This window comes from Pseudomonas helvetica, from assembly GCF_039908645.1.
Taxonomy (GTDB): domain Bacteria; phylum Pseudomonadota; class Gammaproteobacteria; order Pseudomonadales; family Pseudomonadaceae; genus Aquipseudomonas; species Aquipseudomonas helvetica.
The window spans coordinates 2,171,670-2,395,363 of sequence record NZ_CP150917.1; the positions used below are offsets into that span (position 1 = coordinate 2,171,670).

Here is a 223,694-nt window from a genome sequence, read left to right on the forward strand (position 1 = left end):
TTGGAACTGACGGGCGAAGATCTACTCGATACAGGGGTGACGATCATGGCGCGTCCGCCCGGGAAGAAGAACAGCACCATCCATTTACTGTCAGGCGGTGAAAAAGCCCTGACGGCATTGGCACTGGTTTTTGCGATCTTCAAGCTGAACCCGGCGCCGTTTTGCATGCTCGACGAAGTTGACGCACCGCTGGATGACGCTAACGTTGGACGCTATGCCCGATTGGTGAAAGAGATGTCACAAACGGTGCAGTTCATCTATATCACCCACAACAAGATCGCCATGGAAATGGCCGACCAATTGATGGGGGTCACGATGCACGAGCCTGGTTGTTCGCGTCTGGTAGCCGTGGATGTCGAGGAGGCGATGGCGATGGTGGACGCCTGAGTCATGGCGCGTAGGCCAGATATTTGCGGGAATCAGGGATTTTTACCCACAGAGAATGCTGGCTAATCGACATAATGGCTGAAGCCATTGTGACTGACGGTGTAAAGTTATCTTTGGTCGTGCTAGTTTAATGTCAATTTTTCGTATGCGTGGGCAAAACGCCATTCAGAACATAGAGTTGGCGCCACGTTTTAAAGCGGTTTACAGCTTGTAAACCCCTTATTTTTCAGCATTTTTTATAGAGGCACGGGATTACATGGAAATCGGTCTGCGCGAGTGGCTGATCGTCATCGGCATTATTGTCATTGCCGGTATTCTTTTTGATGGCTGGCGGCGCATGCGCGGCGGCAAGGGCAAGCTGAAGTTTCGCCTGGACCGAAGCCTGTCCAACCTGCCGGACGAGGACAGTGGTGCCGAACTGCTGGGCCCGCCACGCGTGCTGGATACCCATAAAGAACCGCAACTCGACGAGCATGACTTGCCGTCGGTGAGCATGCCTGCCCGTGAGCCGCGTGAGTCGGGCTCCAAGCGCAGCAAGCGGGGTGGCGAGCCATCCCAGGGCGACCTGAATTTGAATCTGGACCTGGATGGCGGCCCTAGCTTCAGCAGCCGTGATGATTTCCCGGACGAAACCAAATCGTCGAGCGCTGCAGTCAATAAAGAACAGCCGCAGGCAGAAGAAGTCCTGGTCATCAGCGTGATCTGCCGTGACCCGGGCGGATTCAAAGGCCCGGCCCTGTTGCAGAACATCCTGGAAAGCGGTCTGCGTTTTGGCGAGATGGATATCTTCCATCGTCACGAAAGCATGGCCGGCAACGGCGAAGTGCTGTTCTCCATGGCCAACGCGGTCAAGCCTGGCGTGTTCGATCTGGACGATATCGATCTGTTCAGCACCCCGGCTGTCAGCTTCTTCCTCGGCTTGCCAGGCCCGCGCCACCCGAAACAGGCCTTCGACGTGATGGTTGCAGCTGCCCGCAAACTGTCTCAGGAGCTCAATGGCGAACTGAAAGACGATCAGCGCAGCGTACTGACCGCTCAGACCATCGAGCACTACCGTCAACGTATCGTCGAGTTCGAGCGTCGCGCCCTGACCCAGAAGCGCTGATATCGAATGGTCAAGCTCTCTATGACTAGAGAGCTTCTTGTGGCGAGGGAGCAAGCTCCCTCGCCACAGAATCTGCGTCTTTACGCTATATCGTATTTTGAAGATTGAGCAGCCTCGGCTGCTCTTTTGCTTTATGAGAGAGCACCCATGACCGCCGTTGAAAAACGCATTCTAGAGCTGCGCGCTGAGCTGGATCAGCACAACTACCGTTACTACGTCCTCGACGAGCCGAGCATTCCGGACGCCGAATACGATCGGCTGTTCCATGAGCTCAAGGCGCTGGAAACGGCAAATCCCGAGCTGGTCACTGTCGACTCGCCGACCCAGCGGGTTGGCGGTGCGGCGCTTGCAGCGTTCACTCAAGTGCGGCACGAAGTGCCGATGCTCAGTCTCGGTAACGCCTTCGAAGAAAACGACATGCGCGAGTTCGATCGCCGGGTCACCGAAGGTCTGGATTTGCCGGCCGGCGATTTGTTTGGCGCTGGCGCCGAGGTGGAGTACAGCTGCGAACCGAAGCTCGATGGCCTGGCAGTCAGCTTGCTGTATCAGGACGGCATGCTGGTGCGCGGCGCTACTCGCGGCGACGGCACCACCGGTGAAGACATCAGCGTCAACGTGCGCACGGTGCGCAACATTCCGCTCAAGCTGCAGGGCAGCGGCTGGCCGTCGACCCTGGAAGTGCGCGGCGAAGTGTATATGTCCAAGGCTGGTTTCGATCGCCTGAACGCCGCGCAACTGGAAGCCGGCGGCAAAACCTTCGCCAACCCGCGCAACGCCGCAGCAGGCAGCTTGCGTCAGCTGGATTCGAAGATTACCGCCAGTCGCCCACTGGAGTTTTGCTGCTACGGTCTCGGCCAGGTCTCGGCCGAGATCGCCGACACGCATATCGGCAATCTGCAACAACTCAAGCTATGGGGCTTGCCGGTCAGTCACGAGTTGAAACTGGCCAAGGGTATTGGTGAATGCCTGGATTACTACCGCGATATCGGCGAGCGCCGTAATGCGCTGCCTTATGAAATCGATGGCGTGGTGTTCAAGGTCAACAGCCTCGCCTCGCAGCGTGAGCTGGGCTTTCGTGCTCGCGAGCCGCGCTGGGCAATTGCCCACAAGTTTCCGGCGATGGAAGAGCTCACCGAGTTGCTCGACGTGGAGTTCCAGGTCGGTCGAACCGGTGCAGTCACTCCGGTTGCACGCTTGAAACCGGTGAAAGTGGCGGGTGTGACCGTGTCCAACGCGACATTGCACAACATGGATGAAGTCGCGCGTCTGGGCTTGATGATCGGCGATACGGTGATCATTCGCCGCGCCGGTGACGTGATCCCGCAAGTGGTGCAAGTGGTTACCGAGCGTCGCCCGGAAAATGCCCGTCCCGTGCAGATTCCCAAGTGCTGCCCGGTCTGTGGTTCGCATGTCGAGCGCACGCAGTTGGTCAAGCGCAGCAAGGGTCGCGAAACGCTCAGCGAAGGGGCGGTATATCGTTGTGTCGGGCGTCTGGCCTGTGGGGCGCAGCTCAAGCAAGCGATCATCCATTTCGTTTCGCGCCGGGCCATGGACATCGAGGGGCTGGGCGAGAAGAGCGTCGAGCAGTTGGTGGATGAAGGTCTGGTCAGTTCGCCGGCGGATTTGTACGCCTTGAGCTTCGAACAGATCGTCGACCTGGAAGGGTTCGCCGAGCTGTCGAGCAAGAACTTGCTCAGCGCGATTGCCGACAGTAAGAAACCGGGGTTGGCGCGCTTCATCTACGCCCTCGGAATTCCGGATGTCGGCGAAGAGACGGCCAAGGTCCTGGCGCGCTCGCTGGCATCGCTTGCGCGGATTCAGCAGGCATTGCCGCAAGTGCTGACGTACTTGCCGGATGTCGGGCTGGAAGTCGCCTACGAGATTCACAGCTTCTTCGAAGACGCGCACAACCGGAAGGTGATCGAAGAACTGCTCAAGCATGGCCTGGAGATTCAGGATCAGGGCGAATTGGGCGCCGAGTTTGCCGCCAGTACCACGCTGGGCGGGATGATCGACAAGCTGAACATTCCCTCGGTCGGACCGGGCGGGGCGCAGAAGTTGGCTGACAAGTTCGGTTCGCTGGAAGCGATCATCAGCGCCGACTGGCTGGACATGCGCCAGGCGCTGCCGGAGAAGCAGGCCAACGCCGTTCGGGAATTCTTCGCCATCGAGCAGAACCGTCGGTTGGCGCTGGATGCCGAACAGCAGTTGCGCGACTTTGGCATGCATTGGCAAAGCGAGAAAAAAGTCGTCGAAGGCTTGCCGCTGGCAGGCCAGACCTGGGTGCTCACCGGCTCTCTGGAGCTGATGAGCCGTGACGTCGCCAAGGACAAGCTCGAAAGCCTCGGCGCCAAGGTGGCGGGCTCGGTGTCGGCCAAGACTTACTGTGTAGTGGCGGGGCCTGGCGCCGGCTCCAAATTGGTCAAGGCCAATGAGCTGGGGTTGAAGGTGCTGGACGAAGAAGCATTCGTGGCGTTTTTGGCCGGGCACGGCATTACTGCCTGAAGTCGGCAAGGTCGCAGCCTTCGGCAGTTCCTGCGGGGCGATGTATGCATGTAGGAGCTGCCGCAGGCCGCGACCTTTTCAAGACCAACGCATGTCCTTGAACCGGTTCATATTTTTTAATCTGCGCGAACGGTTGTAACTTCGTCTCAGATAGGTACAATGGCGCGGCTCGCCGTCAGGTGAGCGTCGTTATGGTGACCCCATCGGTCCCCCCGCAACGATTACCCGTGAACCTGGTCAGATCCGGAAGGAAGCAGCCACAGCGGGAACATTGTGTGCCGGGGTGTGGCTGGTGGGGTCGCCACCTTAACGCCAAGCCTTCATTCGCAAGGCTTGTGATCCTCAAAAAAATCCAGAATTTTTATCTCATTGATCTTTCCTGGTCGATGCCTTGCTTCGTCCAAAATAACCTCGCCGTCATTCCGAAAGAGCAAATACCCGCAACCGATGCCCATCCGGATCGAGCGCCACGAAGGTGTAGCCGAAATCCAGCTCAATCGGCTCTTGGGCGATGCGCAGCCCTTGTGCGGTCCATGCGGCGTACAGCGTGTCAACTGCCTGTTGGTCGGCCACCGAGAATCCCAGTTCGCCGCCACCACCCGCCGCTTCGGCTGCAGGTTCCACGGTGTGCCTGGACCACAGCCCAAGTTTTACACCCGAATCAAGAATGAACAGCGCAAAGGTCGGTTGCAGTTCAACCGGTGGTTTGTCGAGCAGGCGGCTATAGAAGTTGGCGCTGGTGGCGGGGCTGTCGACGTACAGCAGCAGGTAATGTTGGGCGTTCATGGCGACTCCGATGTCGTTGGCGTTGATGGCTCAAGCCTAAACGGTCGGTCTGTCAGTTTCTGTCAGTAGTCGATAGCAAAAGAGCAGGCAGGTGTATCAATCCAATACACCTGCCTGCTCTTTTTTGTTTCTGGCTCTAAGGCTTGGACAAGGCCTGGTCTACCGCCGCGATCAGCTTTCCCAGATCCTTCGGGGTGGCTTTGTGTATGACACCGAACAAATACGCTCGCTGTTCGTCTTCGTCGCCAAGATCGGCAAAAAACGCTTTGAGCTTCACTCCCAGCACATCGGCAAGCATGAACAGGGCTTCCACGCTGGGGGTATAGGTGCCGGTTTCGAAGCGGCTGATGGTTTTGGGGTCAAAACCGGTTTTTTCACCGAGTTCAGCCTGAGTAAGCCCCGCCACCTTGCGATAGCGTCTTATGGCTGGACCCAAACTTGAAATTTGCATCGCTCAATTCCCATTTAGAATCAAGAACTTAACGATAGATTTTTGCATTAGACAACTGCATGATCCATCACCTTGCTTTGCAAAATGTGATGTATTTCGTAGAATCCCCGTTTCGTACAGGCATTTGGTGACCTGGCTTCATAAGTCCAGGCAATGTGAGACGGCCAGCATTGCGTTACCTCGCAGGGTGTGCAGAGACGCCGCCGACGACGCGAAATGCCGTTTCAATATTACCAGAGTCGGTGTTTTTGGCGTGCCTGTACGAGGCCTCTGAGCCTAGTTGATCTTCGTTTGTTCGGGGGCCATCAAATGCTGTTCATGGAGTTTTAACGTGCATCTGAATTTGCCGGCCCGCTCTTTTACAAGGATGTTGCCCTGGCAGCATCACGCGCTGCGACCCTCTGCGCAGTGCCGCATCCTTCAAAACATCTCTTCCGGGCGTTGTGCGCTGGTCGAGCGGTACAACCGCTAGCCACAGTGAGCCGGACTCATGGATGAGAAGTACCGCAGGGCCGTAGATGCAGCCGCCATTTTTTCCGAGACAGACCTGGCGGGGCGCATTACTTACGTCAACGATTTGTTTTGCGCAGTGTCTGGCTACAGTCGCGAGGAGTTGTTGGGGGCCAATCACCGCATCCTCAATTCAGGTCTGCATCCTGACGACTTCTTCACAACGATGTGGCGCACGGTTGCCCTGGGCAAAGTCTGGAAGGGCGAAATCTGCAACCGGTCCAAAGACGGTAGCCTGAATTGGGTCGACAGCACCATGGTGCCGGTGCTGGATGAGTCGACCGGACGGGTTCATCGGTATCTGTCGATTTGCTTCGATATCAGTGAAAAGCGGCAGTTGCTGCACTCACTGCAATGGCGGGTCGGCCATGACGTCCTGACCGGCCTGCCCAATCGGGCGTATCTCTCCGATTTGCTCGAGCAGGCCCTGGATTACTCCCGCGTCGAGAAGGTGCCGTTGGCGGTGTGCATGCTTGACCTCGACGGCTTCAAGGCGGTCAATGACGGCTATGGTCACGCCAGCGGCGACTTGTTGCTGGTCGAGGTGGCCAAGCGTCTGCGCACCATCGTTCGCGGCGAGGATGTGGTGGCGCGGCTGGCCGGGGACGAGTTCGTGCTGATCTTGCGGTTTGTACGCGATATGCCGGAATTGCGCGCGGCGCTGCATCGCGTGCTCGAGGCGATCTCTGCGCCGTACTCGATTCTGGGCAAGGACATCAATGTGTTTGCCAGCATCGGTGTCACGTTGTTCCCGGTCGATAGCGAAGATGCGGAAACCCTGCTGCGCCATGCCGATCAGGCAATGTACGTGGCCAAGCAGAGCGGGCGTAACCGTTTCCACCTGTTTGATGTGGTGCGCGACCAAGAGGTCAAGGCCACTCACCAGACGGTTGCGCGGGTGCGTCAGGCTTTGCTCAACGATGAGCTGCGCCTGCATTTTCAGCCCAAGGTCAATATGCGCTGCGGTGCGGTGGTTGGTTTCGAGGCGCTGCTGCGCTGGGAGCACCCGCAGGATGGCCTGGTGCCGCCCAGGGAGTTTCTGCCGTTTGTCGAGGAGACGGACCTGATCGTCGATATTGGCGAGTGGGTGATGGAGCAGGTTCTGGCGCAGTTGTCGCGATGGCAAAAGAACGGTCAACGCTGGCCGGTCAGCGTCAACATCGCTGCCCGGCATTTTCAGCGGGCGGACTTTTTTGATCGGCTCAAGACCGTGCTTGCACGGCACGCCTGGGTCGCGCCCCAGTTGCTTGACCTGGAGATTGTCGAGTCGGTGGCGATCGAGAATATTCAGCACGTCAGCACCTGCCTGCAGGCCTGCCAGGCGCTGGGCGTGAGGTTTTCCCTGGGAGATTTTGGCACGGGTTATTCGTCGCTGAGTTACCTCAAGCGTCTGCACACGCAAACCATCAAGATCGATAAGTCATTTGTGCGCGACATACTGCATGATCGCGATGATCTGGCGTTGACCACCGCAGTCATTGGTCTTGCCCGGGCGTTTGGGCGAGAGGTGATCGCCGAGGGCCTGGAAAGCATCGAGCATGGCGAGTTGCTGTTGCGCCTGGGCTGTGAGGTAGCGCAGGGCTATTTCATTGCGCGGCCGATGCCGGCCAGCGAGGTGCCGGGCTGGGTCGAGGCCTTCGTCGCACCAACCCGGTGGCAGACACTGGACCAGGCGGTCTGAGGCTTACTGGTCGGCCAGGGTCGGTTCGTTGGTTCCGGTGTAGAGCCTGATGATGTCGTCGACTTCCCCGGACATTTTCATCTTGAGCAGCGTTTGCAGAATCAACTGGACCGGCAGTCTTGGGTCGTTACGCACGTAGCAGCCGACGTTTTGCTCCTGCAACACCGCGACTGCCCGCAATGGCCGGTCGGGCAACAGTTGCAGGTTGACCCAGTCCAGGGCCCATTGATTGCTGACGGCGTAGTGATTACGGCCGGCCGCCAGTTTTTTCAGCACGAGTTCCTGGTTGCGTGCGTCGTCGCGCTTGAGTTGGCCGTTGTCGAAGAGTGGTTGCAGGGTCGGGTAGCTGTAGCCGAGTACGGTGCCGATCGACTGCACAGGAAGGCTGGCAGGGATGACCGAGGCAGGAGAGCCTTGCGTGCTGACCAGCACGTCGCGTTGAAACCACAACGGAACGCTCCAGAGATAGTCTGCGGACTGATTTGGTAGCCAGGACTGCGCCGCGTAGCAGCGGATGTCGATTTCCCCGTGCTCCATGGCGCTCTGCACACGTGCGCGGGCCAGCACGTGAAACTCGGCCGGCAGTCCCAGTTGTGTGGCCAGGCTGAGCATCACGTCGTACAGAATGCCTTGGGTCGGTCGGCCATGATCGATTTGCACCATGGGCATCGCCCAGCTGTCGGTGATCGCAAAGCGCAAGGGTGCAGGCGCGCTGGTAGCGCTGACGCTGATCAACAACAAAGCCCCCAAGGCTGAACGCATAAATTCTCCAGCAAAAAGACCGGCAGGAGCCGATTAAAACGGATCCAAATACCAGCTTAGCCAGATTAGCCGAGCACACCGGATGCAATTTTGGCCTTGCTCCGCTAGCATTACCCGCTTCCGCTTCCCAGATGCGACGGTTTTCGATGAGTTATCAGGTTCTTGCACGTAAATGGCGTCCGCGCTCGTTCCGCGAAATGGTCGGCCAGACCCATGTGCTCAAGGCTCTGATCAATGCCTTGGACAGCCAGCGGCTGCACCACGCCTATCTTTTTACCGGCACCCGCGGTGTGGGCAAGACCACCATCGCGCGGATCATTGCCAAATGTCTGAACTGTGAGACAGGTATCACTTCGACGCCGTGTGGCGAGTGCTCTGTGTGCCGCGAAATCGATGAAGGGCGCTTTGTCGACCTGATCGAGATCGACGCCGCGAGCCGGACCAAGGTCGAGGACACCCGTGAGCTACTCGATAACGTGCAGTACGCGCCGAGCCGTGGGCGCTTCAAGGTCTACCTGATCGACGAAGTGCACATGCTCTCCAGCCATTCCTTCAATGCGCTGTTGAAAACCCTCGAAGAGCCGCCGCCCTACGTCAAGTTCATCCTGGCGACCACCGACCCGCAGAAACTTCCTGCAACGATTCTGTCGCGGTGCCTGCAATTCTCGCTGAAAAACATGACGCCGGAGCGCGTGGTCGAGCATTTGACCCATGTGCTGAGCGTCGAGAATGTGCCGTTCGAAGACGATGCGCTGTGGCTGTTGGGCCGCGCTGCCGACGGTTCGATGCGCGATGCGATGAGCCTCACCGACCAGGCCATCGCCTTCGGTGAAGGCAAGGTCATGGCGGCCGACGTGCGGGCGATGCTCGGCACGCTCGATCATGGTCAGGTCTACGATGTCCTGCACGCGCTGCTCGATGGCGACGCCAAGGCGTTGCTCGAAGCGGTGCGGCATCTGGCAGAGCAGGGCCCGGACTGGAATGGCGTGCTGTCGGAAATTCTTAACGTGCTGCACCGCGTCGCGATTGCCCAGGCCTTGCCTGAAGGCGTCGATAACGGTCATGGCGACCGCGACCGGGTGTTGGCGCTGGCTCAGGCCTTGCCAGCCGAAGACGTGCAGTTCTATTACCAGATGGGCTTGATTGGTCGCCGCGATTTGCCGCTGGCGCCGGACCCGCGCGGCGGATTCGAAATGGTCTTGCTGCGAATGCTCGCGTTCCGTCCGGCAGACACTGCAGACGCGCCGAGGCAGCCGCTAAAGCCAGTGGGGATCAGCCAGGCCACAGTTGATTCCGCAAACTCAGTGGCTGGCGCACCGCGTGTTGCGCCGGTAATCGCGCCCGCACCCGTTACCGCTGCGCCTGCCGCGGCGCCGCTTCAACCGGTTGCCGAGGTGGTTGCACCAGCGCCGGCACCTGAGCCTGTTGCTCCGGTGGTCGTGCCTGCGCCGGTGGTCGAAGCGGTGGCTGAACCCGTGGCCATTGTCGAAGAAGTCGTCGACTTGCCCTGGAACGATCCGGTAGAGCCTGAGATCGTCCAGCAACCGGCTGTCGAGCCGGTGCTGGAGACGACTGCCGAGCAGCCTGACCTGACGCCAATGCCGACGGCGACTCCGGACAGCGTTGTACCCGATGCGCCTTCGATAGCCGCAGCGCCGATTCCCGAGCCGTCGGTGGCTGACATCGACGCCGCCACGCCGGGAATGGACCTGGATGACGAGCCGCTGGACGAGGACTACATCGAGCCGGACATGGATTCGGCCTATAGTTACCTCGATGAGCTGGCCAGTGAGCACGCCGCAGAACCCGCGCCGGCCCCCGAACCTGAACCGGCTGCGATGCCGGCCACAGGGCTGGCATTGCAATGGCTGGAGCTGTTCCCGAAATTGCCGATTTCCGGCATGACCGGCAGCATCGCCGCCAACTGCACGCTGATTGCCGTCGATGGTGACCACTGGTTGCTGCACCTGGACCCGGCCCACAGCGCGCTGTTCAACGCAACTCAACAACGCCGGCTGAACGATGCGCTGAACCAGTATCACCAGCGCACCCTGACGGTGAGCATCGAGCTGATCAAGCCTGAGCAGGAAACCCCGGCCCAGGCGGCTTCGCGTCGACGTGCCGACCGCCAGCGCGAGGCTGAGGATTCGATCCACGGCGATCCGTTCATCCAGCAAATGATGCAACAGTTCGGCGCGGTGATCCGTAACGATACTATTGAACCTGTCGAGGCTCTGGTCAGCCAGGGCTAATAACTGAAGGTGTTCGGCCCACTGGGCCGGGCGCTGTTTTGATCCAAGTACTTTTGAGGTGATTCCCATGATGAAAGGTGGCATGGCCGGCCTGATGAAGCAGGCGCAGCAGATGCAGGAAAAAATGGCCAAGATGCAGGAAGAGCTGGCCAACGCCGAAGTCACCGGTAAAGCCGGTGGCGATATGGTCACCGTGGTGATGACCGGTCGTCACGACGTCAAGCGCGTGACCATCGATCCAAGCCTGGTCGAAGGCCTGAGCGAGGACGACAAGGAGATGCTGGAGGCCGTGTTCGCCGCCGCCGTCAACGACGCCGTCCGCAAGATCGAAGCCAACAGCCAGGACAAAATGTCCGGCATGACCGCAGGCATGCAACTGCCGCCGGGCATGAAACTGCCATTCTGATTCGCTGACGCGTCGGATGCTCTACAAAAATGCCAGGCACTCAGCCTGGCATTTTTGTTTCTGTGACACAAAGTTCGTTTTTGTGGCGAGAGGGCTTGTCGGAACGCCGCACCGCCCCGTTCGGCTGCGAAGCAGCCGTAATTCAGGCAATCGTGTTCTTTCAGGAGCGTAGCATTGTCTGGATTGCGACCGCTTCGCGCTCGAACGGGGGCAAGCCCCCTCGCCACAGTGAAAGCAAAATCATTGCTGCAGATGAGCATTTGACGCTGGCCAGAGGCGCGGGTATAAACCGCGTCTTGTTGATATGTCGGACGTTTCCCCCATGAGCTTCAGCCCTTTGATTCGCCAACTGATCGACGCCTTGCGCACCTTGCCCGGTGTCGGTCAGAAAACCGCCCAGCGCATGGCGTTGCAACTGCTCGAGCGTGATCGCAGCGGCGGCTCGCGGCTGGCGCTGGCCCTGAGTCAGGCCATGGAAGGGGTCGGTCATTGCCGACTGTGCCGCACACTGACCGAAGACGATCTGTGCCCGCAATGCGCGGACCCTCGCCGCGACGACACCTTACTGTGCGTGGTCGAAGGGCCGATGGATGTCTACGCCGTGGAGCAGACCGGGTTTCGCGGTCGCTACTTCGTGCTCAAGGGGCATTTGTCGCCACTCGACGGTCTGGGGCCGGAAGCCATCGGCATTCCGCAATTGCTGGCGCGGATCGAAGAGGCGGGTACGTTCACTGAAGTCATCCTGGCCACCAACCCGACGGTTGAAGGTGAAGCGACAGCGCACTACATCGCCCAGTTGCTCAGCAATAAAGGCCTGATTGCTTCACGCATCGCCCATGGTGTGCCGTTGGGTGGCGAGCTTGAACTGGTGGATGGCGGGACATTGGCCCACTCCTTCGCGGGGCGTAAGCCAATCGTGTTGTAACTGTGGCGAGGGAGCTTGCTCCCGTTCGGCCGCGAAGCGGTCGTAATCCGGCAATCGCGTTACATCCGAATACTTGCAGTGGCTGAATTTAGGGTCGCTTCGCAACCCAGCGGGAGCAAGCTCCCTCGCCACATGAAAGTTTCGGACATCTTGAAAACCAAGCAAGCGCTCGGTAAGTTAGCTGAACTTTCAGTGGAGCTCGCCGATGCCTGCCTTTCAGGAATACTTCGACCCCAGCCATCAGTTGGTCCGCGACAGCGTACGACGTTTCGTCGAGCGCGAGATTCTTCCGGACATCGATCAGTGGGAGGAGGCCGAGGGCTTTCCTCGTGAGCTTTATCTCAAGGCCGGTGCAGCGGGCATTCTCGGAATTGGCTATCCCGAAGCGCTGGGTGGCAGCCACGAAGGTGATCTGTTCGCCAAGATCGCCGCCACTGAAGAACTGATGCGCTGTGGTTCCGGCGGGCTGGTGGCGGGGCTGGGCTCGCTGGACATCGGCCTGCCACCGATCCTCAAATGGGCCAGGCCCGAGGTGCGCGAGCGAGTGGTGCCGCAAGTCCTTTGCGGCAAAAAAATCAGCGCGCTGGCAGTTACCGAGCCCAGCGGCGGCTCCGATGTGGCCAACCTGCAAACCCGCGCCGTGCGTGACGGGGATTACTACCGGGTCAGTGGCAGCAAAACCTTTATCACCAGCGGTGTTCGCGCGGATTTCCATACCGTCGCGGTGCGCACTGGTGAGCCGGGATTTGGTGGCATCAGCCTGCTGCTGATCGAGAAGGGCACGCCAGGATTCACTGTCGGTCGTCAGCTGAAAAAAATGGGCTGGTGGGCGTCGGATACCGCCGAGCTGTTTTTCGATGATTGCCGTGTGCCGGTGGGCAACCTGATCGGCGTCGAGAACATGGGCTTTGCCTGCATCATGGGCAACTTTCAAAACGAGCGCCTGGCGTTGGCATTGATGGCCAACATGACTGCGCAACTGGCGCTGGAAGAAAGCCTGAAATGGGCCCGGCAGCGCGAAGCGTTCGGCAAGCCGATTGGCAAGTTTCAGGTGCTCAAGCATCGCTTGGCGGAGATGGCCACGGCGCTGGAAGTCTCCCGGGAGTTCACCTATCGCCAGGCGGCGAAAATGGCGGCGGGGCAGAGCGTGATCAAGGAAATATCCATGGCCAAGAATGTGGCCACCGACACGGCTGATCGCATCACCAGCGACGCGGTGCAGATCCTCGGTGGGTTGGGCTACATGCGTGAAAGTCTGGTGGAGCGGCTGTACCGCGACAGCCGGATCCTGTCCATTGGCGGCGGTACGCGTGAAGTGATGAACGAGATCATCAGTAAGCAGATGGGGCTTTGATCTGGTCTGAGCGGCTCGGTGTGGCGGCGCCCCCATCGCGGGCAAGCCTTGTTCCTACAGGAGACGGTGCTTTTCGTAGGAGCAAGGCTTGCCCGCGAGGGCGTTGGTGACGACGCCGACTTATCTTTCGTTCAGCGAAAACTGTGTCAGGCAGAACGTCGGGATGCCCATGTCTTCCAGGCGCTGGGAGCCGCCCAGTTCCGGCAGGTCGATAATTGCCGCGGCTTCGAAAACCCGCGCGCCCATGCGTCGAATCAGGTTGGCCGCAGCGATCAGCGTACCGCCAGTGGCGATCAGGTCATCGAAGATCAGCACCGAGTCGCCTTCGCAGAGGCTGTCGGCGTGAACTTCAAGAAAAGCTTCGCCGTACTCGGTCTGATACCCCTCGGACAGTACGTCAGCCGGCAGTTTGCCTTGCTTGCGAAACAGCACCAGTGGCTTGTTCAACTGATAGGCGAGGATCGAGCCGATCAGGAAGCCGCGCGCATCCATGGCGCCGATGTGCGTGAAGTCAGCCTCGACATAGCGGTGCGCAAAGCTGTCCATCACCAGACGCAGGGCCTTCGGGGACTGGAACAGCGGGGTGATGTCGCGAAAGATCACGCCCGGCTTTGGAAAATCGATCACGGGGCGGATCAGGGATTTGATGTCGAAGGAGTCGATGACCATCGTCGAGGTGTCCTGGCAGGCTACAAACGGCGAAGTATAACTGCGGCCGGGCGGGTTCGCTCAGCCGCAATCGCAACGTCAGCCTTCGACCGAGCCACCGGCCAGTGCACACAGCTGGATCGGGTCGAGGATGTGCACTTCCTTGCCTTCGGCGGCAATCAGCTCGTTCTGCTGGAAGCGCGTGAACACCCGGGACACTGTTTCCACGGCGAGGCCCAGGTAGTTACCGATTTCGTTGCGCGACATGCTCAGGCGGAACTGGTTGGCAGAGAATCCGCGTGCGCGGAAGCGTGCCGACAGGTTGACCAGGAACGTGGCGATACGCTCGTCAGCGGTCTTTTTCGAGAGCAGAAGCATCATTTGCTGGTCGTCACGAATCTCGCGGCTCATCACGCGCATCAATTGGCGGCGCAACTGTGGCAGTTGCAGGGCCAGTTCATCGAGCCGTTCGAAGGGGATTTCGCACACCGAGGTGGTTTCCAGTGCCTGGGCCGAAACCGGGTGGCTCTCGGTGTCCATGCCCGACAAGCCGACCAGTTCACTCGGCAGGTGGAAGCCGGTGATCTGTTCTTCGCCGCCATCGCTCAGGCTGAAGGTTTTCAACGCGCCAGAGCGTACTGCAAAAACGGAATCGAACTGATCGCTCTGACGGAACAGAAACTCGCCTTTTTTCAGCGGGCGACCACGTTTGACGATATCGTCCAGCGCATCCATGTCTTCCAGATTCAGAGAAAGTGGCAGGCAGAGGGGTGCCAGGCTGCAATCCTTGCAATGTGCCTGGCTGTGAGCGCGCAGTTTAACTGGCTCGGACATTTCTTAGATCCTTGTGGGAAAACACACATAAGACGTAAGGGTAACCCACGCAATGACATCGAAGCCAGCCTGTGGTGTCTTAAATTACCCGAGAGAATCGTTGGCGATTCTGTTGCTCCAGGTAGGCATCGAAGACCATGCACACCGAACGGACCAGTAACCTTCCGGCCGGCAGGACCACGATTTTTTCGCTGTCGAGTTCGATCAGGCCATCCTCGGCCATGGCCTGCAACTGCGGCCAGAGCTCGCTGAAGTAGCCGCGAAAATCAATGTTGAAAGCCTGCTCTATCTGGGCGAATGCCAGACTGAATGTGCAGATCAATTGCTGAATCACTGCCCGCCGCAGACGGTCGTCCTGGTTGCACAGCAAACCACGACTGGTGCCCGGTTGCGCGCTGGCCAGAGTGTTTTGGTACTGATTCAGGTCGCTGCTGTTCTGGCAGTACAAATCGCCGATCTGGCTGATGGCCGACACGCCAAGACCGATCAGGTCGCAATGACCGTGGGTGGTGTAACCCTGGAAGTTGCGTTGTAGCGTCGACTCTTCCTGAGCGATGGCCAGTTCATCATCCGGCAGGGCGAAATGGTCCATGCCGATGTAGCGATAACCGGCGGCGGTCAGTTGCTCGATGGTGCGCTGAAGCATGTTCAGTTTTTCGGCGGCTGCCGGCAGGTCGCTGCTGTTGATTCGCCGCTGTGGCATGAAACGTTCGGGCAGGTGTGCATAGTTGAACACCGAGAGCCGATCCGGTTGCAGGTTGATGACTTCGTCCACGGTGCGGGCGAAGCTCTCGGCGGTTTGCTTGGGCAGGCCGTAGATCAGGTCGATATTGATCGAGCGAAACTGCAAGGTGCGCGCCGCCTCGATCACTGCGCGGGTTTCTTCCAGGCTCTGCAGGCGGTTGACCGCACGCTGTACGGCCGGGTCAAGGTCTTGCAGGCCGATGCTGACCCGGTTAAAACCCAGTTCGCGCAGCAGGCCCATGGTTGACCAGTCGGCTTCGCGTGGGTCGATCTCGATGCCGTAATCACCGGAGTCATCGTCCAGCAGGTTGAAATGCTTGCGCAGTTGCGCCATCAACTGGCGCAGTTCGTCGTGGCTGAGAAAGGTCGGGGTGCCGCCGCCGAAATGCAGTTGCTCGACTTTCTGGTTCGGGTCCAGGTGGCAGGCGATCAGTTGGATTTCCTGTTCCAGGCGCTGCAGGTAGGGCAGGGCACGGCCACGGTCCTTGGTGATGACTTTGTTACAGGCGCAGTAGTAGCAGATGTTTGCGCAGAACGGCACGTGCACATATAGCGACAGTGGGCGCAGGGCCTTGCGGCTTTCGCGCAGGGCATGGAACAGATCGAAAGTACCGACCTGGCTGTTGAACTGCACCGCGGTCGGATACGAGGTGTAGCGTGGTCCCGCCAGGTCGTAACGGCGGATCAGATCTGTGTCCCAACGAATGGCGTCGAGCATGCGGGCATTCCCCCGGATAGGCTGGCAGTGGTGGCGAGTCTAGGGGGTGCGACGTTGGGGCATCTTGATTTGCATCAAGGGTAACCGGAAGTGGTGCGGCCCTTTGTAGCAGCTGCCGCAGGCGGCGTTCGAGGACGTAGTCCTCGCAAATACGATGCATGCGGTTTCACTGAGACAGCGAGGTGGAGGTTTTACTTGTGGCGAGGGGGCTTGCCCCCGTTCGGCTGCGCAGCAGTCGTAAGATCATAGGCAGGATACGATTGCAGATTTTGGGGCCGCTTCGCAGCCCAGCGGGGGCAAGCCCCCTCGCCACAGTTTTAGTGCCCCATGAGCCAATGCTGATGCGGTCCCGGCAAGGTCCAGATGCCAAACAGGATCACCAGCAAGCCGCCGGTCATGCGCACGCTACGTTTGCGCAGTAACGCCGTGACCCGTTCGGCCGCAAGGCCAGTGGCCAACAAAACCGGCCAGGTGCCAAGGCCAAACGCGAGCATCAACAACGCGCTGTCGATGGCATTGCCCTGGCTGGCAGACCACAACAGTGTGCTATAGACCAAACCGCATGGCAGCCAGCCCCAGAGTGCGCCGAGCAGCAACGCACGCGGCAGGCTCGACACCGGCAACAAACGGTTGGCAACGGGTTGTATGTAGCGCCACAGGCCACGTCCCAGGCTTTCGATGCGGGTCAGGCCGCTCCACCAGCCGGCCAGGTACAGGCCCATGGCGATCAGCAGCAAGCCGGCGAGGATCCGCATGAACATCGCCGCCGGGCTGTTGGCCACCGCCCATCCCGCCAGGCCGATCAACAGGCCGGCAGTGGCGTAACTGAGAATCCGCCCGAGGTTGTACGCCAGCAACAGGCGAAAGCGCCGGCTGCGCTGTTCCTTGGGAATCGCCAGGGTCAGCGCGCCCATCAACCCGCCACACATACCCAGGCAATGCCCGCCGCCGAGCAGGCCAAGGATCACCGCAGAAACCAGCAGTGGCGCCAACTCAAGCATGAGGCGGGGCCTTGTCGTTCGGCTTGGCCGGATCGGTCGGCGAGTGACCGCTGGCTTCGTCGACTGCCGCCTGATGGCTCGGGTCCTGGTCGTCGAACAGGATGCTGTGGGCCGGACCGTCGAGGTCGTCGTACTGACCGCTGTCGACCGCCCAGAAGAAAATGTAAATGGCGATGGCGACGATCAGCAGCGCTGCCGGGATCATCACATAAAGAGCTGGCATCTGGACTCCATGCCTGACCGGATCAAACCGGTAGCGGGCGGGTGACTGGCGTGGCGCTGGCGCTTGGCTGGCTCGGTATGCGAGTCAGGCGAAGTGCATTGAGTACCACGGTCAGCGAACTGATCGACATGCCGACCGCGGCCCATACCGGAGTGATCCAGCCGAGGGCGGCGAACGGCAACATGAAGCCATTGTACAGCCCGGCCCACAACAGGTTCTCGATGATTACCCGACGTGTACGCCGGGCCAGGCTGAAGGCTTGCACCAAGGCGTCGAGACGATTGGACAGCAGCACCGCGTCGGCGCTGGTTTTCGCCAGGTCGGTGGCCGAGCCCATGGCCACGCTGATGTCGGCTGCGGCCAGCACCGGCACGTCGTTGACCCCGTCGCCGAGCATCAACACCTTGCGGCCCTGCTGGTGCAACTGCTTGAGCACCTGCAGCTTGTCATCCGGGCGCAAGCCGCCGCGGAACTCGTCGATACCCAACTCGGCGGCGACACTGGCAACCATCGGCGAGCTGTCGCCGGACAGCAGCAGCGTACGCCAACCGCGTGCTTTACACGCCGCGAGCAGCGCTGGTGCGTCGTTGCGCAGGCGGTCGTCGAGCACGAACCAGGCCAGCGCGCCATGGCTGTCGCCAAGCAACAGCCATTGACCGGCTTCATCCGGGATTGCCGGCACAGCGCAGCCGCTGAGTTCGCAGACAAACGCCGGCTGACCGATGCGCAGGCGTTGTTCACCAACCAGACCCTCAAGGCCCAGTCCTGGAGTGTTGAGGACTTCTTCGGCGGCCAGCGGCGCTCGGCCAAAGGCGCGGGCAATCGGGTGTTCAGAACGGTTTTCGAGGGCGGCGGCGAGGCCCAGGCACTGATCGCTGTCGAGCGCGCCCAGCGGTCGAATCGAACGCAAGGCCAGGCGACCTTCGGTGAGTGTGCCGGTCTTGTCGAAAATCACCGTGTCGATTTGATTCAGGCCTTCCAGCACGTGACCGCGGGTCAGCAGCAGGCCGAGTTTGTGCAAGGTGCCGGTGGCGGCGGTGAGCGCGGTCGGCGTGGCCAGTGACAAGGCGCAGGGGCAGGTCGCGACCAGCATTGCCAGCACGATCCAGAAGGCGCGGGATGCATCCAGCTCCCACCAGAGCAAACCGATGGCAGCAGCGGCAATCAGCGACAACAGAAGGAACCACTGCGCAGCCCGGTCGGCAATTTCTGCCAGGCGTGGTTTTTCGGCCTGGGCGCGATCCAGCAGGCGGACGATGGCGGAGAGGCGAGTGTCCTGACCCAGCGCGAGCACTTCGACGGTCAGTGCGCCCTCGACATTCAGGGTGCCGGCCGTCACCGCATCGCCGAGCGTCCGGGGTTGCGGCAGGTACTCACCGGTCAGCAGCGACTCATCGATGCTCGACTGGCCATCGAGGATTTTTCCGTCGGCCGGGAGGATGGCGCCGGGGTGCACCAAAACATGGTCACCGAGACGCAACTCGCTGAGCAGGATGCGCTCGCTCTGGCCGTCCGCACTCAGGCGCAGGCACGATGCGGGCAGCAGGTTCACCAATTGCGCGGTGGCGGCGGCGGTGCGTTCACGGGCGCGGCGCTCCAGATAGCGGCCCGCCAATAGAAACAGCGCAAACATCCCGACCGCGTCGAAATACAGCTCGCCGACGCCGGTGATTGAGGTCCAGATCCCGGCGAGGTAGGCGCCGCCGATGGCCAGCGACACGGAAACGTCCATGGTCAGGTGGCGGCTGCGCAGGTCGCGCATCGCACCTTTGAAAAACGGCGCGCAGCTGTAGAACACAATCGGCGTGGTCAGGAACAGAGCGACCCAGCGCAGGATGGTGTGCAGCTCGGGGCTGAGGTCGATATTGAATTCCGGCCAGGTGGCCATGGTCGCCATCATTGCCTGGAACCACAGCAAGCCGGCGACGCCCAGTTGGCGCAGGGCCAGGCGGTTTTCGCTGGCCAGTTGTTCGCTGGCGCGGTCGGCCTGGTAGGGGTGGGCGGCATAACCGATGTGACGCAGTTCGCTAAGCAGCTGGCTCAACGGCAACTGGCTGTCGGCCCAGCGCACGTGCAGGCGATGGTTGGACAGGTTCAGGCGCGCCTCGGCCACGGCCGGCAGGCTGCGCAGGTGTTTCTCGATCAGCCAGCCGCAGGCCGCGCAGCTGATACCTTCCATCAGCAAGGTGGTTTCAGCGAGTTCGCCGTCGTGGCGAACAAACGGTTGTTGCACGTCGGCGCGGTCATACAGCGCCAGTTCGTCCACCAGTTGCACCGGCAAGGCTTCAGGGTTGGCCGAAGCCTCGCTGCGATGGCTGTAATAGTGCTCCAGCCCGCCCGCGACAATCGCCTCGGCCACGGCCTGGCAACCCGGACAGCAGAGCTCGCGGGTTTCGCCGAGGATGACGGCGGTAAACCGGCTGCCGGAGGGAACGGGCAGGGCGCAGTGGTAGCAGGGGAGCGGAGTGGTCATGTTTGTTGCCATGAGAACTATTGTGGCGAGGGAGCTTGCTCCCGTCGGTCGGTCCGCGTTCGGGCGAAGCAGTCGTCAAACTGCGCCCGCGATAGGCCTGAACGAACCGGTCTGCAGGGTTCGGGGGCGCTTCGCGCCCCAGCGGGAGCAAGCTCCCTCGCCACAGAGCGCAGGTGTTACTGCTTCAGATCTTCCGCGCCTTGCAGCGGTTCGTCACCGAGCAGCAAATGCTTGTCGTGACCGATCTGTTCTTCTTCGAACATTCGCCACACATGATCGTCCTGGCTGCCCAGCAACTCGACGAAGCGCCGGCCTTCGATCTTGTCGGTCAGCTGGCCGATATAACGACCTGGTTCGGTCGCGCTGCGGGTCAGGGTGATCTTGCGGTCTTTATCCGGCTGGGTCGGCGAGATCAGGTTCAGTTCCAGGGTCGCGGGCATGCTGTTGCCGGTCAGGCGCACGTCGACTTCGCCGGTCACCTCATCCAGATGCACGTTGGCGCGCAACAGCAGGGTCTGGGCCAGCAGCTCGCGGTCCAGCGAACGGTTGATGCCTTTGCCTGCCTCGTAGTAATTGTCGTTGACCAGGTTATCCGGGTTTTTCACAGCAATGGTCACCATGGACAGGGTCAGTGTCACCGAACAGGTCAGAATCCCGATGATGATCCATGGCCAAAGGTGCTTGTACCAAGGGCTGGTGGCAGTTGCTGCGGGCATGATGACTTCTCTCAACGGGTTTGTGGGCCGATGAATCGGCTCTTGGCTTCAACGTGGACGCTGTTGTCGTCGGCATCCTTGAGGGTGAATTTCACCTCGTTGGTGCTCGACGGCAGTTGTTCCGGTGCACTCGACAGCTCGACCGGCATGCTGAAGATTTCGCCAGCAGCCACCTTGATCTCGCGCTTGCCTTGCAACTTGAGATCCGGCAGCCCGGAGGCTTCCAGCACGTAGGTGTGGTCGCGCTGATCCTTGTTCATGACTTTGAGGCTATAGACGTTCTCGATCCGGCCTTCGGCGTTCTCGCGGTACAGCACACGGTCCTTGCTGACATCGAAGCCGACCAGCGAGCGCATGAAGAACGCGGTGATCAGCAAGCTGATCATGGCCAGCAACACCAGCGCGTAACCGATCAGGCGCGGACGCAGTTTATGGGTTTTTTGCCCGGACAGGTTGTGCTCGGTGGTGTAGCTGATCAGGCCGCGCGGGTAGTCCATTTTGTCCATGATGCTGTCGCAGGCATCGATGCAGGCGGCACAGCCAATGCATTCGATCTGCAAGCCGTCACGGATGTCGATGCCGGTCGGGCACACCTGAACGCACATGGTGCAGTCAATGCAGTCGCCCAGGCCCTGAGCCTTGTAGTCGATGCCTTTTTTGCGCGGACCACGGGCTTCGCCGCGGCGCGGGTCGTAGGAGACGATCAGCGTGTCCTTGTCGAACATCACGCTCTGGAAGCGCGCGTAAGGGCACATGTAGATACACACCTGTTCGCGCAACCAGCCGGCGTTGCCGTAAGTGGCGAGGGTGAAGAAGCCGACCCAGAAATACGACCAGCCATCAGCCTGGCCGGTGAAGAAGTCGATCGTCAGTTCACGAATCGGTGAGAAGTAGCCGACAAAGGTCATGCCGGTGACGAAACCGATCAACAACCACATCGTGTGTTTGCTGAGTTTGCGCAAGAACTTGTTGGCGCTCATTGGCGCCTTGTCGAGCTTGATGCGCTGGTTGCGGTCGCCTTCGGTGACCTTCTCGCACCACATGAAAATCCAGGTCCAGACACTTTGCGGGCAGGTATAGCCGCACCAGATGCGTCCGGCATACACGGTAATGAAGAACAGGCCGAAGGCGCTGATGATCAACAGGCCGGACAGCAGGATGAAATCCTGCGGCCAGAAGGTCGCACCGAAGATGAAGAATTTGCGCTCCGGCAAGTTCCACCAGACCGCCTGGTGACCGCCCCAATTGAGCCAGACCGTGCCGAAATACAGCAGGAACAACGCGGCGCCGCCCGCCATCCGCAAATTGCGGAACAGGCCGGTGAAGGCGCGGGTGTAGATTTTTTCCCGAGAGGCGTAGAGATCGACGCTGTTATTTGCGTTCTTGGCAGGCGGGGTGACGTCGTGTACCGGAATCTGGTTGCTCATCATTGCATCCCACGGCAGTGGAAAAATGCCTCGGTCAGTACGTGCCGACCGCGGTCAAAAAGGGTGTTGCAGTGGCGTAATGATACGCCTGTCGCTCTAGCTCAAGGGTGCGACCTTTGGTCGCGTTGGTGGAAATTCGTAGATGGTGTAGCAAATGTAACAAATCGTGATGCAGATCAATTGACTTGTTGAGTATAGCTATCCGTCCGCCCAGGGTTACTACCGCGCGCCTGCAAGGGGCGTACCGAGTCCGATTCCCTCATCCACCTCCTTCCACTGTCTGACATTCATTTGCGCTGGACTATATAGAACATTTTTTAGTGAGTGTTTTGAAGTGTGCGAGTGTCTGTGGATGTTGGAAATATCTGCTGTTGATCTGCAGAGGTCGGTAGTTTGTTAATTATCAAGGGGCGATATATTTTGCAGTTGCCGCTATGGAGTGGCTGTTAACTATTGATGGAAATGGACTTCTATGACTTTATATAAAGAGCGTGTGTGGCTGGTGTGCCTTGCACTGGCGTTGGTTATCCCTGTGGTCTATGGCGCCTCGGCGGCAGAGACGCCGCGCCATATGGTGTTTGTATCGGATTCGCAATACCCCTGGACTGATCTCACGGATGATAATCTTCCGGATCCCAACAAGGAGGCGCGCTCAAAAGAGCTGATAGAGTTGCAGTACTCCGATATTTCAAGTTTCAGGAAGTTGAATGGCGGCGCATCCCGCATACCGGTGATGATTAACGGTGATATCACAGCCTTTGGTCATGGTGGCGAACGTTCATACATGAAGTCGGTTTTCGAGAATAAACTGGAGGGGCTATATGATTTCGGGCTGGGTAATCATGACTATGCCAATAACGTGGACGACTGTTTCCTGAATAGCTGTGCGGCTGGTAGTGTCAACGACCTCAAGGATCGCTACTGGGGAAAAGTCGAATCCATGGATCTGGCGGCAAGAAGCTCGGGCGTGGGGACGATCTTTTATGGCAGCCTCGCTTACTCGAAAAATATCGGTGATGTGCACATGGTTCAATTGAATAATGAACCGACCTATACCGTCAGTTTTACCTCCGGCAATCCACTTGCTCCGACAACGTTTGAAATTACCCCTGCGCTTGACTGGCTGGAGCGGGATTTAAAGAGGGCGAGAGAGGAGGGCAAAATCATTATTCTGAATATGCACAAGGTTTATCAGTGGGACGGCAACGACGAGCAGATTTCGAGATTCAAACAGATCGTCGAGAAATACAAGGTAACGGCGGTCTTTGGTGGGCATGATCACTGGGGTGCGGGGACTTACTTTGATTGGGGCAAGTCACAGTACTTTGGTGATGTACCGGTCTTTCTAAGTGGCTCTGCCTCCCAACAAACTTATCTGATTGCCAGTTTTACCGCTGATCGGCAGTCGCTGGCGGTCAGCGTTGTTCGCAACAGTAACTGGCCAAGCCGAAAGCTCGATCAGGTCATCCCGGTCTTGAAGTAGGCAAATGAATGACGGAAATGAAAACGGCCCCGCCAGATCACTGGCGGGGCCGTTTTTTAGTGCGATCACGCGTTTGCCTTACTCGGCGTCAGCAGCTTTCTCACCGTGAGACAGGCTGTAGACGTAAGCGGCCAGCAGGTGAACCTTATCGTTGCCTTGCAGCTGTTCTTGCGCAGGCATCTGGCCCTGACGGCCGTAACGGATGGTCTGCTGCAGTTGAGCAAAGCTCGAACCGTAGATGAACGCGGCCGGGTGGGTCAGGTTAGGTGCACCCATGGCTGGGGTGCCTTTACCTTCCGGACCGTGGCAAGCCACGCAGTTGGCAGCGAAAATCTTCTGGCCGGCAACCGGATCGGCCTTGGCGCCTTCCGGCAGCTTGCGGCCATCGAGGTTGGTCAGCACGAACGCGGCAACGTCGCTGACGCCTTGCTCGCCGATCACTTCACCCCAAGCCGGCATCATCGCGTGACGGCCGCCCATGATGGTGGTCTTGATGGTTTGTGGCTCGCCGCCCCAACGCCAGTCTTCGTCGGTCAGGTTAGGAAAGCCGTAAGCGCCTTTGGCGTCGGAGCCGTGGCAAACCGAGCAGTTGGAGGCGAACAGGCGGCCACCCATCTTCAGGGCTTGTGGGTCCTTGGCAACTTCTTCAATTGGCATGGCTGCGAATTTGGCGAAGATCGGACCGAACTTGGCATCCGACTTGGCCATTTCCTTTTCCCACTCGTGAACGCCGGTCCAGCCGGACTGGCCGTTGGCGAACGCGGTCTGCTTCTCGTTGTCGAGGTAGCCGTAACCCGGCAGCAGGCCTTTCCAGTTGCCCAGGCCCGGGTACAGCACCAGGTAGCCGAGGGCGAAGATGATGGTGCCGACAAACAGCATGAACCACCATTTCGGCAGCGGGTTGTCGTACTCCTCGATCCCGTCGAAGGCGTGGCCAACCGTCTCATCCGTCTGCTCGGCGCGCTGGCCCTTGCGGGTCGACAGCAGCAGCCAGGTCAGGGCGAAAATGGTACCCAGACTGAGGACTGTGACGTACAGACTCCAGAACGTAGTCATTCTTTGTTACTCCTAGAAGCTTGCTCGACGTGCTTGATGGCTTCGGGATCATCCGCGAAAGGCAGCAAGGTCGCGTCTTCAAACTCCGATTTGCGCTTGGGGCTGAACACCCACAGCGCCAGACCGATAAAGGCAACCATCACGACAACGGTGCCCAGGCCACGAATCATCCCGATATCCATCTAAATCACCGTTTGCTTTTGATGATGGTGCCCAGGCCTTGCAGATAGGCCACCAGCGCGTCCATTTCGGTTTTGCCCTTCACGGCATCTTTTGCACCGGCGATGTCTTCGTCGGTGTAAGGAACGCCGAGGGTGCGCAAGACTTCCATTTTCTTCGCGGTGTCCTTGCCGTCGAGCTTGTTTTCCACGAGGAACGGGTAAGCCGGCATTTTCGACTCTGGCACCACGTTGCGCGGGTTGTACAAGTGCGCACGCTGCCAGTCATCGGAGTAACGACCGCCAACGCGGGCCAGGTCCGGACCGGTACGCTTGGAGCCCCACAGGAACGGGTGGTCCCAGACGCTTTCACCGGCTACCGAGTAGTGGCCATAACGTTCGGTTTCAGCACGGAACGGACGGATCATCTGCGAGTGGCAGCCGACACAACCGTTGGCGATGAAAATGTCACGGCCTTCAAGTTCCAGTGCCGGGCGTGGCTTCATGCCTTCAACCGGCTTGTTGGTCACGTCCTGAAAAAACAACGGGACGATCTGGGTCAGGCCGCCGATGCTGACGGCGATGACCATGAAGAAGGCCAGCAGGCCAATATTCTTCTCGACTGCTTCATGCTTCATCAGTGAGCTCCAACGACAGCGATCTGAGCGGCGGCTTCAGCATCTTCCGGATTCGAGGCGCGTACGGTGCGGAACACGTTGTACGCCATGAACAGCATGCCGCTGGCAAAGAACGCACCGCCAAGGGCGCGAACGATGAAACCAGGGTGGCTGGCTTGCAGGGCTTCAACGAAGGAGTAGGTGAGGGTGCCGTCATCGTTGATTGCACGCCACATCAGGCCCTGGGTGATGCCGTTGACCCACATCGAAGCGATGTAGAGCACGGTGCCGATAGTCGCGAGCCAGAAGTGCGTGTTGATCAGGCCGATGCTGTGCATCTGCGCACGACCGAAGATTTTCGGGATCATGTGGTACAGCGCACCGATCGAAATCATCGCTACCCAGCCCAAGGCACCGGCGTGTACGTGGCCGATGGTCCAGTCAGTGTAGTGAGACAGCGAGTTGACAGTCTTGATGGCCATCATCGGGCCTTCGAAGGTCGACATGCCGTAGAACGCCAGGGACACGACCAAAAAGCGCAGGATCGGGTCGGTGCGCAGCTTATGCCAGGCGCCCGACAGGGTCATCATGCCGTTGATCATCCCGCCCCAGCTTGGCGCCAGCAGGATGATCGACATCGCCATGCCCAGCGACTGAGCCCAGTCCGGCAGTGCGGTGTAGTGCAGGTGGTGCGGGCCAGCCCAGATGTACAGGGTGATCAGTGCCCAGAAGTGCACGATCGACAGGCGATACGAGTAGATCGGACGCTCGGCCTGTTTCGGCACGAAGTAGTACATCATCCCCAGGAAGCCGGTGGTCAGGAAGAAACCTACCGCGTTGTGGCCGTACCACCACTGGATCATGGCATCAGTCGCACCGGCGTACGCCGAATAGGACTTGAAGAAACTGACCGGCAAGGACGCGTGGTTGACGATGTGCAGCATCGCCGTCACGACGATGAAGGCACCGTAGAACCAGTTGCCGACGTAGATGTGCTTGGTTTTGCGCTTGACGATGGTGCCGAAGAACACCAGGCCGTAGGTGACCCAGACGATAGCCAGCAGGATAGCCAGGGGCCATTCCAGTTCCGCGTATTCCTTGGTGGTGGTGTAACCCAGCGGCAAGGTAACGATCGCGCCGACGATCACCGCTTGCCAACCCCAGAAGTGGAAGGCGGCGAGGCTGTCGGAAATCAGTCGCGTTTGGCAGGTTCGCTGCACGACGTAATAGGAAGTGGCAAACAGTGCACAACCACCGAAGGCGAAAATCACCAAGTTGGTGTGCAACGGGCGTAGGCGTCCAAACGTCGTCCACGGCAGGCCGAAATTCAACTCCGGCCAGACCAGTTGTGAGGCGATGAAGACACCGAGCCCCATGCCAAGGATCCCCCAGACCACCGTCATGATGGCGAACTGGCGGACTACCTTATAGTTATAAGCAGTCGGACTGATTGCTGTGCTCATTCTAAGGTTCCACGGTTTAGGTGTTTTATTAGGGATAAAAATCGGTCGCAAGTATGGAGAAAGCGGGGGGTCATTGCAACGCGCCATGACCTGCGTCAATGCTTTCAAAAGCTGATTCTGCGGCCTTTCCATGCTCCGCGTAGGGACAAAATTGCCCATGGACAAAATGTCTCGGCGGACCAAAAAGGCGAGGGGGTCGGGTCAGGTGTAACTGGGTGTGTTCAAACGAGGCGGGCAGGTGACAGACGGCAATTTGCGCGACAGCCGGTATCTACCAGCCTTTGCGGCCTGTCATCGAACAGATTCGTCGAACGCACCGTGTACGGTTGACCTTTGACCGGCTGTTGCCAGTCCGCTTCGAAGCAAGCGTAGACGCGAATCCACCGAACCGAAAGGCAGACCCATTGAGGGGTGCGACAATGCGTCGCAAAGGAGCAGGGAACTGCCGCATTCGGGTGAATGCAGCAGTTGGGCAGTGAAGATTTATTCGGTTTTGCTTTCAGCCTGCAAACGCTCGGCGTTCGGGCTGTGAGACAAGCTGTACACATACGCGGCCAGCAGTTGCACCTTGTCGTTGCCGAGCAGTTCGTGCTGCGCCGGCATCTGACCCTGGCGACCATGGCGAATGGTCTGTTGCAGTTGCGTCAGGCTGGTGCCGTAGATGAAACCTGCCGGTTGCGTCAGGTTTGGCGCCCCCATCAGTTCCGTGCCCTGGCCGTTTGCACCGTGACAGGCTACGCAAGTGGTGCTGAACGTTTGCTGTCCGGCTTGCAGGTCAGCACCGCTGTCGGCTGGCAACGGCAGGCCGGCGAGTTCGTGACGCACATACGCCGCGACATTTTTCACCCCGGTTTCGCCCAGCACTTCACCCCAGGCCGGCATGGCGGCCATGCGTCCGCCCATGATTGTGGTCTTGATGGTTTCGGCACTGCCGCCCCAACGCCAGATGTTGTCGGCGAGGTTGGGGAAACCAAACGCGCCCTTGGCATCCGAGCCGTGGCAGACCGCGCAGTTGGAGGCAAACAGGCGTCCGCCCATTTTCAGCGCTTGCGGATCCTTGGCGACTTCTTCCACGGGCATGGCCGAGAATTTGGCGTAGATCGGCCCGAACTTGGCGTCGGCCTTGGCCATCTCCCGGTCCCATTCCTTGGTCTGGGTCCAGCCGTCCTGATAGCCGGGCAGTACGCCTTTCCAGTTGCCCAGGCCCGGATAAAGGATCAGGTAGCCGACGGCAAACACCAGGGTCCCGGCGAACAGCATGAACCACCACTGCGGCAGCGGATTGTCATACTCCTCGATGCCGTCGAAGCTGTGGCCCATGGTCTGGTCGACGCTGCCCTTGGTTTCACCCTTGCGGGTGCCGATCAGCAGCCACGTCAGGCCGATCAGGCTGCCAATGGTCAGTACGCAGATCCACGTACTCCAAAAGGTGGTCATGGCCGGGTACTCCTTGTTGTTGCTGTTTCTTGGCTGGTGGTGTCGTCGGGTTGCGGTTCGTCGGCAAAGGGCAGCAGGCGCGCTTCGGCGAAATCCGGACTGCGTTTGCCGTTGAACACCCACAGTGTCAGGCCGACGAAGGCTATGAAGACGACGACGGTGCCCAGGCCGCGGATCATTCCGCTACTTATTTCAAAGAACATGGCCATGGCTCACCTCTTGCTCTTGATCGCAGTGCCGAGCACTTGCAGGTAGGCGACCAGCGCATCCATTTCAGTCTTGCCCTTGAGCGTTTCGACGCTGCCTGCAATGTCTTCGTCGGTGTACGGAACGCCGAGGGTGCGCATGACCTGCAACTTGGTTTTGGTGTGGCTGCTGTCCAGCGCGTTGGCCACCAGCCATGGGTAGGCGGGCATCTTCGACTCCGGCACGACGTTGCGCGGGTTGTACAAGTGCGCCCGGTGCCAGTCTTCCGAGTAGCGACCGCCGACCCGGGCCAGGTCCGGACCGGTGCGCTTGGAGCCCCACAGGAACGGGTGATCCCAGACGCTTTCACCGGCTACCGAGTAGTGGCCGTAGCGCTCGGTCTCGGCGCGGAACGGGCGAATCATCTGCGAGTGGCATTGCACGCAACCTTCGCGGATGTAGATGTCGCGACCTTCAAGCTGCAGCGCGGTGTAAGGCTTCATGCCTTCGACCGGCTTGTTGGTGACGTCCTGGAAGAACAGCGGGACGATCTGGGTCAGACCGCCGATGCTCACCGCGAAGACCATCAGCAGCAACAGCAGGCCGACGTTTTTCTCAATCGTTTCGTGTTTCATGGCGGACTCCTCAGGCCATCTGCGCCGCGGCGGCGACTTCGGCTGGCTGTGCGGCACGCACGGTGCGCCAGGTGTTGTAAGCCATCAGCAGCATGCCGCTGAAGAAGATCGCGCCGCCCACCAGTCGCACGACGTAACCTGGGTGGCTGGCCACCAGGGTTTCGACGAAGGAGTAGGTCAGCGTGCCGTCTTCGTTGACCGCGCGCCACATCAGGCCCTGGGCGATGCCGTTGACCCACATCGAGGCGATGTAGAGCACGGTGCCGATGGTGGCGAGCCAGAAGTGCGCGTTGATCAGGCCGAGGCTGTGCATCTGCGTGCGGCCGAAGACTTTCGGGATCATGTGGTACAGCGCGCCGATCGAAATCATTGCCACCCAGCCGAGTGCGCCGGCATGTACGTGGCCGATGGTCCAGTCGGTGTAGTGGGAGAGGGCGTTGACCGTCTTGATCGCCATCATCGGCCCTTCGAAGGTCGACATGCCGTAGAACGCCAGGGACACCACGAGGAAACGCAGGATCGGGTCGCTGCGTAACTTATGCCAGGCGCCCGAGAGGGTCATCATGCCGTTGATCATCCCGCCCCAGCTCGGTGCCAGCAGGATCAGCGACATCACCATGCCCAGCGACTGCGCCCAGTCCGGCAGCGCGGTGTAGTGCAAGTGGTGCGGGCCGGCCCAGATGTACAGGGTGATCAGTGCCCAGAAGTGCACGATCGACAGGCGATACGAGTACACCGGGCGTTCGGCCTGTTTCGGCACGAAGTAATACATCATCCCGAGGAAACCGGCGGTGAGGAAAAACCCTACCGCGTTGTGCCCGTACCACCACTGCACCATGGCATCCGTCGCACCGCCGTAGGCCGAGTAGGACTTGGTCCAGCTCACCGGCAGGGAGGCGTGGTTGACGATATGCAGGATGGCCACGGTGATGATGAACGCACCGAAGAACCAGTTACCGACGTAGATGTGCTTGGTCTTGCGCTTCATCAGTGTGCCGAAGAACACGACGCCGTAGGCGACCCAGACGATGGCGATCAAAATGGCGATCGGCCATTCCAGCTCGGCGTATTCCTTGGAAGTGGTGTAGCCCAGCGGCAGGCTGATGGCGGCCAGGACAATGACCAACTGCCAGCCCCAGAAGCAGAATGCGGCGATTTTCGGCGCGAACAGCTGCGTCTGGCAGGTACGTTGCACCGAATAGAAGGAGGCTGCGAACAGGGCGCAGCCGCCGAACGCGAAGATCACCGCGTTGGTGTGCAGCGGGCGCAAACGGCCGAAGCTGGTCCAGGGCAAATTGAAGTTGAGTTCAGGCCAGACCAATTGAGCCGCGAGAAAAACCCCGAGCCCCATGCCGACGATGCCCCACACCACCGTCATAATGGCGAATTGGCGGACCACCTTGTAGTTATAGGCGGTACTTAAAGAAGTGTTCATGGTTCCCCATCCACGGTTCAGCCGAAGTGAAAGCGTCCGCGCGAGGCGATGACGCTCCCTTCGCCTGGAGTTATAGGCAGATTAAAAGCGAGGCAAGCATGGACAAACAGCACAAGGCCAGTATTGACGGGGATCAATGGGCGCAGTGCGTGCAGGATCGCGGATGGCTGTGGGACGCCGCCTCGGTGCCGGCATCGGCGACGCTGATTCTCGCCCATGGCGCCGGCGCACCGATGGACAGTGACTGGATGAGCGACATCGCCGCACGCCTTGCCGGGCTTGGCGTCAACGTGTTGCGTTTCGAGTTTCCGTACATGGCGCAACGGCGCATCGACGGTGGCAAGCGTCCACCGAATCCGACGCCCAAATTGCTCGAATGCTGGCGTGATGTGTATGCCGTGGTGCGACGCCATGTCGCTGGGCGTCTGGCCATTGGCGGCAAGTCCATGGGCGGGCGCATGGCCAGTTTGCTGGCCGATGAGTTGGGCGCGGATGCGCTGGTGTGTCTGGGATATCCGTTTTACGCGGTGGGCAAACCGGAGAAGCCGCGAGTCGAGCATCTGGCCGGGCTCAAAGCCCCGACGCTGATTGTGCAGGGTGAGCGGGATGCGTTGGGGAATCGTGAGGCGGTCGAGGGTTATACGTTAGCGCCGAGTATTGAGGTGCTTTGGCTGGTGGCTGGCGATCATGATTTGAAGCCGTTGAAGGCTTCGGGCTTTACTCATGAACAGCATTTGGCGGCTGCGGCCAGCAAGGTAGCAGCATTTCTCCTGTGAGTTTTTGTGGTGGCAGTCAGGGCCTCATCGCGGGTAAGCCTTGCTCCTGCAGGTTTTAGGGTTGCCTGATGATTTGGGCACGATACATACCTGTAGGAGCAAGGCTTGCCCGCGATGGCTGCGCCATAGTCGACATCGTCTTTGCATTGGCAATAAAAAACCCGGAAGCATCACCTCCCGGGTTTTTGTATTTGCCAGCAACGATCAGCGGTTAAACCGCTCTACCAACGAATACTGGGTATTCGCGGTTTTGGTCAGCTCTTCACTCAGTAACGCCGAGTTCTGTGCCTGTTCCGAGGTCTGGTCGGCCAGTTGCGCAATGGTGCTGATGTTGCGGCTGATCTCTTCGGCTACTGCACTTTGCTCTTCGGTCGCGGCAGCGATTTGGGTGGTCATGTCGGTGATATTGGCCACCGCTTCGCTGATACCCACCAGAGCCTGATCGGCCTCCAGAACCCGCGCCACGCCTTCTTCAGCCTGACGGTGACCCGCTTCCATGGTTTGCACCGCGGTGCTGGCGGTCTGCTGGAGCTTGGCGATCAGGGTGTGAATCTGCCCGGTCGATTCACTGGTGCGTTGCGCCAGTTGCCTTACTTCGTCGGCAACCACCGCAAAACCACGGCCCATCTCACCGGCACGAGCCGCTTCGATGGCGGCGTTCAAGGCCAGCAGGTTGGTCTGGTCGGCGATGCCTTTGATCACGTCGACCACGCCGCCGATTTCGTCGCTGTCCTTGGCCAGTTGGGTCACGGTCAGGCCGGTTTCGCCGACCACCACCGACAGGCGCTGGATCGCGTCACGGGTTTCACCGGCGATGTCACGGCCACGACCGGTCAGGCGATTGGCTTCCTGGGTCGCGTCAGCGGTGCGTTGCACGTGGCTGGCGACTTCCTGGGTGGTGGCGGCCATCTGGTTGACGGCGGTCGCCACTTGCTCGGTTTCGACGCGCTGACGTTCCAGGCCGGTCGAGCTTTTGTGCGCCAGGGTGTCGGACTGTCGAGCTTGCTCGTTCAGGTGCTCGGCGGTGTCTTGCAGGCGAGTCAGGCAGGTTTTCAGGCGCGCTTCCTGACTGAGGATCGACATTTCCAGGCGCGCTTGAGCGCCGCGGCTGTCGGTGTACATCTGCGCAATCAGCGGGTCGGATGTGGTCTGCTCGGCCAGGCGCAGCAAGCGCTTGAGGCCTCGCTGTTGCCAGCTCAAGCCCAGCAGGCCAAGCGGCACGGACAGGCCGGCGGCCAGCGCAAAACCCCACTGCGAGTTGAGTGTGGCGCCGATCATGAAGCTCAGCTGGCTGACCAGAATGAACGGCAACCAGTCCTGTAGCACCGGCAGCCACTTGTCTGTTTGAGGAATCGCCGACTTGCCCTGATTGATGCGTTGGTAGAGTGCTTCGGCGCGGCGGATCTGCTCGGCGCTGGGCTTGACCCGCACCGACTCGTAACCGACCACCTGATTGCCGTCGAATACCGGTGTGACATAGGCGTTAACCCAGTAGTGGTCACCGGTCTTGCAGCGATTCTTGACAATGCCCATCCATGGCAAGCCTTGTTTCAGTGTGCCCCACATGTGCGCGAAGACCGCAGGTGGAACGTCGGGGTGACGGACCAGGTTGTGCGGTGCACGGATCAGCTCTTCACGAGAAAACCCGCTGATTTCGACGAAAGCATCGTTGCAGTAGGTGATCACGCCTTTGGCATCGGTCGTGGAAATCAACCGTTGCTGAGCCGGAAAGGTCCGTTCGCGTTGTGTAATGGGCTGGTTATTACGCATGGCTTTTTCAATCCGCAAGGCTTTGACAGGGTGTCGGCAGTACCAGGCATAAATTGAAATTATTTTTCAATATTCAGCGCTGGCGCACATTCCTTGACCTTCAACCCGCCAGCATCGGGTAGGTAAAGAGGCCAAAGTGCAGCAGATTCAAGCCAAAGTGCGTGGCGATGGCGGCCCCCAGCCCACCGAAACGGTACGCCAGCCCATAACCGAACCCGGCAAGGCTCGCCAGCAGTACCCATTGCCAGCCAGCGCCGAGGTGCGCCAGACCGAACAACACTGTGGCGCCAAGCAGGGCGAGGTGTTCGCCGTAGCGCAGGTTCTTCAGACAGCGACTCAAACCGCCCTGGATGTAACCGCGAAACAGCGCCTCCTCGACCAGCGTCACCAACAGCAGGTTGTTCAGCACCCAGAGCCAGGCTTTATCGGGCCACTTCGGTGCCCAACTGATCATACCCAGCAGCAGCGCACCACCAAGAGCGGCCAGCGCGCTCAAGGTCAGTGCCGCGGCGGTGGCATACAGTGAAAGACGCAGGGAGCGGCGACCGACAATCCACGGGCACACCAGCAACAGCCAGAAACCAATCAGTGGTTTGTCCAGATTCAGGTACATGGAAAACGGCACGGCATCCGCGCTGAAGCGTTCCGGGCCGATACCGCGACCGTTGTAGAAACCGGGAAGCCAGTGCATGGCCAGCGCTACCGCGAGGAAAACGAACAGGCCGTGACCCAGGACGCGGCCGACCTGGATCTGTGGTTGGCGAACGGCAAAGCCGGCAAACGCTAACAACCCGACGGAAATGGCCGCCAGCCAGCCGAGGTGGCTGTAGATCAGGGCCAGTGCGTAGCCGATGGAGAGGAGTGCCAGATAGAGCCATGGCAGAGCAATCATGTGAAATCCTTGTGTCTGAGATTCTGCGAGCCACCTCGCTCCCACAGGAAGCGGTGCGATTAAAGGGACGTTCGCGACTCAAACAAAAACACCGTCCGAAGACGGTGTTTTTGTCAGTGCGACATTATGAAGCAATCAACTGCCGCAACACATAATGCAGAATCCCTCCCGCCTTGAAGTATTCCACTTCGTTCAACGTGTCGATCCGGCACAACACCTCCACCTTCTCGCTGCTGCCATCCTCGCGGGTGATCACCAGCGTCAGGTTCATGCGCGGTGTCAGCTCGACGCCCGTCAGCCCTTGAATGTCGAGTGTCTCCTTGCCGGTCAGGTTCAGGCTCTTGCGGTTCTGGTCGAGCTTGAATTGCAGCGGCAGCACGCCCATGCCCACCAGGTTGGAACGGTGAATCCGTTCGAAGCTCTCGGCAATCACCGCTTTGACGCCCAACAGGTTGGTACCCTTGGCCGCCCAGTCACGGCTTGAACCGGTGCCGTATTCCTGACCCGCAATCACCACCAGCGGGGTGCCCGCCGCTTGATAACGCATGGCGGCATCGTAGATCGCCAGTTTCTCCCCGGTTGGAATGTAGAGCGTATTGCCGCCTTCTTCGCCGCCAAGCATTTCGTTGCGAATGCGGATGTTGGCAAACGTGCCGCGCATCATCACTTCATGGTTGCCGCGACGTGAGCCATAAGAGTTGAAGTCTCGCGGTTCCACACCTTGTTCACGCAGGTAACGTCCGGCCGGGCTGTCGGCCTTGATGTTGCCGGCGGGGGAGATGTGGTCGGTGGTCACTGAATCGCCGAGCAGCGCCAGTATGCGTGCACCGCTGATGTCCTGAATCACCGGCAGGGGGCCGGAAATGTCATCGAAGAACGGCGGATGCTGGATGTAGGTGGAATCCTTCTGCCAGACGTAGGTCGCCGCTTGCGGGACTTCGATGGCTTGCCACTGCGCGTCTCCGGCAAACACCTCGGCGTATTCCTTATGGAACATCGCGGTGTCGACCTGCGCCACGGCGTCGGCGATTTCCTTGCTGCTCGGCCAGATGTCCCGCAGGTACACCGGTTTGCCATCCTTGCCTTCACCTAGCGGCTCGCTGCTGATGTCCATGCGCACGCTGCCGGCCAAGGCATACGCGACGACCAGCGGCGGGGAGGCCAGCCAGTTGGTTTTCACCAGAGGGTGCACGCGACCTTCGAAGTTGCGGTTGCCGGACAGCACCGAGGCGACGGCCAGGTCGGAGCTCTGGATGGCTTTTTCAATCGGTTCCAGCAACGGCCCGGAGTTACCGATACAGGTGGTGCAGCCGTAGCCGACCAGTGAAAAGCCCAATTCATCGAGGTATTGGGTCAGGCCGGCGGCCTTGTAGTAGTCGGTAACCACTTTGGAGCCCGGCGCCAGAGAACTCTTCACCCACGGTTTGCGCTTGAGGCCTTTCTCCACGGCTTTCTTGGCCACCAGCCCGGCCGCCATCATCACACTCGGGTTGGAGGTGTTGGTGCACGAGGTGATGGCGGCAATCACCACGGCACCGTTTTTCAGCCGATACGTCTGGCCCTCGTACTCGTAGTCCGCTTCGCTTACAAGATCGGCATTGCCGACCGCGACGCCACCGCCACCTTCGCTTTCGAGGCGACCTTCTTCCTTGCTGGTGGGGCGGGCAGGCTTGACTTGCAGGCCGAGGAAGTCAGTGAACGCCTGGGCGACATTTGGCAGCGACACCCGGTCTTGCGGGCGTTTGGGGCCGGCGAGGCTGGCTTCGACGCTGCTCATGTCCAGCGCCAGGCTGTCTGTGAACACCGGCTCCTGGCCGGGCAGACGCCACAGGCCCTGGGTTTTGCAGTAGGCCTCGACCAGTTTGACCACGGCGCTGGGCCGACCGGACAGGCGCAGGTACTCCAGCGTCACTTCGTCCACCGGGAAAAAGCCGCAGGTGGCGCCGTATTCCGGGGCCATGTTGGCGATGGTTGCGCGATCCGCCAGCGGCAACTCGGCGAGGCCATCACCGTAAAATTCGACGAATTTGCCGACCACGCCTTTCTTGCGCAGCATCTGGGTGACGGTCAGCACCAGGTCGGTGGCGGTGATGCCTTCCTTGAGCTTGCCGGTGAGTTTGAAACCGATCACTTCCGGGATCAGCATCGACACCGGTTGGCCGAGCATCGCCGCTTCCGCTTCGATGCCGCCAACGCCCCAGCCGAGTACGCCGAGGCCGTTGATCATGGTGGTGTGGGAATCGGTGCCCACCAGCGTATCGGGGAAGGCATAGGTGCGGTCGTCTTCATCCTTGGTCCACACCGTGCGGCCAAGGTATTCCAGGTTGACCTGGTGACAGATGCCCGTGCCCGGCGGCACCACGCTGAAGTTGTCGAAGGCGCTCTGGCCCCAGCGCAGAAAGGCGTAACGCTCGCCATTACGCTGCATTTCGATGTCAACGTTCTGGGTGAAGGCCGTGCTGCTGGCGAATTTGTCGACCATCACCGAGTGGTCGATCACCAGGTCCACCGGCGACAGCGGATTGATTCGCTGCGGATCGCCACCGGCCTTGGCCATGGCGGCGCGCATGGCCGCGAGGTCGACCACCGCCGGTACACCGGTGAAATCCTGCATCAACACGCGTGCGGGGCGGTACTGGATTTCCCGATCGCTGCGCCGTTCTTTGAGCCAGGCGGCGAGGGCCTTGAGGTCGGCGCCGGTGACGGTTTTTTCGTCCTCCCAGCGCAGCAGGTTTTCCAGAAGCACTTTGAGCGACATCGGCAGCTTGTCGAGATCGCCCAAGGACTTTGCGGCTTCCGGCAAGCTGAAATAATGGTAGGTCTTGTCGTCTATTTTCAGCGTTTTAAGGGTCTTCAGACTATCGAGGGACGGCATTGAAATGACTCCTTTGGGTCCGCACGGCTACGGACTGGCGGGACAGACAGAGTTCTTAACCTAGCCCTGTTTGGACATTAAGGCTAATAACCGGACGCTATGGACAAGTCCGGCGTTGCGAACTCGGCTATCATGCGCCGGTTTTCGTGACAGGCTTTGCTTCAACGCAAGTCTGGGCATCGCGCAGTGGTTGAATGTCTCGCCATCTGCCCAGGAGTAAGAATGAACACCCTCTTTATGCATTGCCGGCCGGGCTTCGAAGGCGAAGTCTGTTCCGAGATTTCCGAACACGCCGCGCGGCTGAACGTGGCCGGTTATGCCAAGGCTAAAGCCGCCAGCGCCTGCGCCGAGTTTGTCTGCACCGAAGAAGATGGCGCCGAGCGCCTGATGCGCGGCCAGCGTTTCGCCGAGCTGATTTTTCCGCGCCAATGGGCGCGCGGGATCTTCATCGATCTGCCGGAAACCGACCGCATCAGCGTGATCCTCGCCCATCTGGCGAGCTTCCCGACGTGCGGCAGCCTGTGGCTGGAAGTGGTCGATACCAACGACGGCAAAGAGCTGTCGAACTTCTGCAAGAAATTCGAAGGTCCGCTGCGCAAGGCGCTGACCGGTGCCGGCAAGCTGGTGGAAGACGCCAACAAGCCGCGTTTGCTGCTGACCTTCAAAAGCGGCCGTGAAGTGTTCGTCGGCCTGGCCGAAGCCAACAACTCGGCGATGTGGCCGATGGGCATTCCGCGCCTGAAGTTCCCGCGTGAAGCGCCGAGCCGTTCGACCCTGAAGCTGGAAGAGGCGTGGCACCACTTTATCCCGCGTGATCAGTGGGACGAGCGTCTGCACAGCGACATGACCGGTGTCGACCTTGGCGCCGCGCCGGGCGGCTGGACCTGGCAGCTGGTCAATCGCGGCATGCTGGTGACGGCGATCGATAACGGTCCGATGGCTGAAAGCCTGATGGACACCGGGCTGGTTCAGCACTTGATGGCGGACGGTTTTACCTTCAAGCCCAAGCAACCGGTGGACTGGATGGTCTGCGACATCGTCGAGAAGCCGGCGCGCAACGCGGCGATGCTGGAAGAGTGGATCGGCGAGGGGCATTGCCGCGAGGCGGTGGTTAACCTGAAGCTGCCGATGAAGCAACGTTATGCCGAAGTGAAGCGCTTGCTTGAGCGCATTGCAGAAGGCTTCAAGGCGCGTGGCATTCGGGTCGATATCGGCTGCAAACAGCTGTACCACGACCGCGAAGAAGTGACCTGCCATTTGCGCCGGCATGACGTAAAGAAACCGAAAACCCGCTGATTTCTATCCGCGGGGGTTTGTGTGGCGAGGGAGCTTGCTCCCGCTGGGCTGCGAAGCAGCCCTGAAACCAGCGCCCCAGTAGCAACAGGCACGAACACCGGGTGCACAGGTTTTACGACGGCTTCGCCGCCGAGCGGGAGCAAGCTCCCTCGCCACAGTTACGCGTTGTACGATCTGTTAAGTGAGCCGACATTGCGCGACAATGCCGGCCAGTTTCAGGAGTGAGTCATGAGTGAAATGATTGATACGCCGGTAGACGGCACCCTCGACGCCACCGGCCTCAATTGCCCGGAGCCGGTGATGATGCTGCACCAGCACGTGCGCGACCTGCCAGCTGGCGGCCTGCTGAAGGTGATCGCCACCGACCCGTCGACCCGTCGCGATATCCCGAAGTTCTGCGTGTTTCTTGGCCATGAGCTGGTCGAGCAACAGGAAGATGCCGGGACCTATCTATACTGGATTCGCAAGAAGTCCGATTAACGGACCCGAAAAAAGGCCTGCGTTTGCAGGCCTTCTTTTTACCGTCGCTTAACTCGCTGCCCGACTGATGCGGATTCGCTTGCGCGCACTGCGCGTCAGGCGGATCGAGAGCATCAGCGCCGCACAGCTCAGGCCTGCAATCAGACCTTCCCACAGCCCGCTCGGGCCGCTGGCCGGGCCGAACCAGTCGGTCAACCCCAACACGTATCCCACCGGCAGGCCGATCCCCCAATAGGCGAACAACGTCAGGATCATGGTCGCCCGGGTGTCCTGATAACCGCGCAGGGCGCCGGCGCAGATCACTTGGATAGCATCGGAAAACTGGTACAGCGCGGCATAGACGATCAGCATCGAGGCGATCTGGATGACAGTCTTGTCGGCGGTGTAAATCGAGGCGATGGGTTCGCGCAGAAGCAGAATCAGGCTCGCCGAGAATGCAGCAAACACCAGCGCCGCGCCGAGGCCGACCTTCGCCGCGAAGCTCGCCTGATACGGGTTCCCGGCCCCTAGTGCCTGACCCACCCGTACGGTGACTGCCATCCCCAGGGAATAAGGAATCATGAACAGCAGCGAGCTGATGTTCAGGGCGATCTGGTGCCCGGCCACGACGGTTGAACCGAGGCTGCCGATCAGCAGGGCGATGACCGCAAAGATGCTGGACTCGGCAAATACCGCGATACCGATCGGCAGGCCGATGCCGACCAAGCGTTTGATCACCGCCCACTGCGGACGATCGAAACGCACCAACACACGCGTGGGGGCATAGAAGGGCGCCCAGCGGGTCCAGCCGGCCATGCTCAGCGCCATGAACCACATGACGATGCCGCTGGCCCAGCCGCAACCGACGCCGCCGAGGGCCGGCAGGCCGAAATGGCCATAGATCAGCGCGTAGTTCACTGGAATGTTCAGTAATAAACCACCCACGCCAATGACCATGCTTGGACGGGTGCGGCCCATTGCATCGCTGTAACAGCGCAGTACGTAGTAGAAGGCAATGCCGGGAAAACCGAAGGCGATACCGTGCAAGTAGCCCATGCTCGGCTCAATCAACTGCGGGTCGACTTTCATCCAGTGCAGGATCGGCTCGGCGCTAAGCAGCAGGCCACTGCCTGTCAGTCCGACACAGAGTGCCAGCCACAAGGCCTGGCGTGCCAGAGGCGCAATTTCGTCGTGCTGCTTTGCGCCGAAGCGTTGGGCGATCTTGGGAGTGGTGGCCAGCAGAACCCCGGTCATCAGCAGATAGATCGGAATCCAGATCGAATTACCCAGTGCGACCGCAGCCAGGTCCCGTGGGCTGACTCTGCCCGCCATCACTGCATCGACGAAACCCATGGCGGTGGTTGCCAGTTGCGCGATCATGATCGGCAGCGCCAGGCCAAGCAGGTTTTTAAGCTCCAGGCGAACCCGGGCCGGGCGGTTGAGGGGAGTAGCGGCGAGGCTGTCAGTTACGGAATTCACAGGCGAAGCGTCCAGAGAGGATTGATGCGCGGGGCGGCGCATTCTACGCGTTGACGCCGCAGTCAGGAAAAATCCTGTGTTAGGGATTTGTAATCGGTTGCCGGACGTTTCGACATCCCAGTGGCGAGGGAGCTTGCTCCCGCTGGGGCGCGAAGCGGCCCTAAAAATGGGACTGCTACGCAGTCCAGCGGGAGCAAGCTCCCTCGCCACAAGTAGTGCATTGCCTGCTGGCTCATCACCTTCATCTACGCCTACACTGCCGATCCGCCAAAGGAGCCTGCCATGCTGATTGTTGCCGACGAAAATATCCCGCTGCTCGATGCGTTCTTTGAAGGTTTCGGTGAAATACGCCGCGTACCGGGACGCTCTATCGACCGTGCCACTGTCGAACAGGCCGATGTGCTACTGGTGCGCTCGGTGACCAACGTCGACCGCGACTTGCTCGAAGGCAGCAACGTGCGGTTTGTCGGCACCTGCACTATTGGTACGGATCACCTGGATCTGGATTACTTCCAGCAGGCCGGCATCACCTGGTCCAGCGCGCCGGGTTGCAATGCCCGAGGCGTGGTCGACTACGTGTTGGGCAGCCTGCTGACCCTGGCCGAAATCGAAGGTGTCGAGCTGGCCGAGCGCACTTACGGGGTGGTTGGTGCCGGTGAAGTCGGTGGTCGGCTGGTCAAGGTCCTGCAAGGTCTGGGCTGGAAGGTGCTGGTCTGCGATCCGCCGCGTCAGGCGGCCGAAGGCGGCGAATTCGTTAGCCTGGAGCAGATCATCGGGCAATGCGACGTTATCAGTTTGCACACTCCGTTGAGCAACAACGCCGAGCATTCGACCTGGCACCTGTTTGACCAAAGCCGCTTGAACCAGCTCAAGCCTGGCGCCTGGCTGATCAATGCCAGCCGAGGTCCGGTGGTGGACAACACTGCGCTGCGTGAAGTGTTGCTCGCGCGCGAAGACCTGCAAGCGGTGCTGGACGTGTGGGAAGGCGAGCCGAGCGTCGATATCGGCTTGGCCGAGTTGTGTGTGATCGCCACCCCGCATATCGCCGGTTACAGCCTCGACGGCAAGCAGCGCGGGACCGCGCAGATCTATCAGGCGTTTTGCCAGTTCCTCGGGCAGCCGGCCCAGGTCTCCCTTGATGAATTGTTGCCGGCACCGTGGCTGGCGCAAGTCCACTTGAACGCCAGCTGTGATCCGGCCTGGGCCTTGGCGATGGTCTGCCGTGGCGTGTACGACCCGCGTCGTGATGACGCGGATTTCCGCCGTAGCCTGGTGGTCAGCGGTGCCGAACAGCGCACGGCGTTTGACTTGCTGCGCAAGCATTACCCTGAACGGCGTGAGATTGACGGGCTGAAGGTACGCATTGAGGGCGAGTCGCCGGCGTTGCGGCAAATGGTGGCGGCGCTGGGGGCAATGGCTGTCTAGGACCGAGTCGACCTCATCGCGGGCAGGCCTTGCTCCTGCAGATCAGCGCGAACTGTAGGAGCAAGGCTTGCCCGCGATGGGGCGCGCAGCGCCCCCAAAAATAAGCAATAAAAAACCCGGCTTTCAGAGCCGGGTCGGAAGACGTAAGGCTACGTATCAATCTTGCTTGGCAGGCTTGACCAACCGTTGTTCCAGTTCGCGACACGCACTCTGGATCATATCTTCAGTGATCGGTACTTCGCGCCCTTGAGCGTCAATGATGGAGCATCCCAGAGACTGGTCTGGCCGGGTGCGGATCACTTGAATCTTGTCATCGCTGCTGTTTTGCAAGGACATGGCCTGTCTCCTCATCAGGTTGTGCATTTACTGTAGAGCCACCAAATGACCAGGCTGTGACAACTCCCTACAGGGGACAAGGCGGCAATACCAGACCATCAGAAATAACCCGGGACTTCTAGCCGGACTTTAGACCGATAACATCTAGGCTCTATTGTCAGCGGTCATATTTAACCTGACTCATTGTGATTTACAGCGTTGCGGCGGATCGACCGGTGTAGGCTTGGCCAGGTTGATTCTTTCAGTTAGCGCTTTCGGATGATCCTGATGCTGTCTGCCCGTCACCGCCGTGCGATTCGCCTGGCCAGTCGTTTTGTTGCACCTTACCGTTGGCAGGCGCTCGGTGCCTTGCTGGCGCTGATAGTCACTGCCGGCATTACCTTGTCCATGGGGCAGGGCATTCGCCTGCTGGTGGACCAGGGCTTCATGACCCAGTCACCGCAGTTGCTCAACCAGTCCATCGGCGTGTTCATGTTGCTGGTGTTGGGCCTTGCGATCGGCACTTTCATGCGTTTTTACCTGGTGTCGTGGATCGGTGAGCGTTGCGTGGCCGATATCCGTCAACAGGTGTTCAATCATTTGATTTACCTGCACCCGGGGTTCTACGAGAACAACCGCAGCTCGGAGATCCAGTCGCGTCTGACGGCCGATACCACGCTGCTGCAATCGGTGATCGGCTCGTCGCTGTCGCTGTTCCTGCGCAATTTGCTGATGGTCATCGGCGGAGTCGTGCTGCTGTTTATCACCAACCCGAAACTCACCAGCATTGTGGTGGTGACGCTGCCATTGGTGATCGCACCGATTCTGATCTTCGGTCGCCGGGTTCGCCGCCTGTCGCGCTTGAGCCAGGATCGCATTGCCGACATCGGCAGCTATGTGTCGGAATCGCTCGGCCAGATCAAGACCGTGCAGGCCTATAACCATCAGGTGCAGGACGAGCAGCGCTTCGCCGTCACCGTGGAAGAGGCTTTCGATACCGCACGCAAACGTATCGTCCAGCGCGCCTGGCTGATTACCCTGGTGATCATGCTGGTGCTGGGGGCGGTCGCGGTGATGCTCTGGGTCGGCGGCATGGACGTGATCGCCGGGCGCATTTCCGCGGGTGAGCTGGCGGCCTTCGTGTTCTACAGCCTGATCGTCGGCAGTGCCTTTGGCACCTTGAGCGAAGTGATTGGCGAGCTGCAGCGGGCGGCCGGTGCGGCTGAACGAATTGCCGAGTTGCTGCGCTCGGAAAACATCATCCAGCCACCGGTCTCGGGGCAAGTGACATTGCCTGATCGAGTGCGTGGCGATTTGCTGCTCCAAGATCTACGTTTTTCCTACCCGTCACGGCCCGAAAGCTACGCTATCGATGGTTTGAGTCTGGCCATCAAGGCCGGCGAAACCCTCGCGCTGGTCGGACCTTCGGGGGCCGGCAAGTCGACGGTTTATGACCTGCTGCTGCGCTTTTACGATCCGATCGCGGGCCGCATCCTGCTCGATGGCGTGCCGCTGACCCAACTTGATCCTATGGATTTGCGCCGTTGTTTCGCGCTGGTGTCGCAAAACCCGGCGCTGTTCTTCGGCAGCATCGAAGAAAACATCCGCTATGGCAAACCCTCGGCGACCCTGGCTCAGGTCCAGGAAGCGGCGAAGATTGCCTACGCCCACGACTTCATCGAAAAAATGCCGGATGGCTACCAGACACACCTGGGCGACGGCGGTCTCGGACTTTCCGGCGGTCAGCGTCAGCGCTTGGCCATCGCCCGGGCGTTATTGGTGGATGCACCGATCCTGCTGCTGGACGAAGCCACCAGCGCCCTCGATGCGCAAAGTGAACACCTGATCCAGCAAGCACTGCCCAGCCTGATGAAAAACCGCACCACGCTGGTCATCGCCCATCGCCTGGCCACGGTAAAGAACGCCGACCGGATCGCGGTGATGGACCAGGGAAAACTGATAGCAGTGGGTACACACCAGGAACTGCTCGCCAGCAATGCGCTGTATGCGCGGCTGGCGGCGTTGCAGTTTGTAGGCGCCGCCGAAGAAGGCGATCTTTTCGACGGAGCGACCAAGTAACCGACCAAGTAGGCTTTCACAAAAAATGCCCGCATCTTTCAATGCGGGCATTTTTGTCAGCGCCTCATGCTAAAGCTTTCCGAAGTCCGGATCAAAAGATCGCAGGCTGCGCCAGCTCCTACTGATCGTCGAAGTACCGCTCATGCCAATCCACCAGCGGTTGCGGTGAATTGAGCTTCTGGCCGTAGATCACCGAGTAAGACAGCACGTTCTGTACGTACTGGCGGGTTTCATCGAACGGGATGCTTTCCACCCAGACATCGAAGCTCAGGTGGTTGGCACCGCTCAGCCACTGGCGAACACGACCTGGGCCGGCGTTGTAGGCGGCGGTGGCGAGGACCCGGTTGCCGTTGAACTGGCTGTGGACCTGGCTCAGGTAGGCAGCGCCGAGCTGGATGTTTTTGTCCGGGTCCAGCACTTGCTGTGGCGAGGCCAGCGGAATGCTGAACTTGCGCGCGGTTTCCTTGGCGGTGCCGGGCATCAACTGCATCAGGCCGCTGGCGCCGACGCCGGAGCGGGCGTCGTCCATGAAGGCACTTTCCTGGCGGGTAATGGCAAACACCCAGCTCGAATGCAGGCCGCGGACCTTGGCTTCACGTACCAGGGTATCGCGGTGGGCCATCGGGAAACGAATGTCCAGATCGTCCCAGTACTGCGCCTGGCTGATGGTGCGGATCGCCGGGAAATACCATTTCAGGTCGTACGCCAGTTTTGCCTGGGCAACCATTTCGTCACGGCTAAAGTGACGGCTGACGTGATACCACTCGCGGCGCCCGTCGACGATCTGCCCCCGGGCAAGGAATTCCAGCGCCCGACGTATACCCGGTGTATTGCGAACCTTATTGATCAGCGCCGGGCTCAACATCAGTGGCTTGTTGATCAGCGAGTAAGGCGATTGCGAACGGTCAGCGGCAAGGAACCCATAGAAGTCGCGCTCACGGGCCAGACTCTTGTACAGGGTTTGCGCTTCCGGGTTTTGTGGTTGGGCCAGCTCCAGGCTGCGGGCCTTCCAGTAGCGCCAGCGATTGGTAAGGGCCAGATCCTGTGGCAGGCGGCTGGTCAACTGATAGGCTTCGTCCCAGCGCGCCAGGCGCAACAGCAAGCGCAAGCGCCATTCGGATACGGTGTTGTCACGCAGCTCCGGGTCGTACTTGGTCATGACATCAAGGGCGCGGCTGTCGAAACGACGGGCCAGGGTCAGGCCGATTTCACGGGCGATGGCGACCTTTTCGTCGCGAGAGAAATGCATGCTGACGGCATAGCTGTCGAGCAGGGCCATCGCCCGGTCCGGATCCTGGCGCGCGAAGCGGCGCAGGCCAAGACTGACAATGTCAGACATGGCTTCATCGGCCGGGGTGAAGCGCGAAGGCTGGTCGAGCATTTCGGGTCTTTGCGCGACATCAACCAATAAACGCCCACGCGATGCCAGGGTGGTCATGTTGTTGATCAAACTGTTGGCCAGCGCATAGTTGCGTGCGTGAGCCGCGAGTTTGAGGCGTTCCCAGCGTTTCTGTTCGGTCAGTTGGCCCTCGGCGGCCCATTGCGCAAACAACGAGTCGCAGGTTTCAGGCTGGGATTTGCCGGTCAGCCAGAGTTTGTCAGCGTTGGCGTAACCTTCGGATTTGAGGTTGTGACCGATCTGGTATTGCGCATTGAGGCAGTCCAGTTCAGTGAAATTGAGCTTGGGGTCGTAGTATTTGACGAAGGTCGCCCAGTCGCCCCGCTCAGCCAGCCAGCGCAACCAGCGCAATTTCATCCAGTTGGCTTGCGGCAGGTCGCCGTGCTCGGCGAGGAACCTTTCGATTTCATCGTTGCTCGCGGTTTTCAGGCGCGCCGTCAACTCGTCATAGGCCAGATACGGCTCCAGCGGGTAATCGCTCAGCTCCTGGCTGTAGCGAAAATACGGACCGGTATCGCCTTTGGCCAAGGCGCGCTTGGCTTCGTCGTAATACTGGCGTTGGGTAGACAAGTCCACCGCCTGGGCGGATTGAACGGCAGCGGCAGAAAGAAGCAAACAGGATAAAAAACTGAAAAGGCGACTGCGCATGAGACATCCGGGCAGAAAAAACACGACAAGTGCCTGCAAATGCGAGCACTGATTATTTATAGCTTAGCCTTTTGCCAGCAACCGGCGAAAGCTTTGCCGGCTCGTCGGTACAAGATCGCAACAAATGTTGTGCAGAGTGCTTCGACATTGAAAATGCCGGCCTTCTGACGTCGCAAGTCAGGTAGAATGCGCGCCCGGTTTTTGGAGAAGCTCATGACCCTGCTCAAATTCAGCGATGTGTCCCTTGCTTTCGGCGCTATGCCGTTGTTGGACAAGGTGTCCTGGCAGATCGCCCGTGGTGAGCGGGTGTGCATCATCGGCCGCAACGGCACTGGCAAATCCAGCATGATGAAGCTGGTCAAGGGCGATCAGAAGCCTGATGACGGCTCCGTCTGGCGCGCACCAGGCCTCAAGATCGGCGAATTACCGCAAGAACTGCCGGTGGCCGACGAGCGGACAGTGTTCGACGTGGTTGCCGAAGGCCTGGACGGTGTGGGCGAGCTGCTCGCGCAGTATCACCACCTGAGCCAGAACATCGTCACCGACGCTGATCTGGACAAACTGATGCACGTCCAGCACGACCTCGAAGCTCGCGATGGCTGGCGTTTGCAGCAATTGGTCGACAGCACCCTGAGCCGGCTGCAATTGCCGGCTGACAAAACCCTCGCCGAATTGTCCGGCGGCTGGCGTCGTCGCGTCCTGCTGGCGCAGGCTCTGGTTTCCGAACCGGATCTGCTGCTGCTCGACGAGCCGACCAACCACCTGGACATCGGTGCGATTGCCTGGCTCGAAGAGGCGTTGAAGGATTTCCAGGGCGCCGTGCTGTTCATTACGCACGACCGTTCTTTCCTGCAAAACCTGGCCACCCGCATCCTGGAACTGGATCGCGGCGGCCTGATCGACTGGAACGGTGACTACGCCAGCTTCCTCGTGCACAAGGAAGCCACGCTGGCCGCTGAAGAAACCGCCAACGCGTTGTTCGACAAGAAGCTGGCCCAGGAAGAAGTCTGGATCCGCCAGGGCATCAAGGCTCGTCGCACCCGTAACGAAGGTCGAGTTCGCGCCCTCAAGGCGCTGCGCGTCGAGCGTAGCGAGCGTCGTGAGCGGACCGGCAAGGCCAATATTCAGCTGGATACCGCTGACAAGTCCGGGAAGCAGGTGATGGTCCTCGAGAACGTCAGCTTTGCCCACCCGGATGGCCCGTTCCTGATCAAGGATTTCTCTATGGTCCTGCAGCGCGGCGACCGTATCGGTCTGCTGGGCGCCAACGGTACCGGCAAAACCACTTTGCTGAAGTTGATGCTCAGCGGTTTGCAGCCGACCAGCGGTACGGTTGAAGAGGGCACTCGCATCGATGTGGCCTATTTCGACCAGCTGCGCCATCAGCTGGATCTGGAAAAGACCGTGATCGACAACGTCGCCGAAGGTCGCGACTTTATCGATATCGATGGTCAGAGCCGTCACGTACTGAGTTACCTCGGCGACTTCCTGTTCAGCCCGCAGCGTGCCCGCACGCCGGTCAAGGCGTTGTCGGGTGGTGAGCGTGCGCGTCTGTTGCTGGCCAAGTTGTTCAGCAAACCGGCTAACCTGCTGGTACTCGACGAACCGACTAACGACCTCGACGTGGAAACCCTCGAGCTGCTCGAAGAGGTCTTGCTGACCTTCAACGGCACCGTGCTGATGGTCAGTCACGACCGGGCATTCCTCGACAACGTGGTCACCAGTACCCTGGTCTTCGAAGGTGAAGGCAAGGTTCGTGAATACGTCGGTGGTTATCAGGACTGGCTGCGTCAGGGTGGCTCGCCGCGCCTGCTGGGCGTGACCGAGAGCAAATCCGGCAAGGCCGACCTGAACTCTGCGGTCGTCACCGCAGCGCCTGCACCCGTGGTGGCTCAAGAAGCGCCAGTGGCCAAGAAAAAGCTCAGCTACAAGCTGCAACGCGAGCTGGAAGCGTTGCCGGGCGATATCGATGCCAAGGAACAGCAGATCGCCAAGGTGCAAGCCGAAATGGCCGATGCCGGTTTCTATCAGCGTCCTGCTGCCGAAACCGCCAAGGTCATCGCGCAGCTTGAGCAACTGCAAGCGGAACTCGACGTATTGGTCGAGCGCTGGGCCGAGCTGGATGCCTGATTGATCCTGTTATGAAAAAGCCCGGCGTTCAGTAATGAGCGCCGGGCTTTTCATATGGAATGCGATTTTATGTGGGAGCTGGCTTGCCTGCGATGGCGTCACCTCGGTCTTTGCATTGCCTGTAATGGTCCCATCGCGGGCAAGCCCGGCTCCTACACTGGATCTCCATTTGGACGTATTCAGCTTTTGATCAGGCGCACCGCCAGCACATCGCAAGGTGCACCGTGCAGCACGTCATTGGCGGTGGAACCCAGCAGCAGTGCGAGGCCGTGGCGGCCATGACTGCCGACGACGATCAGGTCGCATTCCTGTTCCTTGGCCATATGATGGATTTCCTGGCGTGGCTGGCCATAGGTCAAGTGGCTGTATTCTTTGGAAAGTTCAGGATATTTGTTGATCAGGCGCTCGAGGCGCTCCTTGGCCTGGTCGAATTGCTGTTGCTGCAATTGCGACAGGTCCATCGGCACGTCACCACCAAAGGCCATGGCCATCGGTTCGACAATATGAACCAGGGACAATTTGGCACCGTTGCTGACCGATAACTCGCGAGCACGGTGAATCACAGGATCGCACTCTTCGGTTAGATCTACGGCGACCAGAATATGGTGGTAGGGCATGAGGTGCTCCTCCTGAGGATTGCGATAACGGTAAGTATGGCTGGTTTCAAGCGGATTGGTTCTGACTGGGGTCAATCCGCCCATCAAGAATCGGGAGTACAGATATGACGGTCTGGATAGTGGTGTCAATCCTCGCAGTGGTGCTGAGCCCGCTGGCATGGCTGCGGCCTTCGCGTAAACAGGGGGGGCAGATGGCCTTGCGCATGGAGGCGCGGCGTATTGGCCTGGCCATGCAGCTGGCACCGCAGGAGTGGCCGCATTGGCTGGAGCCAGCGCCGCCCAGCCCGTGTGCGCAATATCATCGTCCGCGGCGGGGCAATAAACCGGCGTGCTGGATTTATTGGCAAAGTGCGCCAGGCGTGTGGGTCAATCAATGGCGAGAGGTTTGTCAGGATGAGTCGTTGCTGATTCATTTCCGGAAGTTGCCGGCCAACGTCTACAAGGTTGAGGCCGACAAGCAAATGATCACCTTGTATTGGGGGGAGCGGGGCGAGGCCAGTGTATTGAATGAGATCGATGCCGTGCTGAAGGCGTTAGCCTGAAACGCAGCGCCTACACACAGGCAATAAAAAGCCCGACATCGTCATCGGGCTGGAGTGGCCAGGCAGGCCGGTAATTCGCTGAATCGTCACGCTGCCCAAGGCGTGGCGTTGATCTTGCGCTTGGCGTTCGCCATAAGCGCCTCTGTTTTTTCGTTTATCGTCCCCGGCCAGCGTAGCTTGTATTTCGAGTTGCGCAGCTAATTAGGGCGACGTTTCTAAATATTGATTCTATGAATAGTTGAACATGCATCCGCGTGTTGCAGGTCTTCGTGGTACGGATATGACCGCAAAGTCGAGTGATAACCCGTCTTTTGGGCGATTGACAATTGTCGGAAATTCCGTGAAGGTGGCGTACCCAAATCAAACGGGCGTATGAATTGAGCGTTTGTATTACAGACGGCTCCTACAGAATCCCGACTATCGCGTTGGCGGGTGTGCCTGGTGGGATGGCGTTAGCATCGACGGTAACGTCCATGCCGAGCCAGAACGTCAGCGTCCGACGTGTACTGTTCAGCTTCCATATCGTGGAGATCAGTTGATGATTTACGAAGGTAAAGCCATCACGGTTAAGGCTCTTGAAAGTGGCATCGTCGAATTGAAATTCGACCTCAAGGGTGAGTCCGTCAACAAGTTCAACCGTCTATCCCTGAACGAACTACGTTCGGCCGTAGACGCCATCAAGGCAGATGCGTCGGTCAAGGGTGTGATCGTCAGCAGTGGCAAGGACGTATTCATCGTCGGTGCCGACATCACCGAATTCGTCGACAACTTCAAGCTGCCGGATGCAGAGCTGGTTGCTGGCAACCTCGAAGCCAACAAGATTTTCAGCGATTTCGAAGACCTCAATGTACCAACCGTGGCCGCGATCAACGGCATCGCTTTGGGTGGCGGTCTGGAAATGTGCCTGGCGGCGGACTACCGCGTCATGTCCACCACGGCCAAGATCGGTCTGCCGGAAGTCAAACTGGGCATCTACCCAGGCTTCGGCGGTACCGTTCGCCTGCCGCGCATCATCGGTGCCGACAACGCCATCGAGTGGATTGCCGCTGGTAAGGAAAACCGTCCGGAAGATGCGCTGAAAGTCGGCGCAGTCGATGCGGTGGTCGCTCCAGAGAAGCTGCAGGAAGCGGCCCTGGAACTGATCAAGCGCGCCATTTCCGGCGAGTTCGATTACAAGGCCAAGCGTCAGCCGAAGCTGGAAAAGCTCAAGCTGAACGCCATCGAGCAAATGATGGCTTTCGAAACCGCCAAAGGTTTCGTGGCCGGTCAGGCTGGCCCGAACTATCCGGCGCCGGTTGAAGCGATCAAGACGATCCAGAAAGCCGCGAACTTCGGTCGCGACAAAGCTCTGGAAGTTGAAGCTGCCGGCTTCGTCAAACTGGCCAAGACCTCTGCTGCGCAGAGCTTGATCGGTCTGTTCCTGAATGATCAGGAACTGAAGAAAAAAGCCAAGGCCTACGACGAAATCGCCAAAGACGTGAAACAGGCTGCCGTACTCGGCGCCGGTATCATGGGGGGCGGTATCGCTTATCAGTCGGCGTCCAAAGGCACGCCAATCCTGATGAAGGACATCAACGAGCACGGTATCGAGCAGGGTCTGGCCGAAGCCGCGAAACTGCTGGTTGGCCGCGTTGATAAAGGCCGCATGACCGCAGCCAAAATGGCCGAAGTGCTCAACGGCATTCGTCCAACCCTGTCCTACGGTGATTTCGGCCACGTCGACCTGGTGGTCGAAGCCGTTGTCGAGAACCCTAAGGTCAAGCAAGCGGTATTGGCCGAAGTCGAAGACAAGGTCAAAGAGGACACCATCCTCGCGTCGAACACCTCGACCATTTCCATCAGCCTGTTGGCCAAGGCCCTCAAGCGTCCGGAAAACTTCGTCGGCATGCACTTCTTCAATCCGGTGCACATGATGCCGCTGGTTGAGGTCATTCGTGGCGAGAAGTCCAGCGAGCTGGCCGTTGCCACCACCGTTGCCTACGCCAAGAAAATGGGCAAGAACCCGATCGTCGTCAACGACTGTCCGGGCTTCCTGGTCAACCGCGTTCTGTTCCCGTACTTCGGCGGTTTCGCCAAGTTGGTCAGCGCCGGTGTGGACTTCGTCCGCATCGACAAGGTCATGGAAAAATTCGGCTGGCCAATGGGCCCGGCGTACCTGATGGACGTGGTCGGTATCGACACTGGTCACCACGGTCGTGACGTGATGGCTGACGGCTTCCCGGACCGAATGAAAGACGACCGTCGTTCGGCCGTTGACGTGCTCTATGAAGCCAAGCGCCTGGGCCAGAAGAACGGCAAGGGCTTCTACGCCTACGAGACCGACAAGCGCGGCAAGCAGAAGAAAGTAGCCGATCCGTCGGTACTCGAAGTGCTCAAGCCAATCGTCTTCGAACAGCGTGAAGTGACTGACGAAGACATCATCAACTGGATGATGATCCCGCTGTGCCTGGAAACCGTGCGTTGCCTGGAAGACGGCATCGTCGAAACCGCTGCCGAAGCCGACATGGGTCTGGTCTACGGTATTGGTTTCCCTCCATTCCGTGGCGGTGCACTGCGCTACATCGACGCAATCGGTGTTGCAGAGTTCGTTGCCCTGGCTGACCAGTACGCTGATTTGGGCGCGCTGTACCACCCGACCGAGAAGCTGCGCGAGATGGCCAAAAACGGCCAGAGCTTCTTCGGTTAAGCGCCCACACTAGAGCGAGAGTGAAATTATATGAGCTTGAATCCTAGAGACGTCGTGATTGTCGACTTCGGTCGTACTCCGATGGGCCGCTCCAAGGGCGGCATGCACCGCAACACCCGCGCCGAAGACATGTCGGCACACCTGATCAGCAAGTTGCTGGAACGCAACGTCAAGGTCGACCCGAGCGAAGTCGAAGACGTGATCTGGGGCTGCGTGAACCAGACCCTGGAGCAGGGCTGGAACATCGCCCGCATGGCGTCCTTGATGACTCAGATCCCGCACACGGCTGCCGGCCAGACCGTCAGCCGCCTGTGTGGCTCGTCGATGAGTGCATTGCACACCGCAGCGCAAGCGATCATGACCGGTAATGGTGACGTGTTCGTGGTTGGCGGCGTCGAGCATATGGGTCACGTGAGCATGATGCACGGTGTCGATCCGAACCCGCACATGTCGCTGTACGCGGCGAAAGCCTCGGGCATGATGGGCCTGACCGCTGAAATGCTCGGCAAAATGCACGGCATTACCCGTGAGCAGCAAGATGCCTTCGGCGTGCGCTCCCACCAACTCGCCCATAAAGCGACGGTGGAAGGCAAGTTCAAAGACGAAATCATCCCGATGCAGGGTTACGACGAGAACGGTTTCCTGAAACTGTTCGACTACGACGAAACCATCCGTCCGGAAACCACCCTGGAAAGCCTGGCGGCGTTGAAGCCGGCGTTCAATCCAAAGGGTGGCACCGTGACAGCCGGTACTTCGTCGCAGATCACCGATGGTGCTTCGTGCATGATCGTGATGTCGGCGCAGCGTGCACAGGACCTGGGCATCCAGCCGATGGCGGTGATCCGCTCGATGGCAGTGGCAGGTGTGGATCCGGCGATCATGGGCTATGGTCCAGTACCGGCGACACAGAAAGCACTGAAGCGTGCAGGTCTGGGTATTGCCGATATCGACTTCTTCGAACTCAACGAAGCTTTCGCTGCACAGGCCCTGCCAGTGCTGAAAGATTTGAAAGTGCTCGACAAGATGAACGAGAAGGTTAACCTGCACGGCGGCGCGATCGCCCTGGGCCACCCATTCGGTTGCTCCGGTGCACGTATCTCCGGCACGCTGCTCAATGTAATGAAGCAGAATGGCGGCACCTTCGGTGTATCGACCATGTGCATTGGCCTCGGCCAGGGCATTGCCACCGTTTTCGAACGCGTTTAAGCGATTCGTCGACGGAAGCCGGGGCCAAGTGCCCCGGTTTTTGTTTTTCTGAAGATTTTTTTTGTTTTTTATTTCAAGTGATTTGAGTGAGGGCCAGACCATGCCGATACAACCAGGGCTCTACCAGCATTACAAAGGTCCGCAGTACCGCGTATTCAGTGTTGCGCGGCATTCCGAGACCGAAGAAGAAGTGGTCTTCTACCAAGCCCTGTATGGCGATTACGGCTTTTGGGTGCGTCCCTTGAGCATGTTCCTGGAGTCGGTCGAAGTTGACGGCGAACAGGTCCCACGCTTTGCTTTGGTGCAGGCCGAACCAAGCCTTTTTTCAAGGCCATAAGCTGAGAGCGCGCAGAACCCTGCGCTTGACCTCACCTTGTTGCCACTATATATAGCGGTGCCGCGTCAGGCGCCAACCGCCTTTCACTTCTAGAATTCAGGAATTTTCTGATCCATGGGCAAATCGCTGGTCATTGTGGAATCCCCGGCTAAGGCCAAGACCATCAACAAGTATCTGGGTAACCAATACGTGGTGAAGTCGAGTATCGGCCATATCCGAGACCTGCCCACCAGCGGTTCGGCTAGCGCCAGCAAAGAGCCTGCTGCCAAGCGCGGCAAGGCTGCTGCTGGTGAAGTGCCGGCGCTGTCGCCTAAAGAAAAGGCGCGCAAGCAGCTGGTCTCGCGCATGGGGGTCGATCCCGATCATGGCTGGAAAGCCAAGTACGAGATACTCCCGGGCAAGGAAAAGGTCATCGAAGAGCTGCGCCGGCTCGCCAAAGATGCTGACACCATCTATCTCGCAACCGACTTGGATCGCGAGGGGGAAGCCATTGCCTGGCACCTGCGCGAAGCCATCGGTGGTGATGACAGCCGCTACAAGCGCGTGGTGTTCAACGAAATCACCAAGAAGGCGATTCAGGAAGCCTTCTCCCAGCCGGGCGAGCTGGACATCGATCGGGTCAATGCCCAGCAGGCGCGTCGCTTCCTCGACCGCGTGGTGGGTTACATGGTTTCGCCGCTGCTGTGGGCCAAGATCGCTCGCGGTCTGTCTGCCGGCCGTGTGCAATCGGTAGCCGTGAAGCTGGTGGTGGAGCGTGAGCGCGAGATTCGTGCGTTCAACCCGGAAGAGTACTGGGAAGTTCACGCTGACCTTGGCACTGCCAAGGGCGCCAATGTGCGTTTTGAAGTGGCCCGTGAAAACGGCGAAGCCTTCAAGCCGCTCAACGAAGCCCAGGCCATGGCTGCGCTGGAGAAGCTCAAGGCTTCCAGCTACACCATCGCCAAGCGCGAAGACAAACCGACCAGCAGCAAGCCGTCGGCACCGTTCATCACGTCCACCTTGCAACAGGCTGCCAGTAACCGCCTGGGCTTCGGTGTGAAGAAAACCATGATGATGGCCCAGCGTCTGTACGAAGCTGGCTACATCACTTACATGCGTACCGACTCGACCAACCTCTCGGTTGATGCCGTGGCGATGGCGCGTACTTATATTGAAGGTGAGTTCGGTAGCAAGTACCTGCCGGAAACACCGAACGTCTACAGCAGCAAGGAAGGCGCGCAAGAAGCTCACGAAGCGATTCGTCCTTCTGACGTGAATACCGATCCAAGCAAGCTGTCGGGCATGGAGCGTGACGCTGAGCGTCTCTACGAGCTGATCTGGCGCCAATTCGTCGCGTGCCAGATGCTGCCGGCGAAATACCTGTCGACCACCGTCAGCGTCGCAGCTAGCGGCTTCGAGCTGCGTGCCAAGGGCCGCATCCTGAAGTTCGACGGTTACACCCGCGTCATGCCGCAAATGGCCAAGCCTGGCGACGACGATGTGCTGCCGGACATGGCTCAAGGCGATGTGCTGAAGCTGATCAAGCTTGATCCAAGCCAGCACTTCACCAAGCCACCGGCACGTTACTCGGAAGCGAGCCTGGTTAAAGAAATGGAAAAACGCGGTATCGGTCGTCCTTCGACCTACGCGGCGATCATTTCGACTATCCAGGACCGCGGTTACGTCGCGCTGCACAACCGTCGTTTCTACTCGGAAAAGATGGGTGACATCGTCACCGAGCGTCTGTCCGAAAGCTTCTCGAACCTGATGGACTACGGCTTCACCGCGGGCATGGAAGAGAACCTCGATGACGTCGCCCAGGGTGAGCGCGACTGGAAAAACGTGCTGGACGAGTTCTACGGCGACTTCAAGAAGAAACTCGAAGTAGCCGAGAGCGCGGAAAACGGCATGCGTGCCAATCAGCCGGTCATGACCGACATTCCGTGCCTCACCTGCGGTCGTCCGATGCAGATTCGTACAGCATCGACCGGTGTGTTCCTTGGTTGCTCGGGCTACAGCCTGCCACCAAAAGAGCGCTGCAAAGCCACTGTCAACCTGGTACCGGGCGATGAAATCGCTGCGGACGACGAGGGTGAGTCGGAGTCTTTGGTGCTGCGTGGCAAGCATCGCTGCCCGATCTGCAGTACCGCGATGGATGCTTACCTGCTGGATGAGAAGCGCAAGCTGCACATCTGCGGTAACAACCCGGATTGCGCAGGTTACGAGATCGAAGAAGGCAGCTATCGCATCAAGGGCTACGAAGGTCCGAGCCTGGAGTGCGATAAGTGCGGCAGCGAAATGCAGTTGAAGACTGGTCGTTTCGGCAAGTTCTTCGGTTGCACCAACGCGACCTGCAAGAACACCCGCAAACTGCTGAAGAGCGGTGACGCGGCACCGCCGAAGATGGATCCGGTGAAGATGCCCGAGCTCAAGTGCGAGAAGGTCAACGACACCTACATTCTGCGTGACGGTGCTTCCGGCCTGTTCCTGGCGGCGAGCCAGTTCCCGAAAAACCGCGAGACCCGTGCTCCGCTGGTGATCGAGATCGTGCCGCACAAGGATGAGATCGATCCGAAGTACCACTTCCTCTGCGCGGCGCCGAAGAAGGACCCGGATGGTCTCCCGGCAGTGATCCGTTACAGCCGCAAGACCAAGGAGCAGTACGTGCAGACCGAAGTCGAGGGCAAGCCTACCGGTTGGAAGGCATTCTACGACGGTGGCAAGTGGGTGGTTGAAGACAAGCGCGTAGCCAAATAATCGGGCAATGCGACGCCAAAGGCCGCATGCGAACCCTCGGGTTTTCATGCGGCCTTTTGTTTTGTGCTTGCAGTCGGCTTGTCTGATCCATGACACTGTCAGACCTGCATTACGCGTCTTATTTCGTTGTGGAGACTGCCGTCATGGCCTTTGAGCTCTATACCCGTACCAATCAGAAAATTTACTTTGCCGGTCTGTCGCTTGAGGCGCTGGCCCGGGCGGAAGAGGGGCGGGCAATGAATTCCCTGGCGCTGATCCAGGCCGGGCGTGAGTCAGCGTTGTTTCACTTGTACGGCGCACTGCTGGGCTTGTGTCATGAGATTGCCGGTTTTTACCGTTTGCCTCAGGCCAATGCACCGCGAGCAGAATTGTTGCTGACTCGTGAAGTGCTCGAGACCATCGCTATTCCGGAAATGGCGGAGATGGTCGAGTTGGCGAATAACCCTGAAACCTGGCTGGCAAAGCTTTTGGCTGCCCATGCCGCGCTGTTTCAACCGCCACGCGTGCCGCACAAGCCCAAGGGTGACGTGACCCAACCGCTGATCATGGCGGTTAACCTCGATGAAGAAGAGGCGCCTCAAGAGTTGAGTCGAGAAGAGCTGGAAAGCTGGCGTCAGAACCTCAAGGACTTGGCGATTCGGTTTCGCGAAGGGTTGAATGAGTGCTGAATCTGCGCACGGAATGCTGAGTGTTCAGTGATGGCCATGGATCAGGGATGATCTTCAGCATGGGTTTCGGTGACGTGCAGCCGGTCAAGATCCCGAGCGAAGCCGCGCTGATGGCTATATAATCCCCGCCTTTCGTGGAGAACAGACTTTTATGCCAACGTCCTTTCTAGAAATTGTCGAACTGCCAGACGGCCGTATTGAGCTGCGCAGAGCTGAGGACGAGGGTTCTCTGGTGACTTTGAACTTCTCTGAAGACGCCAAAGCATTCCTGCAGGGCCAGCACGTTGAAGTCGCCAAGGCGATGTTGAGCGTGGGTGTGCAGATGGCTGGACGCTTGGTTGAAGGCGAATTCGACAAAGAAGAAGGGCCGCGGATTCTTCATTGATTCCGTTCGTCGGCTTTTCGCAGGGCATCATTTCACGTTGATGTTACAGATTGGCTTCTCTGTCCTGGAGAAGCCCTGCGCCTTTCAAGTGCACAGTGAGTGTCACTTAGCCCAGCCGAATATTCAGACTTTGAGCATCCCCGGTACGGGCGGCGCTGATCAGCTGTTGGCGCGCGCTGGAACTCAACGGGTTCAGCCAGCTTACAACGGTGTGACTGCGGCCCAGGCGCAAGGCTTCGCACGCCAGTTGCTGGGCGCTTTGTGTTCCCCGCGGTTGTAGCAACAGAATGCGTTCGCGGTTCAGGCCGGCATCTCGCAGCCAGGCTTGAGTCAGGCTGGCGGGTGGCGCGATCAGTGTCAGCCAGCGAGCGTCCTTGTCCTGGCTCAACTCTCTGAGGATGGGGGCCAGAAGGTTCAGGCAGCTCCCAGCCGCACCACGCAATGACAGCTCACTGAACACTTCGGGTTCGGCGCTCCAGGGTGACTCGACCACGTCTTTGAGAGTCGGCGCCAACGGCTGCGCCATGAACGCTTCGAACAGCGGAAGTTGTGTGTGCTGTGGTGTGTGAGGGAACTGCATAACGCCTCCTTTTAGCGGCGAATGACGCCGACGCTCAAGCCTTCGATCACCAGGTCCTGATCTTTCAGGTTCACTTCGATCGGGGCAAACTCGGGGTTTTCGGCAATCAGCCAGACCTTGCTGCCGTCGCGCTTGAAGCGCTTGACGGTCACTTCGTCGCCGATCCGCGCAACCACGATCTGGCCGTTACGGGCTTCGCGCGTGGTGTGCACGGCAAGCAGGTCACCGTCGAAAATCCCCACATCCTTCATGCTCATGCCGTGAACGCGCAACAAATAGTCGGCACGTGGATGGAAGAAGGAAGGGTTGATGTTGCAGGATTCTTCGATGTGCTGTTGAGCGAGAATCGGAGCGCCGGCAGCAACCCGGCCAATGATGGGCAGGGTGGACTCGTCGGCCTTGGCTTCGAAGCCCGGGATGCGAATGCCGCGTGAAGCGCCGGGCGTCATTTCGATTGCACCCTTGCGCGCCAGTGCCTTGAGGTGTTCTTCCGCAGCATTGGGCGACTTGAAGCCAAGCTCCAGGGCGATTTCTGCACGGGTCGGCGGATAGCCGTTGTCTTCGAGGCAGCGTTTGATAAAAGCCAGAATCTCAGCTTGGCGTGGCGTCAGTTTTATCATGTCGATCGCTCTGTCTTTTTATACAGTGACTGGGATTATATACAGTGGAGTGGTCTTGGCAATCCTCCTTTTTTATCTGACCGCTGGACGGTAGGTTTACAGATCGTCAGCTTGCTGCTTGTAGGACTGGCTACAGCTCCCGACTTGTATGGTTAAATAGCTGACCGACCGTTCGCAAAACGAACAGGCAGGCTTGACAATGCTCAGGCTGAAACGTATGTTTCAAACAAGTGTTTGTCAGGCGGAGTAGCCATGGCCCAGTCGGAAACCGTTGAACGCATTCTCGATGCTGCCGAGCAGTTGTTCGCGGAAAAAGGTTTTGCCGAAACTTCATTGCGGCTGATCACCAGCAAGGCTGGGGTCAATCTGGCGGCAGTGAATTATCATTTCGGCTCAAAGAAGGCCTTGATTCAGGCAGTTTTCTCGCGTTTTCTCGGGCCTTTCTGCATCAGTCTCGATCGTGAGCTGGAGCGCCGTCAGGCCAAGCCGGACAGCAAGCCGAGCCTTGAAGAACTGCTGGAAATTCTCGTCGAACAAGCCCTTGTGGTGCAGCCACGCAGCGGCAACGATTTGTCTATCTTCATGCGCCTGTTGGGGCTGGCATTCAGTCAGAGCCAGGGGCATTTGCGGCGTTACCTGGAAGACATGTACGGCAAGGTATTCCGTCGTTACATGCTGCTGGTCAATGAAGCCGCGCCGCGTATTCCGCCTATCGAGCTGTTCTGGCGCGTGCACTTCATGCTCGGCGCAGCGGCGTTCAGCATGTCGGGGATCAAGGCCTTGCGCGCTATCGCCGAGACCGATTTCGGGGTGAACACCTCGATCGAGCAGGTGATGCGTCTGATGGTGCCGTTCCTGGCTGCTGGCATGCGCGCAGAAACCGGCGTCACCGACGAGGCCATGGCGTCGGCCCAGTTGCGTCCTCGCAGCAAATCGGCACCCGTCGCCGCCAAGGTTTAACAGTTCACGGGTGGGCGCGGCAGCTTACATCCGCTAAGCTAGCCGCCCATGCCGACTCTCGTTTCAGACCCGCTCGATTTTTCTTTTACCGACCACGTTCCGCCGGGTATTACCCTTGGTGGCGAAGTCGTGTGTCTGCATCGGGCCGGGCTCTTCAAAGATGCGCCGCGCGCGCTTTTCGTTATCAAGGAATTTTTATGACTGCTGGCCTGCAAGGCTCGTTGATGGTGGACGTCGCCGGTACCTGGCTGACGGCCGAAGATCGCCAACTGTTGCGTCAGCCCGAAGTGGGTGGACTGATCATTTTTGCGCGCAATATCGAGCATCCGCGCCAGGTCCGAGAGTTGAGTGCGTCGATTCGTGCGGTGCGTCCTGACCTGCTGTTGGCGGTGGACCAGGAGGGCGGTCGGGTGCAGCGCCTGCGTCAGGGTTTCGTGCGTCTGCCTGCCATGCGGGCGATTGCTGACAACCCGAACGCCGAATACCTGGCCGAGCAATGTGGCTGGATCATGGCGACCGAAGTGCTGGCTGTCGGCCTCGACTTGAGCTTTGCCCCGGTGCTGGACCTCGACTACCAGCGCAGTGCCGTGGTCGGCACCCGTTCGTTCGAAGGTGATCCGGAACGTGCGGCCTTGCTGGCGGGGGCGTTCATTCGCGGCATGAACAGCGCGGGCATGGCGGCGACCGGCAAGCACTTCCCTGGCCATGGCTGGGCGGAGGCCGATTCGCACGTCGCGATTCCGAATGACGAGCGCAGTCTCGAGGAAATCCGCGCCAAGGACCTCGTGCCGTTCGCACGCTTGAGCAAGCAGCTGGCGGCGGTGATGCCTGCTCACGTGATCTACCCACAGGTCGACTCGCAGCCCGCCGGCTTCTCGCGCCGCTGGCTGCAGGACATCCTGCGCGGAGAATTACAGTTTGACGGGGTGATCTTCAGTGACGATCTGTCGATGGCCGGTGCTCATGTTGTCGGCGACGCTGCCAGCCGGATCGAAGCGGCGCTGTCTGCGGGTTGCGATATGGGCCTGGTGTGCAATGACCGTGCGGCCGCCGAACTGGCGCTGAGCGCGGCTCAACGCCTGAAGGTCAAGCCGTCTGCACGCATCGCGCGGATGCGCAGCCAGTCGTTCGCCAGCACCGATTACCGGCAGGATCCGCGCTGGCTTACCGCTCTTGGCGCGCTCAAAGATGCCCAACTGATTGATTAAGGACTTTTTGCAATGACGGTTTACGCGATTATCGGTGGCACCGGCCTGACCCAGCTCGAAGGCTTGAGCATTCGCCAGTCATTGGCTCTGGACACGCCGTACGGCGCACCATCGGCCGAGATCCAGGTCGGTGAATACGCTGGGCGGGAAGTGCTGTTTCTCGCTCGTCACGGCCATCCGCACCGTTTTCCGCCGCATCAGGTGAATTATCGGGCCAACCTGTGGGCATTGAAGCAGGCAGGCGCGCAGGCGATTCTGGCGGTCAATGCGGTCGGTGGGATTCATGCCGCCATGGGCACCGGGCATTTCTGCGTGCCTCATCAATTGATCGATTACACCAGCGGTCGCCAGCACACCTATTTTGCCGATGACCTGGAGCAGGTCACCCACATCGATTTCAGCTATCCCTACAGCGAACCATTACGCGAGCAGTTGATTGCCGCGTTGGCGGCTGAAGGCTGTGCCTACAGCAGTCACGGTGTGTATGCCTGCACCCAGGGCCCGCGGCTGGAAACCGTTGCCGAGATCGCCCGCCTGGAGCGTGATGGCTGCGACATCGTCGGCATGACCGGTATGCCGGAAGCGGCATTGGCTCGCGAGCTGGAGCTGGATTACGCGTGTCTGGCGCTGGTGGTGAACCCGGCGGCGGGCAAATCGACGGCGGTGATTACCATGGCCGAGATCGAGCAAGCGCTGCATGACGGAATGGGCAAAGTGAAGTCGACGTTGGCGCGGGTGCTTAAAGGTTAAACATTCGTTACACCGAGTTGACCCCATCGCGGGCAAGCCTTGCTCCTACAGATCCATGTTGACCGCAAATATCGCGATCGACTCAAAAACCGTAGGAGCAAGGCTTGCCCGCGATGGCGATCTTGCAGTCACCGCTAAATCTTCGATTTGTCCGGCAACGGCGCAAACAACGCTTCGATATCGTCGCTCTGCAGCTTCCAGTCCCCGGTCGAACGCCCATCCAGTACGCCGGCCGCGAGGTCGGACTTTTCCTTTTGCAGGTGCTGGATTTTTTCTTCGACGGTGCCGCGGGCAATCATCTTGTAGACGAACACCGGCTTCTCCTGGCCGATCCGGTAAGCGCGGTCGGTGGCCTGGTTTTCCGTTGCCGGGTTCCACCATGGATCATAGTGAATCACCGTGTCGGCTTCTGTCAGGTTCAGGCCAACGCCGCCTGCTTTCAGGCTGATCAGGAAAATCTGACGCTTGCCGCTCTGGAAGTCTTTCACCGGAGTACGTCGATCGCGGGTTTGCCCGGTCAGCAGCGCGTAAGCGATGCCGCGTTTATCCAGTTCGTCTTCGATCAGCGAGAGCATCGAGGTGAACTGTGAAAACAGCAGGATCTTGCGGCCTTCTTCGAACAGTTCCTCAAGCATCTCCATCAGGCTGTCGAGCTTGCCCGAGGTGCTGCCGCGCGTGGGCAGGGCGGCCTCATTGACCAGCCGCAGGTCGCAGCACACCTGCCGCAGCTTGAGCAGCGCTTCAAGAATGATGATCTGACTGCGCGCCACGCCTTTGCGGGTGATCTCGTCGCGGACCTTCTTGTCCATGGCCAGGCGCATGGTTTCGTAAACGTCGCGCTGCGCCTCGTTGAGCTCGACCCAATGGACGATCTCGGTTTTCGGTGGCAGTTCGGTGGCGACCTGTTCCTTGGTTCGACGCAGCAGGAACGGCTTGATCCGACCGTTCAGGTGTTGCAGTCGTACATCGCTGGCGCGTTTTTCGATGGGTACGCGGTAATCGCGATTGAAGCTTTTCACGTCGCCCAACCAGCCGGGCAGCAGGAAGTGAAACAGCGACCACAGCTCGCCCAGGTGATTTTCCAGTGGTGTGCCGCTCAGGCATAGGCGCTGGCGGGCATTGAGCTCTCGCGCCGCATGAGCGGCCTTGCTGTTGGGGTTCTTGATGTATTGCGCTTCGTCGAGCACTAGCACATGCAATGGCTGCGTTGCCAAGCGTTCGACATCCTTGGGCAGCAGCGCATACGTGGTGAGGATCAGGTCGTATTCGGCCAAATGCTCAAAATGCTTTTTACGTCCAGTGCCATACAGCGCCAGCACTTTGAGTTGTGGAGCAAAGTGCGCCGCTTCGTCGAGCCAGTTGGGAATCAGGCTGGTGGGCATTACCACCATGCACGGCCGGTCCAGGCGGCCGGCGTTTTTCTCGGTCAGTACATGCGCCAGGGTCTGTAGGGTTTTGCCCAGGCCCATGTCGTCCGCAAGGATGCCGCCGACTTCCAGTTGCCGCAGCGACTGCATCCAGCTCAAGCCTTCAAGCTGGTAAGGCCGTAATGTGGCGTTCAGCCCTTCGGGCGCTTCGGTCGTGTAATCCTTGATGTCACGCAGGCGCTGGGCGAAGGTGCGGATGTGCTCGCCACCTTCCCAAAGCAGAGGCATGTCTTCCAGCGGATTCAGGCGGGTGGCATCGGCGCTGCTCAGGCGCAACCGGGTTTCGCCGGGCTCTTGCAGGTAAAACTCGCCAAGGGTCGCCAGCACAGGCTTTAAACGACCGAGCGGCAGCGCGACCTGCAAAGGGCCGGATTCGGCGTTCGGACGGTGCGGGATGTTCACCAGAATCAGTTCATCGTCGCGGCGTCTGGCCAGGCGTTCCGGGTTGAGAATCTCGGTGTGCGAGCGCATCAGGTTCAGCAGGATCGGCAGCAGGCTAAGGCGCTCGCCATTGACGATAATCCCCAGCTCCAGATCAAACCAGTCGCGCTCCGGCGCCTCTTCGACCGTGGCGTACCAGTCATCGACCGCCGTCAGGTCAAAGCCGAAGTCTTCGTCAATTTGCAGCTCCCAGCCTTGGGTGCGCAACTTGGGCAACTCATTGAGGGTGAATGTCAGCCAGGCGCTGTCGTTGACCATCTCATACAGTTCGCCGGCGCTTTCCGGCAAGGCTTTGCTTTGGCGGGTCGCCACTCTGAATCCAAGGATTCGCAGCTGTTCCCGGTAGGCTTTTTCGACGTCCGGCTGGCGTTTGATTCGTAGCGTTTGCTGTTCCTGTCGGATCAGGATGTCGGCATTTTTCTGTCCGCTGACGTATTCATCCAGATAGTTGAACGACAGCGCGGCACGGTGCTGGATGTAGCGCTGCATTTTGCCGTTGCGCGGTTCGAAGGCGCTGAACTCGATGCTCGCCAGCCACAGACGCGGCACCGGTTGCACGTTGTCCACCAGCAGTTGTGGTAAAGGTGCGGGCGTACGGTTTTCGAGGACCGCCTGCAGTTTTTCCAGCAGCTCGGCATCTTTGGCGGCGGCCGGGTACTCAAGGGTTTCCTGGACTTTGAGCAACACTGCAGCGCAATGCTTGCAGTTGACGCGCACCGGGCAACTGCACGTTGCATCGACCAGTAACAGAGTGCCTTTGGTGGATTCGCGCAGCGTAATGGTCTGGCGGTAAACATTGCCGCCAGAGCCTTCGCAACTGGCGGTGATGGTGCTGTCGCCGGCCTCGACGATCCTGGCGCGATTTTCCAGTGCGTAGCGGCGGCCACGCTCCAGGCTTTGTTCCTTGAATCGGCTGACCCAGGAAGGGGCCAGGGGTTTGCTCAGGTTCGGGGGCATGGGGACTTCAATCAGTCCGGGAGAACGTCAGGGACTGGCGGACGCGCAGGTGCAGAGAGCGAAGTGATTTTGATCAGCAGCGCCAGGTGGCCGTTGTCGAGGTAGTTGAGCTGACCGTTTTTGGTGTGGCTTTGCTGCTTCAGGCGTTCGCTGGCGGTAACCCGGCCATAGGCATCGAACTGGTTGACCCAGAAGTTCGCGTCGACATCGGTGAAGCGCCCGAGCTTCAGGTTCAGCGAGCCTTCGATCGGAAACTGGCCGAATTGCTCCTTGCCGTCGCTGATCGAGATTTTTCTCGCGTCCTCGCCAAGACTCTGTTGCCAGGCCTTGTGTAGCAACACCGTGTAATCGCCGCTGGCGCGCAGTTTTTCAGCCTCGGCATTCAGGCTTGGGGTGCGCAGGCTGTCGGCACTGATCGGCCGTGCACCGGCAGCCCAGTCTTCCGGTGCGGTGCGGCTGGTAATGGCCGGCACGGCGTTCTGGCGGAACAGGATCATTTCAACCTGATACAAACTGTCGGCAAACGCCGTCGGGGCAACGAGGGTCAACAACAGGGTCAATGAACGAAACAGGCGCATGCGGCGTCCTTCAAGCAGATTTTGGAGTGAGGTGCTCAAACAGCGCCTCCACTGTATTAAAGCGCTCTTCCGGGCGCTCCATTGGCACCATGAATTTGAACATCGTGGCGCCTTCGAATTTGTAGCGTTTGGGTTGACCCTGGATCAGCTTGATCAGCACCAGCGGATCGACCGGCGTTTGTGCGCCGAACTCGATACGACCGCCTTGCGGGCCGCCGTCGACTTTCTTGATCCCCAGTTGCTCTGCCTGCAGTTTCAGCAAGGTCATGCGCACCAGGTTCTTGGTCGGTTCCGGCAGCAGGCCGAAGCGGTCGATCATCTCCACTTGCAGGTCCTTGAGGCCATCCTCGTCGGTTGCCGACGCGATGCGTTTGTAGAGGATCAGTCGTGCGTGGACGTCCGGCAGGTAGTCTTCCGGGATCAACGCTGGCAAGCGCAGGTTGATTTCCGGACCGCCACCCAGCGGTTGATCAAGGTTTGGCTGCTCGCCCTTGCGGATGGATTTAACCGCGCGTTCGAGCATTTCCATGTACAGGGTGAAACCGACGGCCTGGATCTGCCCGCTCTGACCGTCGCCCAGCAGTTCGCCGGCGCCACGGATTTCCAGGTCGTTGGTGGCCAGCACGAAGCCCGCGCCGAGGTCCTGGGTATTGGCGATCGCTTCCAGGCGTTTTTCCGCGTCTGGCGTGATCTGTTGGCGCGGCGGTGTCAGCAGGTAGGCGTAAGCCTGGTGGTGACTGCGACCGACGCGGCCACGCAATTGATGCAGCTGCGCCAGGCCGAACTTGTCGGCACGCTCGATGATGATGGTGTTGGCGCTCGGCACGTCAATGCCGGTCTCGATGATGGTCGAGGCGATCAGCACATTGAAGCGCTTGTGATAGAAGTCGCTCATCACCTGTTCGAGTTCGCGCTCGCGCATCTGCCCATGACCGATGCCGATCCGTGCTTCCGGCACCAGCTCGGCGAGATCGGCGGCACATTTCTCGATGGTTTTCACATCGTTGTGCAGGTAATAGACCTGGCCGCCACGCAGCAACTCACGGAGCAGGGCCTCTTTGACCGTGCTCTTGTTCTGTTCCATGACGAAGGTGCGCACCGACAAACGTCGCGCTGGTGGCGTGGCGATGATCGACAGATCACGCATGCCCGACACCGCCATGTTCAGCGTGCGCGGAATCGGCGTGGCGGTCAGGGTCAGGATGTCGACTTCGCTGCGCAGGGCCTTGAGCTGTTCCTTCTGACGCACACCAAAGCGGTGTTCTTCGTCGATGATCACCAGCCCGAGGTTTTTGATCTTTACGTCGTCTTGCAGCAGCTTGTGCGTGCCGATGACGATGTCGATCTTGCCTTCGGCGAGGTCGGCAACGGCGGCATTCACTTCCTTGGTCGACTTGAAGCGGCTCATCACTTCCACGGTCACTGGCCAGTCGGCGAAGCGGTCGCGGAAGCTGTTGTAGTGTTGCTGGGCGAGCAGGGTGGTCGGCACCAGAATCGCGACCTGACGGCCGCCGTGCACGGCAATGAATGCCGCACGCATCGCCACTTCGGTCTTGCCGAAACCGACGTCGCCGCAGACCAGTCGGTCCATTGGTCTCGGCGCGAGCATGTCTTCGCGTACCGCGTCGATGGTGGTTTGCTGGTCCGGGGTTTCTTCGAACGGGAAGCCGGCGCTGAAGGTTGCGTAATCGGCTTTCGGATCGGCAAAGGCATAACCTTCGCGAGCCGCGCGGCGAGCATAGATGTCGAGCAGTTCGGCGGCGACGTCACGCACCTGTTCAGCGGCTTTGCGTTTGGCTTTTTGCCAGGTCTCGGAGCCGAGGCGATGCAGCGGCGCCAGTGCATCGTCGCTGCCGGTGTAGCGGGCGATCAAATGCAGGTTGGCCACCGGCACATAAAGCTTGGCGCCCTCGGCGTATTCGAGGGTCAGGAACTCGGCGGCCTGGTTTTCGATTTCCAGGGTCGCGAGGCCCAGATAACGGCCAACGCCATGATCGATATGCACCACCGGCGCGCCTTCGCGCAGCTCGGTGAGGTTTTTGATCACTGCATCGTTATTGGCATCGGCGCGCTTCTCGCGACGACGGCGCTGCATCACTCGCTGACCGAACAACGGACTTTCAGCAATCAACGCCAGGGCCGGATCGTCCAGCACCAGGCCTTCGTCCAGCGGTGCGATGGTGATCGCCAGGCGTTCTTTGCTGGCGACGAAGTCCGGCCAGCTGTCGACGGTTTTCGGTCGCAGCTTCAGGCGTTCCAGCAGTTCCAGCAGTACTTCGCGGCGACCGGCCGACTCGGCGGTAAACAGCACGCGCCCGGAAAACCCATCAAGGAAATTCGACAGCGCTTGCAGCGGCTGGTTGGCCTTGGCTTCGATGGCCAGGTTCGGCAACGGTGTAGCGGGAAAACGTTCGCGGCCGACACCGGTTTCGACGTCTTGCTGGCTGGCAACCACGCGCGGCCAGTTCTTGAGGCGTGCGAAGCAGTCTTCCACCGGCAGGAACAGCTCGGCCGGCGGCAACAATGGCCGGGATGGATCGACACGGCGCTCTTCGTAGCGGTTGCGCACGTCGTTCCAGAAATTCTCCGCCGCCTGTTCGATGCCCGGCAGGGAGAACACCTGAGTGTCCTGCGGCAGGTAGTCGAACAGCGTCGAGGTTTCATCGAAGAACAGCGGCAGGTAGTACTCGATACCGGCCGGTGTAATGCCGCTGCTCAGGTCCTGGAAGATCGGGCAGCGGCGGAAATCGACATCGAAGCGCTCGCGAAAGCGTGCCTTGAAGCGGGTCACGGCTTCCTTTTGCAGCGGAAATTCTTTGGCGGGCAGCAGCCTGACCGATTCGACCTTGTCGATGGAGCGCTGGTTTTCCGGGTCGAAGGTACGCAGGGTCTCGATTTCGTCATCGAACAGGTCGATGCGGTAGGGCAGTTTGCTGCCCATCGGGAACAGGTCGATCAGCGCGCCACGTACCGCGAATTCGCCGTGCTCATAAACTGTATCGACGCAGCGGTAACCGCTGGCCTCCAGCCGCGTGCGCATTTGCTCGACGTCGAGCTTCTGGCCGATGTCCAGCACCAGGCTGCTGCCGAGCAGGAACTTGGTGGGAGCCAGGCGATGTAGGGCGGTGGTGATCGGCACTACCAAAACGCCATGGCTCAGCTCGGGCAGCCGATACAGGCTGGCGATGCGCTGGGATATAATGTCCTGGTGCGGCGAGAACAGGTCGTAAGGCAGGGTTTCCCAGTCCGGGAAATGCAGCACCGGCAATTCGGGGGCGAAGAAACTCAGCTCCTGTTCCAGCCGTTCGGCACTTTGGCTGTCGGCGGTCAGTAGCAGGGTAAAGCGCTTGGCAGCGCTGGCGGCCTCGGCAATGGCCAGGCTCAGGGCGGCACCGGGCAGGTTGCCCCAGTGCTGTTTACCTGCCGCGGCAGGGAGAAGCGGTAGACGCAGGACGGGCACGGAAGGTTGAGCTCCAGCGTTGCGACAAAGTCGGTAATTGTAGCGGGCGAAGGTGCCGGCTGTCAGTTGCAGACTACCGCCGACGAAAGGAAAAGCATGTTGCGATAGGCGTGCATTGCTCCGCAGACGACTCGGCGGCATAATGTAGCCCCTTTTTTCAGCCCCTACATGTGGAAGGTTCCCGTGACTCAGAAGCCCGACCAGTGTCTTGGTGAATGGATCGACCGTGAAGCACTCGCAGAAGCGATGATTCCGCTTATCGGTCAGCTTTACCGCAATAACAACGTGGTGAGCTCGATCTATGGCCGCAGCCTGATCAACCAGTCTGTCATCGCGATTCTCAAAGCTCACCGCTTTGCTCGCCATCGTCAGTCCGATGACGCCGAACTGTCCGTTCACGAAACATTCCCGCTGCTCAAAGCGATGAGCGAGCTCAAGCTCGGCGCCGCTTCGGTAGACCTGGGCAAGCTGGCAGTCAAGTTCAAGGCCGAAGGCAAAGGTCGCACGGCCGAGCAGTTCGTCCGTGAAGAACTGGCCGACGTTGTAGGCCAGCAGAACGCTTCCGCACGCAAAGGCACTGACGTTGTACTGTACGGCTTCGGTCGTATCGGCCGTCTGCTGGCGCGCATCCTGATTGAAAAAACCGGCGGTGGCGACGGCCTGCGTCTGCGTGCCATCGTTGTGCGCAAAGGCGCTGAAAACGACCTGATCAAACGCGCCAGCCTGCTGCGTCGCGATTCGGTTCATGGTCCGTTCAACGGCACCATCACCATCGACGAAGCCAACAACACCATCACCGCCAACGGCAACCTGATCCAGGTTATCTACGCGAAGAACCCGACTGAAGTGGACTACACCCAGTACGGCATCAAAGACGCTCTGTTGGTGGACAACACCGGTGTATGGCGTGACGCCGAGGGCCTGGGCCAGCACCTGGCTTGCCCGGGCATCGACCGCGTTGTTCTGACCGCGCCTGGCAAAGGCAAGCTGAAGAACATCGTTCACGGCATCAACCACGGTGAAATTACCGCTGACGACAAGATCGTTTCCGCCGCCTCCTGCACCACCAACGCCATCGTGCCGGTGCTCAAGGCTGTGAACGACAAGTTCGGCATCATCAACGGTCACGTTGAAACGGTTCACTCGTACACCAACGACCAGAACCTGATCGACAACTTCCACAAAGGCGATCGCCGTGGTCGTAGCGCCGCGCTGAACATGGTAATCACCGAGACCGGTGCTGCCACTGCTGCTGCCAAGGCCCTGCCTGAGCTGGCCGGCAAGCTGACCGGTAACGCGATCCGTGTTCCAACGCCGAACGTGTCGATGGCAATCCTCAACCTGAACCTTGAGAAAGCCGCCACCCGTGAAGAGATGAACGAGTACCTGCGCTACATGGCGCTGCACTCCGATCTGCATAAGCAAATCGACTTCGTCAACTCGCAGGAAGTGGTTTCGACCGACTTCGTTGGCTCGCGCCACGCAGGTGTTGTGGACGCTGAAGCAACCATCAGCCAAGACAACCGCGTTGTTCTGTACGTTTGGTACGACAACGAATTCGGTTACAGCTGCCAGGTGGTTCGCGTGATGGAAGACATGGCCGGTGTAAACCCGCCAGCATTCCCGCGCTAAGCCTTAGCCGCACCTGAAAACGCCCCGACTTGTCGGGGCGTTTTTGTTTGTGTGGCTTGCCTGGCTGGCCTACGGAGTCGGCGAAATATTTTGTGATAAATCGCTTCCGGAGCCGTCGCATCAAAGTGATAGGTTTGCCCGCGATCAAAAAGACCTGAGGACCACTTGTATGCGTTTTATCGCAAAGCCTTGCGCAGCATTGCTATTGCTGGCCAGCACCGTCTCTTTCGGCAACCTCGCCATGGCGAATGCCCAGCGGTCGGATATCGACAGCATCGTGCAAGATGCCGCCCAAGCGGTCATGCAGCAGTACAACATTCCCGGCCTGGCCATTGCGGTGACTGCTAATGGCAAGCAGCAGTTCTACAACTTCGGCGTGGCCTCAAAGGAAACACAACAGAAGGTCACGAGCGATACGCTGTTTGAAATCGGCTCCATCAGTAAAACCTTCACGGTCACCCTGGCGACCTACGCTGAGGCCAACGGTCAGCTTTCTCTCACTGACCACCCCGGCAAGTACCTGCCTGAGCTCGCGGGTAGCCCGTTCGATAAAACGACGCTGATCAATCTGGCGACCCATACTGCAGGCGGCTTCCCCTTGCAGGTGCCTGATCAGGTACAGAACAACCAACAGCTGATGGACTACTTCAAGGCGTGGCAACCGACGTATGCGCCGGGTGCTCAAAGAACCTATGCCAACCCCAGCATCGGGGCGCTGGGCATGATCACCGCAATCAGCATGAAGATGCCGTTCGCGGTGGCGCTGGAACAGCGACTCTTCCCGGCGCTCGGAATGCCTAACAGCTTCATCAACATCCCGGCGAGCAAGCTGTCGCTCTATGCTCAGGGTTACAACAAGCAGGATGTCCCGGTCAGGTTGAATTCCGGTGTGCTGGGTGACGAGGCCTACTCGGTAAAAACCAGCTCCACGGACCTGATTCGCTTTGTCGAGGCCAATCTGGGCGTTGCGAAGGTCGAAGCAAAACTCGGTCGCGCACTGATGGAGACGCACACGGGCTATTTCCAGCTAGGTCCAATGACTCAAGACCTGATCTGGGAACAGTACGATTACCCGGTGCAACTGAGTGCGCTGGTTGAAGGCAATGCCGACAAGATGATTTACGACAGTCATGTCGTCACGGCATTGAATCCGCCACTGGCTCCACAGGAGGCGGTCTGGGTCAACAAGACGGGGGCGACCGGCGGGTTCTCTGCTTATGTGGCCTTCGTCCCAGAGAAGAAGTTTGGCATTGTGGTGTTGGCCAACAAGAGCTACCCCAACGAACCCCGGGTGCGCCTGGCGCATCGGATCCTGAGTGAACTGGATTAATCTTCGCTGACGGAGGATTGAGTGGCGGCCGATGTGAACTCTCCAGCGTTGCCGCGCTAAGCCCTGACTGCACATGAAAACGCCCCGACTTGTCGGGGCGTTTTCATGTGCAGCGGTTCATTATAAGGAGCCATTAGACATCATCTATTAAATTGGAAGTGTTTATGCATCATTTGCTATGTCCGGTCAGTGCAGTGTAGTTATATCGTTTTATTCTTGATGTGTGCCAAATCAGAACGCTGTAAAGATCGACAGGTTATCGCTATAAAAATTCAATAATAAAAAAATCCTCAAATAAAATAAGCAGTTGCAGTTGGAAGGTGTTGCTACTTGCTTTACATGGATCCAATACAGGTTGCGTTGAATAATTGACGCCATTTTATTGAATGGTTCGATGCTTGACAGCGACGGGAGCGGAACTTAGTGTCTCCCCCTGACAGCTCCGGCACCGGCCGGGGTTGGGTGACAGCAAATTGCCTGTACTATCGGGAAAATATTCACGGTAACTTTCACAACTTTGGCAGTGCTGCTTTAAAAGTAATGGCGTTTTAATGTGCGTCATGATGGCAACTAATACTCCAAAAAGACAGGGAACTTATTCCTGCTCACATCACACTGAATCTAAATAAACCGTGCGGGCTTTATTGCTGTCCGGGGAGTTGATGATCCGCTTTCGTTGATCCTGCTTAATGTGTTTCGCGGTTGCGTTCTAATCGAGCATGACGGCTGCGCAGTGCTGACATATAGCCGTGTGTGTTCATGGCTTATTGAGAGAATTAAACATGGCAGAAGAACGCTCAAGGTTTTTTTCATGGTCCCTGTTGCCGCGTCTGGTGGGCTTGGGTGTCCTGGTATTTATCATCTGGCTGTTGCTCTCGACGTTGCTGATGCCGCTGCTGTCGACATCGGCGACACGGGCAATTTTGAATGCACCGGTCATTCTGCTGACGACACCCATCGAGGGGGTGGTGAATTCGCTTGAGGTCAAACCCGGCTCGACCTTTACCCAGGGCCAGAAGATTGCGGTGGTTGAAAACCCGCGGGCTAACCAGGAGACGTTGTTGACCCTGCAAACCCGGCGTTTGACCCTGGAGCAGGAGCTATCATCATCGGCCAGCCAGGCCGAGCACGACCAGCAGTATTACGACGAGTTGGAGAAAACCAGCCAGCGCTATCAATCGGCGTTTCATACTCGTCAGCTCTATGCACAACGTGCGCTGAAGGCCGAGAGCACTGCCGCCAGCGCCCGCTTGACGGACGCACAGGAAACCCTCGATCGCAACCTCGAGTTGTTCACTCAAGGGGCGGTCAGTGGCGCGGTCGTCGCCGCCTCGAAAGCCAAGTTGGCCTCGTTGGAGGGGGCGGCAGAGTCCGTCCGTTCACAGCTGCGAATCAATGACGGTGATGTCAATGCCGCCAATAAGCAGGTCTACCTTGACCCTGATCAGTTGCGCATGTTCGACCTCAGCGCGCAGATGACCACCCTGAAACTGAGCCTGGAAAATCAGGCCCGCAACCGCGAAACCTATCAACGCGAACTCGACAATCTCAACCACCTGATCGAAACCGAACAGAACCGGGTCAAGTTGACGGCTGGCTATGAGGTCACGGCGTATTCGTCCGGCACGGTTCAAGAGCTGTTGGCGCCTCAAGGGACAGTGGTACAAGCCGGGTCGACTTTGCTGCGTGCTACCAACTGCAAAGAAAGCTATGTCGTCGCGGTGTTTCCGGAACGCGTGGCCAGCAAGATTGATCACGACAGTGTCCTGACGGTAAGAATCCATGGCCTGGACGAACCGCTCAAGGCCAATGTCGTGCAGTTGTTATCCAGCACTAAGGATATTCGCCCTAACAGCTACAGCGTTCCTTTCCCGTATGCCGAGCAGAACTCGGTGTACGTCGTCGGTACTTTTGCCGATGACCTCACCGACAGCCAGCGCGCCATGACCTGCAATCCAGGGCTGTGGGCCAGCGCCGAGGTATCTCACTGATGAGTCCGCGCAACGTTGTGCAATGGCCGTGGCTGCCGGGCCTGATCGGGGTGATGCTGATGAGCAGCGGCGGATCTGCGCTGGCAGCGCAAGCCAGGCCGCAACTGGCGGCGATGACGTGTGCAGCGCTGGATCACGCGGTGCAATCGCAAGCGGCGGGGCCGGTGTTGCTGGCCAGTTACCCGCCGCTGGACGGTCAGCCGGCGCCAATCCAGGCGTTGCGTGGGGTTGCGTTCACCTATGACAACGCCTTGGCCAGCATCGCCTTGTTTGCTTGTGGTAAAGCCGAGTCGGCGCGACGGATTGCCGATGCGCTGGCCTTCGCCACGACCCACGACCCGGAATATCAGGATGGACGCTTGCGCAACGCCTACGCGGCAGGCCCGGTGGGTTCGTCGTCGATGCGCCTGCCGGGTTATTGGAGCGTAGAGCGCAATGCCTGGAATCAGGACGCCTATCAGGTCAGCAGTGCCACCGGCAATCAGGCCTGGGCCGCGTTGGCGTTGTTGGAGGCGTTGCGCCAGAGCGGTGATTCCTCTTACCTGGAGGCCGCTCGCAAAGTGTTGCAGTGGTCCGGGAAAAACACTTATGACGGACAGGCCCCCGCGGGTTTCAGCGGCGGTTACTACGGGTATTTCCCCAAGCAGATCCAGCAGACCTGGAAGTCCACCGAACATAACGTCGACCTGGCGGCAGCCTGGTCGGCACTCAACACGGCTGCGCCCGACCCGGGCTCGGCGCACCAGGCGCAGATTGCCCGGCAATTCGTGTCGAGTCAGTGGGACGCCGGGGAAGGGCGCTTTCTGATTGGTACCGGGAAGGATGGTCGAACCTCGGACCGCCAGCGTTCAGGACTGGACGCACAGATCTGGCCCTTGATCGCCTTGAGTGATCCTCCTGCGGACTGGCGGCGCGTCTTCACGTTTATCGATAAGGCGCACCGCTCGGGTGCCGGGTATGGCTTCAACCGTGACCCGGACGGTTTATGGACCGAGGGCACCGCACAAACCGCCGCCGTGGCGGGCTTGAGCGGTATGAAGGAAAAGGCGCAGCCGTTGTGGAATGTGTTGCTGGCCCAACAGGCCGGCAATGGCTGGCTGTTTGCAACACCCGCACCACGTATCAGTACCGGGTTGGCGATCGGCCCGGACTCAACAACCAACGACTTTTTCTATTACCACCTGCCTCACTTGGGCGCTACAGCATGGGCCGCGATCGCTGCTACCGGCATCAACCCCTTTACCGGTTTTCAAGAGGCTGACTGACATGCAGGCACTGGACACGCTGCAACTTGTGCAAATCAATTTCTGGACCGTGGTCGCGGTGATTCTGTTTACCTGCCTGACGCGCCGTGATCAATGGGCGGCGCGCGCCGCTTTCGGAGCCATGACCGCGCTGTTGTTGATCAATTACGTGGCCTGGCGGATTCGCGACACCTTGCCCGATGGACATGCAGGATTTGCCTCGGTCTGGGCTTACGCGTTCCTGTTTTTCGAAATGTTGGCGATCGGCTACACGCTGTTTTCGATCATCGTCCTGCTCTGTCGCTCGGATCACCACGCCAGTGCCGATGCCGGGGAGCAACGCTTGCGTGCCCAGGGCCGCTCGGTGCCGGCGGTGGATGTGTTTATCGCCACCTACAACGAAGGCCTGGATATCCTGGAAAAAACCATCATCGCCGCCCAGGCGATCGACTACCCCAACGTGACCATCTGGGTGCTCGACGATACCCGCCGCGACTGGTTGCGCGACTATTGCGCCGAGGTCGGTGTGCAATACGCCCGACGTCCCGACAATTCCCACGCCAAGGCCGGTAACCTGAACAACGGCCTGCGTCTGTCGGCGGCCAGCAGCAATGCGCCGTACATACTGGTGCTCGACGCCGACTTCGCCCCGCAGCAGCCGATCCTGATGCGCACCCTGGGATTGTTCGACGATCCCAAGGTCGGCCTGGTGCAGACGCCGCAGTTCTACTACAACCCCGATCCGATTCAGCACAACCTCGGTTCATCCAGCTGCTGGGTCGATGAGCAGCGAGTGTTCTTCGACGTCTACCAGCCGGCCAAGGATGGTTGGGATACCGCGTTTTGCGTGGGCACTTCGTTTGTTGTGCGGCGTGATCTGATCACTGAAATGGGTGGCTTTCCGACGGGTTCGGTCTGCGAAGACATCTACACCAGCTGCCGTCTGCAGCAAAAAGGCTACGTCACCCGCTGGTTGAATGAACGACTGTCGATCGGTTTGTCCGCCGAGGGGTTGACCGAGTACATCAATCAGCGTGGGCGCTGGTGCCTGGGGACGATCCAGGTCGCGCTGCTCAAAGAGGGCCCCTTGCGCGGTCGTGGCTACTCACTCAATGAACGGCTGCACTTCGTGCATGGCTTGATGCACTGGTTCTCCAAGCCATTCATTCTGATGATGCTGGTGTCGCCGGTGTTGTATTGGTATTTCGGTATTGCCGGGTTCTACGCCCATCCGGCGGATTTCATGGCCTTCGGCATGCCGGCGTTGATTGCATTCTGGGGCTACGGGACGTGGGTCACTGACCGGCGTACCTTGCCGATTTTTACCGAGGTCACCCAAATCGTCGCCTCACTGGCGGTGACAGCGACGATCATCAGCGCCATGGTCCGGCCGTTCGGGCGACCCTTCAAGGTCACGGCAAAAGGCCTGGATCGTTCACGCACAACGGTCCACTGGAAGTTGTTCGGGTTCTTTTTTGCGCTGACACTGTTCTCGCAAATAGGCGCTTACATCACCATCAGCAACGCGGCTGCGTTCGACGGCAATATGCTGTTCAACCTGTGCTGGACGGTGGTCGCGCTGATCTACAACCTGGCCACCTTGGTGGCGTGTGTTGACCGGCCGCGCTTGCACGGCGAAGAGCGTTTTCCTTTCGATAAACCCAGTGGGTTGCGCTTCGCCGGCAAAACCCTGGCGGGCCAACTGGTGGATATATCGCTGAGTGGCGCCTCCATTTCCTGTGCCGTTGCGTCATTGATCAAGCCCGGGCTGCGGGGGCAGGTGTGGATCAATAAGCTCGGCTGGCTGGATATCGAGGTCATGCGTCATCACGGCGAGGACCGTTTGGGCTTGAAGTTCATCGACCTTGACGAAACGCTTCGACGCCGGCTGATCGCGCGGCTGTTCAGCGAGGCGCCGGTCAACGTGGTCGGCAAGGCTGAGCCAGGCTTGGCTTTCGGCACCTTGTTGCGGCGTTCGTTGCTCGGCGAGAAGCGCACGGCACCGCGTTCGCGGCGGCCGGCCAAGGCGCCGTCCTACAGCTCACTGCCTGGATTACGCCCGATCAGCCTCCGTTCGCGTCAGCAAGCACTGCCGCAAATCAGCACCACCCGCTCAGGTCTTTGGGCTTTCCTTCTCACTCCGTTACGAGCCTTGCTCGGCCAACGTTTGTAGGTGCGCCTCATGAACAGACGCTTATCCACCTCATGTTTCATGTCGCTGTTATTGCTCGGCGGTTGTTCTCTGGAACCCAAATACGAGAAACCGGAGGCGCCGATCGATCAGCAATGGCCAGCCAGTTCGGCCAGTGACTGTTGCAGCGCCAAGCAGGCGTTCGACAAGGATTGGCACGGCTTCGTGCTCGATGACCGACTGCGCCAGCTGATCGACCTGGCCTTGAAGAACAATCGCAGCCTGCGTCAGTTCGAGGCGGGCGTCGAGGAGGCGAGGGCAGGGTACGCCGGTGCCGAGTCCGGGCTGTTTCCCTCCATCGGACTCAACACCTACGCCGGCCGCAGCAAGTTTCCGTCACAGGTCAGGACGCAGGGAGGCGGCGTCAGTTCAGGCAGCACGTCCAACACCTTTCAGGCCAGCGGTGGCTTCACGTCTTACGAGTTGGACCTGTTCGGGCGCATCCGCAGTCAGCGAAACGCCGCAGGCGCACGCTTCGAGGCGACCGAGGCGGACTATCAGACGGCTCGCCTGGCGTTGATCGGTGAAGTGGCCAGCACCTGGCTTAGCCTCAAGGCCAATCAGAATCTGCTCGACCTCGCACAAAACACCTACAAGTCCCAGGACCACTACGGTGAGTTGTTGCGCAAGAGCTACAACCTGGGCTCCAGTGCTCAAATCGATGTTCACCAGGCGGATGCGCAAACCAACACGGCGGCGGTTCAGATCAACACGTACCGCATGCAGGTGGCGCAGAACATGAATGCGCTGCAGGTGTTGGTCGGGCAGCCGGTGCCGGTTGGGTTGTTGCCCACTGGCGTGCTGGGTGAGCAGTTGGCAACCGCCGATGTGCCCGCCGGGTTGCCGTCGTCACTGGTTGCGCGGCGGCCCGACATCATGGCCGCCGAAGCCTTGTTGCGAGCTACCAATGCGGACATCGGCGCAGCCCGCAGCGCTTATTTCCCGACCTTTTCGCTGACCTCGGCAGTAGGCGGCCTGACCGGTGACTTTTCGCGATTGTTGAGTGCGCCGGCCGAGTTCTGGTCGGTGGCTCTGGCGGGGTCGTTGACCCTGATCGACGGCGGTGCACGAAAGGCGCAGGTGGATGCCAGCCATGCGCGGTTCAACGGGCAGACGGCGGCGTATGAAGCCACGGTGCAGAACGCTTTCCGCGAAGCCGCCAATGCCCTCAACGCCCGCCAGGAGATGCTTACCCAGGTCGACTATCAGAAGCGTCTGGTGGCGGATTATCAAGCAGCCTACCGACAATCCCGATTGCGTTTCGAGGCGGGGATGGACAGCTACTTTTCGACGATGGACGCGCAGCGTTCGTTATTCGACGCGCAGCAGAAGCTGACGCAAATGGAGCTGGCGCGGGAGATCAATCAGGTGGACTTGTATAAGGCGCTGGGTGGGGGCTGGAGTCAGTCGGTGAAAATGGCGAACCGATAATCTGTGGCGTTCTGGCGCGGCTCTTCGCGGGCAAGCCTTGCTCCTACAGGTTTTGTGTCGGTCACAGATTCAGAATCTGACCGAAATCCTGTAGGAGCATGGCTTGCCAGCGATGCGATTTAGCGGGTGCCGCCGACCACAGCAGCCTGCGCGGTACGCAGTTCATGCCGGTTGCCACGGAACAGCACCAGCGTTGCGATCAAGCCAAGTACCGCTGCGCCGCTCAACCAGATACCCGGTGCTGCCTTGTTGTCCAGCACGTGGATCAGGTAAGTACAGGCCGCCGGGGTGAAGCCGCCAAAGGTTGCCGTCGCCAGGCTGTAAGCCAGGGAGAAACCGGTGGTGCGGACTTCAATCGGCATGATTTCGGTCAGGGCCACCACCATGGCGCCGTTGTACGAGCCATAGAGGAACGACAACCACAACTCGACGATCAGCAGATGGCTGAAACTCGGGTTGGCGACCAGCCAGGACAGCGCTGGGTAAGCCGTCAGGATTGCCAGAATGGTCGCCGCCAGCAGCAGCGGTTTACGGCCGATCTTGTCGGACAGCGCACCCATCACCGGCAGCCAGAAGAAGTTCGACAGGCCGATGCACACGGTGACCAGCAACGCGTCGAAGTCCGACAGGTGCAGTTCGGCTTTACCGAACGTCGGGGTGTAGGCGGTGATCAGGTAGAACGACACGGTGGTCATCACCACCAGCGCCATGCCGGCCAGCACGATGCCGAAGTTCTGACTGATCGAGCGGACGATGTCTCTCAGACTTGGGCGATGTTTACGCGCCTGGAATTCAGGGGTTTCTTCCAGCGAACGACGAATGATGAAAATCGCCGGAACGATCATGCAGCCGACCAGGAACGGCACGCGCCAGCCCCAATCACCCATTTGCTCGGGGCTCAGCCAGTGGTTGAGGCCCACACCCAGCAAACCGGCAAACACCACCGCTGCTTGTTGGCTGGCGGACTGCCAACTGACGAAAAAGCCCTTACGGCCAGGTGTCGAGATTTCTGCCAGGTAAACCGACACGCCGCCCAGTTCCACGCCGGCCGAGAAGCCTTGCAGCAAACGGCCGAACAGCACGATCAGCGGTGCAGCGACACCAAGGGTCGCATAACCCGGCACACAGGCAATCAGCACGGTGCCGGCAGCCATCAGCGCGAGGGTGATGATCAAACCTTTGCGACGGCCGTGACGGTCGATGTAGGCGCCGAGAAAAATTGCACCGAGTGGGCGCATGAGGAAGCCGGCACCGAAGGTGGCCAGTGACAACATCAGGGAAGCGAAAGCACTGTCGGCAGGGAAGAAGGTTTTGGCGATGGCCGTGGCATAGAAGCCGTAGACCATGAAGTCGAACATCTCTAGGAAGTTGCCGCTGACAACGCGAAATATCGCTTTGCCCTTGCCCGTAGTCGAGGCCATTTGATCTTACTCACTTTGGCTGTCTTATTAGAAATCCCTGGTCTTGAAACATCCTTACTGACGGGTCTGGTCTGTGCCGGTGCCTCGAACAGTTTTGTAACGATATGTGTAAGAGGAACGGTAGGCAACCAATAGTTAGCGTGCTGCTTAAACGTTATAGCCATGAGCCAGCCCTCTCCCACAGTTCTATCGCATAATGGCGGGCCTTGGCGTTCTGTCGGGGGGAACTCTTTGGGGAGGAGTGCGCGTTGTTGAACTGGCGATCGGGTGTTTTCTTGGTGCTTGTTGGCGCCTTGTCAGGCTGCGGTAACAGCGACACCCTGGAAAGCTTTGGCGGCCCGACCATGGGCAGCACGTATTCGGTCAAATACATCCGCCATCCGGGGACTCCCGGGCCGGTCGAGGTGCAGAAACAGGTCGAGTCGATTCTGGCCGAGATCGACCGGCAGCTGTCGACCTACCGCAGTGATTCCGACATCGAGCGATTCAATGGTTTACCGGCCAATAGCTGTCAGCCAATGCCGGCGCCGGTCTTGCAGTTGGTCAAGGTGGGCGAGCAACTGTCAGAGACGAGCGACGGTTCCTACGACCTGACGGTGGAGCCGCTGCTGAACCTTTGGGGATTCGGCCCACAATCGCGCGATGAAAAAGTCCCAAGCGCCGAAGCCTTGGCTCTGGCCCGACAACGCGTCGGTTATACGCATCTGCGGATTGAAGGCGATCAGCTATGCAAGGACGCGCCGGTCGAGGTGGACTTCGGCAGCATTGGCGCCGGGTACGCTGTCGACAGGATCGCTGCGAAGTTGCAGGAACTGGGTATCGACAGCTTCATCGCCGATGCCACCGGCGAACTCAAGGCCGTTGGCAAGAAACTCGACGGGTCGCCCTGGAAGATTGCGCTGGAGGAGCCACGCGATGACCAGCAGGTTGTCGAGCGGGTGATCACGCTGGACGGCAACGGTGTTTCGACCTCAGGCGACTACCGCAATTACTTCATGCAGGATGGCCGGCGCTATTCCCACACGTTCGATGCCCGAACCGGCGCGCCGATCACCCATACCCTAGCGTCCGTCACGGTAATTAATCCTTCGACGCTGATGGCCGATGGCTTATCGACGCTGTTGCTGATTCTTGGCCCCGAGCGCGGCAGGGACTACGCCGAAAAGCATGATATCAGTGCATTTTTTGTGATTCGAACCGATACAGGCTTTGTCACGCGAACCAGTCAGGCTTTTGACCGCCTGAGTGCCGAAAAAGCCAAGTAAATACGGTGTGATGGACACTCACGGTTGGCGTTGTAGTGCAGGCAAAACTAGCCTACGACGCGACCAAGGGTTAATGTGCGCGGCGTTGACGCTTCTATAGACTGTGTCCGGGTTCTCGACTGACCCCAAATTGTTCCTTCATGCCGCAAGACCGGCATGATTTAGCCGCAGGTGCCAACGGGGCGCCGCGGCCTGTTCTGAGGAGTACGCATGGCTGTCTACAACTACGACGTGGTGGTGTTGGGTTCCGGCCCGGCGGGAGAAGGCGCGGCAATGAACGCCGCCAAAGCAGGGCGCAAAGTGGCGATGGTCGATAGTCGTCGCCAGGTCGGCGGCAACTGCACCCACCTTGGCACTATCCCGTCCAAGGCCTTGCGTCACTCGGTCCGGCAGATCATGCAGTTCAACACCAACCCGATGTTCCGGGCCATTGGTGAGCCGCGCTGGTTCTCGTTTCCGGACGTACTGAAAAGCGCCGAAAAAGTCATTGCCAAACAAGTCGCCTCGCGCACCGGTTACTACGCGCGCAATCGGGTCGACCTGTTCTTCGGCACCGGCAGCTTCGCTGACGAGCAAACCATCGAAGTGGTCTGCGCCAACGGCGTGGTCGAAAAACTGGTGGCCAAGCACATCATCATCGCTACCGGCTCGCGTCCGTATCGCCCGGCCGATATCGATTTTCACCACCCGCGTATCTACGATAGCGACACTATCCTCAGCCTCGGCCACACCCCGCGTAAACTCATCGTTTACGGCGCCGGTGTGATTGGTTGCGAATACGCCTCGATCTTCAGTGGTCTGGGCGTGCTGGTCGAACTGGTGGATAACCGCGGTCAGCTGCTGAGCTTCCTCGACTCGGAAATCTCCCAGGCGCTGAGCTACCACTTCAGCAACAACAACATCACCGTGCGTCACAACGAAGATTACGATCGCGTTGAAGGCGTGGACAACGGGGTGATCCTGCACCTCAAGTCCGGCAAGAAGATCAAGGCCGACGCCTTGCTCTGGTGCAACGGCCGTACCGGTAATACCGACGCGTTAGGCCTGGAAAACATCGGCGTGAAGGTCAACAGCCGTGGCCAGATCGAAGTTGACCAGAACTATCGCACCTGCATCCAGAACATCTACGGCGCAGGCGACGTGATTGGCTGGCCGAGCCTGGCCAGTGCCGCCCATGACCAGGGTCGTTCGGCCGCTGGCAGCATCGTCGATAACAACAGCTGGCGTTTCGTCAACGACGTACCGACCGGGATCTACACCATTCCGGAGATCAGCTCGATCGGCAAGAACGAGCAAGAGCTGACCCAGGCCAAAGTGCCGTACGAAGTCGGCAAGGCGTTCTTCAAGGGCATGGCGCGTGCGCAGATTGCCGGCGAGCCGCAAGGCATGCTGAAGATCCTGTTCCACCGCGAGACACTGGAAGTGCTCGGCGTGCATTGCTTCGGTTACCAGGCATCGGAGATCGTCCACATCGGTCAGGCGATCATGAACCAGCCGGGTGAACAGAACACGTTGAAGTACTTCGTCAACACCACGTTCAACTACCCGACCATGGCCGAAGCCTATCGGGTAGCGGCCTACGACGGCCTCAACCGGCTTTTTTGAGCGGCTCCGGCCGGTGGCCTGAGCCGGCCGGGGAGACCGATTTCAGCAATTCTCGAGCGTGGCGCTGGCCAAACCGGGAAAGTCTGTAATCAGGCTGTCAACGCCGAAATCAGCGAGCCTGCGCATCAGCGCAGGTTCGTTGACTGTCCATACCGACACATGCAGACCTTGTCGCTGCGCCTTCTGCAGGCGTTCCGGCGTACACAGGGTCCAGTTCAGCGCCAGAATCTCACAGCCATAACTTTGCGCGACCTTCAGCGGGTCGAGCCAGGCGTATTCGGCGACCAGCCCACGCGACACATCCGGCACCAGATCGACTGCGGCCTTCAGCACTTCGCGCGAACTCGAGGTGATGGTGACCTTGTCCAGCAAGCCAAAGCGTTGCGCCATTTCGCGGATCGCCAACACCGTCGTCGCCGCGCGCATACGCGACGCGCTCTTGACCTCTAACTGCCAGTGCTCGAAATCGCACTTTTCGAACAGCTCTTCCAGCCGTGGAATCGGGCATGGCTTGATCCAGCCCGGACCACCCTTGCGCGCATCGTAGGTCACCAGTTCTGCCGCCGTATGCTCGACCACCTTGCCGCGACGCTCGGTGGTGCGCTTGAGCGTCGGGTCGTGGATGACCATCAACTCGCCGTCCATGGACAGGTGCAGGTCCAGTTCGCAACGGCGTACGCCGTGCTTGAGGCATTCCTGGAAACTGCTCAGGGTGTTTTCCGGTGCTTCGCCTTTGGCGCCGCGGTGGCCGTAGATTAGGGTCACGGGTCTTCCTTAATTAATTGCCTGATTCGTTTTGCTCGCGTGCCAGGCGTCGCTCATGCGCCTGTTTCTGCAAGATATAGCGGGCCAGCAGCTGTCGTTGCGCATCGGTCAGGGCTTCGAATTCGGTGCCAATCTCGAAGGTGCCGAAGCTTTCCGGTTCACAGTGAGTAACCTTGGCCCGCAACAGCAGGCCCAGTGCTTGCGGCATCAACAACAGCTTGATCGCCAGATGGCTGCCGGTCGGGTAGGCGAGGTGGTGCTCGAACTCGATGCCGCCTTCCGACAGCACCACGTGCTGCGGCTCACCGAACTTGCCGAGCACGGTGTGTGCCACGACCTGGCTCAGCAGGTCGATGCGCTTGTTCATGACCTTCAGATAGTTGGCGGTGTTTCGATCCCGCTCACTGATCTGGCGCAGCAAGTGCTGCGACTCGAATTCGCTCAGGTGCAGTTCGCTGAGCAGGTTGAACAGCGGGGAAGCATCCTGCAACACTTCCTGACCTGCCGCTTCGAGGGCAGACAGGGGCCGAATTTCCAGTGCGATCGTGTCCTCGATACGGTAGTATTCGCGGCGATCTTCTTCATCTAATGTCGACATGGCGAACCCATGGTAGCGGCGGTGGTCTGAGTGTAAAGCTGGTTATCGACCCCCGCCACAAGGACGTTCCTTTTCCCTCCGAACAAGCCCCGACATGTTCAGACCTCTCTTCGTATTTATCGGCACGCGTTATACCCGTGCAAAACGTCGCAATCATTTTGTGTCGTTCATTTCCCTGACTTCGATGATCGGACTCGCCCTCGGCGTGGTCGTGATGATCGTGGTGCTGTCGGTGATGAACGGCTTCGATCATGAGATGCGCACCCGCGTGCTGGGCATGGTGCCCCACGCGACCATCGAGTCCGGTGAGCCCATCAGCGACTGGCAAAGCCTGGCCGCCAAGGTCCAGCAGAACCCTGAGGTGGTGGCGGTTGCGCCGTTCACCCAGATGCAGGGTTTGCTGACCAACAACGGCCAGGTGCAGAAAGTCCTGCTCAATGCCGTCGACCCGGATCAGGAGCGCAAAGTCTCGATCATCGACAACTTCATGACGCAGGGCAAACTCGACGACCTGTCGCCGGGCAGCTTCGGCATCGTGATCGGTGACAAGGCCGCGACCAAGCTCGGCGTGGGTCTCGGCGACAAGCTGACCTTCGTCGCCCCGGAGGTCACCGTGACCCCGGCCGGGATGTTCCCGCGGATGAAGCGCTTCACCGTGGTCGGCATTTTCCATGTCGGCGCCGGTGAGCTGGACGGCTACCTGGGGCTGACCAATCTGGATGACCTGGCGCGCCTGCATCGCTGGAAGCCGGATCAGGTCCAGGGCTTGCGGCTGAAGTTCGACGATTTGTTCCAGGCACCTCGCACCGCTTGGAACATTGCGCAAAACCTGGACGGAGACCATTACTACGCCCGTGACTGGACCCGCACCCACGGAAACCTGTATCAGGCGATCCGCATGGAAAAAGCCATGATCGGCCTGCTGTTGCTGCTGATCGTTGCGGTGGCCGCGTTCAACATCATTTCGACGCTGGTGATGGTGGTGAACGACAAGAAGGGCGACATCGCGATCCTGCGGACCCTTGGTTCTACGCCGGGCCAGATCATGGCGATCTTCATGGTCCAGGGCACGGTGATCGGTGTGGTCGGCACGGCGATCGGCGCCGTGGTCGGCATGTTCGCCGCACTGAATGTCAGCGCCGCGATTTCCGCCCTCGAAGGCCTGATCGGGCACAAATTCCTTAACGCCGACGTGTACTTCATCGACTACCTGCCGTCGCAACTGATGGCTGAAGACGTGTTGATGGTCTGCGGCGCGGCGTTGGTCCTGAGTTTCCTCGCCACCCTTTATCCAGCCTGGCGTGCTGCGCGCACCCAGCCTGCGGAGGCGCTACGTTATGAGTGATTTGGGTATGAGTACGAAAGCAGTCTTGAGTTGCCGCGACCTGGGTAAAGCCTACGAGGAAGGCCCGGAATCGGTGGTGGTGTTGTCCGGTTTGCAGCTGGAGCTGCATCCGGGTGAGCGCGTGGCGATTGTCGGCACCTCCGGTTCCGGTAAAAGTACCTTGCTCAACCTGCTTGGCGGCCTTGATACGCCGACCAAAGGCAGTGTCTGGCTGGCCGGTGAAGAGTTGTCGGCGCTCAACGAAAAGGCCCGCGGCCTGTTGCGTAACCGCTCGCTGGGCTTCGTTTACCAGTTTCACCACTTGCTGCCCGAGTTCACCGCGCTGGAAAACGTCTGCATGCCGCTGTTGATCGGCCGCACCGCGATCCCGGAAGCCCGTCAGCGCGCCACGGCCTTGCTGGAGCGGGTAGGGCTGGGCCATCGTCTGGAGCACAAACCGGCCGAACTGTCTGGTGGCGAGCGTCAGCGCGTGGCCATCGCCCGCGCGTTGGTGAACAAGCCAGGGCTGGTGATGCTCGATGAGCCGACCGGTAACCTCGACTCCCATACCGCCCAGGGCATTCAGGACTTGATGCTGGAACTCAGCACGTCGATGCGCACCGCGTTCCTGGTGGTGACCCACGACATGAACCTGGCTCGCCAGATGGATCGCGTCCTGCACCTGCAGGAAGGTCGTCTCACTCCCATCTGATTGGCCGAAACCCGGCACGACTGAAAAGCGTGTCGGGTCTTTTATTTTTATACGGTGCCCCAGCGAATGTTCAGACCGTTATCGATCTTTATCGGCACGCGCTATACCCGCGCCAAGCGCCGCAATCGCTTTGTTTCGTTTATCTCGATGACCTCGATGATCGGCCTCGCCCTGGGCGTGCTGGCGATGATTGTGGTGTTGTCGGTGATGAACGGCTTCCAGCGCGAAATGAGCTCGCGCATCCTCGGCATGGTGCCCCACGCGACCATCGTTGGCGTCAAGCCGATCGATGATTGGCAGCCTGTCGCGGCCGCTGCCATGAAAAATCCTGAAGTGACGGCCGCCGTGCCGTTCACCGAGATGGAAGGCATGCTGTCGTACAAGGGCTCGATGCAGCCGATCCAGATCAGCGGCGTTGATCCGGCACAGGAAGGCAAAGTCTCCATCGTCGCCCAGCACATCGTGCAGGGACGTCTGGACGACTTGAAGCCGGGCGAGTTCGGGGTGGTGGTCGGTGAAATCACCGCACGCCGCTTCCGCTTGAACGTCGGCGACAAAATCACCCTGATCGTGCCGGAAGTCAGCACCGCACCGGGTGGCATCACCCCGCGCATGCAGCGGCTGAACGTGGTTGGCGTGTTCAAGGTCGGTGCCGAACTCGACGGCTCGATGGCGCTGATCCACGTTGCCGATGCAGCGCAAATGCAGCATTGGCAACCGAATCAGGTGCAAAGCGTGCGCCTGGCGGTGAAAGACCTGTACGCCGCCCCCAAGGTCTCGTCAGACATTGCAGGCGGGCTAGGCGCCGACTTCAAGGCCGATGACTGGACCCACACTCAAGGCAGTCTGTTCAGCGCCATGAAGATGGAAAAAACCATGATCGGCCTGTTGCTGCTGATGATCGTGGCGGTCGCTGCATTCAACATCATCGCCACCTTGATCATGGTGGTGAACGACAAAGGCGCGGACATCGCGATCCTGCGGACCATCGGCGCCACGCCTCGGCAGATCATGGCGATCTTCATGGTTCAGGGCACGGTGATCGGTGTCGTCGGCACGCTGATTGGCGGCGTCCTCGGGGTGGTCGCGGCGTTGAACGTGAGTGAGATGGTCGGTTGGCTGGAGCGCGTGACTGGCCAGCATATCTTCAGCTCCGACGTGTACTTCGTCAGCAACTTGCCATCGGAACTGCAGGGCGGTGACGTGCTGCTGATCTGCTCGGCGGGCTTCATCATGAGCTTCCTGGCCACGGTATACCCGGCCTGGCGCGCCGCGAAGATCGAACCGGCGACTGCGTTGCGCTATTCGTAAGTCCAGACACCGCACCTGATCGTTCCCCCGCGTGGGAACGATCAGGTTCCGGCTGGCCTCAAACCCCCTTCGGCAACTGCATCAAAAACCGTGTCCACCCCTGGCCTGATTCGCAACGAATCGTCCCGCCATGAGCGCGGATGATCGACTGAGTGATCGCCAGCCCCAACCCTGCATGCTCGCTACTGCCTTCATGGCGCGCCGGGTCTGCGCGGTAGAACCGGTCAAACAATCGCGGCAACAGTTCTTCAGAAATCCCCTCGCCGCTGTTTTCAACACTCAGGCTCAAGCCCTTTGGTTCATCGACAATCCGCACTTGAACCTCACCGTTTGGCGGGGTGAAGCGCAGTGCGTTGTCCAGCAGATTGGAGAGGGCGCGGCGCAACATGCTGCGGTCGCCATTGAGGCTGGCGTCGCCGAGACGGGTCAGCTTGACTCGTGCGTCTTCGGCCAATGGTGCGTAAAACTCCAGCAACAGATCCACTTCCTCGGCCAGTTGCAGCGGTTCGCGTTTTGGCGTCAGCAAGCCGTGATCGGCCTTGGCCAGATACAGCATGTCGTTGACCAGCTGCGCCATCCATTGCAGCTCTTCGAGGTTGCTGTGCAGCGCCTCGCGGTAATCTTCCAGGTCGCGCGGGCGGGTGAGGGTGACCTGAGTGTGGGTCAGCAGGTTCGACAACGGTGTGCGCAGTTCGTGGGCGATGTCGGCGGAGAAGGCTGACAGACGCTGGAACGAGTCGTCGAGACGGCCGAGCATGGCGTTAAACGTGTGAGCCAGATTGGCGAGTTCGGCGGGCATTTGATCTTCGGGCAGGCGCTGGGTCAGCGAGCTGGCGGACACCCCGGCGGCCACTTCACTCATGCGCCGCAACGGCCGCAAACCACTGCGCGCCGCCCACGCGCCGAGCAGCGCGGTGGCTAGCGCCGACAGGCCGACGGTCAGCCAGATCAAATGCTGCATGCGCTGCAAAAAGTGCTGATGGTGAGTGATGTCGAGCATCAGAATCAGCTGCGCGGAATCGGTCTTGCCCGGCTCCAGCGCGGCGCTGTAGACCCGATACGCCGTGTCGGCGCTGTGCAAGCTGTGAAGACCGGAGCGGGTTGGCAAGTCGTCGGGGAGGTTCGCGGCACTGTCGAACCACACGTGACCATCGGCGCCGCGCACCCGCAATGCCAGGTCCGGCTGATGACTCATTTCATCCTGCAGTCCGGCTTTTCGTTCGGCGAACAACCGCGGGTCGTCGGCGCCGGCCAAGACGCTGCGCAGGGCGATCAGCTTGCCGTCGAGCAATTGCTGGTCGAGTTCAATGAAGTGCGTCTCGCTGGCGCGGCTGAACAGCACACCAGCGAACAATGAAACCACCGCCGTACAGGCGGCAAACAGCAAGGCCAGACGGCCGCTCAGGGACAGGCGGCGCATCAGGCGGGACGCTCTTCAAGCACGTAGCCCATGCCGCGTACGGTATGAATCAACTTGTTCGGGAAGTCGTCGTCGATCTTCAGGCGCAGGCGGCGGATCGCCACTTCAATGACATTGGTGTCACTGTCGAAATTCATGTCCCAGACCTGCGAAGCGATCAGCGATTTGGGCAGCACTTCGCCCTGGCGGCGCAAGAGCAGTTCCAGCAGGGCGAATTCCTTGGCAGTCAGGTCGACGCGCTGGCCGCTGCGCTCGACCCGGCGGCGAATCAGGTCCAGCCGCAAGTCGGCCAGTTGTAGACTGGTTTCTTGCGGTGCCGCGCTGCCACGACGTAACAGGCTACGCACGCGGGCCAGCAGCTCGGAAAAGGCGAAAGGCTTGACCAGGTAATCGTCGGCGCCCAGTTCCAGGCCATGAACCCGATCTTCCACGGCATCGCGGGCGGTGAGAAACAGCACCGGGATGTCCAGGCCGGCGTTACGTACCGCTTGCAGAATCTGCCAGCCGTCACGGCCGGGGAGCATCACGTCGAGAATCAGCAAGGCGTAATCTCCGGTCAGCGCGAGGTGCTGGCCGGTGTTGCCGTCGGCCACCAGTTCGACGTTGAAGCCGGCCTCGGTCAGGCCTTGGCGCAAGTAGTGGCCGGTTTTTGGTTGGTCTTCGACGATCAGCAATTTCATGGGTAGCTCGAGGTCAATGGAACAGGTGCGTTATACCGTGGCGGGCGGCGATGCAGTGCAACCTTACAAAGTTGTAATCTGGCCGTCAGCTGGCTGGCAGTGGCGCAGTAGTAGAGTTTCCCACAGGCTGAACCTTCTCTTGTTGGAGTGTGATCATGTTTTTGCGTCATCGATTGGTACTTGCCGGCTGCTTGTTGGCGTTAAGCTTTCCCGTGTGGGCGTCACCGGCACAGACCTACGACTTCGGCACGCCGGCCCCGGCGGCGAAGGCTACGCGCAGCGTCGAAATCGTCATGAGCGATATGTCGTTCACGCCCAAGACGCTGGACATCAAAGCCGGTGAGACGGTGCGTTTTGTGCTGATCAATAAAGGCCAGTTACTGCACGAATTCAACCTGGGCGATGCGGCGATGCATGCTGCGCATCAACAGGAAATGCTGAAAATGCAACAGGGCGGCATGCTCACCCCGACCATGATGAAAAGCGCTCCCATGGACCACGGCTCGATGGCGGGCATGGATCACAACTCGATGCCAGACATGGATCACGGCGCAAGCATGAAGCACGATGATCCGAACAGCGTGCTGATTGAACCGGGCAAAACCACCGAATTGACCTGGACCTTCAAGAAAGCCAGCAATCTGGAGTTCGCCTGCAATATTCCCGGCCACTATCAGGCAGGTATGGTCGGCAAATTGACTGTCAGTCAGTAAGCACTCAAAGGCGGGAGCAAAGGCTGGTAGAATCCGCTGATTCTTTAGTCAGGTTTCCGCCATGCATCCCGCAGCCGAACATTCGCCGCTGGGCAAATCCAGCGAATACATCGCCACGTACACGCCGTCCTTGCTGTTCCCGATCCCGCGCACCGCGAAATGGGCCGAGCTGGGCCTGACGGCTGAAACCCTGCCGTACAAGGGCGTGGATTTCTGGAACTGCTTCGAACTGTCCTGGCTGCTGCCATCGGGCAAACCGGTGGTGGCCATTGGCGAATTCAGTATCCCGGCGGACTCGCCGAACATCATCGAGTCGAAGTCGTTCAAGTTGTACCTGAACTCGCTGAACCAGACACCGTTCGCCGATACCCAAAGCCTTGAAGCCACGCTGGTGAATGACCTGTCGGCCGCCGCGGGCAAGCCGGTGGGCGTGCGTATTCGCAGCTTGAACGAGGTCGAGGCTGAAGGCGTTGTAGCGCTGCCAGGCGTGTGCATCGATGATCTGGATATCAGCGTCAGCAACTACGAGCATCCGCGCCCGGAACTGCTGCGTTGCGACGATTCGCGCATCGTTGAAGAAAGCGTGCACAGCCATCTGCTCAAATCCAATTGCCCGGTCACCAGCCAGCCGGACTGGGGCAGTGTCGCGGTCGAGTACCGTGGCGCGGCGCTGGATCACGCCAGTCTGCTGGCTTATCTGGTGAGCTTCCGTCAGCACTCGGACTTCCACGAGCAGTGCGTAGAACGGATCTTCCTCGACCTGCAACGCTTGCTGAAACCGGAAAAACTGACCGTGTATGCGCGTTACGTGCGTCGCGGCGGGCTGGATATCAACCCGTATCGCAGCACTGAAGAAGTGCAACTGCCGAACCTGCGGTTGGTGCGTCAGTAACAATATTTGGCTTCGACACGGACTGTAGCAGCTGGCGAAGCCGGCGTTCGGCTGCGAAGCAGTCGTGAAATTGAACACCGTAATCTTTCAGAAATACCGAGTACGCTGGATTTACGGCCGCTGCGCAGCCGAACGCCGGCTTCGCCAGCTGCTACAAGGAATGTGAGTAGTTTTAAGTTCGGTGTTTTGTCCGCACAAATGAAAAAGCCCCGCTATCGCTAGCGGGGCTTTTTTGCATTCGCAGGGTCAGATTCCGATGTTGCCCAGGGTCTGCACGATGTTGCGCAACACGGTGGCCAGCGCCGGGTGGTCCACTTCAAAACGCTCCACGGCAAGGTTGACGCCGTCCGCCAGGCTGCTGTCCTGCGTCGCGGTTTCGAGTTTGATCTGCGCCTCAATCTTCTGCATCAGTTCTTGCAGGTGTTCACGTTCTTCCAGCGTGAGCGGTGGGTTCTGCTCCAGTTGCTCGCGCAGGGCGTTGAGCTGTTCTTGCAGTTCGCGGGCAGGCATGGCGTTCTTCCTTTTATCGATAGGCACTGGCATAGACCGCAGCGATGGGCCAAAGGTCTGCATCTGGCCTTTAGATTAATCCACTGGCGAGCGAAGTGCATGATCTTGATCAAGAACGGCCGATCAGGGCTTTTCACCCTTGTGTCGGCGCAGGCCGATGTCTGACAGGCAGGTGTCGAGTTCACCCAGGTGATCGATTACCGAGTGCACGCCAAGGCCGAACAGTTGCACGGTCGCCTTGCCGCGCTTGAACTCGCGTTCCTGCTGACTCAAGGCTTGCCACTCCCTGGGTGTCATCCCGCAAAGCGAGCCGCAGGACGCGAGGCCGATGGTCCAGAGCCCGGCATTGAGACCTGATTGCAGCAAGCGCGGTTCGCCGCTGACCAGCACGCAACCGTCCAGGCGATCGATGTTCAGCGCCATCAAGGCTTGCCAGCACGCATCGGGGGACGGCCATTGCCCCACGTTCAGCGTGTGCGGGCTGGCGGTGATCCAGTCCGGCAGAGAAGTGGCCAGCGCGAGACTTTGCGCGTGCGGCAACTCGTCGAGCCAGGCACACGGAATGCCTTGAAGTTGCAGACGGTTCAGCGCTTCCAGGGCGCCCGGTGTCAGGTGCGCTCGTTCAGCAGTGTCGTTGTTGTTCTGACGGCTGCGGGCGCCGAAATCCACCAGACAGCCGCTGAGACCGAAGAGCACGGCGGTCGGGTTGGGAATGCTCTGGGGGAGGGATTGGGCGTGGGGCATTTCTACGTCCCTGAAATAATCTCGGAGATTAGGGATGCCCCGTGACAGTTGAGTGACATCGGGATGAAGCGGCCACACCAAGACCGGTTCACGGGTGACTGCCTAAAAATACTTATCCACCTTATACTAGCGCGCTTATCGCCCGGGTATTGAGGCCCGCGCCAGTACGGTCCAAGGAGTTTTTTGCTATGCGCTGGAGCAATCGTCTAGCTCGACTATGTATGTGTGCCAGTGTGTTGCTGGTTCCGTTCGCTGCCCAGGCGGCGTCGGAAGATGACCCTTGGGAAAGCATTAACCGTCCGATCTACAAGTTCAACGATGTACTGGACACCTACGCTTTGAAGCCGATTGCTCAGGGCTATCAGTTCATTACGCCGACGTTTCTCTCGGACGGCATTCACAACATGTTCCGCAACATCGGTGACGTCGGCAACCTGGCCAACGACATCCTGCAGGCCAAGCCGCGCGCCGCTGGCGTCGATACGGCTCGCGTGCTGATGAACACCACCATCGGCCTGGCCGGGTTCTTCGATGTGGGCACCAAAATGGGCCTGCAACGTAATGACGAAGACTTTGGCCAGACCCTTGGCCACTGGGGCGTGCCTAGCGGTCCTTACGTGATGCTGCCGTTCTTCGGCCCGAGCACGGTGCGTGATGCACCGTCCATATACGTCGATACCTACGCCAAACCCTACCGCTACATGAACGACATTCCGGCGCGCAATATGGCGCTTGGCATGAGCGTGATCGACACCCGTGCCAGCCTGTTGTCGAGCGAGAAGCTGATCACCGGCGACAAATACATCTTCATTCGCAACGCTTACCTGCAGAACCGCGAATTCAAGGTCAAAGACGGCAAGGTGGAAGACGATTTTTAAATCGTCACCCACGCAACAACAAGAAGGCGGCCATTTGGCCGCCTTCTTTGTTTGAGTTCGTGCTCAATTCATTTTCAGGATTGTAAGCCCAAGTTTCTGACCGCCAGCGTCCTGTTGAGCCACCCAGACCACTTCGGTCTCGGCTTCCAGGCCCTTGAGCGCGGCATGCTCGGAATCGATGCGTACGTTCAGCGTGTCGCCCACCTGGAACGAACGGGCAGCCTGAACCTGCATACCGCTGCTGGAAAGGTCGATACAGACGGCTGGAATCAAATCGCCAGCGTGAATCAATGTGACATCCGCATCGACCCGCATGCGGATGTAGTCGCGCTTTTCACTGTAGTCACGATCGCTTTGGCTCATGGGCTCGATCCTTCCTTTGTGTTGCGGTTTTGGCTGTTCTTATAACTCCCGGTGATTTGCGATGTAAAGACGCCTGATGACCATCGGCGTGAGCTTGAAACGCCTCGCGGATGGGAGTACCGTCTGCGCCTTAGAAGGGCACCTCTGATGAACACGCTTGTAGGGCAAATGCTCGAAAGCGGTGCGACAGAGAGGCTAGAAAGCGAATCCAGTAGTGTGTGCCGGGCCGAATGCCCTGCCAGCTACGCCAACCTAATTCTGGCGCCGTTTGCCCACATGCAAAAAACCAGTGCCACGCTGCTGATAATCGATGACGACGAAGTAGTACGCGCGAGTCTCGCGGCCTATTTGGAAGACAGTGGGTTCAGCGTCCTTCAGGCCAGCAATGGCCAGCAGGGGCTTCAGGTCTTCAAGAAAAACCAACCCGATCTGGTGATCTGCGATCTGCGCATGCCGCAGATGGGCGGGCTTGAACTCATTCGTCAGGTCACCGACCTTTCGCCGCAAACGCCGGTGATCGTGGTGTCGGGTGCCGGTGTGATGAACGACGCCGTCGAGGCCTTGCGCCTGGGCGCCGCGGACTACCTGATCAAGCCGCTGGAAGATCTGGCCGTACTCGAGCACTCCGTGCGCCGGGCTCTGGATCGTGCGCGCCTGCTGCTGGAAAACCAGCGCTATCGGGTAAAACTCGAAACCGCCAACCGCGAGCTCGAAGCCAGCCTGAACCTGTTGCAGGAAGACCAGAACGCCGGGCGCCAGGTGCAGATGAACATGTTGCCGGTCAGTCCCTGGGCGATCGACGAGTTCAAGTTCGCGCACCAGATCATCCCGTCTCTGTACCTGTCGGGCGACTTCGTTGACTACTTTCGGGTCGACGAGCGCCGGGTAGCCTTCTACCTGGCGGACGTTTCAGGCCATGGCGCTTCATCGGCATTCGTGACCGTGCTGCTGAAATTCATGACCACGCGCTTGCTGTTCGAATCCAAGCGCAACGGCACCTTGCCGGAATTCACCCCTTCAGAGGTCCTTGGTCATATCAACCGAGGGCTGATCAGCTGTAAGCTGGGCAAACATGTCACGATGGTCGGTGGAGTCATCGACGAGGAGACGGGTTTGTTGACCTATAGCATCGGCGGACACCTGCCGTTGCCAGTGTTGTACACGCCAGACAGTGTGAGTTATCTCGAAGGGCGCGGCCTGCCGGTGGGCTTGTTCAATGAAGCCACCTACGAAGACCACGTTATCGAGCTGCCACCGACGTTCAGTCTGACGCTGATGTCTGATGGCATTCTGGACCTTTTGCCAGAACCTACACTCAAAGAGAAAGAGGCTGCCTTACCTGAACGGGTAAGAACGGCGGGCGGCAGCCTGGATGGCTTGCGGCAGGTTTTTGGATTGGCCACGCTAGGGGAGATGCCGGATGATATCGCCCTGTTGGTGTTGAGCAGGAATCTTTAATGAGTACCGGTAGAATCCAGTTCGCCGAGCAGGACGGCACCTTCGTCCTGAAGTTCGTCGGTGAAGTTCGCCTGACCCTGTGTTCGGCGTTGGATGCGACTATTGAGCGGATCTTCAGCGCGTTGAATTTCAACGCGATCGTGATCGATCTGACCGAAACCCGCAGTATCGACAGCACCACCCTGGGCCTGCTGGCCAAGCTGTCGATCATGTCGCGGCAAAAGGTCGGCCTGCTGCCGACCGTCGTCACCACCCACGAAGACATCACGCGGCTGCTGGAGTCCATGGGCTTCGAGCAAGTGTTCAACATCGTTGACCGGCCGATTCCGTGCCCGGAATGCCTGACCGACCTGCCTGACCAGGATCAGTCCGAAGAAGTGGTGCGGATCAAGGTGCTGGAAGCGCACAAGATCCTCATGGGCCTGAACGACTCCAACCGCGAAGCATTCCATGACTTGGTGAACGCCCTGGAGCGTCACTGAGGCAAGGCTGGACCTGTGGCGAGGGAGCTTGCTCCCATTGGGTTGCGAAGCAGCCCTAAAATCAGCGCACAAAAAAGGGCGAACCTGTGAGGGTTCGCCCTTTTTGCGCTTGCCTGGATCAGATCACAGCTTGGCTTGCAGCAGCGCCTCAAGTTTTTCCTGGTCACGAGCGAACTGACGAATACCTTCAGCCAGTTTCTCGGTCGCCATGGCGTCCTCATTCGACGCCCAGCGGAACTGCGCTTCTGTCAGGCTCTGACGCGCTTCGCCGGAGTGGCCTGGCGCCAGCTTGCGTTCCAGCTTACCGGTGTCGGCCGCCAGTTTCTCGATCAGGTCCGGGCTGATGGTCAGGCGATCACAGCCGGCCAGTTGCTCGATCTGATTCAGATTGCGGAAGCTCGCACCCATGACCACAGTCTTGTAGTCATTGGCCTTGTAGTAGTTGTAGATGCGCGTCACCGACTGCACGCCCGGATCGTCGGCGCCGGTGTAGTCGTTGCCGTTGGCCTTCTTGTACCAGTCGTAGATGCGGCCCACGAACGGCGAAATCAGGAACACCCCGGCCTCGGCACAGGCAACCGCCTGGGCGAAGGAGAACAGCAGCGTCAGGTTGGTCTGAATACCTTCGCGTTCCAGCTTCTCGGCGGCGCGGATGCCTTCCCAGGTGGACGCGATCTTGATCAGCACGCGGTCGCGGCCAATGCCGGCCTTTTCGTACAGCTCGATCAGACGGTGCGCGCGTTTCAATACGGCGTCAGTGTCGAACGACAGGCGCGCATCCACTTCAGTGGAAATACGCCCCGGAATTACTTTCAGAATCTCTTGACCGACCGCGACCCCAAAGCGGTCGCTGGCCAGGCCCACGTCGCCTTTGCAGTCGCTGACACAGGCGTTCAGCAAATTGGCGTATGCAGGAATGGCCGCCGCTTTAAGCAGCAGGGAAGGGTTGGTGGTGGCATCCACCGGTTTAACGCGAGCGATTGCCTCGAAGTCGCCGGTATCGGCCACTACGGTGGTGAATTGTTTGAGTTGTTCCAGCTTGGAAGTCATGAGCGTGCTCTATCCTGTGGGTCTGTTGACATTACCCGAGCGCTGACAGCCACTCAAGGGCGCAAATGCGTAACAACGGCCTGGGCGGTAACAACCTGAGAACAGGCGTTTGAAAGGCCCGGCGCTATCCGCTAATTACGATGTCAAAACAGACCACAGGTTCAACCGGAGTGACGGTTAACGCCCCTCCAACAACTCCGCCGCCTGATCCAGCAATGCCAACGGCTCTTTAGCCTTGTGAATATCCACCGACAACAACTGCCGAAACTTGCGCGCCCCCGGAAAACCGGTGCCCAAGCCCAACACATGCCGAGTGATATGGTGCATCGAACCGCCAGCGTCCAGGTGCGCGGCGATATAAGGCCGCAACTGTGCCAGCGCCTCGGCCCGTGAAATCACCGGCGCCGTGCTGCCGAACAGCTGCTGATCGACCTCAGCCATCACATAAGGATTGTGATACGCCTCGCGGCCCAGCATCACGCCGTCAAAGGTCTGCAAATGCTCGTGACAGGCCTCCAGCGTCTTGATCCCGCCGTTGAGGATAATCTCCAGCTCCGGAAAATCCGTCTTCAACTGCGCCGCCACGTCATAGCGCAACGGCGGAATGTCCCGATTCTCCTTCGGTGACAATCCCTCCAGAATCGCAATCCGCGCATGCACGGTAAAACTGGTGCAGCCGGCATCCCGAACCGTCCCGACGAAATCACACAACTGCGCGTAACTGTCCCGCCCATTGATCCCGATCCGATGCTTCACCGTCACCGGAATCGACACCGCATCGCGCATCGCCTTCACACACTCCGCCACCAACACCGGATGCGCCATCAGGCACGCACCAATCATATTGTTCTGCACCCGATCACTCGGACAGCCGACATTCAGGTTCACTTCGTCGTAACCGTGCTCCTGGGCCATGCGTGCGCAGGCAGCCAGGTCGGCTGGGACGCTACCGCCTAACTGCAGCGCGAGCGGGTGTTCGGCTTCGTTGTGACGGAGGAAACGCTCGTGATCGCCATTGAGGAGCGCGCCGGTGGTGACCATTTCTGTGTAGAGCAGAGCGTGCTTGGAGAGCAGGCGCAGGAAGAAACGGCAATGGCGATCGGTCCAATCCATCATCGGCGCAACGCTGAAGCGACGGGACAGCTCAGGGCGGGAGTGGCTAGTGTTTACTGGGGCTTCAGCTTTTTCGAAATTCATTGATACTGATCTTTTATACAGCGGTTTTTACCCATTTTCCCTTGTTTTTCGAAGTCGGTTGCTACAATGTAGCAAGCGAATTCAGCAATGTAGCAACTGGAAATGGGCACGATCACATCACGTAAACGCAAGGACAACTCGACGGCCTATACGGCGCAAATACGGATCAATCGGGATGGGAAGACAGTTTATCAGGAAAGCCAAACCTTCGACCGCAAGCAGGTCGCCCAGGCCTGGATCAAGCGACGTGAGACTGAACTGGCGCAGCCTGGTGCGATTGAGCGGGCGAACCGCAAGGGCGTCACGATCAAACAGATGATCGAACAGTACCTGGACGAATACGAAAAACTCCGGCCACTGGGCAAGACCAAGCGTGCCACGCTCACGGCAATTGGTGAGACCTGGTTGGGTGCGGTGAATGATTCATCACTCACCAGTCAGAATCTGGTTGAGTTCGCCCAATGGCGCATGGGTAAGGAGGGTGGCAGCGTGCAGGCGCAGACGGTCGGTAATGACCTTTCGCACTTGGGGGCAGTGCTGTCCATAGCTAAGCCTGCGTGGGGGTATGAGGTTGACCCGCATGCTATGCCTGACGCACGCAAGGTGCTGCGTAAGCTCGGCATGGTCAGCAAAAGCAAAGAGCGCAATCGCCGTCCGACGCTCGATGAGTTGGACAAGTTGATGGAGCACTTCTTCGAGATGCTGACGCGTCGCCCGGACTCGATCCACATGCCGAAGATAATCGCCTTCGCGATCTTCTCGACACGCCGTCAGGAGGAGATCACGCGGATTTTTTGGGAGGATCTCGACGAAACTCGGCAGGCTGTCTTGGTGCGGGACATGAAAAATCCTGGGCAGAAAATCGGCAACAATGTGTGGTGTCACCTGCCTGATGAGGCTTGGGCGATTATTCACTCCATGCCCAAGGGGGAAAAGGAGATCTTTCCCTACAACAGCAAATCAGTGTCGGCATCCTTTACGCGGGCGTGCCACTTCCTTGAGATTGAGGATCTGCATTTTCATGACTTGCGGCATGATGGGGTGAGTCGGTTGTTTGAGATGGATTGGGATATCCCGAGGGTGTCGAATGTTTCAGGGCATCGAGATTGGAACTCTATGCGCCGGTATACACATTTGCGAGGACGTGGTGACCCTTATGCTGGGTGGGCGTGGTTGAAGGCACTGAGTTGAGACAGTGCCTTGCGCCTGAGTAATCGGAGTTTCTCAGTTCATACTGATGCCTTGGCTTTGCTGGGTTTAGATGCATCCATCATTTTATGTAATTCTTCAGTCATAGCGGCTAGCTGTTTCTCTAGGTCCTTCACGTCGGACCGGGTAATGCCGTTTGCGTAGGGTCTGACTATTCGGGTCCGCTTTCGGGCTACTGGTGCCAGCTTGTGGGCAGTCTGAGTTACCAGGGTCTGACGCAATAGGTTGTTGATGACAGTTTGATATCCAGTGCCGGCACTTTCGGCGCACTCGCGAGCGGCCTCAATCACGTCGTCATCAAGCATGATGGTGATGCGGGTTTTGCCTTTGCTGCTCGCAACTGGGCCACGCTTGGCTGTGCTGAAATCGTATTCTTCTTTCATTGGTCAACCCTCCAGGTACTGACGCAGTTCATTTTTGGAGGCTTCTCGTGCGCTGATGATGCGAACGAAATCTGGCTCGCGGTAGGTGTAGGCAACGACGAGTACACGGCCGCAGGCGTCTTGCCCCATGATAATCCACCGCTTTTCATCATGATCATTGTCCTCACGCTCAAGGGCCATGTCGTCGTAAAACACGGGCTCGGCATCTGCCAGGCTCACCTTATGTTTCTTCTTGTTCGTGACGTTTTTCGCCTGGTCATACTGAATTCTGAATGTTGTCATTATGCATATTCTATATGTATAAAAAAGACCATGTGTTAACCCTTTTTCGTTTGGCTTGCAGTTAGGGTGGCTACGCCCAACCATACGATGAAATTTTTGTCCTTGCTCAAGGAGTTGAGAGTTGATTCGTATCTCTGCTGGAGGTTAGTCTTTGCGCCCCATCAGCTGCGCCTGCTCACGGGTAGCTTTCTCCCGCTGTCGGTCAATGTAGTCAGCTAGGTCTTTCAGGTGGATGCCGAGCCCCGCTTTTTGACTTCGTGCGCCCAGACGCACTATCGGGATGTCAATTTCGCCCGCCAGTTGCTTTTCCTTAAATCTCTGTACTGTCAGGTTCATGTAGTCGGCGCAAACGCGATCAAGTGGGATTACAGCTCTGCCTTCATATTGGGCCATAAGTAGAAAAAGCGTGTTCATGAGATCTCCCGGATTTGGATCATCATTAGCGGAGCTAGCAGCTCTGGAGATTTGGTTCGCGTATACCCCACAACAGGCTGCGCGGGCGGGCGATCCTGAGCGATTAGCGTTGCATCGGGTGTGGCTGCCTCGCGCAGCTTTTCGTGGGGTATAAGTGCCTCGGCAGTGGCGCTGATAGAAGCAGTAATGCCTGCTGCTGCGCAGCAGAGACTCTTTGTTTTTTGCGTGTCGACGTCGTTAGCGTTGCAGAGCAAAGCGGTCGATGTTTCGGTGGTGTGCAGATCTATCTTCATGCCGCTTTCCTCCGGTGTTCGATAGCGAGTTGGTCCATCAGGCGCTGGTGATAGGTGAGCCGGGCTTCGGTGGCGGACCATGGGCGGATGGTTTCGGCCATGGGGTCGATGCCGATCAGGCACTCCCAGATGGCCGAGTCGGTTGGCATCAGATCGCGGCGTTCGGTGGCCAGCGCTATCAGGTCGGCGTTGCAGACGGATGCCGGCAGATCGAGGTCGAGCAGGAATCGGTCGCAGATGCTTTCCCACACCCAGGACTCAACTGCCTGGAAGGCGGGCATGCTCTCCTTGATCGGTCGGACCATGTCGCCGACGTAGGCTTCGGTGGCGTCGTGGAGCAGGGCGGCCAGTTTGTGTTCGTCCGGCACCAGGTCGGCGACGATGCAGCTGTGCTGGGCCACGCTGTAGAACTCGCGGGTGTGGCCATTGAACCGGCACAGGTGCGCGAGCGAATGGGCAATGTCTCGCGGGTCGATCAGGTCGGGGCATGGGTCGGCTACGTCGAAGCGTTTGCCGGTGTGGGTGAGGATCTGAGTCATGCGACCTCCTTGACCAAGTCGGTCAGCAGCAGGGCGTTGCTGGTGTCCTTGTGCAATTGGCGCAGAGCGTCGTAACCGATCCATGCTTTCAGTTGCCGGTCGAACTCCTTGCTGTAGCGGGTCAGCTCGCGCAGTTCGCTGGCGGCTTTGGTGTGTTGCTGTTGAAGCACACCGGCCGCTTGCGGCGTCAGTCGTAGCATCGGGAGGGCGCGGTTCATGCTGCGCGCTCCTGGGCTACTGGCTCCAGCAGTGCGGCCATGCTGAGGGCTTTGTCGCGCAGCTCTAGGGCTTGTATAGCCTGGGATTTCGAACTCATGGCGCGGAAGGTATCAGCGGCGAGCTTCAGCTTTTCGGCGATGCACAGTAGGGTCTGGCGCTCATCGGCGCCGAATGTCTGACCGGTCCTGAGCTTTTTACAGAGCTGCGCAAGGTGCGTATGGTCGGCACGAAGGAACTGAAGGGACGCTTCAAGTTCGCGGATGGTCTTTGCGCTGGCTGCGTGCTCGATGTTCTTGCCTTCTTCGGCGCCTTCGAAACGACCATCAATCAAGCCGCCTCGGTAGCCGATCCAGTAGATAAGGGCGGCGCCGAGGATGATGCCGATCAGTGCGCAGATTTGAATTGCAGTCATGTGGTGTGCTCCTGGTGGTTTCGATTGGCTGGTGGTGGCAGCCGTTCGGGGTGGTGGTCTTACTCGGTGGGTTCGTCCTGCGGTCGCGGCATTTCTTCATCGGCCTTGTAGGCACGGATATCGATCAGTGAGGCGACATGCCGGATGTGTGCGTACTTCGGCGCCTTGCGGCTGGTGTCCAGCGTGGTGATGGGAAGCTGAATCCGTCCACTATTGATCTCGGCCACGAACGATTGCTCGTTGAGGTTGCGGAAGTACTGCTCACGCACCTTTTCCAGTGGGATCAGCACGTCGCCGAAGGTGCGGTAGAGCAGTTCGACGGTGGCTGATTCCGGTGCGGGTTGTAGCCGCAGCGGGGTTTGGCTTGCGTTACTCATTGGCTTGTTGAGCCTCCTTGCGTTGTGTTCTTGCCGGGTGATTCCAGGCGTTCAGGCAGTGGCGTTTGGTCAGCTCCCGCAGATGCTCCGGCACTTCGAGAAGCGCGGCGTTGCGCTCCTCGCGTGTGCGCATGGCGACGATCTGGCGGGCGTATTCCCTAGGCCACGTCACGGTCGTTTACCGGGATGGCGGGTAGTTCCAGCCCCAGTTGCACGGCCAGCCAGCGCATGCCAGGTTGTTTGACGCGGGTTGACTGGCTGTACTGCATGCCGGCGGTCTCGTGATACCAATTACCGTCCTTGACTCGCAGGAACTCACGGTCGCGGGATGGGTAAGTCGGCAGGTTTCGATCATTGAGCAGACCTTTTTCCCGCATGAGCTTGATCAGCTTGGGACGTGTGAGTCCGAGCTGGGCGGCTGCTTGGGCGAGTGTGCGTTCCATGGCATCCCCCTCAAGCTGCGTGCGCGGCAGGTGTTGCTGCCGCAGCCAGGTGGTTGATGGACTCGGCCACTTTCTCGTAGATCTCAATGTCGCTACCGCACACGGTGAAGCACTTGGTGCGCGGGCTTTTCACACCGATGCTCATGATGGCGGTGACACCAGAGCGGGTTTTGGTGCGATGCATAGCAACGTGAAGGGGCAGTTCAAAACCCATGTCGAGGCTCACGACACCGCCAGTACGCACCAGCTCGAACACCCGTTGTTTATGCTCGGTATCGAACCGTGCGTATTGGCGGTTGGCGTGTGGGATGTTCAGCAGGTCGGCGGTGTTGCTGGAATCGAAGGGGCCGTTGGCAATCTCTTCAATGAAGTCGGCCAGTTTGAGGTGCATCTTCTTTTCGTTCTGCAAGGTCAGGGTGTGGCGCTCGCTGCCCAGCTCGACAGTGAAGAGGGTGTCAGATTTGCTGCGTTCAACTTTTAGGCGGAACGCCAGGGCTTCGCGCTGTGGTGTCGACCGTAGCGTGTGATTGAAAGTCTCGCTCAGATTGACCTGGGCGTTGAGCAATTGCAGGGTGCGGTTGTCGAGTTTGAACTTGCTCATGCTGCCCTTCCTCCATCGTTTGGATCGAAGGGGGCAGGCATGGGCTCGCGTTGTGGTTTGGTTTTGGTGCCGATAAATGCGCAGCCGGAGTCGCGAGCTAAGCGGCGAATCTCAAAGACGCGGGACGGGTCAGTCGCCGCCGGATGGACGTGTAGGGTAGCTATGGTGTGCATGATTTTGCTTCACTCTGTGGTGGAGAGGAAGCATGAATATCAACCAGTGGTTGCTATATGTCAACCATTGGTTGATTTTTTGTGTCTTCAGATTGAGCTATTCCATAGGCGGATCTCGATCCTGAAGAAAAATCGAAAACTCTCCACCGGTATAATCCTGTTTTTTCCATTCATCTAGCGATCTTCTTGAGCTAATTTCCCACGCTCTTTTTATCGCGATGTCTAGTTTGTTCGAAAATAGGCTGTCATGTGGTAGGTAATACTCTGTCCACTTTAAATAACCATATATCCAAAAGCACGCTTTCAAATTGTTATCCCAAGAGGTCCAGTTGTTTGTGCTTGCTAAGGGTTTCTGGATTTTTTTATTTAGTTCTTCAAGTTTGCTTGTGAGTATTTCGAGTGATTGCGTCTGGTACTCGAGAGTGCACTTTGCATACAGTGAGGCTGCATAGTCTGTCGTTTCACCCTGGTGTTTTATGCTGAATAGGCTGGTTTTGCCGTCTGCTCGTTCGTTAATTAAACTCATTACTTCGTCTTGCCATACTTTTGATGCGTCGTTGTAGCTAATTCTATCGCTTTCAATCAGAGGGTTTAGTATGTTTTCTATAAGCCATGGATAGCTATAGCTCAATTGATGCATATGGCCGCGTAAATTATTTATTATTTCTCTTGTCTGGATAGTGGAAAGAGCGGTTGGATATTTGCTGAGAAGAAGCTCGACCGATTTTTCGAACGAGTGGGGCTCAGTGTCTTTACGGAAACTGTTGGTGCTGACGAGCCACCCTATAATGAGTTTTTGCTCGGATTGTTTTATTCGATTGGCAATGGAAAGGTGGATAGGTTTTTCGGAAATTACACTGTTTAGTCCGGTATATCCAAACCATCTAAGTAAGGCGGTGTCTCTCGATATAAGTTTTTTGATGCGGGTAACATTCAGAATCCCAATAGCGCAACTGAGGGATATTTCAGATAGTGCTTGTGTACAGATTGATCGCATAAGAAGTGCGTTGTAATGTCTGCTTTTAGATCCGGTGAGCTTATGGGAGAACTCTTCAATTAGATCCAAAAGCAGGTCGGGGCTTTTGTACCACAGTATCTTGATTGCATAGTAGTCTCCCCAGCCTAATGCGCGGTTTTTCATTGTCCGCGAGAAGTCATAGTTGCGAGCGTGCAATATCAAGCTTTCAATTGGCGTATTTAAATAGCTGCAAGTGTAAGACTCTTGAAGGTCTTCGCTCTCGGAGGGGGGGGCTTTGTCGGCTTGACGCTGGAGATGGGATTTTAACTTGTTTGTTAAATTTGTAGGGCTTGATAGATTCCTGTATTTTTCTCCTGCAGGGGTGTGTGCTAGAATGTTTGCCCCTACTTCCCAAAGTTCTGAAAATTTTGAATCCTCTGTGGTAGCCATGAACGCAAAGAAGAGTTTCGGGGAGTTGAATTTACTTATGTTTATTGTTTCTTCAGTTGTATACCCAAGCCTAGTCAGGGTTTCTAATAGGCTTTCATTGGTAAGGTTAGAGAAGATATTGTTACCGGTCCATGCCGAAATTGAGAGTCCCGCACTGGGTGTGCAAAGAAAACTAAGAGGTTCATATTTGGCTTGTATTGTGTTATTTTTTTTGCGGTCTTCAGAGTCGAATAATAGAGGGGCGGTTTGCGGGGCTGAGTAACAAGATGGATCTCTCAGTATTTCATGTACGTATTCTGATACTTTATAAAGTGTGTCAATAGGTATTGGGGTTACTAATAGTGGGTGTCTTGTGTTTGCATTCTGAAGAGAGTTTGAAAGATGGTATCCTTTTATAGCTTCTCCGCTCTCGTATATAAGAATGTATCTGTCGTGTAGGAAATCTTTAGGGAATCCATAAAGTCGGAATTTAACTGGTTGAGTTATTTTTGCTATCTGATCGTAGCACTGCTTGATTTTATCTATCCGCTCTTCAGATTTGCCTGCTTCGAACATGGTTAATACAATATATTCACTCCCTGTGCTGGATTTCGGCAGCAGAAGTGATACCCCGGCGTCCTCAAAGTAAGGGTCGAATATTATAATTTGATGCTCTTGATACTGGCCAAATATTTTGGTTATCCACTCTGAAAGCTCAAGTCTTCCTTCCCCGGTTCCATCTCTAAAGCGCTGAAAAAATTGTCCTTCTGAAGGTGCAGGGAACACCTCCTTTACTAATGAGCGTATTTTTCGATTAATCGAAACCCAAGGATCTGAAGGATTATTATTATAGGTGGTTACTGTTGCGCGGGATCCTTGGCTGACGGACTGTATAGCAGTTATGCGTTTGTCTTTTGGAGATATTTTTGTAGTGTTTGTTAACCAGTCGAGTTGGATTTTATTACCGGAAACTGTGCTGCTGCGTGTGAGTATCGTATTTGCCCTTAGATAGTGTGCGTCATAACTGCAGTATAGCTGGCTAGTATTCTCTTCTGTGTTGAGTACGTAGATGTCAAAGTGTAGTTGGTCGGTTATCTCATTAACATGTGAGGGTGGGGTGATTGTGAATTCAATGGTGCTGGATTTAGCGGTCTCGGTTTTTAATTCAGCATGTACCACTAGTTCGTCATTTATAAAGCGTATTGCTAGCGATACAGTTGTTGGTGGGATAATACCATTCAAATCGAGCTTGACCGTGAGTTGATCCGTTTCTCTATTCCACTCCGTCAGGAGGAGGTTTTGCTCAAATTTACCAAGAGTTGGAAAGACCAGTAGTTCTAGATCTCCTAGTCTTGAAGAGTCTTGGTGCTCGAATCTCATTCCTGTATCTTTGTTTAGTCGGTGTATAATGAATTGCGTTAACTCTGGACTGAAGGAGGTATTTAGATTGAAAATGGTTGTCCTGCTTTCAGGGGAAAGCGCCGCACTGAAAGCAGAGGCTGCTCCATGGGGGCTCTTCATTTGTTCATTATAGTTACTTTCTCGCATTGCAAGAAAAGTGACTGGTCTAGAGTTTATTTTGCTGGGGAGTCTAAAGTCACCTACTCTTTCTTCCAGTTTGTCATTGGAGTTGATAGATAGTTCTGAAGTTATGGTGCTGATGTTTTTGTTTGAAGTAAGGCCTTCGATAACTTTCTTTAGTGTGGGAGGTGTGCAGTATAAAGATAAGGTAAGTATTTGTGCTGGTGTGCCATCGATTGATTTAAAGTTGTCTTTTTTAGGGATGTTCCATTCGTGGCTGGAATGATTGAATGGTAACGCTCTTCCGTATAGCAGGGTTGTAGTGGTTGTTGAATCTTTTTTGGTCTGAAGTAACCAAAGTTGTAATGCGCAGTACGAGCTGGATTTATCGCTAAATAATGCTGTCAGACGTTTGTCGTTAATTAACATGCTGGGCGTTATCATGGATTTCCTTGTCTGTTTGATATGCTGGCTTGTCCTGCTTGCTATATAAAAGCCCTCTTGGATGAAGGCTTTCGAAGGGGGTGTGCTTTATTAGATTTTGAGACTTAATTGCAGGTTGTTTGGTTTTTTGTTCTATTCAGGGATGAATGAGCCAACTACTTTTCCACAAATATGCGTCTCTTCCGTAATATCAATGATTGGATACTGCGGATTGATTGGTCGCAAAAACTGCCGTCCAGCATCCTCGACCAGAATCTTGAACGTAGCCTCATTGGTACGCGGAACTCTAGCGATCACTCGGTCACCCGTCTTGGTCTCTGCCTCAGGATCTACAAAGATAATGCAGCCCGTTGGGTAGCTACGGCCTGGCCCTGGGTTCGTCATTGAGTCTCCAAGGACTTTCAGTGCGTATCCATGGTTACTGATAGGAACAGGGCAGGAAATCCATGAGTCGGGATCATATGCCTCAAAGTTCGAGATCGCTTCGCACCAAGCTCCTGCTTGGACCCAAGAAATCAACGGAACCCTACCAAAGCGCTGTGTTACTTCGCTAACGTTGCTATCTTCACCAACGGTCAGTTGGCGAACATTGCTTTCACCGGTCTGTTCTTTAGGCAGCACACCGTACTCCAACCACTCTCGGCGTACCTTCAGCCAGGAGCAGAGCACAACCATACTGTCAGCTTCGGCCATGGCTTCGCCATTCAGCCACTTGCTGACGGCCTGCGTGGTCTTATCAACCCCCAAGCTCTTCAACTGACGATGGATGTCCACGCCACGACCCCGGCTGCGTACGCCGGCATCGTCGAGGGCTTCGTGTAGGCGCGAGCTGAAAGCGGCGCGTAGTGCATTTTTATCAACCATAGGTTGAGAGTGCCACGGAGCTTGCGCAATAGTCAGTTGATGTTTAATATCAACTCCGAGTTGATAAATGGAGGTTGCCATGTTGGACCCCGCAGATTTTCCGAACGCCATCGCGTTCGCGTTTGAGGCAGTAGGCGGCATCGGGGCCGCCGCGAAGGTGTGCGACAGGAGTTATCAGGCGTTGAACAAGTGGCGCCTTGCAGCCAGCCTGCCGCGAACCGACTACACCGGTGAAACCAAATACGCAGTTCTTTTGGCGTCGGCTGCAAAGCAGAAGGGCAACTCGTTTGAGTCCGCCTGGTTGCTGAATGCATCTGCGCCGCAGAAAGTTGCTGCATAGCATAGCCAGAAAAAAGGCGGCCCAAGGGCCGCCCAATTCCTCCCGGCACGCACCACCACAGCGCTGTCGGGTCGCAGTAAAGGTAGGCGGGCACACCACATGCGAACCGCCAATCTTTACCGCGCTTTCCAAGGCACGGATGCCTTGGTGTTGCTGCCTTCTCCACCACAGATTGGGCAGCTGTTGCGCCAGAGGTGAACGACGGATCGTTCGCCTCTGCACGGTGCCGGTGTCGATCCTGAAGATCTAGCCGGCGTTTGGGCCCTTTCAAGCCACGCGGCAAATGTATCACCACTGCATGTCGCGCGGCACTGGCAACTTACAAGGATTAATGCCATGAGCCGAATCGCTCTGAGTTGCGTTGATCGAGCACAGCGGGAAATCCTGCCGCTCGACTTGGCGCTTTACCATGCTGCTCGGGACTATCCCGGCGGCGCCGCTGCAATCGCCGCCACCACCGGCCGCAATCCCACCACGCTGCAACACAAACTCTCACCTACGCACCCTAGTCACACGGTCAACATTCAGGAGTTCGGAGAGATCCTGGAGCTGACAAAGGATCGCCGCATCCTTGATGCCGTGCATGCCTTGGTCGGTGACACGATCTGGCAGGAGTTGGCTGAGGCGTACACCAATGACATGCCTGAAACCTTGACCACTGGCATTGCTGAGTATTTTCGGCAGGTGGCGGATTTAGCTGACACATGGGCAAAGAGCATCGGCGACGGCGTGGTGACGGACCACGAGCTGGCCGCGATTCGCCTGCAGGTGTTTCGCGGCATTCAGGGGCTGTTGGGGATGTTCAACCGCGCCAAGTACGTCAACCAGACAGCGCGGGGTGCAGATCGTGGCTGATTGGGCGGATATGGCAGGTGAGATCCTGGAGCGCTCTGAGGAAGCTTTTGCAGCACGCAAGCCGGCGCCAGTGGCTGAGTCGCTGAAGATTTGCATCGACTGCGACGAACCGATTTCTCAAGGGCGTCGGGTGGCCTCACCAGGTTGCAAACGTTGCACGGAGTGCGAAGACATCAAGACCATGCACGGAGCGCACTATGCTCGATGAGGTTCTCGGACAATTCGCGGACTACGGTCTTGAGCCTGCTGAGCCGCTGACTTTCGGCAAGCTGACCCGCTGCAAAACCACTCAGGACAAGGGCAAGGAAAAAAACGGTTGGTACGTCATTCACGAGCATCGGACTGAAAAGAACGAAACGCTGATCTTCGGCAGCTTCGGTGACTGGCGTTCAGGTGAGACGCAGAAGATCAAGGTCAAGGCCGGGCGGATGTCGCCAGAAGAGCGCGAGGTTATGCGCGCTCGGCAGGAAGACGCCAAGCGCCGCGCCGCCGAGATCGCGGCCAATGCCGCACGTCGAGCGGCGAACCGAGCGGCGGGGTTGTTCAAGCGCATGCCGGAGAAGGGCCGCTGCGATTACCTGGATCGAAAGCAGATCGTCGGTTTCGGCGTTCGTTACGCACCGCGCTCCGGCGCTTTTTTGGTGCCTATGTGCAACGTGCGAGACCAGATCGTTGGCCTGCAGGTGGTGTTTCCAACCAAGCAGGAAGACACCGGCCGGGATAAATCCTACTGGCCCTACGGTATGTCGAAAGAGGGCGCCTTTCACCTGATCGGGCCGCACCCGGAGCCAGGTGAGCCGGTGCTGGTGTGTGAGGGGTACGCGACGGGCGCTAGCCTGCATATGGCAACGTCGCTGACCGTGGCCATTGCCTTCGACGCGGGCAACCTGCTGGCTATCTGCAAGGCCATGCGCGAGCGTTTCCCCGGATGCCCATTGATCGTCTGCCGCGATGATGACTGGAAGACCAAGCGCCCAAACGGCGAGCCCTGGAACCCCGGTGAAGAGAAGGCGAACAACGCCGCATTGATCGTTGGTGGTCAGGTTGTTGCGCCAATCTTCTCTGGTGAGAGAGAGGACAAGTGGACGGACTTCAACGACCTGCACGTTGCCGAAGGCTTGGAGGCGGTCCGCCGCCAGGTGTTGGCGGTGGTCAAGCCACCGGCAGCGGGTGGTTGGAAGGATCAACTGGCCCGTAGCGAAAGCGGCGCGCTGATCGCGCACATGCAGAACGTCGAGCTGATCCTGGCCAATGACGAACGCTGGGCCGGGGTGATCAGCTACAGCGCCTTCAGTTCGAAGATAGTGAAACTGCGTGCTGCCCCGTATGGCGGCGGCACAGGCGATTGGGCGGACATTGACGATGTACGGGTAATGAAGTGGCTCGCGCAGCAGTACAACTTGCGGGTTAAAGCTTCACACGTGATCGAGGCGGTGAGCGTCGTAGCGCATGACCATGCGTTCCATCCAGTGCGCCAATATCTGCGCAAGTTGGAATGGGATCGCGTGCCGCGTCTTGAGAGCTGGCTCACGGATGTCATGGGCGTCAAGGCCACTGATTACTCCTCGAAGGTCGGTAAGCGCTGGATGTTGTCTGCCGTGGCCCGGGTGATGAAGCCTGGCTGCAAGGCTGACTCTGTGATGATTCTCGAAGGCGCACAGGGCGCTGGTAAGTCGACGGCGATGAGCATTCTCGGCGGTGAATGGTTTATGGACACGCCGTTTGCGCTGGGTGATAAGGACGGCTTTCAGGCGATCAGGGGCAAGTGGATCGTCGAGCTGGGTGAGCTGGACAGCTTTAACAAGGCGGAAAGCACCAAGGCTAAGCAGTTCTTTTCGGCGTCCACTGACACTTATCGCGAGAGCTACGGCCGCAGAACGATGGACGTGCCACGCCAGTGCGTGTTCGTGGGTACGACGAACCAGGACGAGTACCTCAAGGACGCAACCGGTAACCGGCGTTATTGGCCGGTGGCGTGTACCAAGGTGGATCTGGAGCTGTTGCGCTCGATCCGCGATCAGTTGTGGGCTGAGGCGGTGTTCTGTTACGACGCGGGCGATCTCTGGTGGGTGACTCTGGATGAGGCGGCGATGTTCGGCGAAGAGCAGGACGAGCGCTTTGTGGTGGACGAGTGGGAAGGGCCGATTCTGACCTGGCTGGAAGAGTCGCAGATCGGCGAGACCACCACCGGCAGCGATGTGCTGACCAGTGCGTTGAAGTTGGACTTCGGGCACTGGGGCAAGCCGGAGCAGATGCGCGTCGGCGCGATCATGCATCGGTTGGGGTGGCGGCGGGTGCGGTTGCCTCCGTTGGTGAAGAGCGGGCAGCGACCTTGGGCTTACAAGAAGCCGGCAGGGTGGGGCGGTGCTTCGGTGTTGAAGCGCGAAGTGTTCGAGGAGCCTTGCTTTGATTAAGGAGATCGATTCGCTGCTTCGGTTGTGGGCGCAGGAGCTGCATTCCGAACATTCGAAAGGGGGGCTCGCTGGGGGGAATATGGTTGCCATGATGATGGAGAGTAATGGGCAATTGATCCGCGGGCGGCGTGCCTTCCGAGCGCCGCTGGAGAGTTCGTTGGATATTGAGCTGATCGTGAACAAGCATCTTGCGCCCGAGTTGGTTACGGTGGTGCGGGAGCATTACTGCACGCTCGATGTGGATATGCGTTTGCGGTATGCCCATTGCGGTTGCGGCCGCGACACGTATTACCAGCGCTTGCATGACGCGCATCTGCAGATCTTCGGGATGCTGATGGGGATGGCTGCGTGACCCCAGGCATGCATCCGGCTGTTGTTGTCCTACTGGCCCGTCTTGTCCCGCTGCGTTTTGATGCAGTGGGACAGGTGCGGGTCTTGTCGTTGTTGGGTTGTCCCACCGTCCCGCCTGCGAGCGCCTCACACCCATGTATGCGTAGCGGGCAGCAGCACGCGCTTACGCGCGAACGCGTGTTCTTTAATTTTCTTCCTTTACACGAGAAAGTAGAAAGATAAGTAGGACGGTGGGGCGAAGCCCCGAATTTAGGCGCTCTCAGGTGTCCTACTTCGATTCTGAAAGGTGGGACGTATGGGACGCCGCCGAAACAACAGAATGCCGTGGTGGTGTATTCGCCGACATTCGCTAGGCGTTCCCCCTGTGTTACCCACTTATTCACCGGGTGGCATTAAAACAGGGTTGCTGCCACCGGAATCGACCTGTAAAAAGTAGTCATCTTCGATAGGTGCGGCCGCAGAGAGCGGCAGGCACCAACCACCAAACCCGGCCATTGCGCCGGGTTTTTGCGTTCAGGGGTTGGCGATGACAAGCGAGCAACAAGCACTGGCAGAGATGCCGATCTGGTTAGTAATCGTCCTGGCCTTGGTCGGTGGTGTATCGGGTGAGATGTGGCGGGCCGACAAGGATGGGGCGCGGGGCTGGGCATTGTTGCGAAGGCTCGCGCTTCGATCCGGTGCCTGCATTGTCTGCGGGGTGTCGGCGATGATGTTGATGATCGCTGCCGGCATGACGATCTGGACGGCGGGCGCCTTGGGTTGCCTCACGGCGATGGCCGGTGCGGACGTCGCCATCGGGTTGTACGAACGATGGGCCGCGAAACGGCTGGGCGTCTGCGAAGTCCCGCCCGCCGGGGGCGAACAGGGGTGATGCACCGATCTGGGGCGCCGAAAACCGCCGGGGACCCTGGGGGTATTCGGGGGGTACGGGGTCGGAAACCCGCGGGAAAGTGTTAGCGGCAGGGTTGCCAGCTTACTGAAATTCAATCCATTGAAATTGAAAGGTTCCCATTGAAAAGCCGTTGAAAGGAGGGCTTATGACAGAACCAATGTACCTGTCAAAGAGCGCCTTCGCGGCTCGGATCGGCAGGGCACCCAGCTACATCACCTGGTTGAAAAACAACAATCGTCTGGTGCTGACCGCCGATGGTAAACAGGTTGATGTCACGGCCAGCGAAGCGTTGATTCGCGACACCGCTGACCCTAGCAAGACCGCCGTCGCTGACCGCCACCACCAAGACCGGCTTCAGCGTGATGTTTACAGCCAGCTATCCAGCCAGGCCGAGTCGACTTCAACGGCTGCGCCGCCGCTCGCGATCACCCCTGCGGGGCAGCTCCCCGACTTCCAGAAGGCCCGCGCACTGCGCGAGCACAACCTGGCGCAACTCGCGGAGATCGAGTTGCACAAGGCTAAGGGCTCGCTGGTGGCTCTGTCGGCGGTTCAGACCGGTGCCTACAACGCCGGTCGCATGCTGCGCGATCAACTGTTGGGGATGCCTCCGCAACTGGCTCCCGAACTGGCCTCCATGACCGATCCGTGGGAAATCGAAAAACACCTCACGGCGGCTATTCGCCGCTCGCTGGAAGACGCCGAACGCATGTCTTCGGCTGACCTTGAACACGCACTGACCACGAGTTAAGCCCATGCCCACGGAAATTCCTGACGGTGCAGAGGTGTACCGCGAGGCGTATTTCCGTGGGCTACGGCCCGACCCGGACGTCTGGATCGATCAGTGGGCCGATGAGTACATGCGGATCCCGCGTGACACCGGCGCCGCTGAGCCGGGCCAGTACCGCACCTCGCGCACACCGTATGCCCGCGAGCCTATGCGTTGTCTGTCACCGGCTCACCCCTGCAAGCGCGTGATCACCATGGTTGCGTCGCAGTTGATGAAAACCCAAATCGGTCTGAACTGGATCGGCGGCCTGATGCACATGGCGCCGTCGAACATCCTGGCGCTGCTGCCCAGCCTCGGCCTGGCCAAACGGGTGTCGTCGCGAATTGGCAAAACGATCAAGGCCACGCCCGTACTGCGGGAGCGGGTGGCGGCCAACCGGTCGCGGGACTCGCGCAACACCATGGATACCAAGGAGTTCGAGGGTGGCACGTTGTACGTCACCACCGCCGGCTCGGCAGCCAACTTATCGGAGCTTTCGGCGCGCTACGTTTACGGCGATGAGATCGACCGCTGGGAAGTCGACATCGGCGAGGAGGGCGATCCCATCGAGCTGGCGGAAACCCGGGGCAGCACCTTTGGCCGCAACGCCAAGTTCTACTTCTCCAGCTCGCCGACGATCAAGGGCGCCTCGCGAATCTCTGATCTGTTCGACGGTAGTGACCAGCGTCATTACTACGTGCCGTGCCCGTATTGTGGTCACATGCAGGTGCTTGAGTGGGAAAACCTTCTCTACTCGGCCGACTTTAGCGTAGTGCATTACAAGTGCGCGGCGTCCGGAATGGACTGTGACGTGCTGATCGATGAGTACCACAAGGGTGAAATGCTCGCCAAAGGCGAGTGGCGCGCCCACGCCGAGGGTGACGGTGAGACGGTAGGCTTCCACCTCAACGCGTTGTATTCGCCGTTGGGTTGGATGGACTGGAAGTCGCTGGCCAAGCAATACGAGAAGGCAAAAAAGGCCCAGGCCAAAGGCGATCTTGAACCCATGCAGGTGTTCTATAACACCCGTCTGGCGAAGGTTTGGGACGCGGCTCAAGAGCAGACCAAAGCCGACGTGCTGAGACAGCGGGCGCGGTTGGAAACCTTCACCCTCGGCTCACTGCCGGCGGCGGTGATGATGATCACCGGTGCCGTCGACGTTCAGGCCAATCGCCTGGAGTTCATGGCCATGGGCTGGGGGGCCGGTATGGAGCGCTGGGTCGTAGACTACCAAGTAGTCTCGGGCGATCCTGCAGACGAGCGCACCTGGGCGGCGCTGGATGAATTGCTCAAGGCTAAATATCGCCATCCGTGCGGTGTCGGTCTTGGCATTCTCGCGGTGGCCGTCGACTCCGGTGGTCACCACACCGATGAGGTCTACCAGTTCTGCCGCGTTCGTCGCTGGCGCAACGTGTTCGCCATCAAAGGTGCGAGCAAGCCCGGCAAGCCGGTCATTGCTCAACGGCCGTCCATGGTCGACGTGACCTGGAAAGGCCAGACCGAACGCAACGGTGCCGAACTTTGGTTCGTGGGTACCGACACGGCGAAGGACTGGATCTACAACCGCTACCCGTTCGAGTCCGGGCCGGGCGCGTTGCACTTCGCCAATGACCTGCCGGACGACTTCTTTGACCAGTGCGTTGCGGAGCGCAAGGTCGCCCGCTACGTGCGGGGTCACAAGCGCATCGAGTGGGTCAAAGGCAAGGCCGAGCGCAACGAAGCGCTCGACCTGATGGTGTATTGCCTGGCCATGGCGCATTACCTGGGCCTCAACCGCTACAAGGAACATGACTGGGAGCGCGTACGTCAGTCCCTCGCGCAGTCTGGATTGTTTGACGAAGCCCTGAGCATCAAGCCTGTTCAAGGTGAACGGGTCGATAGCCCTGGTCCAGCAACACCTGCTCGGCAACCGGCTCCACCACCCGCTGTTCCGGTCGTGCAAACGCGTCCCGCAGCAACACCACCTCAACGCCGCAGCTCTGCCAGCGGCTACCTGAAGAGACGCTGATATGTCATTTACAAAGAAGCACCTCGACGCGGTTGAGGCGGCTATTGCTCGCGGTGAAAAAACCGTGCGCTACACCGACCGCACCGTGGAGTACCGCACGGTCGACGAGCTGCTCAAGGCTCGCGAAGAGATTCGTTCGTCGCTGGTCAACGCTGCCGGACCACGCTCACGTGTGGTCCGGCTGTACCACGGAGGCAAGGGAGTCTAATGGCCCGCCACTTCCCTACGCTGACCCGTAACGGATTCGTGTTGCCGTCGAACATCAAGGCCAGTTACGAAGGCGCCGGAGAAGGGCGTCGCTCCACTGGCTGGGATGCACCCGACAACGGGATCAACAGCATCAACACCCCGGCACTGCGCAACCTGCGGTCGCGCTCCCGGGCAGCGGTTCGCAATGACCCGTATGCCTTCAACGTGATCGACAAGCGCGTCAGTAACCTGATCGGCACGGGCATCACCCCTCGGCCGACCACTGACGACGATGCTTTACGCAAGTTGCTGCAGGAGCTGTGGGGTGATTGGGTCGATGAATCGGATGCGGATGAGCGCACCGACTTCTACGGCCAGCAGGCCCTGGTGGCGCGCACGGTTGAAACCTCGGGCGAATGCTTTGTCCGCCTGCGACCGCGCAGCCTGGACGAGGGCTTGGCGGTTCCACTGCAGCTCCAGATTCTGGCTCCGGAGTTCGTGCCGCATGACAAGTTCGAGACCACCAGAACCGGCAACATCATCCGCGCCGGAATCGAGTTCAACCCAGGTGGCAAGCGGGTGGCGTACTGGATGTACCTGTCGCATCCACGCGATGCGGCGTCGCTGAACGCCGGCTATAACCAGTTGGTCCGTGTGCCGGCTGCCCAGGTGCTGCACATCTTCGAGCCGGTTGAGCCCGGTCAGCTGCGTGGGGTGCCGCGATTGTCGCCGGTGCTGAAGCGCCTGCGCAGTCTCGACAACTACGACGACGCGGTGTTGTTCCGTCAGGAAGTGGCGAACCTGTTTGCCGGTTTCATCAGTCGTCCGTCTCCGGACTCGGGACAGGCGCCCCGAGATCCAGTCACCGGCCAGCTTTTGGATCTCGACCGCGACGGCTTCACCCCGATGGTGGCGCTGGAACCTGGCACGATGCAGGAGTTGGGGCCCGGTGAGGAGGTTGAGTTCTCCAAGCCGCCAGATGCGGGCAACAACTACCCCGACTTCATGCGACAGCAACTGATGGCAGCCGCCGCCGGGTCCGGCACGCCTTACGAGATCCTCACCGGCGACATGCGCGGGATCAATGACCGAGCGCTGCGTGTGGTGCTCAACGAGTTTCGGCGCCGCCTGGAGCAACTGCAATTTAGCGTTTATGTCCACCAGCTCTGCCGCCCAGTACGGGCCGCCTGGATGGACATGGCGGTGTTGTCGGGTGTCCTGATGCTGGACGATTACGCGCAGAAGCGCCGCAACTACCTGCGTACCCGTTGGGTGCCGCAAGGTTGGGCCTACATCCAGCCGGTACAGGACGTTCAGGCACGACGAATGGAAGTGCAGGCCGGCTTCGCCTCACGCAGCGAGATGGTCCTGCGCACCGGCTACGACGCCGAAACGGTCGACCTGGAAAACGCCGCCGATCTGGCGCGGGCCACAACATTGGGCCTCAACTACAACACCCTTGATGCCGTCGAAACCAACGACGACAAGGAGCAACCATGAGCAAGAAAGCGCGACCGCGCATTTACAACCGCGCTGGCCAGCGCGTGCAGGTTAAGGACAAGACCTGGTACGCCGTGCAAGCCAGCGGTGAGGCCACCGAACGGGTGATCGAGGTCTTCGTCTATGGCGAGATTGGCGCCTGGGGCATCACCGCCAATCAGTTCGTGCAGGACTTGCGCACGATGGACGATGGTGTCTCGCCGGTGATCGCGGCATTCAACAGCATCGGCGGCGACCTGTTCGATGGGCTCGCCATGCACAACGCATTGTCGCGCCTGGGCGAACGCTGCACCGGTCGTATTGATGCACTAGCTGCCAGTGCCGCCAGCGTGGCGGTGTGCGGCGCACACAAGGTCGTGATTTCGGCCAACGCCATGCTGATGATTCACAACCCCTGGACCTATGCCGCCGGTGACGCCGAAGACTTCCGCAAGGTGGCCGATGTGCTTGACCAAACGATGGAGGCGATCATCGCGGCCTACAAAGCGAAGGCGCCGAACATTGATGAGGTCGAATTGCGGCGGCTGGTGGCCGCTGAAACTTGGCTCACCGCCAATGAGGCCGTGGCCTTGGGCCTGGCTGATGAAGTCGGCGAGGGCATCAAGGTCAAGGCCTGCCTCGGCCAGGGCGGCGTGCTTCAGCGTTACCAGCACGCACCGGCTGAACTGCTAGCCCAGCTCGACGAACCACCCGAGTCTGATCCGGAGTTAGAGCCTGAGGATCCGCCACTGGTACCGCCTGTGGTCGACTCTACCAAGTTGGCGCTGATGATCACCCAGCGTTGCACGGAGGCGGGCATAAGCAATCTGGTCGCGCCGCTGCTCAGTTCGACAAAGCTTGAAAGCGAAGAGATCGTCCTGGCCGGTCTGGCCCGCGCCAAGGCGGTGAATGACCTGTGCGTGGCTGCGCGGTTGCCGGAATTCAGTGCCGAGTATGTCGCGGCGGGTTTGGATGCTCCGGCGGTGCGGGCGCGCCTGTTCGACAAAATTGTCACCAGTGGCAAGGGCTTTGAAATCGACAACAGTCTGCCTCTGGACGATGACCCGGCACCCAAGGTGCAGGCCAAACAAATTGATCAACCTTCGATCTGGTCCGCCCGCCAAGCCGCGCATACCGGTAAACCTCAATCCGCTACAGGAGCAAGATGATGACTATTCAACGAGAGCCGATGCACGCAGGTGAATTTCTCCTGTCCGAAGCCGCTGGCACCATTTCCCGCGAAGCCATTAACGTCGCGGCCGGTCCTGCTTTGGAGCCGGGGCAGATTCTCGGCCAGATCAGTACGACTGGCGAATTTGCACCGTATAACCCAACCGCCGAAGACGGCAGCGAATATGCGATCGCCATTCTCTACGGTCCGCTGGGTCAATCGGACGTGGTCCGACGCGGTCGCGCCGTGGTACGACTGGCCGAGGTCAGCGAAGCACACCTGACCGGTCTGGATCCTGCAGCCGAAAAGGCCCTGGCCACTCATTTTCTGATCGTCCGCTAAGTCGATCCCCGTGTTTATCCGGCCCGCCCTGTGCGGGTTTTTTGCTTTCTGGAGATAGCTACATGGCTGACATTGAAATCTTTAACGATGACGCGTTTTCGGTCTCTTCGCTGACCGCCGCCATCAACGAGCAGGAATACCTCCCGGGCCGCATCAGCAGCCTCGGTTTGTTTCAGGAGGAGGGCATCACCACTCTGACGGTCCAGATCGAAAAGGACGGCGACACCCTGGCTCTGGTGCCAGCCGGTGAGCGTGGCACATCCGGTTTGGTCGTCGGTGGCAGCAAGCGCAACCTGATCCCGTTCAACACCGTGCACCTGCCGCAACGCTTCGCCATCAAGGCCGATGAGATCCAAGGCATCCGCGCCTTCGGCACCCGTTCGGAACTGCAAGCCGTGCAGGACGTAGTCAACAAACGTTTGGGTAAAGCTCGTCGACAGCTCGACGCTACGCACGAATTCCAGCGCATGGGCGCGCTGAACGGCCAGATCCTGGACGCGGATGGCAAAACCGTGTTGCTCGACATCTACAAAACGTTCGGTGTGACCCGCAAAAAAATGTCCATGGAACTCAACAATCCTGACACGGAGTTCCGCGTTAAGTGCGGCGAAGCGCTGGATCTGCAGGAAGAACAGCTGGGCAGCATCACCAGCAGTGGTTCGCGAGCGTTCTGCGGTAAGAATTTCTGGAATCAACTCCTGAAGAACGTAAAGGTGAAGGAGACTTTCCTCAACACCCAGCAAGCCGCAGCGTTGCGCGGTGATGCCCGTGAAAGCTTCGAGTTCGGCGGAATCGTCTGGGAACGATATCGCGGCAAGATCGCTGGCGTGTCTTTCGTCCACGACGATAAGGCACTGCTGATTCCCGAAGGCGTACCGGACCTGTACATCTCGGTGTTTGCACCGGCTGACTACATGGAAACGGTCAACACCGAAGGCGTACCGTACTACAGCAAAATTGAGCCGATGCCATTCAACAAGGGTATGTCCGGTGAAGCCCAGTCCAACCCGCTGCACCTGTGCACCCGACCGCTCGCTCAGATCCTGCTGGAGCTCTGACCATGGGCTTTCGCGACCTGGTCGCCGAGGTCGACGCGGTGGTGTTCGAAACTTTGGGCGATACCGCACGGATCGAGGGTCGCGAGGAACCAGTGTTCGGCATGTTTTCCGCGCCCTGGCTGCAGCCGAAGCTCGGCAAGCTCAATACCGGCTTACGTGAGCCTCGGTTCGAGATCCGCGTCAGCGATTCGCAGGGCCTTGTACGCGGCCTGTTGGTCAGCATCGATTTGCCTGCCTTGGATGGCGGCGGCGATTACGACCTGCTGCAGCTGGAGCCGAGCGGCGACGGTCTGGTCGCCTTGATCCTGAGGTTGCGCCCATGAGCGTCGGTAGCCATTTCAAACCGTCGGCCGGCGGCGGGATGATCTCCATCCAGTCCTCGGCCGCAGACCTTCAAGCGTTTCAGGACTTTGCCAAGCTGGTGCCCAAGGCGGCTGCGACGGCACACCGACGCGCGATCAACAAGACGTTGGGGTGGTTGCGCACGCACATCGCCCGGGCCGTCAGCCGACAGGAACGCATCGCTGTCGCGGCGGTGCGTCAACGGTTGCGCAGTTACCCGGTTTCCGGCGGGGCTTCGAGCGGAAAACTGTGGTTTGGGCTCAACGCCATCGAGTCCAGCAGGATCGGCCGAGCACGGCAGACCGGCAGCGGCGTATCGGTGGCGGGGCGGCGATACCAGGGCGCGTTCCTGAAGAAGGTCTACGGCAACAAACCGGACATCTGGATCCGCACCGCGAGCAAGCATTTCAACGCAGACGATTATCCCGATAGCACGGTGTCGCCCGGTCGTGGGCCGAGTTCGGGGTGGGTTGCTGAACACGGCAGTCGATTTCCGCTGGCCAAGGCCAAAGTGTCTCTGGAGCAAGCCCGTCCCCACTTTGAAAGCTGGGTACAAAAGGCCGATGAGCGCTTGCTGGAGATCCTGAAACAGGAGCTCAACTTTGAGCTACAGAAATACCTCAAGAGGATCGGTAATGTCTGACGACCCCTTCAGCCTTGATCAGCTTTATCTGGCGGTAGAACAGCATCTGCTTGCTCACCTGCCAGGCGTGCAGGCAGTTTCAGCTTGGCCGAACATTGCAGATCGAGTGGTGTTGCCAGCGGTGTTTCTTGAGGTGGCCGAGATCGAGCCGGGTACCGATATCGGTACCGGCGAAACCTCGCTGATCTGTAAGTTCGAGGCGCGCATCATCGTCGACCCGATCAAGCCGCACCATCATCAACAGGCCGTGCAATTGGCGACGCAGTTGGCGGTGCTGCTGCGTGCGCAGACATGGGGGGTAGCAGTTGAACCCGCCGAGTTTGTGCAAGCGCTGCAGGACTGGACCCAGCCGCACCTAGATGGATACACCGTGTGGTTGGTGGAGTGGACTCAGCAGGTCTATCTCGGCGTCGAGGAATGGCCATGGCCTGATGAACCACCGGGAACGTTGGTGTTTGACGTTAACCCGGGTGAAGGCCCGTTCAGGCCGGAGGATCTGCCGTGAGTTATGCCAGTGCCCAGCATGACCGCATGATCGCGGGGACGGTTAAGGCTTGCTATGTAGTCGCGATGGATCTGTCCGCATCGCCGCCAGTGTGTCGGGTGTCGGATGGCAGTGACTGGGTCAGCGCGTGGGTGCGCTGGCACAGCATCGCCGCCGGCAAGGCTCGGCACTGGCGGGCGCCTTCCATGGGCGAGCAGGGCAGTTTGATCAGTCCCAGCGGTGACGTGTCGCAAGGCACGTTTGTCCCGGGCCTGTATGGCAATGCCGGCCCACCACCAGACAACCGCGACCACGTCGAGGTCTGGCGTTTTGATGATGGCGGCTCGCTGGTCTACGACTGGCAGGCCAAGAGCTACACCATCACCCTGCCCAGCGGCACCGTGACCATCAAAGTCGGCAGCACTGAAGTGGTCGTAACCGATAGCGCCGTTACCGTAACGGCTGCAAATATCAACTTGAAAGCGGCGGTGATGATCGAAGGCGCGTTGCACGTCACCAAGGGCATCACCAGTGCCGGCGCGATCATCGACGCTGGCGGCAACAGCAACCATCACACGCATTAATTTCAACTTACGAAAGCCCGCCCAGTGCGGATTTTTTTTTCATGCCTGGAGAAACACATGGCCAAGATCGTCGACACACTTGTCACCGACGAAACAGCGTCCGCATCACCGATGCGGGAACCGGTACCGCCAGCGACACCGGCAGCACCGGAAATTTTGAAGTTTCGCGACAAGGTCTACACGTCGCGGCTGCTGATCGTCCCCGGTACCGACCGCACCTTACCGGTGAACAAGGCGGTTGTAGAGGTTCCGGTGTCCGATACCGACGCCGTCAAGTTCCTGAAAGCCAACGAAGAATTCGAGCTGCTGAAGGAGTGATGTAGATGATCGGAATGGACCGCCACACCGGCCAACCCATTTCCGGCATCGCGCACTTGCGCCAATCCGTTCCAGACATTTTGGGCACGCCGTTGGGCAGCCGCCGGCATCGGCCGGAGTACGGCAGCAAGCTCCGGCGGTTTGTGGACTTGCCCGTTAATGAGGGCTGGAAAAGCGCCGTACAGGCGGAAGTCGCCCGCGCATTGGGGCGCTGGGAGCCGCGTTTGAAACTGGATCAGGTGCGCGTCATTTCTGTTATCGGCGGGAAAATCAACCTGAAGATCGTCGGGCAGTACCTGGGCGACGGCGTCACGCTGGAGGTAGCCGTATGAGTATCGTGGATCTGTCGTCGTTGCCGGCGCCGACCGTGTTGGAGCCGCTGGACTTCGAAGAGGTGTATCAGGAGGGGCTGGGGGTTTTTCGCGGGTACATGGGCGGCAACTGGACCGCCGCACTGGAAAGCGATCCGGTGGTTAAGGTGCTGGAGGTCGGGGCTTACATCAAGGTCGGCAACCGCGCCCGGGTCAATGACGCCGGCAAGGCGGTATTGCTGGCGCACGCCATTCGCGGTGACCTCGATCAGTTGGGGGCAAACGTCAATCTGAAGCGCCTGGTCATTCAAGCCGAGGATCTGCTGGCGGTGCCACCGGTGCCGGAGGTCAAGGAAGACGACGACCCGTTTCGTGAGCGCATCCAGTTGGCCTATGAGGGGCTGACCACGGCCGGCCCGCGTAACAGCTACATCCTGCATGCGCGAAACGCCTCGGGACTGGTGGCGGATGCCACGGCCGAAAGCCCGGCGCCCTGTTGCGTTACGGTAACGGTGTTGGGCTTGGACGGGGAAGGTGTGGCACCGCCGGAGCTGTTGGCCACGGTGGCCGCTGCGCTGAATGACGACGAAGTGCGGCCGGTGGGTGATCGGGTGACGGTGCAGAGCGCGCAAGTGATTCGCTACCAAATCAACGCGATTTTGCACATGGCCAGCGCCGGCCCTGAGGCGGATGCCAGTTTGGCCGAGGCTAAAAGTCGATTGGCGGCCTGGATCAATCCGCGCAGGCGACTGGGCGTCGAGGTGGCACGGTCCGGCGTAGACGCCCAGCTGCACGTTGCCGGTGTTTCCCGGGTGGAGCTGGTCGGATGGCAGGACCTGGCCCCGACCAAGGCTCAGGCGGCGTTCTGTACGGACTGCACCGTGAAGCTGGCGGGCTGATATGAAAAGCCTACTGCCGATCAACAGCACGCAATTGGAACGGGCCATGGAGGCCGCGTTTTTCGAGAAAACGATTGTCCCGCTGCGCGACCTCTACAACGCCGATACCTGCCCGGTGCATTTGCTACCGCATCTGGCGTGGGCCTGGTCGGTGGATCGCTGGGACTACCGATGGACCGAGGCGACCAAGCGCGCCGCCATCAAGGCCTCTTACTACATCCATGCCCACAAGGGGACCATCGGCGCGCTGCGCCGGGTGGTTGAGCCCCTGGGCTACCTGATCGAGATTATCGAGTGGTTCAACACGGTGCCGGAGGGCATCCCGGGCACGTTCGCGCTGAAGGTCGGCGTTCTCGACACCGGTATCACTGAGGAAATGTATCAGGAGCTGGAGCGGCTGATTGACGACGCCAAGCCCGTCACGCGGCACCTGACGGGGCTGGCGATCAGCCTCGAAACTCAAGGTGCTTTGAATATCAGTGTCGCCCTGTACGAAGGCGATGAAATCGACGTTTACCCGCCGGTGATGCGTGACATCGAGGTCACGGGCCGCTTCGGCGTGGTCGGTTGCGAACACTCCATAGACACCCTGGACGTTTATTATGATTGATGCGAATTCGCAGTTTTTTGCGATCCTCACGAACGTGGGGATGGCCAAACAGGCGAACGCCGACGCGCTCGGCATTCCCTGGAAGATCACCGAAATGGGGGTAGGTGATGCCAATCCGGGCGGGGTAGAAATCCCGCCCAACCCGGTCCCGTCGCCGGCCCAGACCAAACTACTCAACGAGTGGCGCCGAAAGCCGCTGAACCAGCTGAAGATCGACCCGGTCAACCCGGCGGTGATCATCGCCGAGCAGATCATTCCGGCCGATGAGGGCGGTAAGTGGATTCGCGAAATCGGCCTCTACGATGCGGACGGCGACCTGGTGGCGGTGGCCAACTGCGCGCCGAGCTTCAAGCCGTTACTGTCGCAGGGCTCGGGCCGCACGCAAATCGTGCGGATGAACTTCATTGTCAGCAGCACCGGGAACATCACGCTCAAGATCGATCCGGCGATTGTGCTGGCCTCGCGGGCCTACGTCGACGCGGCCATTCTGGAGGTGCTGCCGAAGAACAAAACACCCGGCGAGTGGACTCGGGTCAAGACCAACGATCGCGGGCTTGTGGTGTCGGGCGATAACCCTGACACGCTGGCCGGGATGGGCATCAAGGACAGCTACACCAAGGCCGAAATCGAGTCGATGATTGCCCAGGCCTCGGCGCTGCCGGTCGGCACCATGGTGGCGTTTCCGGTGAACAAGGTTCCACCGGGGTTTCTGGAGATTGACGGCAGTGTGAAGAGTGCTGCGGTCTATCCGGATCTTGCGACGTTCCTGGGAACTGCATTCAACAAGGGCGGTGAGGGCGCTGGAAACTTCCGCCTGCCGGAGTCGCGCGGCGAGTACCTGCGTGGCTGGGATCATGGGCGCGGTATTGATGCAGGACGTGGTATCGGCACCTATCAGGGCGCTTCCTACCTCTATGACACATTGGGCCAACTATCTACGCCTAATCGGTTGGCGTCTTCAGTTCAGGACGAGGATCTGGCCGGGCGGATCACTCGAGATCTGACGGTCTGTCAGCCGAGCGTCACGACGAATACTGCGTCCTACGTTGACACCGGCAGGGCCGTTCGCACGCGTAACCTCTCGGTTATGTGGTGCATCAAGGCCTGGAATGCGCCAATCAATCAGGGAAACATTGATGTCGCCGCGCTGGTTACGTTGGCGGCGCTGGCCACGGAGACGAATCAGGGGACGGCAAAAGTCGCGACTCAGACTCAGGTCAACGAAGGCACGGATGACGCCACGGTAGTGACCCCCAAAAAGCTTCGGCGCGGGTTTGCAATCAGCCTGGCTACCAACGGCTACGTTGCATTTCCGACATGGCTTGGCGGGTTGATCATTCAGTGGGGCACGGTGTATGCCCCAACTTACGGCACGGCTAACGTGTATATGACTATGCCGATTGCTTGGCCAATTGCGTTCCCTAATGTGGCATTTGCGGCCATGGGGTCGATCTTTACCGGTATATCCTCGAGCAGCTTTACAAACTGGTCGCTTGAGGGTCGAAGTAAGACGGGAACCTCTTGGTACTACGCGGGTGGACAGACAGGAGCTAGTCCGGTGCTTTCATACATCGCTATAGGGAATTAAACATGGGCAAGTATCTGTACTCAGCCTCAACAGGCGGGGTCTATCGAAAGGGGTTTCACGCGGTGATTCCTGAAGATGCTTTGTCGATTTCTGATGATGTATACCGGGATCTGTTTGCGGAGCCGCTGCCGCCCGGCCGGGTCGTAGTACCCGGCGAGGACGGCTTGCCGCTCGTTGTTGATAGCCCTGGATTATCGAATGAAGCACTAGCTGCAGCTGAGCGAGCATGGCGCAATGCCCAGCTATCGCAAACCGACAGCTTGGTGGCGCGGCACCGCGACGAGCTGGAAGATGAGGGCGGAGCAACAACCCTTGGCGCCGAGCAATACGCCGAGCTGCAAGCGTTCCGTCGGGCGCTTCGAAACTGGCCAGAAGGAGACGAGTTTCCGCTTGTTGATCACCGTCCTGCGCCCCCGCCTTGGCTGATCCCCCAGCTCCAATAAACGCCCCGCACTGACGGGGCGTTTTCTTTTCCGTTACGCGTAACACAAACATCCCTAACGGCCTCGCTCATGCGGGGCTTTTTCGTTTCTGGAGATTGAGCTTTATGAGTTTCTTTCACGGCGTTACGACCACCGATGTCAAGACCGGCGCGCGCACCATTTCGTTGCCGTCGTCTTCGATCATTGGCCTCTGCGACACCTTCATCCCGGGCGTTCTCGGTGGTGGCACCGCCAAGGCCGGCGAGCTGAAGTTGATCACCACCGAGCGCGAAGCCATTGCCGCCTTCGGCCCCGATTCGGCGATCACCAAGGCCTGTAAGGCGATCTATGCCAAAGCCAAGGCGGTGATTGTCGCCATCGGCGTGCCCAAGCTGGAAGACGTCGCGCTGCAAACCTCGGCGATCATCGGCGGGGTGTTGGCCTCGGGTCAGCGTACCGGCCTGCAGGCGTTGCTTGATGGAAAAAGCCTGTTCAACGCCCAGCCGCGGCTGCTGATCGCGCCGGGCCATACGGCCACGCAAGCGGTGGCTACGGCGCTCGATAGCCTGGCGCAGAAGCTACGGGCCATCGGCATCATCGACGGGCCTGGCACTACCGATGAGGCCGCCATGGCCTACGCCAAGAACTTCGGCAGTCGCAACCTGTTCATGGTTGACCCCGGCGTGCAGTACTGGGACACCGACCTCAGTAAGACGGTTGATGTACCGGGCTCGGCCTGGGCGGCGGGCTTGTTCGCCTGGACCGATGCGGAATATGGCTTTTGGGCGTCGCCGTCGAACAAGGAGTTAACCGGTATCACCGGCACGACCCGCGCCGTCGAGTACCTGGACGGCGACGAGACGTGCCGGGCCAACCTGCTGAACAACGCGAATATCGCGACGTTCATTCGCGACGATGGCTACCGACTGTGGGGTAACCGCACGCTGTCGAGCGATCCGAAATGGGCGTTCGTCACCCGCGTTCGCACGCTGTTCATCCTCATGGATGCCGTGCAAGCCAGTCACAAATGGGCCGTTGACCGCTCGATCACCAAGACTTACGTCAGTGACGTGACTAACGGTCTGGATGCGTTCATGCGCGACCTGAAAGCCCAGGGCGCGATTATCAATTTCGAAGTGTTCCCGGACACCGAGCGGAACACGCCCAGCCAAATCGCCGAGGGCAAAGTCTATTGGCGCATTCGCTTCACCGACGTGCCGCCGGCCGAAAACCCGAATTTCCTTTTTGAAGTCACCGATCAGTGGATGACCGAAGTTCTTGAAGCAGCCTAAGGGGCCTAGTCAATGATTCCTCAAACTTTGTTTAACACCAACCTGTTCGTCGACGGGGTGAGCTTTGCCGGCGACGTGCCAAGCCTGACGCTGCCCAAGCTGGCCACCAAGACTGACGAGTATCGCGGCGGCGGCATGGCCGGCTCGATCGAGATGGATCAGGGCCTTGAGAAAATGGAAGCGTCCTTTGTCACCAAGGGCGTGCGCCGTGAGTCGCTGAAGCACTTCGGCCTGGCCGATGGCACGGCCTTCAATGCCACTTTTCGGGCCGCGTTCAAGGGGCAAAAGGGGGCGATTACTGCCGTTGTCGCTACCCTGCGCGGCCGGCTCAAAGAGGTTGACCTGGGCGACTGGAAGGCCGGCGACCCGGCCGAGATCAAGCACGCGATTGCGGTCAGCTACTACAAGCTCGAAATCGACGGCCGCCTGATGTACGAAATCGACATGGTCGCCGGCGTTCAGGTGATCGACGGCAAAGACCAATTGGCGGAAGTACGCGCCGCGCTCGGCCTCTAAGGGAGTAGAACCAGATGACTCAAGCAACTGATAAACCACTGCCGGCCTGGCTGTCGATCAACGCTGACGGCGCCGTGGTGACGCTCACGCGTCCGATCGAGGCCAGCGGGGTCAACGTCGAAGCACTGACTATGCGCGCGCCGTCGGTGCGCGCAGTGCGTGCGGCTGATCGCGCATCCAACGGCGACGACGAGCAGCGCGAGCTGATGCTGTTCGCTGGCTTGACTGAGGTCGGGCTCAAGGATCTTGAAGGGCTCAAGCTGACGGACTATCGCCGTGTACAGGCGGCCTATTCGCACCTGGCGCCTGATACCGATTACTCGACGTCGATGCCGGCGTGGCTGTCGATCACCACCGATCAGGCGTTGGTGACGTTGTCGTGCCCGAGCGAAATCAACGGCGTGATGGTCGACAAGCTCGCCTTGCGTTCGCCGACCGTGCGCGACGTGCGGGAGGCCAATCGCGACGCCGGCGGCGACGCCGAGCAGCGCGAGCTGGTGTTGTTTGCCGCCTTGTCCGGTGCGCCTGTCGCGGATCTGGAGGGCCTAAAGCTGGTGGACTTCAACCGCTTGCAGGCCGGCTATTTTCGCATGGACAACGACGACGGGCTTTAACCCCAACGTGATCAAGGGGGCGGCAAAACGTCTGGCGGCGGAAACTGGATTTTCCGCCGCTGAAATCCAGGCAATGCCCTTTGCGGAAATGGTGTGGTGGCTCACGGATTGAGCCGCTTTCGGTAACGCTGGGCACATGGGGGCCATGACATGGCGAACAAACTCGCTCTCGGGCTTGTGATTGGCGGCGCCGTCAGTTCGACGGTCGGCGCCGCGTTCAAGGACGTCACCGGGCGCATCAAGCGCCTTGAGGATGAAGGCAAGAAAGCGCGCGTGTTGCAGCGTGCAATCGGCGACACCATCCGCCTGCGTGATGAGTGGAAAAAGGCGCATGACAGCGGTTCGGCCGGCGCGTCGAAATTGCTGGGCCGGTTGAATTCCAATCTCGACAGCTTGAAAAAGCAGGGCGTCGAAGTCGGTCGGCTGGAGAAGGCCTATCGGTCCATGGGGCAGGCGGCCAACAAGGCCGAGTTTAAGGCCAAGGGGCATCAACAGCTTGATGCCGGTAAGGCCGGCATGAAAAGCGCGGTCGGCGCGGCTGTCGTCGGTGTAGGGGCTCTGGCGGTACCGACGAAGGTCAGCGCGGACTTCGGGGCCATTGTTCGTGACATCGCGATCAAGGCCGGGATTGCCAACAAGCCACAAGAACAGGAGATGTCGCGCAAGATCATCGACACCTCACGCGATACCGGCATGGCGCGCAACGACGTGGCCGACGTGGTCAACCAGTTGGTTGGCGCCGGGATGGAGTTGAGCAAGGCCCTGGAATACGCGCCCGTCGCGGCCAAGTTTGTCGTGGGGCAGGGCTCAAACGGCGTCGACACGGCGAAGATGATCAACGCCATGGGACAAAACGCCAAGATCACCGACCCCAAACAGATGCAGCAGGCGCTGGAGGCGATTGCCTATCAAGGGCAGGCGGGCAGCTTTGAAGCGGCCGACATGGCCAAGTGGTTCCCTGAGCTGTTGGCGGAAATGGGCAAGAATGGGATCACCGGCATGGATGCGGTGACTCAGTTGGGCGCCATGCTGCAAGTGCAGATGAAGACGGCCGGTAGCTCGGACGAGGCGGCCAACAACCTCAAGAACTGGATGGGCAAAATCGGTTCGACCGATACCGTCCAGGCGTATAAGAAGGCTGGCATCGACTACAAGGGATCGATGCAGACCGGTTTGCAAAACGGAATGTCGACGCTGGAAACCAGCATGGCGTTGGCTCAGAAGTACATTCAGGCCACCGATCCCAAGCGCGCGGCGGCGATGGCCGAGGCGACGGCCAAGATCAGCAAGGAGGCCGATCCGGAGAAAGCCAAGGCCATGATGGCCTCGCTGGAGGAGTCGTTACGCACCGGCGACCTGTTCGCCGACATGCAGGTCAAGGCCGCGCTGTCGGCCTACATGCAGAACAAGGCGCTGTACAGCCAGCTTAAAAACGATTCACGCGATGCAACCGGCATCCTCGATAAAAACCTCAGCGAGCGGCGCGAGACGTCGTCGCAGAAGTGGGCCGAAATGGCGCAGTCGATGGATGACGCCATGCGCAGCGTGGGGGACGCGCTGCGCCCGGTCACGGATACCGTGGCCGAGACGCTGACTAAAGTCACCAAGGGCATTACCGCGCTGTCTGACAGCTCGCCCGGGGTGGTGACGGGGATCGTGGCGGTCGGGGGTGGATTGATCACGCTCAAAAGCCTGTTAAGTTCGTTCAAGATGGGTAAAGGGCTGTTCAACCTGGCGCGCGGTTCGTTGGGGGGTGGCAAAGCCGGCGAGGTGCAAAAGGTCTTTGTGACCAACGCCAAGGACGGCGATGGCGATGGCAACGACAAGGATGCAGAACCCAAGGGCAAGGCCGGCAAAGCGCTGTCGCTGGTGGAAACCGGGCTCAAGGCGGTAGCGGCCCTCAAGGGGAAACCTGCCGATGGCGACGCTGAAGCGGAGGGCGAAGGCGACGACAAGAAGGCCGGAAAATTCGATCTGGTTGCGACCGGCCTCAAGGTGGTTTCGCTGGCCAAGGAGGCGACTTCAGGGGGTGGCGAGGACGGTGAGGCAGGATCGGGTGACGACGGCGTCAAGAAGGTGTTTGTCGTCAACGCTAGCGCCATGGGCGGTGCCGGTGGGGCGGGGGGCGTGGATGCCCCGGGAGAAACGCGTCGACGTGGACGTGGGGCGAGACGATCCGGCCGCCGGCGTGCGGGTGGTTCGCGTCCGCCAGTACCACGCCCGCCGGTGCCCGTGCCGCGTCCGCCGATCCCGCCAGTGCCACCGGTTCCCGGGGCGGCGGTGTCCAAGCTGGGCGGGGTCATGAAGATGGCCGGCAAAGTCGGCAAGGTCGGCAAGTTCATTCCCGGCGGTTCGCTGATGGAAGCCAGTTCGATGGCTTACGACACCTTCGAGAACGCCAAGACCAAGGACGAAAAGGCCGAGGGTTACGGCGCGGCCGCCGGCAATCTGGCGGGCACCATGGCCGGCGCAGCAGCAGGGGCGGCCATCGGTTCGGTGGTGCCGATCATCGGTACCGCCATTGGCGGCTTGATTGGGGCTTACCTCGGCAGCCAGGGCGGCGCCGCGTTGGGCGGTTCCCTGGGCAAATCGCTGTTCGGTGGCGAGGATGAAAAGCCCAAGGAAAAAGCCCCCGTGCCGACAACCCCGCTGATGATGGCGCAGGTGCCGCAAGGGCCGGTGCTCGGTGATGCCGCGCGCTCGATGGCGGTCACCCAACCGCTGAAAGCGGCGGCGCTGGCGATCCAACCCAAGGAGCCGGAAAAGCCGGTGCCGGCCAAAGTGGATCAGCAGTTTCAGTACTCGCTGAGTATGCCGGTCACGGTGCAAGGGGATGTTAAAGACCCGCAACGCTTGGCCCAGGACCTGATGCCGCACATGCAACGGATGATGGCGGATGCCGCGAAACAGAACGCCGCCAAGCTGTACGACGAACCCCACGTGTAAGGAGGCCTCATGGCTTATATGGAGCAGTTGCAATCGGGCCTCAAGTACCTGGTGGAAGCGGGGGAAGCTGGCCGGCGCAGTGCGGACGGCATGCTGGGGCCGGTCAACGGTGCGATCAGCGAGTTGACTGGTGCGGCGTCCGAGCTGGAAAACATCCCGTTTGTGGGGCCGGCTATCGGCGCCAAGCTTCAGCGGGTGATGCGCGGCGTAGACGCGGCCCAGGCCAAGGTCGGCCAAGTGGCGGCGGTGTACGGCCGTGCGACCCGGGCGGCCACTGAAGTACAGGAACGGTTGGGCACGCTGAAGGAACAAGCGGGCAAGGCGGCGACGGCGATCAACAACATCGCCGGCAAGGTCAGCCCGTCGCTGGCCAACATCGTGCCCACCAGCTCTTTTGCCGTGGATGCTACGCCCGCCCCGGAGGCGGTGAAGCCGTTCCCGCACCTGATGATCATTCAGCCGCGTGACCCGAAACTTCAGCCGTACTACTTCAACCTAGACACGGCCGCCTTTGACGAGCTGAGCCGCTCGACCGAATTCCGCTGGGCCTCGCAGGAGCGTTTGACGCGCCGGCCGGCGCAGCAGGCCGTGGGCATGGGCGAAGAAAAGTTGACGCTCAAGGGCACGATCTATCCGGGCTTCAAAGGTGGCCTCAAGCAGCTCGACACCTTGCGCACGATCGGCGCCAGGCTTCAGCCGTTGACCCTGACTACGGGCTACGGCGACGTAATGGGGGCTTGGTGCTTGAAGAATATCAACGAGGAGCAGAGCGCGCTGATGCACGGCGGGATTCCCCGTAAACAAGGGTTCACACTGGAGTTTGTGCGCTATGGCGATGACATGCAGGACGTCTGAGGGGGACATGCTCGATGTCATTTGCCATAACTACTATGGCCACCTCAACGGCAGCACCGAGGCGGTACTCGATGCAAACCAAGGGCTGGCCGATGAGCCTCAGCCCTATCGGGTCGGGGTGTTGATCATCCTGCCGGATCTGCCCAGCCCGACGAACGAGGGTGTCAGCCTTTGGGATTGACCTTCGGCAAATCCGCCGCCGGCGCGCCGCTGCGTTACGCGTAACGGCTCATTGTTTTCTGGCCCGCCCTGTGCGGGCTTTTTTGTGGGCAAAATTTCATGACCCCGATGTTTCGAATCGTCGCCGATGGCGCCGACGTCACCGCCAAGATCAATGATCGGCTGTTGTTGCTGCGTACCTCGGACAAGCCGGGCATGGAGTCCGACGAGTTTGAGCTACGCATTGACGACCGCGACGGTCAGGTGCAACTGCCAAGGCGTGGCAGCTCGATCGAGGTCTACTTGGGCTATGCCGAAACGTCCCTGGCGCGCCAGGGACGTTACACCGTGGACACGGTCGAGGTTTCAGGACCGCCGGACACCATCGTGATCAAGGGTAAGGCCAGCGACATGCGCGGCAGTGGCAAGACCATCCGTAGCGGAAGCTGGGAGGACGTGCCGCTGTCGAAGATCGTGGCCGACATCGCCGCACGTAATGGCTGGCAGCCGGTGTGCCCGGTGTCGACCAAAGTGCCCCGGGTGGATCAGCTCAACGAGTCCGATTTTAATTTCATCACGCGCCTGGCCAAGCAATACGACTGCACGGCCAAGGTCGCCGACGGCAAGCTGTTGGTGATGCCGCGTCAAGGCGGCCAGACCGCCAGCGGCAAGACCTTCGGTGCAATCACCCTGACGAAGAGCGACCTCAGTCGCTGGCAATTCAGTCTCGGCGATCGCAACTCGCACAAGGCGGTTGCGGCCAAGCATCAGGACAAGAAGAGCGGCAAGCTGGCGGTGGTCACCATCGACAACGACGACTCGCCGGATGGCCTGCCGGCGGTGCATACCGATCGGCATATCTACCCCAACGAAAACGCAGCCAAGGCGGCCGCCAAAGCCCGTCTGGCAGCGTTCAACCGTTCGACCGCTGACGTGCGTCTGGAGATGCCCGGCCGCACGGACATCTTTGCCGAGCGGCCGATCAACGCCCAGGGCTTCAAGGTCGGCCTCGATGGCGAGTACCTGGTGGATTCGGTCGAGCAGGTGTTCACCCAGTCCGGCTGGTCGACCACGGTCGAGTGCAATGCCGGCAAGCAAGGCAAATCCAAAGGCAAGAAAAAGAAAGACACGAAGCCGCTCAAGGTTGTGAGCGTCGAGAAGCTGTAACGCATCCCATCGCCGCCTGAGTGCGGCTTTTTTATGTCTGGAGAAAAGTGATGACTGCAAACGAGACGCGCGGGGTGCGCAACCGCAACCCCGGAAACATTGACTACAACCCGGCCAACCAATGGCAGGGCCAACTGAAGCCAGATCCGGCTATCGAGAAGCGGTTCGCCCGCTTTGACACCGCCGAGAATGGCATCCGCGCCCTGGGCAAGCTGCTGATCAACTATCGCGGCAAAGACGGTATGCCCGGTGTCGGCGGCCAAGGTATCGACACCCCTCGCGAGTTTGTCACCCGCTGGGCGCCCGGGAACGAGAACAACACCGAGGCCTATATCGCCGCGATCACTAAGCGCCTGGGCGTGCAGCCGAGCGACGTGATCGATATCAAGAGCCCGGCGACCCTGCGCGCGGTGATGCTTGGGATCATCGTTCACGAAAACGGCGGGAACCCATATCCGGAGGCCGTGTTCGAGGAAGGGCTGCGCAGGGCTCTGCTGTGAATGCCGTGGCGTGGAAGCTGGGTGGTGTCGTTGCAGCGCTGGCCATTGTGGCTGGCGGTGCGGCGGCGCTGGCCTGGCAGCTTCAGGACGGGCGCTACGGCCGGCAGATGGCCGAGCAGGCGAGACTCCACGGCGAGACCCTAAACGAGCTGACCCGGGCGGCTGCCACCCAGCAGCGCACCGAACAAGACAAACGCCTCGCGCTCGAGCAACGCCTGGCGGCCAGCGACCAAACCCATTACGAGGCTTTGACCCATGCTCAAAAAGACCAGGCTCGTCTGCGCGACCGCCTTGCCACTGCTGATGTCCGGTTGTCAGTCCTACTCGACGCCACCGATTCAGCCAGCGGCACCGCAGTGTCAGCCGCCACCACAACCGGCGGCGTGGTTCATGGAGCCACAAGAGCCCAGCTTGACCCAGCGCATGCTCAACGAATTATCGGCATCACCGATGCCGGCGACCAAGGATTGATCGCGTTGGCGGCCTGTCAGGCCTACGCCAAAGAAGTCTCAACACCGAAGTAAAAAAGAGCGGCCGGGGTGGATGCGTCAACATCCAATCCGGCCGCCGTCCCTGCAGATTGTCCCTGCAAGTCCAGCCAAGGCTCTCGCTTCGTGCACAAAGCGCGGCGAGCCTAGCACCTGTCTATCTATACAGTAAAGGTCTTGCTTTCAATGTCTACACCCATCATCCCTTGGATGGGCGGCAAACGCCGCCTGGCCGACCGCCTCATTCCGCTTTTTCCTCCACACGAATGCTACGTCGAAGTCTTTGCCGGCGGTGCCGCGCTCTATTTCATGAAGCCCCAGCCATCGCCGGTCGAAGTCCTCAACGACATCAACGGCGACCTGGTCACGCTTTACCGCGTAGTGCAGAACCACCTCGAAGAATTCGTGCGCCAGTTCAAATGGGCGCTCAGTTCGCGGCAGGTGTTCGAATGGCAGAAGATGACCCGCCCCGAAACCCTCACCGACATCCAGCGCGCCGCCCGATTCTTCTACCTGCAGCACCATGCCTTCGCTGGCAAGGTCACCGGGCAGACGTTCGGTACCGCCACCACCGGCCCGGCCATCAACCTGTTGCGGATCGAGGAAAACCTCTCGGCCGCCTGGCAGCGCCTGTCCGGCACCTACGTCGAAAACCTGCCTTGGCTAGAATGTGCCGAGCGCTACGACCGCCCTCATACTTTTCACTACATGGACCCGCCTTACTGGCAGACCGCCGGCTATGGCGTGGACTTTCCGTTCGAGAACTACGAGCGGATGGCCGACTTCATGCGCCGCTGCAAAGGCAAGGTGATGGTCAGCATCAACGACCATCCAGACATCCGCCGTGTATTCGAGGGCTTCCACTTCGAGACACTGGACATTCGCTACACCACGACCAACCAGAGACAGGGGAAGGCCGGAGTCAGTGGCGAGCTGGTGATCATGAATTGGGAGCCGGCAGCGTTGGCCGGACTGTTCTGATCACCATGGCGCGAACCCAGGGCATCCGATGCCCCACAGCTGCAACAGCTCGGTGAGTTTGATAAGAAACTCGACAGTCGCCATTAGAAGAATCAGCACATTCATTTTTTATTCTCGCAAAAAAACATGCCGCGCTTATTAGCGTGGTAGCGGAAAGGGAATAGGTGGATCTGCTTTTTAAACTAGTTGTTTATTGCGGTGTTCGTCAATGGTTGATCGCAATTAATTGCACTTGGTACTACGAGCGTATCGAGAAAGTTGTCCTAGGGCTGAAAGTGTATGCGTCCGTATCTCCTTCTTTGTCCTAGGGCTACGGGTGTATATGGTTGAGCTGGATGTTTCTCGTGATTTTTCCTACAACTGTTTTTTACACAAAAAGTGGAAGTTACGTACGTACATACATATGTAAGTAGTATGCGGCTTTTTTTCTCGTGTGAGGGGTTGAAACACTTGCTGTTACTGGCTTCTGAGCAGTTGGTAGAGGCTGAACATTTCAGCTGTTAATTACACGAAAGTTGTAAATCATGTCGTAAGTCCTCAGCGGGCAGAGAGTAGATCATCCCAGTACTGGGTTCGCCGGAGCGATGAGCGCCGCCCCTGAACCACTCAAATACGTCTGCCGGTTCGCCCTGCTGCAGCACCATCTCTTCTGCGCGTTCTTTGGGTGTTGCCGGATCCAGCCATTCACGCGCCAGCTCTGACGAGAGCGCTACTGGACGCCGGCCATGGATATCCACCATCCCGCCGGCACTGTCGACGGTGATGATCACGAAGCCGTCATGCTCGGTGGCTTCTCGCCCAGCGATTGGGTATTGACCAATTGCAGCACACAGGATGGGCGCACGGTCCCGCCGACGTATCAAATAAGGCTGCTTTTTAGGTCCGCCTTCATCCACCCATTCAAATCAGTTGTTGATCGCGACGACAGCTCGATGCGGCCAGATGGCACGAAAGAAGGGGGGTGTGCGCGATTTTTTCTACTCGAGCATTGATGGGGGCCGCACGATCTTTCGCCCAATGCGGGCGCCATCCCCAGCGCGCCATGTCCGCGTGCAGAAATCCTTCCTCCTGGTGAAAGAGAGCAAGCTGTGTGGTTGGGGCGGCGTTGTAGCGTTCCAGGGGCAGATCCCCGATGTGATTGGAGTGCATTGGGCATGCTCAAGGCGGCAACGAAGTCATGAATGCCGCTGTACTGCGAGAGTCGTCCATACATAGCCTGTTCGCCTATCTGATATTTTCTACTACTCCGGACTGGGGCATGCGTCGAGAAGTGATGAGCAAAAGTTACACTGCTAAGCTTGATCAATTGTGGGGGATCTGCTGTCGACAGGGATAATATTAATCTAAGGTAGCTCAATGATGTTTATTTGGATGTCATTTTGTTTAGCGATTTCGGAGATTCCTTCGATGATCAATTCCCGGCTTTGCATTAGATCTTTGGATAGCATGTTTGTCCGAAATGGCCATTCATCGCATATGTGGCCATTCTTCAGAAGAAAGCTCGTTCGCTGCTCTCCTTCGTACATATATATAAGGGCTAGTGTGGCTTCTTTGGTGTAGATTTTACTGTTGAAGATTTTTTTGCTTTTTGTGAGTTGCTTGTATTTTTTCATGTGTCGAAAAACAATGGATTCAGGGGGTTTTGCAGTTTTACATTTTATAGCTGTGCTTTCTGTGATAAGAATCAAATCAATAGGGTCCGTTGAGCCAAGGAATGGATTTGGTTTGATCTCAAGTTCGGAGTATTTTTCCGGAGCAAATGATGTTGCTTCCAGCCCTTTAATAACTAATGGGGGGTTGAATTTTTGTAGGCAAAAAAACCGTTTTGGCTTCTTAAATATAACGTGGATCTCATATATTATTAATGGTTTGTCCTTTAGATTTGCTATCGATAGGGATGTGATTCTAAGAGGGCTGTTTGAAGAGGCGCCTATAGTGGCAAAATATACCGCTTTGTTACCCCACTTTTTGGATGCCGCCATTAAACCGATTGCGACACCAAGAATTGCGGCAAGGTTGCGAAGGTCATTTAAGTCTATAAGATATTTTAAAGGGGAGAAGTCAAGTGATTCTATTACGGTTAGGAAGGGTTGAAGGGAGTCCATATTTAATCCGTGCTTGTTGTCTACGATGCTCTGTGTTTTTTAAGTCGTTTTCTAGTCGGCGTAGTCAGAGTAAATTTTTCTGAGCTTCGTAGACGTACTTGAAAGGTGAGCTGGGTCTTTTGATTTTTTGAAAATTAATGTCTGCTTTTAATTCAAGAAGGCTAGCGAGAGCAGCTCCTCCTGATGAGATTACTCTAGCAGTCTCTGGTAATGCTAGTTGACCTGTTGCTACCCAAGCCGTTACCGCTGCCCCGGTTGCTTTCGTTAGTCCAAAGTTGAGAGAGGCCTTAAGATTGGTGAGATACATAGGGAATTTCCATTCCCTGCAAACACTAGCTAAGTCAGCGCATGACTTATCAAGTTCCGACAATTTTCGATCAAGTTCTTCCTTGATATCGGTTGAGGCTTCAATCTCTCTGGTTAATGATTCTATATGCCATCTAAAAGCCAAAAGCTCATCGCGTCGTTTTTGTCTGAAGCTGAGGATTTCTGCTAGAGGGACGTCGGGGGCAGGTGCAGGCATGGCGTTATAAAGTTGGAGAGAGGTTCCGCCTTTTGAAATCGAAAATCCGCTCTCTACTAGAATAGAGTTTTCACCTCCTCCCAAACTCCACATCCCGGAATGACTTTTTTCGTATTCAATTAGAGTAAGGCTAGGGAGCTTTGCTAATGCCTGGCCGAATTCTCCGAATAAATTAAATTTGGGTGTGTATAGTACCCCGGAATCTATCAGGAATTGCATGTCCTGATCTGGAGCTATATGGATGATGTTGCTGGTCGGCATGGATAGCCGGTCCCAATAAAGTAGCGATGCTCTGAGTTCTTGTGCGTTTAATTGGCTGGATTCTAGTTTAATAGTGGATCCATCGATTTTAATTGGTGCATTAATAATCAAACCGCGAAGAGTGTCGATTCTTGGTTTGCCATAATGTGGATCCGTTTGTTTCCGATGCTTAGCTTCGCCCATGTTGCCACCTAGTATTATTTTTTAACTGTATACACTCAAAGCTTTGCAGCTCTTAGAGGTTAAGTCACGCACTGGCCGCCTCACTATCAGATTTTGTATCGCATAGCGTAAGAAAAATTGGTGTAGTTCGGTAGAGCTTATCATGGGAGATGTAGGAACGCTTAAAGTTTATATAGCTAATCGTTATGGGCGCCTGGCTGGACCGTCAAACAAGGGAGGTTGGGGGGCTGGCGAGGGTGGTGGCAAAAATGGGGCAAACCATACGCTAATCTATGCAGCTTAATGCCAGTTGAGCTATCCGTGACTTGTCAAGAAAGCCCTACAGCTCATGTTATTCGGGGCTGTAGGGCTTTTTTGCGTTAGCACTTCAACATAGTCGACGTGTTACTCAGTGTCGGCAATCTTTTCGCCGACGATGGTCATTTTTAATTGAGGTTGTCCGACCACCACGCCATCCAAGTGTAGCTTCCCTCTTTTGTAGTCCACTGCGCCTTTGGCCTCCAGAACGTAGTTGTCAATGCCAACGACATTGGTGTTGCCTGACTTCCATTTCGAGATCGTGAACTGCGATTGAAATTCGCCTGAATGTGTAGGTACTTTGCCCCGGTACAGATAGTGAGCATCGCCACCATTCGCTGAGCCATCCTTCACAACCACGATTCCATCACCGTAGTCGCCTGTGTTGGCCTTGAACTTGACGTAAAAAATGCCTTGAGACATCGCGCTGCTCCAGCTTGGGATTGAGAAATGAGGATAGGATCCAATCACCATCTCGCAAGGATCAGGTTGTAACAAATTGCATTAGGAGGTCGTGAGCGATTTTGATAGGGCAGCATAGGAGGGCGGATCTTGGCTGTGTCGCGGATTGGCATTCGCTACTGCAACACCGACCATCGGCGAGGAAAGGCCGAGGTGAGCGGCGAGCTGGTGATCATGAACTGAAAGCCTTCAGCGTTGGAGGGCTGTTTTGCTGAAAATGGCCGATAGTCACGTTTGGTAGGGGTGGAGTCTCGTCGAACTGCTGGCGTCTGTTTCTATTCGTTCTGAGTCTGAGAAAATCAGGAACAGACACCTTAACAGACACCTAGTTGAAGCGGAGAAGGCTGGAGGCTTTGAAAATAGTGGAGCGGGTGAAGGGAATCGAACCCTCGTTATCAGCTTGGGAAGTTGATCTCATCTAGTGAGACACCCTCTGTAATCCGAACTGAGAGTGATTTGGCAGCTTTTTGTTGTAATTCTTGGCCCCTAGCCGCAGTCCATTGCCTTTAGTCTGGTTATACGTTGACTTATGTGGCTGGAGAGAAATTGTTATGTGGCTCCGAGATGTCCTACAGTACTAATGCGTTTCTTAAAAATTTAGAGTTGGATATTTGTTGTGTACATGTCTGTGTCTAAAGCTGCTTATGTCAATTTGATAGTAAATTAATTTCTAGATGGTCTAAGTTGTTGTTAGTTGAGGGCTACAGTGATTGATGAGGTTGTAGGTTTGTTAGTGTGGAGTTTGCTGTCTGCCTTTATGGTAGATTGGTCTAGATTGAAGAAGTGTGTTGGCAGGTTGTTGGAGTATAGATAGAGGTGAAAGCCTTGTTTTAGATTTTTGGTTAAATTCTAAGGAGATAAGTATGACGATCTGCGATGATGCCCGTAAAGCTGGTATCGATAAAATAGATGCTGCATTAAATCCATTGATTGATGAGGTTGCAACTATAATAGCTAATATGACGGAGTTGGGGGCGGATCCGAGAAAGTTTTATGATTTAAAAAATAAAAAGCTGATTGATTTGGTCTCTATGCTTTCGGATTTGGGAGTGCAGAAAAACAATCAAATAAATGAAGTTAACGAAAAGGTTGATAGCGATTGCCAGGGGCAAATGGATTTTCTTCAGAGTGTTCTTGACTTGGTTATAGCGAGCTATACAAAAGGCCTATCAGTGATCCTGCCCGAATACATGACGCATATTGATGTGGCAGAAATACTCAGTGGGAAACCATTGGGTGGCCCTAATAGCGTGTTCAATCAAGTGCGGGATGGTATTTTTAATACAATTGGGATCGGAGAGGATAACGATTTGCGAAAGGTTTATACAAATCCAGTCGAAACAGCGAAAGGGGCTGCGAATGGGGCACTTGAACGTGCAGGATTGCCATTCCGTTTCTAAAGACGTAGGAATGCTATTAATTAAGTGATGAGGGCATGGCTAAGCTCAACATTTCATGTCGTTGTGGAGATGGGCTGTAGCCCTCCATTTAGGTTTTACTCAATCCACCCACATTACCTAAGTGCTGTGTTAGGAGGCCTATCCGTTAGTCTAAGGACTGGCATAGACCGGGGCGCCGGGGCTACGAACGCAGGGCAAGGTCTTGTCCGAAGTTTTTCGATGCTTTCTCACTGAGGTTCTATGATCTGGTAAACGGAGTGCTTACCCTGCACGTTTCTTTTGCCTATGAGGGGGATCAGGATCAGGATCAGGATCAGGATCAGGACCGGATGTATTACGGCCGTGCGTTCTATCTTGATGCCCTGATTCGCTTAGTGCGGCGTGAGGACGAATGGCGGCTTGCGGAGGGAGGATGGGTTGGAAATACTGGCAGGGGAAAGCGACAGAGATCTCGACCATCAGATGGAGTTGGATGACCAGTACGAGCAGTGGCTTGCTGAGCAGAAGGCTAGCGGAAGTTTAGGGCAAAATTAGGGCAAATTCAGGGCCGCTATGGGCCCAGGCTGTGTGAAAACGTTTCAGAGCGAGTTTGACAGTCAGAACCGCAACGAAAATCGCGTTCCTACGTAAATTTTAGATCTGCTGACCAACCAAACGCTGGCAGATTTTACGTAGCAACGCAGACTTCAAAACGGTACATGCGTTTTCACACAGCCTGGGCCGCAAGACGCCAAGGGCAAAGGGCACCGTATTCTCTGGCCTGAAGCGGTCCTCAGGGATGTAAGCAGGGGTTCGAATCCCTATCTGCGCTTTACTCGTTTACTCGAGAGTCATGTCAATGACCGCATTCGACTTTGCTGCCTGCGGGAAAGAAATAAATAGGCCGGCCAGAAACAGCCGGCCTACCACATTGATAATTCTGTCCCTTTTCTTTATGGGACTTTCCACATCTAGAACGTAAATGCCTACGATAGTAGACTCAAGAACTGGATGATTCCTTTTCATGGTGTGCCCACGAAGTACCTGACGAATTATCTGTGATGGCGACGTCTGCTTGAACGCTACAAAGCGGAGTTCAACCCATTGACTTGCCTGGGGGAGTCGCTTGGTATACGGCCACGCAACAGCTAACTCAGACATAGCCAATAGAAAAACCGCCGGTGCGGGGTTTCTTGATGAGACAGGTAGCGAGTTTAGAACCAACCGGCTCTCCGTGAGGAGAGCCTGGCAAGCAACAAATCGCTAATATTTACCTTGATCATTGAGTATCTGTGGCTTCAACAATTGAGGTTACATCTAAAACAACACCGCTTGATAGGCTTCCCTTCGGCGCATCCATGACAATGGATTCAGCAACATTGGCAACGGCAATGTCAGCGGCAGCAACAGCTGCACTGGCAATAGCATTGGACGCAGCAGCAGCTGCTGCTGTCTCAGCAGTCGATTCAGCAACAACTGCAGTAGCTGTTGCATTGTTGGAGGCAGCAACAGCTGCTTTGCTGCGTACCGCCAGATCACGAGGTGCAACACTTGCGGCTATATCCGCAGCCTCTCTTGCAGTATTTGCAGCAGTGAGCGCCGTAGTTGCTGCAACAGTATCAGCAGTCTTGGCTGCTGAAGCAACTTTGGCTGCTGAAGCAGCAGCAACGAGCGCCTCCTTCATATTATTTTCAGTTACCGCCTTGCCTCGAAATCCGACATATAACCCAGCACCATACGTAGTCGCATCGTATCCGTCATTATATTTAACCCCCAACTTCGCTAAAATAATTTTTTTCACTGCGGGAGGGAGGTCAATCGCCGCGCCCCCGGCACCACCGCTATAAATGCGATAGCTCACATCGTAAGAATACATATGCGTCGGGATATATAATTTAATATCCTTCTCCCCATCCCTTAACACCGCCACATCTGCCGCACATGTGGTTGAATTAATTTTCTGTAGCACTTCGGAAATACTAACGTCAGGTAAAGAATAGACTCTCCCTCTAGTAAGTCCAAGCGTAACGCCATATTTCATGGCGTAATTTGCATACAGTCCGCCCAAATCATCACTTTTCAATTCAATATCGAAAGTCGCCGCCGAGCCGCTAACAAGCTCATAGTCAGGTGTCTTGTTAACTGCTCTTTTTGCCTTGATTTGATCTTCGCTCAAGCCAGTAAGCATTGCTGCCGAACAAACCTGCTCAAAATTACTGCCCTTCTTAGCCATAAACAAACTATACGGATGACCCTCATCGCTTGAGGGCACGAACACGTTAGGGATCTTCATTTCTTCCCTAACAAACGATTCATAAGTGTGCTGGCACCCGCTTATAAGAAAAACACCGGACAGCAGTATGGGTTTTATCCTTTTCATCTCATAACTCCCAACTTTGATCAGTTCATCTAGGTGAAATAGGTGCCAAGCTAACTTGTGTTGTAAATTATTAATCGGCCAAACATACAACTCTGAAGCCACGTGTCTGAAAACCACATCAAGGCATCGCCAAAAAACGATAGTTCACAACCGCCTTCTTCGCTAATTGAGTGGCGTTGCGAAACGCAAATCCAGCGCATTTTCGCCGATTGAGTCGAGTGGCTGATTCTGGCCCGATAGCTACCTGTGAGGTGAACCGGGATGGTCCCCCGAATTCACCTCGACATGACTGTCGATTGGCCTTTTGTGTGCAATCGGTCAACCGATGTCCAATTTCTTCAATCGAGCCAAGCCTTGTTTGATATGGCTGGCGTTTTCACCCATGGTCCACAGTGCTCCACGGACATTTCCGCCCACTTCCTGCGCCCCTTGCTCCTCAACCAAGAGGGTCAACTCCATAATGGCCGCCTGCAGAGCCGCTGGTTTTCGTAAAGTCTTTCCAGCACGTCCGGCAGCGAATAATTGTTTGGCATGACGTCGACTCCTTTCGAGAAAAGTACAAGCATAGTACCGGCAGTGCCCTTGTCAGGCAGTAATGGCAGCTTGCTTAGAAATTGCTACAAAGCGAAGAGGTTTCGGCGGGTTAGCCAGTCTGGCTGGGGCGTTGGAGGAGTACTAGACCCAATCCATCATCGGGGCTATGGGGAGCAAGTAGAGGAGTTTTTTACGATTGAATCCAGCTTCCAACACACCACACCTTCATCGGACATTTCCCGCAACCCGCATCGGTTCCCGCCGCTTTACCCCCAGTCACCTCACCAGATAACCTCCTCGCGTCGCTGCAAAATCAGCGACCGGATGTGGAAGTCCGTTCTATAGCTAAAGGCGCCCAAGCGCCCATAAACACATGTCGGCGTTTTTTATGCCAACATTGTCGTGTTATGGCGGCTGTGCGCGGGGCACTCCCGAGTGCGCCGGGATCCTTTAGCCCCGGTCTTCCACACCTGCGTACGGCTGCCACCCTCATGTGGAAGTGAGATTGGCGGTTCACTGAATTGCTAAAGGAGTTCCACTCATGAAAAAGATCACCCCCAATCCCCCCGAGACCGCAGCGGTTTCCGACCCCACCACCCACATCTTCACCATCGCCCCCAACATCGACACCGAAACCCTGTTAATCCACACCTCCGAAACCCTCGCATCCCTTAACGCCATGACCACCGACCTGGCCTTCGAACTCGAAGGTTCACGCCGCCATGTGGCCTTGGCGATGCAGCAACTGGTTGTACTCAGCGAGTTGTTGGTGAACCGCGCACTGGAGCACTTCGACACGCCGGATGCGGCATCCGGGGTTTCCTCCGCTGCTCGTCACTGAATGCTCACGCTGGTTCATTCACTGGAGGTTCTGCTATGGCTCGATACATGCCGATCACCGGCATTGATTGCACAATTGCATCGCTGTTGATCGACACCGAAGCGCCGGTCGATGTGTTGCACGACACGGCGGCGTACCGCATTCGCAGCGTGACGCAATTGCTGGAAACGCTTTCCTTGGGCGAAGGGCTTGGCCGTGATGCGTTGCTGTTGCGGGACTTTGCGCGGGTGTTGGTGATTCCGCTGCGCGATGGGTGTGATTTGATGGATGTGGTTGGGCGGCGGTTGCGGAGGTAAAGCAATGGGGTAGCCGTGAGGTTGCCCCTTTTTGGTTGGGTTGTCCCGTCCTGTAGCAGCTGTCGAGCCTGCGAGGCTGCGTCAGGCCTGGGTTGTGTTCGGATGAGGCGGTGGTGAATCAGGAAACGCGTTCCTTCACGCCAACCGCGTACTCAGGATTTGCGAGGACTTTGTCCTCGAACGCAGCCTCGCGGGCTCGGCAGCTGCTACGGACGTAGTCGTTTTCCGTGTTTCAGCTTTGTGTAGATAGCTATCGGTGCAGTCAGTGGGGGCAGGTTGATTTTTTATAATAACCAACTTTATCTGCCCACTTATTTTTGAAAGTAACCAGTAGTCAATCTACGCTCTCATTAGCCTCTTTCGTGGCCTGTTCTTTCTTCCGGTTTTTTAAATCTCTTCTGGCAGCCCATACAAGGCCAATGATTGTAACGGCAACAAGGATGATGATTTGTTCAGTAGGCATTTGCTTTCCTTCATAAGGCATCCGTTGGAATAGCGACGTCCCTGAATTCGCATAAGGTGTGTCCATGCTAATCAACGAGAGGAATGCAATTGTTAATAATGTGTACCTCAGATGTAAAAGAATGTGATCGAAGGGAGCGCGAATAATTAAAGTGTTACAGAAGTTGTAGAAGGTATGCAGGAGCGGCCATTGCGGTCGCTCCTTATTTATTTCGAGGCTTTATATCGAACGCTGATTAACCCGCTTGCTCAGTTCCTCCGCGCTTTCCTTGCGCTCCGAATAGCGGTCGACGAGGTCGGGGCGGTCGCGTAGCAGGAGGGTGAATTTCAGCAGTTCTTCCATCACGTCGACCACGCGGTCGTAGAGCGCGGAGGGTTTCATGCGGTTCTGGTCGTCGAACTCCAAGAAGGCCTTCGGCACGGAGGACTGGTTGGGGATGGTGAACATGCGCATCCAGCGCCCCAATACGCGCAGTTGGTTGACGGTGTTGAACGATTGCGAGCCGCCCGAGACCTGCATCACGGCCAGGGTTTTGCCTTGGGTCGGGCGTACGGCGCCCATCGCCAGCGGCACCCAGTCTATTTGCGCCTTGAACACGGCGGACATCGAGCCGTGGCGTTCCGGCGAGCACCACACCTGGCCTTCGGACCACTGCATCAGTGTCAGCAGCTCCTGGACTTTCGGGTGGTCGCTGGGCGCGTCGTCCGGCAGCGGCAGGCCGGACGGGTTGAAGATCCGCGTTTCGGCGCCGAAGTGTTCCAGCAACCGGGCCGCTTCTTCCACCAACAGGCGGCTGAACGAGCGCGGGCGGGTCGAACCATAGAGCAGCAATATGCGTGGCTTGGGGTTGTCGACCGCGGCGTGGTGCAGGGTGTCGGACAGCAGCGAGTCGAGGTTTGGCAGTTGATCGCTCATGCGGCGCTCCAGACTAAAGGGTGGCGATGCGCTCGAGTTCGCGCTGGAGGGCGGCGGCGTCGAGGCGTTCGAAGGGCAACTGGAGGAAAGCGCGGCAACGGGTTTCGATGGTCGCCAGTGTGGCGTTGAAGGCGGCGGTGATTTGTTCTTCGCTACCGCTGACGTCGGACGGGTCTTCAAGCCCCCAATGCGCCTTGAGTGCGGGGCCGAAATACACCGGGCAGGTTTCACCGGCGGCCTTGTCGCACACGGTGATGACGATGTCTGGCGGGCTGTCTGCAAAGGCGTCGTTGCCCTTGCTGCTCAGCCCGTCAGTGGCAATGCCGGCGGTCTGCAAGGTGGTCAGGCTGCGTGGCAGGACCTGGCCTTTCGGAAAGCTGCCGGCGCTCACGGCTTCGAAACCTGCTGGGGCGAGGTGGTTGAACATGGCTTCGGACAGGATGCTGCGGCAGCTGTTGGCCGTGCACATGAACAGGACTTTCATCGGTTACTCCGTAGGGCGCCGGGTCGGGGGTAGATATATGGTTTGGCGAATATACGGATTGTCGGATATCAGGTAAAGCGCGGTGAGTGACATCAGGGAGTAGATTTCTTGACCGAAACGAAAATGGGCGACCGCATCGGGTCGCCCATTTTTTCGGGATCGGCAGGGAAGGGTGACACACCGCAATGCTTCCCTGCGTGGCGCTCTGCTTTAGATTTAGAGCTCCAAACCTTCCTGTATCACCGAGAGAAAGTTGTCCTCATCGAGCTTGACCGGGTCTGGTTGCGGTTGTCCGCTGCGTGGGATTGTCTGTATCTGCCAATAGGCTTCACCGTGTTCGGTCTCGGTCCGGCGCAAATACCGCTCTTGGCCTTTGGAGAGGATATCGACACGACCCATGCCGCCAATGACGAAGCGCGCGATGGGGTCGAGGGTGATGCTGTGGTGGTTGCCCTCGATCAGCAGTTTGTCGATGGCGTAGTTGAAGCTCTCGCCGGAGGGGAGGTTTTCGATAACGTGTGTGGGGATGCGGCGAATGTTCAAGCCAGCTTCGGTCAGTGGCTCCAGCCATGCTTCAAGCTGGTGGTACATCGCATAGACCTGTATCGGCCAATGCTCAATCGCCGTATCTGCGCAGGCTTCCGCGTCCGCACGGGTTTGTTGTTTCTGTTTCAGTTTTACAGCGAGCTCATCTGCCTTACTCATTCCGATTCCCTATCGTGGTGTGAATTTTAGCGATGCCACACCAAGGTACTTCACCTGGGCATGCGATGACCAGACCGAAAAAAGCTCAGAGAAAAAAGCGCGATTGGACTGTGTTTTTACGGCGGGAAGCTGTGGCTATTGTCCTGTTTTCCTGTCGGAAGCTTGGTTGAAGGGCACTGCTGTTGTCCTGTAAACTCCGCGCTCGATTTTTCGAGAGTCGAACTAACACTCGATTGAAAGTTACTGCGTACTTTGCAGGTGTCTGTTCTATTTGTATCTATCGATAGAGTAGCAATCAGAGTTGTTGGTGTTAGTGAGTCACTGGATAGCGTAACTCGTATTCAGCTCAAGGAATGATATCTGGCCTACCGATCTCATCGGTTAACATACGTGTGAAATTTTAAATATGATCAAGCAAAGTGTGAAATCCATCGCGTCCCTCGGGTTGGTATTGGTGGCGAGCCTCGCCTGTGCCTCGGCTCCTGAGAAGGTTGACTTGGGGGAGTTGTATGACAGCTACCTTGAGCACAATCAGTCCTCCATGAACATGCCGCAGTTCAAGAAAGAGATTCTGATTTCCGGCAGCGTTCTCGGCGTTTCAAAGAACTTCTCCGGCGAAGCCGTGATGGAGGCCGGTCTTGCCGATTCTGATGAAGTACTGGCAAGACTGACGGGTTTTGACGCGGACGAGTCGAACAAGATGGACGCGATGGCGGTCGGTACCGACTTTAAAGCGGTGTGCGTACTGGCGATGACGATGGGTTCGGAATACATGGCCCTGACTGACTGCGTGTTCAAGCCGTAAGTGCGTGTTCAATCCTCTTGGGCAGTGTTGGCGTTCACCGCCTTCGCGAGCCTGGCCGTAAACGCTCAGCCGCTGGATCAGCGGGATTTGATCGAGCGTTTGACGCACTGCACGGCTTCTTTGCAAGACGTTATGGTCTTCAACGGTCTGGTTGAACGCAAAGAGCTGACGCTGACCGCAGCGTCGGAGTTCGAACCGTGGGGCGGTCTGGCCTGGACCATCGAACCTGCGCTGTCCTTTGGTAACGTGAGTTCGTCGGTGGCGGTGATGAGCGACCATCGCAGTTTTTACCTGCGGGTGCCGTCCACTCAACCCGGTGTGGATATCCGGACAACGGCTCAGCAGTTGCAACTGGCGAATACCGGCAGCGGCGGTGAGGCCAACGATTTCCGTAAGGTCATGGACGACCGAACGCTCCAGGCGATGTCTACTGGCGAGCCGGATAACTACTGGGTTGGATGTTTCTACGATCAAGATGCGGTACAGCGGCAGTTCGATCTGGAACTCAATGCAACGCCAGAACGTATGAATGAAAAAAATGCCAGGCAACAGGCATTGGGCAATGAGAGTTAATATTGTCCCGGTGATTTCATACACCTGAACACTTAATGGCGTATACGCCATAAGGAAAAAGGGCCGGTCACTCATGTCTGTAAGTCAGGAGTGGCCGGTCCTTTATGTGCCGTATTTCCCATGCCGCCATGGCAGTTGCGTTACTCTTCGTTGCGTTAAGTATCCTACCGAATTCACCGCATTGTGCTTTTCTTTAGGCGCGGCATGTACAACCTGTTGTGAGCAACAGGTGGTTGAAATGTCCGTGTGAGCAGAATCGTGCTGGCATTAAACGTCAGCTCGACAATGAGGCAACCAACCGATTCGCCTCCGGGGAGAGGGTTAATGAAAAAACTGTATGCACTGGTTGCGCTCTTTGCGCTGACGATTGGCAGCGTCGGCATGAGCGACGCTCGGTCCCATCGCGATAAGCAGCAGACCGAGTCGGTGGCGGGGGTGTTTGATTACTACCTGCTGACGCTGTCCTGGTCGCCGACGTTTTGCCTGACTCATCAGAACAACCCGCAATGCTCGGGCAAAGGCTACGGCTTTGTGCTCCATGGTCTATGGCCGCAATACGCCAAGGGCGGTTGGCCGGAGTCGTGTCCGCCGATGGTGCCGTTGTCGCCAGCGGAGCAGAAGCAAGGGCTGACGCTGTTTGTGACGCCAAAATTGCTTCAGCATGAATGGTCCAAGCACGGCACCTGCAGCGGCCTTGGCGCCTCGGGTTATCTGGATATGGCGGATAAGGCGGTTGGCACGGTGAAGATCCCGGACAAGCTGAAACCCTTGAGCACCGAGATCTACTTCCCGGCGCAGGAAATTGCGCAGATGTTCCGTCAGAGCAATCCCGGGATTCCAGAGAATGGCATCGCGATTGTCTGCAACGGACCCGAGTTGTCGGAAGTGCGCGTGTGCCTGGGTAAAGACTTGTCGTTCGGGTCTTGTGGCAAGGGCGTGAAAAGTCAGTGTCGAGCGGGTGATATTCGGGTTCCGCCAATGCGTTGAAGGGGATCGTTGTCGATTTATTGGCATAAAAAATGGGCGACTTCGGTCGCCCATTTTTGTGTGTTCGTTGCCTTGTAAATGTGTTGCCTGTCGGTTCGTTATGCCGGCTCGCTCAGTGCCTGCACCGGCAACCCCAGCGCTGCCAGGTCTTTGCGCAGTTGCGCGGCACTGGTGAACTGCAGCGCATTGAAGCCTTCCTGACGTGCACCTGCGATGTTCGGCGCGTGATCATCGATAAACACCGCATGGTGACCTTCGAACCGGTAGCGAGATTTCAGTAGCTGGAAGATCGCCGGGTCGGGCTTGATGAGGCCTTCTTCGCCAGACACCAGAATGCCCTCGAATGTCTGCAGAAAGGGAAAACGCTGAAGGGCAATCGGGAAGGTTTCGGCGGACCAGTTGGTCAGGGCCAGCAGGCGGACGCCTTTGGCGTGCAGTTCATCGAGGATCTGCACGCTCTCTTCCAGTACGCCGCCGAGTGTCTCTTCCCAGCGCTCGTGGTACGCACGAATCAGCGCCTCTTGCGACGGATGCCGCGCGATGGCTTCCTCGACCCCTTCCTGCCACGACCGGCCTGCGTCCTGGCGCTCGTTCCACTCGGGAGGGCAGACCTCGGAAAGAAAAGTCTCCATGGCCTGTACGTCTTCGCCGAAGATCTTCCGGTAAAGGTTTCTTGGGTTCCAGCGAATCAGCACGTTACCGAGGTCGAACACAACGGTGTCGATGGTTGCGGGGCGGTTCAGAGTGTTCATGCTTTTCCTCCATGGATTGGCTTCTTAGGGAGCCCTTGTTTTACCGCATCCCAAACCGAATAACACCCTCCGTAAACAAACTGATTATCCATCTGAACGGCCCATACAACAGCGCGCTGCCGCCCTCGACTCGACCGGTATCGCGGTGGTTTTCCTCATCTTCCAGAATCGACTGGACCGTTTCATAGGCCGCCAGGTCGTTCCGGCTTTCAAGGTAGGAGAGCTGGTTTTTCAAATGGCTCACCACGACCGATTCCACGGCCCAGGTGCAGGCCATGACGCCGCTTTTGCCGAGCAGTGCCGAGATAAAACCCATGAACCAGCCCCCGGCACCACAGAGCCAGTAGCTCTTGCACTTGATGCCGTTGCGGCGCTGTATCTCTTCCCAAAACCGGTTCATGTGACGTTTTTCGTCTTCCATGAAGCTTTCCAGAAGAGGCACGTAGTCTTTGCGTAGCAGGCGCGATACAAAGATCTGCGATCGGTAAATGTTGATAGCGCCGAATTCCCCGGCGTGGTTCACCTTGAGAATTTTTCTGGCGGTGTCCAGCGATGCCGTGCTGTCTTTATATTTCATCGAGCGTGGACACTCACAGGGCGGTTTTGGTGGGAAGCATTGGCGTTTCAAACGAGCATCAACAAATGCGTTGAACATTACAGGAGAAAACAAGAAGCGGGGTTATGACTCGCACCACAATTGCTCCTCATCACCCCTGTAGGCTAAGCTCCCCCGCCATTAAGGGATCTGGGCTTTTGCTCATGCCTTACCCTTCAAGGATGACGCTTTTGCCTACCCCCATTCACGACCCTCATTACACCCCCGGCGGCCCTCTTAAACGCTTGCCGCTGCGCAAGGCTGCGATGATGTTTGTTGCAGCGGTCTGCCTGTGTTTGTGTGGTTTGCTTTACCTGCAACTGGAACAGTCCCGGCGCTACGATTTGTCGTTGGCTGAGGTGGCGTCGTCGAACCTGACGCGGGCGATGGCGCAGCAGGCGCAGGACACGTTTCTGAGCGCGGACCTGGTGATGACCAGCCTGGTCGACTGGATACAGGCAGAGGGTTTTGGCGTAATGCAAAACCCGCGGCTGCAACAGATCTTCGCACGTCGGGTGCAGGCGCTCGAGCAGTTACACGGGCTGTTTCTGTTCGATAAAAACGGCCAGTGGGTGGTGACATCGTTTGATGACTTGCCGCGTCGCGGAGGTGTGGCCGATCGCGACTACTTCAAGTTCCATCAGCAGAATCCTACCTTGCTCGCGCACATTGGGCCGGCGATTCGTAGCCGGCAGAATGGCGAGTGGATCATTCCGATTTCCCGGCGGATAAACGACCCGCATGGCGAGTTCCAGGGCGTGCTGCTGGCCGGGATCAAGCTGTCGTACTTCGATCAGTTCTTCAAGAGCTTCAGCCTCGATGACAATGGCGTGATGTTTCTGGCGTTGTCGGACGGTACGCTGCTGGCCAGGCGACCGTTCGAGGAAGCGCGAATAGGCGAGTCGCTGGCACATGGGGATATTTTCCAGAAGTACCTGCCCCATGCCAGTTTCGGCAATGGGATGATCCGTTCGGTGGTGGATAACGTGATCCGGCTGTATGGCTATCGTCAGCTGGACGCCTACCCGCTGGTGGTTGCCGCGGCGACCCCGAAGGAGACGATTCTTCGGGGCTGGTACGCCAACGCCTATCAATCCAGCGTCGTCGTCGCCCTGGTGGTGCTCGGAGTGGGTTTGTTCGGTTGGGTATTTGTGCTGCAGGTTCGCAATGGTGAGCTTATCGAGGCGGATTTGCGGACTGCGCAAGAGCAGCTGGAAGTGATCGCGACTCACGATAGCCTGACCGGGTTGGCGAATCGTCGGCTGTTCGAGCGGGCGCTGGACATCGAATTTGCACGGGGTGCCCGCCAACAGAGTTCGTTGAGCCTGATCATGCTCGATATCGATTTTTTCAAACGTTACAACGATGCCTACGGTCATGTGGCGGGGGATCAGTGCCTGGCGGAAGTGGCGCGCGCGGTAAACAGTTGTTGTCTGCGCAAATCCGACCTGGCGGTGCGTTATGGCGGTGAAGAGTTTGCGGTGCTGTTGCCCGACACGGACATTCACGGCGCCTTTACGATTGCCGAGCAGATCCGCCACAGTCTCAAGGACAAGCACATCATCCATTCAGGCGCGCCTTCGGGGCATCTGACGGTGAGCCTGGGCTGTTATGCGTTTGTGCCCAAAGACGGGGATAGCATCGAAATGTTTATCGAGCGGGCAGACGCGGCGTTGTATCAGGCGAAAAACTTGGGTCGAAACCGCACGGTGGTGATGTCGATGGAAGGAAATCCTGAAGTGGTCGTGCATCCAGAAGTCTGATGAAAGGGCGGGGCGCGGTTGCACAGTGGACCCGCCTGTAATGTTTGTTTTTTATGAGGCACCACATGAAGTATTCACCTTCGCGACGTTCATTGTTGAAGGCAGGTCTGACACTGCCATTGATCACACTGGTCGTTCCGGCCTGGGCTAACGCTTCGGCTGCGGATAAACCGCTGGCCGAGTTGTACAAGAAACTTGCCGAGTTGGAGAACAGTGCGAAAGGTCGATTGGGCGTTGCCTTGATCAACACTGCCAATGGTCACGAGATTCAGTATCGGGGCGGTGAGCGTTTTCCGTTCTGCAGTACTTTCAAGTTGATGTTGGCCGCAGCGGTGTTGCACAAAAGCATGGCTGAGCCGGGGTTGCTGGAAAAGCATATTGCCTATGCTGAAGCCGACCTGCTGTCTTACGCCCCCATCGCCAAACAGAATCTGAAACAGGGCATGAGCGTTGCGCAGCTGTGCGGCGCCACCTTGCAATACAGCGATAACACTGCCGCCAACTTGTTGATCAAGGAGATGGGTGGAGTGGCAGCGGTTAACCAGTTCGCCAAAGGCCTGGGTGATCCGGCGTTCCGGCTTGATCGCCGGGAGCCGGAGCTGAATACGGCGATTCCTGATGATCAGCGTGATACCACGACACCGGCTGCGATGGCCGCCAGTGTGCAGAAAGTGGTGCTGGGTGATGCGTTGGCAACGCCACAGCGCGAGCAGTTGGTGACCTGGCTCAAGGGCAACACCACTGGCGATGCGAGCATTCGGGCCGGCACACCGACGGGTTGGATCGTCGGCGATAAAACCGGTAGCGGCGACTACGGCACCACAAACGATGTGGCGGTGCTTTGGCCACAGACAGGCGCACCCGTGGTGCTCGCGGTTTACTTCACCCAACATCAAAAAGACGCCGAAGCACGTCGTGATGTTCTGGCGTCTGCCACCCGTTTGGTGATGGCGCACGCGTCCTGAGCAAGGAGTCATTGATGATTCAGGCTGAACTATCGAACGTTGACCTCTACCTGAAACGCCTCGGTTATGACACGCCGCCGTCGCCCACGCTCGACACCCTTCGCGAGTTGCAGTCGCGTCATACCGCAACGTTCCCTTTTGAAACCCTGTCGACGATGTTGTGGGTTCCGGTGCCCATCGACCTGCCTTCGGTCGAGCGCAAAGTCCTGCACGAGGGGCGAGGCGGTTACTGTTACGAGCTGAACAACATGTTCCTCGCCCTGCTTCAGCAACTGGGGTTCGAAGCCCGAGGGATCAGCGGGCGGGTGGTGATGGGTGGCCCCGAGGACGCGTTGACCGCGCGTACTCACCGCTTGAGCCTGGTCACCCTGGACGGGGTTCGTTACATCACGGATGTCGGCTTTGGCGGCATGGTGCCCACGGCGCCGCTGCGCCTTGATACTGAAGAGGAGCAGCCGACCGGCCATGAGCCGTACCGCATCGTTCGCAAGGACAGCAGCTACGCTTTGCGTGCGAAGGTCGCGGGGGAGTGGCGGCCGATGTACGTGTTCGATCTGCAGGTTCAGTCAGACATCGACTATCAGATCGGCAATTGGTATGTCTCGACCCACCCCGACTCTCCGTTTCGAGGGCAATTGAAGGTGGCGCGCACCGGGCCAGGGATGCGCCGCACGCTCAACAACGGTAGTTATGCGATTCACCGGATGGGCCAGGAGAGCGAGCGCCGGCAGCTCACGAATGCTGATGAAGTGATTGCGGTGCTGGAGCGCGAGTTCGACATTCGCCTGCCGCAGCATCCAGAGTTGAGGCAGGTGCTGGCGCAACTGGTCAGCTCAAGCGAAAGACCTGACTGAGCGCTGCGTCAGGCATGGTTCAGTGTTCGAGTCGCTTTGGGTTTTGCCTTCGGGCTGTGCTCGGCTTCGAGCATCCGGTTGATTTCACTGGCTGCCACACTCAACGTCTGCTCCAGTGATTTCAGTTCAGCAGCGGTAATTCCCTTCTTCAGGTGTTTGATGCCTGCGTCAATGGCGGAGGCAGGCGTCGGACCCTGACCTTTTGCGTTCAGCAAGGCTTGGCGCAAGGTATTGTTGATCACGGTCTGATAGCCATATCCCGCACTCTCTGCGAGCTCGCGTGCTGCCTCTATCACGGCGTCATCGAGCATGATGGTGATGCGGGTCTTGCCTTTACTGGCGGCAACCGGCCCACGTTTGGCGCTGCTGAAGTCGTATTCTTCTTTCATGGTTCAAGCCTCCAGGTATTGGCGGCGCTCATTGTGGGTGGCGATGCGAGCAGAAATGATTCGAACGAAGTTCGGATCGCGGTAGGTGTAGACAACCACCAGTACCCGGCCCACAGCATCCTTACCCATAACGATCCACCGTTGCTCATCATGGTCGCTGTCCGGGAGCGTCAGGGCATTGTTGTCGTAGAACACCGGTTCTGTGTCGGCGAGACTGATGCCCTTGTGCTTCCTTTTGTTTGCAGCGTTTTTTACTTCGTCGTACTGAATGTCGAACGCTTTCATTATGCATACTTTATATGTATAAAAAAGGCAGCGAGTGAACCGTTGATCGCTGAAGAGACTTGAAGGTTAGTCGTCGTGGGGGAGGGGCCGAGGGAAGAACTATTTCAAGGTTTTGATGTGGGACTGCAAATACCGGTCGGCAAACTGTATACAACTCTATAGACATTTGTCTTGAGTATTGAATACAGTGTGCGCATAACAAAAACCAGGGAACCCCCTCACGATGAAAACGCCCTCTGTTTCACACCAGCGGCCTGAGGATGAAAACCTCGGGGTCGGCGCGAATATGGCTTACGGCCTGCAACACGTTCTGACCATGTATGGCGGTATCGTTGCGGTACCACTGATCATCGGCCAGGCGGCCGGGCTTTCTCCGGCCGACATCGGTTTGTTGATTGCGGCGTCACTGTTTGCGGGGGGCTTGGCGACATTGCTGCAAACCCTCGGATTACCGTTTTTCGGCTGTCAGTTGCCGCTGGTTCAGGGCGTTTCGTTCTCGGGTGTCGCGACCATGGTGGCGATTGTCGGCAGCGGTGGTGAGGGCGGTTTTCAGTCGATTCTGGGGGCGGTGGTCGCCGCCTCGCTGATCGGGCTGCTGATCACGCCGGTGTTCTCTCGAATTACCAAGTTCTTCCCGCCGTTGGTCACCGGTATCGTGATTACCACCATCGGCCTGACGCTGATGCCGGTGGCAGCGCGCTGGGCCATGGGCGGTAACAGTCACGCCGAGAGCTTCGGCAGCATGGCGAACATCGGGCTGGCGGCATTGACGCTGGCACTGGTGCTGATGTTGAGCAAGATCGGCAGCGCCACGATCTCCCGCTTGTCGATTCTGTTGGCCATGGTGATCGGTACGGTGATTGCGGTGTTCCTTGGCATGGCCGACTTTTCGACGGTGACTCAGGGGCCGATGTTTGGCTTCCCGGCACCGTTCCACTTCGGCATGCCGACCTTCCACTTCGCAGCGATCCTGTCGATGTGCATTGTGATCATGGTGACGCTGGTGGAAACCTCTGCGGACATTCTGGCGGTCGGTGAAATCATTGGCACCAAGGTTGATTCCAGGCGTCTGGGCAATGGGCTGCGGGCTGACATGCTGTCGAGCATGATCGCGCCGATCTTTGGCTCCTTCACCCAAAGTGCCTTTGCCCAGAACGTCGGGCTGGTGGCGGTGACCGGGATCAAGAGCCGCTATGTGGTGGCCACCGGCGGGGTGTTCCTGGTGGTGCTCGGGCTGTTGCCGGTGATGGGGCGCGTGATCGCCGCTGTGCCGACATCCGTCCTCGGTGGTGCCGGTATCGTGCTGTTTGGCACCGTGGCGGCGAGTGGTATACGTACGCTGTCCAAGGTCGATTACCGCAACAACGTGAACCTGATCATCGTCGCCACTTCCATCGGCTTCGGCATGATCCCCATCGCCGCTCCCAACTTCTACGATCACTTCCCTAGCTGGTTTGCGACCATCTTCCATTCCGGCATCAGCTCGTCGGCGATCATGGCGATCGCACTCAACCTGACCTTCAACCACTTCACCACCGGTAACTCGGACCAGCAGTCGGTCTTTGCTGCCGGCACCGAACGGACCTTGCGTTTCCAGGATCTGGCGGCGTTGCGCGAAGGGGATTACTTCAGTCGCGGCAAGCTGCACGACTGCGACGGTAACGAAGTCCCGGTGGTGGTGGATTCATCCCACGGCCCGACGGAGCATCATGCGGAGCATGCCAAAAGCAGTGAGCATGTCTGACGACACTGTGCAGAGCGGCGCCTGACCGACGACGCGCTCACAATCGATAAACAGAAGGGCAGAAGGGATCGCATCCCTTCTGCCCTTTTTGCATGGCGCATTCCGACTGACAGTCGACAAGTCGCAGTGGAGGGCTAGGGACGACTGGCCTCGCTGGCGATCAGCATCATTGCCGCCGAGAGCGTGTGGCCATCGGTGATCTGGCCGGCGGTGATCATGGCCATCAGTTCCTGGCGGGTGATGAACAAAAGATCATCCACCTCGCCATCGGTTGTGTCGGTGGCTTGTGTATCGAGGTAGACCTGGCACACCGCAACCGCACTGGCAATCAGCGATGTGTTGCTGTGCAGCAAACCCAACTCCTTGACCTTCAGCGCCTGCCAGCCCGTTTCCTCCAGCAGCTCGCGGGCCGCCGCGTCGCAGGCGGTTTCGTTCTCGTCGATGGCGCCCCGCGGGAACTCGATGGACATCCCGCCAATGGCCCGGCGCTTGAGGTTGACCAGCATCAACCGGCCGTCTTCAAGGGTCGGTACGGCCACCACGCCGTTGATAGCCCGGGCTTCCTTGATGATGAAGTAGCCGTTCTCGCGGACCACGTTGAAGTATGGGGTTTCCAGCAGGCACTGGGATTCGGTGACAGGCTTCATGCGCGGTATTACTCCAGAAAGCAGCGATCGAAAAGGTAGAGGTTGGCGGGTTTGAGGTTTTCCACCGTGGCTTGCGGGCGGCCGCCGTCGCCGCTTTTCTTGCGCCCGGTCTCTTGCAGGTGGCCGGCCTCGATCATCTTCAGCAGGCGCTGGCGGATGCTGGTCTTGAGCACCGGTCGTTCAAGCACCAGGGAGAATATGCTCACCGCTTCAGGCGCGCTGAATTCGTTGCCGAGGAACATCAACGGCAGGCTGCTGTACAACGACTTGGAGAACAGGCGCTCCTGCACCGAGGCCACCAGGCTGTTGTGATCGAAGGGCAGTCTGGTCGAGGCTTCGGCCACGTCTTTGAGCGGGAAAAATCCCTGGTGTTCGGCCGGCTGGACCGCATCGCTGACGATGGCGAGGTAGAAGGTCGACGACGACCAGCAACGCGGATCGCGGAACGCGTCGCCGACCGTGCCGACCTGCTCGATCCAGGCCAGCGGCATGCCGACTTTTTTCGAGGCGCGCAGGCGCTCCACGGCGTCGTTCAGCGTGAGGTCTTCGACCCCGCCATTGACCACGATCCCGGGGAGTGCCCAGTGGCCGGCGAACGGTTCGGTTTCGCGTCGGTTCAGGAGGATTTCCAGCGCCTTGGTTTCCCGGCAATAGCGCAGCACACAAAGGTCGATGGTGTGCAGGTAAGCGCTTGGAGGGGGGATGCGGTCTGGCATGTCAGCTTCCGTGGGCAGCGTAGAGGTCATAGTTTACCGGATCCATGCCGGGTGCCATCCAGTGGGTGGGCAGCGACTCGCCCAAGGCCAGCCGTTCGCGCAGCACCGTACTGCGCACATGGATTTGTTCCTCGACGCAGATGATGGAAAAGCGCTCCAGCAACTCCGGGCCGCGATAGAAGGTTGGCAGCAGGTCAGCCACATCCTGGCCGACCACCAGGGCGATCTGTTTACCGTCCATGGCCAGGCTGTCGGCGAGATGAGCGAGCAGGGTGTAGCTGTAGATCGGACCTTCGACGCCGCGCGCCACGATCTGTTCGACCCGGCTGGCACGCACTTCCGCGCAGCAAAGCGGCTGTACGTGCTCGACGATCGATTCCAGCCAGTTCAGGCGCAGTTCATAGTCGGCCATTCGTTTGCCGTAAGGGTGCCTGAAGCTGGGGGCCACCAGCAAACGCCTGGCCTGGCATGAGGCTTCGATCATCACCTGGGCGTGCCCGGCGTGAGGAGGGTTGAAGGCGCCGCCGTAGAGGGCTATTTCATACATGGCTGATCTCCCTGTTAGTACATGACGTGTACCTTATCACCGAATCCGTTCAGACGAAACCATCTCCCATTGCTCACATGCATACAGATAATGGGCGGGATTCTTCGCGGTAAAAATATTTTCATGGTCGGGTATTGCAACGAAAGTACATGACGTGTACTTTTTGATCCATGCAAAGGAGAGACCCGACATGACCAGCCAGACCCTGAAAACCGCTTCCTTCGATGTTGATGCGCAAAAGAGCTTCACGCCGTTGTGCCCTGATGAGCTGCCCGTTGCGGGCGGCGAGCAGATCGGTAGCGAGCTGAACTTCATGGCCACCCTGGCCAGCCTGCGTGTCGGCAGCAAGGACGCTCATACGGCTCAGGCCCCGTGGGTGGTGGCCGAGCACTCGCAAATGTTCCAGTCGACCGGCCTCGAACACGCCGATATCACTTGGGTCAGCCACTGTGTCCCTGGCACTGAAGGCTTCACCTTGCTGGACGAGTTGCCGACCCCGTACGACTACGACTACTTCGTCTGGAAGGGTGTCGAGCCGGACCTGCACCCTTACGGCGCCTGCTACCACGACCTGCACGGCAAGCTCTCCACCGGCGTGATCGAGTTCCTGAACAGCCAGGGTGTGAAGCGGGTCATCGTCGGAGGCCTGGCGCTGGACTTCTGCGTCAAGACCACCGCCTTGCAACTGGCCGCTGCCGGTTTCAAGGTGATCATCCACTTGCCGGCCTGCCGGGCCATTAGTGAAGAGGGCGCCACTCAAGCCATTCAAGACATGCAACAAGCGGGAATCTCGGTGACCGCGACCCGCGAAGAAACCGCCAGTCTGGCAAGCGCATAAGGAAGAAAACATGGAAAGTGCATTCGATAGCAGCAACGGCGTCATCCAGAGTCTTCTGGATACCGACTACTACACCTTCACCATGATGCAGGCGGTGCTGCACCAGCACCCGAACGTCGAGGTGGAATACCAGTTCATCGTGCGCTCGAAAGAGCGGCTCGGGCACCTGATCCCGGACATTCGCGATGAGCTGGAGAAGCTCGCTGGCCTGCAGTTGCGCGAAGGTGAGCAGCGGTTTCTGTTCAATAAGCGTTTCCGTGAATACCTGACACCGGACTTTGAACAGTTCCTCGGTCTGTTTCGCTTCAACCTGCGCTACATCCACGTGTCGGAAGTCGACGGCCAACTGCACATCCGCGTCCGTGGTCCGATGTTGCACTGCATCATGTTCGAGCAGCCGGTGCTGGCGATGGTCAGTGAACTGCGCAACCGCGAGAAGTATCCGGAAGTCGAGCTGGCCGACGTGACCCGCAAGCTGTACCAGAAGTTCGAATGGCTGGAAAAAAACGCCAGCCGCGAAGAGCTCGCCGAGTTTCGCGTTTCGGACTTCTCCACCCGCCGGCGCCTGTCGTTCAGGGCCCAGCGCGAAGTGGTCAACGTCATGCGCAGTGACTTCCCCGGGGTGTTCGTCGGTACCAGCAATGCTCACCTGGCCTACGAGTTCGACCTGCCGCTGATCGGCACCATGGCCCACCAATGGCTGATGGTTCACCAGCAACTCGGGCGGTTGCGCGAGAGCCAGAACGCCGCACTGGAAAACTGGGTGCGCGAGTACCGTGGCAGGCTGGGGATTGCGCTCACCGACTGCATCAGCACCGACTTCTTCCTCAAGGATTTCGACCTGTACTTCGCCAAGCTCTATGACGGCCTGCGTCAGGATTCCGGTGACCCGATCGTCTGGGCCGACAAGGTGCTGGGGTGTTACAAGGAACTGGGTATCGATCCAAGAACCAAGGACCTGATGTTCTCCGACGGCCTCAACTTCGAGAAGTGCCTGCCAATCCTGCGCCATGTGCGTGGCAAGGCCAGATTCGGTTTCGGCATGGGCACCAGCCTGGCTTGCGATGTCGAGGGCGTCGAGCCGCTGAGCATCGTCATGAAGCTGGTGCGGGTGCATGGCGAGCCGGTGGTGAAGTTCTCCGACGACCCGATCAAGAACGTCTGTGAAGACGCTTCGTTCCTGCGCTACGCGGCCCAGGTATTCAACGTCAGCCTGATCAATCCACAACTGGGAGCCTGATATGACTATGCAGCAGCAAGAGCGCATTGCCCGGGAACTGGGCATCGACCGGCAACTCGCCCGGGGTGGCGAGGCCGCTGAAATCGTCCGTCGTGTCGATTTCATTAAGCAGGTGCTGCGCGAGTCGGGCTGCAAGGCCCTGGTGCTCGGTATCAGTGGCGGCGTCGACTCCCTGACTGCCGGCCGCCTGTGCCAGCTGGCGGTGGAGCAGTTGCGGGCCGAGGATCATGAGGCGCGCTTTATCGCCGTGCGCCTGCCGTACAAGACCCAGGCCGATGAGCGTGACGCCCAGGCCTCCCTGGACTTCATCCGCCCGGACCTGATCACCACCAGCAACATCGCCGACTGTGTCGACGGCCTGATGGCCAATATCGCCATCGATGGCTTGCAGCCTTCGGCCGAACTCACCGACTTTGCCAAAGGCAACGTCAAGGCCCGGGCGCGGATGCTGGCGCAATACGCCATCGCCAACTTCTGCAACGGATTGGTGGTCGGTACCGATCATGGTGCGGAAGCGCTGATGGGTTTCTTCACCAAATTCGGCGACGGCGCCTGCGATCTGGCGCCGCTGTCCGGGTTGATCAAAAGCCAGGTGCGGTTGCTGGCCGACGCCCTGGGCGCGCCGACGCATCTGGTGCGCAAGGCGCCGACCGCCGACCTGGAAGACCTGGCACCGGGCAAGCTGGATGAGGCGGCGTATGGTTGCAGTTACGAGGAAATCGATGCGTATCTGATGGGCGAAGCGGTGTCGCAGCAGGCGCAGCAGATCATCGAAAGCGCCTACATCAAAACCGCTCACAAACGCGAACTGCCTCGTGTCCCCCGGCCATAGACGTTGAAGCTGCCGCAGGTTCGGGCCGCGTTCGGACGATCTTTTGATTTTCCATCAGCCACAAAAAAGCCCCTGAATCTTTCGATTCAGGGGCTTTTCGATAGTGCTGTCTGGCTCCACGACCTGGACTCGAACCAGGGACCCAGTGATTAACAGTCACTTGCTCTACCAACTGAGCTATCGCGGAATGCGCCGTATGTTACTGATTAAAAAGGACAAGTCAAGCATCAATTGCTCGAATGGCAGATTTTCAGGTGGGCGGTGATGATTCTTCAGGCGAGGAGGGCGTTGTCAGCCATTGGCGGTTACCAGAATCGTCGCGGAGGTCTACCATGGCCCCCCGGAAGTGGTTTCACGCGCTGCCGGCCCTCAGCCGAAAAGGTACGCGTCATGACTCACCAACCACTGCTCACGTCGTCAATGCTGCGCGAGGTGTTCGTATGAGCATTGCTCAGATCAGCCTGCCAAAAGGCGTCGGGCCGCATGCCGAGAAACTCTTCGATGCAATCGCTCAGGCGAGCACCGCTGATGAGTTGAATCGCGCTGGCGGCAAGGCTGAAGGGTTTGTGCTGGGGCTGGAAAGCACCAAGGCGATCAAAAGCCAGGTTGCCGAATCGCTGTATGTGGCTTATGACGACGCCGCCAGTCAGCGTTCGAGCGAACTGGCGGGCTGATCGACCTTAACCGCCGAAGGTGAAGGTGCCGAGCAGGAACTTGGCGTACAGCGACGTGGCGGCCAGTTGCACCAGCCACAGGGCCAGGCCGCCAAGAAAGACGCCCAAGGCAACTTGCCACACCAGCCCGCTGCTGCGTTTGGTCTGGTTGCGTGGCACAAAGCGGTCCAGGTCCAGGTCGTCATCGCGGTCAGCGCGTAAGTCATCGTTTTTCATAAGATCTCTCAATAGGTGAAATGCGCGGTTTCTCGGGTGTACACGCTGATGTAGGAGCTGCCGCAGGTTCGGGCCGCGTTCGGACGATCTTTTCAGGTCGACACCGATGTATCAGTTTAGAGCCCATAGCCTGCGCATTCAGAATTATCTGCTCGCCAACGAAAAGGGGAAGCCAAACGGCTTCCCCTTTTCTATCGCGCGTGTGGCTTAGATCACCTGAGCGATGGCCTTGGTCACTACGTCGATGTTGCTCTGGTTCAGCGTGGCAACGCAGATGCGGCCGGTGTCCAGGGCGTAGATGCCGAACTCGTTACGCAGACGGGTCACTTGCTCAACCGTCAGGCCCGAGTACGAGAACATGCCGCGTTGACGGCCGACGAAGCTGAAGTCCTGGTGAGGCGCGTTTTTCGCCAGCAGATCGACCATCTGCTGGCGCATGCCGCGAATGCGCAGACGCATTTCAGCCAGTTCCTGTTCCCATTGGGCGCGCAGTTCAGGGCTGTTCAGTACGGCCGCAACGATCGCTGCACCGTGGGTCGGCGGGTTGGAGTAGTTGGTGCGGATCACGCGTTTGACTTGCGACAGCACGCGAGCGCTTTCTTCTTTCGATTCGCTGACGATCGACAGTGCGCCAACACGTTCACCGTACAGCGAGAACGATTTGGAGAACGAGCTGGAAACGAAGAAGTTCAGGCCCGACTCGGCGAACAGGCGCACGGCAGCGGCGTCTTCGTCGATACCGTCGCCAAAGCCCTGATAGGCCATGTCGAGGAACGGCACGTGGTTTTTCGCCTTGATCACGTCCAGCACGTTGTTCCAGTCTGCCGGGCTCAGGTCGACGCCAGTCGGGTTGTGGCAGCAGGCGTGCAGCACAACGATGGAGCCAGCCGGCAGGGCGTTCAGGTCTTCCAGCAGGCCGGCGCGGTTCACGTCGTGAGTCGCGGCGTCGTAGTAGCGATAGTTCTGAACCGGGAAGCCGGCGGTTTCGAACAGCGCGCGGTGGTTTTCCCAGCTTGGGTCGCTGATCGCAACGACGGCGTTCGGCAGCAGTTGCTTGAGGAAGTCAGCGCCGATTTTCAGTGCGCCGGTACCGCCGACGGACTGGGCGGTGACAACCCGGCCAGCGGCAAGCAGTGGCGAGTCTTTACCGAACAGCAGCTTTTGCACGGCCTGGTCGTAGGCGGCGATACCGTCGATCGGCAGGTAGCCACGGGAAGCGTGTTGAGCAGCGCGAATCGTCTCGGCTTCGACAACGGCTCGCAGGAGTGGAATTCGCCCCTCCTCGTTGCAGTAAACACCGACCCCCAGGTTGACCTTATTGGTACGGGTGTCAGCGTTGAATGCTTCGTTGAGGCCCAGGATTGGATCGCGTGGTGCCATTTCGACAGCGGAGAAGAGGCTCATTATTGCGGCGGCTCTGAATGAAATGTGGAGGGACGTGTGGCGCTCCAGCCGAATGCACTAGAGCGGTGCACAAACGGGGAGCTAGTATAGAGGCCTACACCGGGCGCGGCGACAGGCGTTTCCGCTTTTCGGGCAGGTTTTTTCGGATTATTTTTTGTTCGTTAGCCTTATTGTCATGTCAATGGCTTAGGGGCATGTAGGACGTTTGCCTTGAAACTAGAGGTATTCGGCACCACATCAACGGTTATCATGATTTTTCCCTGCGACATTCGTCGTGAGCGACCTTCACCGTTCTGGCACGCCCGCCAGCGCCGGAGTGCGTCGCTCCTTGGAAACCAATAGGTACGATATGTCTGAATTCCAGCTAGTCACCCGCTTCGAGCCCGCCGGCGATCAGCCGGAAGCCATCCGTCTGATGGTCGAGGGCATCGAGGCCGGGCTGGCGCACCAGACGTTGCTTGGTGTGACCGGTTCGGGCAAGACCTTCAGTATCGCCAACGTGATCGCCCAGGTGCAGCGACCGACGCTGGTGCTGGCGCCGAACAAGACGCTGGCGGCGCAACTGTATGGCGAGTTCAAGGCGTTCTTCCCGAACAACGCGGTGGAGTACTTCGTTTCCTACTACGACTACTACCAGCCCGAAGCCTACGTGCCGTCGTCCGATACCTTCATTGAGAAAGACGCCTCGATCAACGATCACATCGAGCAGATGCGACTGTCGGCGACCAAAGCGTTGCTGGAGCGCAAGGACGCGATCATCGTCACCACGGTCTCGTGCATCTACGGTTTGGGCAGCCCGGAAACCTATCTGAAAATGGTGCTGCACGTCGATCGTGGCGACAAGCTCGATCAGCGCGCCTTGCTGCGCCGTTTGGCTGACCTGCAATACACCCGCAATGACATGGATTTTGCTCGCGCGACCTTCCGCGTGCGCGGTGACGTGATTGATATCCACCCGGCGGAATCCGATTTTGAAGCGATCCGTATTGAGCTCTTCGATGATGAAGTGGAGAAGATTTCCGCTTTCGATCCGCTCACCGGCGAAGTGATTCGCCAGCTGCCGCGTTTCACCTTCTATCCGAAAAGCCACTATGTAACGCCGCGAGAAACCCTGCTGGGAGCCATCGAAGGGATCAAGGTCGAGCTGCAGGAGCGCCTGGAATACCTGCGCTCCAACAATAAACTGGTGGAGGCCCAGCGGCTGGAGCAGCGCACCCGTTTTGACCTGGAGATGATTCTGGAGCTGGGTTACTGCAACGGTATCGAAAACTACTCGCGCTACCTCTCGGGTCGAGAGTCGGGTGAGCCGCCTCCCACCTTGTTTGACTATCTGCCCGCCGATGCCTTGCTGGTGATCGACGAATCCCACGTCAGCGTGCCGCAGGTTGGCGCGATGTATAAGGGCGACCGTTCGCGTAAAGAGACGCTGGTCGAATACGGTTTCCGGCTGCCCTCGGCGCTGGACAACCGGCCGATGCGTTTTGATGAATGGGAAAGCATCAGTCCACAGACGATTTTCGTCTCGGCCACCCCAGGTAACTACGAGGCGGAACACGCCGGTCGGGTGATCGAGCAGCTGGTGCGGCCGACCGGTCTGGTCGATCCGCAAATCGAGATTCGTCCAGCACTGACTCAGGTCGACGACTTGCTCTCGGAAATCACCAAGCGTGTGGCGCTGGAGGAGCGGGTGTTGGTCACTACGTTGACCAAGCGCATGTCCGAAGACTTGACCGACTACCTCGCCGACCACGGTGTGCGGGTGCGTTATCTGCACTCGGACATTGATACGGTGGAGCGGGTCGAGATCATCCGCGATTTGCGTCTGGGCACCTTCGATGTGCTGGTAGGGATCAACCTGCTGCGTGAAGGCCTGGACATGCCGGAAGTGTCGCTGGTGGCGATTCTCGATGCCGACAAGGAGGGCTTCCTGCGCTCCGAGCGTTCGCTGATCCAGACCATCGGTCGCGCGGCGCGGAACCTCAATGGCCGGGCGATTCTGTATGCCGACCGGATCACCGGGTCGATGGAGCGGGCGATTGGCGAGACCGAGCGCCGTCGCGACAAGCAAATCGCTTTCAACCTGGCCAATGGCATCACCCCCAAAGGCGTGTTCAAGGACGTTGCCGACATCATGGAAGGCGCGACCGTGCCGGGTTCGCGCAGCAAGAAGCGCAAAGGCATGGCCAAGGCTGCCGAGGAAAGTGCCCGCTACGAAAACGAGCTGCGTTCGCCGAGCGAAATCGCCAAACGCATTCGTCAGTTGGAAGAAAAAATGTACCAGCTCGCCCGCGACCTGGAGTTCGAAGCAGCCGCGCAGACACGCGACGAAATCACCAAGATGCGCGAGCGGTTGTTGACTGTCTGATGATCGTGCGCGGTCCCTGTGGCGAGGGAGCTTGCTCCCGCTCGGCCGCGAAGCGGTCGTAATCCGGCAATCGCGCTCCATCTGAATACTCGCGGCGGCTGATTTCAGGGTCGCTTCGCAACCCAACGGGAGCAAGCTCCCTCGCCACAGGTGCGTGCATGTCTCAGGCTTAGTGCGCTTCGCCAGCCTTCAGGCCGGGCGGCAGCGCCTTGGTCAGCAGGATCGCCAGCATGCTCACCCCCAGCGCAATCCCGACAAAGTGAAACGCATCGTTGTAGGCCATGATCAAGGCCTGCTGATGGGTGATTTCGCTGAGTTTGCCCAGCGCCGCCGTTTCGCTGCCAAATCGATCGATCATGCTCGCCATGCGCTCGGCGACCTGCGGGTTGGTCGGCACGATCGACTCGCGTAAATAATCGAAGTAGGTCTTGGTTCGGGCATCCAGCAGGGTGGCGAGCAGGGCGATGCCAATCGCGCCGCCGAGGTTGCGCAAGATGTTGAACAGGCTCGACGCGGAGCCTGCATCCTGCGGCAGGATGTAGGCGGTGGCGATCAGCGAAATAGTCACCATGATCAGCGGCTGGCCCAGCGCGCGGACGAGCTGGATCTGATTGAACTGTGGTCCGGCGAAGTCGGGGTTGAGCGCGCCCGAAAGAATACTCGCCAAGCCAAACAGGCCAAAGCCGAGCGTGCACAGCCACTTTGGTGAAACGAACTTCATCAGTTTCGGCACCAGCGGAATCAGGAACAACTGCGGTACGCCCATCCACATGATCACTTCGCCGATCTGCAAGGCGTTGTAGCTCTGGATCTGCGCCAGGTACAGCGGCAGCAGATAAATCGAACCATAAAGCCCCACGCCCATGCCCAGGCTGGAAATGCTCGATAAGCCGAAGTTGCGGTTGCGCAAGATGCCCAGATTGATCAGCGGATTGGGCTTGGACACTTGCACGATCACAAAGGTGATCAGGCTCAACAGGGCGATGCAACCCAGCGTCACGATCAGGTTCGATTCCAGCCAGTCCTTGCGATGGCCTTCCTCGAGAAACACCTGTAAGCACCCGAGGCCAACACCCAGCGTGAGAATGCCCATGTAGTCGGTGCTTTTGAGCAATTCCCAGTGGGCTGCTTTCTTCTCCAGGCCATACATGAGGCCGGCGATCATGATCAGCCCTGGCGGAATGTTGATGTAGAAGATGTACTTCCAGCCCCAGTTTTCCGTCAGCCAGCCGCCGAGGGTCGGGCCGATAGAGGGCGCGAAGGTCGCGGTCATGGCGAACATCGCCATGCCTTTGGCACGATGGTGTTCGGGGAGTTTGATCAGTGTCAGGGTGAACGCCAGCGGGATCAGTGCGCCGCCAGTGAAGCCCTGCAAGGCGCGAAACACGATCATGCTCTCCAGGCTCCAGGCCATCGAGCAGAGCAGCGAGGCGGCCAGAAAGCCCAGCGAAACCCACACCGCCAGGCGTCGTGCCGAGAGCAGTTGCACCAGCCACGCGGTGAGCGGAATCATGATGATTTCCGCCACCAGGTATGACGTGGAAATCCATGAGCCTTCTTCCAGGGTCGCTGACAGCGCGCCTTGAATGTCCTTGAGCGAGGCGTTGGTGATCTGGATGTCGAGCACCGCCATGAAGGCGCCGAGCATCACGCTCATCACCGCAATCCAGTCCCTCCTGGTCGGTTCGCCGACCGGGCGGATCAGTTGATCACCGGCCATTGCCAAGGTCTTTGATGTTGACTTTGACGGTGACCGACATGCCCGGGCGGATCTTGCCGTGCAGCGGGTTGTCGGCAGCAAACGTCAGTTTCACCGGAATCCGTTGCACCACTTTGGTGAAGTTGCCGGTGGCATTGTCCGGTGGCAGCAGGCTGAACTGCGCGCCCGAGGCGGCGAACAGGCTGTCGACCCGGGCTTCGATCGGTGTGTCGCTGTAGGCATCGAAGGTCAGTTCGGCTTTCTGGCCGGGCTGCATATGACCAATCTGGGTTTCCTTGAAGTTGGCCTGAATCCAGATGTCCTGGTCCGGGACAATCGACAGCAGGTAAGCGCCAGCCTGTACGTATTGGCCATTGCGGGCGGCACGCTGGCCGATCAGGCCGCTGATCGGTGCGTGGATTTCGCTGCGGGTCAGGTTCAGTCGGGCCTGCGCCAGATCGGCTTTGGCGTTGGCGATCTGCGCGTCCAGGCGCTTGATCTCGGCCGTCAAGGCGTTGACCTGTTGACGCTGGCCCTGGGCGTCAGCCTGGGCCTTGGCGACTTGCGAGCGAGCGATGCGGTTGTCGGCGGAGAGGGTGGTCACCCGTTCTTCCGAGACATAGCCCGGTTTGCGCAGGGTTTGCGCGCGTGACAAATCGATTTGCGAGCGGCCGAGGGTGGCCTGGCTGGCAGCGACCTGAGCTTCGCTGGCGGCGATCAGGCTGGCTTGTTGGGTCAGTTTGCTCTGGGCTTGCAGGCGCTCGGCTTCGCGGGTGGCGAGGGTCGCGTTGGCGCGGTCGACGGCGAGATGGAAGTCATCGCCTTCGAGTTTGATCAACAGTTGGCCTTTTTCGACGTGCTGGTTGTCCTGTACCAGCACTTCCTCAATGCGCGCGCCCAACTGGCTGGAGACACGGGTGATTTCACCCTGGACATAAGCGTTATCGGTGCTTTCGTAAAACCGTCCCTTGAAGAACCATTCAGCGAAGAAGCCCCCGGCAACCAGCAGGACGATCAGCAGGAAAGTGAACAGGCGACGCTTGAGTTGGGCAGGCATGAGCAGACTGTAGTCGAGAAAGTGTAAGGAGATTTATCAGTACTCGAATCTGTCATATAGCCGATAAGCGGTAAATGCCACTTATTGATAATCAGCCGTTGAGCGCTGCCAGAGCCTTTTGTAGCCCCAACGTTGGCTTAAATGCCCTGCTCACTGGAGCCGGGCGGGCAACGCCTGTTACCATTCGCCCTTTGTTTCATCTCCGCTTTTTATATTCTTTCGAGACATGCCATGACCACCGTCCGCACTCGCATCGCGCCATCGCCTACCGGCGATCCCCATGTCGGCACCGCTTACATCGCTTTGTTCAACTACTGCTTTGCCAAGCAGCATGGCGGTGAGTTCATCCTGCGGATTGAAGACACCGACCAATTGCGTTCGACCCGCGAGTCCGAACAGCAGATTTTCGATGCCTTGCGCTGGTTGGGCATCAACTGGAGTGAAGGCCCGGATGTCGGCGGCCCGCACGGTCCGTATCGCCAGAGCGAACGTGGCGACATCTATCAGAAGTACTGCCAGCAACTGGTCGATCTGGGTCACGCGTTCCCGTGCTTCTGCACGAGCGACGAGCTGGACCAGATGCGCGCCGAGCAAATGGCCCGCGGCGAAACCCCGCGTTACGACGGCCGTGCGCTGTTGCTCTCCAAGGAAGAAGTGGCGCGCCGTCTGGCCGCTGGCGAGCCGCACGTCATCCGCATGAAGGTCCCGACCGAAGGCGTTTGCGTGGTGCCGGACATGTTGCGTGGCGACGTCGAGATCCCGTGGGATCGCATGGACATGCAAGTGTTGATGAAGACCGACGGCCTGCCGACCTACTTCCTCGCCAACGTGGTCGACGACCACCTGATGGGCATCACCCACGTATTGCGCGGCGAAGAATGGCTGCCATCGGCGCCGAAGCTGATCCTGCTTTACGAGTACTTCGGCTGGGAGCAACCAGAGCTGTGCTACATGCCGCTGCTGCGTAACCCGGACAAGAGCAAGCTATCCAAGCGCAAGAACCCGACCTCGGTGACGTTCTACGAGCGCATGGGCTTCATGCCGGAAGCGATGCTCAACTACCTCGGTCGCATGGGCTGGTCGATGCCGGACGAGCGCGAGAAGTTCTCGCTGCAGGAAATGGTCGACAACTTCGACCTCAAGCGCGTTTCCCTCGGCGGGCCGATTTTCGACATCGAGAAGCTGTCGTGGCTCAACGGCCAATGGCTGCGTGATCTGCCGGTGGAAGAGTTCGCCAGCCGCGTGCAGGCGTGGGCGCTGAACCCTGAATACATGATGAAGATCGCGCCGCACGTGCAGGGTCGGGTTGAAACCTTCAGCCAGATCGCACCGTTGGCCGGATTCTTCTTCGCCGGTGGCGTGACTCCGGATGCCAAGCTGTTCGAATCCAAGAAGCTCTCGGGCGATCAGGTTCGTCAGTTGATGCAGTTGATCCTGTGGAAGCTCGAAAGCCTGCGTCAGTGGGAAAAGGACAGCATCACGGCGACCATTCAGGCGGTGGTCGAATCCCTGGAGCTGAAGCTGCGTGATGCCATGCCGCTGATGTTCGCGGCAATCACCGGCCAGGCCAGCTCGGTGTCGGTGCTGGATGCGATGGAAATCCTTGGCCCGGACCTGACGCGTTTCCGTCTGCGCCAGGCGATCGACTTGCTCGGTGGCGTGTCGAAGAAAGAAAACAAAGAGTGGGAAAAGCTCCTGGGCGCTATCGCCTGAGGTGTTTGACCCCGTGCAGGAGCCGCCGAAGGCTGCGATCTTTTGATCTTGCTCTTCGGCGTCACCCCCATTTTTCGGGGGGAGGGCGGTAAGTGATTGTTATGGCGGCAAAAAATTTTGAAAATTGTTAAAAATAAGTTTGACAGCTTTCCGATGCGCCATTAAGATTCGCCCCGTCCTCAGCGATGAGGGGCTATAGCTCAGCTGGGAGAGCGCTTGCATGGCATGCAAGAGGTCGACGGTTCGATCCCGTCTAGCTCCACCAATTTACACTTCAAGGCCTGGCCACACCGGTCTTGAAGCGATCAACACTCAGCGTTGATCAGTTGTATAGAAGGGTTTGCGTCCCCTTCGTCTAGTGGCCTAGGACACCGCCCTTTCACGGCGGTAACAGGGGTTCGAGTCCCCTAGGGGACGCCAGTTTTACAGAAGTGATGTTGCAAGATGTCACTCCGCCGCGAGGCGAAAAATCCGGGGCTATAGCTCAGCTGGGAGAGCGCTTGCATGGCATGCAAGAGGTCAACGGTTCGATCCCGTTTAGCTCCACCAATTTTACAGTTCAAGGTCTGGCCACACCGGCCTTGAATCGATCAGTACTCAGCACTGATCAGTTGTATAGAAGGGTTTGCGTCCCCTTCGTCTAGTGGCCTAGGACACCGCCCTTTCACGGCGGTAACAGGGGTTCGAGTCCCCTAGGGGACGCCACGATTACCCGCTCTGCGGGATTTATAAGGGTCATTCAATTATTGAATGGCCCTTTTGTTTGTCTGGCGTTTGGCCAATCCTCTCTTTCTCCCCGCGCTGTTCTTCTGACCAACGGTCACATCAACGACTTGCGAATAATTATTATGAGAATAATATTCTATTCGTAATATTCGGAGGCAACGATGAACGATAAAAAAGCTCAAACCCGTGAACGCATTCTCCAGGCCGCCAGCTCTGCGCTGGTCCAGCGCGGCCCGGCAGAGCCTAGCGTGGGTGAAGTGATGGGGGCTGCCGGTCTTACCGTCGGCGGCTTCTACGCACACTTCGAAAGCAAGGACGCCATGATGCTGGAGGCCTTCACGCAATTGCTCGGCCAGCGTCGGGCGCTGATCGCCGAAATGGACGCCACGCTGACCGGCGAAGAGCGCCGGGCGCTGGTCGCTGCGTTTTACCTGTCGCGCAAACACCGTGATTCCACCGAGCACGCTTGCCCGATTCCGGCGTCGATAGGCGAGTTGGGGCGTCTGCCGGACGATTTCCGTCTGGCCTTGAATGAACACATCGAGCTGATGGTCGCGCAGTTGGCCGCCAGCCCGGAAGACACCGATAAAGCGCTGGCTGACTTGGCGCTGATGGTCGGTGGTTTGGCCCTGGCGCGGGCGCTGGGTGCCGGTGAGTTGTCCGATCGATTGCTGCGTGCCGCCAAGTCGGCGGTGCTATGACCTGAAGCACAAGCCTTTGGAGATGAGCGATGAGCACGTTAAGTTGGGTTCGTGGCGTTAACGGCACCTTGGGCTGGGTTGCACCGCAATGGGTGGCGAGCAAGATGCGTTCGGTGTTCATGACGCCGCGCGAGCTGCCTCCGCGTGATTGGGAAATGCCGCTGCTGGCGAAGTCCGAGCGGATCACTCTGCGCTTCGGCCTTTCAGCATTGCGCTGGGGGCAAGGCCCGACAGTGCTGCTGATGCACGGCTGGGAGGGGCGGCCGACACAATTCGCCAGCCTGATCACCGCGCTGGTAGACGCCGGCTACACCGTGGTCGCGCTGGATGGTCCGGCTCACGGTCGCTCGCCGGGTCGCGAGGCCAACGTCGTGCTTTTTGCTCGGGCGATGCTTGAAGCGGCGGCAGAGCTGCCTCCCTTGCAAGCGGTCATCGGCCACTCCATGGGCGGCGCCAGTGCGATGCTTGCCGTTCAATTGGGTTTGCGTACTGAAACCCTGGTCAGCATCGCCGCACCGGCACGGATTCTCGCCGTTTTGCGCGGTTTTTCCCGTCACGTTCGCATGCCGCCCAAGGCGCGTTCGGCGTTTATCCGCAAGGTCGAACGGGATGTCGGTATCCAGGCTTCACGACTCGACGTCGCCCACTATCAACTGGATATGCCAGGGCTGATCGTGCACGCCGAAGACGACGTCTTTGTTTCGGTCAATGAGTCGCAATTGATTCACGACGCTTGGTTCGACAGCCGGCTGTTGCGCCTGGAGGAGGGTGGGCATCAGCGGGTGCTGGCGGATCCGCGAGTGATCGAAGGCGTGCTCTCGCTGCTGTCCGGTCGGAGCTTGCAGGCGCGCCAATCGGCCTGATCATCCGTTACACTGCCCCGGTCGAATAATCTGACCGGGAGTGGGGCATGGGCTGGGATCGGGCAACGCCGTTTATCATTGACCTGCAGGTTGCTGCCGAGGACATCGATGGGTTGGGGCACGCCAATAATGCGGTGTACGTCACCTGGCTCGAGCGCTGCGCCTGGCGCCACTCGCAGCGCCTAGGGCTGGACCTGACCGAGTATCGGCGGCTGGACCGGGCGATGGCCGTGGTGCGCCACGAGATCGATTACCTGGCGGCCGCCTATGAAGGTGACGAGTTGCAGTTGGCGACCTGGATCGTCGACTGGGATCAGCGCTTGAAGATGACCCGGCACTTCCAGCTCAAACGCCCGAGCGACAACGCCACGCTGCTGCGGGCGCAAACCACGTTTGTCTGCATCGAGCTGTCCAGCGGCAAGCCCAGACGCATGCCGGCGGAGTTCATCGAAGGCTACGGCCCAGCGTTGCAAGTCAGCGCCTGATCACCCTGTGGCGAGGGGGCAAGCCCCCTCGCCACATGGGTAGGCGCAAGTCTTTCGATTGATAATCCAGTAAACTGCCGCACGTTTTTCGTTGAGTGTTTTCCATGCAAATTGCTTTGGCGCCCATGGAGGGGTTGGTCGACAACATCCTGCGGGACGTGTTGACCCGTGTTGGCGGTATCGATTGGTGCGTGACCGAGTTCATTCGGATCAACGATCAACTGCTCACGCCTGCCTATTTCCACAAATTCGGCCCTGAATTGCTGAACGGCGCCAAGACCGCTTCAGGCGTGCCGTTGCGCGTGCAATTGCTCGGTTCCGATCCGGTGTGCCTGGCAGAAAACGCGGCGCTGGCCTGTGAGCTGGGTTCGGAGGTGATCGACCTGAACTTCGGTTGCCCGGCCAAGACCGTGAACAAATCGCGCGGCGGTGCTGTACTGCTCAAGGAACCGGAGCTGCTCAACGAAATCGTCGAACATGTACGCCGCGCAGTGCCGGCACACATCCCGGTGACGGCCAAGATGCGTTTGGGTTTTGACAGTCCCGACGGCGCGCTGGTGTGTGCCACTGCGTTGGCTGAGGGCGGTGCTGCGCACATTGTGGTGCACGCACGGACCAAGACGGATGGCTACAAGCCGCCAGCACATTGGGAATGGATCCCGCGGGTGCAGGAAGTGGTCAAGGTGCCGGTGTTCGCCAACGGCGATATCTGGAGCGTTGAAGACTGGCGCCGTTGCCGCGAAATCAGCGGCGTGGAAGACATCATGCTGGGTCGTGGCCTGGTGTCGCGTCCTGATCTGGCGCGGCAAATCGCTGCCGCACGGGCCGGTGAAGAGGTGGTCGAGATGACCTGGGCCGAGCTGTTGCCGCTGCTTCAGGACTTCTGGCTGCAAGCCAAGGCGCAGATGACGCCGCGCCAGTCGCCGGGTCGCTTGAAACAGTGGCTGGCGATGCTGACCCGCAATTATCCCGAAGCGGTGGAGCTGTTCACGGTCCTGCGTCGTGAGACTGAGCTGGATCAGGTGTCGCGTTTGCTGGGTCTGCAGGCGTGCGAAGCCGCCTGAAACCTTTTTTGAAAAAAAACACAAAAAATCTCTTGAAATGCAATCGGCGGTCCTTATCTAAGGATTACGCGATGCCGAATTCGGGTCGCGGAGACAAAAAACTTGCTGATTATTTTCAGGAGATTTGAATCATGAGTACTGCATTTTCCATGGCGCCACTGTTCCGTTCCTCGGTGGGCTTCGATCGTTTCAACGATCTGTTCGAGTCAGCACTGCGCAATGAGCCAGGCAGCACCTATCCACCGTACAACGTTGAAAAACATGGCGACGACGAATACCGCATCGTCGTCGCAGCAGCCGGCTTCCAGGAAGAAGACCTGGAGCTGCAAGTGGAGAAAGGTGTGCTGACCATCAGTGGTGGCAAACGTGACGCCAATGAAGACGTCACCTATCTGTACCAAGGCATCGCACAGCGCGCTTTCAAGCTGTCCTTCCGGCTGGCGGACCACATTGAAATCAAGGCCGCGGGCCTGAGCAATGGTCTGTTGAACATCGACCTGCTGCGGGTCGTGCCGGAGGAAGCGAAAGCCAAGCGTATCCCGATCAACGGGACGCAAAAACCGGCTCTGGAACACTGAGTCATCGCGATGAGAAAGGGCGCCACCGGCGCCCTTTTTTGTGCTCGTCATTTGAGCAGTTTCAGGAAGCCCTCCAGCGGCAGCGGCTGACTGTGCAGGTAGCCTTGATACAAGTGGCAGCCCAGCCCCTGCAAGAAATCGAGCTGTTCAGTGGTTTCGACACCTTCGGCAATCACCGTCAATTCAAGGCTGCGGGCCATGGCCACGATGGCGCGGATGATTTCCGCGTCGTTCGGATCGCTGGTCGCATCGCGGATGAACGACTGGTCGATCTTCAAGGTGTCCACCGGCAGGCGCTTGAGGTACGTCAGCGAGGAGTAGCCGGTGCCAAAGTCGTCCATGGCGAAACTGACGCCAAGTTTCTTCAGGCGGCGCATCTTGCTGATGGTGTCGTCCAGGTTCTGAATCACGATGCCTTCGGTGACCTCCAGCTTGAGCAGCGAATACGGCAGTCCATGGCTGCTCAGGGTTTGTTCAATCCGCTCGACAAAGTCGTTCTGGCGAAATTGCCGTGGGCTGATGTTCACGCAAAGGCTGAAGTTCAGCGGATCGATCAGGCCTCTATCGATCAATTGCCTGAAGGCCTGGCAGGTCTCATCGAGGATCCAGGCACCGACCTCAAGAATCAGCCCGCTGTCTTCCAGTACCTTGATGAATTCGCTGGGCGATTGCTCCCCCAGCCGCGGGTGGCGCCAGCGCACCAAGGCTTCGGCGCCGATAATGCGACCGTCCAGGGCGTCCACCTGAGGCTGGTATTGCACGCTGAACTCACCACGCGAAAGGGCCAGGCGCAGGTCGGTTTCCATCCGCAGGCGTTCACTGGCGGCTTTTTGCATGGTGTTGTGGAACATCTGCGTGGCATTGCGTCCCGAATCCTTGGCTCGGTACAGGGCAATGTCGGCACGCTTGAGCAGGTCGGTCGGGGTTGAGCCGTGATCGGGGATCAAGGCCACGCCGATGCTCGGGGTGACTTGCAGGCGCTGACCGTCGAGGAACATCGGCTCGGACAACAGCTCGCGCAGCGTGTCGGCCAACTCGCGAACCTGTTCGCTGACTTGGTTGCGTGTACCTTCCAGGCCGCTCAACAGCACCACAAACTCATCGCCACCGAGTCGCGCCACGGTGTCTTCCATGCGCACACTGGCTTCGAGGCGCGCAGTGATGATTTTCAGCACGGTGTCGCCCACCGGGTGACCGAGCGAGTCGTTGATGTGCTTGAAGTGGTCGAGATCGAGGAACAGCAAGGCGCCGCGCAGGTTGTGGCGTTTCAGCAAGGCGATCTGCTGGCTTAGGCGATCCATCAGCAGGGCGCGGTTGGGCAGGTTGGTCAGTGGGTCGTGGTAGGCGAGGTGACGGATCTGCGCTTCGGCGTTTTTCAGCAGGCTGACGTCCCGGGCGGTCATCAGCAGGCAGGCGGTTTCGTTCAGGGTGATGGGCTCGATCGACACTTCGACGGTGAGAATTTCGCCGCGCTTGTTGCGGCCGAGCATTTCCTGGTGATGCACCCGGCCTTTGGCCTTCAGCGCGGCCAGCAGGGTTGAGCGTTGTTTTTCTTCGGCCCAGATGCCGATCTGATACACGGTTTTGCCCACCACTTCGTCGGCGCTGTAGCCGGTCAAGCGGCAGAAGCCGTCGTTGACCTCCAGGTAGCGTCCGCTGTCGCGCTCGGTGATGGTGATGGCGTCGGGGCTGGAGTGAAACGCCTTGGCGAATTTCTCTTCACTGGCCTTGAGGGCGGCCTCCGAGCGCTGCTGCTGGGTGATATCGCGCAAGGTGGTGACAATGCACGGTTCGTTGCCGACGCTGATCTGACGGCTGGAAATCACGCAGGTCAAGGGTTGCCCGTCCTTGTGGTGAACAATGATTGCGACGTTGTTCAGCGCCTGTTCGCGAATCACCTGCTCGATGCGTTGCTGACGCTTCACCGAAGCGTCCCAGAGGCCAATCTCGTCGGCACTGCGGTCGATGACGTCGGTGGTGGTCCAGCCGAAGATCTGAGTGAAGGCGGGGTTGATCTCGATGAACTGGCCGGTGTCCTGGCGCGTCACGCAGATCGGGTCCGGGCTGACCTGGAACAGGCTGGCGAATTTTTCTTCGGAGGTGATCAGGCGCTGCTCGCGCTCCACCTGGTCGGTGATGTCGAGCAACGTACCGGCCATGCGCAGGGGGGCGCCGGACTCATCGCGATAGAGCCGTGCACGGCTTTCCAGGTAGCGCGAACTGCCGTCGGGTAATTGCACACGGTAAGTCAGTTGATAATTGCCGGCCGGGCCTTCGCGGAGGCTGCGGTAGGCGTCGCGCATGCTGTCGCGTTCATCGTCCGGCACGCCTTCGAAAAACGCGTCGAAGGGCTCGTGAAAGGGGATCGGGTCCAGGCCATGCAGCTGTGCGGCACGGGCCGAGCCATAGAGCATGCCGCTGGGAATGTGCCAGTCCCAGGTGCCGAGTTGCGCCGAGTCGAGGGCCAGGTCCAGGCGCTCCTGACTGTCTTTGAGCGCTTGCTCGGCGAGTTTGCGTTCGCTGGTATCGAGGAAAGTGCTGAGCAGGTAGGGCTGGCCTTCGAGTTCAACCTTTTGCGCGCTGAGAATGCCATCGTGGACCTGGCCGTTGCTGGCGCGAAACTGCACCTCCATGCTGACCAGTTCGCCCTTGGCCTTGGTTGCCTTGACCAGTTTGGCGCGTTGTTCCGGGTTCACCCAAAGGCCCAGCTCCAGTGTCGTGCGGCCGATCACGCTGTGCACGGGCCAGCCAAACAGGCTTTCGAAGTATTGATTGGCTTCGCTGATCAGGCCGTCTTCCTGACGGGTCAGCAGCACCATGTTCGGGCATAGATGAAATAGTGTTGCGAAACGTTTCTCCGAGCTGCTCAGGGCCTGTTCGCGTTGGCGTTGATGGGTGATCTCGCGGATTACCCCGATCATCCGTGGCCGGCCTTGCTTGTCCGGTATCAGGCTGCCGTTGATCTCCAGCCAGTGCAAGCTGCCGTCGGGCCAGCGGATCCGGTGATGCATCGCCTGTTCCAGCGGTGCACCGGCCACTACGGCGTTAAAGGCTCGCAGGGTTTTGGCGCGATCCTCCACCGGCAGCAGATCCAGGTATTCCAGGTCGGCTGGCAGTGGTTTTTTTGGGTCAAACCCGAACAAGGCTTGAGTCCCACGTGACCAACTGATCAGCCCGCGTTCAATGTCCCAGTACCAGGCGCCCAAGCGTGCACCGTTCAAGGCGGCGAGCAGTTGTGGCGCGCTCTCCCAACTCTGCTCCGAGGTACGCGGGTCGAGCGCCTGAATGCGCGGCATTTGGGGCGTGCGTGAGCGAGTGCGGTCAGCAGATTTGGGCATGGGTAACAAGCCTTGGGCTGAATTGGGTGTTTGGCGCTGGGAATTTCGACCTTAAAGGATTAGCACAAGTTAGCCGTGAGTCCGTGGCAAATCGATTTGTGCGTCCAACAAGGCCATGAAAGCCCGTGCAGCATTCGACAGCGTCCGTTCGGTGTGCACGATATAGCCTAGCTGGCGAGTGAGCTGTATGCCCGGTAAAGGAATGCGTGCCACTTGATCATCGAGCATGGTGCGCGGCAACACGCTCCAGGCCAGGCCAATGGAAACCATCATCTTGATAGTTTCCAGATAGTTAGTGCTCATCGCGATGTTCGGCGTCAGTCCCTGGGCTTCGAAAAGTCGTTGCACGATGTGGTGGGTAAAGGTGTTGCCACCGGGGAAAACCGCCGGATGACGGGCGATATCGGCCAGGCTGACCGCACCGTTACTGATCAGCGAGTGTTCGGGGGCTGCCACAAAGTCCAGTGGGTCATCCCATACCGGCGTGGCTTTCACCAGCGTGTGTGGCTCGGGTGCCAGGGTAATCACCGCCAGTTCGGCGCGGCCGTGAAGAATTTCCTCGTAGGCGACTTCCGAATCGAGGAACTGAATATCCAGCGCAACCTCGGGGTAGCGTCGGGTGAACGCCCGCAGCAAGGGCGGCAGGCGGTGCAGGCCGATGTGATGACTGGTCGCCAGGGTCAGGCGGCCAGTCACTTCGCCGGTCAGGTTGGTCAGCGCCCGGCGTGTGTCATCCAGTACATTCAGAATCTGATAAGCGCGCGGCAGCAGGGCGCGTCCGGCCTCGGTCAGGCTGACTTCGCGGCCCAGTCGATCAAACAGCCGTACATTGAGTTGCTGTTCCAGCCCGGCGATGCGTTTGCTGATGGCTGGCTGGGTCAGGTGTAGCCGTTCGCCCGCGCCGGAAAAGCTGCCGGTCTCGGCGATGGCTATAAAAGCATTGAGGTTGGCCAGGTCCATGGTCGTATTCCAGTTGGTTATCCAAAGCATAAAAAATATGAATTTGAGTTATTTAATGTAACCCCATAGGATCGACCTCACAAGCCAAAGGGTTATTGAGTCGCTTCAAGCCCGGGGCATAGAAACAAGCTGATGAGGAAACGTCTGATGGCCGGCAAAACGCTCTACGACAAGCTCTGGGATTCGCATTTGGTCAAGCAGCGCGACGATGGTTCGGCGCTGATCTACATCGATCGTCACATCATTCACGAAGTGACCTCGCCGCAAGCCTTCGAAGGTCTGCGTCTGGCCGGGCGCAAGCCGTGGCGCATCGATGCCAACATCGCGACCCCGGACCACAACGTACCGACGACTCCTGAGCGCAAGGGCGGCATTGCTGCCATCGCTGACGAAGTCTCGCGTTTGCAGGTTCAGACCCTCGATGACAACTGTGACGAATACGGCATCGTCGAATTCAAGATGAATGACGTGCGTCAAGGCATCGTCCACGTCATCGGTCCGGAGCAGGGTGCAACCTTGCCGGGCATGACCGTGGTCTGCGGTGACTCCCATACCTCGACCCACGGCGCTTTCGGCGCGTTGGCTCACGGTATCGGCACTTCCGAGGTCGAGCACGTGCTCGCCACCCAGTGCCTGGTCGCCAAGAAAATGAAGAACATGCTGGTCCGCGTCGAAGGCAAATTGCCGTTCGGCGTGACCGCCAAGGACATCGTTCTGGCCGTTATCGGCAAGATCGGCACTGCCGGCGGTAACGGCCACGCGATCGAATTCGCCGGTAGCGCGATTCGTGATCTGTCGGTCGAAGGCCGCATGACCATCTGCAACATGTCCATCGAAGCCGGTGCGCGAGTTGGTTTGGTTGCCGCTGACGAAAAGACCGTTGCCTACGTCAAGGGGCGTCCGTTCGCACCGAAAGGCGCTGAGTGGGACTTGGCTGTCGAAGCCTGGAAAGACCTGGTGTCCGATGCAGACGCGAAGTTCGACACCATCGTTGAACTCGACGCTGCGCAGATCAAGCCGCAAGTCAGCTGGGGCACGTCCCCGGAAATGGTTCTCGCCGTCGATCAGAACGTGCCGGACCCGGCTAAAGAGATGGACCTGGTCAAGCGCGACTCGATCGTCCGCGCCTTGAAATACATGGGTTTGACCGCCAATCAGGCGATCACCGACATTCAGCTGGACCGCGTGTTCATTGGCTCCTGCACCAACTCGCGGATCGAAGATTTGCGTGCTGCGGCGGTGATCGCCAAGGGCCGCAAAGTAGCCTCGACCATCAAGCAAGCCATTGTGGTGCCGGGTTCGGGCCTGGTGAAGGCGCAAGCCGAAGCCGAGGGGCTGGACAAGATTTTCCTCGAGGCCGGTTTCGAATGGCGTGAGCCTGGGTGCTCGATGTGCCTGGCAATGAACCCGGACCGTTTGGAGTCCGGCGAGCATTGCGCATCGACCTCCAACCGTAACTTCGAAGGCCGTCAGGGCGCCGGTGGCCGTACGCACCTGGTGAGCCCGGCAATGGCCGCCGCCGCCGCTGTCAACGGTCGTTTCGTCGACGTCCGTGAATTGATCTGAAGGAGCGCAGCATGAAAGCTTTTACCCAGCACACTGGTCTTGTCGCGCCTTTGGATCGTGCCAACGTCGACACCGACCAAATCATTCCCAAGCAGTTCTTGAAGTCGATCAAGCGCACCGGTTTCGGTCCGAACCTGTTCGATGAGTGGCGTTACCTGGATGTCGGGCAACCGTATCAGGACAACTCCAAGCGTCCGTTGAACAAGGACTTCGTGCTCAACGCCGAGCGTTATCAAGGTGCCAGCGTGTTGCTCGCCCGGGAAAACTTCGGCTGCGGTTCGAGCCGCGAGCACGCGCCGTGGGCCCTGGAAGAGTACGGTTTTCGCAGCATCATCGCGCCGAGCTACGCCGACATCTTCTTCAACAACAGCTTCAAGAACGGCTTGCTGCCGATCATCCTGAGCGACGCTGAAGTCGACGAATTGTTTGCGCAAGTGGAAGCTAATCCGGGCTACCAGTTGCAGATTGACTTGCAGGCCCAGACCGTGACCCGTCCTGACGGCAAGGTCCTGAGTTTTGAAATCGATGCTTTCCGCAAACACTGCCTGCTCAACGGCCTGGACGATATCGGCCTGACCTTGCAGGACGGCGATGCGATTGCCGCGTTCGAAGCCAGGCACCGCGCCAGCCAGCCATGGTTGTTCCGCGACGCGTGATTGTGTGTAAGGCGTAATGACGCCATCGCGAGCAAGCTCGGCTCCTGCATGGGAATGAATGCGTTGCTCTTGTAGGAGCAAGGCTTGCTCGCGATGGGGCCCGCACAAACAACTCAAGACTCACCCCTTAAGGAAGTCATCATGACCAGCACCGCCCAGCACAGCGACGTAGTACAAAAGCAATTCGGTGAACAGGCTGCCGCCTACCTGAGCAGTGCAGTACACGCACAGGGCACCGAATTCGCACTGCTACAGGCCGAGCTGGCGGGTCGCAGTGATGCGCGAGTGCTGGACCTGGGCTGCGGCGCCGGTCATGTGAGTTTTCATGTGGCTGCGCTGGTCAAGGAAGTGGTCGCCTATGACCTGTCGCAGCAGATGCTCGACGTGGTGGCTGGCGCCGCAGTTGATCGTGTTCTGAACAATGTGACCACCGTGCTCGGTGCGGCGGAGCGCCTGCCGTTTGCCGAGGGTGAATTTGATTTCGTCTTCAGCCGTTATTCGGCGCACCATTGGAGCGACCTTGGCTTGGCCTTGCGCGAAGTGCGCCGAGTGCTCAAGCCGGGTGGGGTAGCAGTATTTATTGATGTCTTGTCGCCGGGCAGTCCGTTGTTCGACACTTACCTGCAAAGTGTTGAAGTGCTGCGCGACACCAGCCACGTGCGTGATTATTCCGCCGGGGAGTGGTTGCGCCAGGTCAGCGAGGCGGGGTTGCATACCCGTAGCACCACGCGCCAGCGGCTGCGCCTGGAGTACAACTCCTGGGTCGAGCGCATGCGTACACCTCAGGCGTTGCGCGTGGCGATCCGCGAGTTGCAGCAGGCGATGGGCAATGAAGTTCGCGAGTATTTCGAGATTGAAGCCGATGGTTCGTTCAGCACCGATGTACTGGTGCTGATGGCTGAACGATAAGCGCCAAGCGCTGGAATTTTTCCGGGCGCGCCCATGAGCGCGCCGACTGATGACATGAGGAACGCATGAGCAAGCAGATTCTGATTCTCCCAGGTGACGGTATTGGCCCGGAAATCATGACCGAAGCGGTCAAGGTGCTGGAACTGGCCAACGACAAGTTCGCACTGGATTTCGAGCTGAGCCACGACGTGATCGGCGGCGCGGCCATCGACAAGCACGGCGTGCCGTTGGCCGACGAAACCCTGGCCCGCGCGCGTGCTGCCGATGCGGTGCTGCTGGGTGCGGTGGGCGGTCCGAAATGGGACACCATCGAGCGTGACATTCGTCCAGAGCGCGGCTTGTTGAAGATTCGTGCGCAACTGGGCCTGTTCGGCAACCTGCGCCCGGCGATCCTGTACCCGCAACTGGCTGAAGCGTCGAGCCTGAAAGCCGAAATCGTCGCGGGCCTGGACATTCTGATCGTCCGTGAACTGACCGGCGGTATCTACTTTGGCGCACCGCGTGGTGTGCGCGAGTTGGAGAATGGCGAGCGTCAGGCGTATGACACCCTGCCATACAGCGAAAGTGAAATCCGCCGTATCGCCCGCGTCGGTTTCGACATGGCGCGCGTACGCGGCAAGAAGCTCTGCTCGGTCGACAAGGCCAACGTTCTGGCGTCCAGCCAGCTGTGGCGCGAAATCGTCGAGCAAGTGGCCAAGGACTACCCGGATGTCGAGCTGAGCCACATGTACGTCGACAACGCCGCCATGCAGCTGGTGCGTGCACCGAAGCAGTTCGACGTGATCGTCACCGATAACCTGTTCGGCGATATCCTGTCCGACGAAGCCTCGATGCTCACCGGTTCCATCGGCATGTTGCCGTCGGCCTCGCTGGATGCCAACAATAAAGGCATGTACGAGCCGTGCCACGGTTCGGCGCCGGACATCGCCGGTAAAGGCATCGCCAACCCGTTGGCGACGATTCTGTCGGTGTCGATGATGCTGCGTTACAGCTTCAACCAGCTGGTGGCCGCAGACGCTATCGAAAAGGCCGTCAGCCTGGTGTTGGACCAAGGGCTGCGCACAGGTGACATCTGGTCGCCGGGTTGCGTGAAAGTAGGTACGCAGGAAATGGGCGACGCAGTAGTCGCAGCGCTGCGGAATCTGTAATCTCTCTGGCCCCGCTTGTCGCTGATGTCGGCAAGCGAGCCCACTTTTTGTAAAAGGTGTAGTTGCGATGAAACGTGTAGGTCTGATCGGTTGGCGCGGTATGGTCGGTTCCGTGCTCATGCAGCGGATGCTGGAAGAGCAGGATTTCGATCTTATTGAGCCGGTGTTTTTCACCACTTCCAATGTGGGTGGCCAAGGCCCGTCCGTGGGTAAGGATATTGCTCCGCTCAAGGACGCTTACAGCATTGAAGAGCTGAAAACCCTCGACGTGATTCTGACCTGCCAGGGTGGCGACTACACCAGCGAAGTCTTCCCGAAACTGCGCGAAGCCGGTTGGCAGGGTTACTGGATCGACGCCGCTTCCAGCCTGCGCATGCAGGATGACGCGGTAATCGTTCTGGACCCGGTGAACCGCAAGGTCATCGACCAGCAACTCGACGCGGGCACCAAGAACTACATCGGCGGCAACTGCACCGTCAGCCTGATGCTGATGGGCCTGGGCGGTCTGTTCGAAGCCGGTCTGGTGGAGTGGATGAGTGCCATGACCTATCAGGCGGCCTCCGGTGGCGGCGCGCAGCACATGCGTGAACTGATCAAGCAAATGGGTGTGACCCACGGCGCTGTCGCCGATCAACTGGCCGATCCGGCCAGCGCCATCCTCGACATCGACCGTCGTGTCGCCGAAGCGATGCGCAGCGATGCGTACCCGACTGAAAACTTCGGCGTGCCATTGGCCGGCAGCCTGATCCCGTGGATCGACAAAGAGCTGCCGAACGGTCAGAGCCGCGAAGAGTGGAAGGCCCAGGCCGAGACCAACAAGATTCTCGGTCGCTTCAAGAGCCCGATCCCGGTGGATGGCATCTGCGTGCGCATCGGCGCCATGCGTTGCCACAGCCAGGCGCTGACCATCAAGCTGAACAAAGACGTGCCGATCGCCGATATCGAAGGGCTGATCAGCCAGCACAACCCATGGGTCAAGCTGGTGCCGAACCAGCGCGAAATCAGTATGCAAGAGCTGAGCCCGACCAAGGTCACCGGCACCCTGAACGTACCGGTTGGCCGTCTGCGCAAGCTGAACATGGGTTCGCAGTTCGTCGGTGCTTTCACCGTCGGCGACCAACTGCTGTGGGGCGCGGCCGAACCGCTGCGTCGCATGCTGCGGATTCTGCTGGAGCGTTGATTCGCTGATGTAATGAAAAAGCCCGCGCCTTGAAAGAGGCGCGGGCTTTTTATTTTGGGGCCGATCAGTTCCCGTAGCAGCTGCCGAAGGCTGCGTTCGGCTGCGCAGCAGTCGTAAAATCTGAGTGCGCAGTTCTCCAGAATGATCGGCGCGATCGCATAGGCGAGGACTTTGTCCTCGAACGCAGGCTTCGCCAGCTGCTACAGGTATCGCCTATCAATTGCCTGCATTCAATGCGCCCGGTAAAGTGCCGCTCCCCCCGTTTCGCCTGAGGTAGATCCATGAGCCAGTCCTTTGATATTGCCGTCGTCGGCGCCACCGGTACTGTCGGCGAAACACTCGTCCAGATCCTTGAAGAGCGCGACTTCCCGGTTGCCAACCTGCACCTGCTGGCCAGCAGTGAATCAGCAGGGCATTCGGTGCCGTTTCGCGGCAAGAACGTACGGGTGCGGGAAGTCGACGAATTTGATTTCAGCAAGGTCCAGCTGGTGTTCTTCGCCGCCGGTCCTGCGGTCACCCTGAGTTTTGCGCCGCGTGCCACGGCCGCCGGTTGCGCGCTGATCGATTTGTCCGGCGCCTTGCCGGCGGAACAGGCGCCGCAGGTGGTGCCGGAAGCTAACAGCCAAGTGCTGGCCGGTTTGAAAAAGCCGTTTCAGGTAAGCAGTCCAAGTGCATCGGCCACCACCCTGGCCGTGGTGCTGGCGCCATTGCGCGAATTGCTCGACCTGCAGCGAGTGACCGTCACTGCCAGCCTGGCCGTTTCCGCTCAGGGGCGCGAAGCAGTCAGCGAGCTGGCACGGCAGACAGCAGAGCTGCTGAATGTTCGCCCGCTGGAGCCGCGTTTCTTTGATCGGCAAATGGCCTTCAACCTGCTGGCACAAGTCGGCACGCCGGATGCTCAGGGCCATACGCTGCTGGAAAAACGCCTGGTTCGAGAGCTGCGCGAGGTCATGGCGCAGCCTTTATTAAAGATTTCTGTCACTTGCATTCAAGCCCCGGTGTTTTTCGGCGATAGCTTTAGCGTGACCTTGCAGTCAGCCAAGGCTGTCGACCTGGCGGCGGTGAATGCTGCGCTTGAGGCGGCGCCGGGTGTCGAGCTGGTCGAGGCGGGCGATTACCCGACGCCGGTGGGCGATGCGGTAGGGCAGGACGTGGTCTACGTCGGTCGGGTTCGCAGCGGTATCGACGATCCGGCGGAACTTAACGTGTGGCTGACGTCAGATAACGTACGCAAAGGCGCTGCACTCAATGCGGTGCAGGTGGCTGAGTTGTTGATAAAAGACCTTGTGTAAAAGATACTTGGCAACAATTTGCAAATAGATTCTAGTCGTACAGGCCGCAAGGCCTGAATGCTGGAGGCGAGCCGCCATCAGGGGCTTCCAAGGGCATCAGTGAAATAAGCGCGCGCAGAGACTCTTCGAGGCTGCGCGCAATGCCTTACGGCAGCGGTATCAACACCTTCTCGCTTGCCGAGGAAAGTTCAACAAAGGATGAGGCTATGGTTCAAGTTCGCAAACTGGTGTTAGCAATAGCGGCCGCCTCGGCGCTGTCCTCCGGTATGGCGCATGCCCTCGGGCTTGGGGAATTGACCCTGAAGTCGACCCTGAACCAGCCCCTGGTGGCAGAAATCGAGTTGCTCGACGTCAAGGACCTCACCGCTGCCGAAGTGGTGCCGAGCCTGGCGTCGGCCGATGATTTTGCCAAGGCCGGGGTTGATCGTCAGGCGTTCCTCAACGACCTGACATTCACGCCAGTGCTCAATGCCAGCGGTAAAAGCATCCTGCGGGTGACTTCAAGTCAGCCACTCTCCGAGCCGATGGTGAAATTCCTGGTTCAGGTGATGTGGCCAAGCGGCCGACTGCTGCGCGACTACAGCGTACTGCTCGATCCGTCCAAATTCTCGCCGCAGACGGCTGACGCTGCTGCGCAATCCGCACCGGCTCAAGCGCCGGCGATCAACGCGCCAGTGACTGGCGCGAGCAAGCCTAAGCAGCACGTCACGACGCCGCGCGACACCTTGTGGGAAATCGCCGCGAAAGCACGCAATGGCGGCTCGATCCAGCAAACCATGCTGGCGATTCAGGCGCTGAACCCGAACGCCTTTATCGATGGCAACATCAATCGACTGAAAACCGGTCAGGTCTTGCGCCTGCCGGACGCCACACAAAGCACCAGCTTGCCGCAGCCTAAAGCCATTGCCGAAGTCGCCGCGCAGAACACGGCCTGGCGTCAGGGGCGTCGCTCGGTTCACCGGGCGCAGGCGCAACAGCTTGATGCAACCAAGCGTGGGCATGATGTGGTCTCGCCGCAAGGCACTGTCAAGGACAAGTTGAGCCTGGTCTCGGCCGAATCCGGCAAGAAAGGTGGTAAAGGTGCCGCGGGCGATAGCAAGGCCATCAGCAATAAGCTGGCGGTAGCCCAGGAAGGCCTCGATACGACTCGTCGTGACAATGCCGAGCTGAAAAGCCGCATAACTGACTTGCAGAGTCAGATGGACAAACTCCAGCGCTTGATCGAGCTGAAAAATAATCAATTGGCCAAGATGCAGGCAGAAGGCGCGGGGGAAAACTCTGCTGCTCAACCTTCGGCGCCGATCTCGGCTGATCTGGTTGCCCAGCCAGCGGCGGCGCCTGCACCCGCGGTAGTCCCAGAGGCAACGCCGGCCGCAGTGCCTGCCGAAGCGCCGATTCAGGCAACCCCGGCAGCGAGCGACGAGCAAAAGTACAACGAACTGCTGACCAATCCGATACTCCTGGGTCTGGTGGGTGGCGGTGCGGTGGTGGTGCTGTTGCTGCTGTTGTTGCTGGCGCGTCGGCGCAAGGCTCAACAGGAAGCCGAGAAGCACAAGCGCATGGCGAAGGCACTGGCTGAAGAGTCGGACTTGACGCAAGACTTCGATCTGCCGGAAAGCAGCTTCGAAGGCCTCGAAGTGCCGCCGCCAGTCGTCAAGCTTGCAACGCCTCCAGCTCCAGCTCCAGCTCCAGTCGTGGCGCCGGTGGTAGTGACGCCGCCGATTGCTGCACCATTGGTCGCGCCGGCGGCCGAGCGTTCGGACGATGTCCTGGCGCAAGCCCAGTCGCACATCAATGCCGGGCGTTTGAATCAGGCTGCCAGCCTGCTTGAAGAGGGTGTCAAGCAAGAGCCGCAACGCAGCGACCTGCGCTTGAAGCTGATGGAAGTCTACGGCCAGCAGGGCGATCGCAGTGCGTTCGTGGCGCAAGAGCGTCAGCTGGTTGCCAATGGCAAAAATCATGCTGACGTTGAACAGCTGAAAAGCCGCTTTCCGGCGATGGTTGCCGTGGCAGCTGTTGGCGGCATCGCCGCCGCAGCGGTTGCCGCCGAGCTGGATGCGCAGTACGTCAAGGACCTGCTGCATGAGGAGCCCAAGGCGCCGGAGCCTGAAGCTGCACCGGCCGATGATGACTTCGACAGCGCCTTCGATCTGAGTCTGGACGATCTGGAGGCCGCATCGCCAACGGTCGTTACGCCAGAGACGCCGGAGCCGGCGCTGGATCTGGACGCTTTTCCGCTCGATGACGATCTGAGCTTCGAATCTGTTCTGCAACAGCAGACCGAAGCCAAGGACAGCCTGGATGACCTGTCGGATTTCGACCTTGATCTGGGTGGCGACGTGCCGGATGCAACGCTGGCCGATGACGAGTTCCTGCTCAACCTCGACGACGATCTGAAAGACCTGCCAGTAGTCGAGTCGCCGGCAGTCACAGAAGCGGCGCTTGATGATCTGGAGTTGCCGGCCGATTTCGATCTGTCCCTGGCAGATGAAATCGATGCTCACGCCAAGCCTGAGCCGGACGACTTCATGTCCGAACTGGACGACGTCAATGCCGAGCTGGATCGTTTGTCCGGTAGCCTGGAGCATCCGCCTATCGCTGCGCCAAGCTTCACCGCTGAAGATGCGGCGGCGGGGATGGAGATGGAGATGGGTGAGCCCGATTTCGATTTCCTCTCGGGCACTGACGAAGTTGCGACCAAGCTGGACCTGGCGCAGGCTTACATCGACATGGGTGACAACGATGGCGCGCGGGACATCCTCGGTGAGGTGCTCAGCGAGGGTAATGACGGTCAGAAGAGCGAAGCCAAGGACATGTTGGCGCGTATGGCCTGATGACCGGTAACGCATAATGAAAACGGCAGCCCATCGAGGCTGCCGTTTTTGTTTCGGGGGTTTAGGGATTGGTCACATAACCCGTGGCGAGGGAGCTTGCTCCCGCCGGGTTGCGAAGCGACCCCGAAATCTGCAATCGCATTCTTTCAGGTACTCCTCGCCAGAAGGCTTTACGACTGCTTCGCAATCGAGCGGGAGCAAGCTCCCTCGCCACAAGTGCATCACCTTAAGCCAGCAAGTCTTCGTAAAACGCACCGAATGGTCGGGTGGAGTGGGCCAGCTGGATTTCGAGGATCCACAGTCCCACATTCGGGCAGGCGTCGAAATTGCCCAGATCCCCTGCGCGATAGATTGCGTGGGGGAAATCGCTGACCCTGTGACCCTTGATGTCCAGGTTCAACACCCAGCCCATTTCGCGCGCCTGTTCTTCTGCGTAGCGATACAGTTCGGGGCCGGCGACCTGATGGGTTCGCCAATAGTCGTGGACCTGATCGAACAGGGTTTTTGCGGCCGCTGCACAGGCCTGCATTTCAGGGTCGTTGCCGGTGGTGAACGTGGCGCCGCAGTCGCCTTCGTGGCGATCCCACACGACACCGAGATCAATGAAGAAAATATCGTTTTCGCCCAGCACCGGATCGCCGCTGGAAGGCTGCTTGAAGGTTTTCAGGGTGTTCTCGCCGAAGCGGATCTTGGTCGGGTGCCAGATGCGGTCCATGCCCAGCTCGGTCAGTACTTCAAGCCCCATCTGCAGGGCTTCGGACTCGAGCATGCCGGGCTTTATCCGGCGAGCCATTTCTTCGATGGCCTCCCAGGTCTTGCGTTTGGCGTGGAGCATTCCCTCCAGGCTGTAGGCCAATCCAACGGCTTCCTTTTGCATGGCGCTCATGTGTCGGGTCTCGTCAGGTTTATGGTTTTCGTTATGTGGTTATCTATATAGCGAAACTGCGGGCGGCGCATGCAAATGTCAAATCGCTTATTGGGGCCCGAACAAAAAACACCATGAACATGGCGTCCCGGCCCTGCGGCCTTATAATGCACGCCTTTGCGTAGATCAGCAGGCTGTCATTCCTTGGCAAATATAGATAACCCGGCCGCCGAAATGGCGGCCGACGGCTTTTTCCGGATCGCGTTGGGCGTTGAATACAAAGGCTCGCGCTATCGCGGCTGGCAGCGTCAGGCGTCCGGTGTGGCCACCGTGCAGGAAATCCTCGAAACGGCGCTGTCGAAGGTCGCGGACTCGCCGGTGTCCTTGCACTGCGCGGGTCGCACCGACGCCGGCGTGCATGCCTGTGGCCAGGTGGTGCATTTCGATACCCAGGTCGACCGCTCGTTGAAGGCCTGGGTCATGGGCGCCAACATCAACTTGCCCCATGACATCAGTGTCAGTTGGGCCAAGGTCATGCCCGCGCACTTTCATGCGCGTTTCAAGGCGATTGCCCGGCGTTATCGGTATGTGATCTACAACGATCAGATCCGTCCGGCGCACCTCAACGAAGAGGTCACCTGGAATCACCGGCCGCTGGATGTCCAGCGCATGGCCGAGGCGGCGCAACATCTGATCGGTACCCACGACTTCAGCGCTTTCCGCGCCGGACAGTGCCAGGCCAAGTCGCCGATCAAGGAAATCCATCACCTGCGCGTCACCCGGCACGGCAAGATGATCGTGCTGGATATCCGCGCCAGTGCGTTCCTGCATCACATGGTGCGCAATATCGCCGGCGTGCTGATGACCATCGGTGCCGGTGAGCGTCCGGTGGAGTGGGCCAAAGAAGTGCTGGAAAGCCGGGTCCGCCGTACCGGTGGCGTCACGGCCCATCCATTCGGGCTGTACCTGGTGCAGGTCGAGTACCGCGACGAGTTCGAGTTGCCCGAGCGTTACATCGGTCCGCACTTCCTGACCGGCTTCTCGGAACTTGACGGCTGACGCCCTCGAATGCATTTGCTACCATCCGGGACTTTCCCGGATTTGCCCTGAGGTTCAAACGACATGTCAGCCGTTCGCAGCAAAATTTGTGGGATTACCCGCATTGAAGATGCGTTGGCAGCGGTTGAAGCCGGGGCGGACGCAATCGGTTTGGTGTTCTATGCCAAAAGCCCGCGAGCGGTAACGGTGCAGCAGGCCCGCGCGATCATCGCCGCGTTGCCGCCATTCGTGACCACGGTGGGCTTGTTCGTCAACGCCAGCCGCTGCGAACTCGGTGAGATTCTCGACGCGGTGCCGCTGGACCTGTTGCAGTTCCACGGCGACGAAACCCCGGCCGATTGCGAGGGTTACCATCGACCGTACATCAAGGCATTGCGGGTCAAGGCGGGCGACGACATCGCTGCCAGTTGCGATCTTTACGCTAAAGCCAGCGGCATTTTGCTCGATACCTATGTCGAAGGTGTTCCCGGTGGAACCGGCGAGGCCTTTGACTGGTCATTGATACCGCAAGGTTTGAGCAAGCCGATCATCCTTGCAGGCGGGCTGTCGGCGGCTAATGTCGCCGAGGCCATTGCCCGGGTTCACCCGTACGCGGTGGACGTCAGCGGTGGGGTAGAGCAGAGCAAGGGCATCAAGGATCACGCGAAGATTCGCGCGTTTATACAGGCAGTGCGCACTAGCGTGTAGTCGATGTGACGGCTGGCAGTCTGCCGCCGTCCATTGCACTGTTACGAAACAGGTGTACTGCATAAGGCAGGCATGGCTGAGGGTTGTTGGGTTGTACGAAGGTCAGTCTTGCTGACCCGGCTGTCCACCGATCATCGCCGCACACATGAATTTAGCTCAAGGGCATACGCGGGGCTGCGAACCAGAGCGTTCGAGCCGCCGGTACTGGAGAAAGAAAGCATGAGCAACTGGTTAGTAGACAAACTGATCCCTTCGATCATGCGTTCCGAGGTGAAGAAAAGCTCGGTGCCTGAAGGCCTGTGGCACAAGTGCCCGTCCTGCGAGGCGGTGTTGTATCGTCCAGAGCTGGAAAAGACCCTGGATGTTTGCCCCAAGTGCAACCACCACATGCGCATCGGCGCACGTGCACGGATCGACATCTTCCTTGACGCCGAAGGCCGTGCCGAACTGGGCGCTGACCTGGAGCCGGTTGACCGTCTGAAGTTCCGCGACGGCAAGAAGTACAAGGATCGCCTGACCGCTGCGCAGAAGCAGACCGGCGAAAAAGACGCACTGATCTCCATGAGCGGTACCCTGCTGGGCATGCCGGTTGTGGTGTCGGCGTTCGAATTCTCCTTCATGGGCGGTTCGATGGGCGCGATCGTTGGCGAGCGCTTCGTGCGTGCGGCCAACTACGCGCTGGAAAATCGTTGCCCGATGATCTGCTTCGCCGCTTCCGGCGGTGCGCGGATGCAGGAAGCGCTGATCTCGCTGATGCAAATGGCCAAGACCTCCGCGGTACTGGCGCGTCTGCGCGAAGAAGGCATTCCATTCATCTCCGTGCTGACCGACCCGGTCTACGGCGGTGTTTCCGCCAGTCTGGCGATGCTCGGCGACGTGATTGTCGGTGAGCCAAAAGCCCTGATCGGCTTCGCCGGTCCGCGCGTTATCGAGCAGACCGTGCGTGAAAAACTGCCGGAAGGCTTCCAGCGCAGCGAATTCCTGCTGGAGCACGGCGCGATCGACATGATCATTGCGCGTCAGGAGTTGCGTCCGCGTCTGGGTAACCTGCTGGCACAACTGATGGGTCTGCCGACGCCTGAGTTCGTGGCTGCGCCCGTCGAGCCAATCGTGGTTCCGCCGGTGCCTGCAAACCTATGACCGAACGTACCCTTGGCGACTGGCTCGCCTACCTTGAGCAGTTGCATCCGTCAGCCATCGATATGGGGCTTGCGCGCTCGCAAGAGGTAGCCTCCCGGATGGGATTGGGCAAGCCAGCGCCTCGGGTGATCACGGTCACCGGCACCAACGGCAAAGGGTCTACCTGTGCGTTCGTGGCATCATTGCTGCGGGCGCAGGGACTCACGGTCGGTGTCTACAATTCTCCGCACCTGCTGCGTTACAACGAGCGGGTGCAGATCAATGGCGTCGAAGCCACTGATGCGCAGTTGTGCGAAGCCTTTGCGGCAGTCGACGCCGGGCGCGGTGAAATTTCCCTGACCTACTTTGAAGTGGGCACTCTGGCGGCGTTCTGGTTGTTTCAGCGTGCAGGTCTGGATGCGGTGGTGCTGGAAGTCGGCCTCGGCGGACGCCTGGATACCGTCAATCTGGTGGATGCCGATGTCGCACTGGTCACCAGTATTGGCGTCGATCACGCAGATTACCTCGGCAATACCCGCGAATCCGTGGCCTTCGAAAAGGCCGGCATTTTCCGTCAGGGCGCGCCTGCGCTCTGTGGTGACCTCAATCCGCCTCAACCCCTGCTGGATAAAGTGCGCGAGCTCAATTGCCCGTTCTTCTTGCGGGGGCGTGATTTCGATTTGGGCGTTACCGAGCAGAACTGGCAGTGGCGGGGCGTCGATCCCCAAGGGCGTGCGATAGAGCTGCACGACTTGCCGCTGCTCGATCTGCCGATGGAGAACGCCGCGCTGGCGTTGCAGGCTTATGCGCTGCTGGGTTTGCCATGGCAGGCCGAGCAAATTCTCGCTGCGTTGAAAGCAACGAAAGTGGTCGGGCGTCTGGATCGCCGCCAGTTCAACTGGCACGGCAAGCGCCTGAACCTGATGCTGGATGTGGGTCATAACCCGCATGCGGCCGAGTATCTGGCCCAGCGTTTGGTTCGCCGGCCAATAGCGGGTCGACGGTTGGCAGTATTTGGTTTGTTGGCTGACAAGGATCTCGATGGAGTTGTCGGCGAATTGAGTGGTAGTGTCCAGCATTGGGCTGTCGCCCCGCTCGATTCTGCGCGCGCACGTCCGGTTGCGGATTTGCAGGTTGCGTTGCAGAACCTTGGGGCGTCGGTAACATCCTATGCAAGTGTCGCCGATGCCCTGGAAGGGCAGTGCGCGCTGGCAACGGCGGAAGATGAAATTCTGCTGTTCGGATCATTTTATTGTGTTGCCGAGGCCCTCGAATGGTTGGCTCGGCGCTCCACGGAGGAAGCTGCACATGGCTTTGCTGGATAACGCGTACAAGCAGCGGATGGTTGGGGCTCTGGTTCTGGTGGCATTGGCGGTGATTTTCTTGCCAATGCTGTTTTCCCGGGAAGATGAGCAGCGTCAGGTGGTGGTTCATGCCCCGGCTGCACCTCAAGCCCCGGCAATGCCGCAGGTGCAGATCGAGCCCGTGGTGGTGCCGGAGCCGCAAGCGTTGCCGCAGGAGCCGGTTCCAAGTGATGAAGAGATTACTGCCGAACAAGCACCGCCCAAGCCGGTTGCCCCCATCGCACCAGCCCCGGTTGTCGCTAAACCGGTAACGCCACCGCCTGCGCCCAAACCGGTAGCAGCGCCGGCGCAACCGATCGCCGCGGCGCCGAGCAAGCCTGACACCAGCCAGAGTCGCGTCGATGCCAATGGCCTGTCGGTCAGTTGGTCGGTGCAGTTGGCCAGCCTGTCGAGCCGTGAAAGCGCCGAAAGCTTGCAGAAAACCCTGCGTAGCCAGGGTTACAATGCCTACATCCGTACCGCCGATGGCAAGAACCGGGTGTTTGTCGGTCCGTTGATCGAGCGTGCAGAGGCTGATCGCCTGCGTGACCTGCTGGGTCGGCAGCAGAACCTCAAGGGCTTTGTCGTTCGCTTTCAGCCTGAACGCGGCTAACGCTAACTGACTGATTTCAAATGCACTTGCAATCGCAGCTTACCGACAGCCATGGGCTCTGCTAAAATGCGCCGCCTTATCCGTCTGTAGGCTGCACTGTGCCATTTACCTGGGTTGACTGGGCGATCGTCGCGATCGTCGCCATCTCCGCTTTGATTAGTCTGAGCCGCGGCTTCGTCAAGGAAGCCTTGTCGCTGCTGACCTGGATCATCGCAGGAGCTGTTGCCTGGATGTTCGGTGGCTCACTGTCCGAGTACCTCGCCGGATACATCGAAACACCGTCGGCTCGCGTGATCGCGGGCTGTGCCATCATTTTTGTCGCCACCTTAATAGTGGGCGCAATGATCAATTACCTTATCAGCGAACTGGTTCGCGTCACCGGCCTGTCCGGGACCGACCGTTTTCTTGGCATGGCCTTCGGCGCGGCGCGTGGCGCGATGCTGGTGGTCACCGCCGTCGGGCTCTTGAGTCTGGGCCCGGTACAGCAGGATAAGTGGTGGCAGGAGTCAAGGCTCGTGCCACAATTTCTATTGGTTGCAGACTGGTCCAAAAACCTCATATTAGGGTGGAGCAGTCAGTGGCTGGCCAGCGGTATCAGCGTACCCGCTGACATACCGTTCAAGGAGCATCTCTTGCCGACGGCCAAAACGCCGCAGTGAGATGTGTTCAGTTCAGTTTCATTAAGTAGGGGTTGCGTCGCATGTGTGGCATCGTCGGTATCGTCGGTAAGTCGAACGTCAATCAGGCGCTGTATGACGCGCTAACCGTCCTCCAGCACCGCGGCCAGGACGCTGCCGGTATCGTGACCAGCCATGATGGCCGGTTATTCCTGCGCAAGGACAACGGTCTGGTTCGTGACGTGTTTCATCAGCGTCACATGCAGCGCCTGGTCGGTCACATGGGTATTGGCCATGTGCGTTATCCGACTGCGGGCAGCTCGACTTCGGCCGAAGCTCAACCGTTTTACGTCAACTCGCCGTATGGCATCACCCTGGCGCACAACGGTAACCTGACCAATGTTGAACAGCTGGCCAAGGAGATTTACGAATCTGACCTGCGCCACGTCAACACCAACTCCGATTCGGAAGTGCTGCTCAACGTGTTCGCTCACGAGCTGGCCCAGCGCGGCAAGTTGCAGCCAACCGAAGAAGACGTGTTTGCGGCCGTCACCGACGTGCACAACCGTTGCGTGGGTGGTTACGCAGTCGTTGCGATGGTGACCGGTTACGGCATCGTCGGTTTCCGTGATCCGCACGGCATCCGCCCGATCGTCTTCGGCCAGCGTCATACCGACGAAGGCGTCGAATACATGATCGCCTCTGAAAGCGTTTCCCTGGACGTGCTCGGTTTCACCCTGATTCGCGACCTCGCGCCGGGCGAAGCGGTCTACATCACTGAAGACGGCAAGCTGCACACCCGTCAGTGCGCGACCAACCCATCGCTGACTCCATGCATTTTCGAACACGTCTACCTGGCGCGTCCGGATTCGATCATCGATGGCGTTTCGGTTTACAAGGCTCGCCTGCGCATGGGTGAGAAACTCGCCGAGAAGATCCTGCGCGAGCGTCCGGAGCATGACATCGACGTGGTCATCCCGATTCCGGATACCAGCCGCACCGCGGCGCTGGAGCTGGCGAACCATCTGGGCGTGAAGTTCCGCGAAGGCTTCGTGAAGAACCGCTACATCGGCCGGACCTTCATCATGCCGGGCCAGGCCGCACGGAAAAAATCCGTACGCCAGAAGCTCAACGCCATCGAGCTGGAATTCCGCGGCAAGAACGTGATGCTGGTGGACGACTCGATCGTTCGCGGCACCACCTGCAAGCAGATCATCCAGATGGCTCGCGAAGCCGGCGCCAAAAACGTCTACTTCTGCTCGGCAGCGCCAGCCGTGCGTTACCCGAACGTGTATGGCATCGACATGCCAAGCGCCCACGAGTTGATCGCTCACAATCGTACGACTCAAGACGTGGCTGATCTGATCGGCGCTGATTGGCTCATCTATCAGGACCTGCCTGACTTGATCGAAGCGGTCGGTGGCGGCAAGATCAAGATCGAGAACTTCGATTGTGCGGTGTTCGACGGCAAGTACGTCACCGGTGACGTCGACGAGGCTTACCTGAACAAGATCGAGCAGGCACGTAACGATGCCTCCAAGGTCAAGACGCAGGCAGTCAGTGCGATCATCGATCTGTACAACAACTGAGTTTCTACCGGCCCTGAGGGGCCGGTTTTGTATCTATCAATAAAGAACAAGGCAAGGAGTGACAGCATGAGTCAGGAGTGGGATGCCGGTCGGCTGGACAGCGACCTCGATGGCGTAGCGTTCGATACCCTGGCCGTACGCGCCGGTCAGCACCGTACGCCGGAAGGCGAACACGGTGATCCGATGTTCTTCACTTCGAGCTACGTGTTCCGTACCGCTGCCGATGCGGCGGCACGCTTCGCTGGCGAGGTGCCGGGCAACGTTTACTCGCGCTACACCAACCCGACCGTTCGCTCGTTCGAAGAGCGGATTGCCGCTCTCGAGGGTGCCGAGCAGGCAGTCGCAACGGCTACTGGTATGGCTGCGATCCTTGCGGTGGTGATGAGCCTGTGCAGTGCTGGCGATCATGTGCTGGTCTCGCGCAGCGTGTTCGGCTCGACCATCAGCCTGTTTGAAAAGTACTTCAAGCGTTTTGGCATCGAAGTCGATTATGTGCCTCTGGCTGAGCTGTCCGGCTGGGACGCGGCAATCAAGGCCAACACCAAATTGCTGTTCGTCGAATCGCCGTCCAATCCTTTGGCCGAGTTGGTGGACATTGCTGCGTTGTCGAAAATCGCTCACGCCAAGGGCGCGATGCTGGTGGTCGACAACTGCTTCTGCACGCCAGCCTTGCAGCAGCCGCTGAAGCTCGGTGCGGACGTGGTCGTGCATTCGGCTACCAAGTTCATCGACGGCCAGGGTCGTTGCATGGGCGGTGTGGTGGCCGGTCGTAGCGAGCAGATGAAAGAGATCGTCGGCTTCCTGCGCACCGCCGGGCCGACCTTGAGCCCGTTCAACGCCTGGATCTTCCTCAAGGGTCTGGAAACGTTGAACCTGCGCATGAAGGCGCACTGCGCCAATGCCCAGCAACTGGCCGAGTGGCTGGAGCAGCAGGACGGCATCGAGAAAGTCCACTATGCCGGCCTCAAGAGCCATCCGCAGCATGAGTTGGCTCAGCGCCAGCAGAAGGGTTTTGGCGCCGTGGTAAGTTTCGAGGTCAAGGGTGGCAAAGACGGCGCCTGGCGTTTTATCGATGCCACGCGTTTGATTTCAATCACCGCCAACCTCGGTGACAGCAAGACCACCATTACCCATCCGAGCACCACCTCTCACGGTCGCCTGGCGCCGCAAGAGCGTGAGGCGGCGGGGATTCGCGACAGCTTGATCCGCATTGCGGTCGGCCTCGAAGACGTGGCTGACCTGCAAGCGGATCTGGCGCGCGGGCTGGCTGCCTTGTGATCGAGTTGTCCGCGCCTGCAAGCAGCGCTAATGGCCGGGTTGCACTGGTTACCGGTGCTGCGCGCGGCATCGGTCTGGGGATTGCCGCCTGGCTGGTCAGCGAAGGCTGGCAGGTGGTGCTGACCGATCTGGACCGTGCGCGCGGCTCGAAGGTTGCCAAGGTGCTGGGCGACAACGCCTGCTTCATTGGCATGGACGTGGCCGATGAACAGCAGGTGGCTCAGGGCGTCGCCGAGGTGCTTGGGCAGTTCGGTCGCATCGACGCGCTGGTGTGCAATGCGGCCGTCGCCGATCCGCACAACATCACGCTGGAAAGCCTCGATCTGGCGTACTGGAATCGGGTGTTGGCGGTGAACCTCAGTGGGCCAATGTTGCTGGCCAAGCACTGTGCGCCTTACTTGCGCGCTCACAGTGGCGCCATCGTCAATCTGGCCTCGACCCGAGCGGCACAGTCAGAGCCGGATACCGAGGCTTACGCGGCGAGCAAGGGCGGTTTGCTGGCATTGACTCACGCCTTGGCCATCAGCCTGGGGCCAGAGATTCGGGTCAATGCAGTCAGTCCCGGCTGGATTGATACGCGTGATCCAGCGACGCGGCGTGCCGAACCGCTGAGTGATGCAGATCATGCTCAGCATCCGGCGGGCAGGGTAGGGACCGTCGAGGATGTGGCGGCGATGGTGGCCTGGCTACTGTCGAAGAATGCAGGGTTTGTCACGGGCCAGGAGTTTGTGGTCGACGGTGGCATGACCAAGAAAATGATTTATGGCGATTAACCGAGGTTCCGGGGCGGGGCTGGAGAAGGCTTGAGGTTGAGGGTGTCGCGGATTGGCGCCCCAGGAGATGACATGATTTTGTCTTTTTCAGAAAAACTTCAAGCAGGCTATTGACTTAGCTTCGGTATCTGCGTAAATTTCGCGGCCTCAGAGAAGCAAAGGGTGATTAGCTCAGCTGGGAGAGCGTCTGCCTTACAAGCAGAATGTCGGCGGTTCGATCCCGTCATCACCCACCACTTCTTGAGAGTCTTGCGAAAGCAGGAAGGAAGCTGTAAAAAGCCTCCACCGACGCGCAGCGGTAGTTCAGTCGGTTAGAATACCGGCCTGTCACGCCGGGGGTCGCGGGTTCGAGTCCCGTCCGCTGCGCCATATTTTCCAGATCGGGTTTTCCCGGTTTGAGATTGAAAAGCTTACAAGCTCTTCAATCCGACAAAGGTTCACACAGACGCAAGTCTGAGCGATACGCAGCGGTAGTTCAGTCGGTTAGAATACCGGCCTGTCACGCCGGGGGTCGCGGGTTCGAGTCCCGTCCGCTGCGCCATATCTGTCTCAAGGCCCACTGAACGCCTTGAAGCACGAAGAGAGCCACTGGCTACTTCGAGTCGATAGCAAAGACCCTGGTCGAAAGACCGGGGTTTTTTGTTTCTGGAATTTTTAATCCGAATGTTGGCTCCCACCGTGCGCAGGAGCCAAGCTTGCTCCGGGCGGCGATCCGACGATAGCGATTTCAACGACGCCATCGCCGGCAAGCCGTGCTCCTACAGGTGTGCTGGCATTCAATCAGAAATCGAACTTGTCTCGCAGGCCGTAATACCAGGCGCCTAGCGCCGCAAACGGTGTGCGCAACAACTGGCCGCCAGGGAAAGGGTAGTGCGGCAGGTCGGCAAAGGCATCAAAGCGCTCTGCCTGGCCGCGCAAGGCTTCGGCCAGGACTTTGCCTGCCAGGTGCGTGTAAGTCACGCCATGGCCGCTACAGCCCTGGGAGTAATAGATGTTGTCGCCCAGGCGTCCGACCTGCGGCAGGCGCGACAAGGTCAGCAGGAAGTTGCCGGTCCAGGCGTAATCAATCTTCACATCCTTGAGCTGCGGGAAGGCCTTGAGCATCTTCGGTCGAATGATCGCTTCGATGTTCGCCGGATCCCGAGCGCCGTATACCACGCCGCCACCGAAGATCAGGCGCTTGTCGCCAGAAAGGCGATAGTAATCGAGCAAGTAGTTACAGTCCTCGACGCAGTAATCCTGTGGCAACAGACTCTTCGCCAGCTCATCGCCCAAGGGTTCGGTGGTGATCACCTGGGTGCCGCACGGCATTGATTTGGCGGCCAGCTCTGGAACCAGATTGCCCAGGTAGGCATTGCCGGCGACGATGATGAACTTGGCCCTGACCTTGCCTTGAGGCGTATGCACCACCGGATTGGCGCCACGCTCGATGCGTACGGCAGGTGACTGTTCGTAAATCGTCCCGCCCAGCGACTCGACGGCAGCGGCTTCACCCAGGGCCAGGTTGAGCGGGTGGATGTGGCCGCCACTCATGTCGAGCATGCCGCCCACGTATTGGTCGCAGGCGACGACCTCGCGAATGCGGCGCTTGTCCAGGAGTTCCAGCTGAGTGTGGCCGTAGCGTTCCCACAGGCGCTTCTGTGACTCCAGATGGCCCATCTGCTTGCTGGTGATGGCTGCAAATACACCGCCGTCTTTCAGGTCGCACTGGATCTGGTATCTGGCCACTCGGTCGCGAATGATCTTGCCGCCTTCGAACGCCATCTGCCCGAGCATTTGCGCTTGCTTGGGGCCGACGCTACGTTCGATCACATCGATATCGCGGCTGTAGCTGTTAACGATCTGGCCACCGTTGCGGCCCGAAGCGCCGAAGCCGACTTTGGCTGCCTCCAGGACCGTCACCCGAAACCCGCTCTCCAGTAGAAACAATGCGCTGGACAGGCCGGTATAGCCCGCACCAATAACGCATATATCGGTTTCTACGTCATCCTGCAGCATTGGGCGCAACGGCGCGGCGTTGGCCGACGCCGCGTAATAGGATTCCGGGTAGGGGGTGTTCGCCATCCTGCAGCCTCTGTTTAATATATTTTACGAGTGCCCCGATCCTACCTGAGTTAAAAATCGACTGCCAGCTACCCGGAATATCTTCTTTGCCGTACCAAAATTAAATATTTTGCATATTCATAGGGTTAGGTGAAAAAAAGGTGTTGACACCCCTACGGAATTCCGTAGAATGCCGCCTCACAGCAGGCACGTAGCTCAGTTGGTTAGAGCACCACCTTGACATGGTGGGGGTCGTTGGTTCGAGTCCAATCGCGCCTACCAAACAAAATCCGCTCTGCTGGGCGGTCTAGAAGGGCTCACCGAAAGGTGGGCCCTTTTTTGTTGCTTCGCGATAGCGTCGATGGGAAACACGGCGGAGAAGTAATAAGGAAATTACGTGCTACGCAAGCTCATCTTGATTTTGGCCATGTCACAACTGAGTGGCTGCGCCTGGCTTGGGGCCGTTACGAACCCTCCGTAGTGCTGACGTCGCGATAAACGACCTTGCCAACTGGATGGTTTGACGCGGGTGGGCGGTTATAGGCCGCAGTTTCGTCCGCATCGACAGCAAAGGAATTTCACCCATGCACCCAACTGTTGAAACGGCACTCACTATCATCTCGAGCGAGCGCGATGAGAGTGAATACTCTGATTCCTTTGAGGCGGTGCGGGCTGTTGTAGTTGCGCTTGGCGAGGAAGATCTTGCGGAGAGGCTTTTCCTCGACATCCCTGGATCAGTTCCTTTTGAGTTGATTGCCGACTTATTCGATCTGCTTGCCTGGCAAACAGATGACAACGGTGCGGCGATTACTCGCTCCGTTGAGAACTGGCTGCTTGATGGGCGCGATATCCGCAAAGTGCGCATTGCACTGAATCTTGAGGTCTATCCGTTTCGGCATGCGAATGAGATGTATCGAGTGCTTTCGGCATTGGGTGAATCAACTCCTGAAGTCGCACATCGTTGTCAGGAGATGATTGCCTCTCGCAAGCAGGTCTCATAGGCTCGAGTATCGCTTCGATTGTTCGGTGCATAGGTGCATAGGTGCAGCGGTGTGCTTCCCTGTTCGTGTCAGCTCGACAGCCGTATGGGGTATCCCGTCGTGGGCAGGCTTTCGTGCCTGTCTGTCGCCGGTCGCCAGTAGTGGCAGCATGATTTTGTTCACCTGACTTTCTCTCGCCCCACAGGTGTGGCCGGGGCTGACCTCCCAGCGAATCCCGAGACTCAAAAAAGCCCGCACATGGCGGGCTTCATATTGCGGCTTGATAGATTCTGGAAGGGTGGAGTAGACCGTGGGTCTTGCTCCGCGCCGTGTGTGCAGCGCAGAGAACGAAAATGCGGAGCACTTCGACACCCCATTAACGGGCAAATCAGGTTTCGTCGCGGACCTGCATAAGCGCGAACCCCAGCAGATTCAGGCCTCGCCACAGGTTGGGGTTGCTCGCGTTTTCGTCGTCCTGGGCGAGCCCAATGCCCCAGATGCTATCAACCGGACTTGCCTCAACTATGATGCGAGAACCGGTCTCCTTGAGGAAAGCGTTCAACTCCGGGTTTTGGGAGAACTTGGCTTGGTTGGCCCGGACGACAATTGCATATCTGTGTTGCAGCCAATCGTGATCGTTGAACCCGCGCACGTTGCGGCCAAGAGCTTTGGCTGCGTTGGGGGTTGGAGCCTGGAGCACTTGAGCACGAATTTCTTGATCGCCGAACAAGGCTGCCTTCTCTGCCATCATGAAATGTTCGGCAGTTGGGTAGCGTTGCCCCTCGACAGTGAATTCGGCGTTGAACCACTGGCTAAAGCACGAAGATGTAATTCCACTTTTACTTCGCTGGTGTCCCCAGAAAAAGGCATATTTCAGCTCCTCTCCAGAATTGAAGCGGGAGCGGAGATCTTCTAGATACTTAGAATCGTGCAATGAGGCTTCCTCAGCAATTAGCATTTGACGTGAGAGGTTTACCACGATGCATCAAGGTAAATCTCGATTGAAGGGTTTACTTACGCTTGGCTGGGTATGACTCACCCACATAGGTAACAAAACGGTTCAAGCACATAGGTAACAGTTTTTAACTGGCACTGGTCGATTCCGAGGATCTGACCATGCTTGGGCTCGGTGTGGGCATGTATTTGAAGTGGCGCGTTAAGTCGCGACACGTTTCGCGAATAGGCAGAGTGTGTGGCGAGCTGTGCTAATCACCAAGACTTACGACCTTGTCACAGTGGGAGCGCTGAATGAATTTTTCCGTGAAGATTTCATGTGGCAATAACGCACGACTAATTAGCAATCCATCCCCTGGTCTGTAGAAGTGATGCATCGATTTATTACACTCCGGACACCGCACAAAAAACGCGGCAAGGTAGAAGAGGCAGATATTCGCGACTGCAATCGCTGCATAAGTTTCGAAATAGCCTACTGCCGAGCGGTCAATCAGTGGCCAAATCAAAAATACCGCACCGCTCCAGATTGTAATGTTGAGGAGCATTGTCAGTGTGATGGCTAAATAACGGCTTTTGAGACTCTTCAATAGGATCATCCATTGATCGTGGAACTGTTGTTCGGTCGATTGTATCGCAATCACGCAGCGTGAAGCCGGGCTGCCTCAAGGATTCATTGTGGCCCTGCTGCATGGGCAGGCGCACAGCGAGATGATGTGAGCTGCCTGCCAGCCTTTAAATGGTTCAACTTGTAATCCCTGCCAGCCTGCGCGCTGTACGATGCCGCCTGTGTTATCTGCGCCAGTATTTCAAGTACCAGAGTAATGCTATGACAACCAAGCAACCCGACTGGGAGGCGATCGAATGCGCCTATCGGGAAATGTCGCAGCACATCACAACCATTCCGATCTCGGTCTTGTCGGTGCTAAATGGGATCTCACCCAGTACTTCGAAGCCGAAGCCCTCGTAGAAGCGCCTCGCACTGGCGTTGGTTTTTAGTACGTCGAGCCAAATGAAATGCTCTTTACGATCTTTGGCAAGTCGGCGGATGAATTGCAGAAGCTGTTTCCCGTAGCCTTTGCCCGCTTGGGTCTTGAGGAAGTAAATTTTTTGGAGTTCCGCACCGGCCTTGCCGGTAATAGGCATTGGCTTCGACCAGTTAACCTTTGAGAACCCTACCGCTCTGTCGTCTTCATCGAGGGCTATGAGCCAACAGTGATGTGTGGGTGCCCCTATCGATTTTTGAAGCGCCAGGACTGAAAAGTCTTCACTCAAGAAATGCTGCATGCCTGAGGGGCTCCAGATGTCGGAGAAGTGATCCCGATACGTCTCTATGCCGATATCACGAAGTACGTGGATATCTTCAATGGTCGCCTCTCGAATTTTGATCACTGTCTCGCTCCTTGCATTGAGTTGATCTCGACCAATACCTACAACGCGCCGGTATTTCAAGTATTAGGTAACCCATAGACGGGCCACGCCCTCCTGCGCTACACCTTCGGGTCAGCATTTATCATTCGTAAATAGCTGAGCTCGAAGCGTTCAAGGGGTAGCATAAGAGTCGCTGGTGAGGCGAATACACTGGATTGAACAGAGCCTTAAGACGGTACCGGGGGTGGCAGCATGACCCAGGTTCGGCGTTTCACAATCAACACCGCGGGCCGCGACTTTGCCGTGGGTGATATTCACGGCCATTTCACCAGGCTTCAGGCAGCACTTGATGCTGTCGGCTTCAACCCCGCAACCGATCGTCTGTTCAGTGTTGGCGATATGGTCGACCGTGGCCCCGAATCTACCGACGTTGATGTGTGGCTGGCCAAGCCGTGGTTCTTTGCCGTGCAGGGCAATCATGAGCAAATGGCGGTCGATGCCCATCGGCTCAGTCATAACGGTCGGGCCATTTACATACACATGCTCAACGGCGGTGCCTGGCTGTACGGTCTGTCCAGCGCTGAGCAGGCCTTCTATGTCGATCTGCTTGCCGAGCTGCCTATCGCAATTGAAGTAATGACGCCTATGGGATCGGTGGGGATCGTGCATGCCGATTGCCCGTTCGATGATTGGGCGCAAATGCTTGGAGCCCTTGAGCGGGAGCAAGACTCGATGCAGCGTAGTGTTCAAACTATCTGCCAGTGGTCGCGTTCTCGCATTACCAGCGAAAACTCTACTGGCGTCAGTGGCATCAGGGCCGTGATCGTCGGTCACACGGTGGTCCTTCAGCCTGCGGTGCTGGGCAATGTCTATCACATCGATACTGGCGGCTGGATGGGCGGCCATTTCACGCTGATTGATCTGGCTACTCTCGAGTGTATGCCGACGGTCAATCCAGAAATGCACGGCTGGTAAGTGGGTTACAAAGCTCAGGAGGCTGTGTACTCGAGATACAGTCTTTCGAGAGCCTCTTGGTACTTGTCTCCTGTTAAGGACTTTTTCAGGGCTTCCACGACTTCGAGTGCTGAAGCTGCAGCCAGGGCTTCATTATCTCCCCGGCTTGCAGCGCGCAGTCGTGCTGCTGCAATGATCGCGTCTTCAGTCGTTTGCATGGTGTTGCCCTCGAAGGACTCAGTCTCACTGATGCCGGCAATCCACCATTAATTCTACCCCCGGGATCTGCCATGACAATCAGGCCGACTGACCGCGAGGCAATCGAGCGCGCCTGCGTATGCGACAATTCATCCGTCCACCAAGTCATGGAGCGTATACACATGGTGCAACTGCTTGCGATCTCAGGAAGCCTTCGCGCAGCCTCTTCAAACTCCGCGCTACTGCGTGCTGCCGAGAGGCTCAGCCCTGAAGGGATGTTGATCAGGCACTACCTGGAGGTGGGTCAATTACCTCACTTCGATCCGGATCAGGCTGACGATCCGCCGCAGATCGTCGCAGAGTTGCGTGGGATTATTGCCGAGGCGGACGGCATTCTGATTTCGTGCCCTGAGTACGCTCGTGGAATTCCGGGGTCATTCAAGAATGCACTGGATTGGCTCGTGGCCAGTCAGGACTTTCCCGGCAAGCCGGTAGCACTTTTCAATGCATCTCCACGAGCAAGTCACGCCCAGGCGGCACTCAAGTTAGTGCTGGAAACGATGTCCGCGATTATTGTCGAGCCCGCCTCGATAACAGTCGACTTGCTGGCTAAAGGAATGGATGAGGCAGACATCGCAGCGAGCCCGCAGATCAGTCAGCAAATCGTTTCGGCCTTGGGCGTATTCAAAAATCAAATTGAGGGTGGTCGTTCTGGCACTGTTCCTGTCTGAGTCCGAATGTTTTTGGCCGATTGCCGATACTCGGAATGACAGCCTGTCGGGATCGACCTACGGTTGTTGGGGCGGCGCGCACCAACTGCCAACTCAAGTGCGGCATGTGCGTGGTTCGGGCGTAAAATAGCTGGGCTACCTCATCAAAAGGAGCCGCATATGAACTCCGACCAAATGAACAGACGTACGGCTGGAGAAAGAGTCGTTTGGGATCAGTATTTTTGTGCTGCGCTGATAGCCGAAAGCAATCTCACGGCGCCGACGATAGGGGGCTCGAAGTCGAGTCACGATGAGTGGCAGAGTCTATTGGTCGACAGGGCCAGGATTCTTGCTGACAAGATGATGGAACACCGGCAATAAACCGAGCCCAGCCATCGTGCTGGGCTCTTCACATGCGTCGGTAACGACCATCGCGCAGGCGAAAAAAAACCCGCAGGTGGGCGGGCTTTTGATCGATAGGGGCGTTGATCCTTCAACTGCCACAAGTGTGCTCTGCGGCTCATGCCCAATCAACTGAATGGCGACGAAACGCAGAAATAAAAAATGCAGTATCGAGGCGTTGGTCGCGAGTATAGGCAATGCGCGTCGAGTTTCTGTCAGGGCCGAAGTCTCACAGGCTGCTCACGAACGCTTTGATGCTTTTTGTGGCGTTATGAGGCGCTGCCTGAAGTGCGCAATGTGGAGCGTCCAGCTTGGTTATCCGTATATCCGGTTTGAGCTGCGAGATCAGCGCAGAGGCTGTCGCAAGTACCAGTCGATCATGAGTTGCGCGCAAGTAAAGGGTTGGAACGCTGACACACGCGAGCTCTTTTGCCACGTCGACAGTCAGAACGGCGCGTAACCGCGCACGCATCACCGAAGGTGTGACCAGCGATATTGCCCGATGCAATGAGCGGCGCAGCGCAGGGGTGGAAAAATGCCCCAGTAATAGTGTGCTGATCAGTCCGATAGGTACAGGGTGCAGTGGCAGGATATTCAGCAGAAAACTCAAGCCACGTAGTCGCGGTCGCGGGTTGCGTACAAACGTGCTGCACAATACGAGCCCTTTGAGTTGAGGGGGTTGCAGCGCTGCCAGTGAAATGGCAATCGGCCCCGAGAACGATTCGCCAAGCAAGACAAAAGGGCTGTCGGTTGGCAATGCCTTGAGCACTATTGACTGCAGTTCGGCATAACTCAAGGACCGGTCGTTGGGATAACTCACGACGAGCGTGTTGAATTGCCCTTCCAGTGCCGAGAGTAAAGGTTCGAACAGTTCGCCTGTGCCATCCATCCCCGGGAGGAGAACCAGTGTGGGTGTTTCTGATGAATTCATCCCTGATGAGCTCATGCTCCGTTATCCCTGGATTGAGTGTGTGCATTCTCGCCGATATTAACGTGTTCCCGGTTTAAAAATTGCTGGTTTTCCTTGAGGGGCTCCGAGGCGCTTGTGAGCGAAGCGAGGCGTTTTGGACTACTACTGACAGGCCGATTATTTTTCGTCTTGAATGGGGGGGCAATTCGATGCTGGTTCACTGGTTTCTCGCCGCGGTCCATCTCTTGGCCTATGCCCTGGCGCTCTGGGGTGTTCTGACGCGTGGCATGGCTTTTCGTCGAGTGGACGCAGAGGGTGCGGGGGCTCGCAGTGTTTTGCTGGCAGATAACTTTTGGGGAGTCTGCGCATTGATTCTTCTGGTTACCGGTGGGATCCGTGCCTTTGGCGGGTACGAAAAGGGGGCGGACTATTACCTGCATCAACCGCTGTTCCATCTGAAAATGACTTTATTCGCCATCATCCTGCTGCTTGAAACTGCACCGATGGTGGCCTTGATCAAGTGGCGGATTGCTTTGCGTCGAGGTTCGCTGATTGATGTCGGGCGGGTCCGTCTCTTTGCGCGGATCAGTCATATCGAGGCACTGTTGATTATCCTGATGGTCGTGGCCGCGACAGGCATGGCGCGAGGTGTGACGTTTGGATAGTCGGCTAACGTTGCGCTATGGCTCGGTGCGTCCAGGCCGGCTGTGATGTTTTCACCAGGCTAAATCCGAATCGTCCGACAGTAAGGGACATGGCGATGTCGTTAGTATCAGCATCGCCGGCGGGGTGTCGGTGCTGTGTCGTTGTCATGGGGGGAGGGAGGGGGCGCGCAGAATCTTTAGCCAGCCGTTGCCGTGAGAGAAAAGGCTGGCTACTGATTGCTGACGGGTTCAGGGGGTTTCGCGCTTGTCCGGCGCAGTAAGGCCCGCCTGAATACGTTGGTAGATTTCTTCGCGATGCACGGCAACGTCTTTCGGGGCATTGATGCCGATTCTGACCTGCTGGCCGCTAACGCCCAGAATGGTGATGGTAATGTCATCACCGATGTTTATGCTTTCACCGACTTTGCGGGTGAGTATCAGCATGATCTTCTCCTTGATAGCTTTGTAGGGCACCTGACTCAGACAATGCAGATGTCGGTAGTACCTATAGATTAGTGCGAAGTGTCACGGTTTGGGTGCCTCTTTCTGACGTGCAGACGCTGCATTAATTCCCAAGGTGCGACTATACAGAGGCGAGAAACATCATTCTCGTTGTTTTGAGGCCTGTTTACTGGGTCGCGAAGCATTTTCGGGTGATAAAATCCCGGCTTTTGGCATTCAGAGGGGAAGGTTGTGCGCAAAATGGCGTTGGTGGTCGCGGTATTGGTATTGGCCGGATGTGGTCAGGAAAAGGCCGGGGAGTCGAAAAAAGCTCAGGCACCGGTTGTTTCTGTGCCCGCTGTGGCGGCTGCCCCGCAATGGGATGTTCTGGTTCAGGGCGAGACCGTGCAGGCGATCAGCGATCTCACTGGCTGGCTGATCGAACACAGTTTTGTTTCCTACGTGGTCACGCAAGACGGTAAACAGCGCGTGCTGGTCGGGCCGTTCAACTCGAAAGCCGAAGCCGAGGCAAGGCAGGTCGAGCTGACCGCGGCACTGGCCAAGGCGAAGAAGATGAATATCGAATCAATGGTCATTGAGCACAGCACGGCTCAGTAATTGACGCCACCTGATTAACCGCAAGCCTTCATGTTGACGGGGCCGACGAACTCATTGCCGCGCCCCATCACGCACGCGACGCGCTGATTGCGTTGGCGCTCCCAGCTTTGTGCCGGGTAAGTCTTGTTCCAGGCTTCGTAGAGTTGCCGATCCTGTTTGGACAGTCGCAAACCGTATTGCTTGCTCATGTAGAAATAAGTGCGAGCGATCATCCCGCGAATGGACGGGCGGGGCATGACCTTCTTGGCCTTGAAGTCGACCTGGGTCAGGCACGAACCGTATTGCCCTGATTGCACGGGGAGCCAGCCGAAGCTGAAATTGCTGCGGTCCCCGTTCACCTCGCCGATGCTTGGCACCAGGTTGTGCAAGTCGGCCTCGGCACGTTGATAGGTCGGGTCGTGACGTGTGCAGTTCTGGCGACCACCCTGTTGCCAGCACTGGCGTTGGTGACCGATTTGCCATGCCGGAACAATGTGCTCCCATTCGATGCGTGCAGCGCGCTTGGCGTTTTTACGTGGCACGTACCCGCAGGCTTTGAGGTCGACCCGATTGCCCGTGTATTTGCAGCCACAATAGAACTCGGTTGACTGTGGGGCGTAGAGTGTCCAAGCGACCTTTTTCGCTTCGTTGAAAGTGCGTGGCGCATCCGCCTGAGCGCTGATGACAACGAAGAGCAACAACAGCAAAGCAAAACAGCGAGCAATCATTGACTCAATCTTCCTTCGGCACAACCCAGAAAATCTGCACGCCGCCATCGTCGCGATAAGCGAGGGTGACGTTGTCGTTCTCGGCGATTTCCTCGAGCAAGCGTTCCCATTCATCTACCGGCTCGTCGGGGAGGCGGAAGATCAAGGCGGCCTTGGCTTTTTGGGCGGTCGGGGAGTTGATGATTTTCTGAACGCGCAAACCGAGTCGTTCGTAAGAGCCTGGAGGGTTAGTCGCTGCTGAAGAGGTCGTGGCCACGGGGTAATCCTTATTAAGCTGTACGTGCATACAGTATTTAACTGTAGGCGATTTCGCAACTGCTTAAAGTTCAAGAAATTCCTCTGACAGCGAATTTTTCCGTTTGCTGTAAACCGATTGGTGATTATTCAGAAGTAATGGCAGGGAAGGCGGGAGGGTAGATCACTCGCCCGAGTGGGCGAGTGGGGGGGCAAGCGTCCGACCGGATCCGGCCGGACGCAATGAATCAGTACTCCCAGAACATCCGTTGCAGCTCTTTACTGTCCGACGTCTTGGTCAGTGCAACCATCGTCAGGATGCGGGCTTTTTGCGGGTTCAGGTCATGCGCAACGACCCAGTCATACTTGTCGTCTGGCTGTTCGGCGTTACGCAGGACAAAGCCGCCAGCATTGACGTGGGAAGAACGAATGATCTGCACGCCATCCTTGCGCAGTTCCTGCAAGGTTGGAACCAGGCGCGAAGATACCGAGCCATTGCCGGTGCCGGCATGGATGATGGCTTTGGCGCCAGACTGGGCCAGGGCCTTGTAAGCAGTGCCGTCGACATTGCCATAGGAATAGGCGATTTCGACGTCAGGCAGGCTCTTGATGTTTTTGATGTCGAATTCCGAATCCATGGTGTGGCGCTTGGCTGGCAAGCGGAACCAATAGGATTTGCCTTCGATCACCATGCCCAATGGGCCCCATGGGCTTTTGAACGCTTCGGTCTTGAGATTGACCATTTTGCTGACATCACGACCCGACTGAATTTCGTCGTTCATGGTGACCAGCACGCCTTTGCCGCGAGCATCTTTGCTACCCGCTACGGCGACGGCGTTGTACAGGTTGAGCATGCCGTCAGCCGACATCGCGGTGCCTGGGCGCATCGAGCCGACAACGATGATTGGCTTGTCGGTTTTTTCCACCAGGTTCAGGAAGTAGGCGGTCTCTTCCAGGGTGTCGGTGCCGTGAGTAATAACGATGCCATCGACGTCTTTGCTGTCGGCCAGTTCGGCCACGCGACGGCCCAGTTGCAGCAGGTTTTCGTTGGTGATGCTCTCGGAGGCGATTTGCATCACTTGCTCGCCGCGAACATTGGCCAATTGGCTTAGTTCAGGGATGCCGGCGATCAACTGTTCGATCCCGACTTTTGCGGCCTGGTACGTAGCACTATTGGCCGAGCTGGCACCAGCACCGGCAATCGTGCCGCCTGTAGCCAGGACGACCACGTTTGCCAGTTTCTGTCGGGTTTCGACTTCTTTTGCTTGCAGTGCAGTCGGGAGGAGCAGCAGGAGGGCCAAAGCGCCCGGAATAAAGGTGTTGAAGGCAGATTTCATTGTTTTCTCTCTAATAGTGATGACGGTGCTGATGCAGGTTCATCTAGAAACACCCCAAGCAGATCTGTATGCCGGGGATACCCAGTAAGAGCAGGATCTGTACCAGTCATATCTTTGATTTAAAAATCTTTTAACCTTTTGATTTATATAGATTTATATCTTCTGTACGGTGGCGCTCGAGGCGATAGTCGTCCGGGTTTCCGAATATGTGCGATGGAAGCGTTCGGCTGTCCGAAATCTCCTACAGCGTAAATCTAGGATTTCCCACATTTTTGAATGGGAATTAGTGCTAAAGAAAACCGCTCAGAGGTCGATGATCCTTTCAGGATCATTTTTTGTGCAGGAGCTCATATGTCCATTTCAGTAGGTTTTCCAAACGCAGGCGGCATCACGATTGGCGGCAAATCGCTCGCTACGGTCAACGCATTGAGCGATGCGACGGCAGACGCCGCGACGCAACAGGCGGGTGGCAAGGAAGGTGACAGCAAGCAAGTCAGGACAGGTCCGGTAGGGCAAAGCCCCGAAGCAGAGACCAAAGCGGATGACGGTGGTAACCAAAGCATCACGGTGAAGATGCTGCTCAAGCGCATGAAGGAACTGCAAGAGCAATTGCGCCAGCAACAACAGCAACTGGCTGCGGCCCAGGCCGCGTCATATCCGACGCCGGAAGCCAAGACCACCGCGGTCATGGCGATTCAGGGGCAGATCGCTCAAACCAACGGTGCGCTGATGGAGGTGACCAGCAGCCTGGTCAAGGAGCTGGCCAAGGGTTCCAATAGCGGATCGGTGGTCAACACCACGGCATAATCGGCATTGCCGTTTTTTCGCCAGACAGACCACAAAACGGTTTTTTCTGACCGTTGACAAATGTCGACAGGGTTCGCATAGTTCGGTCTACGCAAACGTTTGCGCAGTCCTGTCGACGGTTTGGTTCCGTGGGCGCGGCGATCCTCGTTCCCGCGTATCAGAGCGCTGGTGAACGGATTTGAAGCGTATGCAGTGCAAGCGTTGCTCACAATAATCATAAGATCGGAGTGAACTCATGAAGCTGCCATTCGCTGGACGTCTTCTCGCTGTCGCTATGCTGGCTGCCGCATCCGCCGCTTTGCCCCTCTCTTCGGCCTTCGCCGACACTGAAAAACCGAAAGTCGCGCTGGTCATGAAATCCCTGGCCAACGAATTCTTCCTGACCATGGAGGATGGCGCCAAGGCTTACCAGAAAGAACATTCTGCCGATTTCGACCTGATCTCCAATGGCATCAAGGACGAAACGGACACCGCTGGTCAGACGCGCATCGTCGAGCAAATGATTCTGGCCAAGGTCAATGCGCTGGTGATTGCGCCAGCCGACTCCAAAGCGATGGTTCCGGTGATCAAGAAGGCCATCGATGCCGGTATCACCGTGATCAACATCGACAACCAACTGGACCCGGCCGTCGTCAAAAGCAAGAACATGACCGTACCGTTCGTAGGCCCGGATAACCGCAAAGGCGCGCGTCTGGTCGGCGAGTATCTGGCCAAACAGCTGAAGGCCGGTGACGAAGTCGGCATCATCGAAGGTGTTTCCACCACCACCAACGCCCAGGCTCGCACCGCTGGCTTCAAGGACGCAATGGAAGCGGCGCAGATCAAGGTCGTCTCGTTGCAGTCCGGTGATTGGGAAATCGATAAAGGCAACAAGGTTGCCGCCTCGATACTCAGCGAGTACCCGCAAACCAAGGCTCTGCTGGCGGGTAACGACAGCATGGCGGTCGGTGCTGTTTCGGCGGTGCGCGCAGCAGGCAAGGCGGGCAAGGTGCAAGTGGTCGGTTACGACAACATCAATGCCATCAAGCCAATGCTCAAGGATGGCCGCGTATTGGCGACTGCCGATCAGTTTGCAGCCAAACAGGCGGTGTTCGGCATCGAGACTGCCCTGAAAATGCTCAAGGGCGAAAAGGTCGACAGCGGCACCAACGGCGTAATCGAAACTCCGGTTGAGCTGGTTACCAAGTAGTCATTCTGGCGACACAACGGCGCTCGCTCGCAAGGGCGAGCGCATGGAGAGTTTTTTATGTCAGTTTGTGCTCCGAACGCGGTCCTTTCGGTCAGCGGTATCGGCAAGACGTATGCGCAACCGGTATTGACCGGCATTGACCTGACGCTGATGCGTGGTGAAGTGCTGGCGTTGACCGGCGAGAACGGTGCCGGCAAAAGCACGCTCTCGAAAATCATTGGCGGGCTGGTCACTCCGACCACTGGCCAAATGCAGTTCCAGGGGCGCGATTACCGTCCTGGCAGCCGAACCCAGGCTGAAGAGCTGGGCATTCGCATGGTCATGCAGGAGCTCAATCTGCTGCCGACCCTGTCTGTCGCAGAGAACCTGTTTCTCGACAACTTGCCGAGCAATGGTGGATGGATCAGTCGCAAGCAACTGCGCAAAGCGGCAATCGCCGCGATGGCTCAGGTCGGGCTCGATGCGATCGATCCGGACACGCTGGTCGGTGAGCTGGGGATCGGTCATCAGCAAATGGTCGAGATCGCGCGCAACCTGATCGGCGACTGCCATGTCCTGATTCTCGATGAGCCGACAGCGATGTTGACGGCTCGCGAAGTCGAGATGCTCTTTGAGCAAATCACCCGCCTGCAAGCTCGTGGCGTGGCGATCATTTATATTTCCCATCGGCTGGAAGAGCTGGCGCGGGTTGCTCAGCGCATCGCGGTATTGCGTGACGGCAATCTGATCTGCGTCGAGCCGATGGCCAATTACAACAGCGAGCAACTGGTCAATCTGATGGTCGGCCGCGAATTGGGCGAGCACATCGATCTCGGTCCGCGGCAGATCGGCGCGCCGGCCTTGACCGTCAAAGGGTTGAGCCGTTCGGACAAGGTTCGTGATGTGTCTTTCGAGGTGCGCAGCGGCGAGATTTTCGGAATTTCCGGTTTGATCGGGGCGGGGCGCACGGAGCTGCTGCGGCTGATCTTCGGTGCCGATGCGGCAGACAGTGGCACGGTCGCACTTGGCTCGCCGGCGAAAGTGGTGAGCATTCGTTCGCCCGCCGATGCGGTCGGTCACGGCATTGCCCTGATTACCGAAGATCGCAAAGGCGAGGGGCTGCTGTTGACTCAGTCGATCAGCGCCAACATCGCCCTGGGCAATATGCCGGTGATCTCCAGTGGCGGCATTGTAAATGCGCGTGACGAGATGGCGCTGGCGCAGCGTCAGATCGACGCAATGCACATTCGCAGCTCCGGTCCTGCGCAGCTGGTTTGCGAGTTGTCGGGCGGCAATCAGCAGAAGGTGGTGATTGGCCGCTGGCTTGAGCGTGAGTGTTCGGTGCTGTTGTTCGATGAGCCGACTCGCGGCATCGATGTCGGTGCCAAATTTGATATTTACGCGTTGCTTGGCGAGTTGACGCGTCAGGGCAAGGCGCTGGTGGTGGTGTCCAGTGATCTGCGCGAGCTGATGTTGATCTGCGACCGTATTGGCGTGTTGTCGGCCGGACGCTTGATCGACACCTTCGAACGCGACAGCTGGACTCAGGATGATTTGCTTGCCGCCGCTTTTGCCGGCTACCAAAAACGTGATGCGTTGCTCCATGAAGCGGCGCCTAGGGATCTCCCATGATAACTGCACTGTCTGCTGGCAAACGTAGTAGCAATTTTTACGGCCTCGGTACCTATCTGGGCCTGGCTGGTGCCTTGCTGGCGATGATTGCGTTGTTCTCGGTCTTGAGCAGCCATTTCCTCTCTTATGACACCTTCAGCACGCTGGCCAATCAGATTCCGGACCTGATGGTACTGGCAGTCGGCATGACGTTCGTGTTGATCATCGGCGGCATCGATCTTTCGGTGGGTTCGGTGCTGGCCTTGGCGGGCTCGACTGTCAGCGTGGCGATCCTCGGCTGGGGCTGGAGTGTCTTGCCGGCAGCGCTGCTGGGTATGGCCGCCGCCGCAGTGGCCGGGACCATCACCGGTTCGATCACCGTGGCCTGGCGCATTCCGTCGTTCATTGTTTCGCTGGGTGTGCTGGAGATGGCTCGCGGCGTTGCCTATCAGATGACCGGCTCGCGCACGGCCTATATCGGTGATGCCTTTGCCTGGCTGTCCAATCCGATCACCTTTGGTATTTCACCGTCATTCATTATCGCGTTACTGGTTATCTTCATCGCCCAGGCGGTATTGACCCGTACCGTGTTCGGCCGCTACCTGATCGGAATCGGCACCAACGAGGAAGCTGTGCGTCTGGCGGGTATCAACCCAAAACCCTACAAGATTCTGGTGTTCAGCCTGATGGGGTTGCTGGCGGGTATTGCCGCGCTGTTCCAGATTTCGCGTCTGGAAGCTGCGGACCCGAATGCCGGTTCCGGCCTGGAGCTACAAGTCATCGCTGCCGTGGTGATCGGTGGCACCAGCCTGATGGGCGGTCGCGGCTCGGTGATCAGCACCTTTTTCGGCGTCCTGATCATTTCTGTACTGGCTGCCGGACTGGCGCAAATCGGCGCGACCGAACCGACCAAGCGCATCATTACCGGCGCGGTGATCGTGGTCGCGGTGGTGCTGGACACCTACCGCAGCCAACGTGCAAGTCGACGGAGCTGAATCATGGCGACTATCAAGGATGTAGCAGCGCTCGCGGGGATTTCCTACACCACGGTTTCCCACGTGGTAAACAAGACCCGGCCGGTCAGCGAAGAGGCTCGGCTCAAGGTCGAGGCCGCAATCAAAAGCCTGGATTACGTGCCCAGCGCCGTGGCGCGCTCGCTCAAGGCAAAGACCACCGCGACCATCGGTCTGCTGGTGCCCAACAGCCTCAACCCGTACTTCGCGGAGTTGGCCCGTGGTATCGAGGATTACTGCGAGCGTAACGGCTATTGCGTGATCCTCTGCAACTCCGACGACAACCCGGACAAGCAGCGCAGTTACCTGCGTGTGCTGCTGGAAAAACGCATCGACGGGCTGATTGTCGCGTCCGCCGGTGGCGATAGCGGGTTGGCGCAAGGGCTGGCGGGCGTGCGTACGCCGATGGTGATCGTCGACCGTGGTTTGGAGGGGCTCGATGCGGACATGGTGCGCATCGATCATGAATACGGTGCTTATCTTGCGACCCGGCATTTGCTCGAACTGGGCCACCGCGACATCGCCACTATCGGCGGTCCGGCACATACCAGCGTGGCGCAGATGCGTCTGGCAGGTTACTGCCGGGCCTTGCAGGAGGCAGGCGTCGAAGTGCCGAGAGAGTGGATGCTCGAAAGCGATTTCACCAGCACCGGCGGTTACAACGCGGCGGCCATCTTGCTGGAACAGAACCCGCCCAGCGCAATTTTTGCCGGCAACGACATGATCGGTATCGGCGTACTGCGGGCCGCCGCCGAGCGCAATATCCGGGTGCCAAGCGAGCTGTCGGTCATCGGTTTCGACGATATTCAGATGAGCCGTTATGTCTATCCGGCGCTGACCACTGTCGGCCAGTCGATCCTGGAGCTCGGAGAAATGGCTGCGGAGGTACTGTTGCGACGGATCGCGACACCTGAACTGGCGACCGATCAGCGGATCGTGAAGCCCAGCATTGTCATGCGAGAGTCGACCGCGCCGCTGGCCGGCGTATTCGACCAATACCGCTGAAGCGAATTGATGAGTAGGGATGTATGCCAGCAAAAGTAGTGGTTGTAGGCAGTCTGAACATGGACCTGGTAACCCGCGCCCAGCGGTTGCCGCATGCCGGAGAAACGCTGCATGGTGAGTCGTTTGCCACCGTGTCGGGCGGCAAGGGCGCTAATCAGGCGGTCGCGTCCGCCCGGCTGGGTGCGCAGGTATCGATGATCGGCTGCGTGGGTGACGATGCTTATGGCGAGCAGTTGCGTGCAGCGCTGCTGGCCGAGCAGATCGATTGTCAGGCGCTGACATCGGTCGAAGGTTCCAGCGGCGTGGCGCTGATCGTGGTCGATGACAACAGCCAGAATGCAATTGTCATCGTTGCGGGGGCCAACGGTCAGCTGACACCTGGCATGGTCGCGGGGTTCGATGCGGTGCTCGCGGCGGCCGACGTGATCATCTGTCAGCTGGAAGTGCCGATGCACACGGTTGGTTATGTTCTCAAGCGCGGTCGTGAGCTGGGCAAGACGGTGATCCTCAATCCGGCGCCGGCAACGAGCCCATTGCCGGCCGACTGGTATTCATCTATCGATTACCTGATCCCCAACGAAAGCGAAGCGTCGGCCCTGAGCGGTTTGCCGGTGGACTCACTGGAGAGCGCCGAACTGGCCGCGAGCCGATTGATCGCTGCCGGTGCCGGCAAGGTCATCATCACGTTGGGCTCCCAGGGTTCATTGTTCGCCAACGGACAGAGTGTTGAGCATTTTCCGGCGCCCAAGGTCAAGTCAGTCGACACCACTGCCGCTGGCGATACCTTTGTCGGTGGTTTTGCCGCGGCCCTGGCCTCTGGCAAAAGCGAAGTCGAGGCCATTCGTTTCGGTCAGGTCGCTGCGGCTTTATCGGTGACTCGGGCCGGTGCGCAACCTTCGATTCCTTCCTTGTCAGACGTACAGGCCTTTAAAGCATCATGAAAAAAACACCCTTGCTCAATATCGCGTTGTCACGGCTGATTGCCTCTCTGGGCCATGGCGACATGCTGGTGATCGGCGATGCCGGTCTGCCAGTGCCGCCCGGGGTTGAGTTGATCGACCTGGCATTGACCCAGGGCATTCCGGATTTTGTCAGTACCTTGCGCGTCGTGCTCAGTGAGATGCAGGTGGAAAGCCATGTGCTGGCCGAAGAAATCCTGCTCAAGCAGCCCCCGGCGCTGCAGGCGATCGACGAATTGACGGCCAATGCTGCGATGGGCCAGCGGCGGTTGCTGAGTCATGAAGAGTTCAAGCTCCTTAGCCGACAGGCGCGGGCAATTGTTCGTACGGGTGAATGTCAGCCGTACTGCAACATCGTGCTGGTCGCAGGGGTGACCTTCTAGTCCGTCATATCCCGATTCGATTTATCCACGCACAAGGAGTGCGCTATGTACCGCTATGCTCAACGCCTGCATCACCTGATCCGGAGTCTGCTGCTTTTGTCCTTGCTCACCGCTACAGGCGCCCACGCGGCGGAAAAGATAGACCTGATCATCGACACCGATCCAGGTGCCGACGACGTGGTGGCGCTGCTGTTTGCCCTGGCGTCACCCGAAGAACTGAACATTCGTGCACTGACCACCGTTGCCGGAAATGTGCGCCTGGACAAGACTTCGCGTAATGCGCGGCTGGCCCGCGAGTGGGCAGGGCGCGAAGAGGTGCCGGTCTATGCGGGTGCACCGAAACCGCTGATGCGCACGCCAATCTATGCCGAGAACATTCATGGCAAGGAAGGCCTGTCAGGTGTCACGGTGCACGAGCCGAAGAAAGGTCTGGCCAAAGGCGATGCAGTCAGTTACCTGATCGACACGTTGCGCGCGGCCAAGCCTCACAGCATCACTATCGCAATGCTCGGGCCGCAGACCAACCTGGCGTTGGCGCTGATTCAGGATCCGGAAATCACCCAAGGCATCAAGGAAGTGGTGATCATGGGCGGCGCGCACTTCAACGGCGGTAACATTACGCCGGTGGCCGAGTTCAATCTGTTCGCTGATCCGCATGCAGCTGAAGTGGTCCTCAAGAGCGGCGTCAAGCTGACCTATCTGCCGCTGGACGTCACCCACAAGATTCTGACCAGTGACGCTCGCCTGAAGCAGATTGCCGCGCTGAACAACAACGCCAGCAAACTGGTGGGCGATATTCTCAACGAATACGTCAAAGGCGACATGGAACACTACGGTATTCCAGGTGGCCCGGTGCATGACGCCACGGTGATCGCGTACCTGCTCAAGCCGGAACTGTTTACCGGTCGTACGGTGAATGTGGTGGTCGACAGTCGCGAAGGGCCGACCTTTGGCCAGACCGTCGTTGACTGGTACGACGGCCTGAAAGCCCCGAAGAACGCGTTCTGGGTTGCGAACGGCGATGCCCAGGGCTTCTTTGACTTGCTGACGGCGCGTCTCGCCCGTCTCAAGTAAGCCATACCCCACAGGTGCCAGCCTGTGGGGTTTTACTCCCTTTACGTGTGGGCGGCGCCCATATCGTCGATGGGGTACTTCTCGAATACCTGTTCGATGAACTGTTGAGCGGCTTTCGTGCCCAGGTCCTTGACCAGCAGGTCTATGCCAATGATTGCCAGCTCTTCCGGGGTGCTGGGGCTGTAAGAGCTGTGGCCTTGGGGCCAGCTGACTTTGATGTCGGCGTCGATGGTCACGGTGGTCATGAGTGTCTCGCGAGGTCGGGAAGTCTGTCTGTTGAGTTAACCACCTTGCGCAGCTTTTGGCACTCCGACTTAGGCATGAACGGAGGGCTATGCGACACTTGGGCTTTGTAGATTTCAAGGACAGTGCTGTGCAGATTGATTTGAATACTCCAGACGGCTTGACGCTAGAGGCGGTGCGCCAGCTGCTGGCGTCTGCCAGCGACGATACGCACACCCAGTTGCGGGTCACCAAGTCAGGGATTGCCTACATTTCGTCCGGTGTAGTGGGCGGAACGGATATCGACGGGTTGCTGTTTCGCCTTGAGACGTGGGCCAAGGGCTCCGGGTATGTAGGCATGGTTGCCGCCAGTGATGAGGTCTGGGTCATGCAGATATTCAACGCATTGAAGCAGAACTGGCCGAAGCCACCCTTTGATTACATCGATATCTACTGAGCCTGCTCATATTCAGTCACGATTACGCACTGAACAGCAGGTGATGGCTCAGGCAAACTTGCGTGTTTGACGGCTTTGAGGGCAGGGGATGGTTTTGACCATGAAACCAAATGCCCAAACGTCTGTCGCACGAATGCAGTTCAACTATTGAAAAGGAGGCGTCATGCCTTGGAAGCTCGCGTCATTGGGTACTTTGCTGGCCGCCGTCATGTTGGCGGGTTGCAGCAGTACCTCCGAGTCGGCAAAAAGCCCTGTGGTGGCCGAGGCTGGTAGCGGCCGTTGTGAGGCAAAGGCTGCCGAATTCACCATTGGCCAAAAGGCTTCGCCAGAATTGCTGGAGCAGGCCCGCGCGCGTTCCGGGTCGCAGACTGCACGAGTTCTCAGGCCGAACGACATGATCACTCTGGAATACCGTTCGGATCGTTTGAACCTCAACACCGACGCCAACCTGATCATTACCCGCGTCAACTGCGGCTGATCGCTTCAGGCTTTTGTTGCGGCCATAAAAAACCCCGTCACATGGACGGGGTTTTTTTAGTGCGCCAGGAAATTACTCTGGGCGAACTTGTGCAGCTTGCATACCCTTTTGGCCTTTCTCAGCCACGAAGGAAACGGTTTGGCCTTCTTTCAGGCTTTTGAAACCGTCGCTTTCGATAGCTTTGAAGTGTACGAACAGGTCGTCACCGCCACCTTGAGGAGTGATGAAGCCGAAGCCTTTTTCATCGTTGAACCATTTAACGGTGCCGGTTTGGCGATTAGACATGGTGTATCTCCAAGAAACATATATTTTCAGTAGTGCTGTGCTGCTCAGGCCAACTGGGCACACCGGAGTATCATAGTCGAAATGTTCGATTTGGGAGCCCCCCGGACGTGCTGTTTGCCTTCGCATCGTCTGTTCTTTGTCGCTGTATATGGCTGAAAGCCCCGGTTTAAAAGGCCTGCAGCCAAATACATGTCCTGTAAAAAAAGCTGTAAAAGCTGCGTAATTTGTCTGAAATAGCGGTTTTTCGGCTGTTTTCTACTCGCCAAAGGCGTTGTTTTCAGCCCTGCGGCAGCTTATTTAACGACTCTGCAGGCCGCGATGGCGTCCAGCGCCTTGGTTCGCAGCTCCGCACTCGGCTGTTTCGTCTTGCTCATCAGCTCGCTGATTTCGGCCGTTGTAAACTTCTCGTTCAGCTTGTCCGCGCCACAGGCACAATGCTGTTCGGCAGTCTTCTGGTCGACGCTCTGACTGGCGGCACCAACGCAGTCCTTCATATAGCTTTCGCGAACCCCGGCAGGCCAGGCAGCCTGCGCGCTCAGCGGGAGCAGCATGATCAGTGGGGAGGCAAGGGCGATAAGGCGGATAAGACGCATAGCTGGAACTCCGTGAGGTCGATAATGTGTGGCGATTCTCAGCCTATTTGAGGTGGGCCGTACATCTCAAGTTCACTTTTTGATGCAAAAGCCCTGAATTCGGCGTTGGTCAAACAAGGTCGCGGCGACGACCGTTCATCTGTGCTAGGATCCAGCGCTTGGGTATTTTCAGGCTCTGGACGATCTGTTCGCCAGTAGCGACCAATACCCGAATAACCCTGATTTGATCTCCAGTCACTCTGGTTCGGTTTCCGGTTGGCCGTAAGGCTCCTGCCGCTGTAAGGCAGGCGTTCATTATTGAATGGCCTGGACTGAATCGCGTACTGGCTGCTCATCCCAACCCACGTGACCTTTGGTAGGGGTCACCACTAGGAGAGGAGGCGCCATGCCCACTATTACTCTTCCCGACGGCAGTCAACGTTCCTTCGATCATCCGGTTTCCGTAGCCGAGGTCGCCGCATCCATTGGTGCCGGTCTGGCCAAGGCCACCGTGGCCGGCAAGGTCAACGGCAAACTGGTTGACGCCAGCGATGTCATCGACAGCGACGCGACCCTGCAAATCATCACGCCCAAGGATGAAGAGGGGGTGGAGATCATTCGCCACTCTTGCGCTCACCTGATCGGCCACGCGGTCAAGCAGCTGTACCCGACGGCGAAAATGGTGATCGGTCCGGTCATCGATGAAGGCTTCTATTACGACATCGCCTACGAACGTCCTTTCACTCCGGACGACCTGGCGGCGATCGAACAGCGCATGCACCTGCTGATCGAAAAAGATTACGACGTCATCAAGAAAGTCACTCCGCGCGCTGAAGTGATCGACGTGTTCACCCGCCGTGGCGAAGACTACAAGCTGCGCCTGGTCGAAGACATGCCGAACGAGCAGGCCATGGGTCTGTACTATCACGAAGAATACGTCGACATGTGCCGCGGTCCGCACGTGCCGAACACCCGCTTCCTGAAATCCTTCAAGCTGACCAAGCTGTCCGGCGCCTACTGGCGCGGCGATGCCAAGAACGAGCAACTGCAGCGCGTTTACGGCACCGCCTGGGCTGACAAGAAGCAACTGGCGGCTTACATCCAGCGTATCGAAGAAGCCGAAAAGCGCGACCATCGCAAGATCGGCAAGCGTCTCGGCCTGTTCCATACCCAGGAAGAAGCGCCGGGCATGGTTTTCTGGCACCCGAACGGCTGGACCCTGTACCAGGTGCTCGAGCAGTACATGCGCAAGGTCCAGCGTGAAAACGGCTACCTGGAGATCAAGACTCCGCAGGTGGTTGACCGTAGCCTGTGGGAGAAATCCGGGCACTGGGCCAACTACGCCGAGAACATGTTCACCACGCAGTCGGAAAGCCGCGATTACGCGATCAAGCCAATGAACTGCCCTTGCCACGTGCAAGTGTTCAATCAGGGCCTGAAAAGCTACCGTGAGCTGCCGATGCGTCTGGCCGAATTCGGTGCTTGCCACCGTAACGAGCCGTCCGGTGCGCTGCACGGCATCATGCGCGTGCGCGGGTTCACCCAGGACGATGCGCACATCTTCTGTACTGAAGAGCAGATGCAGGCCGAATCCGCCGCGTTCATCAAGCTGACCATGGATGTCTACGCCGATTTCGGCTTTACCGACGTCGAAATGAAGCTGTCCACTCGTCCGGAAAAACGCGTCGGCTCCGATGAGCTGTGGGATCGCGCAGAATCGGCGCTGGCCTCAGCCCTTGATAGTGCAGGCCTGCCGTACGATCTGCAGCCAGGCGAGGGTGCTTTCTACGGTCCGAAAATCGAGTTCTCGCTAAAAGATTGCCTCGGTCGTGTCTGGCAATGTGGTACCTTGCAGCTCGATTTTAACCTGCCGATCCGTCTGGGAGCCGAATACGTCTCCGAAGACAACAGTCGCAAGCACCCGGTAATGTTGCACCGGGCGATCCTGGGTTCCTTCGAGCGTTTCGTCGGGATTCTGATCGAGCATTACGAGGGCGCGTTCCCTGCGTGGCTGGCTCCGACTCAGGCAGTGATCATGAATATCACTGATAAACAGGCAGATTTTGCCGCTGAAGTTGAAAAAACTCTCAACCAAAGCGGTTTTCGTGCCAAGTCTGACTTGAGAAATGAAAAGATCGGCTTTAAAATCCGCGAGCATACTTTGCTCAAGGTTCCCTATCTCTTGGTTATTGGAGATCGGGAAGTCGAGATGCAGACTGTCGCTGTGCGTACTCGTGAAGGTGCTGACCTGGGCTCGATGCCCGTCGCCCAGTTCGCTGAGTTCCTCGCGCAAGCGGTTTCCCGGCGTGGTCGCCCAGATTCGGAGTAATTATTATTAAGCGTGAAATGAGACAAGATAAACGAGCTGCACCGAAAGCCCCGATCAACGAGAATATCTCGGCACGCGAGGTTCGGTTAATTGGCGCTGACGGCGAGCAGATTGGCATCGTCTCGATTGATGAAGCGCTTCGTATTGCTGAAGAAGCCAAGCTTGATCTGGTAGAAATCTCCGCAGACGCAGTCCCACCGGTTTGCCGTGTGATGGACTACGGCAAATCGATCTTCGAAAAGAAGAAGCAGATTGCTGCGGCGAAGAAAAACCAGAAGCAGATTCAGGTTAAAGAAATCAAGTTTCGTCCAGGGACGGAGGAAGGGGATTACCAGGTAAAACTGCGCAACCTGGTACGTTTCCTGAGTGACGGGGACAGGGCCAAGGTATCCTTGCGATTCCGCGGCCGTGAGATGGCCCACCAGGAGCTGGGGATGGAACTCCTCAAGCGGGTTGAAGGTGACCTGCTCGAGTACGGTTCGGTCGAACAGCATCCTAAGATGGAAGGACGCCAGCTGATCATGGTCATCGCCCCGAAAAAGAAGAAGTAATCAACAGGGCACGGCAGGCCTTGCGATTATGTTTATCAACTGAATGCGGAGTATCCGAACATGCCAAAGATGAAAACTAAAAGTGGTGCTGCTAAGCGGTTTCTGAAAACTGCTAACG

At 58.4% G+C, this 223,694-nt stretch carries 220 protein-coding genes, 9 tRNA genes, 1 other RNA gene and 3 pseudogenes (2 of these 233 cut by a window edge); 142 read left to right on the forward strand and 91 right to left on the reverse strand.

What is annotated here, in order from left to right:
• The 4 genes from smc to ffs form a co-directional block, all read left to right on the forward strand.
• Positions 1–387, forward strand: partial view of a chromosome segregation protein SMC gene (smc, locus tag AABM55_RS09870; RefSeq protein WP_347929434.1) — the 3' portion only. Its footprint begins 3,102 nt before the window's first position; 387 of the gene's 3,489 nt are visible here — the last part of the coding sequence; its start codon lies beyond the left edge, outside the window; the stop codon is at positions 385–387.
• Between the two features lie 256 nt (positions 388–643).
• Positions 644–1,492: a cell division protein ZipA gene (gene zipA, locus AABM55_RS09875; protein WP_103315358.1), complete on the forward strand. Its 849-nt coding sequence runs from the start codon at positions 644–646 to the stop codon at positions 1,490–1,492.
• A gap of 147 nt (positions 1,493–1,639) precedes the next feature.
• On the forward strand, positions 1,640–3,997 hold the full coding sequence (gene ligA, locus AABM55_RS09880; protein WP_103315357.1) for an NAD-dependent DNA ligase LigA: 2,358 nt from the start codon (positions 1,640–1,642) through the stop codon (positions 3,995–3,997).
• A 201-nt stretch (positions 3,998–4,198) separates the two neighbouring features.
• Positions 4,199–4,295, forward strand: an RNA gene (ffs, locus tag AABM55_RS09885) — signal recognition particle sRNA small type.
• A gap of 119 nt (positions 4,296–4,414) precedes the next feature.
• On the opposite strand, the gene AABM55_RS09890 is transcribed toward ffs, so the two are convergent.
• Together AABM55_RS09890 and AABM55_RS09895 are read right to left on the reverse strand one after the other, a co-directional pair.
• On the reverse strand, positions 4,415–4,783 hold the full coding sequence (locus tag AABM55_RS09890) for a VOC family protein (protein WP_103315356.1): 369 nt from the start codon (positions 4,781–4,783) through the stop codon (positions 4,415–4,417).
• Positions 4,784–4,919: 136 nt separating this feature from the next.
• Positions 4,920–5,234 carry a helix-turn-helix domain-containing protein gene (locus AABM55_RS09895; RefSeq protein WP_054593225.1) on the reverse strand — a complete coding sequence of 105 codons (315 nt, stop codon included), beginning with the start codon at positions 5,232–5,234 and terminating at the stop codon, positions 4,920–4,922.
• Between the two features lie 490 nt (positions 5,235–5,724).
• Here AABM55_RS09895 and AABM55_RS09900 point away from each other — a divergent pair, with 490 nt between their 5' ends.
• Positions 5,725–7,425: an EAL domain-containing protein gene (locus AABM55_RS09900; protein WP_347929435.1), complete on the forward strand. Its 1,701-nt coding sequence runs from the start codon at positions 5,725–5,727 to the stop codon at positions 7,423–7,425.
• 3 nt (positions 7,426–7,428) lie between these two features.
• On the opposite strand, the gene AABM55_RS09905 is transcribed toward AABM55_RS09900, so the two are convergent.
• A complete protein-coding gene (locus tag AABM55_RS09905) occupies positions 7,429–8,187 on the reverse strand; it encodes a transporter substrate-binding domain-containing protein (RefSeq protein WP_347929436.1) in 759 nt (252 codons plus the stop codon).
• A 146-nt stretch (positions 8,188–8,333) separates the two neighbouring features.
• Here AABM55_RS09905 and dnaX point away from each other — a divergent pair, with 146 nt between their 5' ends.
• From dnaX to AABM55_RS09925, 4 genes are all read left to right on the forward strand, one after another.
• Entirely contained in the window at positions 8,334–10,439 is a 2,106-nt protein-coding gene (gene dnaX / locus AABM55_RS09910; protein WP_347929437.1) for a DNA polymerase III subunit gamma/tau, read from the forward strand.
• A 67-nt stretch (positions 10,440–10,506) separates the two neighbouring features.
• Positions 10,507–10,845, forward strand: coding sequence for a YbaB/EbfC family nucleoid-associated protein (locus AABM55_RS09915; RefSeq protein WP_008028561.1), 339 nt, complete (start codon positions 10,507–10,509; stop codon positions 10,843–10,845).
• A 322-nt stretch (positions 10,846–11,167) separates the two neighbouring features.
• Positions 11,168–11,770 (forward strand): recombination mediator RecR, encoded by a 603-nt coding sequence (gene recR / locus AABM55_RS09920; RefSeq protein ID WP_054593221.1) that lies wholly within the window; start codon positions 11,168–11,170, stop codon positions 11,768–11,770.
• Positions 11,771–11,975: 205 nt separating this feature from the next.
• Positions 11,976–13,124, forward strand: coding sequence for an acyl-CoA dehydrogenase family protein (locus AABM55_RS09925; protein WP_347929438.1), 1,149 nt, complete (start codon positions 11,976–11,978; stop codon positions 13,122–13,124).
• A gap of 120 nt (positions 13,125–13,244) precedes the next feature.
• Here AABM55_RS09925 and AABM55_RS09930 read toward each other — a convergent pair whose 3' ends face one another.
• The 8 genes from AABM55_RS09930 to ccoG all read right to left on the reverse strand — a co-directional run bounded on the left by AABM55_RS09930 (position 13,245) and on the right by ccoG (position 21,908).
• Positions 13,245–13,793: an adenine phosphoribosyltransferase gene (locus AABM55_RS09930; protein WP_054593219.1), complete on the reverse strand. Its 549-nt coding sequence runs from the start codon at positions 13,791–13,793 to the stop codon at positions 13,245–13,247.
• A 78-nt stretch (positions 13,794–13,871) separates the two neighbouring features.
• The gene (fnr, locus tag AABM55_RS09935; protein WP_054593218.1) at positions 13,872–14,606 is read right to left on the reverse strand and encodes a fumarate/nitrate reduction transcriptional regulator Fnr; all 735 of its coding nucleotides are present in this window, start codon (positions 14,604–14,606) and stop codon (positions 13,872–13,874) included.
• 79 nt (positions 14,607–14,685) lie between these two features.
• Positions 14,686–16,068: an oxygen-independent coproporphyrinogen III oxidase gene (gene hemN / locus AABM55_RS09940; RefSeq protein ID WP_347929439.1), complete on the reverse strand. Its 1,383-nt coding sequence runs from the start codon at positions 16,066–16,068 to the stop codon at positions 14,686–14,688.
• Between the two features lie 317 nt (positions 16,069–16,385).
• Entirely contained in the window at positions 16,386–17,069 is a 684-nt protein-coding gene (locus AABM55_RS09945; RefSeq protein WP_103315349.1) for a sulfite exporter TauE/SafE family protein, read from the reverse strand.
• Positions 17,062–17,292: a cbb3-type cytochrome oxidase assembly protein CcoS gene (gene ccoS, locus AABM55_RS09950; RefSeq protein ID WP_347929440.1), complete on the reverse strand. Its 231-nt coding sequence runs from the start codon at positions 17,290–17,292 to the stop codon at positions 17,062–17,064. The genes AABM55_RS09945 and ccoS overlap by 8 nt, the downstream gene beginning before the upstream one ends.
• Positions 17,293–17,314: 22 nt before the next feature.
• Complete coding sequence (locus tag AABM55_RS09955) at positions 17,315–19,765, reverse strand: heavy metal translocating P-type ATPase (RefSeq protein WP_347929441.1); 2,451 nt, start codon at positions 19,763–19,765, stop codon at positions 17,315–17,317.
• Between the two features lie 176 nt (positions 19,766–19,941).
• The gene (locus AABM55_RS09960) at positions 19,942–20,481 is read right to left on the reverse strand and encodes a FixH family protein (protein ID WP_347929442.1); all 540 of its coding nucleotides are present in this window, start codon (positions 20,479–20,481) and stop codon (positions 19,942–19,944) included.
• A gap of 11 nt (positions 20,482–20,492) precedes the next feature.
• A complete protein-coding gene (ccoG, locus tag AABM55_RS09965; protein ID WP_347929443.1) occupies positions 20,493–21,908 on the reverse strand; it encodes a cytochrome c oxidase accessory protein CcoG in 1,416 nt (471 codons plus the stop codon).
• A gap of 472 nt (positions 21,909–22,380) precedes the next feature.
• Between ccoG and AABM55_RS09970 the strand changes: the two genes are divergently transcribed.
• A complete protein-coding gene (locus AABM55_RS09970; RefSeq protein ID WP_347929444.1) occupies positions 22,381–23,391 on the forward strand; it encodes a metallophosphoesterase in 1,011 nt (336 codons plus the stop codon).
• Positions 23,392–23,469: 78 nt separating this feature from the next.
• Here AABM55_RS09970 and ccoP (AABM55_RS09975) read toward each other — a convergent pair whose 3' ends face one another.
• From ccoP (AABM55_RS09975) to ccoN (AABM55_RS10010), 8 genes are all read right to left on the reverse strand, one after another.
• Positions 23,470–24,447 (reverse strand): cytochrome-c oxidase, cbb3-type subunit III, encoded by a 978-nt coding sequence (gene ccoP, locus AABM55_RS09975; RefSeq protein ID WP_054593210.1) that lies wholly within the window; start codon positions 24,445–24,447, stop codon positions 23,470–23,472.
• The gene (locus tag AABM55_RS09980; RefSeq protein ID WP_003175465.1) at positions 24,444–24,629 is read right to left on the reverse strand and encodes a CcoQ/FixQ family Cbb3-type cytochrome c oxidase assembly chaperone; all 186 of its coding nucleotides are present in this window, start codon (positions 24,627–24,629) and stop codon (positions 24,444–24,446) included. Before AABM55_RS09980 ends, ccoP (AABM55_RS09975) begins: the two co-directional genes overlap by 4 nt.
• Positions 24,630–24,634: 5 nt before the next feature.
• Positions 24,635–25,243: a cytochrome-c oxidase, cbb3-type subunit II gene (gene ccoO, locus AABM55_RS09985; protein WP_054593209.1), complete on the reverse strand. Its 609-nt coding sequence runs from the start codon at positions 25,241–25,243 to the stop codon at positions 24,635–24,637.
• Positions 25,243–26,685: a cytochrome-c oxidase, cbb3-type subunit I gene (gene ccoN / locus AABM55_RS09990; RefSeq protein WP_054593208.1), complete on the reverse strand. Its 1,443-nt coding sequence runs from the start codon at positions 26,683–26,685 to the stop codon at positions 25,243–25,245. The genes ccoO (AABM55_RS09985) and ccoN (AABM55_RS09990) overlap by 1 nt, the downstream gene beginning before the upstream one ends.
• A gap of 483 nt (positions 26,686–27,168) precedes the next feature.
• Positions 27,169–28,122, reverse strand: a complete 954-nt coding sequence (ccoP, locus tag AABM55_RS09995; RefSeq protein ID WP_347929445.1) for a cytochrome-c oxidase, cbb3-type subunit III — start codon at positions 28,120–28,122, stop codon at positions 27,169–27,171.
• Positions 28,119–28,325: a cbb3-type cytochrome c oxidase subunit 3 gene (locus AABM55_RS10000; protein ID WP_054598145.1), complete on the reverse strand. Its 207-nt coding sequence runs from the start codon at positions 28,323–28,325 to the stop codon at positions 28,119–28,121. The genes ccoP (AABM55_RS09995) and AABM55_RS10000 overlap by 4 nt, the downstream gene beginning before the upstream one ends.
• 9 nt (positions 28,326–28,334) lie before the next feature.
• On the reverse strand, positions 28,335–28,943 hold the full coding sequence (ccoO, locus tag AABM55_RS10005; RefSeq protein ID WP_054593206.1) for a cytochrome-c oxidase, cbb3-type subunit II: 609 nt from the start codon (positions 28,941–28,943) through the stop codon (positions 28,335–28,337).
• Between the two features lie 10 nt (positions 28,944–28,953).
• On the reverse strand, positions 28,954–30,378 hold the full coding sequence (ccoN, locus tag AABM55_RS10010; RefSeq protein ID WP_054593205.1) for a cytochrome-c oxidase, cbb3-type subunit I: 1,425 nt from the start codon (positions 30,376–30,378) through the stop codon (positions 28,954–28,956).
• Between the two features lie 98 nt (positions 30,379–30,476).
• Here ccoN (AABM55_RS10010) and AABM55_RS10015 point away from each other — a divergent pair, with 98 nt between their 5' ends.
• On the forward strand, positions 30,477–31,154 hold the full coding sequence (locus AABM55_RS10015) for an alpha/beta family hydrolase (protein ID WP_347929446.1): 678 nt from the start codon (positions 30,477–30,479) through the stop codon (positions 31,152–31,154).
• A 204-nt stretch (positions 31,155–31,358) separates the two neighbouring features.
• On the opposite strand, the gene AABM55_RS10020 is transcribed toward AABM55_RS10015, so the two are convergent.
• The 3 genes from AABM55_RS10020 to acnA form a co-directional block, all read right to left on the reverse strand.
• On the reverse strand, positions 31,359–32,924 hold the full coding sequence (locus AABM55_RS10020; protein ID WP_054593203.1) for a PAS domain-containing methyl-accepting chemotaxis protein: 1,566 nt from the start codon (positions 32,922–32,924) through the stop codon (positions 31,359–31,361).
• Positions 32,925–33,024: 100 nt separating this feature from the next.
• On the reverse strand, positions 33,025–33,816 hold the full coding sequence (locus AABM55_RS10025) for a CPBP family intramembrane glutamic endopeptidase (RefSeq protein ID WP_054593202.1): 792 nt from the start codon (positions 33,814–33,816) through the stop codon (positions 33,025–33,027).
• A gap of 124 nt (positions 33,817–33,940) precedes the next feature.
• A complete protein-coding gene (gene acnA, locus AABM55_RS10030) occupies positions 33,941–36,691 on the reverse strand; it encodes an aconitate hydratase AcnA (RefSeq protein ID WP_054593201.1) in 2,751 nt (916 codons plus the stop codon).
• Positions 36,692–36,913: 222 nt separating this feature from the next.
• On the opposite strand from acnA, the gene rlmM reads away from it, so the two are divergent.
• Together rlmM and tusA are read left to right on the forward strand one after the other, a co-directional pair.
• Positions 36,914–37,987, forward strand: a complete 1,074-nt coding sequence (rlmM, locus tag AABM55_RS10035) for a 23S rRNA (cytidine(2498)-2'-O)-methyltransferase RlmM (RefSeq protein WP_347929447.1) — start codon at positions 36,914–36,916, stop codon at positions 37,985–37,987.
• 228 nt (positions 37,988–38,215) lie between these two features.
• Positions 38,216–38,467, forward strand: coding sequence for a sulfurtransferase TusA (tusA, locus tag AABM55_RS10040; protein ID WP_054593199.1), 252 nt, complete (start codon positions 38,216–38,218; stop codon positions 38,465–38,467).
• A gap of 48 nt (positions 38,468–38,515) precedes the next feature.
• Here tusA and AABM55_RS10045 read toward each other — a convergent pair whose 3' ends face one another.
• Positions 38,516–39,925, reverse strand: coding sequence for an MATE family efflux transporter (locus AABM55_RS10045; protein WP_347929448.1), 1,410 nt, complete (start codon positions 39,923–39,925; stop codon positions 38,516–38,518).
• 282 nt (positions 39,926–40,207) lie between these two features.
• On the opposite strand from AABM55_RS10045, the gene pdxB reads away from it, so the two are divergent.
• Positions 40,208–41,350 (forward strand): 4-phosphoerythronate dehydrogenase PdxB, encoded by a 1,143-nt coding sequence (pdxB, locus tag AABM55_RS10050; RefSeq protein ID WP_347929449.1) that lies wholly within the window; start codon positions 40,208–40,210, stop codon positions 41,348–41,350.
• A gap of 156 nt (positions 41,351–41,506) precedes the next feature.
• On the opposite strand, the gene AABM55_RS10055 is transcribed toward pdxB, so the two are convergent.
• Positions 41,507–41,686 (reverse strand): PA1571 family protein, encoded by a 180-nt coding sequence (locus AABM55_RS10055; protein WP_019689567.1) that lies wholly within the window; start codon positions 41,684–41,686, stop codon positions 41,507–41,509.
• Between the two features lie 258 nt (positions 41,687–41,944).
• On the opposite strand from AABM55_RS10055, the gene AABM55_RS10060 reads away from it, so the two are divergent.
• On the forward strand, positions 41,945–43,744 hold the full coding sequence (locus tag AABM55_RS10060; RefSeq protein ID WP_162491266.1) for an ABC transporter transmembrane domain-containing protein: 1,800 nt from the start codon (positions 41,945–41,947) through the stop codon (positions 43,742–43,744).
• A gap of 118 nt (positions 43,745–43,862) precedes the next feature.
• Here AABM55_RS10060 and AABM55_RS10065 read toward each other — a convergent pair whose 3' ends face one another.
• Positions 43,863–45,791 (reverse strand): transglycosylase SLT domain-containing protein, encoded by a 1,929-nt coding sequence (locus AABM55_RS10065; RefSeq protein ID WP_054593196.1) that lies wholly within the window; start codon positions 45,789–45,791, stop codon positions 43,863–43,865.
• A gap of 213 nt (positions 45,792–46,004) precedes the next feature.
• On the opposite strand from AABM55_RS10065, the gene AABM55_RS10070 reads away from it, so the two are divergent.
• Positions 46,005–47,921, forward strand: a complete 1,917-nt coding sequence (locus AABM55_RS10070; protein ID WP_054593195.1) for an ATP-binding cassette domain-containing protein — start codon at positions 46,005–46,007, stop codon at positions 47,919–47,921.
• 179 nt (positions 47,922–48,100) lie between these two features.
• Here the strand turns inward: AABM55_RS10070 and AABM55_RS10075 are convergent, their stop codons facing one another.
• Positions 48,101–48,538, reverse strand: a complete 438-nt coding sequence (locus AABM55_RS10075) for a universal stress protein (RefSeq protein WP_019689573.1) — start codon at positions 48,536–48,538, stop codon at positions 48,101–48,103.
• Positions 48,539–48,642: 104 nt separating this feature from the next.
• On the opposite strand from AABM55_RS10075, the gene AABM55_RS10080 reads away from it, so the two are divergent.
• The 7 genes from AABM55_RS10080 to AABM55_RS10110 all read left to right on the forward strand — a co-directional run bounded on the left by AABM55_RS10080 (position 48,643) and on the right by AABM55_RS10110 (position 57,098).
• Positions 48,643–49,080, forward strand: coding sequence for a hypothetical protein (locus tag AABM55_RS10080; protein WP_054593194.1), 438 nt, complete (start codon positions 48,643–48,645; stop codon positions 49,078–49,080).
• 538 nt (positions 49,081–49,618) lie between these two features.
• Positions 49,619–51,766 carry a fatty acid oxidation complex subunit alpha FadB gene (gene fadB, locus AABM55_RS10085; RefSeq protein ID WP_347929450.1) on the forward strand — a complete coding sequence of 716 codons (2,148 nt, stop codon included), beginning with the start codon at positions 49,619–49,621 and terminating at the stop codon, positions 51,764–51,766.
• A 30-nt stretch (positions 51,767–51,796) separates the two neighbouring features.
• Positions 51,797–52,972 carry an acetyl-CoA C-acyltransferase FadA gene (fadA, locus tag AABM55_RS10090; RefSeq protein ID WP_019692749.1) on the forward strand — a complete coding sequence of 392 codons (1,176 nt, stop codon included), beginning with the start codon at positions 51,797–51,799 and terminating at the stop codon, positions 52,970–52,972.
• Between the two features lie 100 nt (positions 52,973–53,072).
• Positions 53,073–53,309 carry a DUF1653 domain-containing protein gene (locus AABM55_RS10095; protein WP_019692748.1) on the forward strand — a complete coding sequence of 79 codons (237 nt, stop codon included), beginning with the start codon at positions 53,073–53,075 and terminating at the stop codon, positions 53,307–53,309.
• Between the two features lie 114 nt (positions 53,310–53,423).
• The gene (topA, locus tag AABM55_RS10100; protein WP_054593192.1) at positions 53,424–56,045 is read left to right on the forward strand and encodes a type I DNA topoisomerase; all 2,622 of its coding nucleotides are present in this window, start codon (positions 53,424–53,426) and stop codon (positions 56,043–56,045) included.
• Between the two features lie 143 nt (positions 56,046–56,188).
• On the forward strand, positions 56,189–56,713 hold the full coding sequence (locus tag AABM55_RS10105) for a DUF6586 family protein (protein WP_054593191.1): 525 nt from the start codon (positions 56,189–56,191) through the stop codon (positions 56,711–56,713).
• A gap of 151 nt (positions 56,714–56,864) precedes the next feature.
• Entirely contained in the window at positions 56,865–57,098 is a 234-nt protein-coding gene (locus AABM55_RS10110; protein ID WP_019692745.1) for a hypothetical protein, read from the forward strand.
• Between the two features lie 106 nt (positions 57,099–57,204).
• Here AABM55_RS10110 and sulA read toward each other — a convergent pair whose 3' ends face one another.
• Entirely contained in the window at positions 57,205–57,678 is a 474-nt protein-coding gene (gene sulA, locus AABM55_RS10115) for an SOS-induced cell division inhibitor SulA (RefSeq protein WP_103315334.1), read from the reverse strand.
• Between the two features lie 11 nt (positions 57,679–57,689).
• Complete coding sequence (gene lexA / locus AABM55_RS10120) at positions 57,690–58,298, reverse strand: transcriptional repressor LexA (protein ID WP_054593187.1); 609 nt, start codon at positions 58,296–58,298, stop codon at positions 57,690–57,692.
• Positions 58,299–58,550: 252 nt separating this feature from the next.
• On the opposite strand from lexA, the gene AABM55_RS10125 reads away from it, so the two are divergent.
• From AABM55_RS10125 to AABM55_RS10140, 4 genes are read left to right on the forward strand one after another with little or no spacing between them, the layout of a single operon-like run.
• On the forward strand, positions 58,551–59,258 hold the full coding sequence (locus tag AABM55_RS10125) for a TetR/AcrR family transcriptional regulator (RefSeq protein ID WP_054593186.1): 708 nt from the start codon (positions 58,551–58,553) through the stop codon (positions 59,256–59,258).
• 48 nt (positions 59,259–59,306) lie between these two features.
• Positions 59,307–59,459: a hypothetical protein gene (locus AABM55_RS10130; protein WP_158248910.1), complete on the forward strand. Its 153-nt coding sequence runs from the start codon at positions 59,307–59,309 to the stop codon at positions 59,457–59,459.
• Positions 59,460–59,467: 8 nt separating this feature from the next.
• Positions 59,468–60,466 (forward strand): beta-N-acetylhexosaminidase, encoded by a 999-nt coding sequence (gene nagZ / locus AABM55_RS10135; RefSeq protein ID WP_173859960.1) that lies wholly within the window; start codon positions 59,468–59,470, stop codon positions 60,464–60,466.
• 12 nt (positions 60,467–60,478) lie between these two features.
• Positions 60,479–61,216: an S-methyl-5'-thioinosine phosphorylase gene (locus AABM55_RS10140; protein ID WP_103315332.1), complete on the forward strand. Its 738-nt coding sequence runs from the start codon at positions 60,479–60,481 to the stop codon at positions 61,214–61,216.
• Between the two features lie 134 nt (positions 61,217–61,350).
• Here AABM55_RS10140 and AABM55_RS10145 read toward each other — a convergent pair whose 3' ends face one another.
• From AABM55_RS10145 to mfd, 3 genes are read right to left on the reverse strand one after another with little or no spacing between them, the layout of a single operon-like run.
• Entirely contained in the window at positions 61,351–64,041 is a 2,691-nt protein-coding gene (locus AABM55_RS10145) for a DEAD/DEAH box helicase (RefSeq protein WP_347929451.1), read from the reverse strand.
• A gap of 11 nt (positions 64,042–64,052) precedes the next feature.
• Positions 64,053–64,619: a CsiV family protein gene (locus tag AABM55_RS10150; RefSeq protein WP_347929452.1), complete on the reverse strand. Its 567-nt coding sequence runs from the start codon at positions 64,617–64,619 to the stop codon at positions 64,053–64,055.
• Positions 64,620–64,629: 10 nt separating this feature from the next.
• The gene (gene mfd, locus AABM55_RS10155; RefSeq protein ID WP_347929453.1) at positions 64,630–68,079 is read right to left on the reverse strand and encodes a transcription-repair coupling factor; all 3,450 of its coding nucleotides are present in this window, start codon (positions 68,077–68,079) and stop codon (positions 64,630–64,632) included.
• Between the two features lie 168 nt (positions 68,080–68,247).
• On the opposite strand from mfd, the gene AABM55_RS10160 reads away from it, so the two are divergent.
• From AABM55_RS10160 to AABM55_RS10185, 6 genes are all read left to right on the forward strand, one after another.
• Positions 68,248–69,711 carry a glyceraldehyde-3-phosphate dehydrogenase gene (locus AABM55_RS10160; protein ID WP_054593180.1) on the forward strand — a complete coding sequence of 488 codons (1,464 nt, stop codon included), beginning with the start codon at positions 68,248–68,250 and terminating at the stop codon, positions 69,709–69,711.
• Positions 69,712–69,880: 169 nt separating this feature from the next.
• Positions 69,881–71,041 (forward strand): class C beta-lactamase, encoded by a 1,161-nt coding sequence (gene ampC / locus AABM55_RS10165; protein WP_347929454.1) that lies wholly within the window; start codon positions 69,881–69,883, stop codon positions 71,039–71,041.
• Positions 71,042–71,823: 782 nt separating this feature from the next.
• Positions 71,824–73,032 carry an HlyD family efflux transporter periplasmic adaptor subunit gene (locus AABM55_RS10170; protein WP_347929455.1) on the forward strand — a complete coding sequence of 403 codons (1,209 nt, stop codon included), beginning with the start codon at positions 71,824–71,826 and terminating at the stop codon, positions 73,030–73,032.
• Complete coding sequence (locus AABM55_RS10175) at positions 73,032–74,297, forward strand: hypothetical protein (protein WP_347929456.1); 1,266 nt, start codon at positions 73,032–73,034, stop codon at positions 74,295–74,297. Before AABM55_RS10170 ends, AABM55_RS10175 begins: the two co-directional genes overlap by 1 nt.
• A 1-nt stretch (position 74,298) precedes the next feature.
• Positions 74,299–76,449, forward strand: a complete 2,151-nt coding sequence (locus AABM55_RS10180; protein ID WP_347929457.1) for a glycosyltransferase family 2 protein — start codon at positions 74,299–74,301, stop codon at positions 76,447–76,449.
• A 9-nt stretch (positions 76,450–76,458) separates the two neighbouring features.
• On the forward strand, positions 76,459–77,898 hold the full coding sequence (locus AABM55_RS10185; RefSeq protein ID WP_347929458.1) for an efflux transporter outer membrane subunit: 1,440 nt from the start codon (positions 76,459–76,461) through the stop codon (positions 77,896–77,898).
• A 119-nt stretch (positions 77,899–78,017) separates the two neighbouring features.
• Here AABM55_RS10185 and AABM55_RS10190 read toward each other — a convergent pair whose 3' ends face one another.
• On the reverse strand, positions 78,018–79,319 hold the full coding sequence (locus AABM55_RS10190; RefSeq protein ID WP_054593174.1) for an MFS transporter: 1,302 nt from the start codon (positions 79,317–79,319) through the stop codon (positions 78,018–78,020).
• Positions 79,320–79,597: 278 nt separating this feature from the next.
• On the opposite strand from AABM55_RS10190, the gene AABM55_RS10195 reads away from it, so the two are divergent.
• Both AABM55_RS10195 and sthA read left to right on the forward strand, forming a co-directional pair.
• Positions 79,598–80,584 carry an FAD:protein FMN transferase gene (locus tag AABM55_RS10195; RefSeq protein ID WP_347930012.1) on the forward strand — a complete coding sequence of 329 codons (987 nt, stop codon included), beginning with the start codon at positions 79,598–79,600 and terminating at the stop codon, positions 80,582–80,584.
• A gap of 210 nt (positions 80,585–80,794) precedes the next feature.
• Positions 80,795–82,189 (forward strand): Si-specific NAD(P)(+) transhydrogenase, encoded by a 1,395-nt coding sequence (gene sthA / locus AABM55_RS10200; protein ID WP_054593173.1) that lies wholly within the window; start codon positions 80,795–80,797, stop codon positions 82,187–82,189.
• A gap of 42 nt (positions 82,190–82,231) precedes the next feature.
• Here sthA and AABM55_RS10205 read toward each other — a convergent pair whose 3' ends face one another.
• The gene (locus tag AABM55_RS10205) at positions 82,232–82,954 is read right to left on the reverse strand and encodes a glycerophosphodiester phosphodiesterase (protein WP_054593172.1); all 723 of its coding nucleotides are present in this window, start codon (positions 82,952–82,954) and stop codon (positions 82,232–82,234) included.
• Between the two features lie 13 nt (positions 82,955–82,967).
• Positions 82,968–83,552: a PilZ domain-containing protein gene (locus AABM55_RS10210; RefSeq protein ID WP_054593171.1), complete on the reverse strand. Its 585-nt coding sequence runs from the start codon at positions 83,550–83,552 to the stop codon at positions 82,968–82,970.
• A gap of 94 nt (positions 83,553–83,646) precedes the next feature.
• Here AABM55_RS10210 and AABM55_RS10215 point away from each other — a divergent pair, with 94 nt between their 5' ends.
• The 3 genes from AABM55_RS10215 (at position 83,647) to AABM55_RS10225 (ending at position 86,899) form a co-directional block, all read left to right on the forward strand.
• On the forward strand, positions 83,647–84,897 hold the full coding sequence (locus AABM55_RS10215) for a lipoprotein-releasing ABC transporter permease subunit (protein ID WP_103315321.1): 1,251 nt from the start codon (positions 83,647–83,649) through the stop codon (positions 84,895–84,897).
• 7 nt (positions 84,898–84,904) lie between these two features.
• Positions 84,905–85,588, forward strand: a complete 684-nt coding sequence (lolD, locus tag AABM55_RS10220; RefSeq protein ID WP_173859959.1) for a lipoprotein-releasing ABC transporter ATP-binding protein LolD — start codon at positions 84,905–84,907, stop codon at positions 85,586–85,588.
• Positions 85,589–85,654: 66 nt separating this feature from the next.
• The gene (locus AABM55_RS10225; RefSeq protein WP_347929459.1) at positions 85,655–86,899 is read left to right on the forward strand and encodes a lipoprotein-releasing ABC transporter permease subunit; all 1,245 of its coding nucleotides are present in this window, start codon (positions 85,655–85,657) and stop codon (positions 86,897–86,899) included.
• A gap of 58 nt (positions 86,900–86,957) precedes the next feature.
• Here the strand turns inward: AABM55_RS10225 and AABM55_RS10230 are convergent, their stop codons facing one another.
• Positions 86,958–88,319 carry a heavy metal sensor histidine kinase gene (locus AABM55_RS10230; RefSeq protein WP_347929460.1) on the reverse strand — a complete coding sequence of 454 codons (1,362 nt, stop codon included), beginning with the start codon at positions 88,317–88,319 and terminating at the stop codon, positions 86,958–86,960.
• Positions 88,319–88,999 carry a heavy metal response regulator transcription factor gene (locus AABM55_RS10235; protein ID WP_054593166.1) on the reverse strand — a complete coding sequence of 227 codons (681 nt, stop codon included), beginning with the start codon at positions 88,997–88,999 and terminating at the stop codon, positions 88,319–88,321. Before AABM55_RS10235 ends, AABM55_RS10230 begins: the two co-directional genes overlap by 1 nt.
• A 155-nt stretch (positions 89,000–89,154) precedes the next feature.
• Here AABM55_RS10235 and AABM55_RS10240 point away from each other — a divergent pair, with 155 nt between their 5' ends.
• The gene (locus AABM55_RS10240; protein WP_347929461.1) at positions 89,155–89,712 is read left to right on the forward strand and encodes a plastocyanin/azurin family copper-binding protein; all 558 of its coding nucleotides are present in this window, start codon (positions 89,155–89,157) and stop codon (positions 89,710–89,712) included.
• A gap of 61 nt (positions 89,713–89,773) precedes the next feature.
• Positions 89,774–90,604, forward strand: coding sequence for an NADPH-dependent 7-cyano-7-deazaguanine reductase QueF (gene queF / locus AABM55_RS10245; RefSeq protein ID WP_347929462.1), 831 nt, complete (start codon positions 89,774–89,776; stop codon positions 90,602–90,604).
• A 246-nt stretch (positions 90,605–90,850) separates the two neighbouring features.
• Here queF and AABM55_RS10250 read toward each other — a convergent pair whose 3' ends face one another.
• The gene (locus AABM55_RS10250; RefSeq protein ID WP_054593163.1) at positions 90,851–91,114 is read right to left on the reverse strand and encodes a DUF4404 family protein; all 264 of its coding nucleotides are present in this window, start codon (positions 91,112–91,114) and stop codon (positions 90,851–90,853) included.
• A gap of 123 nt (positions 91,115–91,237) precedes the next feature.
• Entirely contained in the window at positions 91,238–91,858 is a 621-nt protein-coding gene (locus AABM55_RS10255; protein WP_347929463.1) for an HAD family phosphatase, read from the reverse strand.
• A 188-nt stretch (positions 91,859–92,046) separates the two neighbouring features.
• On the opposite strand from AABM55_RS10255, the gene AABM55_RS10260 reads away from it, so the two are divergent.
• A complete protein-coding gene (locus tag AABM55_RS10260) occupies positions 92,047–92,736 on the forward strand; it encodes a VacJ family lipoprotein (RefSeq protein WP_054593161.1) in 690 nt (229 codons plus the stop codon).
• Between the two features lie 63 nt (positions 92,737–92,799).
• On the opposite strand, the gene AABM55_RS10265 is transcribed toward AABM55_RS10260, so the two are convergent.
• Positions 92,800–93,099 carry a PilZ domain-containing protein gene (locus AABM55_RS10265; RefSeq protein ID WP_103315314.1) on the reverse strand — a complete coding sequence of 100 codons (300 nt, stop codon included), beginning with the start codon at positions 93,097–93,099 and terminating at the stop codon, positions 92,800–92,802.
• A gap of 276 nt (positions 93,100–93,375) precedes the next feature.
• Between AABM55_RS10265 and rssB the strand changes: the two genes are divergently transcribed.
• Positions 93,376–94,557, forward strand: a complete 1,182-nt coding sequence (rssB, locus tag AABM55_RS10270) for a two-component system response regulator RssB (RefSeq protein ID WP_347930013.1) — start codon at positions 93,376–93,378, stop codon at positions 94,555–94,557.
• Positions 94,557–95,039, forward strand: a complete 483-nt coding sequence (gene rssC, locus AABM55_RS10275; protein ID WP_054593158.1) for an anti-sigma factor antagonist RssC — start codon at positions 94,557–94,559, stop codon at positions 95,037–95,039. The genes rssB and rssC overlap by 1 nt, the downstream gene beginning before the upstream one ends.
• Positions 95,040–95,162: 123 nt before the next feature.
• Here rssC and tal read toward each other — a convergent pair whose 3' ends face one another.
• Positions 95,163–96,089, reverse strand: a complete 927-nt coding sequence (tal, locus tag AABM55_RS10280) for a transaldolase (RefSeq protein ID WP_103315312.1) — start codon at positions 96,087–96,089, stop codon at positions 95,163–95,165.
• A 177-nt stretch (positions 96,090–96,266) separates the two neighbouring features.
• Positions 96,267–97,286, reverse strand: coding sequence for a tRNA dihydrouridine(20/20a) synthase DusA (gene dusA / locus AABM55_RS10285; protein ID WP_347929464.1), 1,020 nt, complete (start codon positions 97,284–97,286; stop codon positions 96,267–96,269).
• Positions 97,287–97,388: 102 nt separating this feature from the next.
• Here dusA and AABM55_RS10290 point away from each other — a divergent pair, with 102 nt between their 5' ends.
• Complete coding sequence (locus AABM55_RS10290; RefSeq protein WP_347929465.1) at positions 97,389–98,477, forward strand: tyrosine-type recombinase/integrase; 1,089 nt, start codon at positions 97,389–97,391, stop codon at positions 98,475–98,477.
• Between the two features lie 38 nt (positions 98,478–98,515).
• On the opposite strand, the gene AABM55_RS10295 is transcribed toward AABM55_RS10290, so the two are convergent.
• The 13 genes from AABM55_RS10295 to AABM55_RS10355 all read right to left on the reverse strand — a co-directional run bounded on the left by AABM55_RS10295 (position 98,516) and on the right by AABM55_RS10355 (position 106,847).
• A complete protein-coding gene (locus AABM55_RS10295; RefSeq protein WP_347929466.1) occupies positions 98,516–98,878 on the reverse strand; it encodes a BrnA antitoxin family protein in 363 nt (120 codons plus the stop codon).
• A 3-nt stretch (positions 98,879–98,881) separates the two neighbouring features.
• On the reverse strand, positions 98,882–99,160 hold the full coding sequence (locus tag AABM55_RS10300; RefSeq protein WP_347929467.1) for a BrnT family toxin: 279 nt from the start codon (positions 99,158–99,160) through the stop codon (positions 98,882–98,884).
• A gap of 144 nt (positions 99,161–99,304) precedes the next feature.
• Positions 99,305–99,574, reverse strand: a complete 270-nt coding sequence (locus AABM55_RS10305; RefSeq protein ID WP_347929468.1) for a pyocin activator PrtN family protein — start codon at positions 99,572–99,574, stop codon at positions 99,305–99,307.
• Entirely contained in the window at positions 99,571–99,867 is a 297-nt protein-coding gene (locus AABM55_RS10310; protein ID WP_347929469.1) for a hypothetical protein, read from the reverse strand. Before AABM55_RS10310 ends, AABM55_RS10305 begins: the two co-directional genes overlap by 4 nt.
• On the reverse strand, positions 99,864–100,406 hold the full coding sequence (locus AABM55_RS10315; RefSeq protein ID WP_347929470.1) for a phosphohydrolase: 543 nt from the start codon (positions 100,404–100,406) through the stop codon (positions 99,864–99,866). The genes AABM55_RS10310 and AABM55_RS10315 overlap by 4 nt, the downstream gene beginning before the upstream one ends.
• Positions 100,403–100,624, reverse strand: a complete 222-nt coding sequence (locus tag AABM55_RS10320; protein WP_347929471.1) for a hypothetical protein — start codon at positions 100,622–100,624, stop codon at positions 100,403–100,405. Before AABM55_RS10320 ends, AABM55_RS10315 begins: the two co-directional genes overlap by 4 nt.
• The gene (locus AABM55_RS10325; RefSeq protein WP_347929472.1) at positions 100,621–101,037 is read right to left on the reverse strand and encodes a hypothetical protein; all 417 of its coding nucleotides are present in this window, start codon (positions 101,035–101,037) and stop codon (positions 100,621–100,623) included. Before AABM55_RS10325 ends, AABM55_RS10320 begins: the two co-directional genes overlap by 4 nt.
• A gap of 59 nt (positions 101,038–101,096) precedes the next feature.
• Positions 101,097–101,414 (reverse strand): pyocin activator PrtN family protein, encoded by a 318-nt coding sequence (locus tag AABM55_RS10330; RefSeq protein ID WP_347929473.1) that lies wholly within the window; start codon positions 101,412–101,414, stop codon positions 101,097–101,099.
• Positions 101,407–101,586, reverse strand: coding sequence for a hypothetical protein (locus AABM55_RS10335; RefSeq protein ID WP_262115759.1), 180 nt, complete (start codon positions 101,584–101,586; stop codon positions 101,407–101,409). Before AABM55_RS10335 ends, AABM55_RS10330 begins: the two co-directional genes overlap by 8 nt.
• Positions 101,573–101,857, reverse strand: coding sequence for a phage antirepressor KilAC domain-containing protein (locus AABM55_RS10340; protein ID WP_347929474.1), 285 nt, complete (start codon positions 101,855–101,857; stop codon positions 101,573–101,575). Before AABM55_RS10340 ends, AABM55_RS10335 begins: the two co-directional genes overlap by 14 nt.
• A 10-nt stretch (positions 101,858–101,867) precedes the next feature.
• Positions 101,868–102,458, reverse strand: a complete 591-nt coding sequence (locus AABM55_RS10345) for a hypothetical protein (RefSeq protein ID WP_347929475.1) — start codon at positions 102,456–102,458, stop codon at positions 101,868–101,870.
• A 270-nt stretch (positions 102,459–102,728) separates the two neighbouring features.
• Positions 102,729–105,983: a VPA1262 family protein gene (locus AABM55_RS10350; RefSeq protein ID WP_347929476.1), complete on the reverse strand. Its 3,255-nt coding sequence runs from the start codon at positions 105,981–105,983 to the stop codon at positions 102,729–102,731.
• 132 nt (positions 105,984–106,115) lie between these two features.
• Positions 106,116–106,847 carry a S24 family peptidase gene (locus tag AABM55_RS10355; protein ID WP_347930014.1) on the reverse strand — a complete coding sequence of 244 codons (732 nt, stop codon included), beginning with the start codon at positions 106,845–106,847 and terminating at the stop codon, positions 106,116–106,118.
• A 79-nt stretch (positions 106,848–106,926) separates the two neighbouring features.
• Here AABM55_RS10355 and AABM55_RS10360 point away from each other — a divergent pair, with 79 nt between their 5' ends.
• From AABM55_RS10360 to AABM55_RS10520, 33 genes are all read left to right on the forward strand, one after another.
• Entirely contained in the window at positions 106,927–107,187 is a 261-nt protein-coding gene (locus tag AABM55_RS10360) for a hypothetical protein (RefSeq protein ID WP_347929477.1), read from the forward strand.
• 336 nt (positions 107,188–107,523) lie between these two features.
• Positions 107,524–108,042, forward strand: coding sequence for a phage regulatory CII family protein (locus tag AABM55_RS10365; protein WP_347929478.1), 519 nt, complete (start codon positions 107,524–107,526; stop codon positions 108,040–108,042).
• 10 nt (positions 108,043–108,052) lie between these two features.
• Positions 108,053–108,250 carry a TraR/DksA C4-type zinc finger protein gene (locus AABM55_RS10370; protein ID WP_347930015.1) on the forward strand — a complete coding sequence of 66 codons (198 nt, stop codon included), beginning with the start codon at positions 108,053–108,055 and terminating at the stop codon, positions 108,248–108,250.
• The gene (locus AABM55_RS10375; RefSeq protein ID WP_347929479.1) at positions 108,240–110,456 is read left to right on the forward strand and encodes a VapE domain-containing protein; all 2,217 of its coding nucleotides are present in this window, start codon (positions 108,240–108,242) and stop codon (positions 110,454–110,456) included. Before AABM55_RS10370 ends, AABM55_RS10375 begins: the two co-directional genes overlap by 11 nt.
• Complete coding sequence (locus AABM55_RS10380; protein WP_347929480.1) at positions 110,449–110,808, forward strand: hypothetical protein; 360 nt, start codon at positions 110,449–110,451, stop codon at positions 110,806–110,808. The genes AABM55_RS10375 and AABM55_RS10380 overlap by 8 nt, the downstream gene beginning before the upstream one ends.
• Before the next feature lie 525 nt (positions 110,809–111,333).
• Positions 111,334–111,678 carry a phage holin family protein gene (locus AABM55_RS10385; protein ID WP_347929481.1) on the forward strand — a complete coding sequence of 115 codons (345 nt, stop codon included), beginning with the start codon at positions 111,334–111,336 and terminating at the stop codon, positions 111,676–111,678.
• A 166-nt stretch (positions 111,679–111,844) separates the two neighbouring features.
• Positions 111,845–112,447: a terminase small subunit gene (locus AABM55_RS10390; protein WP_347929482.1), complete on the forward strand. Its 603-nt coding sequence runs from the start codon at positions 111,845–111,847 to the stop codon at positions 112,445–112,447.
• Between the two features lie 4 nt (positions 112,448–112,451).
• Entirely contained in the window at positions 112,452–114,473 is a 2,022-nt protein-coding gene (locus AABM55_RS10395) for a phage terminase large subunit family protein (RefSeq protein WP_347929483.1), read from the forward strand.
• Between the two features lies 1 nt (position 114,474).
• Entirely contained in the window at positions 114,475–114,681 is a 207-nt protein-coding gene (locus AABM55_RS10400; protein WP_347929484.1) for a phage head-tail joining protein, read from the forward strand.
• On the forward strand, positions 114,681–116,162 hold the full coding sequence (locus AABM55_RS10405) for a phage portal protein (protein WP_347929485.1): 1,482 nt from the start codon (positions 114,681–114,683) through the stop codon (positions 116,160–116,162). Before AABM55_RS10400 ends, AABM55_RS10405 begins: the two co-directional genes overlap by 1 nt.
• Positions 116,159–117,310, forward strand: coding sequence for a head maturation protease, ClpP-related (locus tag AABM55_RS10410; RefSeq protein WP_347929486.1), 1,152 nt, complete (start codon positions 116,159–116,161; stop codon positions 117,308–117,310). Before AABM55_RS10405 ends, AABM55_RS10410 begins: the two co-directional genes overlap by 4 nt.
• A complete protein-coding gene (locus tag AABM55_RS10415) occupies positions 117,310–117,654 on the forward strand; it encodes a head decoration protein (RefSeq protein ID WP_347929487.1) in 345 nt (114 codons plus the stop codon). The genes AABM55_RS10410 and AABM55_RS10415 overlap by 1 nt, the downstream gene beginning before the upstream one ends.
• Positions 117,655–117,716: 62 nt before the next feature.
• Positions 117,717–118,712 (forward strand): major capsid protein, encoded by a 996-nt coding sequence (locus tag AABM55_RS10420; protein ID WP_347929488.1) that lies wholly within the window; start codon positions 117,717–117,719, stop codon positions 118,710–118,712.
• Positions 118,713–118,714: 2 nt separating this feature from the next.
• Positions 118,715–119,035: a hypothetical protein gene (locus AABM55_RS10425; protein ID WP_347929489.1), complete on the forward strand. Its 321-nt coding sequence runs from the start codon at positions 118,715–118,717 to the stop codon at positions 119,033–119,035.
• Complete coding sequence (locus tag AABM55_RS10430; protein WP_347929490.1) at positions 119,032–119,697, forward strand: hypothetical protein; 666 nt, start codon at positions 119,032–119,034, stop codon at positions 119,695–119,697. Before AABM55_RS10425 ends, AABM55_RS10430 begins: the two co-directional genes overlap by 4 nt.
• Positions 119,690–120,202 carry a hypothetical protein gene (locus tag AABM55_RS10435; protein WP_347929491.1) on the forward strand — a complete coding sequence of 171 codons (513 nt, stop codon included), beginning with the start codon at positions 119,690–119,692 and terminating at the stop codon, positions 120,200–120,202. Before AABM55_RS10430 ends, AABM55_RS10435 begins: the two co-directional genes overlap by 8 nt.
• A complete protein-coding gene (locus AABM55_RS10440) occupies positions 120,199–120,765 on the forward strand; it encodes a phage baseplate assembly protein V (RefSeq protein WP_347929492.1) in 567 nt (188 codons plus the stop codon). Before AABM55_RS10435 ends, AABM55_RS10440 begins: the two co-directional genes overlap by 4 nt.
• A 57-nt stretch (positions 120,766–120,822) precedes the next feature.
• Positions 120,823–121,083 carry a hypothetical protein gene (locus AABM55_RS10445; RefSeq protein WP_347929493.1) on the forward strand — a complete coding sequence of 87 codons (261 nt, stop codon included), beginning with the start codon at positions 120,823–120,825 and terminating at the stop codon, positions 121,081–121,083.
• A gap of 5 nt (positions 121,084–121,088) precedes the next feature.
• Complete coding sequence (locus AABM55_RS10450) at positions 121,089–121,415, forward strand: GPW/gp25 family protein (protein ID WP_347929494.1); 327 nt, start codon at positions 121,089–121,091, stop codon at positions 121,413–121,415.
• Positions 121,412–122,293, forward strand: a complete 882-nt coding sequence (locus tag AABM55_RS10455) for a baseplate J/gp47 family protein (protein WP_347929495.1) — start codon at positions 121,412–121,414, stop codon at positions 122,291–122,293. The genes AABM55_RS10450 and AABM55_RS10455 overlap by 4 nt, the downstream gene beginning before the upstream one ends.
• Position 122,294: 1 nt before the next feature.
• Positions 122,295–122,903 (forward strand): phage tail protein I, encoded by a 609-nt coding sequence (locus AABM55_RS10460; protein ID WP_347929496.1) that lies wholly within the window; start codon positions 122,295–122,297, stop codon positions 122,901–122,903.
• Positions 122,896–124,491, forward strand: coding sequence for a phage tail protein (locus AABM55_RS10465; protein WP_347929497.1), 1,596 nt, complete (start codon positions 122,896–122,898; stop codon positions 124,489–124,491). Before AABM55_RS10460 ends, AABM55_RS10465 begins: the two co-directional genes overlap by 8 nt.
• Before the next feature lie 2 nt (positions 124,492–124,493).
• Positions 124,494–124,934, forward strand: a complete 441-nt coding sequence (locus AABM55_RS10470; RefSeq protein WP_347929498.1) for a phage tail protein — start codon at positions 124,494–124,496, stop codon at positions 124,932–124,934.
• Positions 124,935–125,038: 104 nt separating this feature from the next.
• Complete coding sequence (locus AABM55_RS10475) at positions 125,039–126,205, forward strand: phage tail sheath family protein (RefSeq protein ID WP_347929499.1); 1,167 nt, start codon at positions 125,039–125,041, stop codon at positions 126,203–126,205.
• Between the two features lie 12 nt (positions 126,206–126,217).
• Positions 126,218–126,721, forward strand: a complete 504-nt coding sequence (locus AABM55_RS10480; RefSeq protein WP_347929500.1) for a phage major tail tube protein — start codon at positions 126,218–126,220, stop codon at positions 126,719–126,721.
• Between the two features lie 14 nt (positions 126,722–126,735).
• Positions 126,736–127,335, forward strand: coding sequence for a phage tail assembly protein (locus AABM55_RS10485; RefSeq protein ID WP_347929501.1), 600 nt, complete (start codon positions 126,736–126,738; stop codon positions 127,333–127,335).
• A 150-nt stretch (positions 127,336–127,485) separates the two neighbouring features.
• Positions 127,486–130,281, forward strand: coding sequence for a phage tail tape measure protein (locus AABM55_RS10490; protein ID WP_347929502.1), 2,796 nt, complete (start codon positions 127,486–127,488; stop codon positions 130,279–130,281).
• Between the two features lie 9 nt (positions 130,282–130,290).
• On the forward strand, positions 130,291–131,136 hold the full coding sequence (locus tag AABM55_RS10495; RefSeq protein WP_347929503.1) for a phage tail protein: 846 nt from the start codon (positions 130,291–130,293) through the stop codon (positions 131,134–131,136).
• The gene (locus AABM55_RS10500; protein WP_347929504.1) at positions 131,111–131,317 is read left to right on the forward strand and encodes a tail protein X; all 207 of its coding nucleotides are present in this window, start codon (positions 131,111–131,113) and stop codon (positions 131,315–131,317) included. The genes AABM55_RS10495 and AABM55_RS10500 overlap by 26 nt, the downstream gene beginning before the upstream one ends.
• 98 nt (positions 131,318–131,415) lie before the next feature.
• Complete coding sequence (locus tag AABM55_RS10505; protein ID WP_347929505.1) at positions 131,416–132,462, forward strand: contractile injection system protein, VgrG/Pvc8 family; 1,047 nt, start codon at positions 131,416–131,418, stop codon at positions 132,460–132,462.
• 50 nt (positions 132,463–132,512) lie between these two features.
• On the forward strand, positions 132,513–132,962 hold the full coding sequence (locus tag AABM55_RS10510; protein ID WP_347929506.1) for a structural protein P5: 450 nt from the start codon (positions 132,513–132,515) through the stop codon (positions 132,960–132,962).
• Positions 132,959–133,486 carry a lysis system i-spanin subunit Rz gene (locus AABM55_RS10515; RefSeq protein WP_347929507.1) on the forward strand — a complete coding sequence of 176 codons (528 nt, stop codon included), beginning with the start codon at positions 132,959–132,961 and terminating at the stop codon, positions 133,484–133,486. Before AABM55_RS10510 ends, AABM55_RS10515 begins: the two co-directional genes overlap by 4 nt.
• Positions 133,487–133,636: 150 nt before the next feature.
• Positions 133,637–134,431 (forward strand): DNA adenine methylase, encoded by a 795-nt coding sequence (locus AABM55_RS10520; protein WP_347929508.1) that lies wholly within the window; start codon positions 133,637–133,639, stop codon positions 134,429–134,431.
• Between the two features lie 500 nt (positions 134,432–134,931).
• Here the strand turns inward: AABM55_RS10520 and AABM55_RS10525 are convergent.
• The 4 genes and pseudogenes from AABM55_RS10525 to AABM55_RS10540 all read right to left on the reverse strand — a co-directional run bounded on the left by AABM55_RS10525 (position 134,932) and on the right by AABM55_RS10540 (position 138,223).
• Positions 134,932–135,644 (reverse strand): annotated as a pseudogene (locus tag AABM55_RS10525) (SOS response-associated peptidase).
• Positions 135,645–135,774: 130 nt separating this feature from the next.
• Complete coding sequence (locus tag AABM55_RS10530) at positions 135,775–136,536, reverse strand: hypothetical protein (protein WP_347929509.1); 762 nt, start codon at positions 136,534–136,536, stop codon at positions 135,775–135,777.
• Positions 136,537–136,600: 64 nt separating this feature from the next.
• The gene (locus tag AABM55_RS10535) at positions 136,601–137,503 is read right to left on the reverse strand and encodes a DUF6236 family protein (protein WP_347929510.1); all 903 of its coding nucleotides are present in this window, start codon (positions 137,501–137,503) and stop codon (positions 136,601–136,603) included.
• 384 nt (positions 137,504–137,887) lie between these two features.
• Complete coding sequence (locus AABM55_RS10540; protein ID WP_347929511.1) at positions 137,888–138,223, reverse strand: GrlR family regulatory protein; 336 nt, start codon at positions 138,221–138,223, stop codon at positions 137,888–137,890.
• A gap of 902 nt (positions 138,224–139,125) precedes the next feature.
• Between AABM55_RS10540 and AABM55_RS10545 the strand changes: the two genes are divergently transcribed.
• On the forward strand, positions 139,126–139,662 hold the full coding sequence (locus AABM55_RS10545) for a hypothetical protein (protein ID WP_347929512.1): 537 nt from the start codon (positions 139,126–139,128) through the stop codon (positions 139,660–139,662).
• Positions 139,663–140,598: 936 nt separating this feature from the next.
• Positions 140,599–140,804: pseudogene (locus tag AABM55_RS10550) on the forward strand (IS1595 family transposase); the annotation flags it as partial.
• 116 nt (positions 140,805–140,920) lie between these two features.
• Here the strand turns inward: AABM55_RS10550 and AABM55_RS10555 are convergent.
• Positions 140,921–142,021 (reverse strand): hypothetical protein, encoded by a 1,101-nt coding sequence (locus AABM55_RS10555; RefSeq protein ID WP_347929513.1) that lies wholly within the window; start codon positions 142,019–142,021, stop codon positions 140,921–140,923.
• A 318-nt stretch (positions 142,022–142,339) separates the two neighbouring features.
• Positions 142,340–142,554 (reverse strand): annotated as a pseudogene (locus tag AABM55_RS10560) (hypothetical protein).
• 542 nt (positions 142,555–143,096) lie between these two features.
• Between AABM55_RS10560 and AABM55_RS10565 the strand changes: the two are divergent.
• Both AABM55_RS10565 and AABM55_RS10570 read left to right on the forward strand, forming a co-directional pair.
• Positions 143,097–143,396, forward strand: a complete 300-nt coding sequence (locus AABM55_RS10565; protein ID WP_347929514.1) for a DUF6124 family protein — start codon at positions 143,097–143,099, stop codon at positions 143,394–143,396.
• A gap of 35 nt (positions 143,397–143,431) precedes the next feature.
• On the forward strand, positions 143,432–143,692 hold the full coding sequence (locus AABM55_RS10570; RefSeq protein WP_347929515.1) for a hypothetical protein: 261 nt from the start codon (positions 143,432–143,434) through the stop codon (positions 143,690–143,692).
• Between the two features lie 334 nt (positions 143,693–144,026).
• Here the strand turns inward: AABM55_RS10570 and AABM55_RS10575 are convergent, their stop codons facing one another.
• The 4 genes from AABM55_RS10575 to AABM55_RS10590 all read right to left on the reverse strand — a co-directional run bounded on the left by AABM55_RS10575 (position 144,027) and on the right by AABM55_RS10590 (position 146,259).
• Positions 144,027–144,155, reverse strand: coding sequence for a hypothetical protein (locus AABM55_RS10575; protein WP_347929516.1), 129 nt, complete (start codon positions 144,153–144,155; stop codon positions 144,027–144,029).
• 219 nt (positions 144,156–144,374) lie between these two features.
• Positions 144,375–145,070, reverse strand: coding sequence for an arsenical resistance protein ArsH (gene arsH / locus AABM55_RS10580; RefSeq protein WP_103319236.1), 696 nt, complete (start codon positions 145,068–145,070; stop codon positions 144,375–144,377).
• 13 nt (positions 145,071–145,083) lie between these two features.
• Positions 145,084–145,554, reverse strand: a complete 471-nt coding sequence (locus AABM55_RS10585; protein ID WP_347929517.1) for an arsenate reductase ArsC — start codon at positions 145,552–145,554, stop codon at positions 145,084–145,086.
• Positions 145,555–145,770: 216 nt separating this feature from the next.
• Positions 145,771–146,259, reverse strand: a complete 489-nt coding sequence (locus tag AABM55_RS10590; protein ID WP_347929518.1) for a hypothetical protein — start codon at positions 146,257–146,259, stop codon at positions 145,771–145,773.
• 406 nt (positions 146,260–146,665) lie between these two features.
• On the opposite strand from AABM55_RS10590, the gene AABM55_RS10595 reads away from it, so the two are divergent.
• From AABM55_RS10595 to AABM55_RS10605, 3 genes are all read left to right on the forward strand, one after another.
• On the forward strand, positions 146,666–147,064 hold the full coding sequence (locus AABM55_RS10595) for a hypothetical protein (RefSeq protein WP_054596587.1): 399 nt from the start codon (positions 146,666–146,668) through the stop codon (positions 147,062–147,064).
• Positions 147,065–147,637, forward strand: coding sequence for a hypothetical protein (locus tag AABM55_RS10600; RefSeq protein ID WP_347929519.1), 573 nt, complete (start codon positions 147,065–147,067; stop codon positions 147,635–147,637). It abuts the gene before it with no gap.
• Positions 147,638–147,961: 324 nt separating this feature from the next.
• Entirely contained in the window at positions 147,962–148,624 is a 663-nt protein-coding gene (locus AABM55_RS10605) for a ribonuclease T2 (RefSeq protein WP_103319228.1), read from the forward strand.
• 98 nt (positions 148,625–148,722) lie between these two features.
• Here AABM55_RS10605 and AABM55_RS10610 read toward each other — a convergent pair whose 3' ends face one another.
• Positions 148,723–149,376, reverse strand: a complete 654-nt coding sequence (locus tag AABM55_RS10610; RefSeq protein WP_347929520.1) for an HAD family phosphatase — start codon at positions 149,374–149,376, stop codon at positions 148,723–148,725.
• 40 nt (positions 149,377–149,416) lie between these two features.
• A complete protein-coding gene (locus AABM55_RS10615) occupies positions 149,417–149,953 on the reverse strand; it encodes a demethoxyubiquinone hydroxylase family protein (protein ID WP_347929521.1) in 537 nt (178 codons plus the stop codon).
• Positions 149,954–150,162: 209 nt separating this feature from the next.
• Between AABM55_RS10615 and AABM55_RS10620 the strand changes: the two genes are divergently transcribed.
• The 3 genes from AABM55_RS10620 (at position 150,163) to AABM55_RS10630 (ending at position 153,553) form a co-directional block, all read left to right on the forward strand.
• Positions 150,163–151,734 (forward strand): diguanylate cyclase, encoded by a 1,572-nt coding sequence (locus AABM55_RS10620; RefSeq protein WP_347929522.1) that lies wholly within the window; start codon positions 150,163–150,165, stop codon positions 151,732–151,734.
• A gap of 65 nt (positions 151,735–151,799) precedes the next feature.
• On the forward strand, positions 151,800–152,699 hold the full coding sequence (bla, locus tag AABM55_RS10625) for a class A beta-lactamase (RefSeq protein ID WP_347929523.1): 900 nt from the start codon (positions 151,800–151,802) through the stop codon (positions 152,697–152,699).
• A 14-nt stretch (positions 152,700–152,713) separates the two neighbouring features.
• A complete protein-coding gene (locus AABM55_RS10630) occupies positions 152,714–153,553 on the forward strand; it encodes an arylamine N-acetyltransferase (RefSeq protein ID WP_347929524.1) in 840 nt (279 codons plus the stop codon).
• 8 nt (positions 153,554–153,561) lie between these two features.
• On the opposite strand, the gene AABM55_RS10635 is transcribed toward AABM55_RS10630, so the two are convergent.
• The gene (locus AABM55_RS10635; protein WP_054596596.1) at positions 153,562–153,942 is read right to left on the reverse strand and encodes a BrnA antitoxin family protein; all 381 of its coding nucleotides are present in this window, start codon (positions 153,940–153,942) and stop codon (positions 153,562–153,564) included.
• Between the two features lie 3 nt (positions 153,943–153,945).
• A complete protein-coding gene (locus AABM55_RS10640; RefSeq protein WP_103319215.1) occupies positions 153,946–154,227 on the reverse strand; it encodes a BrnT family toxin in 282 nt (93 codons plus the stop codon).
• A gap of 223 nt (positions 154,228–154,450) precedes the next feature.
• Here AABM55_RS10640 and AABM55_RS10645 point away from each other — a divergent pair, with 223 nt between their 5' ends.
• Positions 154,451–155,971, forward strand: a complete 1,521-nt coding sequence (locus AABM55_RS10645; protein ID WP_347929525.1) for a nucleobase:cation symporter-2 family protein — start codon at positions 154,451–154,453, stop codon at positions 155,969–155,971.
• 134 nt (positions 155,972–156,105) lie between these two features.
• Here AABM55_RS10645 and AABM55_RS10650 read toward each other — a convergent pair whose 3' ends face one another.
• From AABM55_RS10650 to AABM55_RS10660, 3 genes are read right to left on the reverse strand one after another with little or no spacing between them, the layout of a single operon-like run.
• A complete protein-coding gene (locus AABM55_RS10650; RefSeq protein WP_347929526.1) occupies positions 156,106–156,618 on the reverse strand; it encodes an NUDIX hydrolase in 513 nt (170 codons plus the stop codon).
• An 8-nt stretch (positions 156,619–156,626) separates the two neighbouring features.
• Positions 156,627–157,334: an NUDIX hydrolase gene (locus tag AABM55_RS10655; protein ID WP_347929527.1), complete on the reverse strand. Its 708-nt coding sequence runs from the start codon at positions 157,332–157,334 to the stop codon at positions 156,627–156,629.
• Position 157,335: 1 nt separating this feature from the next.
• On the reverse strand, positions 157,336–157,881 hold the full coding sequence (locus AABM55_RS10660; RefSeq protein WP_054596601.1) for an adenylyltransferase/cytidyltransferase family protein: 546 nt from the start codon (positions 157,879–157,881) through the stop codon (positions 157,336–157,338).
• A 190-nt stretch (positions 157,882–158,071) separates the two neighbouring features.
• Here AABM55_RS10660 and AABM55_RS10665 point away from each other — a divergent pair, with 190 nt between their 5' ends.
• Genes AABM55_RS10665 through nadE form a run of 3 tightly spaced genes read left to right on the forward strand, consistent with a single transcriptional unit; the run spans position 158,072 to position 160,791 of the window.
• Positions 158,072–158,719 (forward strand): isochorismatase family protein, encoded by a 648-nt coding sequence (locus AABM55_RS10665; RefSeq protein ID WP_347929528.1) that lies wholly within the window; start codon positions 158,072–158,074, stop codon positions 158,717–158,719.
• Positions 158,720–158,729: 10 nt separating this feature from the next.
• A complete protein-coding gene (gene pncB / locus AABM55_RS10670; protein ID WP_347929529.1) occupies positions 158,730–159,959 on the forward strand; it encodes a nicotinate phosphoribosyltransferase in 1,230 nt (409 codons plus the stop codon).
• 1 nt (position 159,960) lies between these two features.
• A complete protein-coding gene (nadE, locus tag AABM55_RS10675; RefSeq protein WP_347929530.1) occupies positions 159,961–160,791 on the forward strand; it encodes an ammonia-dependent NAD(+) synthetase in 831 nt (276 codons plus the stop codon).
• A gap of 111 nt (positions 160,792–160,902) precedes the next feature.
• Here the strand turns inward: nadE and AABM55_RS10680 are convergent.
• Positions 160,903–160,978, reverse strand: a tRNA-Asn gene (locus AABM55_RS10680).
• A 253-nt stretch (positions 160,979–161,231) separates the two neighbouring features.
• Here AABM55_RS10680 and AABM55_RS10685 point away from each other — a divergent pair.
• Positions 161,232–161,465, forward strand: a complete 234-nt coding sequence (locus AABM55_RS10685) for a hypothetical protein (protein WP_347929531.1) — start codon at positions 161,232–161,234, stop codon at positions 161,463–161,465.
• 6 nt (positions 161,466–161,471) lie between these two features.
• Here AABM55_RS10685 and AABM55_RS10690 read toward each other — a convergent pair whose 3' ends face one another.
• Both AABM55_RS10690 and AABM55_RS10695 read right to left on the reverse strand, forming a co-directional pair.
• Complete coding sequence (locus AABM55_RS10690) at positions 161,472–161,681, reverse strand: hypothetical protein (RefSeq protein ID WP_054596606.1); 210 nt, start codon at positions 161,679–161,681, stop codon at positions 161,472–161,474.
• Between the two features lie 207 nt (positions 161,682–161,888).
• Entirely contained in the window at positions 161,889–163,085 is a 1,197-nt protein-coding gene (locus tag AABM55_RS10695) for an amino acid aminotransferase (protein ID WP_103319199.1), read from the reverse strand.
• A gap of 349 nt (positions 163,086–163,434) precedes the next feature.
• On the opposite strand from AABM55_RS10695, the gene uvrB reads away from it, so the two are divergent.
• A complete protein-coding gene (uvrB, locus tag AABM55_RS10700) occupies positions 163,435–165,450 on the forward strand; it encodes an excinuclease ABC subunit UvrB (RefSeq protein WP_019692689.1) in 2,016 nt (671 codons plus the stop codon).
• A 169-nt stretch (positions 165,451–165,619) separates the two neighbouring features.
• On the opposite strand, the gene AABM55_RS10705 is transcribed toward uvrB, so the two are convergent.
• Both AABM55_RS10705 and AABM55_RS10710 read right to left on the reverse strand, forming a co-directional pair.
• The gene (locus AABM55_RS10705; RefSeq protein ID WP_347930016.1) at positions 165,620–167,110 is read right to left on the reverse strand and encodes an MDR family MFS transporter; all 1,491 of its coding nucleotides are present in this window, start codon (positions 167,108–167,110) and stop codon (positions 165,620–165,622) included.
• A gap of 49 nt (positions 167,111–167,159) precedes the next feature.
• Positions 167,160–168,206 (reverse strand): HlyD family secretion protein, encoded by a 1,047-nt coding sequence (locus AABM55_RS10710; RefSeq protein ID WP_347929532.1) that lies wholly within the window; start codon positions 168,204–168,206, stop codon positions 167,160–167,162.
• A gap of 231 nt (positions 168,207–168,437) precedes the next feature.
• On the opposite strand from AABM55_RS10710, the gene gltX reads away from it, so the two are divergent.
• The 10 genes from gltX to AABM55_RS10760 all read left to right on the forward strand — a co-directional run bounded on the left by gltX (position 168,438) and on the right by AABM55_RS10760 (position 174,336).
• The gene (gene gltX, locus AABM55_RS10715) at positions 168,438–169,919 is read left to right on the forward strand and encodes a glutamate--tRNA ligase (RefSeq protein ID WP_054596610.1); all 1,482 of its coding nucleotides are present in this window, start codon (positions 168,438–168,440) and stop codon (positions 169,917–169,919) included.
• A 189-nt stretch (positions 169,920–170,108) separates the two neighbouring features.
• Positions 170,109–170,184 (forward strand) — tRNA-Ala (locus AABM55_RS10720).
• A 79-nt stretch (positions 170,185–170,263) separates the two neighbouring features.
• Positions 170,264–170,339, forward strand: a tRNA-Glu gene (locus AABM55_RS10725).
• A gap of 53 nt (positions 170,340–170,392) precedes the next feature.
• A tRNA-Ala gene (locus AABM55_RS10730) sits at positions 170,393–170,468 on the forward strand.
• 80 nt (positions 170,469–170,548) lie between these two features.
• A tRNA-Glu gene (locus AABM55_RS10735) sits at positions 170,549–170,624 on the forward strand.
• A gap of 182 nt (positions 170,625–170,806) precedes the next feature.
• The gene (locus tag AABM55_RS10740; RefSeq protein ID WP_054596611.1) at positions 170,807–171,346 is read left to right on the forward strand and encodes a TetR/AcrR family transcriptional regulator; all 540 of its coding nucleotides are present in this window, start codon (positions 170,807–170,809) and stop codon (positions 171,344–171,346) included.
• 29 nt (positions 171,347–171,375) lie between these two features.
• Entirely contained in the window at positions 171,376–172,209 is an 834-nt protein-coding gene (locus AABM55_RS10745; protein ID WP_347929533.1) for an alpha/beta hydrolase, read from the forward strand.
• Between the two features lie 47 nt (positions 172,210–172,256).
• Positions 172,257–172,694 carry a thioesterase family protein gene (locus tag AABM55_RS10750; protein WP_103319191.1) on the forward strand — a complete coding sequence of 146 codons (438 nt, stop codon included), beginning with the start codon at positions 172,257–172,259 and terminating at the stop codon, positions 172,692–172,694.
• 104 nt (positions 172,695–172,798) lie between these two features.
• Entirely contained in the window at positions 172,799–173,758 is a 960-nt protein-coding gene (locus AABM55_RS10755) for a tRNA-dihydrouridine synthase (RefSeq protein ID WP_019692682.1), read from the forward strand.
• A 131-nt stretch (positions 173,759–173,889) separates the two neighbouring features.
• Positions 173,890–174,336 carry an Hsp20 family protein gene (locus AABM55_RS10760; protein WP_054596615.1) on the forward strand — a complete coding sequence of 149 codons (447 nt, stop codon included), beginning with the start codon at positions 173,890–173,892 and terminating at the stop codon, positions 174,334–174,336.
• A gap of 47 nt (positions 174,337–174,383) precedes the next feature.
• On the opposite strand, the gene AABM55_RS10765 is transcribed toward AABM55_RS10760, so the two are convergent.
• Positions 174,384–177,674: a PAS domain S-box protein gene (locus AABM55_RS10765; RefSeq protein ID WP_347929534.1), complete on the reverse strand. Its 3,291-nt coding sequence runs from the start codon at positions 177,672–177,674 to the stop codon at positions 174,384–174,386.
• Between the two features lie 69 nt (positions 177,675–177,743).
• Positions 177,744–178,634 (reverse strand): LysR family transcriptional regulator, encoded by an 891-nt coding sequence (locus AABM55_RS10770; protein ID WP_145022637.1) that lies wholly within the window; start codon positions 178,632–178,634, stop codon positions 177,744–177,746.
• A 147-nt stretch (positions 178,635–178,781) separates the two neighbouring features.
• Here AABM55_RS10770 and leuC point away from each other — a divergent pair, with 147 nt between their 5' ends.
• From leuC to AABM55_RS10805, 7 genes are all read left to right on the forward strand, one after another.
• Positions 178,782–180,200 (forward strand): 3-isopropylmalate dehydratase large subunit, encoded by a 1,419-nt coding sequence (gene leuC / locus AABM55_RS10775; protein WP_347930017.1) that lies wholly within the window; start codon positions 178,782–178,784, stop codon positions 180,198–180,200.
• An 11-nt stretch (positions 180,201–180,211) separates the two neighbouring features.
• Positions 180,212–180,856 (forward strand): 3-isopropylmalate dehydratase small subunit, encoded by a 645-nt coding sequence (gene leuD / locus AABM55_RS10780; RefSeq protein ID WP_054596619.1) that lies wholly within the window; start codon positions 180,212–180,214, stop codon positions 180,854–180,856.
• A gap of 141 nt (positions 180,857–180,997) precedes the next feature.
• Positions 180,998–181,765 carry a class I SAM-dependent methyltransferase gene (locus AABM55_RS10785; RefSeq protein WP_347929535.1) on the forward strand — a complete coding sequence of 256 codons (768 nt, stop codon included), beginning with the start codon at positions 180,998–181,000 and terminating at the stop codon, positions 181,763–181,765.
• A gap of 65 nt (positions 181,766–181,830) precedes the next feature.
• Entirely contained in the window at positions 181,831–182,913 is a 1,083-nt protein-coding gene (gene leuB, locus AABM55_RS10790; RefSeq protein ID WP_054596621.1) for a 3-isopropylmalate dehydrogenase, read from the forward strand.
• Between the two features lie 67 nt (positions 182,914–182,980).
• Positions 182,981–184,093, forward strand: a complete 1,113-nt coding sequence (asd, locus tag AABM55_RS10795) for an aspartate-semialdehyde dehydrogenase (protein ID WP_019692674.1) — start codon at positions 182,981–182,983, stop codon at positions 184,091–184,093.
• A 281-nt stretch (positions 184,094–184,374) separates the two neighbouring features.
• Positions 184,375–185,385, forward strand: coding sequence for an aspartate-semialdehyde dehydrogenase (locus AABM55_RS10800; RefSeq protein WP_054596623.1), 1,011 nt, complete (start codon positions 184,375–184,377; stop codon positions 185,383–185,385).
• Between the two features lie 206 nt (positions 185,386–185,591).
• A complete protein-coding gene (locus AABM55_RS10805; RefSeq protein ID WP_347929536.1) occupies positions 185,592–188,219 on the forward strand; it encodes a FimV/HubP family polar landmark protein in 2,628 nt (875 codons plus the stop codon).
• Positions 188,220–188,445: 226 nt separating this feature from the next.
• On the opposite strand, the gene AABM55_RS10810 is transcribed toward AABM55_RS10805, so the two are convergent.
• Entirely contained in the window at positions 188,446–189,105 is a 660-nt protein-coding gene (locus tag AABM55_RS10810; RefSeq protein ID WP_347929537.1) for a M24 family metallopeptidase, read from the reverse strand.
• A gap of 183 nt (positions 189,106–189,288) precedes the next feature.
• Between AABM55_RS10810 and truA the strand changes: the two genes are divergently transcribed.
• From truA to AABM55_RS10870, 12 genes are all read left to right on the forward strand, one after another.
• On the forward strand, positions 189,289–190,143 hold the full coding sequence (gene truA, locus AABM55_RS10815) for a tRNA pseudouridine(38-40) synthase TruA (protein WP_347929538.1): 855 nt from the start codon (positions 189,289–189,291) through the stop codon (positions 190,141–190,143).
• Positions 190,144–190,206: 63 nt separating this feature from the next.
• Complete coding sequence (locus tag AABM55_RS10820; RefSeq protein WP_054596627.1) at positions 190,207–190,830, forward strand: phosphoribosylanthranilate isomerase; 624 nt, start codon at positions 190,207–190,209, stop codon at positions 190,828–190,830.
• A gap of 219 nt (positions 190,831–191,049) precedes the next feature.
• Positions 191,050–191,970 carry an acetyl-CoA carboxylase, carboxyltransferase subunit beta gene (gene accD / locus AABM55_RS10825; RefSeq protein WP_054596628.1) on the forward strand — a complete coding sequence of 307 codons (921 nt, stop codon included), beginning with the start codon at positions 191,050–191,052 and terminating at the stop codon, positions 191,968–191,970.
• Positions 191,967–193,274 carry a bifunctional tetrahydrofolate synthase/dihydrofolate synthase gene (gene folC, locus AABM55_RS10830; protein WP_347929539.1) on the forward strand — a complete coding sequence of 436 codons (1,308 nt, stop codon included), beginning with the start codon at positions 191,967–191,969 and terminating at the stop codon, positions 193,272–193,274. The genes accD and folC overlap by 4 nt, the downstream gene beginning before the upstream one ends.
• A complete protein-coding gene (locus AABM55_RS10835; RefSeq protein WP_347929540.1) occupies positions 193,258–193,905 on the forward strand; it encodes an SPOR domain-containing protein in 648 nt (215 codons plus the stop codon). The genes folC and AABM55_RS10835 overlap by 17 nt, the downstream gene beginning before the upstream one ends.
• Before the next feature lie 98 nt (positions 193,906–194,003).
• Positions 194,004–194,564 carry a CvpA family protein gene (locus tag AABM55_RS10840; RefSeq protein WP_347929541.1) on the forward strand — a complete coding sequence of 187 codons (561 nt, stop codon included), beginning with the start codon at positions 194,004–194,006 and terminating at the stop codon, positions 194,562–194,564.
• Positions 194,565–194,605: 41 nt separating this feature from the next.
• Positions 194,606–196,111 (forward strand): amidophosphoribosyltransferase, encoded by a 1,506-nt coding sequence (purF, locus tag AABM55_RS10845; protein ID WP_054596632.1) that lies wholly within the window; start codon positions 194,606–194,608, stop codon positions 196,109–196,111.
• A 66-nt stretch (positions 196,112–196,177) separates the two neighbouring features.
• Positions 196,178–197,389: an O-succinylhomoserine sulfhydrylase gene (locus AABM55_RS10850; RefSeq protein ID WP_347929542.1), complete on the forward strand. Its 1,212-nt coding sequence runs from the start codon at positions 196,178–196,180 to the stop codon at positions 197,387–197,389.
• Positions 197,386–198,162, forward strand: coding sequence for an SDR family oxidoreductase (locus tag AABM55_RS10855; protein WP_347929543.1), 777 nt, complete (start codon positions 197,386–197,388; stop codon positions 198,160–198,162). Before AABM55_RS10850 ends, AABM55_RS10855 begins: the two co-directional genes overlap by 4 nt.
• A gap of 160 nt (positions 198,163–198,322) precedes the next feature.
• Positions 198,323–198,398: transfer RNA gene (locus AABM55_RS10860), tRNA-Val, on the forward strand.
• A gap of 56 nt (positions 198,399–198,454) precedes the next feature.
• Positions 198,455–198,531: transfer RNA gene (locus tag AABM55_RS10865), tRNA-Asp, on the forward strand.
• Positions 198,532–198,626: 95 nt separating this feature from the next.
• Positions 198,627–198,703: transfer RNA gene (locus AABM55_RS10870), tRNA-Asp, on the forward strand.
• A gap of 239 nt (positions 198,704–198,942) precedes the next feature.
• On the opposite strand, the gene AABM55_RS10875 is transcribed toward AABM55_RS10870, so the two are convergent.
• Complete coding sequence (locus tag AABM55_RS10875; RefSeq protein WP_347929544.1) at positions 198,943–200,226, reverse strand: FAD-binding oxidoreductase; 1,284 nt, start codon at positions 200,224–200,226, stop codon at positions 198,943–198,945.
• A gap of 184 nt (positions 200,227–200,410) precedes the next feature.
• Between AABM55_RS10875 and AABM55_RS10880 the strand changes: the two genes are divergently transcribed.
• Both AABM55_RS10880 and AABM55_RS10885 read left to right on the forward strand, forming a co-directional pair.
• Positions 200,411–200,487: transfer RNA gene (locus AABM55_RS10880), tRNA-Val, on the forward strand.
• A gap of 302 nt (positions 200,488–200,789) precedes the next feature.
• Positions 200,790–201,206, forward strand: coding sequence for a hypothetical protein (locus AABM55_RS10885; RefSeq protein WP_347929545.1), 417 nt, complete (start codon positions 200,790–200,792; stop codon positions 201,204–201,206).
• Positions 201,207–201,573: 367 nt separating this feature from the next.
• Here AABM55_RS10885 and AABM55_RS10890 read toward each other — a convergent pair whose 3' ends face one another.
• Both AABM55_RS10890 and AABM55_RS10895 read right to left on the reverse strand, forming a co-directional pair.
• Positions 201,574–202,119, reverse strand: a complete 546-nt coding sequence (locus tag AABM55_RS10890) for an NADAR family protein (RefSeq protein ID WP_054598287.1) — start codon at positions 202,117–202,119, stop codon at positions 201,574–201,576.
• Positions 202,120–203,006: 887 nt separating this feature from the next.
• Positions 203,007–203,528, reverse strand: a complete 522-nt coding sequence (locus AABM55_RS10895; protein ID WP_347929546.1) for an N-acetyltransferase — start codon at positions 203,526–203,528, stop codon at positions 203,007–203,009.
• A gap of 231 nt (positions 203,529–203,759) precedes the next feature.
• Here AABM55_RS10895 and AABM55_RS10900 point away from each other — a divergent pair, with 231 nt between their 5' ends.
• Positions 203,760–204,482, forward strand: a complete 723-nt coding sequence (locus tag AABM55_RS10900; RefSeq protein ID WP_347929547.1) for a metallophosphoesterase — start codon at positions 203,760–203,762, stop codon at positions 204,480–204,482.
• Positions 204,483–204,496: 14 nt separating this feature from the next.
• Here the strand turns inward: AABM55_RS10900 and AABM55_RS10905 are convergent, their stop codons facing one another.
• On the reverse strand, positions 204,497–204,679 hold the full coding sequence (locus tag AABM55_RS10905; protein WP_054596640.1) for a hypothetical protein: 183 nt from the start codon (positions 204,677–204,679) through the stop codon (positions 204,497–204,499).
• A gap of 162 nt (positions 204,680–204,841) precedes the next feature.
• Between AABM55_RS10905 and AABM55_RS10910 the strand changes: the two genes are divergently transcribed.
• Together AABM55_RS10910 and AABM55_RS10915 are read left to right on the forward strand one after the other, a co-directional pair.
• Entirely contained in the window at positions 204,842–205,390 is a 549-nt protein-coding gene (locus AABM55_RS10910; RefSeq protein ID WP_103319805.1) for an NADPH-dependent FMN reductase, read from the forward strand.
• Between the two features lie 159 nt (positions 205,391–205,549).
• Positions 205,550–205,750 carry a hypothetical protein gene (locus tag AABM55_RS10915; protein ID WP_054596642.1) on the forward strand — a complete coding sequence of 67 codons (201 nt, stop codon included), beginning with the start codon at positions 205,550–205,552 and terminating at the stop codon, positions 205,748–205,750.
• 250 nt (positions 205,751–206,000) lie between these two features.
• Here AABM55_RS10915 and AABM55_RS10920 read toward each other — a convergent pair whose 3' ends face one another.
• Entirely contained in the window at positions 206,001–206,702 is a 702-nt protein-coding gene (locus tag AABM55_RS10920) for an alpha/beta hydrolase (RefSeq protein WP_347929548.1), read from the reverse strand.
• A gap of 188 nt (positions 206,703–206,890) precedes the next feature.
• Here AABM55_RS10920 and AABM55_RS10925 point away from each other — a divergent pair, with 188 nt between their 5' ends.
• Complete coding sequence (locus AABM55_RS10925) at positions 206,891–207,346, forward strand: DUF2214 family protein (RefSeq protein ID WP_347929549.1); 456 nt, start codon at positions 206,891–206,893, stop codon at positions 207,344–207,346.
• A gap of 228 nt (positions 207,347–207,574) precedes the next feature.
• Here the strand turns inward: AABM55_RS10925 and csrA are convergent, their stop codons facing one another.
• Positions 207,575–207,769: a carbon storage regulator CsrA gene (gene csrA, locus AABM55_RS10930; RefSeq protein WP_007920550.1), complete on the reverse strand. Its 195-nt coding sequence runs from the start codon at positions 207,767–207,769 to the stop codon at positions 207,575–207,577.
• A 249-nt stretch (positions 207,770–208,018) separates the two neighbouring features.
• On the opposite strand from csrA, the gene AABM55_RS10935 reads away from it, so the two are divergent.
• Entirely contained in the window at positions 208,019–208,384 is a 366-nt protein-coding gene (locus tag AABM55_RS10935) for an SPOR domain-containing protein (RefSeq protein WP_347929550.1), read from the forward strand.
• A gap of 14 nt (positions 208,385–208,398) precedes the next feature.
• Here the strand turns inward: AABM55_RS10935 and AABM55_RS10940 are convergent, their stop codons facing one another.
• From AABM55_RS10940 to AABM55_RS10950, 3 genes are all read right to left on the reverse strand, one after another.
• A complete protein-coding gene (locus AABM55_RS10940; RefSeq protein WP_103319775.1) occupies positions 208,399–209,091 on the reverse strand; it encodes an endonuclease in 693 nt (230 codons plus the stop codon).
• 4 nt (positions 209,092–209,095) lie between these two features.
• Positions 209,096–209,347 carry a DUF1654 domain-containing protein gene (locus AABM55_RS10945; RefSeq protein WP_311196273.1) on the reverse strand — a complete coding sequence of 84 codons (252 nt, stop codon included), beginning with the start codon at positions 209,345–209,347 and terminating at the stop codon, positions 209,096–209,098.
• Positions 209,348–209,573: 226 nt separating this feature from the next.
• Positions 209,574–210,662 carry an asparaginase gene (locus AABM55_RS10950; RefSeq protein WP_103319779.1) on the reverse strand — a complete coding sequence of 363 codons (1,089 nt, stop codon included), beginning with the start codon at positions 210,660–210,662 and terminating at the stop codon, positions 209,574–209,576.
• A gap of 351 nt (positions 210,663–211,013) precedes the next feature.
• Here AABM55_RS10950 and AABM55_RS10955 point away from each other — a divergent pair, with 351 nt between their 5' ends.
• The 8 genes from AABM55_RS10955 to AABM55_RS10990 all read left to right on the forward strand — a co-directional run bounded on the left by AABM55_RS10955 (position 211,014) and on the right by AABM55_RS10990 (position 218,682).
• Positions 211,014–211,469 (forward strand): hypothetical protein, encoded by a 456-nt coding sequence (locus tag AABM55_RS10955; protein WP_347929551.1) that lies wholly within the window; start codon positions 211,014–211,016, stop codon positions 211,467–211,469.
• A gap of 235 nt (positions 211,470–211,704) precedes the next feature.
• Positions 211,705–212,658 (forward strand): sugar ABC transporter substrate-binding protein, encoded by a 954-nt coding sequence (locus AABM55_RS10960; protein WP_054596650.1) that lies wholly within the window; start codon positions 211,705–211,707, stop codon positions 212,656–212,658.
• A 57-nt stretch (positions 212,659–212,715) separates the two neighbouring features.
• On the forward strand, positions 212,716–214,269 hold the full coding sequence (locus tag AABM55_RS10965; protein ID WP_347929552.1) for a sugar ABC transporter ATP-binding protein: 1,554 nt from the start codon (positions 212,716–212,718) through the stop codon (positions 214,267–214,269).
• Positions 214,266–215,243 (forward strand): ABC transporter permease, encoded by a 978-nt coding sequence (locus AABM55_RS10970; protein WP_054596652.1) that lies wholly within the window; start codon positions 214,266–214,268, stop codon positions 215,241–215,243. Before AABM55_RS10965 ends, AABM55_RS10970 begins: the two co-directional genes overlap by 4 nt.
• A gap of 3 nt (positions 215,244–215,246) precedes the next feature.
• Complete coding sequence (locus tag AABM55_RS10975; RefSeq protein ID WP_347929553.1) at positions 215,247–216,266, forward strand: LacI family DNA-binding transcriptional regulator; 1,020 nt, start codon at positions 215,247–215,249, stop codon at positions 216,264–216,266.
• Positions 216,267–216,289: 23 nt separating this feature from the next.
• Positions 216,290–217,207, forward strand: coding sequence for a ribokinase (rbsK, locus tag AABM55_RS10980; RefSeq protein ID WP_347929554.1), 918 nt, complete (start codon positions 216,290–216,292; stop codon positions 217,205–217,207).
• Positions 217,204–217,608: a D-ribose pyranase gene (gene rbsD / locus AABM55_RS10985; RefSeq protein WP_347929555.1), complete on the forward strand. Its 405-nt coding sequence runs from the start codon at positions 217,204–217,206 to the stop codon at positions 217,606–217,608. The genes rbsK and rbsD overlap by 4 nt, the downstream gene beginning before the upstream one ends.
• A gap of 45 nt (positions 217,609–217,653) precedes the next feature.
• Positions 217,654–218,682 carry a nucleoside hydrolase gene (locus tag AABM55_RS10990; RefSeq protein ID WP_347929556.1) on the forward strand — a complete coding sequence of 343 codons (1,029 nt, stop codon included), beginning with the start codon at positions 217,654–217,656 and terminating at the stop codon, positions 218,680–218,682.
• Positions 218,683–218,723: 41 nt separating this feature from the next.
• Here AABM55_RS10990 and AABM55_RS10995 read toward each other — a convergent pair whose 3' ends face one another.
• Entirely contained in the window at positions 218,724–218,927 is a 204-nt protein-coding gene (locus AABM55_RS10995) for a hypothetical protein (protein ID WP_054596657.1), read from the reverse strand.
• Positions 218,928–219,055: 128 nt separating this feature from the next.
• Between AABM55_RS10995 and AABM55_RS11000 the strand changes: the two genes are divergently transcribed.
• Both AABM55_RS11000 and AABM55_RS11005 read left to right on the forward strand, forming a co-directional pair.
• Positions 219,056–219,361, forward strand: coding sequence for a hypothetical protein (locus tag AABM55_RS11000; RefSeq protein ID WP_054598288.1), 306 nt, complete (start codon positions 219,056–219,058; stop codon positions 219,359–219,361).
• Positions 219,362–219,524: 163 nt separating this feature from the next.
• Entirely contained in the window at positions 219,525–219,839 is a 315-nt protein-coding gene (locus tag AABM55_RS11005; protein WP_347929557.1) for an I78 family peptidase inhibitor, read from the forward strand.
• Between the two features lie 72 nt (positions 219,840–219,911).
• Here the strand turns inward: AABM55_RS11005 and AABM55_RS11010 are convergent, their stop codons facing one another.
• Both AABM55_RS11010 and AABM55_RS11015 read right to left on the reverse strand, forming a co-directional pair.
• The gene (locus tag AABM55_RS11010; RefSeq protein WP_003179963.1) at positions 219,912–220,124 is read right to left on the reverse strand and encodes a cold-shock protein; all 213 of its coding nucleotides are present in this window, start codon (positions 220,122–220,124) and stop codon (positions 219,912–219,914) included.
• A 293-nt stretch (positions 220,125–220,417) separates the two neighbouring features.
• Positions 220,418–220,717, reverse strand: coding sequence for a hypothetical protein (locus AABM55_RS11015; protein WP_145021239.1), 300 nt, complete (start codon positions 220,715–220,717; stop codon positions 220,418–220,420).
• A gap of 385 nt (positions 220,718–221,102) precedes the next feature.
• Here AABM55_RS11015 and thrS point away from each other — a divergent pair, with 385 nt between their 5' ends.
• The 3 genes in view from thrS to rpmI are tightly spaced (at most 60 nt apart) and all read left to right on the forward strand, a layout consistent with a single transcriptional unit that may run on beyond the window.
• Positions 221,103–223,025, forward strand: a complete 1,923-nt coding sequence (thrS, locus tag AABM55_RS11020; protein ID WP_347929558.1) for a threonine--tRNA ligase — start codon at positions 221,103–221,105, stop codon at positions 223,023–223,025.
• Positions 223,025–223,576 carry a translation initiation factor IF-3 gene (gene infC / locus AABM55_RS11025; RefSeq protein ID WP_169843736.1) on the forward strand — a complete coding sequence of 184 codons (552 nt, stop codon included), beginning with the start codon at positions 223,025–223,027 and terminating at the stop codon, positions 223,574–223,576. The genes thrS and infC overlap by 1 nt, the downstream gene beginning before the upstream one ends.
• Before the next feature lie 60 nt (positions 223,577–223,636).
• Positions 223,637–223,694, forward strand: partial view of a 50S ribosomal protein L35 gene (gene rpmI / locus AABM55_RS11030; RefSeq protein ID WP_002553160.1) — the 5' end (the start) only. Its footprint extends 137 nt past the window's final position; 58 of the gene's 195 nt are visible here — the first part of the coding sequence; its start codon is at positions 223,637–223,639; its stop codon lies off the right edge, out of view.

What these genes read in the sequence shown, in the direction of transcription:
- zipA (WP_103315358.1), top strand. Translation starts at nt 644, where the DNA reads ATGGAAATCGGTCTGCGCGAGTGGCTGATCGTCATCGGCATTATTGTC.
- ligA (WP_103315357.1), top strand. Translation starts at nt 1,640, where the DNA reads ATGACCGCCGTTGAAAAACGCATTCTAGAGCTGCGCGCTGAGCTGGAT.
- AABM55_RS09890 (WP_103315356.1), bottom strand. Translation starts at nt 4,783, where the DNA reads ATGAACGCCCAACATTACCTGCTGCTGTACGTCGACAGCCCCGCCACC.
- AABM55_RS09895 (WP_054593225.1), bottom strand. Translation starts at nt 5,234, where the DNA reads ATGCAAATTTCAAGTTTGGGTCCAGCCATAAGACGCTATCGCAAGGTG.
- AABM55_RS09900 (WP_347929435.1), top strand. Translation starts at nt 5,725, where the DNA reads ATGGATGAGAAGTACCGCAGGGCCGTAGATGCAGCCGCCATTTTTTCC.
- AABM55_RS09905 (WP_347929436.1), bottom strand. Translation starts at nt 8,187, where the DNA reads ATGCGTTCAGCCTTGGGGGCTTTGTTGTTGATCAGCGTCAGCGCTACC.
- dnaX (WP_347929437.1), top strand. Translation starts at nt 8,334, where the DNA reads ATGAGTTATCAGGTTCTTGCACGTAAATGGCGTCCGCGCTCGTTCCGC.
- AABM55_RS09915 (WP_008028561.1), top strand. Translation starts at nt 10,507, where the DNA reads ATGATGAAAGGTGGCATGGCCGGCCTGATGAAGCAGGCGCAGCAGATG.
- recR (WP_054593221.1), top strand. Translation starts at nt 11,168, where the DNA reads ATGAGCTTCAGCCCTTTGATTCGCCAACTGATCGACGCCTTGCGCACC.
- AABM55_RS09925 (WP_347929438.1), top strand. Translation starts at nt 11,976, where the DNA reads ATGCCTGCCTTTCAGGAATACTTCGACCCCAGCCATCAGTTGGTCCGC.
- AABM55_RS09930 (WP_054593219.1), bottom strand. Translation starts at nt 13,793, where the DNA reads ATGGTCATCGACTCCTTCGACATCAAATCCCTGATCCGCCCCGTGATC.
- fnr (WP_054593218.1), bottom strand. Translation starts at nt 14,606, where the DNA reads ATGTCCGAGCCAGTTAAACTGCGCGCTCACAGCCAGGCACATTGCAAG.
- hemN (WP_347929439.1), bottom strand. Translation starts at nt 16,068, where the DNA reads ATGCTCGACGCCATTCGTTGGGACACAGATCTGATCCGCCGTTACGAC.
- AABM55_RS09945 (WP_103315349.1), bottom strand. Translation starts at nt 17,069, where the DNA reads ATGCTTGAGTTGGCGCCACTGCTGGTTTCTGCGGTGATCCTTGGCCTG.
- ccoS (WP_347929440.1), bottom strand. Translation starts at nt 17,292, where the DNA reads ATGCCAGCTCTTTATGTGATGATCCCGGCAGCGCTGCTGATCGTCGCC.
- AABM55_RS09955 (WP_347929441.1), bottom strand. Translation starts at nt 19,765, where the DNA reads ATGACCACTCCGCTCCCCTGCTACCACTGCGCCCTGCCCGTTCCCTCC.
- AABM55_RS09960 (WP_347929442.1), bottom strand. Translation starts at nt 20,481, where the DNA reads ATGCCCGCAGCAACTGCCACCAGCCCTTGGTACAAGCACCTTTGGCCA.
- ccoG (WP_347929443.1), bottom strand. Translation starts at nt 21,908, where the DNA reads ATGAGCAACCAGATTCCGGTACACGACGTCACCCCGCCTGCCAAGAAC.
- AABM55_RS09970 (WP_347929444.1), top strand. Translation starts at nt 22,381, where the DNA reads ATGACTTTATATAAAGAGCGTGTGTGGCTGGTGTGCCTTGCACTGGCG.
- ccoP (WP_054593210.1), bottom strand. Translation starts at nt 24,447, where the DNA reads ATGACTACGTTCTGGAGTCTGTACGTCACAGTCCTCAGTCTGGGTACC.
- AABM55_RS09980 (WP_003175465.1), bottom strand. Translation starts at nt 24,629, where the DNA reads ATGGATATCGGGATGATTCGTGGCCTGGGCACCGTTGTCGTGATGGTT.
- ccoO (WP_054593209.1), bottom strand. Translation starts at nt 25,243, where the DNA reads ATGAAGCATGAAGCAGTCGAGAAGAATATTGGCCTGCTGGCCTTCTTC.
- ccoN (WP_054593208.1), bottom strand. Translation starts at nt 26,685, where the DNA reads ATGAGCACAGCAATCAGTCCGACTGCTTATAACTATAAGGTAGTCCGC.
- ccoP (WP_347929445.1), bottom strand. Translation starts at nt 28,122, where the DNA reads ATGACCACCTTTTGGAGTACGTGGATCTGCGTACTGACCATTGGCAGC.
- AABM55_RS10000 (WP_054598145.1), bottom strand. Translation starts at nt 28,325, where the DNA reads ATGTTCTTTGAAATAAGTAGCGGAATGATCCGCGGCCTGGGCACCGTC.
- ccoO (WP_054593206.1), bottom strand. Translation starts at nt 28,943, where the DNA reads ATGAAACACGAAACGATTGAGAAAAACGTCGGCCTGCTGTTGCTGCTG.
- ccoN (WP_054593205.1), bottom strand. Translation starts at nt 30,378, where the DNA reads ATGAACACTTCTTTAAGTACCGCCTATAACTACAAGGTGGTCCGCCAA.
- AABM55_RS10015 (WP_347929446.1), top strand. Translation starts at nt 30,477, where the DNA reads ATGGACAAACAGCACAAGGCCAGTATTGACGGGGATCAATGGGCGCAG.
- AABM55_RS10020 (WP_054593203.1), bottom strand. Translation starts at nt 32,924, where the DNA reads ATGCGTAATAACCAGCCCATTACACAACGCGAACGGACCTTTCCGGCT.
- AABM55_RS10025 (WP_054593202.1), bottom strand. Translation starts at nt 33,816, where the DNA reads ATGATTGCTCTGCCATGGCTCTATCTGGCACTCCTCTCCATCGGCTAC.
- acnA (WP_054593201.1), bottom strand. Translation starts at nt 36,691, where the DNA reads ATGCCGTCCCTCGATAGTCTGAAGACCCTTAAAACGCTGAAAATAGAC.
- rlmM (WP_347929447.1), top strand. Translation starts at nt 36,914, where the DNA reads ATGAACACCCTCTTTATGCATTGCCGGCCGGGCTTCGAAGGCGAAGTC.
- tusA (WP_054593199.1), top strand. Translation starts at nt 38,216, where the DNA reads ATGAGTGAAATGATTGATACGCCGGTAGACGGCACCCTCGACGCCACC.
- pdxB (WP_347929449.1), top strand. Translation starts at nt 40,208, where the DNA reads ATGCTGATTGTTGCCGACGAAAATATCCCGCTGCTCGATGCGTTCTTT.
- AABM55_RS10055 (WP_019689567.1), bottom strand. Translation starts at nt 41,686, where the DNA reads ATGTCCTTGCAAAACAGCAGCGATGACAAGATTCAAGTGATCCGCACC.
- AABM55_RS10060 (WP_162491266.1), top strand. Translation starts at nt 41,945, where the DNA reads ATGATCCTGATGCTGTCTGCCCGTCACCGCCGTGCGATTCGCCTGGCC.
- AABM55_RS10065 (WP_054593196.1), bottom strand. Translation starts at nt 45,791, where the DNA reads ATGCGCAGTCGCCTTTTCAGTTTTTTATCCTGTTTGCTTCTTTCTGCC.
- AABM55_RS10070 (WP_054593195.1), top strand. Translation starts at nt 46,005, where the DNA reads ATGACCCTGCTCAAATTCAGCGATGTGTCCCTTGCTTTCGGCGCTATG.
- AABM55_RS10075 (WP_019689573.1), bottom strand. Translation starts at nt 48,538, where the DNA reads ATGCCCTACCACCATATTCTGGTCGCCGTAGATCTAACCGAAGAGTGC.
- AABM55_RS10080 (WP_054593194.1), top strand. Translation starts at nt 48,643, where the DNA reads ATGACGGTCTGGATAGTGGTGTCAATCCTCGCAGTGGTGCTGAGCCCG.
- fadB (WP_347929450.1), top strand. Translation starts at nt 49,619, where the DNA reads ATGATTTACGAAGGTAAAGCCATCACGGTTAAGGCTCTTGAAAGTGGC.
- fadA (WP_019692749.1), top strand. Translation starts at nt 51,797, where the DNA reads ATGAGCTTGAATCCTAGAGACGTCGTGATTGTCGACTTCGGTCGTACT.
- AABM55_RS10095 (WP_019692748.1), top strand. Translation starts at nt 53,073, where the DNA reads ATGCCGATACAACCAGGGCTCTACCAGCATTACAAAGGTCCGCAGTAC.
- topA (WP_054593192.1), top strand. Translation starts at nt 53,424, where the DNA reads ATGGGCAAATCGCTGGTCATTGTGGAATCCCCGGCTAAGGCCAAGACC.
- AABM55_RS10105 (WP_054593191.1), top strand. Translation starts at nt 56,189, where the DNA reads ATGGCCTTTGAGCTCTATACCCGTACCAATCAGAAAATTTACTTTGCC.
- AABM55_RS10110 (WP_019692745.1), top strand. Translation starts at nt 56,865, where the DNA reads ATGCCAACGTCCTTTCTAGAAATTGTCGAACTGCCAGACGGCCGTATT.
- sulA (WP_103315334.1), bottom strand. Translation starts at nt 57,678, where the DNA reads ATGCAGTTCCCTCACACACCACAGCACACACAACTTCCGCTGTTCGAA.
- lexA (WP_054593187.1), bottom strand. Translation starts at nt 58,298, where the DNA reads ATGATAAAACTGACGCCACGCCAAGCTGAGATTCTGGCTTTTATCAAA.
- AABM55_RS10125 (WP_054593186.1), top strand. Translation starts at nt 58,551, where the DNA reads ATGGCCCAGTCGGAAACCGTTGAACGCATTCTCGATGCTGCCGAGCAG.
- AABM55_RS10130 (WP_158248910.1), top strand. Translation starts at nt 59,307, where the DNA reads ATGCCGACTCTCGTTTCAGACCCGCTCGATTTTTCTTTTACCGACCAC.
- AABM55_RS10140 (WP_103315332.1), top strand. Translation starts at nt 60,479, where the DNA reads ATGACGGTTTACGCGATTATCGGTGGCACCGGCCTGACCCAGCTCGAA.
- AABM55_RS10145 (WP_347929451.1), bottom strand. Translation starts at nt 64,041, where the DNA reads ATGCCCCCGAACCTGAGCAAACCCCTGGCCCCTTCCTGGGTCAGCCGA.
- AABM55_RS10150 (WP_347929452.1), bottom strand. Translation starts at nt 64,619, where the DNA reads ATGCGCCTGTTTCGTTCATTGACCCTGTTGTTGACCCTCGTTGCCCCG.
- AABM55_RS10160 (WP_054593180.1), top strand. Translation starts at nt 68,248, where the DNA reads ATGTGGAAGGTTCCCGTGACTCAGAAGCCCGACCAGTGTCTTGGTGAA.
- ampC (WP_347929454.1), top strand. Translation starts at nt 69,881, where the DNA reads ATGCGTTTTATCGCAAAGCCTTGCGCAGCATTGCTATTGCTGGCCAGC.
- AABM55_RS10170 (WP_347929455.1), top strand. Translation starts at nt 71,824, where the DNA reads ATGGCAGAAGAACGCTCAAGGTTTTTTTCATGGTCCCTGTTGCCGCGT.
- AABM55_RS10175 (WP_347929456.1), top strand. Translation starts at nt 73,032, where the DNA reads ATGAGTCCGCGCAACGTTGTGCAATGGCCGTGGCTGCCGGGCCTGATC.
- AABM55_RS10180 (WP_347929457.1), top strand. Translation starts at nt 74,299, where the DNA reads ATGCAGGCACTGGACACGCTGCAACTTGTGCAAATCAATTTCTGGACC.
- AABM55_RS10185 (WP_347929458.1), top strand. Translation starts at nt 76,459, where the DNA reads ATGAACAGACGCTTATCCACCTCATGTTTCATGTCGCTGTTATTGCTC.
- AABM55_RS10190 (WP_054593174.1), bottom strand. Translation starts at nt 79,319, where the DNA reads ATGGCCTCGACTACGGGCAAGGGCAAAGCGATATTTCGCGTTGTCAGC.
- sthA (WP_054593173.1), top strand. Translation starts at nt 80,795, where the DNA reads ATGGCTGTCTACAACTACGACGTGGTGGTGTTGGGTTCCGGCCCGGCG.
- AABM55_RS10210 (WP_054593171.1), bottom strand. Translation starts at nt 83,552, where the DNA reads ATGTCGACATTAGATGAAGAAGATCGCCGCGAATACTACCGTATCGAG.
- AABM55_RS10215 (WP_103315321.1), top strand. Translation starts at nt 83,647, where the DNA reads ATGTTCAGACCTCTCTTCGTATTTATCGGCACGCGTTATACCCGTGCA.
- lolD (WP_173859959.1), top strand. Translation starts at nt 84,905, where the DNA reads ATGAGTACGAAAGCAGTCTTGAGTTGCCGCGACCTGGGTAAAGCCTAC.
- AABM55_RS10225 (WP_347929459.1), top strand. Translation starts at nt 85,655, where the DNA reads ATGTTCAGACCGTTATCGATCTTTATCGGCACGCGCTATACCCGCGCC.
- AABM55_RS10230 (WP_347929460.1), bottom strand. Translation starts at nt 88,319, where the DNA reads ATGCGCCGCCTGTCCCTGAGCGGCCGTCTGGCCTTGCTGTTTGCCGCC.
- AABM55_RS10235 (WP_054593166.1), bottom strand. Translation starts at nt 88,999, where the DNA reads ATGAAATTGCTGATCGTCGAAGACCAACCAAAAACCGGCCACTACTTG.
- AABM55_RS10240 (WP_347929461.1), top strand. Translation starts at nt 89,155, where the DNA reads ATGTTTTTGCGTCATCGATTGGTACTTGCCGGCTGCTTGTTGGCGTTA.
- queF (WP_347929462.1), top strand. Translation starts at nt 89,774, where the DNA reads ATGCATCCCGCAGCCGAACATTCGCCGCTGGGCAAATCCAGCGAATAC.
- AABM55_RS10250 (WP_054593163.1), bottom strand. Translation starts at nt 91,114, where the DNA reads ATGCCTGCCCGCGAACTGCAAGAACAGCTCAACGCCCTGCGCGAGCAA.
- AABM55_RS10255 (WP_347929463.1), bottom strand. Translation starts at nt 91,858, where the DNA reads ATGCCCCACGCCCAATCCCTCCCCCAGAGCATTCCCAACCCGACCGCC.
- AABM55_RS10260 (WP_054593161.1), top strand. Translation starts at nt 92,047, where the DNA reads ATGCGCTGGAGCAATCGTCTAGCTCGACTATGTATGTGTGCCAGTGTG.
- AABM55_RS10265 (WP_103315314.1), bottom strand. Translation starts at nt 93,099, where the DNA reads ATGAGCCAAAGCGATCGTGACTACAGTGAAAAGCGCGACTACATCCGC.
- rssB (WP_347930013.1), top strand. Translation starts at nt 93,376, where the DNA reads ATGCAAAAAACCAGTGCCACGCTGCTGATAATCGATGACGACGAAGTA.
- rssC (WP_054593158.1), top strand. Translation starts at nt 94,557, where the DNA reads ATGAGTACCGGTAGAATCCAGTTCGCCGAGCAGGACGGCACCTTCGTC.
- tal (WP_103315312.1), bottom strand. Translation starts at nt 96,089, where the DNA reads ATGACTTCCAAGCTGGAACAACTCAAACAATTCACCACCGTAGTGGCC.
- dusA (WP_347929464.1), bottom strand. Translation starts at nt 97,286, where the DNA reads ATGAATTTCGAAAAAGCTGAAGCCCCAGTAAACACTAGCCACTCCCGC.
- AABM55_RS10290 (WP_347929465.1), top strand. Translation starts at nt 97,389, where the DNA reads ATGGGCACGATCACATCACGTAAACGCAAGGACAACTCGACGGCCTAT.
- AABM55_RS10295 (WP_347929466.1), bottom strand. Translation starts at nt 98,878, where the DNA reads ATGAAAGAAGAATACGATTTCAGCACAGCCAAGCGTGGCCCAGTTGCG.
- AABM55_RS10300 (WP_347929467.1), bottom strand. Translation starts at nt 99,160, where the DNA reads ATGACAACATTCAGAATTCAGTATGACCAGGCGAAAAACGTCACGAAC.
- AABM55_RS10305 (WP_347929468.1), bottom strand. Translation starts at nt 99,574, where the DNA reads ATGAACACGCTTTTTCTACTTATGGCCCAATATGAAGGCAGAGCTGTA.
- AABM55_RS10310 (WP_347929469.1), bottom strand. Translation starts at nt 99,867, where the DNA reads ATGAAGATAGATCTGCACACCACCGAAACATCGACCGCTTTGCTCTGC.
- AABM55_RS10315 (WP_347929470.1), bottom strand. Translation starts at nt 100,406, where the DNA reads ATGACTCAGATCCTCACCCACACCGGCAAACGCTTCGACGTAGCCGAC.
- AABM55_RS10320 (WP_347929471.1), bottom strand. Translation starts at nt 100,624, where the DNA reads ATGAACCGCGCCCTCCCGATGCTACGACTGACGCCGCAAGCGGCCGGT.
- AABM55_RS10325 (WP_347929472.1), bottom strand. Translation starts at nt 101,037, where the DNA reads ATGACTGCAATTCAAATCTGCGCACTGATCGGCATCATCCTCGGCGCC.
- AABM55_RS10330 (WP_347929473.1), bottom strand. Translation starts at nt 101,414, where the DNA reads ATGAGTAACGCAAGCCAAACCCCGCTGCGGCTACAACCCGCACCGGAA.
- AABM55_RS10340 (WP_347929474.1), bottom strand. Translation starts at nt 101,857, where the DNA reads ATGGAACGCACACTCGCCCAAGCAGCCGCCCAGCTCGGACTCACACGT.
- AABM55_RS10345 (WP_347929475.1), bottom strand. Translation starts at nt 102,458, where the DNA reads ATGAGCAAGTTCAAACTCGACAACCGCACCCTGCAATTGCTCAACGCC.
- AABM55_RS10350 (WP_347929476.1), bottom strand. Translation starts at nt 105,983, where the DNA reads ATGATAACGCCCAGCATGTTAATTAACGACAAACGTCTGACAGCATTA.
- AABM55_RS10355 (WP_347930014.1), bottom strand. Translation starts at nt 106,847, where the DNA reads ATGGTTGATAAAAATGCACTACGCGCCGCTTTCAGCTCGCGCCTACAC.
- AABM55_RS10360 (WP_347929477.1), top strand. Translation starts at nt 106,927, where the DNA reads ATGTTGGACCCCGCAGATTTTCCGAACGCCATCGCGTTCGCGTTTGAG.
- AABM55_RS10365 (WP_347929478.1), top strand. Translation starts at nt 107,524, where the DNA reads ATGAGCCGAATCGCTCTGAGTTGCGTTGATCGAGCACAGCGGGAAATC.
- AABM55_RS10370 (WP_347930015.1), top strand. Translation starts at nt 108,053, where the DNA reads ATGGCAGGTGAGATCCTGGAGCGCTCTGAGGAAGCTTTTGCAGCACGC.
- AABM55_RS10375 (WP_347929479.1), top strand. Translation starts at nt 108,240, where the DNA reads ATGCTCGATGAGGTTCTCGGACAATTCGCGGACTACGGTCTTGAGCCT.
- AABM55_RS10385 (WP_347929481.1), top strand. Translation starts at nt 111,334, where the DNA reads ATGACAAGCGAGCAACAAGCACTGGCAGAGATGCCGATCTGGTTAGTA.
- AABM55_RS10390 (WP_347929482.1), top strand. Translation starts at nt 111,845, where the DNA reads ATGACAGAACCAATGTACCTGTCAAAGAGCGCCTTCGCGGCTCGGATC.
- AABM55_RS10395 (WP_347929483.1), top strand. Translation starts at nt 112,452, where the DNA reads ATGCCCACGGAAATTCCTGACGGTGCAGAGGTGTACCGCGAGGCGTAT.
- AABM55_RS10400 (WP_347929484.1), top strand. Translation starts at nt 114,475, where the DNA reads ATGTCATTTACAAAGAAGCACCTCGACGCGGTTGAGGCGGCTATTGCT.
- AABM55_RS10405 (WP_347929485.1), top strand. Translation starts at nt 114,681, where the DNA reads ATGGCCCGCCACTTCCCTACGCTGACCCGTAACGGATTCGTGTTGCCG.
- AABM55_RS10410 (WP_347929486.1), top strand. Translation starts at nt 116,159, where the DNA reads ATGAGCAAGAAAGCGCGACCGCGCATTTACAACCGCGCTGGCCAGCGC.
- AABM55_RS10415 (WP_347929487.1), top strand. Translation starts at nt 117,310, where the DNA reads ATGACTATTCAACGAGAGCCGATGCACGCAGGTGAATTTCTCCTGTCC.
- AABM55_RS10420 (WP_347929488.1), top strand. Translation starts at nt 117,717, where the DNA reads ATGGCTGACATTGAAATCTTTAACGATGACGCGTTTTCGGTCTCTTCG.
- AABM55_RS10425 (WP_347929489.1), top strand. Translation starts at nt 118,715, where the DNA reads ATGGGCTTTCGCGACCTGGTCGCCGAGGTCGACGCGGTGGTGTTCGAA.
- AABM55_RS10430 (WP_347929490.1), top strand. Translation starts at nt 119,032, where the DNA reads ATGAGCGTCGGTAGCCATTTCAAACCGTCGGCCGGCGGCGGGATGATC.
- AABM55_RS10435 (WP_347929491.1), top strand. Translation starts at nt 119,690, where the DNA reads ATGTCTGACGACCCCTTCAGCCTTGATCAGCTTTATCTGGCGGTAGAA.
- AABM55_RS10445 (WP_347929493.1), top strand. Translation starts at nt 120,823, where the DNA reads ATGGCCAAGATCGTCGACACACTTGTCACCGACGAAACAGCGTCCGCA.
- AABM55_RS10450 (WP_347929494.1), top strand. Translation starts at nt 121,089, where the DNA reads ATGATCGGAATGGACCGCCACACCGGCCAACCCATTTCCGGCATCGCG.
- AABM55_RS10455 (WP_347929495.1), top strand. Translation starts at nt 121,412, where the DNA reads ATGAGTATCGTGGATCTGTCGTCGTTGCCGGCGCCGACCGTGTTGGAG.
- AABM55_RS10460 (WP_347929496.1), top strand. Translation starts at nt 122,295, where the DNA reads ATGAAAAGCCTACTGCCGATCAACAGCACGCAATTGGAACGGGCCATG.
- AABM55_RS10465 (WP_347929497.1), top strand. Translation starts at nt 122,896, where the DNA reads ATGATTGATGCGAATTCGCAGTTTTTTGCGATCCTCACGAACGTGGGG.
- AABM55_RS10470 (WP_347929498.1), top strand. Translation starts at nt 124,494, where the DNA reads ATGGGCAAGTATCTGTACTCAGCCTCAACAGGCGGGGTCTATCGAAAG.
- AABM55_RS10475 (WP_347929499.1), top strand. Translation starts at nt 125,039, where the DNA reads ATGAGTTTCTTTCACGGCGTTACGACCACCGATGTCAAGACCGGCGCG.
- AABM55_RS10480 (WP_347929500.1), top strand. Translation starts at nt 126,218, where the DNA reads ATGATTCCTCAAACTTTGTTTAACACCAACCTGTTCGTCGACGGGGTG.
- AABM55_RS10485 (WP_347929501.1), top strand. Translation starts at nt 126,736, where the DNA reads ATGACTCAAGCAACTGATAAACCACTGCCGGCCTGGCTGTCGATCAAC.
- AABM55_RS10490 (WP_347929502.1), top strand. Translation starts at nt 127,486, where the DNA reads ATGGCGAACAAACTCGCTCTCGGGCTTGTGATTGGCGGCGCCGTCAGT.
- AABM55_RS10495 (WP_347929503.1), top strand. Translation starts at nt 130,291, where the DNA reads ATGGCTTATATGGAGCAGTTGCAATCGGGCCTCAAGTACCTGGTGGAA.
- AABM55_RS10500 (WP_347929504.1), top strand. Translation starts at nt 131,111, where the DNA reads ATGGCGATGACATGCAGGACGTCTGAGGGGGACATGCTCGATGTCATT.
- AABM55_RS10505 (WP_347929505.1), top strand. Translation starts at nt 131,416, where the DNA reads ATGACCCCGATGTTTCGAATCGTCGCCGATGGCGCCGACGTCACCGCC.
- AABM55_RS10510 (WP_347929506.1), top strand. Translation starts at nt 132,513, where the DNA reads ATGACTGCAAACGAGACGCGCGGGGTGCGCAACCGCAACCCCGGAAAC.
- AABM55_RS10520 (WP_347929508.1), top strand. Translation starts at nt 133,637, where the DNA reads ATGTCTACACCCATCATCCCTTGGATGGGCGGCAAACGCCGCCTGGCC.
- AABM55_RS10530 (WP_347929509.1), bottom strand. Translation starts at nt 136,536, where the DNA reads ATGGACTCCCTTCAACCCTTCCTAACCGTAATAGAATCACTTGACTTC.
- AABM55_RS10535 (WP_347929510.1), bottom strand. Translation starts at nt 137,503, where the DNA reads ATGGGCGAAGCTAAGCATCGGAAACAAACGGATCCACATTATGGCAAA.
- AABM55_RS10540 (WP_347929511.1), bottom strand. Translation starts at nt 138,223, where the DNA reads ATGTCTCAAGGCATTTTTTACGTCAAGTTCAAGGCCAACACAGGCGAC.
- AABM55_RS10545 (WP_347929512.1), top strand. Translation starts at nt 139,126, where the DNA reads ATGACGATCTGCGATGATGCCCGTAAAGCTGGTATCGATAAAATAGAT.
- AABM55_RS10555 (WP_347929513.1), bottom strand. Translation starts at nt 142,021, where the DNA reads ATGAAAAGGATAAAACCCATACTGCTGTCCGGTGTTTTTCTTATAAGC.
- AABM55_RS10565 (WP_347929514.1), top strand. Translation starts at nt 143,097, where the DNA reads ATGAAAAAGATCACCCCCAATCCCCCCGAGACCGCAGCGGTTTCCGAC.
- AABM55_RS10570 (WP_347929515.1), top strand. Translation starts at nt 143,432, where the DNA reads ATGGCTCGATACATGCCGATCACCGGCATTGATTGCACAATTGCATCG.
- AABM55_RS10575 (WP_347929516.1), bottom strand. Translation starts at nt 144,155, where the DNA reads ATGCCTACTGAACAAATCATCATCCTTGTTGCCGTTACAATCATTGGC.
- arsH (WP_103319236.1), bottom strand. Translation starts at nt 145,070, where the DNA reads ATGAGCGATCAACTGCCAAACCTCGACTCGCTGCTGTCCGACACCCTG.
- AABM55_RS10585 (WP_347929517.1), bottom strand. Translation starts at nt 145,554, where the DNA reads ATGAAAGTCCTGTTCATGTGCACGGCCAACAGCTGCCGCAGCATCCTG.
- AABM55_RS10590 (WP_347929518.1), bottom strand. Translation starts at nt 146,259, where the DNA reads ATGAGTAAGGCAGATGAGCTCGCTGTAAAACTGAAACAGAAACAACAA.
- AABM55_RS10595 (WP_054596587.1), top strand. Translation starts at nt 146,666, where the DNA reads ATGATCAAGCAAAGTGTGAAATCCATCGCGTCCCTCGGGTTGGTATTG.
- AABM55_RS10605 (WP_103319228.1), top strand. Translation starts at nt 147,962, where the DNA reads ATGAAAAAACTGTATGCACTGGTTGCGCTCTTTGCGCTGACGATTGGC.
- AABM55_RS10610 (WP_347929520.1), bottom strand. Translation starts at nt 149,376, where the DNA reads ATGAACACTCTGAACCGCCCCGCAACCATCGACACCGTTGTGTTCGAC.
- AABM55_RS10615 (WP_347929521.1), bottom strand. Translation starts at nt 149,953, where the DNA reads ATGAAATATAAAGACAGCACGGCATCGCTGGACACCGCCAGAAAAATT.
- bla (WP_347929523.1), top strand. Translation starts at nt 151,800, where the DNA reads ATGAAGTATTCACCTTCGCGACGTTCATTGTTGAAGGCAGGTCTGACA.
- AABM55_RS10630 (WP_347929524.1), top strand. Translation starts at nt 152,714, where the DNA reads ATGATTCAGGCTGAACTATCGAACGTTGACCTCTACCTGAAACGCCTC.
- AABM55_RS10635 (WP_054596596.1), bottom strand. Translation starts at nt 153,942, where the DNA reads ATGAAAGAAGAATACGACTTCAGCAGCGCCAAACGTGGGCCGGTTGCC.
- AABM55_RS10640 (WP_103319215.1), bottom strand. Translation starts at nt 154,227, where the DNA reads ATGAAAGCGTTCGACATTCAGTACGACGAAGTAAAAAACGCTGCAAAC.
- AABM55_RS10645 (WP_347929525.1), top strand. Translation starts at nt 154,451, where the DNA reads ATGAAAACGCCCTCTGTTTCACACCAGCGGCCTGAGGATGAAAACCTC.
- AABM55_RS10650 (WP_347929526.1), bottom strand. Translation starts at nt 156,618, where the DNA reads ATGAAGCCTGTCACCGAATCCCAGTGCCTGCTGGAAACCCCATACTTC.
- AABM55_RS10655 (WP_347929527.1), bottom strand. Translation starts at nt 157,334, where the DNA reads ATGCCAGACCGCATCCCCCCTCCAAGCGCTTACCTGCACACCATCGAC.
- AABM55_RS10660 (WP_054596601.1), bottom strand. Translation starts at nt 157,881, where the DNA reads ATGTATGAAATAGCCCTCTACGGCGGCGCCTTCAACCCTCCTCACGCC.
- AABM55_RS10665 (WP_347929528.1), top strand. Translation starts at nt 158,072, where the DNA reads ATGACCAGCCAGACCCTGAAAACCGCTTCCTTCGATGTTGATGCGCAA.
- pncB (WP_347929529.1), top strand. Translation starts at nt 158,730, where the DNA reads ATGGAAAGTGCATTCGATAGCAGCAACGGCGTCATCCAGAGTCTTCTG.
- nadE (WP_347929530.1), top strand. Translation starts at nt 159,961, where the DNA reads ATGACTATGCAGCAGCAAGAGCGCATTGCCCGGGAACTGGGCATCGAC.
- AABM55_RS10685 (WP_347929531.1), top strand. Translation starts at nt 161,232, where the DNA reads ATGAGCATTGCTCAGATCAGCCTGCCAAAAGGCGTCGGGCCGCATGCC.
- AABM55_RS10690 (WP_054596606.1), bottom strand. Translation starts at nt 161,681, where the DNA reads ATGAAAAACGATGACTTACGCGCTGACCGCGATGACGACCTGGACCTG.
- AABM55_RS10695 (WP_103319199.1), bottom strand. Translation starts at nt 163,085, where the DNA reads ATGAGCCTCTTCTCCGCTGTCGAAATGGCACCACGCGATCCAATCCTG.
- uvrB (WP_019692689.1), top strand. Translation starts at nt 163,435, where the DNA reads ATGTCTGAATTCCAGCTAGTCACCCGCTTCGAGCCCGCCGGCGATCAG.
- AABM55_RS10710 (WP_347929532.1), bottom strand. Translation starts at nt 168,206, where the DNA reads ATGCCTGCCCAACTCAAGCGTCGCCTGTTCACTTTCCTGCTGATCGTC.
- gltX (WP_054596610.1), top strand. Translation starts at nt 168,438, where the DNA reads ATGACCACCGTCCGCACTCGCATCGCGCCATCGCCTACCGGCGATCCC.
- AABM55_RS10740 (WP_054596611.1), top strand. Translation starts at nt 170,807, where the DNA reads ATGAACGATAAAAAAGCTCAAACCCGTGAACGCATTCTCCAGGCCGCC.
- AABM55_RS10745 (WP_347929533.1), top strand. Translation starts at nt 171,376, where the DNA reads ATGAGCACGTTAAGTTGGGTTCGTGGCGTTAACGGCACCTTGGGCTGG.
- AABM55_RS10750 (WP_103319191.1), top strand. Translation starts at nt 172,257, where the DNA reads ATGGGCTGGGATCGGGCAACGCCGTTTATCATTGACCTGCAGGTTGCT.
- AABM55_RS10755 (WP_019692682.1), top strand. Translation starts at nt 172,799, where the DNA reads ATGCAAATTGCTTTGGCGCCCATGGAGGGGTTGGTCGACAACATCCTG.
- AABM55_RS10760 (WP_054596615.1), top strand. Translation starts at nt 173,890, where the DNA reads ATGAGTACTGCATTTTCCATGGCGCCACTGTTCCGTTCCTCGGTGGGC.
- AABM55_RS10765 (WP_347929534.1), bottom strand. Translation starts at nt 177,674, where the DNA reads ATGCCCAAATCTGCTGACCGCACTCGCTCACGCACGCCCCAAATGCCG.
- AABM55_RS10770 (WP_145022637.1), bottom strand. Translation starts at nt 178,634, where the DNA reads ATGGACCTGGCCAACCTCAATGCTTTTATAGCCATCGCCGAGACCGGC.
- leuC (WP_347930017.1), top strand. Translation starts at nt 178,782, where the DNA reads ATGGCCGGCAAAACGCTCTACGACAAGCTCTGGGATTCGCATTTGGTC.
- leuD (WP_054596619.1), top strand. Translation starts at nt 180,212, where the DNA reads ATGAAAGCTTTTACCCAGCACACTGGTCTTGTCGCGCCTTTGGATCGT.
- AABM55_RS10785 (WP_347929535.1), top strand. Translation starts at nt 180,998, where the DNA reads ATGACCAGCACCGCCCAGCACAGCGACGTAGTACAAAAGCAATTCGGT.
- leuB (WP_054596621.1), top strand. Translation starts at nt 181,831, where the DNA reads ATGAGCAAGCAGATTCTGATTCTCCCAGGTGACGGTATTGGCCCGGAA.
- asd (WP_019692674.1), top strand. Translation starts at nt 182,981, where the DNA reads ATGAAACGTGTAGGTCTGATCGGTTGGCGCGGTATGGTCGGTTCCGTG.
- AABM55_RS10800 (WP_054596623.1), top strand. Translation starts at nt 184,375, where the DNA reads ATGAGCCAGTCCTTTGATATTGCCGTCGTCGGCGCCACCGGTACTGTC.
- AABM55_RS10805 (WP_347929536.1), top strand. Translation starts at nt 185,592, where the DNA reads ATGGTTCAAGTTCGCAAACTGGTGTTAGCAATAGCGGCCGCCTCGGCG.
- AABM55_RS10810 (WP_347929537.1), bottom strand. Translation starts at nt 189,105, where the DNA reads ATGAGCGCCATGCAAAAGGAAGCCGTTGGATTGGCCTACAGCCTGGAG.
- AABM55_RS10820 (WP_054596627.1), top strand. Translation starts at nt 190,207, where the DNA reads ATGTCAGCCGTTCGCAGCAAAATTTGTGGGATTACCCGCATTGAAGAT.
- accD (WP_054596628.1), top strand. Translation starts at nt 191,050, where the DNA reads ATGAGCAACTGGTTAGTAGACAAACTGATCCCTTCGATCATGCGTTCC.
- folC (WP_347929539.1), top strand. Translation starts at nt 191,967, where the DNA reads ATGACCGAACGTACCCTTGGCGACTGGCTCGCCTACCTTGAGCAGTTG.
- AABM55_RS10835 (WP_347929540.1), top strand. Translation starts at nt 193,258, where the DNA reads ATGGCTTTGCTGGATAACGCGTACAAGCAGCGGATGGTTGGGGCTCTG.
- purF (WP_054596632.1), top strand. Translation starts at nt 194,606, where the DNA reads ATGTGTGGCATCGTCGGTATCGTCGGTAAGTCGAACGTCAATCAGGCG.
- AABM55_RS10850 (WP_347929542.1), top strand. Translation starts at nt 196,178, where the DNA reads ATGAGTCAGGAGTGGGATGCCGGTCGGCTGGACAGCGACCTCGATGGC.
- AABM55_RS10875 (WP_347929544.1), bottom strand. Translation starts at nt 200,226, where the DNA reads ATGGCGAACACCCCCTACCCGGAATCCTATTACGCGGCGTCGGCCAAC.
- AABM55_RS10885 (WP_347929545.1), top strand. Translation starts at nt 200,790, where the DNA reads ATGCACCCAACTGTTGAAACGGCACTCACTATCATCTCGAGCGAGCGC.
- AABM55_RS10900 (WP_347929547.1), top strand. Translation starts at nt 203,760, where the DNA reads ATGACCCAGGTTCGGCGTTTCACAATCAACACCGCGGGCCGCGACTTT.
- AABM55_RS10905 (WP_054596640.1), bottom strand. Translation starts at nt 204,679, where the DNA reads ATGCAAACGACTGAAGACGCGATCATTGCAGCAGCACGACTGCGCGCT.
- AABM55_RS10910 (WP_103319805.1), top strand. Translation starts at nt 204,842, where the DNA reads ATGGTGCAACTGCTTGCGATCTCAGGAAGCCTTCGCGCAGCCTCTTCA.
- AABM55_RS10915 (WP_054596642.1), top strand. Translation starts at nt 205,550, where the DNA reads ATGAACTCCGACCAAATGAACAGACGTACGGCTGGAGAAAGAGTCGTT.
- AABM55_RS10920 (WP_347929548.1), bottom strand. Translation starts at nt 206,702, where the DNA reads ATGAATTCATCAGAAACACCCACACTGGTTCTCCTCCCGGGGATGGAT.
- AABM55_RS10925 (WP_347929549.1), top strand. Translation starts at nt 206,891, where the DNA reads ATGCTGGTTCACTGGTTTCTCGCCGCGGTCCATCTCTTGGCCTATGCC.
- csrA (WP_007920550.1), bottom strand. Translation starts at nt 207,769, where the DNA reads ATGCTGATACTCACCCGCAAAGTCGGTGAAAGCATAAACATCGGTGAT.
- AABM55_RS10940 (WP_103319775.1), bottom strand. Translation starts at nt 209,091, where the DNA reads ATGATTGCTCGCTGTTTTGCTTTGCTGTTGTTGCTCTTCGTTGTCATC.
- AABM55_RS10950 (WP_103319779.1), bottom strand. Translation starts at nt 210,662, where the DNA reads ATGAAATCTGCCTTCAACACCTTTATTCCGGGCGCTTTGGCCCTCCTG.
- AABM55_RS10955 (WP_347929551.1), top strand. Translation starts at nt 211,014, where the DNA reads ATGTCCATTTCAGTAGGTTTTCCAAACGCAGGCGGCATCACGATTGGC.
- AABM55_RS10960 (WP_054596650.1), top strand. Translation starts at nt 211,705, where the DNA reads ATGAAGCTGCCATTCGCTGGACGTCTTCTCGCTGTCGCTATGCTGGCT.
- AABM55_RS10965 (WP_347929552.1), top strand. Translation starts at nt 212,716, where the DNA reads ATGTCAGTTTGTGCTCCGAACGCGGTCCTTTCGGTCAGCGGTATCGGC.
- AABM55_RS10970 (WP_054596652.1), top strand. Translation starts at nt 214,266, where the DNA reads ATGATAACTGCACTGTCTGCTGGCAAACGTAGTAGCAATTTTTACGGC.
- AABM55_RS10975 (WP_347929553.1), top strand. Translation starts at nt 215,247, where the DNA reads ATGGCGACTATCAAGGATGTAGCAGCGCTCGCGGGGATTTCCTACACC.
- rbsK (WP_347929554.1), top strand. Translation starts at nt 216,290, where the DNA reads ATGCCAGCAAAAGTAGTGGTTGTAGGCAGTCTGAACATGGACCTGGTA.
- rbsD (WP_347929555.1), top strand. Translation starts at nt 217,204, where the DNA reads ATGAAAAAAACACCCTTGCTCAATATCGCGTTGTCACGGCTGATTGCC.
- AABM55_RS10990 (WP_347929556.1), top strand. Translation starts at nt 217,654, where the DNA reads ATGTACCGCTATGCTCAACGCCTGCATCACCTGATCCGGAGTCTGCTG.
- AABM55_RS10995 (WP_054596657.1), bottom strand. Translation starts at nt 218,927, where the DNA reads ATGACCACCGTGACCATCGACGCCGACATCAAAGTCAGCTGGCCCCAA.
- AABM55_RS11005 (WP_347929557.1), top strand. Translation starts at nt 219,525, where the DNA reads ATGCCTTGGAAGCTCGCGTCATTGGGTACTTTGCTGGCCGCCGTCATG.
- AABM55_RS11010 (WP_003179963.1), bottom strand. Translation starts at nt 220,124, where the DNA reads ATGTCTAATCGCCAAACCGGCACCGTTAAATGGTTCAACGATGAAAAA.
- AABM55_RS11015 (WP_145021239.1), bottom strand. Translation starts at nt 220,717, where the DNA reads ATGCGTCTTATCCGCCTTATCGCCCTTGCCTCCCCACTGATCATGCTG.
- thrS (WP_347929558.1), top strand. Translation starts at nt 221,103, where the DNA reads ATGCCCACTATTACTCTTCCCGACGGCAGTCAACGTTCCTTCGATCAT.